156 protein-coding genes, 1 tRNA gene and 3 pseudogenes are annotated in these 179,035 nt (G+C 63.2%); 81 read left to right on the top strand and 79 right to left on the bottom strand.

All coding sequences use genetic code 11. The annotated features are described in order from the left end of the window. The first annotated feature begins 501 nt into the window (after window positions 1-501). The 8 genes from JQ591_RS31360 to JQ591_RS31395 all read left to right on the top strand — a co-directional run bounded on the left by JQ591_RS31360 (window position 502) and on the right by JQ591_RS31395 (window position 11,655). Entirely contained in the window at window positions 502-1,041 is a 540-nt protein-coding gene (locus tag JQ591_RS31360; RefSeq protein ID WP_211399838.1) for a Pycsar system effector family protein, read from the top strand. Window position 1,042: 1 nt separating this feature from the next. Continuing rightward, complete coding sequence (locus tag JQ591_RS35710; RefSeq protein ID WP_211399839.1) at window positions 1,043-3,271, top strand: sensor histidine kinase; 2,229 nt, start codon at window positions 1,043-1,045, stop codon at window positions 3,269-3,271. Next, window positions 3,268-3,756 carry a hypothetical protein gene (locus JQ591_RS31370; protein ID WP_211399840.1) on the top strand — a complete coding sequence of 163 codons (489 nt, stop codon included), beginning with the start codon at window positions 3,268-3,270 and terminating at the stop codon, window positions 3,754-3,756. Before JQ591_RS35710 ends, JQ591_RS31370 begins: the two co-directional genes overlap by 4 nt. Before the next feature lie 206 nt (window positions 3,757-3,962). After that, on the top strand, window positions 3,963-5,027 hold the full coding sequence (locus tag JQ591_RS31375; protein WP_211399841.1) for an adenylate/guanylate cyclase domain-containing protein: 1,065 nt from the start codon (window positions 3,963-3,965) through the stop codon (window positions 5,025-5,027). A gap of 229 nt (window positions 5,028-5,256) precedes the next feature. Beyond that, complete coding sequence (locus JQ591_RS31380; RefSeq protein WP_211399842.1) at window positions 5,257-6,426, top strand: DUF2235 domain-containing protein; 1,170 nt, start codon at window positions 5,257-5,259, stop codon at window positions 6,424-6,426. A 229-nt stretch (window positions 6,427-6,655) separates the two neighbouring features. Next, on the top strand, window positions 6,656-7,567 hold the full coding sequence (locus tag JQ591_RS31385) for a hypothetical protein (RefSeq protein WP_211399843.1): 912 nt from the start codon (window positions 6,656-6,658) through the stop codon (window positions 7,565-7,567). Then, the gene (locus tag JQ591_RS31390) at window positions 7,564-7,824 is read left to right on the top strand and encodes a hypothetical protein (protein WP_211399844.1); all 261 of its coding nucleotides are present in this window, start codon (window positions 7,564-7,566) and stop codon (window positions 7,822-7,824) included. Before JQ591_RS31385 ends, JQ591_RS31390 begins: the two co-directional genes overlap by 4 nt. Before the next feature lie 642 nt (window positions 7,825-8,466). Next, the gene (locus tag JQ591_RS31395; RefSeq protein WP_211399845.1) at window positions 8,467-11,655 is read left to right on the top strand and encodes a WD40 repeat domain-containing protein; all 3,189 of its coding nucleotides are present in this window, start codon (window positions 8,467-8,469) and stop codon (window positions 11,653-11,655) included. A gap of 20 nt (window positions 11,656-11,675) precedes the next feature. Here JQ591_RS31395 and JQ591_RS31400 read toward each other — a convergent pair whose 3' ends face one another. Further along, on the bottom strand, window positions 11,676-12,836 hold the full coding sequence (locus JQ591_RS31400; protein WP_211399846.1) for a site-specific integrase: 1,161 nt from the start codon (window positions 12,834-12,836) through the stop codon (window positions 11,676-11,678). A gap of 114 nt (window positions 12,837-12,950) precedes the next feature. Beyond that, window positions 12,951-15,791, bottom strand: coding sequence for a preprotein translocase subunit SecA (gene secA / locus JQ591_RS31405; RefSeq protein ID WP_211399847.1), 2,841 nt, complete (start codon window positions 15,789-15,791; stop codon window positions 12,951-12,953). 355 nt (window positions 15,792-16,146) lie between these two features. Here secA and JQ591_RS31410 point away from each other — a divergent pair, with 355 nt between their 5' ends. Together JQ591_RS31410 and argJ are read left to right on the top strand one after the other, a co-directional pair. Further along, a complete protein-coding gene (locus JQ591_RS31410) occupies window positions 16,147-17,076 on the top strand; it encodes a peptidylprolyl isomerase (RefSeq protein ID WP_211399848.1) in 930 nt (309 codons plus the stop codon). A gap of 101 nt (window positions 17,077-17,177) precedes the next feature. Beyond that, the gene (argJ, locus tag JQ591_RS31415; RefSeq protein ID WP_211399849.1) at window positions 17,178-18,419 is read left to right on the top strand and encodes a bifunctional glutamate N-acetyltransferase/amino-acid acetyltransferase ArgJ; all 1,242 of its coding nucleotides are present in this window, start codon (window positions 17,178-17,180) and stop codon (window positions 18,417-18,419) included. A gap of 164 nt (window positions 18,420-18,583) precedes the next feature. Here the strand turns inward: argJ and JQ591_RS31420 are convergent, their stop codons facing one another. Then, window positions 18,584-19,939 carry a TadE/TadG family type IV pilus assembly protein gene (locus tag JQ591_RS31420; protein ID WP_211399850.1) on the bottom strand — a complete coding sequence of 452 codons (1,356 nt, stop codon included), beginning with the start codon at window positions 19,937-19,939 and terminating at the stop codon, window positions 18,584-18,586. Window positions 19,940-20,079: 140 nt separating this feature from the next. On the opposite strand from JQ591_RS31420, the gene mutT reads away from it, so the two are divergent. Then, entirely contained in the window at window positions 20,080-20,490 is a 411-nt protein-coding gene (mutT, locus tag JQ591_RS31425) for an 8-oxo-dGTP diphosphatase MutT (RefSeq protein WP_211399851.1), read from the top strand. Between the two features lie 127 nt (window positions 20,491-20,617). Here mutT and JQ591_RS31430 read toward each other — a convergent pair whose 3' ends face one another. Then, window positions 20,618-21,466, bottom strand: a complete 849-nt coding sequence (locus JQ591_RS31430) for a methyltransferase domain-containing protein (RefSeq protein WP_211399852.1) — start codon at window positions 21,464-21,466, stop codon at window positions 20,618-20,620. Between the two features lie 144 nt (window positions 21,467-21,610). Between JQ591_RS31430 and JQ591_RS31435 the strand changes: the two are divergent. The 4 genes and pseudogenes from JQ591_RS31435 to JQ591_RS31450 all read left to right on the top strand — a co-directional run bounded on the left by JQ591_RS31435 (window position 21,611) and on the right by JQ591_RS31450 (window position 24,089). After that, window positions 21,611-22,409: pseudogene (locus JQ591_RS31435) on the top strand (ComF family protein). A 47-nt stretch (window positions 22,410-22,456) separates the two neighbouring features. Then, the gene (gene grxC, locus JQ591_RS31440) at window positions 22,457-22,732 is read left to right on the top strand and encodes a glutaredoxin 3 (protein WP_211399977.1); all 276 of its coding nucleotides are present in this window, start codon (window positions 22,457-22,459) and stop codon (window positions 22,730-22,732) included. Then, on the top strand, window positions 22,729-23,607 hold the full coding sequence (locus tag JQ591_RS31445) for a carbon-nitrogen hydrolase family protein (RefSeq protein WP_211399853.1): 879 nt from the start codon (window positions 22,729-22,731) through the stop codon (window positions 23,605-23,607). The genes grxC and JQ591_RS31445 overlap by 4 nt, the downstream gene beginning before the upstream one ends. Beyond that, window positions 23,604-24,089, top strand: coding sequence for a DUF1178 family protein (locus JQ591_RS31450; RefSeq protein WP_211399854.1), 486 nt, complete (start codon window positions 23,604-23,606; stop codon window positions 24,087-24,089). The genes JQ591_RS31445 and JQ591_RS31450 overlap by 4 nt, the downstream gene beginning before the upstream one ends. 48 nt (window positions 24,090-24,137) lie before the next feature. On the opposite strand, the gene JQ591_RS31455 is transcribed toward JQ591_RS31450, so the two are convergent. The 3 genes from JQ591_RS31455 to JQ591_RS31465 form a co-directional block, all read right to left on the bottom strand. Beyond that, complete coding sequence (locus JQ591_RS31455) at window positions 24,138-25,037, bottom strand: EamA family transporter (RefSeq protein ID WP_211399855.1); 900 nt, start codon at window positions 25,035-25,037, stop codon at window positions 24,138-24,140. Between the two features lie 282 nt (window positions 25,038-25,319). Next, a complete protein-coding gene (gene ubiG, locus JQ591_RS31460; RefSeq protein WP_211399856.1) occupies window positions 25,320-26,093 on the bottom strand; it encodes a bifunctional 2-polyprenyl-6-hydroxyphenol methylase/3-demethylubiquinol 3-O-methyltransferase UbiG in 774 nt (257 codons plus the stop codon). Window positions 26,094-26,106: 13 nt separating this feature from the next. Next, window positions 26,107-26,574, bottom strand: a complete 468-nt coding sequence (locus tag JQ591_RS31465; protein ID WP_211399978.1) for a PH domain-containing protein — start codon at window positions 26,572-26,574, stop codon at window positions 26,107-26,109. A gap of 149 nt (window positions 26,575-26,723) precedes the next feature. On the opposite strand from JQ591_RS31465, the gene JQ591_RS31470 reads away from it, so the two are divergent. The 5 genes from JQ591_RS31470 to JQ591_RS31490 all read left to right on the top strand — a co-directional run bounded on the left by JQ591_RS31470 (window position 26,724) and on the right by JQ591_RS31490 (window position 33,824). Next, a complete protein-coding gene (locus tag JQ591_RS31470; protein ID WP_211399857.1) occupies window positions 26,724-27,980 on the top strand; it encodes an aspartate kinase in 1,257 nt (418 codons plus the stop codon). Between the two features lie 269 nt (window positions 27,981-28,249). Then, window positions 28,250-30,517, top strand: coding sequence for a phosphoenolpyruvate--protein phosphotransferase (ptsP, locus tag JQ591_RS31475; protein ID WP_211399858.1), 2,268 nt, complete (start codon window positions 28,250-28,252; stop codon window positions 30,515-30,517). 70 nt (window positions 30,518-30,587) lie between these two features. Next, window positions 30,588-31,673: a peptide chain release factor 1 gene (prfA, locus tag JQ591_RS31480; RefSeq protein WP_211399859.1), complete on the top strand. Its 1,086-nt coding sequence runs from the start codon at window positions 30,588-30,590 to the stop codon at window positions 31,671-31,673. A gap of 7 nt (window positions 31,674-31,680) precedes the next feature. Beyond that, window positions 31,681-32,562 (top strand): peptide chain release factor N(5)-glutamine methyltransferase, encoded by an 882-nt coding sequence (prmC, locus tag JQ591_RS31485; protein WP_211399860.1) that lies wholly within the window; start codon window positions 31,681-31,683, stop codon window positions 32,560-32,562. Window positions 32,563-33,023: 461 nt separating this feature from the next. Beyond that, the gene (locus JQ591_RS31490) at window positions 33,024-33,824 is read left to right on the top strand and encodes a DUF4167 domain-containing protein (RefSeq protein WP_211399861.1); all 801 of its coding nucleotides are present in this window, start codon (window positions 33,024-33,026) and stop codon (window positions 33,822-33,824) included. A 70-nt stretch (window positions 33,825-33,894) separates the two neighbouring features. Here the strand turns inward: JQ591_RS31490 and JQ591_RS31495 are convergent, their stop codons facing one another. Continuing rightward, on the bottom strand, window positions 33,895-34,641 hold the full coding sequence (locus tag JQ591_RS31495; protein WP_211399862.1) for a class I SAM-dependent methyltransferase: 747 nt from the start codon (window positions 34,639-34,641) through the stop codon (window positions 33,895-33,897). A 108-nt stretch (window positions 34,642-34,749) separates the two neighbouring features. Here JQ591_RS31495 and gloB point away from each other — a divergent pair, with 108 nt between their 5' ends. From gloB to JQ591_RS31510, 3 genes are all read left to right on the top strand, one after another. Beyond that, window positions 34,750-35,517 (top strand): hydroxyacylglutathione hydrolase, encoded by a 768-nt coding sequence (gene gloB / locus JQ591_RS31500; protein WP_211399863.1) that lies wholly within the window; start codon window positions 34,750-34,752, stop codon window positions 35,515-35,517. 37 nt (window positions 35,518-35,554) lie between these two features. Then, window positions 35,555-35,977: a cupin domain-containing protein gene (locus JQ591_RS31505; protein ID WP_211399864.1), complete on the top strand. Its 423-nt coding sequence runs from the start codon at window positions 35,555-35,557 to the stop codon at window positions 35,975-35,977. Window positions 35,978-36,052: 75 nt separating this feature from the next. Next, window positions 36,053-36,736: a flavin reductase family protein gene (locus JQ591_RS31510; RefSeq protein ID WP_211399865.1), complete on the top strand. Its 684-nt coding sequence runs from the start codon at window positions 36,053-36,055 to the stop codon at window positions 36,734-36,736. 7 nt (window positions 36,737-36,743) lie between these two features. Here JQ591_RS31510 and yddG read toward each other — a convergent pair whose 3' ends face one another. The 3 genes from yddG to JQ591_RS31525 all read right to left on the bottom strand — a co-directional run bounded on the left by yddG (window position 36,744) and on the right by JQ591_RS31525 (window position 39,933). Further along, on the bottom strand, window positions 36,744-37,610 hold the full coding sequence (gene yddG, locus JQ591_RS31515; RefSeq protein ID WP_211399866.1) for an aromatic amino acid exporter YddG: 867 nt from the start codon (window positions 37,608-37,610) through the stop codon (window positions 36,744-36,746). A 177-nt stretch (window positions 37,611-37,787) separates the two neighbouring features. After that, the gene (gene phbB, locus JQ591_RS31520) at window positions 37,788-38,513 is read right to left on the bottom strand and encodes an acetoacetyl-CoA reductase (RefSeq protein WP_007599151.1); all 726 of its coding nucleotides are present in this window, start codon (window positions 38,511-38,513) and stop codon (window positions 37,788-37,790) included. Window positions 38,514-38,754: 241 nt separating this feature from the next. Then, complete coding sequence (locus JQ591_RS31525) at window positions 38,755-39,933, bottom strand: acetyl-CoA C-acetyltransferase (RefSeq protein WP_211399867.1); 1,179 nt, start codon at window positions 39,931-39,933, stop codon at window positions 38,755-38,757. Window positions 39,934-40,237: 304 nt separating this feature from the next. Between JQ591_RS31525 and phaR the strand changes: the two genes are divergently transcribed. Together phaR and JQ591_RS31535 are read left to right on the top strand one after the other, a co-directional pair. Continuing rightward, window positions 40,238-40,834 carry a polyhydroxyalkanoate synthesis repressor PhaR gene (phaR, locus tag JQ591_RS31530; protein WP_211399868.1) on the top strand — a complete coding sequence of 199 codons (597 nt, stop codon included), beginning with the start codon at window positions 40,238-40,240 and terminating at the stop codon, window positions 40,832-40,834. Window positions 40,835-40,878: 44 nt separating this feature from the next. After that, a complete protein-coding gene (locus JQ591_RS31535; protein WP_211399869.1) occupies window positions 40,879-41,496 on the top strand; it encodes a class I SAM-dependent methyltransferase in 618 nt (205 codons plus the stop codon). A 77-nt stretch (window positions 41,497-41,573) separates the two neighbouring features. On the opposite strand, the gene JQ591_RS31540 is transcribed toward JQ591_RS31535, so the two are convergent. Next, entirely contained in the window at window positions 41,574-42,461 is an 888-nt protein-coding gene (locus JQ591_RS31540) for a branched-chain amino acid aminotransferase (protein ID WP_211399870.1), read from the bottom strand. Between the two features lie 117 nt (window positions 42,462-42,578). Here JQ591_RS31540 and JQ591_RS31545 point away from each other — a divergent pair, with 117 nt between their 5' ends. Further along, window positions 42,579-43,514: an alpha/beta hydrolase gene (locus JQ591_RS31545; protein ID WP_211399871.1), complete on the top strand. Its 936-nt coding sequence runs from the start codon at window positions 42,579-42,581 to the stop codon at window positions 43,512-43,514. An 8-nt stretch (window positions 43,515-43,522) separates the two neighbouring features. Here the strand turns inward: JQ591_RS31545 and JQ591_RS31550 are convergent, their stop codons facing one another. Continuing rightward, entirely contained in the window at window positions 43,523-43,771 is a 249-nt protein-coding gene (locus tag JQ591_RS31550) for a hypothetical protein (protein ID WP_211399872.1), read from the bottom strand. A 215-nt stretch (window positions 43,772-43,986) separates the two neighbouring features. On the opposite strand from JQ591_RS31550, the gene JQ591_RS31555 reads away from it, so the two are divergent. Beyond that, complete coding sequence (locus tag JQ591_RS31555; RefSeq protein WP_211399979.1) at window positions 43,987-44,847, top strand: hypothetical protein; 861 nt, start codon at window positions 43,987-43,989, stop codon at window positions 44,845-44,847. 235 nt (window positions 44,848-45,082) lie between these two features. Beyond that, window positions 45,083-46,666: a sensor domain-containing diguanylate cyclase gene (locus JQ591_RS31560; protein ID WP_211399873.1), complete on the top strand. Its 1,584-nt coding sequence runs from the start codon at window positions 45,083-45,085 to the stop codon at window positions 46,664-46,666. A 13-nt stretch (window positions 46,667-46,679) separates the two neighbouring features. Here JQ591_RS31560 and JQ591_RS31565 read toward each other — a convergent pair whose 3' ends face one another. From JQ591_RS31565 to JQ591_RS31575, 3 genes are all read right to left on the bottom strand, one after another. After that, entirely contained in the window at window positions 46,680-47,240 is a 561-nt protein-coding gene (locus tag JQ591_RS31565; RefSeq protein ID WP_211399874.1) for a carboxymuconolactone decarboxylase family protein, read from the bottom strand. A gap of 110 nt (window positions 47,241-47,350) precedes the next feature. Then, a complete protein-coding gene (locus tag JQ591_RS31570) occupies window positions 47,351-48,514 on the bottom strand; it encodes a PLP-dependent cysteine synthase family protein (RefSeq protein WP_211399980.1) in 1,164 nt (387 codons plus the stop codon). A gap of 45 nt (window positions 48,515-48,559) precedes the next feature. Beyond that, the gene (locus tag JQ591_RS31575; RefSeq protein WP_211399875.1) at window positions 48,560-49,024 is read right to left on the bottom strand and encodes an Lrp/AsnC family transcriptional regulator; all 465 of its coding nucleotides are present in this window, start codon (window positions 49,022-49,024) and stop codon (window positions 48,560-48,562) included. A 163-nt stretch (window positions 49,025-49,187) separates the two neighbouring features. On the opposite strand from JQ591_RS31575, the gene JQ591_RS31580 reads away from it, so the two are divergent. Beyond that, window positions 49,188-50,201 carry a 1-aminocyclopropane-1-carboxylate deaminase gene (locus JQ591_RS31580; protein ID WP_211399876.1) on the top strand — a complete coding sequence of 338 codons (1,014 nt, stop codon included), beginning with the start codon at window positions 49,188-49,190 and terminating at the stop codon, window positions 50,199-50,201. A gap of 169 nt (window positions 50,202-50,370) precedes the next feature. Here JQ591_RS31580 and recQ read toward each other — a convergent pair whose 3' ends face one another. The 5 genes from recQ to JQ591_RS31605 form a co-directional block, all read right to left on the bottom strand. Next, window positions 50,371-52,236, bottom strand: coding sequence for a DNA helicase RecQ (recQ, locus tag JQ591_RS31585; RefSeq protein WP_211399981.1), 1,866 nt, complete (start codon window positions 52,234-52,236; stop codon window positions 50,371-50,373). 255 nt (window positions 52,237-52,491) lie between these two features. Next, window positions 52,492-53,235 (bottom strand): polysaccharide deacetylase family protein, encoded by a 744-nt coding sequence (locus JQ591_RS31590; RefSeq protein WP_211399877.1) that lies wholly within the window; start codon window positions 53,233-53,235, stop codon window positions 52,492-52,494. Between the two features lie 105 nt (window positions 53,236-53,340). Further along, a complete protein-coding gene (metA, locus tag JQ591_RS31595; RefSeq protein ID WP_211399878.1) occupies window positions 53,341-54,342 on the bottom strand; it encodes a homoserine O-succinyltransferase MetA in 1,002 nt (333 codons plus the stop codon). 12 nt (window positions 54,343-54,354) lie between these two features. Beyond that, a complete protein-coding gene (locus tag JQ591_RS31600; protein ID WP_211399879.1) occupies window positions 54,355-55,656 on the bottom strand; it encodes an O-acetylhomoserine aminocarboxypropyltransferase/cysteine synthase family protein in 1,302 nt (433 codons plus the stop codon). A 429-nt stretch (window positions 55,657-56,085) separates the two neighbouring features. Further along, window positions 56,086-57,660: an amidase family protein gene (locus JQ591_RS31605; protein ID WP_211399880.1), complete on the bottom strand. Its 1,575-nt coding sequence runs from the start codon at window positions 57,658-57,660 to the stop codon at window positions 56,086-56,088. A gap of 252 nt (window positions 57,661-57,912) precedes the next feature. On the opposite strand from JQ591_RS31605, the gene JQ591_RS31610 reads away from it, so the two are divergent. Together JQ591_RS31610 and JQ591_RS31615 are read left to right on the top strand one after the other, a co-directional pair. After that, complete coding sequence (locus JQ591_RS31610) at window positions 57,913-58,731, top strand: uracil-DNA glycosylase (RefSeq protein ID WP_211399881.1); 819 nt, start codon at window positions 57,913-57,915, stop codon at window positions 58,729-58,731. Continuing rightward, window positions 58,728-60,338: an amidohydrolase family protein gene (locus JQ591_RS31615; protein ID WP_211399882.1), complete on the top strand. Its 1,611-nt coding sequence runs from the start codon at window positions 58,728-58,730 to the stop codon at window positions 60,336-60,338. Before JQ591_RS31610 ends, JQ591_RS31615 begins: the two co-directional genes overlap by 4 nt. Window positions 60,339-60,366: 28 nt before the next feature. On the opposite strand, the gene JQ591_RS31620 is transcribed toward JQ591_RS31615, so the two are convergent. After that, complete coding sequence (locus JQ591_RS31620; protein WP_211399883.1) at window positions 60,367-61,548, bottom strand: MFS transporter; 1,182 nt, start codon at window positions 61,546-61,548, stop codon at window positions 60,367-60,369. A gap of 98 nt (window positions 61,549-61,646) precedes the next feature. On the opposite strand from JQ591_RS31620, the gene JQ591_RS31625 reads away from it, so the two are divergent. Continuing rightward, complete coding sequence (locus tag JQ591_RS31625) at window positions 61,647-62,600, top strand: LysR family transcriptional regulator (protein ID WP_211399884.1); 954 nt, start codon at window positions 61,647-61,649, stop codon at window positions 62,598-62,600. A gap of 303 nt (window positions 62,601-62,903) precedes the next feature. Here JQ591_RS31625 and JQ591_RS31630 read toward each other — a convergent pair whose 3' ends face one another. After that, window positions 62,904-63,593: a type 1 glutamine amidotransferase domain-containing protein gene (locus tag JQ591_RS31630; RefSeq protein ID WP_211399885.1), complete on the bottom strand. Its 690-nt coding sequence runs from the start codon at window positions 63,591-63,593 to the stop codon at window positions 62,904-62,906. A gap of 221 nt (window positions 63,594-63,814) precedes the next feature. Further along, entirely contained in the window at window positions 63,815-64,114 is a 300-nt protein-coding gene (locus tag JQ591_RS31635; protein WP_211399886.1) for a superoxide dismutase, read from the bottom strand. Between the two features lie 414 nt (window positions 64,115-64,528). On the opposite strand from JQ591_RS31635, the gene JQ591_RS31640 reads away from it, so the two are divergent. The 3 genes from JQ591_RS31640 to JQ591_RS31650 all read left to right on the top strand — a co-directional run bounded on the left by JQ591_RS31640 (window position 64,529) and on the right by JQ591_RS31650 (window position 66,917). After that, window positions 64,529-65,266 carry an SDR family oxidoreductase gene (locus JQ591_RS31640; protein WP_211399887.1) on the top strand — a complete coding sequence of 246 codons (738 nt, stop codon included), beginning with the start codon at window positions 64,529-64,531 and terminating at the stop codon, window positions 65,264-65,266. Between the two features lie 42 nt (window positions 65,267-65,308). After that, entirely contained in the window at window positions 65,309-65,935 is a 627-nt protein-coding gene (locus tag JQ591_RS31645; protein ID WP_211399888.1) for a nitroreductase family protein, read from the top strand. A 76-nt stretch (window positions 65,936-66,011) separates the two neighbouring features. After that, window positions 66,012-66,917: a LysR family transcriptional regulator gene (locus JQ591_RS31650; RefSeq protein WP_211399889.1), complete on the top strand. Its 906-nt coding sequence runs from the start codon at window positions 66,012-66,014 to the stop codon at window positions 66,915-66,917. 9 nt (window positions 66,918-66,926) lie between these two features. Here JQ591_RS31650 and JQ591_RS31655 read toward each other — a convergent pair whose 3' ends face one another. The 3 genes and pseudogenes from JQ591_RS31655 to JQ591_RS31665 form a co-directional block, all read right to left on the bottom strand. After that, entirely contained in the window at window positions 66,927-67,916 is a 990-nt protein-coding gene (locus tag JQ591_RS31655) for an amidohydrolase family protein (RefSeq protein WP_211399890.1), read from the bottom strand. 22 nt (window positions 67,917-67,938) lie between these two features. Next, complete coding sequence (locus tag JQ591_RS31660) at window positions 67,939-68,328, bottom strand: putative quinol monooxygenase (RefSeq protein ID WP_211399891.1); 390 nt, start codon at window positions 68,326-68,328, stop codon at window positions 67,939-67,941. Between the two features lies 1 nt (window position 68,329). After that, window positions 68,330-68,718: pseudogene (locus JQ591_RS31665) on the bottom strand (DUF2255 family protein). Window positions 68,719-69,129: 411 nt separating this feature from the next. Between JQ591_RS31665 and JQ591_RS31670 the strand changes: the two are divergent. Then, on the top strand, window positions 69,130-70,185 hold the full coding sequence (locus JQ591_RS31670) for an SMI1/KNR4 family protein (protein ID WP_211399892.1): 1,056 nt from the start codon (window positions 69,130-69,132) through the stop codon (window positions 70,183-70,185). A 583-nt stretch (window positions 70,186-70,768) separates the two neighbouring features. On the opposite strand, the gene JQ591_RS31675 is transcribed toward JQ591_RS31670, so the two are convergent. The 7 genes from JQ591_RS31675 to JQ591_RS31700 form a co-directional block, all read right to left on the bottom strand. After that, on the bottom strand, window positions 70,769-71,233 hold the full coding sequence (locus JQ591_RS31675; protein WP_211399893.1) for a hypothetical protein: 465 nt from the start codon (window positions 71,231-71,233) through the stop codon (window positions 70,769-70,771). Further along, window positions 71,217-72,134, bottom strand: coding sequence for a DUF2950 domain-containing protein (locus JQ591_RS31680; RefSeq protein ID WP_211399894.1), 918 nt, complete (start codon window positions 72,132-72,134; stop codon window positions 71,217-71,219). The genes JQ591_RS31675 and JQ591_RS31680 overlap by 17 nt, the downstream gene beginning before the upstream one ends. Continuing rightward, window positions 72,131-73,813: a DUF3300 domain-containing protein gene (locus tag JQ591_RS31685; RefSeq protein WP_211399982.1), complete on the bottom strand. Its 1,683-nt coding sequence runs from the start codon at window positions 73,811-73,813 to the stop codon at window positions 72,131-72,133. Before JQ591_RS31685 ends, JQ591_RS31680 begins: the two co-directional genes overlap by 4 nt. A 346-nt stretch (window positions 73,814-74,159) precedes the next feature. Next, a complete protein-coding gene (locus JQ591_RS31690; protein ID WP_211399895.1) occupies window positions 74,160-75,479 on the bottom strand; it encodes a TAXI family TRAP transporter solute-binding subunit in 1,320 nt (439 codons plus the stop codon). Between the two features lie 90 nt (window positions 75,480-75,569). Beyond that, window positions 75,570-75,695 carry a hypothetical protein gene (locus JQ591_RS35615; protein ID WP_283817988.1) on the bottom strand — a complete coding sequence of 42 codons (126 nt, stop codon included), beginning with the start codon at window positions 75,693-75,695 and terminating at the stop codon, window positions 75,570-75,572. An 84-nt stretch (window positions 75,696-75,779) separates the two neighbouring features. Then, entirely contained in the window at window positions 75,780-77,012 is a 1,233-nt protein-coding gene (locus tag JQ591_RS31695) for an HlyD family secretion protein (RefSeq protein ID WP_211399896.1), read from the bottom strand. Beyond that, complete coding sequence (locus JQ591_RS31700) at window positions 77,005-77,415, bottom strand: hypothetical protein (RefSeq protein WP_211399983.1); 411 nt, start codon at window positions 77,413-77,415, stop codon at window positions 77,005-77,007. Before JQ591_RS31700 ends, JQ591_RS31695 begins: the two co-directional genes overlap by 8 nt. A 182-nt stretch (window positions 77,416-77,597) precedes the next feature. Between JQ591_RS31700 and JQ591_RS31705 the strand changes: the two genes are divergently transcribed. Both JQ591_RS31705 and ppk2 read left to right on the top strand, forming a co-directional pair. Next, on the top strand, window positions 77,598-78,050 hold the full coding sequence (locus tag JQ591_RS31705) for a hypothetical protein (protein ID WP_211399897.1): 453 nt from the start codon (window positions 77,598-77,600) through the stop codon (window positions 78,048-78,050). 34 nt (window positions 78,051-78,084) lie between these two features. Beyond that, the gene (gene ppk2, locus JQ591_RS31710) at window positions 78,085-78,885 is read left to right on the top strand and encodes a polyphosphate kinase 2 (RefSeq protein WP_211399898.1); all 801 of its coding nucleotides are present in this window, start codon (window positions 78,085-78,087) and stop codon (window positions 78,883-78,885) included. A 96-nt stretch (window positions 78,886-78,981) separates the two neighbouring features. On the opposite strand, the gene JQ591_RS35530 is transcribed toward ppk2, so the two are convergent. After that, window positions 78,982-79,314 carry a hypothetical protein gene (locus JQ591_RS35530; RefSeq protein WP_433995224.1) on the bottom strand — a complete coding sequence of 111 codons (333 nt, stop codon included), beginning with the start codon at window positions 79,312-79,314 and terminating at the stop codon, window positions 78,982-78,984. Between JQ591_RS35530 and JQ591_RS35780 the strand changes: the two genes are divergently transcribed. Continuing rightward, window positions 79,264-79,419, top strand: coding sequence for a hypothetical protein (locus JQ591_RS35780; protein WP_211399899.1), 156 nt, complete (start codon window positions 79,264-79,266; stop codon window positions 79,417-79,419). The two genes, JQ591_RS35530 and JQ591_RS35780, sit on opposite strands and share 51 nt — an antisense overlap. Before the next feature lie 192 nt (window positions 79,420-79,611). Here the strand turns inward: JQ591_RS35780 and JQ591_RS31720 are convergent, their stop codons facing one another. The 5 genes from JQ591_RS31720 to JQ591_RS31740 all read right to left on the bottom strand — a co-directional run bounded on the left by JQ591_RS31720 (window position 79,612) and on the right by JQ591_RS31740 (window position 87,148). Further along, complete coding sequence (locus tag JQ591_RS31720; RefSeq protein ID WP_211399900.1) at window positions 79,612-80,049, bottom strand: hypothetical protein; 438 nt, start codon at window positions 80,047-80,049, stop codon at window positions 79,612-79,614. 32 nt (window positions 80,050-80,081) lie between these two features. After that, the gene (locus JQ591_RS31725; RefSeq protein ID WP_211399901.1) at window positions 80,082-81,782 is read right to left on the bottom strand and encodes an aspartate:alanine exchanger family transporter; all 1,701 of its coding nucleotides are present in this window, start codon (window positions 81,780-81,782) and stop codon (window positions 80,082-80,084) included. Between the two features lie 13 nt (window positions 81,783-81,795). Then, complete coding sequence (locus JQ591_RS31730) at window positions 81,796-84,594, bottom strand: decarboxylase (RefSeq protein WP_249137939.1); 2,799 nt, start codon at window positions 84,592-84,594, stop codon at window positions 81,796-81,798. Between the two features lie 173 nt (window positions 84,595-84,767). Then, a complete protein-coding gene (locus JQ591_RS31735; protein WP_211399902.1) occupies window positions 84,768-86,477 on the bottom strand; it encodes a SulP family inorganic anion transporter in 1,710 nt (569 codons plus the stop codon). Next, a complete protein-coding gene (locus JQ591_RS31740; protein ID WP_211399903.1) occupies window positions 86,474-87,148 on the bottom strand; it encodes a YoaK family protein in 675 nt (224 codons plus the stop codon). Before JQ591_RS31740 ends, JQ591_RS31735 begins: the two co-directional genes overlap by 4 nt. A gap of 136 nt (window positions 87,149-87,284) precedes the next feature. Here JQ591_RS31740 and JQ591_RS31745 point away from each other — a divergent pair, with 136 nt between their 5' ends. From JQ591_RS31745 to JQ591_RS31755, 3 genes are read left to right on the top strand one after another with little or no spacing between them, the layout of a single operon-like run. Next, a complete protein-coding gene (locus JQ591_RS31745) occupies window positions 87,285-88,973 on the top strand; it encodes a transporter (protein WP_211399904.1) in 1,689 nt (562 codons plus the stop codon). 9 nt (window positions 88,974-88,982) lie between these two features. Beyond that, entirely contained in the window at window positions 88,983-89,879 is an 897-nt protein-coding gene (locus JQ591_RS31750) for an alpha/beta hydrolase family protein (RefSeq protein ID WP_211399905.1), read from the top strand. Window positions 89,880-89,910: 31 nt separating this feature from the next. After that, complete coding sequence (locus JQ591_RS31755) at window positions 89,911-90,522, top strand: invasion associated locus B family protein (protein WP_211399906.1); 612 nt, start codon at window positions 89,911-89,913, stop codon at window positions 90,520-90,522. Between the two features lie 13 nt (window positions 90,523-90,535). On the opposite strand, the gene JQ591_RS31760 is transcribed toward JQ591_RS31755, so the two are convergent. Together JQ591_RS31760 and JQ591_RS31765 are read right to left on the bottom strand one after the other, a co-directional pair. After that, window positions 90,536-90,910, bottom strand: a complete 375-nt coding sequence (locus JQ591_RS31760; protein WP_211399907.1) for a response regulator transcription factor — start codon at window positions 90,908-90,910, stop codon at window positions 90,536-90,538. Window positions 90,911-91,120: 210 nt separating this feature from the next. Next, window positions 91,121-91,744, bottom strand: a complete 624-nt coding sequence (locus JQ591_RS31765; protein ID WP_211399908.1) for a response regulator transcription factor — start codon at window positions 91,742-91,744, stop codon at window positions 91,121-91,123. Window positions 91,745-92,125: 381 nt separating this feature from the next. Here JQ591_RS31765 and JQ591_RS31770 point away from each other — a divergent pair, with 381 nt between their 5' ends. Further along, window positions 92,126-92,809, top strand: a complete 684-nt coding sequence (locus tag JQ591_RS31770) for a helix-turn-helix domain-containing protein (protein ID WP_211399909.1) — start codon at window positions 92,126-92,128, stop codon at window positions 92,807-92,809. Here JQ591_RS31770 and JQ591_RS31775 read toward each other — a convergent pair. The 6 genes from JQ591_RS31775 to JQ591_RS31800 all read right to left on the bottom strand — a co-directional run bounded on the left by JQ591_RS31775 (window position 92,787) and on the right by JQ591_RS31800 (window position 98,713). After that, window positions 92,787-93,245, bottom strand: coding sequence for a potassium channel family protein (locus JQ591_RS31775; RefSeq protein WP_211399985.1), 459 nt, complete (start codon window positions 93,243-93,245; stop codon window positions 92,787-92,789). The genes JQ591_RS31770 and JQ591_RS31775 overlap by 23 nt on opposite strands. Before the next feature lie 185 nt (window positions 93,246-93,430). Continuing rightward, complete coding sequence (locus tag JQ591_RS31780) at window positions 93,431-94,645, bottom strand: acetate/propionate family kinase (RefSeq protein WP_211399910.1); 1,215 nt, start codon at window positions 94,643-94,645, stop codon at window positions 93,431-93,433. Window positions 94,646-94,829: 184 nt separating this feature from the next. Then, a complete protein-coding gene (locus JQ591_RS31785; protein ID WP_249137947.1) occupies window positions 94,830-95,936 on the bottom strand; it encodes an AI-2E family transporter in 1,107 nt (368 codons plus the stop codon). Between the two features lie 488 nt (window positions 95,937-96,424). After that, a complete protein-coding gene (locus JQ591_RS31790; RefSeq protein WP_211399912.1) occupies window positions 96,425-97,180 on the bottom strand; it encodes an outer membrane protein in 756 nt (251 codons plus the stop codon). Between the two features lie 281 nt (window positions 97,181-97,461). Continuing rightward, entirely contained in the window at window positions 97,462-97,737 is a 276-nt protein-coding gene (locus JQ591_RS31795) for a hypothetical protein (protein WP_211399913.1), read from the bottom strand. A gap of 460 nt (window positions 97,738-98,197) precedes the next feature. After that, on the bottom strand, window positions 98,198-98,713 hold the full coding sequence (locus JQ591_RS31800; protein ID WP_249137940.1) for a hypothetical protein: 516 nt from the start codon (window positions 98,711-98,713) through the stop codon (window positions 98,198-98,200). 249 nt (window positions 98,714-98,962) lie between these two features. On the opposite strand from JQ591_RS31800, the gene JQ591_RS31805 reads away from it, so the two are divergent. The 3 genes from JQ591_RS31805 to JQ591_RS31815 all read left to right on the top strand — a co-directional run bounded on the left by JQ591_RS31805 (window position 98,963) and on the right by JQ591_RS31815 (window position 100,170). Continuing rightward, window positions 98,963-99,280, top strand: coding sequence for a hypothetical protein (locus JQ591_RS31805; protein ID WP_211399914.1), 318 nt, complete (start codon window positions 98,963-98,965; stop codon window positions 99,278-99,280). A gap of 271 nt (window positions 99,281-99,551) precedes the next feature. Further along, on the top strand, window positions 99,552-99,725 hold the full coding sequence (locus JQ591_RS31810; protein WP_211399915.1) for a hypothetical protein: 174 nt from the start codon (window positions 99,552-99,554) through the stop codon (window positions 99,723-99,725). A 169-nt stretch (window positions 99,726-99,894) separates the two neighbouring features. Further along, on the top strand, window positions 99,895-100,170 hold the full coding sequence (locus JQ591_RS31815; protein WP_211399916.1) for a hypothetical protein: 276 nt from the start codon (window positions 99,895-99,897) through the stop codon (window positions 100,168-100,170). Window positions 100,171-100,383: 213 nt separating this feature from the next. Here JQ591_RS31815 and JQ591_RS31820 read toward each other — a convergent pair. Further along, window positions 100,384-100,473 (bottom strand) — tRNA-Ser (locus JQ591_RS31820). A gap of 194 nt (window positions 100,474-100,667) precedes the next feature. Here JQ591_RS31820 and JQ591_RS31825 point away from each other — a divergent pair. Then, on the top strand, window positions 100,668-101,009 hold the full coding sequence (locus tag JQ591_RS31825) for a hypothetical protein (RefSeq protein WP_211399917.1): 342 nt from the start codon (window positions 100,668-100,670) through the stop codon (window positions 101,007-101,009). A gap of 56 nt (window positions 101,010-101,065) precedes the next feature. On the opposite strand, the gene JQ591_RS31830 is transcribed toward JQ591_RS31825, so the two are convergent. The 3 genes from JQ591_RS31830 to JQ591_RS31840 all read right to left on the bottom strand — a co-directional run bounded on the left by JQ591_RS31830 (window position 101,066) and on the right by JQ591_RS31840 (window position 105,079). Beyond that, window positions 101,066-102,529, bottom strand: a complete 1,464-nt coding sequence (locus JQ591_RS31830) for a trehalose-6-phosphate synthase (RefSeq protein ID WP_211399918.1) — start codon at window positions 102,527-102,529, stop codon at window positions 101,066-101,068. A gap of 237 nt (window positions 102,530-102,766) precedes the next feature. Beyond that, window positions 102,767-103,588: a trehalose-phosphatase gene (otsB, locus tag JQ591_RS31835; protein ID WP_211399919.1), complete on the bottom strand. Its 822-nt coding sequence runs from the start codon at window positions 103,586-103,588 to the stop codon at window positions 102,767-102,769. Between the two features lie 3 nt (window positions 103,589-103,591). Next, window positions 103,592-105,079 carry an MFS transporter gene (locus JQ591_RS31840; protein ID WP_211399920.1) on the bottom strand — a complete coding sequence of 496 codons (1,488 nt, stop codon included), beginning with the start codon at window positions 105,077-105,079 and terminating at the stop codon, window positions 103,592-103,594. Window positions 105,080-105,261: 182 nt separating this feature from the next. Between JQ591_RS31840 and JQ591_RS31845 the strand changes: the two genes are divergently transcribed. Continuing rightward, window positions 105,262-105,600: a DUF3175 domain-containing protein gene (locus JQ591_RS31845; protein WP_211399921.1), complete on the top strand. Its 339-nt coding sequence runs from the start codon at window positions 105,262-105,264 to the stop codon at window positions 105,598-105,600. Between the two features lie 177 nt (window positions 105,601-105,777). Here the strand turns inward: JQ591_RS31845 and JQ591_RS31850 are convergent, their stop codons facing one another. After that, the gene (locus JQ591_RS31850; RefSeq protein WP_211399922.1) at window positions 105,778-107,817 is read right to left on the bottom strand and encodes a methyl-accepting chemotaxis protein; all 2,040 of its coding nucleotides are present in this window, start codon (window positions 107,815-107,817) and stop codon (window positions 105,778-105,780) included. A gap of 341 nt (window positions 107,818-108,158) precedes the next feature. Between JQ591_RS31850 and JQ591_RS31855 the strand changes: the two genes are divergently transcribed. From JQ591_RS31855 to JQ591_RS31870, 4 genes are all read left to right on the top strand, one after another. After that, complete coding sequence (locus JQ591_RS31855; RefSeq protein ID WP_211399923.1) at window positions 108,159-108,644, top strand: (2Fe-2S)-binding protein; 486 nt, start codon at window positions 108,159-108,161, stop codon at window positions 108,642-108,644. 84 nt (window positions 108,645-108,728) lie between these two features. Further along, window positions 108,729-111,071 (top strand): xanthine dehydrogenase family protein molybdopterin-binding subunit, encoded by a 2,343-nt coding sequence (locus tag JQ591_RS31860; RefSeq protein ID WP_211399924.1) that lies wholly within the window; start codon window positions 108,729-108,731, stop codon window positions 111,069-111,071. A gap of 13 nt (window positions 111,072-111,084) precedes the next feature. Further along, window positions 111,085-111,885, top strand: a complete 801-nt coding sequence (locus JQ591_RS31865) for an FAD binding domain-containing protein (protein ID WP_211399925.1) — start codon at window positions 111,085-111,087, stop codon at window positions 111,883-111,885. Between the two features lie 205 nt (window positions 111,886-112,090). Beyond that, window positions 112,091-113,200, top strand: a complete 1,110-nt coding sequence (locus JQ591_RS31870; protein ID WP_211399926.1) for a CaiB/BaiF CoA transferase family protein — start codon at window positions 112,091-112,093, stop codon at window positions 113,198-113,200. A gap of 186 nt (window positions 113,201-113,386) precedes the next feature. On the opposite strand, the gene hppD is transcribed toward JQ591_RS31870, so the two are convergent. Further along, window positions 113,387-114,505: a 4-hydroxyphenylpyruvate dioxygenase gene (hppD, locus tag JQ591_RS31875; protein ID WP_211399987.1), complete on the bottom strand. Its 1,119-nt coding sequence runs from the start codon at window positions 114,503-114,505 to the stop codon at window positions 113,387-113,389. A 121-nt stretch (window positions 114,506-114,626) separates the two neighbouring features. On the opposite strand from hppD, the gene JQ591_RS31880 reads away from it, so the two are divergent. Both JQ591_RS31880 and JQ591_RS31885 read left to right on the top strand, forming a co-directional pair. Then, window positions 114,627-115,106: an Lrp/AsnC family transcriptional regulator gene (locus tag JQ591_RS31880; protein ID WP_211399927.1), complete on the top strand. Its 480-nt coding sequence runs from the start codon at window positions 114,627-114,629 to the stop codon at window positions 115,104-115,106. 74 nt (window positions 115,107-115,180) lie between these two features. After that, on the top strand, window positions 115,181-115,492 hold the full coding sequence (locus JQ591_RS31885) for a DUF1272 domain-containing protein (RefSeq protein WP_211399928.1): 312 nt from the start codon (window positions 115,181-115,183) through the stop codon (window positions 115,490-115,492). 123 nt (window positions 115,493-115,615) lie between these two features. Here the strand turns inward: JQ591_RS31885 and fahA are convergent, their stop codons facing one another. The 5 genes from fahA to JQ591_RS31910 all read right to left on the bottom strand — a co-directional run bounded on the left by fahA (window position 115,616) and on the right by JQ591_RS31910 (window position 121,269). Next, a complete protein-coding gene (gene fahA / locus JQ591_RS31890) occupies window positions 115,616-116,887 on the bottom strand; it encodes a fumarylacetoacetase (protein ID WP_211399929.1) in 1,272 nt (423 codons plus the stop codon). 155 nt (window positions 116,888-117,042) lie between these two features. Further along, window positions 117,043-118,389, bottom strand: a complete 1,347-nt coding sequence (gene hmgA / locus JQ591_RS31895; protein ID WP_211399930.1) for a homogentisate 1,2-dioxygenase — start codon at window positions 118,387-118,389, stop codon at window positions 117,043-117,045. 2 nt (window positions 118,390-118,391) lie between these two features. After that, on the bottom strand, window positions 118,392-119,348 hold the full coding sequence (locus tag JQ591_RS31900; RefSeq protein WP_211399931.1) for an MBL fold metallo-hydrolase: 957 nt from the start codon (window positions 119,346-119,348) through the stop codon (window positions 118,392-118,394). Window positions 119,349-119,372: 24 nt separating this feature from the next. After that, window positions 119,373-119,615 carry a DUF2783 domain-containing protein gene (locus JQ591_RS31905; RefSeq protein ID WP_211399932.1) on the bottom strand — a complete coding sequence of 81 codons (243 nt, stop codon included), beginning with the start codon at window positions 119,613-119,615 and terminating at the stop codon, window positions 119,373-119,375. 13 nt (window positions 119,616-119,628) lie between these two features. Continuing rightward, window positions 119,629-121,269, bottom strand: coding sequence for an FAD-dependent oxidoreductase (locus tag JQ591_RS31910; protein WP_211399933.1), 1,641 nt, complete (start codon window positions 121,267-121,269; stop codon window positions 119,629-119,631). A 110-nt stretch (window positions 121,270-121,379) separates the two neighbouring features. Here JQ591_RS31910 and JQ591_RS31915 point away from each other — a divergent pair, with 110 nt between their 5' ends. Continuing rightward, window positions 121,380-121,922, top strand: coding sequence for a MarR family winged helix-turn-helix transcriptional regulator (locus JQ591_RS31915; protein ID WP_211399934.1), 543 nt, complete (start codon window positions 121,380-121,382; stop codon window positions 121,920-121,922). Window positions 121,923-122,060: 138 nt separating this feature from the next. Here JQ591_RS31915 and JQ591_RS31920 read toward each other — a convergent pair whose 3' ends face one another. After that, a complete protein-coding gene (locus tag JQ591_RS31920) occupies window positions 122,061-122,867 on the bottom strand; it encodes an N-acyl homoserine lactonase family protein (protein WP_211399935.1) in 807 nt (268 codons plus the stop codon). Between the two features lie 374 nt (window positions 122,868-123,241). Here JQ591_RS31920 and JQ591_RS31925 point away from each other — a divergent pair, with 374 nt between their 5' ends. The 4 genes from JQ591_RS31925 to JQ591_RS31940 all read left to right on the top strand — a co-directional run bounded on the left by JQ591_RS31925 (window position 123,242) and on the right by JQ591_RS31940 (window position 129,815). Then, window positions 123,242-124,762 carry a caspase family protein gene (locus JQ591_RS31925; protein ID WP_211399936.1) on the top strand — a complete coding sequence of 507 codons (1,521 nt, stop codon included), beginning with the start codon at window positions 123,242-123,244 and terminating at the stop codon, window positions 124,760-124,762. 144 nt (window positions 124,763-124,906) lie between these two features. Next, window positions 124,907-125,578 carry an OmpA family protein gene (locus JQ591_RS31930; RefSeq protein WP_211399937.1) on the top strand — a complete coding sequence of 224 codons (672 nt, stop codon included), beginning with the start codon at window positions 124,907-124,909 and terminating at the stop codon, window positions 125,576-125,578. A gap of 158 nt (window positions 125,579-125,736) precedes the next feature. Continuing rightward, window positions 125,737-126,666 carry an efflux RND transporter periplasmic adaptor subunit gene (locus JQ591_RS31935; protein WP_211399938.1) on the top strand — a complete coding sequence of 310 codons (930 nt, stop codon included), beginning with the start codon at window positions 125,737-125,739 and terminating at the stop codon, window positions 126,664-126,666. Further along, window positions 126,666-129,815, top strand: coding sequence for an efflux RND transporter permease subunit (locus JQ591_RS31940; RefSeq protein ID WP_211399939.1), 3,150 nt, complete (start codon window positions 126,666-126,668; stop codon window positions 129,813-129,815). The genes JQ591_RS31935 and JQ591_RS31940 overlap by 1 nt, the downstream gene beginning before the upstream one ends. A gap of 57 nt (window positions 129,816-129,872) precedes the next feature. Here the strand turns inward: JQ591_RS31940 and JQ591_RS31945 are convergent, their stop codons facing one another. Beyond that, window positions 129,873-130,547 carry a Crp/Fnr family transcriptional regulator gene (locus JQ591_RS31945; protein WP_211399940.1) on the bottom strand — a complete coding sequence of 225 codons (675 nt, stop codon included), beginning with the start codon at window positions 130,545-130,547 and terminating at the stop codon, window positions 129,873-129,875. A gap of 235 nt (window positions 130,548-130,782) precedes the next feature. On the opposite strand from JQ591_RS31945, the gene JQ591_RS31950 reads away from it, so the two are divergent. From JQ591_RS31950 to JQ591_RS31960, 3 genes are all read left to right on the top strand, one after another. Next, window positions 130,783-132,873 (top strand): AsmA family protein, encoded by a 2,091-nt coding sequence (locus JQ591_RS31950; protein ID WP_211399941.1) that lies wholly within the window; start codon window positions 130,783-130,785, stop codon window positions 132,871-132,873. Window positions 132,874-133,146: 273 nt separating this feature from the next. After that, window positions 133,147-135,594 (top strand): adenylate/guanylate cyclase domain-containing protein, encoded by a 2,448-nt coding sequence (locus JQ591_RS31955; RefSeq protein WP_211399942.1) that lies wholly within the window; start codon window positions 133,147-133,149, stop codon window positions 135,592-135,594. 247 nt (window positions 135,595-135,841) lie between these two features. Continuing rightward, on the top strand, window positions 135,842-136,669 hold the full coding sequence (locus tag JQ591_RS31960; protein WP_249137942.1) for a hypothetical protein: 828 nt from the start codon (window positions 135,842-135,844) through the stop codon (window positions 136,667-136,669). Here the strand turns inward: JQ591_RS31960 and JQ591_RS31965 are convergent, their stop codons facing one another. Both JQ591_RS31965 and JQ591_RS31970 read right to left on the bottom strand, forming a co-directional pair. Further along, the gene (locus JQ591_RS31965; protein ID WP_211399944.1) at window positions 136,670-137,965 is read right to left on the bottom strand and encodes a Spy/CpxP family protein refolding chaperone; all 1,296 of its coding nucleotides are present in this window, start codon (window positions 137,963-137,965) and stop codon (window positions 136,670-136,672) included. Between the two features lie 142 nt (window positions 137,966-138,107). Continuing rightward, entirely contained in the window at window positions 138,108-139,181 is a 1,074-nt protein-coding gene (locus tag JQ591_RS31970) for a LysM peptidoglycan-binding domain-containing protein (RefSeq protein WP_211399945.1), read from the bottom strand. A gap of 203 nt (window positions 139,182-139,384) precedes the next feature. On the opposite strand from JQ591_RS31970, the gene JQ591_RS31975 reads away from it, so the two are divergent. The 9 genes from JQ591_RS31975 (at window position 139,385) to JQ591_RS32015 (ending at window position 149,962) form a co-directional block, all read left to right on the top strand. After that, complete coding sequence (locus JQ591_RS31975; protein ID WP_211399946.1) at window positions 139,385-140,089, top strand: hypothetical protein; 705 nt, start codon at window positions 139,385-139,387, stop codon at window positions 140,087-140,089. A gap of 120 nt (window positions 140,090-140,209) precedes the next feature. Then, window positions 140,210-142,873 (top strand): bifunctional diguanylate cyclase/phosphodiesterase, encoded by a 2,664-nt coding sequence (locus JQ591_RS31980; RefSeq protein ID WP_211399947.1) that lies wholly within the window; start codon window positions 140,210-140,212, stop codon window positions 142,871-142,873. Window positions 142,874-143,231: 358 nt separating this feature from the next. Continuing rightward, the gene (locus tag JQ591_RS31985) at window positions 143,232-144,191 is read left to right on the top strand and encodes a helix-turn-helix transcriptional regulator (RefSeq protein ID WP_211399948.1); all 960 of its coding nucleotides are present in this window, start codon (window positions 143,232-143,234) and stop codon (window positions 144,189-144,191) included. Window positions 144,192-144,289: 98 nt separating this feature from the next. Beyond that, window positions 144,290-144,580, top strand: a complete 291-nt coding sequence (locus tag JQ591_RS31990; RefSeq protein ID WP_211399949.1) for a hypothetical protein — start codon at window positions 144,290-144,292, stop codon at window positions 144,578-144,580. Window positions 144,581-144,686: 106 nt separating this feature from the next. Continuing rightward, window positions 144,687-145,907, top strand: coding sequence for an NAD(P)/FAD-dependent oxidoreductase (locus tag JQ591_RS31995; RefSeq protein ID WP_211399950.1), 1,221 nt, complete (start codon window positions 144,687-144,689; stop codon window positions 145,905-145,907). A gap of 77 nt (window positions 145,908-145,984) precedes the next feature. Continuing rightward, window positions 145,985-146,779, top strand: coding sequence for an acetoacetate decarboxylase (locus JQ591_RS32000; RefSeq protein ID WP_211399951.1), 795 nt, complete (start codon window positions 145,985-145,987; stop codon window positions 146,777-146,779). Between the two features lie 32 nt (window positions 146,780-146,811). Next, entirely contained in the window at window positions 146,812-147,984 is a 1,173-nt protein-coding gene (locus JQ591_RS32005; protein WP_211399952.1) for a patatin-like phospholipase family protein, read from the top strand. Window positions 147,985-148,018: 34 nt separating this feature from the next. Continuing rightward, entirely contained in the window at window positions 148,019-148,801 is a 783-nt protein-coding gene (locus JQ591_RS32010; RefSeq protein WP_211399953.1) for a 3-hydroxybutyrate dehydrogenase, read from the top strand. A 243-nt stretch (window positions 148,802-149,044) separates the two neighbouring features. Beyond that, entirely contained in the window at window positions 149,045-149,962 is a 918-nt protein-coding gene (locus JQ591_RS32015; RefSeq protein WP_211399954.1) for an MBL fold metallo-hydrolase, read from the top strand. Window positions 149,963-150,078: 116 nt separating this feature from the next. On the opposite strand, the gene JQ591_RS35620 is transcribed toward JQ591_RS32015, so the two are convergent. Continuing rightward, window positions 150,079-150,201 (bottom strand): hypothetical protein, encoded by a 123-nt coding sequence (locus JQ591_RS35620; RefSeq protein ID WP_283817992.1) that lies wholly within the window; start codon window positions 150,199-150,201, stop codon window positions 150,079-150,081. A 130-nt stretch (window positions 150,202-150,331) separates the two neighbouring features. On the opposite strand from JQ591_RS35620, the gene JQ591_RS32020 reads away from it, so the two are divergent. The 3 genes from JQ591_RS32020 (at window position 150,332) to JQ591_RS32030 (ending at window position 153,210) form a co-directional block, all read left to right on the top strand. After that, window positions 150,332-150,517 (top strand): hypothetical protein, encoded by a 186-nt coding sequence (locus tag JQ591_RS32020; RefSeq protein ID WP_211399955.1) that lies wholly within the window; start codon window positions 150,332-150,334, stop codon window positions 150,515-150,517. A 346-nt stretch (window positions 150,518-150,863) separates the two neighbouring features. Continuing rightward, window positions 150,864-151,988, top strand: a complete 1,125-nt coding sequence (locus tag JQ591_RS32025) for a lactonase family protein (RefSeq protein WP_211399956.1) — start codon at window positions 150,864-150,866, stop codon at window positions 151,986-151,988. A gap of 334 nt (window positions 151,989-152,322) precedes the next feature. Beyond that, entirely contained in the window at window positions 152,323-153,210 is an 888-nt protein-coding gene (locus JQ591_RS32030; RefSeq protein ID WP_211399957.1) for an efflux RND transporter periplasmic adaptor subunit, read from the top strand. A gap of 157 nt (window positions 153,211-153,367) precedes the next feature. Here JQ591_RS32030 and JQ591_RS32035 read toward each other — a convergent pair whose 3' ends face one another. Further along, complete coding sequence (locus JQ591_RS32035) at window positions 153,368-154,216, bottom strand: caspase family protein (RefSeq protein ID WP_211399958.1); 849 nt, start codon at window positions 154,214-154,216, stop codon at window positions 153,368-153,370. A gap of 420 nt (window positions 154,217-154,636) precedes the next feature. On the opposite strand from JQ591_RS32035, the gene JQ591_RS32040 reads away from it, so the two are divergent. The 3 genes from JQ591_RS32040 to JQ591_RS32050 all read left to right on the top strand — a co-directional run bounded on the left by JQ591_RS32040 (window position 154,637) and on the right by JQ591_RS32050 (window position 158,658). After that, on the top strand, window positions 154,637-156,367 hold the full coding sequence (locus JQ591_RS32040; protein WP_211399959.1) for a hypothetical protein: 1,731 nt from the start codon (window positions 154,637-154,639) through the stop codon (window positions 156,365-156,367). 264 nt (window positions 156,368-156,631) lie between these two features. Beyond that, window positions 156,632-157,372, top strand: a complete 741-nt coding sequence (locus tag JQ591_RS32045; protein WP_211399960.1) for a thermonuclease family protein — start codon at window positions 156,632-156,634, stop codon at window positions 157,370-157,372. A gap of 98 nt (window positions 157,373-157,470) precedes the next feature. Continuing rightward, a complete protein-coding gene (locus JQ591_RS32050) occupies window positions 157,471-158,658 on the top strand; it encodes a pyridoxal-phosphate-dependent aminotransferase family protein (protein ID WP_211399961.1) in 1,188 nt (395 codons plus the stop codon). 240 nt (window positions 158,659-158,898) lie between these two features. On the opposite strand, the gene JQ591_RS32055 is transcribed toward JQ591_RS32050, so the two are convergent. Together JQ591_RS32055 and JQ591_RS32060 are read right to left on the bottom strand one after the other, a co-directional pair. Next, the gene (locus tag JQ591_RS32055; protein WP_211399962.1) at window positions 158,899-160,005 is read right to left on the bottom strand and encodes a hypothetical protein; all 1,107 of its coding nucleotides are present in this window, start codon (window positions 160,003-160,005) and stop codon (window positions 158,899-158,901) included. Next, window positions 160,005-161,441, bottom strand: coding sequence for an MBOAT family O-acyltransferase (locus JQ591_RS32060; RefSeq protein ID WP_211399963.1), 1,437 nt, complete (start codon window positions 161,439-161,441; stop codon window positions 160,005-160,007). The genes JQ591_RS32055 and JQ591_RS32060 overlap by 1 nt, the downstream gene beginning before the upstream one ends. 186 nt (window positions 161,442-161,627) lie before the next feature. Between JQ591_RS32060 and JQ591_RS32065 the strand changes: the two genes are divergently transcribed. Beyond that, window positions 161,628-163,733 (top strand): S9 family peptidase, encoded by a 2,106-nt coding sequence (locus JQ591_RS32065; protein ID WP_211399964.1) that lies wholly within the window; start codon window positions 161,628-161,630, stop codon window positions 163,731-163,733. Window positions 163,734-163,911: 178 nt separating this feature from the next. Here the strand turns inward: JQ591_RS32065 and JQ591_RS32070 are convergent, their stop codons facing one another. The 6 genes from JQ591_RS32070 to JQ591_RS32095 form a co-directional block, all read right to left on the bottom strand. Continuing rightward, complete coding sequence (locus JQ591_RS32070; RefSeq protein ID WP_211399965.1) at window positions 163,912-165,003, bottom strand: SMP-30/gluconolactonase/LRE family protein; 1,092 nt, start codon at window positions 165,001-165,003, stop codon at window positions 163,912-163,914. Between the two features lie 82 nt (window positions 165,004-165,085). Further along, window positions 165,086-165,805 (bottom strand): ribonuclease activity regulator RraA, encoded by a 720-nt coding sequence (locus tag JQ591_RS32075; RefSeq protein ID WP_211399966.1) that lies wholly within the window; start codon window positions 165,803-165,805, stop codon window positions 165,086-165,088. A gap of 105 nt (window positions 165,806-165,910) precedes the next feature. After that, a complete protein-coding gene (gene araD, locus JQ591_RS32080; protein WP_211399967.1) occupies window positions 165,911-167,650 on the bottom strand; it encodes an L-arabinonate dehydratase in 1,740 nt (579 codons plus the stop codon). After that, on the bottom strand, window positions 167,647-168,504 hold the full coding sequence (locus tag JQ591_RS32085) for an ABC transporter permease (RefSeq protein WP_211399968.1): 858 nt from the start codon (window positions 168,502-168,504) through the stop codon (window positions 167,647-167,649). Before JQ591_RS32085 ends, araD begins: the two co-directional genes overlap by 4 nt. Window positions 168,505-168,514: 10 nt before the next feature. Then, a complete protein-coding gene (locus JQ591_RS32090) occupies window positions 168,515-169,276 on the bottom strand; it encodes an ABC transporter ATP-binding protein (RefSeq protein WP_211399969.1) in 762 nt (253 codons plus the stop codon). Continuing rightward, window positions 169,276-170,295 carry an ABC transporter substrate-binding protein gene (locus JQ591_RS32095; RefSeq protein WP_211399970.1) on the bottom strand — a complete coding sequence of 340 codons (1,020 nt, stop codon included), beginning with the start codon at window positions 170,293-170,295 and terminating at the stop codon, window positions 169,276-169,278. Before JQ591_RS32095 ends, JQ591_RS32090 begins: the two co-directional genes overlap by 1 nt. 95 nt (window positions 170,296-170,390) lie before the next feature. Between JQ591_RS32095 and JQ591_RS32100 the strand changes: the two genes are divergently transcribed. Next, window positions 170,391-171,107, top strand: a complete 717-nt coding sequence (locus JQ591_RS32100) for a GntR family transcriptional regulator (RefSeq protein ID WP_211399971.1) — start codon at window positions 170,391-170,393, stop codon at window positions 171,105-171,107. A 199-nt stretch (window positions 171,108-171,306) separates the two neighbouring features. Next, a complete protein-coding gene (locus JQ591_RS32110; protein WP_349630423.1) occupies window positions 171,307-175,308 on the top strand; it encodes a PAS domain S-box protein in 4,002 nt (1,333 codons plus the stop codon). 174 nt (window positions 175,309-175,482) lie between these two features. On the opposite strand, the gene JQ591_RS32115 is transcribed toward JQ591_RS32110, so the two are convergent. Beyond that, on the bottom strand, window positions 175,483-176,118 hold the full coding sequence (locus JQ591_RS32115) for a response regulator transcription factor (protein ID WP_106946755.1): 636 nt from the start codon (window positions 176,116-176,118) through the stop codon (window positions 175,483-175,485). A 150-nt stretch (window positions 176,119-176,268) separates the two neighbouring features. On the opposite strand from JQ591_RS32115, the gene JQ591_RS32120 reads away from it, so the two are divergent. Then, window positions 176,269-176,559, top strand: a complete 291-nt coding sequence (locus tag JQ591_RS32120; protein ID WP_211399973.1) for a hypothetical protein — start codon at window positions 176,269-176,271, stop codon at window positions 176,557-176,559. A gap of 54 nt (window positions 176,560-176,613) precedes the next feature. Here the strand turns inward: JQ591_RS32120 and JQ591_RS32125 are convergent, their stop codons facing one another. The 5 genes and pseudogenes from JQ591_RS32125 to JQ591_RS35535 form a co-directional block, all read right to left on the bottom strand. Continuing rightward, on the bottom strand, window positions 176,614-177,117 hold the full coding sequence (locus tag JQ591_RS32125) for a response regulator (RefSeq protein ID WP_211399974.1): 504 nt from the start codon (window positions 177,115-177,117) through the stop codon (window positions 176,614-176,616). 140 nt (window positions 177,118-177,257) lie between these two features. Further along, on the bottom strand, window positions 177,258-177,572 hold the full coding sequence (locus JQ591_RS32130) for a PilZ domain-containing protein (protein ID WP_211399975.1): 315 nt from the start codon (window positions 177,570-177,572) through the stop codon (window positions 177,258-177,260). Window positions 177,573-177,574: 2 nt separating this feature from the next. After that, window positions 177,575-178,456 carry a CheR family methyltransferase gene (locus JQ591_RS32135; protein ID WP_211399976.1) on the bottom strand — a complete coding sequence of 294 codons (882 nt, stop codon included), beginning with the start codon at window positions 178,454-178,456 and terminating at the stop codon, window positions 177,575-177,577. A 57-nt stretch (window positions 178,457-178,513) separates the two neighbouring features. Then, window positions 178,514-178,900, bottom strand: coding sequence for a response regulator (locus JQ591_RS32140; protein WP_027568377.1), 387 nt, complete (start codon window positions 178,898-178,900; stop codon window positions 178,514-178,516). Between the two features lie 31 nt (window positions 178,901-178,931). Next, window positions 178,932-179,035, bottom strand: a pseudogene (locus JQ591_RS35535) (chemotaxis protein CheW); the annotation flags it as partial.

The following is a 179,035-nucleotide window of genomic DNA, read 5'->3' on the forward strand; positions in this document are numbered from 1 at the left end:
GGCTGCAAGCTACTGAAACAATTCCGAGATTTCACTTCCACTACAAGTACAAGCACTGCCACGGGCGGTACGGCTAGCCAATAAGATCAATGGGTTAGACATTTCGACTGTTCAAAACTCCGTCGTTTTTGTCTAACTCTTGAAAGCGTTTCGATCCCGGTGGTGCTTGCCGAACTTCAGGGGCCCCACGAATGGACGGCGCTCGCTATCTTGAGGATGGCAAGCTCACGATTTTTCGGCGCAATGGCACCTACTACGCCCGCCTGCGACTTTCACCGGGGAAATACGTCACTCGATCGTTGAAGACGACGGTCGAGGAGATCGCCGTTCAGGCAGGCCGGCGGCTGCTTCGTCCAGGTTGCCTTTGGCCTATCGCGCAGGGTAGCCCGAGGGTGATCGCTTCCCCTTGAAGCGCAGCAATTCATTTGCGGAATCCACTTTAGGCTAACTTGCATTCAGCGCACGTTCTCCTCTACGTTGCAGGATCGTCGATTCCATAAATTGAGCCCGTCATTCGAAATGTCCGAATTAGTGAATATTTGGAGGGAAATTGCCTCAGGAAATCGTTTCGGAGAAACGAAACTCGTCTTTTTTATCGGCTTATGCCTTGGCATCCTTGGGCTTCAGAATAGCCCAGATCAGTCTTTCTCGGCCGCGACCGTAGCACGGGGAGGATCTTCTGCCCTTATGGTTCCGACGCTCATACTGTGCATTCTTCTGGCGCTAATGGCTCTCATTCCTCAGCTGTCTCCCGGAAAAAGCCTGCCGTTCATTTTCCCTAAGAGTAAACGCCTCAACATCTACTACTTTTTGGATATCGCGAGCCTCAACTCAAGTGCCGAATGGCTTGCACTGACAGGAATTGAGATTTCCGACCGGGAAAAGGCCCGAGCCGCAATGCTCGCCGATCAGACGTACGTTGTGGCGAAAATCGCAGCGAAGAAATTTCTGCTTCTTCGGTACTCGACGATCATTCTCTGTATCGGGTGGGTCGCCTCTTGGGCACCATTGATCGTAGCCTCACTGAGGAGCTACGTATAACGTGAGTGCCTCCAATGACGTAACGACATTAGAGAAATGGCTGGAGACACTACCAACCTCTGTTGCTTATGACGAACCGAGTCGCGGTTCCCTTTCGCGGCAACAATATCTAGACCAGATTTCTAGGATCACGGAGCCGCCTACCGTCGTACTTGCCTATCTTCAAGACGAGAAGCAGGGGGCTGGGCCGTTCCTAACCTTAGCCTACGGAACGCCACCCGGTGCAAAGGAATCTGGGGCTCCGGCACGCATCGCGCTGAAGAGCGTTGATCCGGAAAACAACGAGATCAAGCTGTCGAGAAGATCGATCGCAAGATTTCTAAAGGAATGCGGCAGCAACTATGAGGGTTCACTGATCTATATCTTGCCAGCCAAAGGAAAAATAACCTCGCTGGATCGAAAGCAGAAATTAATCCCCCATGACAGCGCTGGCATTGCCATAGCCTTTCTTCCGCAATCGACTGAATTGTCGCCGCTCATTTTGATGCAACTGGAGATCACCAGGCGTCAATTCTTTGCCGAGATCGCGAGATCACGAGATGAGCGAGTCGCATCGGCCCTAAATGAGATGTTGACGCTACTCTCTGAGGGAGCCTCGATCTCTCAAATCTGTGAGCTAACTCAGGAGTATTGTCGATCACGTTCAATCATGCTCTTCGAGCTGACGGGCAATGAATATATCTGCATAAACGCCGTTTCGGAGAAAGGTCGACGGCGAAAAAAACCGTCCCCCATCCCAGCTCCAATTATCGCTCCGTTGATCGAAGGTCGCAGGTCAGCCCGAAGCCATGTAGTTGAGAGGCGCATTCCCGACGAGATCATCGCCATCGTTGGCAACTCGCCCTGGATGATAGTGCCTTGCTCGACCGATGCAGTGAACGTTCTGACCGGTCAGAACACGAAATATGCTCAGTATTTGATTGTAGCGATTGGTAAGCAGAAGGCCGATTATCTCGGTAATGATTTTAGCCTGACAGACCTCAACGTGACCGTTAGCTTGGCGTCGCTTCTGTCTACGCACCTCCCCTATGTCAACGTTTCCGCAATACACGGAGACATATCGAATAAGCTAGACCAACGAGGGTTGAGAAATTTTGATCTATCCTGGCTATACAAACAGGCAAAACCCGTAATCCCCGGGCTAAAGGCCATAGCCATTTTCCCCGAATTTCCCAACATCGACGACGCGAAATTTGAGCCGGAGCCATTCGAGATAGATCATCGATCGGTTTATTATTCAGAAGCGAGCCCGCGCAGCAACGGCGCTTGCCTAGCCCACAGTGACATTGGGAAACGCGATCTAAGTTGCATGATTTTCAACGCTTCTACTGAATATCGTAATTCGCAACGCATCGTACTTTGTTTCGAAGATCAGCTGATCCAATCTGCGCACTTACAACTGCTGGACCCAATCCTTGAACACATCCGCGGCGCATGCGGGGTAATTGACTTTCGAGAATACAATCTCGCTACGCAAGCACAAATTCGGCACGTTATCCGTGGGTCCCTTTCGGCCGCCATCTCCGAGGTCGAATTGATCTCGGACCGGGTGCGCATTTACTCTCGGATGCCCACTAAGCTAACAAAGCTCTTCGACACCCCCACAATGCGAACCGGGATCTCAGATGCTCTACTATGGCTAAACGAAGCTTATGCACTGGCCGATGCTCCTCGTTATCTACTGGATAGCTTCGACAAGACGTCGATCCGCTGGTCTGATGTCGATCCCGTCGAGCTTGTAAGGGATACATTGGCCATCAATCGAGGCGAAATCCGCCGCCGTGGCCTGCGAGTTGAATTGATCGTACATCCGGATATGCGGCGCCGTTGGGTTTCCGCCGACAGAGAATTTCTAAAAATCGTCATTTTTAATTTGATCGACAACGCCGTGAAGTATTCTTTCCAGGATCGGCACTTGACTATCGAATTGAGCTTTCTCAAGAGCAATCGTTGGAGGTTCGAAGTTCAGAACGTCGGCGTCCCAATTGATGAGGATGAGCGACAGAAAATCTTTGATCCATGGGTTCGCTCTTTTCGACAGTACTTGGCCACTCGGCGGCCGGGCACAGGGCTTGGGCTCGCAGTAAGTCAACGCATCCTACTAGCGCATGACGATACAGCTGTGTTCGACTTCGAATCCGAGCTAATTTCAAAACGGCCTCCAACGGCCACGACGTCATTCTTCTTTGAATTAGACGCCAAAGGGAAAGGGGAGGCATCTCGGTCGTGAAAATCATACATTTAGAAGATGAATGGCCAAAGGCTCGGTCGCTCGCGCACCAACTTCACGATCGGATCTTTGAATTCCTTCCGCCAGAGTCCGCCGTCGAGCTTGATCTGGTTGAAGAAGAGGACGCGAGCAGCCGCATTCCGTCAAAGATCGTTGTTAGTCTTGTCGGGCGGCGCCCAGCCCCGATTTTCGAATATCTGTTTGTGGTAGACCTAGACACCTTGAAGGATATCGCGACACCTGCGGATTTGGTCATCGTCGATATAATGAGGAACGACAAGAGCGGCCGTTTCGTAAGCATTCTTCCAGCTGTTATGGAGGTGTTTAACAGTGGGGAGTTCAGCAGGGACCGTTGGAGATATTTCTCGGCTTATCCAGAAAAGGTCCCGGCTGAGTGTGACCTAGCCGGCCTCACTAAGAAGGAGCACACCAAGCTAATTGGTTTCTTGTTCGAAAAAATCTGCGAGCAGCAGCCATGGACATAGCAGATGGCTGGTTTTGTTTTGAGAGGCTCGATGACATTCATCGGCCTCCGCAATTCCAGAGCGTTGAGCTCGACAGTCTATTCTTAGAAAGTTCGCGGATCAAAATCCGAGCTGCTTGGTGCGTCTCGTGCTCAGATCGCAGGCTAGTTTTCTTTTGGGGGAATCGATCCTTCAAACAAGAGCCGTCACCCGCAGCTAGTCCAAGCATGAGTGGACGATATGGGTATTACCTCCGGAAGTTCAAACCTCTGTTTGACAGCTTTGCCTCGGCGAGCAGCGGTCTTCTTTCGTCGAGTTTGTTTGAAATTGGGCACACCACTCCGATAAAGTACGTCGACACAAGGCCAATCTTCAAAAAATCTGTAATAGAGATTTTCGCTGGACGGGGGTTTCTCTTTTTCTATGCACTAGACGAGGCCGACACCTCTGAAGAAGACTTGCTCGACCGGCGGACGTTTCTACTTCGCTGCAGCGAGCGTGGACAAGAAATTTGCCGTGAGGCCCGATATTTCTTTAAACATGTTCCCGCGGACGTCTTAAGAATTGAACTCGATAGCAACCGGTTGTTTGAGCAATACTACGGCCCCAGCTCGTTCGATCCGATAAGAGAGCCGCATGTTCCATTCGTCTGGCCGTGGCAACGCTGCGTGGAAGTCAGAAAAGAGGCACTACACCCACGCGAGATAGAGACGATATCGCTTGTAATGGATATCCGCAACTCTTCGTCTGCAATGTTGCTGACGACAGACCCACCGAAATTCTCGATGTTTATCGATAAGGTGGTCGAGAGCGCTCAGGACGCGATTACTCGGCATGGTGGTTACTTCGACAAAGATACAGGTGATGGGGTAGTAGGGCATTTCTATCTACCCCCAGATGAAGTCGATGCGGGCGCCGTCGTAAAGCAAGCCCTCCGTGCGTCAAGGTCAATGTCATTGAAGACGACTCAGCTTTGTAGAGCGTATCAGGAGAACCTGAGCTTATCGCTCGCCGGCTTAGGCTGTGCGATTGGATTATTTTCGGGCAAGGCTGTTTGGCTTATGTCCTGGAAGGGAGTGCGAGCAATTGGCAGCTCCGTCGTCAACGCCTCTCGAATCTGCTCAAATGCTAAGTCGGGAGAAATCGGCTACTGCAATGCAATCGCGAGGGCTCTGACTTCAGGTGCGATAGGATCGGATTCGTTTCCGCTAGATGGCTTCCGGAGGCAAATCGACGTCTCCGAAGTTAGGGGAGCGGCACTTCCGGAGGCTTCGTTCGTAAAGATCATCTAATTGTACTTAGCTATTTGAGCTCGCCGCTGCGATTGACCTTTTATTAATGTGGCGCCTGACTTTTGAAGTGCCGCGAGCGGGACCAAGCGCCCGGCATAATAGTCGCTGGCCATTCGAGCGTCAGGCTCAATCATGGGAGGCGATTCGCTATCAATAGTCCACGTCCCCACGGATTGCGTAGAACAGCGACCCAGGAGCCTATAGCTGCAGGATCTCATAGGAGCGAAAGATGGCTGAGCCGACGATCGCTAAGCGGCCCAAGAAGAGACTTGCTGTCTTTTTAGATGGTACGTTCAATGCAGTCGATGACAACACGAACGTGTGGCGGCTCAAATCAGTCTGCGCACCAAAAAGCGAAGATGATTCTGAGCAACACGTATACTACGCAAGAGGTGTAAACGGATTTTGGGGCGGAACGGTCGGCAAGGGATTGGATGATCTGATCAAAGGTGGCTACGAGTGGCTGATTGACCAATATGAAGTAGGCGACGAGGTCTTCATCTTCGGTTTTAGTCGTGGTGCCTACGCAGCACGGAGCTTGTCAGGGCTCATTACCAAATGCGGTCTTCTCAAGTCCGGAGGCGCTCTCGGCGTCAAACAGCTTTATGCGAGATATCAGCGCTCTGAAGCTGACACGATATGGCATCTCTGGGAAAATGGAGACAGCGGTAAGGATCCCGAGGAACGCCTTTTGGTAAAGTACTCGCAGCGGGTCGCCATCAAGGTAGTGGCGGTTTGGGATACCGTTGGCGCACTCGGTCTGCCGTTCGGCCACATCCCGGGGATAAGTCGTTCAAGTTTTGGATGGCTCCATACAGGACTGAGGGTCCCGATAGAGAACGCATATCACGCAATGGCGATCGACGAACATAGGCGGGCATTTTCCCCGACGCTCTGGACGACTAGAAGGCCGACGGACCCAAACGCTGTTGTAGCCGCTCCTCGGACGCTAGAGAGCGTAGAACAGAGATGGTTCGTTGGCGCTCACGCCAACGTAGGCGGAGGCTATCCGAGCGACCTCCTTGCTCAAATTCCCCTAAGATGGATGATGAAGAAGGCCTCGTTGCATGGGCTGACCTTCAAAAATGATGTTGAGCTGGACGGCGACGCACTGAAAGCAGACATTTGCGATTCGTACCGTGAATTTATGTACGGCCTGTACTCAAAATTATCCAGGCGCTACTACCGGCCGATCGGAGAAGCCCCACAGCCGAATAACGATGGGACGAACACCAACGTGAACGAAACAATAGATGCATCCGTATTTGACCGATACAGGACTGATAAGAACTACAGGCCTCGCGGCATTCTTGAATGGGCGAAACGATACCAAATTGAGCCTGCTCAAGTGCTTGGCGCTGTGAGAGCAAATGAGCCAAGGGCTCACGTTCCAGATTAGAAGCGCGATCGTCTACAGGTGCAGCCGGAGCCCCCCCCCCTTTAATTTTCCTCGAACAGAACAAGAACGCAGAAGGCTTGCTTCGTCTCCGCTTGCGCTTTTGATATTGTTCAAGCTTTAATTGTGTAGGTGAGGGCCACGTTGGCGGATGTACCGGGACGCCTTTTAACGCAATCAACTCCAGCGTGGAGCAGGCGAAGTCACACAGATTGGAGTGCCGGGGAATCGGATGTCGGGCTTTCTCAGTCTGCCTCTCGAACAGACTCTAACCCTTTTTAGAGAGCTTTCCCGCAGTCCCTTGCTCTTCCCGCTCCTAGTGGTTTTCCTTTGGCGCGGAAGCAATGGAAGCCTTGCTCCCACTATCTTTCCGACGATAACGATTTTAGGCCTGTTCTTCTTCGAACCAGCAATTCGATCTGGGGGCCCTTGGCTCTCCTGGTTCGCGCCGACGACCCTCGAATTTCTCGATCCGCACACGTGGGTCTCTTCCATGCTTCGAAGCCAGCAGATGGTGCTCGAATTTGTGGAGCAGCACAGTCCCGGGTGGCGTCTAGAGGACTTCATGGTATCGGGAAGGACCATGACCTATGCGTTTCTCACGTTTTCGACACTGTTACTTAGGTCAGATACTGGAACGTTCAAAGGTCTCTTAGAGTTCACGGGTCTGATAATCGCGGTCGGAGTCCTCACGATCGCACTCATCTTTGTTTTCATGTTGGGCGCCATTCCTATTCTTCAAAATGCCGACGTGGCAACGGAGGAAGAACTCGCTCGAAAATCGCGGGTCGCATTGGAGTATCTGGCACGGGTGCCAGAATTGGCAGCAGCGTCAGCAATGCTCCTGTGCTTGTTTGCTGGTCAGGCTGTGAGCTACTTGCGATCCGCGACAACCAGTCTTTCCTTCGGTCTAATTCTTCTCAGTGTGATCTATCCTTGCCTGATTCTTGGCGGCGGCATTCTCGGATTCAGCCTCCTGAGCTTCTGGAAGGGCCTGTTGTTCTTGGCATTTATGATCGTCGGTTATCCCGTCTGCTTAGCATTTACGCGAAGCGACGTCGCTGATGCGACTCTCATTAAGCGATACTCCCTTGGCGTTGAGCAGCTCTTTGGAATCTTCCGTTACAAAGGCGGTTATCTATGAAGATCGTTGTATCTGTAATCTTGCTCGCTGCCGCTCTCGCTGGCTTCTATTTTCTACAGTGGCCAAATGCCGTTCTGTTTTTGCTCTTCCTTGTAATAGCTTATCCGCCGGCACTTGCTACGACAGTCGCCGACGAGATTCCCTCTCGGGACATTGTTCAAATGTATAAAATTGGCGTCTCGCAGATCCCATTCTTGGGCGGGATCATCAGTGCAATCATGGGCACGAACAACCGGCAGCGGCGTGACAGGGGCTAGCCAATCGATCAAGCGGGGGGATTAAAGACCAAAGCTAGCTGCGACCTCATGCCTCTATTTCTAGAACGATCACAGCCTAACGATCATAGAGAAGCTTTGCTACGACGCTCGACGTAGAACCGACTGAATTCCTTAAGCAACAAAAGCCACAAGCAAACGCTCGTTAGAGTCGGGCGACAGCACCTAATGCAGATACCCGGGAGATCGAGAGGATAAATTGTGACGGTCGAACTCTACGGAGCCTACAATTCTTGCAGATTACTTGGAACGTCAATTCAAGTGCCAGCTTTCAGAAGAACGCCGGATGTTCGCCTCTAATCGCTAGGCAGCCGAGGAAACGGTTGCGACTCATCTCGAAGGTGTGGCGGCCCAAGTCGTTAGGCAGCCCAACGAGCGAGGACGTAGGCGGAAATGTGATCCCGACACAACATTCGCTCTCGTCCAGACTGTGAGGAACTACTGAATGCTCTTGGAAAATACGAAGAGCGAAGTCCCGGATGGCTAGACCCTTTAAGGGAGCCCGCTCGCCATCAGTAAGTTCAATAGCTGAACCGCGTATCGGTCCTGTTGGACAGGCGATGCAATACTTTTGTATCTTTAGCGGGCCCGCTTTGCTTGATGCAAGCACCACTGGAATTCACGATGGAACCTACGCACGGCTCCCGCCTGGTTGTTACAGTCCACGGAATAAGAACGTATGGTCAGTGGCAAGAGAGATTAGAACAACTGCTACATGAATCATTGTTGCCGGATCAGCAGATAGACTTTGTAAACTACAAGTACGGGTACTTCTCCGTTTTTGCATTCATCTTGCCGATTTTCCGATGGATCATAGTGCGACGCTTTCGCAGCGAATTGATTTCGATCTCAACTGCGAAAACTTATTCTCGAATTGATCTTGTTGGGCATAGTTTCGGAACGCACGTTATCGGATGGAGCCTCATCGGAAAGAAGGCTCGGAAGATCCCTGGCATTCATACAGTATTGCTTGCTGGAAGTGTACTCCGCAGCGGCTTTCCGTGGCGAGATCTAATCGGGACCAGGGTGAAGCGGGTCATAAATGACTGTGGTTCGAAAGATGCAGTTCTGCTCCTGAGCCAGTTTTTAGTTCTGTTCACAGGGATGGCGGGCCGCACAGGGTTTTCGGGGGCTACTGGATCCTCCTTCCGGAATCGTTACTCTGAATTTGGACATAGCGGCTACTTCACAGACGAAGCGGGCAACGCGAGCGATCAGTATATGCAATCGCATTGGCTCCCCGCACTTATCGATGACAGTGCAGTTAGCCCATTTGACAACCGCGTCTCGCACTGGAGTGACGGCGCTGTTACTTTTCTGGGAAACAACGCCGAGCCAATTAAGCTGACTGTCTATCTAGCTCCATTGCTTGGAATTCTGGTCTGGATTTACTCTCTCTACAGTTCCGAGAACGAGGCTCGCGCTCAGGCTGTGCTTGCTCGTAACAACGAAACTGTGCTTCGAATAGCCTCAGATGATCTTCGGAAAGCAGCCGATCGTTCGCGCGACGAAGCCTTACGACAACTTCGCCAAACTCAGATTCAAGAGTCTCTTCGACTCACGGAAATCTCGAAGCAGCACGCTGACAAAGGCGATTATGGAACAGCGTTGCAGCTTGGTATCGCCGCTCTTCCTCGTCGCCGAGCGGATGATGATCGGCCTTACGTGGCGGAGGCTGAAAGGCGACTGTATGATGTTGTCACTCAGATAAGTGAGCTGGCTGTCTTTGAACACGACCAGAGCAATGTAAAGAGCATTAGCTTAAGCCCGGACGGCAACCGTGCCTTGATCTCAGGCGGCAATGCCATTCTGATTGATGTGCGGTCCGGTCGAAAGTTGAGTTCTTACTTTGACCAAAAGGCCAATGCTTCGAGAAGCGTTTTTGTAGACGATCAGCATGCATTCTTCACAACTACCGATGGTCAGGCATTAATCATCAGGCTCGAAGACGGCACTTCAGTAGCTCGCATGAACGCGGAAAGCGTTGTCAGCCTTCTGGCGCCGAGTTTCTGCCCATCTGCAGGACTTATAGTCACCAGCGATGCAGAAAAGGTCCAGCTGTGGGGTAAATCGGGGACCCTGAACTTCCAAGTTAATCATAAGGGTATCAAGTTCGCCCAACTATCTGGCGACTGCAAGGTCTTAACACTTAGCTATTATGGCGTCTCGGGTTCGTACACAGAACTATGGGATGTTCCACGAAAGCAACTCACTTCTCGGCTTCGTGCTGATGGCAGCACCCACAGCATCGCACTTCGTCCAGGGCTGGCAGGCTTTGCGAGATCGATTTCATCGAACGACGTGACAATCACTGATGGTTCCGGTGAAAAGGTTCGGACGTTTCAAGCACATAAAGGCCGGGTTCAATCACTGGCATTTTCCAACGACGGGCTGCGACTTGCTTCAGTTGCGGATGACGGTCTCGCGATCGTCTGGGAAAGCGAGACTGGAAAAATACTCGCTACGCTGGACGGGCGGATTGGTCCGCTCACACGAGTACTAGTCTCGTCGGACGGCTCGCTCGTGATAACGGGCGCACAAGATGGGACCGTGCAAATTTGGAATTCAAATAAAGCTAAGCTGCTTAAAACCCTGCGGGGCCACACCGATGAGATTCTAGATCTGCTCCTTACGCCCGGCAAAGAGAGCCTATTCACCCTCTCACGCGACGGTTCAGCTCGTTTGTGGTCCGTTGGCCCTGTCCCAGCGATAGGGCGACAAGTCTGTTTGGGTGATGACTACTCCATACAGGGCACATTTCCGTCTCCCGATGGGAGTAAAGTCGTGGTTTCTCCGGATTTTGGGATCCACTATCCTCATTCATCAGTTCTTATTGACGTGATCTCTGGTCAGCAACAGCAGCTTCGAGATCGGTCACTGACCTCGACTACCATGACCACGATCAGCTTTTCGCCCGACAATCAGCTAATGGCACTTGCATTTGTTGATAACACCGTTCGTATAACTTCAATTAACAATCGATCTCTTGTGTCGACCTTAGCCGGACATACCAAGGGAATTTTTCAAGTTATATTCTCTTCCGATGCTCGTCAGGTGTTCACGTTCTCTCGGGATGGATCGACTAAGGTTTGGGATACCGCTTCTGGCCGCGAACTCCGATCGTTGGAAACGATGATAACGAACCGCGGTTCACGGGTGTCACTGAACGGTAAACTTCTTGCCCCGCAAGGATACAACGGTCCGATTCTCGTCTGGGATTTATCCGACGGAACCGTGGTTCGCGAACTCCCTAATATGGCCTTGGGAGTTCGTTTCGATATTTCTGGTGACGGCAAGCATGTCGCGATGGCGAGGGGAAGGGACCTGACTATCTTGAGAGTGGACGATGGACTTATAGTGCGCAACATTGAAGCACGAAGCTATCTGTCCGGTTTACGGTTCTCCCCTTCGGGCAAAATGGTAGCTGCCGTCGGTGCACAAGAGGGGCGCATTTGGAATATCGATAATGGAAACGAGACCGAGCTCTCAGAATATTCGGGAGAACTCGTTGAACTCGTATTCAATGCACGCGGAGATCGCCTCGCCGGTTCTTACAAAGATGGCACAGTTAAAATTTGGAGCAGCCAGAGCGGAGAATTGCTCGGCGAGTTATCGGCTAACTCTGAGCCAGCTAGGATGTGGTTTACCGATAACGATCGCTTTTTGGCGGCGACCTCAAGCGATGGTTGCCTGAGGGGTTGGCGGCTATTCGATGACGCCGACCGACTAGTGGAATACGCTAGGTCGGTTGGCCCTCGTGCCCTGACGAAGGGCCAGCGCCAGCAATTTTTTCTTTCCCAAGACACAAGGTAAGCTAAAATGCGCTAGTCACATTAGTCGCCCAACCTCGTTGCGAACACGGCAGCCGTTGCCTGCTTACCGTAGTACTCCTGAATGACTTCCACTGAGGTACCCATGTTACGGGCGACCTCGAACACTCCAACTCCATTCCGCAGCGTTTGCACCGCATAGAAGTGGCGAAGACTGTAGATGGTGTACTTCTCTCCGAAGCTACTCTTCAAAGTGCCCGCATCTCGCAGAGCTGCATTAAACTGATCGATCAGAGTTATGATCTCTGATCCATCGGGCATGACAAATAGCAAACCGTTGGGATCTTCCAACCGACGTTTTGTCAGATATTTGTCAACCCGCTTATTTGCAGCCGACCTGATGATAACATCTCGCTCTCCGGTCTTTCCTCGTACAACGAAGCGATAGTTGCTACGGCCCTTGTCGTCTTTGAATGGGTGAACGTCTCGCACACCTACATTGTTCGCTTCGCCCGGTCGGAAGCCCGAGTTCGCAAGAATCAAAACATAGATGCGAAGCAACTCCCGGCTCTTTCGTGTGCGGTCGTCTCGGGAGTCTTTTATTCGCCTGCATAGCGTTCGCCATAGCTGACGAAATTCCCAAAGCTCGAAAGCTGGCCGCACCCGCTTCTTCTTGGGTGTGAACGATACAGTGATCGGCGGCTTGTTTCCTCGGAGCTCAGCAGCCCACTTCACGATTGCTTTGCCAAGCATCATGTCCCACTGAAGGGTCTTGTCAGACGGATGCCGCTTGGCGTTCTTCGGAAGCGCATCGAACGAAGCATAGTAGTCCCGGCGCCACGGAATAAATTCCCGCATCACTTTGTCGTCGATGTCTTCGACAGCCAACTGCCCAGCGTATTCACGCCAGAACTTCGAGACTCTCCTGATCTGCCGCAGCATCCCGGCCGAAGTCTTGCCGTGCGCATGATCCCGCTCACGAAAGCGGATGTAGTCGTCGATGACAGCCGAAAATGATTTGGATTTCGGCGGAAGGCCCTGCTCGGCTCGATGTTCCAATTGGAACAGCAGCCGCCGGCCTGCCTGAACGGCGATCTCCTCGACCGTCGTCTTCAACGATCGAGTGACGTATTTCCCCGGTGAAAGTCGCAGGCGGGCGTAGTAGGTGCCATTGCGCCGAAAAATCGTGAGCTTGCCATCCTCAAGATAGCGAGCGCCGTCCATTCGTGGGGCCCCTGAAGTTCGGCAAGCACCACCGGGATCGAAACGCTTTCAAGAGTTAGACAAAAACGACGGAGTTTTGAACAGTCGAAATGTCTAACCCATTGATCTTATTGGCTAGCCGTACCGCCCGTGGCAGTGCTTGTACTTCTTGCCCGAGCCGCAGGGACAGTCCTCGTTGCGGCCGATCTTGCCCCAGCTTGCCGGGTTCTTGGGATCGCGCAACGCGGCGTCGGTGGCCTGCGCTCCGAGCGAGACGCTGGCGAGCGCCATTTCGTCCTCGCCGGTGTTCGGGTCGAACTTGTGCGCTTCCATCGGCGGCAGCACCGGGGCTTCCTGCTCCGGCGGCACGATCTCGACCCGCATCAGTTGCGCGGTGACGGCCTCGCGCAGATGCGCACTCATCTCCTGGAAGAGATTGAACGCCTCGGTCTTGTACTCCTGCAACGGATCGCGCTGGCCGTAGCCGCGCAGGCCGATGACCTGGCGCAGATGGTCGAGCATGATCAGGTGCTCGCGCCAGAGATGGTCGAGCGTCTGGAGCAGAATGGTCTTCTCGACGTAACGCATCACGTCGGGCCCCCATTGCCCGACCTTGGCCGCCATGTGCTCGTCGGCACGGCTCTCGATGCGCGTGAGCAGCTCCTCGTCGGCGATGCCCTCTTCCTTGGCCCAGTCCTCGACCGGCAGGTCGAGATCGAGCACGCGCTTGAGCTCCTCCTTCAGGCCCGCGACGTCCCACTGCTCGGCATAGGCATGCTCGGGCACGTGCTTGGCGACGAGGTCATCGATGAAGGCATGACGCATGTCGGTGACGGTCTCGGCGACGCTGTCGTCCTTCATCAGGTCGATGCGCTGGTCGAAGATCACCTTGCGCTGGTCGTTCTGGACGTTGTCGAACTTGAGCAGGTTCTTGCGGATGTCGAAGTTGCGCGCCTCGACCTTCTGCTGCGCCTTCTCGAGCGCCTTGTTGATCCAGGGATGGATGATGGCCTCGCCCTCTTGCAGGCCGAGACGCTGCAGCATGCTGTCGAGGCGATCAGAGCCGAAGATGCGCATCAGATCGTCTTCCAGCGACAGGAAGAATTTCGAGCGGCCGGGGTCGCCCTGACGGCCGGAACGGCCGCGGAGCTGGTTGTCGATGCGGCGGGATTCGTGGCGCTCGGAGCCCATGATGTAGAGGCCGCCGGGCTTCTTCACGGTCTTGGCGGGCTTGCTCCCCTTCGCCGGCTCGATCTCGACCTCTTCCTCGGCCTTCAGCACGATGTCGCGGAAGTGCTCGATGTCGGCCTTGATCTGTTCGATCTTCCTGGCCTTCTCGGCCTCGTCCTCGATGGAAGCGGCCTCCTGCTGGATGCGCATTTCCAGCGAGCCGCCGAGCTTGATGTCGGTGCCGCGGCCGGCCATGTTGGTCGCGATCGTGATCGCGCCGGGTACGCCGGCTTCCGCGACGATGTAGGCTTCCTGCTCGTGGAATCGCGCGTTCAGCACCGCGAACAGCTTTGCCGGTTTGCCGGCGCGGGCCGCGGCGTACAGCTTCTGCATCGAATTCTCGCTGCCGAAATCGATCTGCCGATAGCCGTGCTTCTTCAGATATTCGGCGATCACTTCCGATTTTTCGATCGAGGCGGTGCCGACCAGCACCGGTTGCAGTCGCGCATTGGCGCGCTCGATCTCGGCCAGGATCGCGGCGTATTTCTCGTTCTGGGTGCGATAGACCTCATCGTCCTCGTCCAGACGAGCGACCGACAAATTGGTCGGGATTTCCACGACCTCGAGCTTGTAGATGTCGAACAATTCGTCGGCTTCGGTCAGCGCCGTACCGGTCATGCCGGCGAGCTTTTCGTACATCCGGAAATAGTTCTGGAAGGTGATCGAGGCCAGCGTCTGGTTTTCCGGCTGGACCTGCACATGCTCCTTGGCTTCGAGCGCCTGATGCAGGCCTTCGGAATAGCGGCGACCCTGCATCATGCGTCCGGTGAACTCGTCGATGATGACGACCTCGTCGTCGCGGACGATGTAATCCTTGTCGCGGGTGAACAGCGTATGGGCGCGCAGCGCCTGGTTGATGTGGTGCACGACGGAAACGTTCTCGACGTCGTAGAGCGATTCGCCCTTGAGCTGACCGGCATCGCGCAGCAGCGTCTCGATCTTCTCCATGCCGGCTTCGGTCAACGTCACCGTGCGCTGCTTCTCGTCGACATCGTAGTCGGACTTGTCGAGCTTGGGCAGGAAGCCGTCGATGGTGTTGTAGAAGTCGGAGCGGTCGTCGAGCGGGCCGGAGATGATCAGCGGCGTGCGCGCTTCGTCGATCAGGATGGAGTCGACTTCGTCGACGATCGCGTAGAAGTGCGGCCGCTGGACCATGTCCTCGAGCCGGTACTTCATGTTGTCGCGCAGATAGTCGAAGCCGTATTCGTTGTTGGTGCCGTAGGTGATGTCGCAGGCATAGGCCGTCTTGCGCTCGGAATCGTCGAGGCCGTGCACGATCACGCCGGTGGTCATGCCGAGGAAGCCGTAGATCTGGCCCATCCAGGCGGAGTCGCGGCGGGCGAGATAGTCGTTGACGGTGACGACGTGGACGCCCTTGCCGGCGAGCGCGTTGAGGTAGACCGCGAGCGTTGCGACTAGGGTCTTGCCTTCGCCGGTCTTCATCTCGGCGATGTCGCCCTCGTGCAGCACGATGCCGCCGATCAGCTGGACGTCGAAATGGCGCTGGCCGAGCGTGCGCTTGGCGGCTTCGCGGACCGTGGCGAAAGCGGGGACTAGGAGGTCGTCCAGGGTCTTGCCCTCGGCGAGCTGCTTCTTGAACTCGGCGGTGCGGGCCTTGAGCGCCTCGTCGGAGAGCTTCGAGACCTCGGGCTCCAGCGCGTTGATCGCGTTGACGCGGGACTGATATCCCTTCACCCGCCGGTCGTTGGCGGAGCCGAAAAACTTGCGGGCGAGCGCGCCGATCATGCCTAGTTCCTGTGTTCGCAATTCAACCGCGTTGCAGCCAAGAGGTTGTCACCCGCCTGCCTATCAACTCACCGTGACGTCTGGTGGCCCCAGAGCCCGGACTGCGGGGGGTCCATCCGCCATATGGGTGGGAGTTGGGCAAGTCTGGGTTCAACGGCCAAAAACGCAGCAAAATAAACGCCATCGCCATGGACGCGACCGGGCAGAGATATGGCCCGGTCAGGGCCTTGTCAACGGCGGGCGCATTGCGGCCAATTCATCATTTTGACAGACTTTTCGCGTTGCCAAGCCCCCCTGAATTGGGCGAGTGTCCGCCCCGCTCGAGCAGCCCCCTGCTTCAACAAAAGGATTTTCCATGACCACCTCGTTCCCGGTAACCAAAACCGGCCTGCGCTTCGGCCTCGCCACCGCCCTCGTGGGCTGCCTTGCGCTGGCGCTGATCGCGGGTCCTGGCCGGGCTGCCGACGATCCGGTGCTGGCGAAGGTCAATGGCGCTGAAATCAAGAAGAGCGACGTCGCCATGGCCGAGGAGGAACTCGGGCCGAGCCTCGCCCAGATGGACCCGGCCACCAAGGACGAGAACGTCCTGTCCTTCCTGATCGACATGAAGATCGTCGGCAAGGCCGCCGAGGACAAGAAGGTCGCCGACGGCGAGGAGTTCAAGAAGCGCCTGGCGTTCGCCCGCAACCGCCTGCTGATGGACAGCCTGCTCGCCGGCGAGGGCAAGGCCGCCACCACCCCGGACGCCATGAAGAAGGTCTATGAGGAGGCCTCCAAGCAGATCACCGGCGAGCAGGAAGTGCGCGCCCGCCACATCCTGGTCGAGACCGAGGACGAGGCCAAGGCGGTGAAGGCCGAGCTCGACAAGGGCGCCGATTTCGCCGAACTCGCCAAGAAGAAGTCCAAGGATCCGGGCTCGGCCGATGGCGGCGACCTCGGCTTCTTCACCAAGGAGCAGATGGTGCCGGAATTCTCGGCGGTCGCCTTCGCGCTCGAGCCGGGCAAGATCTCCGACCCCGTGAAGTCGCAATTCGGCTGGCACGTCATCAAGGTCGAGGAAAAGCGCAACCGCAAGGCGCCGGACTTCGAGCAGGTCAAGGCCCAGATCGAGCAGTATGTCACCCGCAAGGCCCAGGCCGACTACGTCGCCAAGCTGCGCGCGGAAGCCAAGGTCGAGCGGCTGGACCAGCCGGCCGATGCGGCAAAGGACGCCAAGCCGGCTGATGCCAAGCCTTCTGATGCCAAGCCCGCCGACAGCAAGATGGCGCCGCCCGCGAAGAAGTAAGAATTCGCTGTCACTTCACGGACGCCAATAGTATCTAACGTCGCAATGGCCGGGCAAATGCCCGGCCATCTGCATATCCAGACCCATCAAGGCGACCCGCGATGTCCTCAACCGTCTCCCCGCTTGCGCCCAAAACCGTTCCCGACATGCCCATGATCGCGGGAATCCGTCTCGCGACGGCCGAGGCCGGCATCCGCTACAAGAACCGCACCGACGTGCTGCTGGCGGTGATGGACAAGGGCACCGCGGTCGCAGGCGTCTTCACCAAATCGAAATGCCCCTCCGCGCCGGTGGAATGGTGCCGCGCCAAGCTGAAGGGCGGCAAGGCGCGCGCGCTGGTGGTCAATTCCGGCAACGCCAATGCCTTCACCGGCAAGACCGGTCGCAGCTCCACCGCGCTGACCGCGAAGATCGCGGCCAAGGCCGTCGGATGCACCGAGGGCGAAATCTTCCTGGCCTCGACCGGCGTGATCGGCGAACCGCTGGACGCGACCAAGTTCGACGGCGTGCTCGGGCGTCTCGCGGAAACCGCCGAGGCCGGCGATTATCTGGCGGCCGCCAAGGCGATCATGACCACCGACACCTTCCCGAAGGTCGCGACGGCGACCGTGAAGCTCGGCAAGGCCAAGGTCACGATCAACGGCATGGCCAAGGGTGCCGGCATGATCGCGCCCGATATGGCGACGATGCTGTCCTTCATCTTCACCGACGCACCGATCGCGCCTGCCGCGCTGCAGGCTTTGCTCAAGAGCGGCGTCGAGGACACGTTCAACGCGGTCACGATCGACGGCGACACCTCGACCTCGGATACGCTGCTGGCCTTTGCCACCGGCGCTGCTGCAGAACACGGCGCGCCAAAGATCAGCCGGGCCAGCGACCCGCGCCTGAAAGCCTTCGTCAACGCCTTCAACGAGGTGCTCGCCAACCTCTCCGAACAGGTCGCACGCGACGGCGAAGGCGCGCGCAAGCTGGTCGAGATCACCGTCGAGGGCGCCAAGACCAAGGCCTCGGCGCGCAAGATCGCGATGTCGATCGCGAACTCGCCGCTGGTGAAGACCGCGATCGCCGGCGAGGACGCCAATTGGGGCCGCGTGGTGATGGCGGTCGGCAAGGCAGGCGAGCCGGCCGACCGCGACAAGCTCTCGATCTCCTTCAACGGCATCCGCGTCGCCAAGAACGGCGCGCGCGATCCGTCCTATGACGAGGCGCAGGTGTCGGAGGCGATGAAGGCGCCGGAGATCTCGATCAAGGTCTCGCTCGGCCTCGGCAAGGGCCGCGACCGCGTGCTGACCTGCGACCTCACCAAGGAGTATGTCGCGATCAACGGGGATTACAGGTCGTAGAGTTTACGACTGCCTCACCGTCATCCTAAGGGGAGAGCCGCGCGGCGAGCAGAAAGGATGAGCGGCCACGCTGCGGCCGTACGGAAAGAGCCGGGCCGTCGCCCTTCGAGGGCCGCTGAAGCAGCGGCCACCTCAGGGTGACGGTGAAAGAACTCTGATCCAACTCACCCCGAGATCCGCGCGTCCGCGACCGCCTTCTTGAACAGCGCGTTCATCGCGGCCGAAATGCCCTGGGTGGGGCTAACCTCGAAATAGAATCCCGGGGAAGCGCAGCTCTGCATGTTCTGCGCGATCTTGCTGTTCGGAGACGGCCCCCACGGCCCGGCGTTAAAGGGCGATATCCACGTGGTGTACCAGCCGTCAGTAGGCGGTTGGTATGTCGTGTACAGCACCGCGATCTTGATCCCGCGGTTCTTGATGGTCGTGCAGAGCGCCGGATTGATCGGCGACTGACAGCGGTTCGATGACGCGAGAGGATACGAGGAGGACGAGACACTACACATCGTCGTGCCCGAGTTGGCTTCGTCAGCGACGCCATCGGATACAAAAAACAGATATTTCAGCGGTGACGCGGATGTACCTGCTCCAGGCGAGGCGATTGCGCTATTGATTGCGGGAAAAATAGTGGTGAGGGGAGTATCTTTGTCGACAGTATACACGTCATTCTGACCGGCAACCGCCATCAGGTCGATGTTTCCCGCCGCCGTCTTGGCGGAGGTCAGGCTCGAAGAGAGCGCGAACAGATTTCTCAATCCGATCGTCGCTGACGAAGCGCCGAAATCGTAGATCGCCATTCTGAACTGGTTCGAATAGGTCTGAGTGGCCTGGGCTGTGTCCATCAAGTTCGCGCTCGCCTGGCGCACCACGTCAATTCGGGTCGTGATGCCGTTTGCTTTGGCGATGTCGTAGTTGCTTGTGCCGGCGGCCTTGGTGGTGTCGTGACACGCGAATGCACATCCGCCCGTCTTTGCCTGCAAATTCGTTATGTCGGTCGGTGTCGCTGCGACACCCATCGACGGAGAATTGTCGAGCAGGAGATAGAAGTCGACATAGAGCGGCATGTTGGCCGTCGACGTCGACGTGCCGCTCATGGTCAGCGCGGTCCTTCCGATCAGGCCGAGAAACATCGTGTTGATGGTGGCGGTGAACGAGACGGTCGAGTTGATGGTCGAGCCGCTCTTGACGACGGTCGGGGTGACGCTGTTGAGCGTATAGCCGGTCAGGTTGGCGCGATTGGCGTCGAAGATGTTCTGGGCGTCGGTGACGCCGACCGAGATCGTACCATCCGTGGTCATCGAGCCCGCGGCGGCAAACCCCGGCGAGGCTTTGGCGATCGCACCGACGCTGGCCGCGTCGGCCGCGCCCTGAAGCTTCGCCCGGACCTGCGTCGCGCGGGAGTAGTCGATCGCGCTGCCGATGAACGCGATCAGGGGAACGCAGCAGATTGCGAAGATCACCGCGACATTGCCGCGCCGGTCGCGGACGAATCGGCGGATAATAGTATCAAACACAGCGCGCATGGATCGGGCCCGGAATGGTTGAAGCGTTTCCACTCTAGGAACCGTGGATTAAATATGACTTATGGAGACCTCGGAAACACGGGCCGTAACAGGGTTAACGAACCGTTGCGGATGATCCTTCAGCGAGCGACATTCCAGGCATGACCGATCTCAAACTGACGCTCGTAGTGGCTTGCGCACTGGTCGACGCCGACAAGCGTGTCCTGATCGCGCAGCGCCCCGAGGGCAAGACGCTGGCCGGCCTCTGGGAATTTCCCGGCGGCAAGTGTGAGCCCGGCGAGCGGCCGGAGCAGAGCCTGATCCGTGAGCTCCACGAGGAGCTCGGCATCACCGTCGCCGAACCCTGCCTGGCGCCGCTGACCTTTGCGAGCCACGGCTACGAGACGTTCCACCTGCTGATGCCGCTCTATATCTGCCGGCGCTGGGAGGGGCAGGTGACGGGCCGCGAAGGCCAGACCCTGGCCTGGGTCCGCGCCAACAAGCTGCGCGACTATCCCATGCCGCCCGCGGACATTCCGCTGATCCCGCATTTGATCGATCTGCTGATGTGAATTGGGCGTGCCCCGGACGCAGCGCAGCGCTCTTGCGGTGCGCCGCAGAGCCGGGGCCCAGAGGCTACAGAGCTGGGTCCCGGCTCTGCGCAGCAGCGCAAGGGCGCCGCGGCGCGTCCGGGACACGTCACTCTTTCCCCGCCTTCTTCACCGCCTCCGCCAGGCTCGCCTTCGCCGAGCCCGGCTTCAGCGGCTGCTGCTGGCTCGCATGAGGGGCCCAGCCGGAGAGCCAGATGATGTCGAATGTCGCGCGGATGCGGCCGTCGGCATCGGCAAAGCGTTCGGCGTAGATTTCAGCCATGCGCAGCAGCGTCGCGCGCCGGCTCGGCGTGCGGCGCCGCTCGATCAGCACATTGGCGGCGCCCATGCGGCGGAGATCCTGCATCAGCGCGAATGCATTGCCATAGCGCACCACGACGCGATCGACGTCGGTGACCGGCAGGGCAAAACCTGCGCGCTGCAACAGCGCGCCGACGTCGCGCAAATCCGCGAACGGCGCCACACGCGGCGAAACACCGCCCTCGCATTCGGCCTCCGCCGCAGCAAAAGCCTGGCGCAGCTCGGTCAGGCTGTCGCCGCCGATCATCGCGGCGAGCAGCAGCCCGTCCGGCTTGAGCGCACGACGGATCTGCGCGAGCACGCCCGGCAGATCGTTGACGAATTGCAGCGCCAGCGCCGAGACCACGAGGTCGAGGCTTTCCGGGGCAAAGGGCAGCTTCTCCGCACCCGCTGCATCGAGCTCAATGCGCTCGATCGAGGGCAGTCGCGCGCGCAGCACCGCAAGTCCCTCACCGGGCGTCCAGAGATCGGCCGCCGCGTGAAACTCGCGCATCACCGCGGCCAGCCGGTCGGACATGTCTTCCGCGACCCGATCGAGCAGAAAGCTCACGGCACCTTGCGCCTGCGCGCGGCGCTGTCGCGCGTGCAGCAAAGCACGATCGAACAAAGCGGGCGGGGTTTGCGGGTCTTGAGCCATGCCGCTGGTTACGCCGATCCCGCCGGCTATTGCAATCTCCTCTCTCGTGTCCCGGACGCGGTGCGGCACGCAGTGGCGCGGCGCTGCGTCCGGGCCACCAGAGTCCTGCTTGAGCCGACAAGCGCGGAACGCTAGCCTCGCCCCATGGAAGCCGATGCCGCCCCCTCCCGCTCCATCGCCGCCCCCCTGCGTGCCGCATGGACGGCCGGCCGTCACGCGCTGGAGCGTGCGGCACGGCTCGCGCTCGACATCGCGCTGCCGACGCTGTGCGTGTCCTGCCGCGAGCCGGTCGACGGCGAGGGCGTTTGCGCGGCGTGCTGGGCGCGGCTGTCGTTCATTGAACGGCCGTACTGCCCGCGGCTCGGCATTCCCTTTGTGTACGATCCCGGCCCCGACATGCTGTCGATGGAGGCGATCGCGAGCCCGCCGGCCTACCAGCGGGCGCGCGCCGCGGTGCGTTATGACGACGTCGCGCGCACCCTGGTGCATGCGCTGAAATACCAGGACCGCACTGATTTGGCGCCCGCCATGGGCCGCTGGATGGCGCGCGCGGGCGGCGAGCTGCTCACCGAGGCCGACATGCTGGTGCCCGTTCCCCTGCATTGGCGAAGGGCCTGGCGCCGCCGCTACAGACCAGTCCGGGGCGCTGGCGCGGATCATCGAGCGGCAGAGCGGGGTGAAAGTGAAGGCTGAGGTGCTGCGCCGGGTACGCGCCACCGAGCAGCAGATCGGCCTGTCGAGGGCCCAGCGCGCCACCAATGTGCAGGGCGCATTCCAGGTATCCCCCGACCGTCAGGCGGACGTCCAGGGTCGGCGCATTGTCCTCATCGACGACGTCCTGACGTCGGGTGCGACGCTGGATGCCTGTGCGCGGGCCCTGCTCCGCGCCAAGGCGGCGCAAGTGGACGTGCTGGTCTTTGCCCGGGTTGTCGAGAGCCGGTGAAGTCCCATATAATTCAATGAATTCGTGACATGAGAGCGCCAGACACCATGACCGCTGCTGTCGAGATCTACACCAGGCCGGGCTGCGGCTATTGTTCCGCCGCCAGGTCGCTGCTGACCCGCAAGAAGGCGACCTTCACGGAGTTCGATATCGCCAAGAACCCGTCCTGGCGGGACGAGATGTACGGCCGCGCCGGCGAGGGCTCGACCTTCCCGCAGATCTGGATCGGCGGAACCCATGTCGGGGGCTGCGACGAGCTCTACGCGCTCGACCGCGAAGGCAAGCTCGACGGCATGCTCGGCAACGTGAAGGCGGAGTCATGAGCGAGATCAGGACCTTCACTGCGGCCATGGTGCAGATGCGCACCGGCCTGATGCCCGAGCCGAGCCTCGAGCAAGCCAACCGGCTGATCCGCCAGGCTGCGGCCAATGGCGCCGACTACGTGCAGACGCCCGAAGTCAGCAACATGATGCAGCTGAACCGCAAGGCGCTGTTCGAGCATCTTCAGAGCGAAGAGGACGACACCTCGCTGAAGGCCTACCGCGCGCTCGCGGCGGAGCTGAATATCCACCTCCATGTCGGCTCACTGGCGCTGCGCTTCTCCGACGAAAAGGCGGTCAACCGCTCCTTCCTGATCGGGCCCGAGGGCAATGTGCTCGCGAGCTACGACAAGATCCACATGTTCGACATCGAGCTGCCGGACGGCGAGAGCTATCGCGAATCCGCCAATTACCAGCCGGGCGAGACGGCCGTGATCTCCGACCTGCCCTGGGGCCGCGTCGGGCTGACGATCTGCTACGACGTGCGCTTCCCTGCGCTCTACCGCGCGCTGGCCGAGAGCGGCGCATATTTCATCACCGTGCCGTCCGCGTTCACGCGCAAGACCGGTGAGGCGCATTGGCACATCCTGCTGCGTGCCCGCGCGATCGAGACCGGCTGCTTCATCTTCGCCGCGGCGCAGGCAGGCACCCACGAGAACAAGCGCGAGACCTATGGCCATTCACTGATCATCGATCCCTGGGGCGAGATTCTTGCCGAGGGCGATGTCGAGCCCGGCGTCATCATGGCCAAGATCGACCCGGCCAAGGTCGAGACCGCGCGCCGTGCGATCCCCTCGCTCCAGCACGGCCGCCGCTTCGGCGTCGCCGACCCCAAGGGCGGACCGGACCATCTGCACCTCGTGCGGGGATCGGCATGATCCGCTATGCGCTCCATTGCGACCGCAACCACGACTTCGAGAGTTGGTTCCAGAGCTCGTCGGCGTACGATTCGCAGGTGAAGCGCAAGCTCGTGACCTGTCCGATCTGCGGCTCGGCCAAGGTCGACAAGGCGATCATGGCCCCGCGCATCGTCGGCAAGAAGGGGCGCGGACGCGCGACGCCGCCACCAGAACCCGCCGCGGCGACGACCACGCCCGAGGCTGTGCCGTCCGGACCGACCTCGCTGCTGATGGCGCAGGAGCGCGAGCTTCGCACCAAGCTGAAGGAATTGCGCGATCACATCGTGAAGAACGCCGACAATGTCGGTGAACGCTTCGCCAACGAAGCCCGCGCGATGCATTACGGCGACAAGGAGCACCGCCCGATCTACGGCGAGGCTTCCCCCGACGAAGCAAAATCGCTGATCGACGAAGGCATCGAAGTGTCGCCGCTGCCGACGCTGCCGGAAGACCGGAACTGAGGCTTTCGCAGTCTTCGTCATGGGCATGACGCCGGCTGAGTGATTTAGCTAAACGCCCACCAGCACCGCCACGCCGACCACGATCAGCGCGATGCCGATGATCTCGCGCGGCGCGATCGGCTGCTTGAACGAGTAGTACGCCACGCCTTGCGCGAACAGCACCTCGATCAAGGCGAGCGTGCGGACATTGGCGGCCGCCGTCAGCGCGAACGCAAGGAACCAGAACTGCGAGGAAAAGGCGCCCATGAAGCCGGCGAACAGCGATGGCTTCCACAGGCCAAGGATCGCCTGCAGAATCTTGGGCGCGCGCCAGAGCAGATAGATCGTCAAAATCAGCGTCTGCACGAACAGGCCCAGCACAAGCGTAAACGATGCTGCCGTCACGAAGGAGACATCAGGCACATTGATGATGGCGCCGCGGAAGCCGACCGCTGACAACGCGAACGCTGCCGCCGCGACGAGACCGGTGATCGTCGGCTTCAATTCGGCAAAGCTCTTCTCCCCACCGGGCCGCAGCGCGGTGATGACGACACCGACCGTCGCGACCACGATCGCCAGCACCTTCAGCCAGGTGAGATGATCGCCGAGGAAGACGAAGCCGAAAATCGCGGTCTGGATCGCCTCGGTTTTCAGGTAGGCCGTCGTCACGACGAAGGAGCGGTCGTTCATCGCGAGCAGCATCAAGCCGGTGCCGACGATCTGGCTGAGCGCGCCGAGCAGCAGCCACGGCCAGAACGCCGACGGCGGCATGCTGAGATGATCGCCGGAGACGACCAGCACCACGGCCAAGAACAGCAGCGAGAACGGGAAGCCGAACAGGAAGCGGATATTGGTCGCGCCCCAGGTCCCCAGCGGCTTCGTCAGCGACCGCTGCATCGCATTGCGCGCGACCTGCCCGGACGCGGCAATGATTGTGAAGGGAATCCAGAGGCTGGCGACGGTGAACATTGGGGATGGGGACGGTGGTTGGTAAGATTGCGGCCAACCTGCCGTTAGCGCCCAAGCAGGTCAATCACGCGGATGTCATGGGTGCGATGCTTGCGCGGCAAATTCAGTGTCGTCCTGGACAAGCGAAGCGCAGATCCAGGACCCATTACCCCCGAGAGTGGTTTGGCGAAGACTCGTGGTTATCAGTCTTCGCCCAATTAGACCCTGGGGTATGGGTCCCGGCCTGCGCCGGGACGACACCTAATTTGCGGAGACAGCTAGGCCGCCACGAGCAGCACCCGCTCACACCATGCCTTCCGCCACCACCATGTAGTTCACGTCCATGTCTGACGAGAGGGTCCATTTGTCGGCGAAGGGGCTGTAGACGACGCCGGTCTGCTCGGTGATGACCATGCGGTTGTCGAGCAGGTATTTCGTCAGCTCGTCTGGGGTGACGAACTTGTTCCATTCGTGGGTGCCGCGCGGCAGCCAGCGCAGGACGTATTCGGCGCCGACGATGGCGAGCGCGAAGCTCTTCCAGTTCCTGTTCAGCGTCGAGACAACCATCAACCCGTTCGGCTTCAGCATCGAGGCGCAGCGCTTCAGGAAAACGCCGACGTCGACGACGTGCTCGACCACCTCCATCGCCAGCACGATGTCGAAGCGCTCGCGCGGGTCGATCTCTTCCACCGTGGTGCAGCGATAGTCGATCGACAGATGCGCCTTGTCGGCATGCAGCTTGGCGGCCGCGATGTTGCTGACCGACGGATCTACGCCGATGACCTGCGCACCCAGGCGCGACAGCGGCTCGCAGAGCAGGCCGGCGCCGCAGCCGATATCGAGCACGCGCAGACCACCGAGGCAGTTGAGGCTGCGCAAATTACGCTCGAACTTGCGGCAGGCGGCATCGCGGATATAGCCGAGCCGCAGCGGGTTGATCCGGTGCAGCGGCGCCATCTTGCCGTTGGGATCCCACCACTCGGCCGAGAGCTTTGAGAATTTCGCGATCTCGGCGGCGTCGACGGTCGAGCCCGGCGGGGTGCTTGCGGTTGCGGAAGTATTTTGCTGCATGCTCATCGTAAGCGCGGTCCTACCGCGTGGTGATCGAACTGCGGAAGGCGAGCGGCGAGGCGATGGTCCGGATGGTTTCGCGACCTTCCCCCACGCCATTGATGGTCACGTCGCCATAGTTGAGAATACGTCCAAGAATGGTCTGATTCACATCGACGCTCTCGACCTTGTCCAGCGCCATCTCGAAGGTACGGCGCTTGATGAAGCCGGTCTTGTGCACGACCCGCAAATTGGTGACATCGGTCTCGGTGGTAAAGCGATGGAACCAGCCCTTCACGGTCCAGTACAGCGCCGCCAGAGCCACCAGGCCGGCCCCGACGAGGCAGAGCAGCACGAGCCCTTCGACGATGGTTTGCCGGGACAGGACGAACAGGACCAGGGCCACGATCCAGGCCAGGATCGCCGGAAAATAGAAGATCCAGTGCGCATTGGTCGAATACAGCACCCGCTCGCCCGGTTGCAGGATCTCGTCGATATAACGCGCCATAACCTCGATTAACCCATTGCCCGGATTGGCCCGCGCAGGAACCCGCTTGCCCCCGGCCCCGCCGCTCTGTATACGCGCGGTCGGTATCGCAGGCACCCGTCCAGCGCGGGTCACCATACTTATCCTTATGAGGGAATGCACGCGTCGTCATGAGCCGCCTCGTGATGAAATTCGGCGGCACATCCGTCGCCAACATCGAACGTATCCGCAACGTCGCACGCCATGTGAAGCGTGAGGTCGACGCCGGCCATGAAGTGGCCGTGGTCGTCTCGGCGATGTCCGGTAAAACCAACGAGCTGGTAGCCTGGTGCACCGAGGCCTCGCCGATGCACGACGCGCGCGAATACGACGCCGTGGTCGCCTCGGGCGAACAGGTGACGTCCGGCCTGCTCGCCATCGTGCTTCAGGGCATGGGTATCCAGGCCCGCTCCTGGCAGGGCTGGCAGATCCCGATCAAGACCAGCGACGCCCATGCCTCGGCCCGGATCGAGGACATCGACGGCAGCGAGATCATCAAGCGCTTCAGGGAGCGCAAGGAGGTCGCCGTCATCGCCGGCTTCCAGGGCATCAACCCGGAGACCAACCGCATCACCACGCTCGGCCGCGGCGGCTCCGACACCTCGGCCGTGGCGATCGCCGCCGCCGTCAAGGCGGACCGCTGCGACATCTACACCGACGTCGACGGTGTCTACACCACCGATCCGCGAATCGTGCCGAAGGCGCGCCGGCTCGACAAGATCGCGTTCGAAGACATGCTGGAACTGGCCTCCCAGGGCGCCAAGGTGCTCCAGGTCCGCTCGGTGGAACTCGGCATGGTCCACAACATGCCGATTTTCGTCCGCTCGAGCTTCGACAAGCCCGAGGATATCGACCCGCATGCCAACCAGCCGCCCGGTACGCTGATCTGCAGCGAGGAGGAGATCATGGAAAGCCACGTCGTCACCGGCATCGCCTTTTCGAAGGACGAGGCCCAGATCTCGGTACGCCAGATCGAGGACAAGCCGGGCGTTGCGGCGTCGATCTTCGGCCCGCTCGCGGATGCCAACATCAACGTCGACATGATCGTGCAGAACGTCTCCGAGGACGGCAAGACCACCGATCTCACCTTCACGGTCCCGGCTGCCGACTACACCAGGGCCAAGGAGACGATCACCGCGGCCAAGGGCCAGATCAATTATGCCCGGCTCGACACCGCTACCGACGTCGCCAAGATCTCGGTGATCGGCAGCGGCATGCGCAGCCATGCCGGCGTTGCCGCCCAGGCGTTCTCGGCGCTCGCCGGACGGAACATCAACATCCGGGCCATTACAACCTCCGAGATCAAATTCTCGGTTTTGATCGACGCCGCCTATACCGAGCTTGCGGTACGCACCCTGCACACGCTCTACGGTCTCGATCAGGCTTAGGCTAATTTTCTCTTAGCGGTCGCAGCAAACGCGAAGGTGTCCACACTTTCGCGTTTGGCAGGCGTTTTGCTTGGCAAAACAAGCCCCAATTCGCTATACGGCGAACAGGGTGGGCTGCCAGAAACTGTGCCCCAGTTGAGGTGGTGCTGATTCGGCTCTGGCAACCGCCGGGGCCGGCGCCGGACGAGCAAACTTGTTGTTTTTCTGGATTTCTGGGCGAGCCGCCGCGGGCCCTTTCGGCCCCGGCAGACGGAGGAGATTGACGGTTCATGCGGAGCGCGTCGGGAGGTCCCCGCGTCTTGTTGAGACGGCTCCGCGAAACCATGGCGGAGCAGGTCTCGGCCCAGGAGCGGCTGGACAAGATCGTGGTGCTGATCGCCGCCAACATGGTGGCCGAGGTGTGCTCCGTCTATGTGCTGCGCATCGACAACACGCTCGAGCTCTATGCCACCGAAGGTCTCAACCGCGAGGCGGTGCACCACACCGTGCTCAGCGCCCATGAGGGCCTTGTCGGCCTGGTCGCCAGCGAGGCAACGCCTCTCAACCTGAACGATGCGCAGAGCCATCCGGCCTTCTCGTTCCGCCCGGAGACCGGCGAAGAGATCTACCACTCCTTCCTCGGCGTGCCGATCCTGCGCGCCGGCAACACGCTCGGCGTGCTGGTGGTGCAGAACCGCGCCAAGCGCAACTATGTCGAAGAGGAACTCGAGGCGCTTCAGACCACCGCGATGGTGCTGGCGGAGCTGATCGCCTCCGGCGAGCTGTCTGCGCTGGCACAGCCTGGCCATGAGCCCGCGGCGCGCCATTCGGCGCAGAAGGTCGGCGCCATCCTGTCGGAAGGCATCGCGCTCGGCCATGTCGTGCTGCACGAGCCGCGCGTCGTCATCAAGGACTACATTGCCGAAGACCTGCCGAAGGAGATCAAGCGGCTCGACACCGCGCTCGCCAAGCTGCGCGCCGATCTCGACCGCATGCTGGAGCGCGGCGACGTCGCCGAGGGCGGCGAGCATCGCGAGGTGCTGGAAGCCTACCGCATGTTCGCCAACGACCAGGGCTGGTCGCACAAGCTGCACGAGGCGGTCGCCACCGGCCTCACGGCGGAAGCCGCCGTCGAGCGTGTGCAATCCGACACCCGTGCGCGCATGCTGCGCTCGACCGATCCCTATTTGCGCGACCGGCTGCATGATCTCGAGGATCTCGGCTATCGCCTGATGCGGCAGCTGGTCGGCCAGGATCACGCGCCCTCACGCGAACAATTGCCCGACAATGCCATCGTCATCGCGCGCGCGATGGGGCCGGCGGCGCTGCTCGACTACGACCGCAAGCGCCTGCGCGGCATCATATTGGAGGAAGGCACCGCCAATTCCCACGTCTCGATCGTGGCGCGCGCGCTCGGCATTCCCGCGGTCGGCGAGGTGCCGAACGCGCCTGGCATCGCCGATCCCGGCGACGCCGTCATCGTCGACGGCACCTCCGGCATGATCTATGTGCGCCCATCGCAGGAGGTCGAAGCGGCCTTCGCCGAGCGCGTGCGCTTCCGCGCCCGCCGCCAGGCGCAGTATCTGGCGCTGCGCGATCGGCCCTGCGTCACCAAGGACGGCCAGAAGGTCGAGCTGATGATCAATGCGGGTCTCGCGATCGACCTGCCGCATATCGAGGACACCGGCAGCGCCGGCATCGGCCTGTTCCGCACCGAGCTGCAATTCATGGTCGGCCAGAGCCTGCCGCGCACCAGCGACCAGCTCGCGCTCTATCGCACCGTGCTGGATGCCGCCGGCACCAAGCCCGTCACCTTCCGCACCCTCGACATCGGCGGCGACAAGGCGCTGCCTTATATGGAAGCGGTGATCGAGGAGAATCCCGCGCTCGGATGGCGCGCGATCCGGCTCGGGCTCGACCGTCCCGGCCTGTTGCGCGGCCAGATCCGCGCGCTGCTGCGCGCCGGGGGCGGACGTGCGCTGCGCATCATGTTCCCGATGATCTCGGAGGTGGGTGAATTCGATTCGGCGAAGGCGCTGGTCGAACGCGAGCTGACCTATCTGCGCCAGCACGGCCACACCCTGCCGGAGCGGATCGACATCGGCACCATGGTCGAGGTGCCGGCGCTGCTCTATCAGCTCGACGAGCTCCTGAGGAAGGTCGACTTCATCTCGGTCGGCTCCAACGATCTGTTCCAGTTCCTGTTCGCGGTCGACCGCGGCAACGCTAAAGTTTCCGAACGCTTCGACACCATGTCGGCGCCGATCCTGCGCGCGCTACGCGACATCGCACGCAAGACGCAAGCCGCAAATAAATCGCTGTCGCTCTGCGGCGAGATGGCGTCGAAGCCGATCGGCGCGCTGGCCCTGATCGCGATGGGCTATCGCTCGCTGTCGCTCTCGGCGACCGCGCTCGGCCCGGTCAAGGCGATGGTGATCGATCTCGACGCCAAGAAGGCCGAAGCGATGCTCGGCCCGTTGCTGGACGCGCCCGCCGGCAGCGTCTCGATCCGGCAGAAGCTGACGGAATTTGCCGAGGCCGAAGGCCTGGCGTTGTAGCGGGCCTGTCGCCCCTTCCTGTCGCCCCTTCTTGCCGCCTCGCCCTTTTTCGCATTTTGAGACTGAACCGATGTCGTCACTTCCCGAAGCCAAACTGGACGTGCTCCTTGCACATCATGCCTCTCTCGAGGCGGAATCGCTGGGGCAACTCGCCTCCGAACGCTATGTGCAGATCACGCGTGAACTCGCCGAGCTCACGCCACTGATCGAAGCGGTCAAGGCCTATCGTTCGGCCGTCAAGGAGCTCGCCGACACCGAGGCGCTGATCGCCGATCCCGCGACCGATGCGGAGATGCGCGGCATGGCGGAAGCCGAGCGCGACGAGCTGACGCCAAAAATCGAGGAACTGGTCCAGAAGATCCGCGTCGCGCTGCTGCCGAAGGACGCCATGGACGACCGCAACGTGGTGCTGGAAATCCGCGCCGGCACCGGCGGCGACGAGGCTTCGCTGTTCGCCGGGGACCTGTTCCGGATGTACGAGCGCTTCGCGGCCCTTCAGGGCTGGAAGGTCGAGGTGATCTCGGCGAGCGAAGGCACCGTCGGCGGCTATAAGGAAATCATCGCGGAGGTGCAGGGCCGCGGCGCGTTCTCGAAGCTGAAGTTCGAATCCGGCGTGCACCGGGTGCAGCGCGTGCCAGACACCGAGACGCAGGGGCGCATCCACACATCCGCCGCCACCGTAGCCGTGATGCCCGAGGTCGAGGAGGTCGACGTCGATATCAAGAACGATGATTTGCGTATCGAGACCATGCGCGCGGGAGGCGCCGGCGGCCAGCACGTCAACAAGACCGAATCGGCGATCCGCATCACCCACATCCCGACCGGCATCGTGGTGATGATGCAGGACAGCCGCTCGCAGCACAAGAATCGCGCGTCCGCCATGAACATCCTGCGCTCGCGCATCTACGACGCCGAGCAGCAACGCCTCGACGCGGCGCGCTCGGCCGAGCGCAAGGAGAAGGTCGGCTCCGGCGACCGCAGCGAGCGCATCCGCACCTATAATTTCCCGCAAGGACGCGTCACCGATCACCGCATCAACCTGACGCTCTACAAGCTGCCGCAGGTGATCGCGGGCGAAGCGCTGGGCGAATTGACGGACGCGCTGACCACCGAGCATCAAGCCGCGCAGCTCGCCGCCCAGGGCGCGGCGGCGTGAGCGGCGCGTGAGCAACCCCTTCACCGGACTCTCGATCGAGAGCGCGCGACGCGCGCTGGCTGCGCAACTGAGATCGGCGCAGCTCGACGAAGCCGAGCTCGACGCACGGATCCTGCTCGGCGCGGCACTCGGTCTCGATCTCACAGGCCTCGTTGCACAGGCCGCCCGCCTGCTCACGGAGACCGAGGCGTCGCGGCTCGCGCAGTATGCCGGGCGCCGCATCGCCGGCGAGCCGGTCGCCCGCATTCTCGGCACACGTGAATTCTGGGGCCTGCCGTTTCGTCTGTCGGAAGCGACGCTGGTGCCGCGTCCCGATACCGAGACCGTGGTCGAACTCGCGCTCGAAATCTTTCGCGAGCGGCAAGCCTCCCATCAGATACGCATCGCCGATATCGGCACCGGATCGGGCGCCATCCTGCTTGCGTTGCTGCACGAAATTCCCGGCGCCTTCGGCGTCGGCACCGATCTCAGTCTGACCGCGCTCAAGACCGCCAGAGACAACGCCGCGGCTCTGGGCCTCGCCGACCGCGCCAGCTTCGTCGCCTGCTCCTACGCAGCGGCGCTCCGCGGCCCGTTCGACCTCGTCGTGTCGAACCCGCCCTACATCCCGTCGGCCGAAATTCCGAAGCTGAGCATCGAGGTGCGCGAGCACGATCCGCATCTGGCGCTCGACGGCGGCAATGACGGTTACGACGCCTATCGTGCCCTAATCCCGCAGGCGACCGAGCGTCTAGCCCCCGGCGGAGCACTGATCGTCGAGGCCGGACAGGGCCAGGCCCGGAATATTGAAACCTTGATGACGGCAGCCGCGTTGGTTGTGGACAGGCCGCCCCGGACCGATCTGGCGGGCATCCTGCGGGCGGTTTCGGCCCGAAAAAAGTCCCCATAAAAGCCGGATTGGGCTGCAAAAAACCTCTTGGAATATCCCTTGGGAACGACTACCTTCCGTTTAACACATCGGTGCCGGCCCCGTAGACCTACGGGCAAAAGCCGGGCTCTCGGGCGAGAGCTTACTGATAAAGGTTCCAAGCCGCAGGTCCTGTTGAGCGCGATGGCCATTTGAGCTGCGCTGCTTACCGACCGCAACGTGAACGAAAGCCTGATATTGCGCTTGAAGACTTACGCAACAAAGCAGGGCTTGTTTCGGCAGGCGATATGAATGGGTTCGCTGGCGATGGATGCTGGCGGGTGGGGAACGCGTCTTTGTTGAACGCGACGGTCGATGAACATCGGCAGGGATCAATCCGCTCTTGCGTGCGGTGCGCGCAAGCGATGTGAACCGCTGTCATCAAGTCACTCTCAGCAATCAGTAATGCGTGCAACCTTTAGGGCTGGAATTAAAGGCAGGACATGAGAAACGGTCAGAACAAGCAGCGGATGCGCAACCGCAACAATAATAATAACAATAACAACAACAATAATAATAGGCGCGGCCAGAACCCGATGACTCGGGTCTACGAGTCCAACGGACCCGACATCAAGATCCGCGGCACGGCCTCGCATATTGCCGAAAAGTATCTCCAGCTCGCGCGCGACGCGCGCTCCTCCGGCGACCCCGTTGCGGCCGAAAACTACTACCAGCACGCCGAGCATTATTTTCGCCTGATCGCGACGGCTCAGGAACAGTTCCGGCAGAACCAGCAGCCGCGCGGCGACGAGCCCATCAGCAACAACAGCGGTGACGACAGCGAAGACGACGGCGAGAATTTCTCGAATTTCGGCCAGGAGCCGGGTTTCGTCCCGCAGCCGCCGCAGCAGCAGACCTTCGCGCGCGACCGCGATGGCCAGCGCGATCATCAGCCGCGTGATCATCAGCCGCGCGACAATCAGGCTTATCAGCGCGACAACCAGCAGCCGCGCGAGCATCGCGAACGCGACCATCGTCCGCAGCCGCAATATCAGCCGCAGCCACAACCGCTACCGCTGAACCAGCCCCAGCCCGTCGTTGCCGACGCCGTCAGCGTCGATCGTCTGCCCTCCTTCATCACCGGTCCGCAGCCGCAGGTGAACGGTGGCGCGCCCGGCCAGGCCGGCTTCGAGGGTGGTGGTGGCGAACGCTTTCCGCGGCGGCGCCGCCGGCCGAATGGCCCGCGCCCCGAGCGCGAAGCCGCTCCGGCCGCCTCGAGCGACGAAGTGGCCCCCGGCGAGTAAGCCGCAGCCCTTTCGCCAGACATCCTGCGCCAATACCTGAATCGTCCCGGCCTCGCCGGGACGATTTGTTTTAGCTGCGCGTCGCCGTCGTCGAGGACGGCACCAGCACCGGCTTCGCCAGCGAGGGAATCAGCCGCGCCCGCTCGCGCTTGGCTGGGATCGCGCGGTAGACTTGCTTGGTCGCCTCGACGATATGCACGCCGGCAAAGGGCAGCGACAGCGCCGCGCCGGCGCGCTCCCACATCTGTGCGGATTTCAGCACCCAGCCGCCGGCATAGGGCGGCATGAACAGCGCCTCGCCCCATCCGGTCGGGGTGAACCAGGTCTGGCGCAACAGGTCGGTGATCTGCGAGCGCGAATAGGGCCGGCCGTGACCGAACGGCGTGCTGTCGGTGCGGGTCCACACCCCGCGCCGGTTCGGGATCACCGCAATCACGCGGCCGGACGGCGACAGCACGCGCCACACCTCGCGCAGCAGCGCGGCCGGATCGTCCGACATTTCCAATGCGTGGACCAGCAGGATGCGATCGACCGCGGCGTCGGGAAGCGGCAGTGAGAATTCATCCACCAGCGAGGCGAGCGCCGGTCGTCCCGTCGGCCATTTCAGGACGCCCTGCGCCGACGGCATGAAGGCGATACAGCGCTCCGCATCCTCGCGGAACAACCCGAGATAGGGCGTGGGATAGCCGAAGCCGAGCACGCGCTGGCCCTCGACACGCGGCCAGCGCTCCCGGATGCCGCGATTGATCATTTGCCGCGCCACAATCCCGAGGCGACGGGAGTAGAACTCGCGGAGGTCGACGACATCAATGGTCATGGCGGCAATGTAACATGCACGAGGCGGGCCCCGCGCGCGGAATATTGCATTGCCTGCGCAACGTTAACGCCATATTTGTCAGGCGGAGCTGAGCGCGATGGAGATGACATGGCCGCCGAAATTCGTACTTTCACCTGTTTAAACGACAATTTCGGTTATCTGATCCACGATGTGGAAACCAAGGCGACGGCGTCGATCGACGCGCCGGAAGCCGGTCCCATCATCAAGGCGCTCGAGCGCGAGGGCTGGCAGCTCACCGACATCCTGATTACCCATCATCATGGCGATCATGTCGGCGGGGTCGCCGAACTCAAGCAGAAATACAATTGCCGCGTCGTCGCGCCGCATGACAAGACGACGAAGATCGCGGACGTCGACCTGCGCGTCGCCAATGCCGAAATCGTCAAGGTCGGCAGCTTGCTGGGGCGCGTACTGGAGACGCCCGGGCACACGCTCGACCACATCTCCTACGTGTTCGACACCGAGAAAACGCTGTTCGCCGCCGACACGCTGTTCTCGATCGGCTGCGGCCGCGTGTTCGAGGGCACCTATCCGATGATGTGGGATTCGCTTCTGAAGCTGCGTGCCCTACCCGACGACTTCAAGCTCTATTGCGGCCATGAATACACCGCGTCCAACGTCAAGTTCGCGCTGACCGTCGATCCCGACAATGCGGCGCTGCAGGCGCGCGCGGCGGAGGTGGCGAAGCTGCGGGCCGAGAACAAGCCGACCATTCCCTCACTGCTTGGTGACGAGAAGCGGACAAACGTGTTCCTGCGCGCCGATGAACCGTCGATCGCAGCCAGGCTGCACATGAAGGGCGCGGATGCCACCGCGGTGTTCGGCGAGCTGCGCGAGCGCAAGAACAAGTCTTGAAGAACAGGTCTTGAAGAACAGATCCTGACGGGAATCGATGCCGACCGCAGCCGAGATCATCGCGCGCCTCGAACTCCGCCCGCATCCCGAAGGCGGGCATTACCGCGAGACGTTTCGCGACCAGACCACAGACGCCAACGGCCGCGCGCGCTCGACCCTGATCTATTTCCTGCTCGCGCGCGGCGAGCGCTCGCACTGGCATCGCATCGATGCTGTCGAGAGCTGGCACTATTACGCCGGCAGCCCGCTGACGCTGCGCATCGCCCATGACGGCTGCTCCCAGCACGAGGTGCGGCTCGGTACGGATTTGTCGAGCGGCGAGCGGCCACAGGCGATCGTACCGGCCGATGCGTGGCAGATGGCGGAGACCACCGGCGAGTGGACGCTGGTCGGCTGCACCGTGGCACCGGCCTTCGAGTTCGCAAAGTTCGAGCTCGCGCCGAAGGGCTGGGAGCCGTAACGCCCGATCTGGAATCGGGTGGGTTCGATCCGTTGCACAGCGTAACACAGCGCATCCAGTGAACAGGAGCGCGTGATGCACGGAACATTCGATCCGCCAGCAATTCAGATCGACCCGGCCATTTTGTATTTCGGAACGCCCGTCGTCCTGATTGGCTCAACCAACGAAGACGGCTCCTCCAATCTCGCGCCGATGTCGTCGGCATGGTGGGTGGGATGGCGCTGCATGCTTGGGCTCGCGCGCAATTCCAAGACGACCGAGAACATGATTCGCAGCGGCGAATGCGTGCTCAATCTGCCGTCCGCCGACCTCGTCGCCGCCGTCGACCGCCTCGCCCGCACCACGGGCTCGGATCCGGTGCCGCCGGGAAAGCTCCATCGCGGTTACCGGCACGAGAAGCACAAGTTCGGTCTCAGCGGATTGACGGCGCTACCGGGCGAGACGGTCGGCGCGCCACGCGCCGCCGAGTGTCCGGTGCAGATGGAGGCGAAGGTCGCGCATGTGCATGAGATGGCGCAGGACGATGCGGTCTGGCGTGGCAATCTCGCCGCGATCGAAGTCCGCATCACCCGCGTGCATGCGCATCCCGGCATCATGATGGACGGCGCGAGCAACCGTATCGACCCGGACAAGTGGCGGCCGCTGATCCTCAGTTTTCAGGAATTCTACGGCCTGACGCCGCAACGCTTGCAGCGTTCCGAACTCGGACAGATTCCGGAGGCGATGTATCGGCCGCCGGGGTGGCAGCCGGCGCTTTAATGCGCCCTCATCGCTTCCACACCATATCCTTTGCCGCAATCAGGCCGCCGCCGGCGATCAGGACCGCAGCAACGGCAATGTTGGCGCTGGCCTTTGCAAAACCGGCGGCGATGAGGAAGCCCGTCGAGAGCAGCGGCGTCGCGTAGGAGGCGGCGCCGAGCACGCGGATGTCGCCGCGCTTCATGCCGATGTCCCAGGCGTAGAAAGCAGCACCGACGGGGCCGATGCCGAGCGCGATGACGGACAGCCATTGCAGCGTCGTGTCCGGCCATACCGTGGTTTCAAGCAGACCATGCATCAGCGCGGCAAGCACCGCGGTGGCAAGGCAGAATCCCGCGACCGCATCGGTCGGCACCGCCTTCAATCGCCGCGACAACACCGAATAGATCGCCCACACGAACGCTGCAATGAAGGCCGCAGCCAATCCCGGCAATTGCCCCTGCGTGAAACCGGAGGTGTTGCCGGCGAACAGCAGCACGGTGCCGACGAGGCCGAGCACGGCGCCGACGATGTGATGCACGGCAAGCCGCTCGCCCGGCAGGAACGACGAGAACAGCACGATCAAGAGCGGCCACAGGTAATTCAGCAAGCCGGCTTCAGCCGGCGGCGCGAAGCGCAGCGCGAGGAAATACAGCGCGTGATAGCCGAACAGTCCGCCGACACCGACGGTCCACACGGCCAGCGGTTGACGCAGGCTTTTGGCCGCCTCGCCGCGGCCGATCCAGGTGAGCAGGCCGACGAGACCGCCGATCGCGAACGTCATCGCGGCCAGCTGGAACGCCGGGATCTTTCCGGTCGCCACCGTCATCACTGACAGCAGCGACCACATCAGGATCGCGGTCAATCCGATCAGCGTCGCAGTGCGGGGAGTCATCGGCCAGATACTTTCGTCATGGCCGGGCAGAGCCGTCTGAAGGACGGCGTCGCTTCCGCTCGCCTATGTTCCGGCCATCCACGTGACGTGGAGGCCGATGGTTTTAAGGCCTTGGATGCCCGGGACAAGCCCGGGCATGATGAAGTTACCGATATGATCGAACGTGATGCCTGCGCATCACACCATATACTGGCCGCCGTTGACGGTCAGCGTCGAGCCGGTGATGGCGCCGGCCTCGTCGGCGGCGAGGAACACGACCGCGCGCGCGATTTCCTCGGGCTCACCGAGGCGGCCGATCGGGATCAGCGGCAAGATGGCCTTTTCCAGCACGTCCTTCGGCACCGCCTGCACCATCTCGGTGTTGATGTAGCCGGGGCAGATCGCATTCACGGTAATGCCGCCCTTGGCGTTCTCGATCGCCAGCGCCTTGGTGAAGCCGATCTCGCCCGCCTTCGCCGCCGAATAGTTCACCTGACCGAACTGGCCCTTCTGTCCGTTGATCGAGGAGATGTTGATGATGCGGCCGAACTTGCGTCCACGCATGCCCTCGATGACCTGGCGCGACATGTTGAACAGCGAGCCGAGATTGGTGCCGATCACGGCGTTCCATTGCTCGAGGCTCATCTTGTGGAAGGCGCCGTCCTTGGTGATGCCGGCGTTGTTGACGAGCACGTCGATCGGGCCGACCTCGGCCTCGACCTTCTTCACGCCCTCGGCGCAGGCATCGAAACTGCTGACGTCCCATTTGTAGACGGCGATGCCGGTCTCGGCCTTGAACTTCTCCGCCGCCGCATCGTTGCCGGCATAGCTCGCCGCAACCTTGTAGCCGGCCGCCTTCAGCGCCTTGCCGATCGCAGCTCCGATGCCCCGCGTACCACCCGTCACCAATGCAACACGTGCCATATCGTATTTCCTTCCCTTGGACTCTTAGGACGTTTCTGAAGTGATGATTTTTAGCGGTGGATTATGCGGCAGGTTTGACGGACATCAAGAACAAAACGCCCGGCGTCGAGCCGGGCGTTTCTCTTTAGTCGAGGCTTGTTCGGTTGCGAAGAATATTTGATTTGCAACCGCCGCCTTTTTAATCGCGTGCAACGCACTCAGCAACGCGTGCAGCGCACGCGCAAATTACGCGTCAACTATCTCAGTCGCGCGCCAGACACATCGCGATACCCATGCCGCCGCCGATGCACAGCGTGGCGAGGCCCTTCTTCGAATCGCGCTTCTGCATCTCGTGCAGCAGCGTCACCAGCACGCGTGCGCCGGAGGCACCGACCGGATGGCCGATCGCGATCGCGCCGCCGTTGACGTTGACCTTGGAGGTATCCCAGCCGAGATCCTTGTTGACGGCACAGGCCTGCGCCGCGAAGGCTTCGTTGGCTTCGATCAGGTCGAGATCGCCGACATTCCAGCCGGCCTTCTTCAGCGCGGCGCGCGAGGCCGGGATCGGGCCCGAGCCCATGATCTTCGGATCGACGCCCGCCTGCGCCCAGGACACGATGCGCGCGAGCGGCTTCTTGCCTTCCTTGGCGGCCTGCTTTGCGGTCATCAGCACCACCACGGCAGCGCCGTCATTGATGCCGGAGGCCGAACCCGCGGTGACCGTGCCGTCCTTCTCGAAGGCGGGACGGAGCTTCGCCATCGCGTCGACCGTTGCGCCATGGCGCGGATATTCGTCGGCGCTGACGACGACGTCGCCCTTGCGTCCCTTGATGGTGACGGGAACGATTTCGTCGTTGAATTTACCAGCCTTCTGCGCCGCCTCGGCCTTCTGCTGCGAGGCGACCGCGAACTCGTCCTGCTGGGCGCGGGTGATCTGCCACTGCCGCGCGACGTTCTCGGCGGTGTTGCCCATGTGATAGCCGTTGAAGGCGTCCCACAGGCCGTCCTTGATCATGGTGTCGATGAATTCGACTGCACCCATCTTGACGCCACCGCGCAGGTACTGGGCGTGCGGAGCCATGCTCATGGATTCCTGGCCGCCGGCGACCACGATCTCGGAATCGCCGTTGAGCAGCGCCTGATAGCCGAGCGCAACGGTGCGCAGGCCCGAACCGCAGAGCTGGTTGACGCCCCAGGCCGGGCTCTCAACCGGAATGCCGGCATTGATCGAGGCCTGTCGGGCCGGGTTCTGGCCTTGGGCGGCGGTCAGGATCTGGCCCATGATGACTTCGGAGACCCGGCCGGGCTCGATGCCACCACGCTCCAGCGCGGCCTTGATGGCGATCGCGCCGAGATCGTGGGCGGGAAGGGTTGCGAACGCTCCGTTGAAGCTTCCGACCGGGGTGCGGGCGGCGCTGACGATGACGACATCGTCTGACATGGGCATCTCCTGGGGTTGAATGGGGGCAGACGGGGCTGGGGAAACGGCTCGCCAGTCTCGGACGGCATCCTGTTAACGTCGTTGAGGCATGTCAATCGGCCGGCGACCGAATTCATGCCGCAGCGCATTCAAAATAGCGTTCTTGGTGCTTTCGCAAGCACGTTTTTGCTGTCCGATTAACCGTGGCGCACAAAACGGTAGCGTGACCCCTTTGAAAATGCTTATTTTGTTGCGTTGCGTACTCTTCCCGCCCTGCGGCATTGCCCGACAGGTTCCCGTTCTCCGCGCTTGCAAGTGAGAGCCCATGGCGAAATCAGACCAACCCACCACCATCAAGAAATACGCGAACCGCCGGCTCTATAACACCGGAACGAGCACTTATGTGACGCTGGAAGACCTCGCCGCCATGGTCAAGGATGGCGAAGATTTCCTAGTCTACGACGCCAAGACCGGCGACGACATCACCCGCTCCGTGCTCGCCCAGATCATCTTCGAGCAGGAGAACAAGGCCGGCCAGAACTTGCTGCCGACCACCTTCCTGCGCCAGCTGATCCGCTTCTACGGCGACAGCATGCAGATGGTGGTGCCGAAATATCTGGAGCAGGCCATCGCGTCGCTGACCCAGGAGCAGGAAAAGTTCCGCAAGCAGATCGCCACCTCGCTGTCCGGAACCCCGTTTGCGCCGCTGGAGGAACAGGTCCGCCGCAACATGGAGTTGTTCCAGCAGACCTTCTCGATGTTCAAGCCTTTCGCGCCCGGCGCGGGACGCCCCGCGGGCTCCGCGGAGCCGGTGCCCGATGCGGCCGCCGAAGCGCCGAAGGACAGCAATATCGATGATCTGCGCCAGCAGATGAAGGACATGCAGGAACGCCTCGAGCGGATGTCGAAGAAGGACGAGTAGATCGTTCCTATGCGCCGGCTCCCCGGCAAGCCGGAGGACGCGCCATGTCCGACCGAAGCACCCATTGGGACAATGTCTACGCCACCAAGGGCGAAGCCGAGGTCAGCTGGTTTCAGAACAGTCCGGCGACCTCGCTCGCGATGATCAGAACGGCCAATCCGGACCGCGAGGCCGCCATCCTCGACATCGGGGGCGGCGCATCGCGGCTGGTCGACGCCCTCCTGCTGGACGGATATCGCGACGTCGCCGTGCTGGATCTCTCTGCCAACGCGCTTGACGCGGCCAAGAAGCGAATCGGCGCAGCCGCTTCAATGGTCGACTGGATCGTTGCCGACGCCACAACCTGGCGCCCGGCAAAGACATACGATCTATGGCACGATCGGGCGGCGTTTCACTTCCTGACCGATCCTCGCGACAGGACCGCTTACATCGAGCGCCTGCGGTCGGCGGTTGCGCCCAGCGGCCACGTCATCATTGCGACGTTTGCGCTCGGCGGTCCGGAGAAGTGCAGCGGCCTGCCGGTGCAGCGTCATGACAGCGCGAGCCTTGCTGCGGAGCTCGGACCGGCGTTCGAGCTGGTCGAAACGCGCAACGAGACGCATCACACGCCGTGGAATTCGACGCAGGCGTTTCAGTTCAGCCGGTTTAAGCGACGCAGCTAGCTCCCGCCATCGCCAAACCTGCCAGTGCAAGCCTGCCAGTGCAAGCCTGCCCAGGGCATGACGACGGAAAGTGCGAATCAAGCCGCCAGCTTCACCGCATGGGCAAAGTCCCAATAGAGCTTCCGCGCGCGGATGTAGAGCGGGCCCGGCTTCAACTCGCGATCGTCGATGCGGATCACCGGCGCGACTTTTGCGAAATTGCCCGTAGAAAAGATCTCGTCGGCGGCGACGAAGTCGGCATAGCGCAGCGTCTTCTCGACCACGGTGACGCCGTCGGCGCGAAGCAGGCTGATGACGCGCTGGCGGGTGATGCCGTTGAGGAAAGTGCCGTTCGGCACCGGCGTGTAGACCACGCCGTCCTTGGCCATGAACACGTTGGAATTGCCGAACTCCGCGACGTTGCCGAGCATGTCGAGCATCAGCGCGTTCTGGAAGCCGCGCGAGGCGGCTTCGGCAAGCGCGCGCGAATTGTTCGGATAGAGACAGGCGGCCTTGGCCTCGACCGGAGCGCATTCGGCGGTGGGCCTGCGGAACGGCGACAGCGTGATCGCGTTGCCGACGGGTTTGGGCATCGGCGCCTCGTAGATGCACAGGCACCAATCGGTGGTCTCGGGGTCAAACAGCACGCCGCCGCCCGAGCCGTTCCGCGCCCAGTACATCGGACGGACGTAGAGCTCGGCATTCGGCGCGAAGCGTGCGATGCCCTCGTTTGCGAGCGTCAGCCAGGTGCCGGGATCAACCACCGGCTTCAGGCCGAAGTTGACCGCGGATTGATTGGCGCGGGCGACGTGACGGTCGAGATCGGGTGCGACGCCTTCGAACGCGCGCGCGCCGTCGAACACGACCGAGCCGAGCCAGGCCGCATGCGTGCGCGGGCCCATGATCGGCACATTGCCGTCATGCCATTTCCCCTCGAAGAAGGTCCAGCTCGGCGAATATTCGATGGGCTTTTTGATCTCGGCCATGATCGGCCTCCCCCTTGGCGTGGTGCCGTATTATAGCGCCACTATTGGGCGCAATTTCTAAATGATTCCCTGTGGGAAAATGGTGAGATACCCTCCCACAAGGGAAAAGGAGGCACCATGCCGCTCGATCCGCTCGCAAAGCGCTTGTTGTCCATGATGGCTGCGGCTGCGCCGCAGGCACGGAGCCGGCCGAGCGTGGAGGCACGGCGGCAATCATTGGCAAAGCTGATGCAGTTCGCGCGCGCCGATGCGCCTGACGTGGCGACGTCCGACGGCGTGCTGCCTGGTCCCGGCGGCGCGCTACCCTATCGCCTCTATTCACCCGCAAGCGCCGATGATCGCGCGCCCGGCTTCGTGTTCTTTCACGGCGGCGGGCTCGTTGCCGGCAGCATTGCCACGCATGACCGCATCGCGGCGGCGCTGGCGCATGCGACCGGCTGCCGTCTCGTCTCGGTCGATTACCGGCTGGCGCCCGAGCACAAATTCCCCGCCGCCGTGGACGACGCGATCGCCGCCACCGAATGGGTGGCGCGCGAGGCCCCGTCGCTCGGCATCGACGCCGAGCGTCTGGTGCTCGGGGGCGATTCCGCGGGGGCAACGCTCGCTGCGATCGTTTGCCAGCAGGCGGCGCAGACCGCGGGCCTTTCCATCGTCGCGCAATGCCTGATCTGCCCGGTGCTGGATTTCGAGGAGGCCTCACCTTCGCGCGAGGCGTTCGCCGAGGGCCACCTGATCGACCGCGTCACGATCGAAGCCGATCTCGCCGACTATCTGCCCGAGGCCTTGGATGCCGCCGATCCCCGCATCTCGCCCTTGCGCGCGACACGGCTTGCGGGCCTGCCGACCGCAATCATCCACACCGCCGAGTTCGACCCGATGCGCGACGAGGGCAATGCCTATGCGCGCAAGCTGCTCGCCGCGGGCGTCGCCGTCGAGCACGTCTGCCACGACGGCATGGTTCACAATTTCCACGCCATGGGCGCCATCCTGCCGCAGGCACAACTCGTGCTGTCGCAGATCGGTGAGCAGGTCAGGCGGGCGGTGGGGAAATAGGGGCGCAATCAAACGCGCGCATCGAGCACGGCCCTGGCCGCCACGACATAGTCCAGCCAGTGCGCATCCGCGTAGCGTTCAGCTTGCCGCGCACACGTGACATCCGGCGCATGCGCGGCGGCAATCACCCGCGCAAAGCGCTCTTCGGCCACTGTCACGTCGTCAGGCACGGGCGACGCAACGGCGGCGGCCACAGCAGTCGGAGCAACAGCGAGCCCCGCCAGACCAGTGAGCAGGATGCGGCGCGACGTATTCATGGCTGTTGTCCTTCCATTGTCCGGCCTGCACTCTGGCCGGCGAGTGTGTCAGTGCGATCACGACAGGGTAACCGCGCACATCTGTGCCGTCCACCGCTTGCGGTTAACGCTTGACCCCACGAGCGATCACGTTCCATCTAACGACGGTTCCGCCATCAAATCGCCACGCGTCGGATCGCCACGTGTCCCAGCATAGCCCATTGCATCGCCTGGCTTTGCGCGCTGTCGCGCTGGTCTTGCCTTGTCTGGCGATGTCCGCCGCCTTCGCCTCCGACGACGACGCACCGGCAAAGCCGGCTATCGCAAACATCTATCTCGATCTGCGCACGACCTACGCGACGATCCCCGCGGGCACGCTCGGACTCGGCTTCGGCAACACGTCATTGTCGGCTGCGTTCGAAGCGCTGGCGGCACGCCGGGGCGCGAGCTTGCCGAACGGTCTGCCGGCCGCGAAATCGATCGCCGTCGATCTGCCCTTGACCGTCGACGTCAGCGACCGCGTCTCGCTCTACGGCGGCGTCTCGGGCTCGACGACGGACATCGGCGGCGGCTGGTCAGCGTTCGGCGTCACGAGCTGGAACATCGGTGTGCAGGCCGACCTCTACCAGCAGAACGGCGGAAAGATCCCGACGATCACGCTGCAATCCACCCTGACGCAGTCGGTGCCGAACGACCCCGGCATGACAACGTCATTCAACAACATCCTGGAGTTCGACTACGCGCTGGACGAGGACGAGACGCGGGGGTGGCTTGCCGGCGTGCAATACACCTACACCGACGTCGCCAGCCAGCTCGCCAGCATCCGGCCGAACACGATCCTCTATGCCGGCGGCTACTACCAATGGCCGAGCAACTGGAAATTCACCGGCCGTCTCGGTGTGCAATCGTTCGGTGGCGCGCAACTCGCAGGCAGGGTGCTGGCGGAGCCCTTCACCCAGCCGATCCTGCGCCTCGATCTCGATCGCATGGACGACAACGACAACCGCCTGTTCGGCATCACCGCACAGATCGCCTGGATGCCGAAGCCGTCCGACCAGGTGACGTTGCGCACGCCGCTCTACGCCGTGCGCAACTGACCGTGGTCGTGGTGGATTTTCCGTAAAGCGGAGCATTCGCATTTTCACGGGTATCAGGGCAAGGGCCGCTCCCGCCCATCGTTGATGATGAAGGGCTTTTCGCGTTCAGCGCTGACGTGGACGACGCCGGATGCGTGAACCAATTATTAGCCCTCTCGCCGCAATCGCCCACCGCCTTACCTTTCGGCAAATAAGCTTGCGGCAAACTCGGCCGCTGTCGCTTGGGAGGTTGGGAATGCCCCGCTTGGTATCGGAACGAACGTTCCTCGCCGGCCAGATCTTTTTCAACTTCGGTCAATCGACCATCGATTGTGTCGTGCGCCGGATGTCCGAAGACGGCGCGACGCTGGAGATGCAGAGCAGCATCGGCGTGCCCGATCGGTTCCAGCTCCGGCTGGCAGGCCAGGAGATCCTCTCCTGCCGTGTGCTCTGGCGATCGGACCGTCAGGTCGGGGTTGCGCTCGGAGCGGAAGATCATGTCGCGCCGAAGACCGTGGACGAGCAGGAGCGGCGGACCGACTCGCTGATACGCGGACAGATGCTGGCGCTTCGCGCGGCTCTCGATTTCGTCCCGCTCGGCATCGTGCTGCTCGATGCCAATCTCCGCGCGCAGCTGATCAATCGTGCGTTCCGGCGGATGTGGTTGTTGCCTGACGAAGTCGCCAACAGCAATCCGTCTTTCGCAACCCTGATGCACCATGGCCGCGATACGCTCGCCTACGAAATTCCACCGGCCGAGCTCGAGGCCTATGTCGCCGAGCGGGTCAATCAAATACAGGCGGGCGATACGTCGCCGCGCGATCTGCGCCGCACCGGCGGCGACGTCGTTCGGATGCAATGCACGCCGCTGCCTGACGGCGGGCGGATGCTGACCTATACGCCCGTCACCGACATCGTGCGCTATTCCGACGAGCTGAAATTGCTGCGCGATGCCCTCGAGAACGTCGAGGACGGGGTGCTGCTGCTCGACCGCGATCTCAACGCCAGCTTCATGAACCGGCGCATGCGGCGGTTCTGGGAGGTGAGCGAACAGGAAGCCGCCGCCCGCCCGACCTATGCATCGTTGGTGAGCCGGGTGCACCGCGCCAGCGCGCCGGATCTGCCGGCGAACGAACTGGCGAAATTTCCCGTCAAGCGCGTCGCCGAGGTCAAGGCCGGCGATCATGTGCGCGATCTCCAGACACCGGACGGGCGGCGGATCAGGGCCCACTGCACCACGATGTCGAACGGCGGCCGCATGCTGACCTATGTCGACATTACCGATCTCACCAACAAGGCCAACATGCTGGAGCGTCTGGCCACCACCGACCCGCTCACGGGCCTCTATAACCGCCGCCATTTGCTGGGCTCGCTCGACGCCGAATGGAGCCGCTTTCAGCGCTACTATCGCTCTGTTTCGGTCCTGATGCTCGACATCGACCATTTCAAGTCGGTCAACGACCGCTATGGTCACGCGGTCGGAGACGAGGCGATCAAGGCCGTGGCGGCCGCATGCCTCGATGGCAAGCGCAAATCGGACGTCGTCGGCCGCTTCGGTGGCGAGGAGTTCGCGATTCTGCTGCCCGAGACCAGCCTGTCGCGTGCAAGGATCGTCGCCGAGAGAATCCGCAAGCGCGTGATGAGCTCGCGCATCGTTGCCGATCAGGTTCAGTTCGGCGTCACCGTGAGCATCGGCATTGCGGAAGCAAGTGTCAGCATGTCCAGCATCGACGCCTTGATGAGCGCGGCCGATCGCGCGCTCTACCAGGCGAAGGCCGAAGGCCGCAACCGCTGCATGGCATGGTCACCCCCGCCACCCATGAACAAGGCGGCGGAGTGATCGCACCGCAGATCTATTCCGGCACCGGCACGTCGAACGTGTTCAGCGTGACCGACACCATGCAGTAAACGCCGACGAGATAGGACAGCTCGGCCGCGCCGTGCTCGCCGAATTCCTTGACCGCGGCCCGATAAGTCAGTTCCGGCAGTACGCCGCCGCCGACCAATGCGGACGCCACGTCATAGGCGATGGCTTCCTGCTTGGTGAGATCAACCGGCCGCTGTCCGGCGACGATGGTCGCGAGCTTCTCGTCGGAGAGGCCGCGCTGCTCGGCGACCAGCACATGCGCATAGAGCTCGTAGCCGGAGCGGAAATGCGAGCCGGTGACGAGGATCGCGACCTCGCGCACCGGCGCAGGAAGCAGCGGGTTCGACGCGATCGCCTTGACCAGCTCCCACACCGGCTTGCCGAAGCGCGGCTCACGGATCCAGGGATTCCACGGCCCGAGCAGCGCGCCGTCGTCGCGCATGTTCACAAAGCCTTTGAAGTGGTCCTTGATGCCGGCTCGCATGTCGTCATAGAGCGGCTTCTGTTGGTCGGTCAGATCTTTCGGATCAAGAATGGGAAGGCGCACGGTGGGGATCTCCTCGTTGAGAAGCAGCGAGGCTCGCCCGCGTGACGGCGCAAGGCAAGTGAAGTTGCCGTGACGGCCGTGCAATTTTGCAAATGGCAGGGAGGCGCCGGCTACACGGCCTCAGGATTTCGTATGTTCTGCGGATTCGTTACGTCTTCGAACTCAAGCGCCAGTGGCTGCGCTGTATCGAGGAACGACGACAAGGCCGCCTCGAACGGCGCTGGATCGAGACCGCGCGCTTTCAGCCATTCGCGCTCATAATAGGTCTGCCGGTAGCGCTCGCCGGAATCGCAGATCAGCGTCACCAGCGCCCCCGTCTGACTCGTCTTTCGCATCTCCGAGGCGAGCCGGCACAGCGCCAGGAAATTGGTGCCCGTAGAGCCCCCTACCGCGCGGCGCAGCCGGCGCGACAGCACGTTCATCGCCGCGATCGTCGCCGCATCCGGGATCTTCATCATGCGGTCGACCACCCCCGGCACGAACGAGGGTTCGCAGCGCGGCCGGCCGACGCCTTCGATCAACGAGGGTCGTTCGCAAACCCGGGAACGGTCCTGCGAGCTGAAGCAGTCGAAGAAAGCGGAATGCTCGACATCGGCGACGCACAGCCGCGTCGGATATTGGCGATAACGCAAATAGCGTCCGATGGTGGCCGAGGTACCGCCGGTGCCGGCGCCCATCACGATCCAGTCCGGCAGCGGGTGCGGCTCGCCCTGCAATTGCGTGAAGATCGATTCGGCAATGTTGTTGTTGCCGCGCCAGTCGGTGGCGCGCTCGGCGAAGGTGAACTGGTCCATGTAATGGCCGTTCAGGCGGGTGGCGAGCGCGGCCGCCTCGGCGTAGAGCGCACGGCCGTCGTCGATCAGATGGCAATTGCCGCCATAATGCTCGATCGCGGCGACCTTCTCCCCCGACGTCGTGCGCGGCATCACGGCATAGAAGGGCACGCCGATCATCTGCGCGAAATAGGCTTCCGACACCGCGGTCGATCCCGACGAGGCCTCGACGACGGGTGTGCCTTCGCGGATGTGGCCGTTGCAGAGCGCGTAAAGGAAGAGCGAGCGCGCGAGCCGGTGCTTCAGACTGCCGGTCGGATGTGTCGACTCATCTTTCAGATAGATGTCGATGCCGGCGAGCGCCGGCACGATCAGCCGGATCAGATGCGTGTCGGCCGTGCGGCACTGGTCGGCCTCGATCGCGGCCACGGCTTCGTCGACCCAGCCGCGCCGATAGGCCGGCCCGGTCGGATTGAGGTGGCGGAAGGGGAATGCCTGCATCACCTGAATCTCTCATGATGCGGATCGCGCATCAATAGCTTCCGCTCAAAACTCCAGCGGCGCGTTGTCGACGACTTCCTTCATCACGAAGAAGGTGCGGGTCTGGCGCACGCCAGGCAGCGCGATCAGCTGCTCGCCGTGGATACGGTTGAAGTCCTCCATGTCGCCGACGCGGATCTTGAGGAAATAGTCGAAGTCGCCGGCGACGAGGTGACAGTCGAGCACGAACTTCAGCCTGGTGATCGCCTGCTCGAAGATCGCAAAGCTCTCCGGCGTCGAACGGTCGAGCACGACGCCGACCATCACCAGCGTGCCCTTTGCCACCTTCTTCGGCGCGACCATGGCGCGGACGGCGGCGATGAAGCCGTGCTCGAACAGGCGCTGGGTGCGGCGATGGCAGGTGGCGGGACTGATGGCGACGGTTTCGGCCAGCTCCGCGTTGCTGAGGCGGCCGTTATTTTGCAGCAATCGCAACATCTTAAGGTCGATACGGTCGAGACGGGTGGACATGGAAGAAGCTTCCGTAGCTAGCATCTATTCCGAAAGGAATAGCACGTATTTCCGCCATTATCGCAAGATCATGCGCAAGAGAGGCGCAATATTTGAAAGCACCTTTTTGCGGCGCGATGCTAGCGTTTTCGCAGACATTAACGCCAATCGGGATGACCTGACGATGCTCGAAAAATTCGCGCGCTATCCTCTGACCTTTGGTCCGACGCCCATCGAGAAGCTGGAGCGGCTGTCAAAGCATCTCGGCGGCAATGTCGAAGTCTATGCCAAGCGCGAGGACTGCAATTCCGGGCTCGCCTATGGCGGCAACAAGCTGCGCAAGCTCGAATACATCATCCCCGACGCGATCGCCTCGAACGCCGACACGCTGGTCTCGATCGGCGGCGTGCAGTCCAACCATACCCGCATGATCGCGGCGGTCGCGGCCAAGATCGGCATGAAGTGCCGCCTGGTGCAGGAGGCCTGGGTGCCGCACGAGGACGCCGTCTATGACCGCGTCGGCAACATCATGCTGTCGCGCATCATGGGCGCCGACGTGCGCCTGGTCGACGACGGCTTCGACATCGGCATCCGCAAGAGCTGGGAGCAGGCGATCGAGGAGGTGAAGGCGGCGGGCGGCAAGCCCTATGCGATTCCCGCCGGCGCCTCCGTGCACAAATTCGGCGGCCTCGGCTATGTGGGCTTCGCCGAAGAAGTGCGCAAGCAGGAGGCCGAGCTCGGCTTCAAGTTCGACTACATCGTGGTCTGCACCGTCACCGGCTCGACCCATGCCGGCATGCTGGTCGGCTTCGCCGCCGATGGCCGCGCGCGCAAGGTGATCGGCATCGACGCGTCCTTCACCCCGGCGCAGACCAAGGCGCAGGTGCTCTCGATCGCGCAGAACACGGCCAAGCTCGTCGAGCTCGGCCAGGATCTCGTCGCCGACGACGTCGTGCTGATCGAGGATTACGCTTATCCCGCCTATGGCGTGCCGTCGGAAGAGACCAAGGAGGCGATCCGCCTCACCGCGCGTCTCGAAGCCATGATCACCGATCCCGTCTACGAGGGCAAGTCGATGCAGGGCCTGATCGACCTCACGCAGAAGGGCTATTTCGAGAAGGGCGCAAAGATCCTCTACGCCCACCTCGGCGGCGCGCCGGCGCTGAACGGCTATGGGTATGCGTTCCGGAACGGCTGAAGTAGTCCACCGCCATAGCCACATCTTCGGTGTCGTCCCGGCGAAAGCCGGGATCCATAACCCCAGGGAGTGGTTTGACGAAGACTTTCAGTTCGGTACTGGCACCAGTCGAAACCGATAGATCACGCGGTATGGGTCCCGGCTTTCGCCGGGACGACACCGGAGATACCTAACGCGTCCTGACGATCTGCAGCAGCTCGTCGCCGTAATGCTCGAGCTTCTTGTCGCCGATGCCGGGCACATTGCGCAGCTCGTCCAGCGTGGTCGGCCATGCGCGAACGATACCGTCGATGGTGGCGTCGTGCAGCACGACGTAGGCCGGCACGCCACGTTCGCGGGCAATGTCCGAACGCCACGCTCGCAGCCGCGTGCGCAATTCAGGATCGACATCGCCCTGCGGCGCGCCGGCCGCCGGCGCCAGATCACCGCGGCGGGACTTGGCGCGGCTCGAACGTATCCGGGTGCCGGGCGCTTCCTCGCGCAGCCACACTTCCGTTTCGCCGCGCAGCACGCCGCGTGACTGTTCAGTCAGCTTGAGCGCACCAAAAGCCTCGCTGTCGCTCTGCAAGTGCCCCATTGCCACCAGTTGCCGCAGCACTGTGCGCCACTGCTTCTCGTTGAGCTCGCGTCCGATGCCGAACACCGTGAGCTTGTCATGGCCGAACTGCGTCACCTTCTCGGTGAGGCGTCCGATCAGCACGTCGATGAGGTGCATTGCGCCGAAACGCTGGCCGGTGCGATAGACGCAGGACAGAAGCTTTTGCGCCAGCACCTTGCCGTCGCGCATTTTCGGCGGTGTCAGGCAATTGTCGCAATTGCCGCAGCCCTCGCCCATCACGATCTCGCCGAAATAGGCGAGCAGCCGCCGGCGCCGGCAGTGCGGCGTTTCGGCAAGGCCAACGAGCGCATCGAGCTTGCCGATCGAGACCCGCTTGAATTCGTCGGAGCCGCTCGACTCGTCGATCATGCGGCGCTGCTGCACGATGTCCGAGAGACCGTAGGCCATCCAGGCCGCCGACGGCTTGCCGTCACGGCCGGCGCGCCCCGTCTCCTGGTAATAGGCCTCGATGCTCTTGGGCAGATCGAGATGGGCGACGAAGCGCACGTCCGGCTTGTCGATGCCCATGCCGAAGGCAATGGTCGCGACGATGACGATGCCGTCCTCGTTGAGGAAACGGTCCTGGTTGCGCGAACGCACGCTGCTGTCGAGCCCGGCGTGATAGGGCAACGCCACAATGCCGGTGTCGTCGAGCGCAGCGGCGACCTCCTCGACCCGTTTGCGGGACAGGCAATAGACGACGCCCGCATCTCCCGCGTGACGTTCCCGGATGAAATCCTTGAGTTGCGGCACCGCGTTGCGCTTGTCGACGATCTCGTAGCGGATGTTGGGACGATCGAAGCTGGAGACGAAGTGCGGGCTGTCTGCAAGCTGAAGCCGCTCGACGATCTCCTTGCGGGTCAATTCGTCGGCAGTCGCGGTCAGCGCGATGCGCGGCACGTCGGGAAAGCGCTCGGCGATGATGGACAGGCCGACATATTCCGGGCGGAAATCATGGCCCCATTGCGAGACGCAATGCGCCTCGTCGATCGCGAACAGCGCCACCTTCGCCCGCGCCAGCAGCGCCAGGCAGCGCGGCGTCACCAGCCGTTCCGGCGCGACATAGAGCAGGTCGAGATCGCCCGCGATCAGGCGACGCTCGATGTCGGAGGCTTCCTGCAGGGTCATCGACGAGTTCAGCGCGGCGGCGTTGACCCCGGCTTCGAGCATGCCGGCGACCTGGTCGCGCATCAGCGCAATCAAGGGCGACACCACGATACCGCAGCCTTCGCGCAGCAGCGCCGGCAATTGATAACACAGTGACTTGCCGCCGCCGGTCGGCATCAGCACCAGGCAATTGCCGCCGTCGGTGACGTGCCGGATAATCTCGCCCTGCGCGCCGCGGAACCCGGGCAGCCCGAACACCGAACGCAGCACCGACAGCGCATCGCGGCCCTGGGCCGACGCAGGCAGCGGAGCGGTGGAAGGAGAGGATATGGGCATGTCGGGGTGAGGCCGTGAGATTCGTCACAAGGCCAGTCGCATGACCGCGCGGGCGTGGCAAGACTGTTTGCGCGGCAGGACGCGACTCTTCCCCTCTCCCCTTGTGGGAGAGGGTGGCTCGTCGCGTAGCGGCGAGACGGGTGAGGGGTTTCTGTCCGCGGGCTCGATAGAGATTGCTGCGCCGAGACATACCCCTCATCCGGCGCTTCGCGCCACCTTCTCCCACAAGGGGAGAAGGGAAGAAAGCCGCTACGCCCCGATCCTTCGCAGCGCTTCCGCGACCGTCACGATCGGCATGTCGCGCTTCCCGGCAGCCTGCAGCGCATGGCGCATCAGTTGCGGCGTGCAGCCATACGGGCTCGGCGCGTTGGCAATGTCATGACCGTAGAAGATCAGCCATCCGCCGCTCTCAACCGCCTCGTCGAAATAGCGATCGACACCCGCAATATCGATCTCGCAATCGACCAGGGGCGAGGCCCGCAGGAACTGGAGATCGATGACGTCGCGATTGACGCCGGGAAGGATGCCGCGCGCCGAGCGGAAGGCCTTGGCGAGCTGGGGCTTTCGCCACACCGACGCAATGCCATAGGGGTAGGCGAAATTTTCCAGCGTGATCGAGGAATCGATGCCGCGAAAATGGCTGCGGTTTCGCTCGATCTCGCGGGCCATGGCGGCCTCGTCGAGATTGACCGCACTCTGGTGCGAGAAGGTGTGGCAGGCAATCTCGTGCCCGGCCCGGTGAAGCCGCACGATGGCGTCGTTCGACAGGCCGTGCCAGTGATCCGAGGGACGATCGACCAGGCTGCCGGCGAGATAGAACGTACCGCGACCGCCATGCTGCTCCAGAAGCTCGGCGCCCTCGCCTGCGGCGCTATCGGGGGCATCGTCGAAGGTGAAGCTCACCATGGGTGCATGCGCGGGCAGCCGGTGCGGCGCGGCGCGGAAATGCCGGGCCAGCCGATTGCTCACGCGTCCCTGGAGTGCCGACCACACGAATCGCATTTCCTGTTTGCCCCGCCCCCTCACTGAAGCATTCGTGCGCTGCTCGAGGCAAGCTTCACACTTCGTTAGTCCTAACGTCGACCCCGTCGTCCTGACCTAACGCGCAAGCACCGACGCATCGCTCCCAGCGCCGAGATATTGCAGCCAATTCCGAAACAAAGCCGCCGCGGCGCTGCCGGCGGCGATATCGGCACGCAAATTCAGCGCGGGCAGTTCGTTGCTGAGCGCGGGGTGGCGCTGGTGCCTTGCCTGCTTCTCGAAGCGGACAAGCTTCTCCTCCGTCGCTGCGTCAAAATAGCTCACGGGCAGGTGCGGATAATTGTCGCGCTCACGCGCGAGATAGCGGCCGATGTCGCGCAGATACTCACGCTGAAGCGACAGCGCGTCGTATTCCGGGTGGCCCTGGAAGAACACGAAGCGGCTGGCATATTGCCGGACGAAGATATCGACGCCGGCCTTTGCCGAACGCGTCAGCACCTGGTAGCCGGCCTGCGCGAGGTCGCTCTCGGCGATCTCGTTGAGACGCGAATGCGAGACCTTGAGGGGCGCGGGTGCGGCCCGCGTCAGCGGATCGCTGGTCACGGCTTCGCAGTCGAAAATGCCATGACATTTGGCCGGCAGCAGTCGCCGTTCGATGCGGTCGAGATGCAGCACCGCGGCATGCGCAGCAAGGCACGACCAGATCGTCGAGCGCGTGTTGACCTTGGCCCAGTCGATCAGCTCGGTGAGATCGCGCCAATACGGTTCCTGGTCGAGCTCGGGCGCAATCGGCTCGGCGCCGGTCACGATCAACCCGTCGAACTTGTGGCGCCTGAGCTCGGTGAGTTCCGAATATTCGCTCTCGACATGCCACTTCGCTTCCGGCGAGCGCTTGACCGAGGGCAGCGAGAAACAGTGGAAACGGATGCGGCGCTGACCTGCTGCGGCTTGCAGCAGCTTCATGAACTGCCTCTCGGTCGCCTTCAGCGCCGGATCCGGCATGTTGTTGATCAGGCCAATGGTGAGCTCGGCGCCGCCGTGCTCGCGCGCCAGATCGCCCTCTCCCGGCACCAGCGCCGGGCTCGATATGCCTTGATCCCTGTCGATCAAGATCGTCATCGGCGCCGCCGCCTACTCCGCGGCCTGGAGGCGCGCCGACGGGCAGGCCTTTTCCAGTGCCTGGTCGAGGTCCTCGATGATATCGGCGGAATGTTCGATGCCGATCGACAAGCGGATCGTTTCCGGCAAAACGCCGGCGACCCTCTGCTGCTCCGCCGACATCTGCCGGTGCGTGGTCGAGGCCGGATGGCAGGCCAGCGACTTCGCATCGCCGATATTGACGAGGCGCGTGATCAACTTCAGCGCATCGTAGAAGGTCTTGCCGGCTTCCATGCCGCCCTTGATGCCGAAGGTGAACAGCGACGACGCGTTGCCGTCGAGATATTTCTGCACCAGCGGGTAATAGGGACTGTCCGGGAAGCCGGTGTAGTTCACCCAGGCGACTCGCGGATCCTTGCGCAGGAATTCGGCGACCTTGCGGGCGTTCACGCAGTGGCGCTCCATGCGAAGCGCAACGGTCTCGATGCCCTGGAGCAGCAGGAATGCATTGAACGGCGACAGCACCGAACCCATGGTGCGCTGATAGATGCTGCGCGCGCGCTCGATATAGGCCGTCTTGCCGAAGCGCTCGGCATAGACGAGGCCATGGTAGGAGGCATCCGGCTTGTTGTAGCCGGGGAAGCGATCCGCGTATTTGGCCCAGGGGAAGTTTCCGGAATCGACGATGGCGCCGCCGAGCGTGGTGCCGTGGCCGCCCAGGAATTTGGTGAGCGAATGCACGGCGATGTCGGCGCCGTAATCGAACGGCTTGAGCAGGATGGGCGTTGCAACGGTATTGTCGACGATCAGCGGCACACCATGGGCATGGGCGATCTTCGCCAGCGCCTCGATGTCGCAGACATTGCCGGCGGGATTGCCGATGGTTTCGGCGAACACGGCGCGGGTGTTCTCGTCGATCAGCTTTTCGATCGCCTCAGGCTTGTCGCTCTCGGCGAAGCGGCCGGTGATACCCTGCCGCGGCAGGATGTGCGAGAGCAGCGTATGCGTGGTGCCGTAGAGCTGCGGCATGGAAACGATGTTGCCGCCGTGATCGGCAACGTTGACGAAGGAGAAATGCAGCGCGGCCTGCCCGGTCGCGACCGCAAGCGCGCCGACGCCACCCTCGAGCTCGGCGATACGCTTCTCCAGCACCGCGCTGGTCGGATTGGCGATGCGGCTGTAACGATAGCCTTCGGTCTCGAGATTGAAGAGCGCCGCGCCGTGATCGGCGCTGTCGAAGGCGTAGGCCGCAGTCTGGTAGATCGGCACGGCAACCGCGTGCGTGGTGGCTTCGGGCTCGTAGCCGGCGTGAATAGCGATCGTCTCGTTGCGCATCGTGCCACCTCCGCGTGGAGCGGGCCGCACTTATTGGCCTGTATGAGGCATGTGCGTTGTCCGCCGTTCCTCTGTTAGAGGCGGGTGGTAAAGCGGACAATAATTCGTCTAGAGATCGAGGAAGTAACCCTAATGGATATTGGTGAATTGGCTAAAATTCGAGTCAAATTGGATTAATGAAGTTTTGCGGTTTGCGGCGGCAACCACGCTGCACTCCCTTCTCCCCTTGTGGGAGAAGGTGGCATAGGTGGCCTTCGGCCGCCGTTCTTGAAAACGCCGATGCTTCGCATCGGCTATGGCGCCGGATGAGGGGTCTCTATCCATACGGCCAAGCTCGCGTTCGCGGAGAGAGACCCCTCACCCGTCTCGCCGCTGCGCGGCGAGCCACCCTCTCCCACAAGGGGAGAGGGAAACACCCTTCGCACTCTATCAGCCGATCCGTTCCCAGAGCCGATGGGCGAGCACGCCGGCCCGCTTCTCGATCGCGGCCGCCGCATCGAGCGCGAGGTCCTCGCGATAGCGCCCGGCAATGAGCTGCACGCCGATCGGCTTGCCATCGTGCAATGCCACCGGCACCACGGCGCCGGGCAGCCCCAGCACGTTGATCGCGGAGATGAAGCGGATCTCGCCCCAGAAGATCTCGCGCACGCGCTCCGGGCTGACGGTGTCCTCACGCGGGCCCGGCGTCGGCTTCACCGTGGTCGGTGCCAGCACCACCGGATACTCCTCGAAGAACAACTGCCAGGCGCGGATATGGCCGTTGCGCGCGGCGGTCGCCTGCATCCAGGCCTTGAGGTCGAGCACGTTGGCCTTGGCTTTCATGCCGCCCCACGCCTTGTGGAAGTCTTCGGACGTCACCTTCAGCATGCCGGCTTCCTGCAACACCACGGTCTCGTTGGTGATGATGTCGCACCAGGTCTGCCAGACCCCGTTGATGTCGGGCACATCGACCTCGCTGACGCGATAGCCTGAACGCTCCAGATGATCGGCAGCCTGACGCAACGCCGTGCGCACGGACGGATCGACGTCCATGTCCTCGGGGATCCTGGCCAGCGCGACCTTGATCGGCTCCTTCGGCTTTGGCCCGACCAGCGGTGCCGGCGCCCACCAGGGATCGCGCGGATCGCGCTGACTCATCACCTCGAGCGCGAGACGGACGTCGGCGACGTGGCGCGCCAGCGGCCCCTGCGCCGACATCAGATGCGCCAGCATCGGCCGCTCCGCGGTTGCGCTTGCGTTGAACGCGGGAATACGCCCCTGCGTCGGCTTGATGGTCGCAACGCCGTTGCAATGCGCCGGCCAGCGCAGCGAGCCGCCGATGTCGTTGCCGTGCGCGATGGTGCCGATGCCGGCGGCGACCGCCGAACCCGCGCCACCCGAGGAGCCGCCACAGGTGATATCAGGATCCCAGGGGTTCAGCGTCAGCCCGTGCAAGGGATTGTCGGTGAAGCCGCGGAAGGAGAATTCCGGCGTGTTGGTGAGGCCGATGACGATCGCGCCGCCTTTCTTCAGGTTGCGCACCACCGGCGAATCCGACGGCGCGATGAGGTCCTTGTTGGCGGGAACGCCATTGAAGTTCGGACGGCCTTCGTAATCGACGTTCTCTTTGATCGTGATCGGTACGCCATGCAGAAGGCCGAGTTCGCCGCCCTTCGCGCGCTGCTTGTCGGCCGCATGCGCCGCAGCCAGCGCCTCCTCCGAGAGATCGACGACGACGGCGTTCAGCCCCGGGTTGACCGCACGCATCCGATCGAGATGCGCCTCGACGGTCTCGACCGCAGAGATGGCGCCGGAGCGGATTGCGGCCGCGGTCTCGACCGCCGACCATTGCCAGGCCGGCCCTTTGGGGCGGCGTGGCGCGGACGATTTGCGGGGAGCGGCCTTCTTGACCGGCTTCGCTGCGGCCTTCGCAACCACGCCCTTGCGAACAGTGCCTTTCTTGCTGGAGGTCTTCGCTGTTTTCTTTGAAACGCTTTTCTTCTTGGTCGCCGTCTTCTTCGCCACGTCGCTCTCCTGAAATTGCACCGCGGAAGTTATGGAGGTCACGCGACCGTGTACAGGCACGTTTCTGCATGGCGCGCTCGCGACGCTTTGCCACGGCCCGAACGCGAAGCAAAAGTCGCGCATGAACCTTTGGATGCTCTCTCGTGACCCATATACTGGTTGAACGATGGAACAAACGACCGCTAAGATTGCGGCATACCGACCAGATTATGGACGCAGCTATTTGGACAGCGACAAATCGGAGCATTTGCCATGCTCGTGGAATTCGACGGCGGATACGACCAGCAACCATTTCGCGATCTGTGCGCCGACTATCCCGGCGCCGAGGCCTACGATCCACACGACTTCCGGATCGAATGGGGCCCGATCTTTCACCGCGGCCGTCTCGACGGCTCGGCGCGTGTGCTCGTCATCGGTCAGGATCCCGCCCAGCACGAGACGATCGTCCGCAGGATTCTCGTCGGCACCGCAGGCCGGCGGACGCAAGGTTTCCTGGCGAAGCTCGGCATCACACGGAGCTACGTGATGGTGAACACCTTCCTGTACAGCGTCTACGGACAGAGCGGCGGCTCCAAGCACAAGAACGAGCCCGGCATCGTCGACTATCGCAACAGATGGTTGAAGGCCGTGCTCGGGCCCGGCAGCATCGAGGCCGTCGTCTCGCTTGGCGGCCTCGCGGACGAGGCCTGGAAGGCCTGGCTCAAGACGCCCGATGGGGCGGCTTCCAAGACCCTCGCCTACCAGCACATCACGCACCCGACCTGGCCGGAAAGCTCCGCCCATGATTCCGCCACGCAGGCTGCGAACACCAAGATCATGCTGACCAAGTGGAATGCCGCGCTCGCGGCTCTGGCACCTGAGGTCAAGCATCCCGACGTACCGGTGACGCTCGCGCCGTATGGCGACGCCTTCAAGCCTGCCGAACTCGTCGACATCATCGCGAAGGATCTTCCGGCAGGCCTGCCGGCCTGGATGCGCGGAGATACGCCATGGGCCACGCGCCAGGGCGCCGACGCCGCAGCCAAGCGACGCACGATCGCGATCACCGTACCGGACGGGGTGATCCCATGAGCCCGGCCGCAAACCCGAAGCGATGGGCACTGACCGGACGGATCGTGACGATGGCCACTGAGGGCGACGTCATCAAGAGCGGCACGATCTTCATCGAGGACAATCGCATCGCGGCGATCGTCCCCAAGGGACAGCCGGCCCCGTCGGGCTTCGACGCCGTCGAGCCTGTCGCGACCGGCGGCACCATCTATCCCGGTCTGATCGAGCTGCATAATCACCTCAGCTACAACATCCTGCCGCTCTGGCGCGTGCCGCAGCACTTCGACAATCGCGACCAGTGGCAGAACGCCAAAACGTACAAGACGTCGGTGACCGGCCCGATGAGCGCCATTGCTCTCGCCGACGACGGCTCGCTGCTGCCGGCGCTGGTTCGCTATGTCGAGGCCAAGTGTCTGGTCGCGGGAACGACGACGAGCCAGGGGATCACGCTGTCGAACTGGAGCGGCACGATCCACAAATATTACAAGGGCGCGTTGCGCGCCGCCGAGATCGGCAGCCCTCCCGATCTTCCGCGGGCCCACTCGAAGATCCCCGACATAGACGCCGAGGATTGGGCGAAGTTCGACAACGAGCTGAAATCGTCGTCGTGCTTCCTGCTCCACCTCAGCGAAGGCATCGATACCAAGGCGCATAGCCACTTCCTCGCCTTGCGCAATGCCGCTGGAGACTGGGCGATCGAGCCGTCGCTGGCCGGCATTCACTGCACGGCGCTCGATGCGACCGATTTTGGGACGATGGCCGAAAATCAGGCCAAGATCGTCTGGTCGCCCCTGAGCAATCTGCTGCTCTATGGGAAAACGACCGACGTCGCCGCTGCGCGGACGGCCGGACTGACGATCGCGCTGGGCTCGGATTGGTCGCCATCCGGCAGCAAGAATCTGCTGGGAGAGCTGAAGGCGGCGAAGGTCGTGTCCGCGCATTTCAGCCTCGGCTTCAGCGACTACGACATCGTCTCGATGGCGACGCGCAACCCGGCAGCGATCCTGAAGTGGGATGCGAAGCTGGGGACGATCGCCAAGGGCAAGTTCGCAGATCTGCTGGTGGTGAAGGGCGTCACCGGCGATCCCTACGGCCATCTGATCAAATCGCGCGAGCAGGATATCGTCCTGGTCACGATCGGTGGACGACCGCGCTTTGGGACGAAGAAGGCCATGCAGCTAGCGGGCGGAAGCGGCGAGGCCCTCAAGATCGGCAGCAGCGCGCGGCTGATCGACTTCACCTCGCCCGACCAGGATCCGGGAATCGAGACGGTCACGCTGACGGATGCGACGACTCGGCTCCGCGCTGCGCTCGGCAATCTCGGCACGCTGCAGCCGCATAGCATCGCCATGTCGGCGGCGATCGCCGACGGAACGGTGTCACGAGCCGGATGGCGCCTCGCGCTGGACGAGCAGTTCGGCAACAATGTCCAATTGCGCCCGCGGCTCGCCTATGACGGCGTCCGGACCGGTCCTGATCTGGCGGCGGTCGCGGCGGCGGCCGAGCCGCTGCATCCGATCAAGCTCGATGGCCTCACGGTGGCCGGCGATCCCGTGTTCCTGGACACGCTGAAAAGCGAGGCAAATTTGCCGGCGGGAATCGCGACGGCCATCGCGGCGTTCTACTAGACCGCGATCGCTGACCCTCCTGGCCCCCTCATTCAGCCGGGCAGGCCGCAACGGCGGCCTGCGCGCGGTCGAGCCGAAGGCTCCACAGTGCCAGCACGAGGCCAACCGCCGTGATGCCGGCCGCGACCAGAGGCAGCGCGGAGAGGCCGAGTCCGCGATCGATGGTGACACCGCCGGCCCAGGCACCGAGCGCGTTGCCGAGATTGAACGCGGCGATGTTGAGGCTCGAAGCAAGCGTGCGTCCATTGGGGCCGGCGGCTTCCAGCACGCGAAGCTGGAGCGGGGCAACAGTTGCAAAGGCCGCGATGCCGAGCAGCAGGATCAGCACGATGGCAGGGATCTTGACCGACAGCACGGCGCCAAGGCCGAGCAGCACGATGGCGAGCGCGGCCAGCGTTCCGATCAGCGCACGGGCGAGGCCGCGGTCGGCAAGCTTGCCGCCGGCGACGTTTCCGATCGCGAGACCTGCGCCGAATACCAGCAGGATCGGTGAGACCGCGGCCTCCGGGAAGCCGGTGAAGCGCGTCAGGATCGGCTGGATATAGGTGAAGACGACGAACAGGCCGGCAAAGCCGAACACGGTCATGGCGAGGCCGAGCAGCACCTGCGGACGCCCGAGGACCGATACTTCGTCGGCGAGCGAGATCGGCTTGTCGCCGTTGCCGACATGGCCGGGCACCAGCGCCGCCACCACCGCAAAGGCGATCACGCCGATGACGGTCACCGCCCAGAACGCCGCGCGCCAGCCGAGCATCAGGCCGAACCAGGCACCGAAGGGCACGCCGAGCAGAGTTGCAACCGTGAGGCCGATGAACATGGTGGCGATGGCGGAAGCGCGCTTGTCCTCGGCGACGAGGCTGGTGGCCACCACCGAGCCGACGCCGAAGAACGTGCCGTGGGCGAGCGAGGTCAGCACCCGCGCCGCCATCAGCAATTCGTAGTTCGGCGCCAGCGCGCAGGCTGCATTGCCCAGCGTGAAGATCGCCATCAGCGCCAGCAGCACGGTTTTGCGTGGCATCCGCCGCGTGGCCAGCGTCAGCACCGGCGCGCCGACGAATACGCCGAGCGCATAGCCGGAGATCAGCAGACCCGCGGCCGGCACGGAGACATGCATGTCGGCAGCGACCTGGAGCAGCAGGCCCATGATGATGAATTCGGTGGTCCCGATGCCGAAGGCACCGGCGGTGAGCGCGAGGACCGCGGGAGGCATGCGTTGCTCCAATGCGAGGGACGAGCCACGCAGATAGCCGCAGCGCGGCAAAACCATTAGAATGTCCGCAATCCAATCATTTGTGACGTGAATTCAACATGGCCCGTTTCGATACCAACCGCTCCGCCGAGATGGAGGTCTTCGTCCGCGTGGTCGATCTCGGCGGGTTCACGCAGGCCGCGCGAAAACTGCGCCTGACGCCGTCGGGCGTCAGCAAGCTGATCTCGCGGCTGGAGACGCGGCTCGGCTCGCGGCTGATCAACCGCACCACGCGCAAGCTCACGCTGACGGAAGAAGGCCAGGCCTTCTATCAGCGCGCGGTGCGCATCCTCGGCGAGATGGAGGAAGCCGAGCGCGAGGCCGCCTCCGGCTCGGCACCGCGCGGCCGCCTCACGGTCAACAGCAACATTCCTTTCGGCATGCTGCATGTGATGCCGCTGATCCCGCGCTTCCTCGAGCAGCATCCCGACGTCACGCTCGATCTCGTGCTGACCGACACGCTGATTGACCTGATGCAGGAGCGCGCCGACGTCGCTATCCGCGTCGGCCCGCTGCGCGCGTCACGCCTCGTCGCACGAAAACTTGGCACCAGCCGCATGGTCGTGGTCGGCGCACCGAATTATCTCGCGCGCTTCGGCACGCCGAAGACGCCGGCCGATCTCGCCGATCACCGCGGCATTGGCTGGACCTTTCCGCGCACGATCCGCGGCTGGCCGTTCAAGCGCGGCGACCGCACCGAGGAAGCGGTGCCGCCGCCGGTCGCCCGCGTCAGCGATGGCGAAGCCGCCCGCCGCCTTGCGCTAGGCGGCGCCGGCCTCGCCCGCCTCGCGCTCTTCCACATCGGCCCCGACATCGAAGCCGGCCGCCTCGTACCTGTGCTGCAAAGCTACAATCCCGGTGACCGCGAAGACATCCACGCCGTCTATGTCGGCCACACCGCCCCGCTCCCCGCACGCGTGCGCGCGTTCATCGATTTCCTGGCCGAGCACGTGCGGGTGAGTGATCCCGCGCTGAAGCGGGCTGGGGATGGAAGGTGGACATTGATGGGATAAGGCTGATGGCGGAGAGAGTGTCAGTCAACCCTTATTGAAAGATAATGACTTTTTGACCGTTCTCGGCCGAAACCCACCAGTTGAGCTACGGCCCGAAATGGGAATTCGACGTCGGCAAAAGGCCGTTCCAGCCACTAGCGCTCATCGACGCCGTCACGCGCGACTAGCGATCGGCAATTGACGATCGCGCCGCTCAGCCTGGTCGCAGCGCGCTCCTGCCGAATCCCATTGCGGCTAATCGAAATCTTGGCCCAGCCCTTCGTCGCGCGATGATATCCGGCAAGACAGGCCAACGGGATACCTTCAGCGCTTGGCGGTGAGTTGGTCGACAACGGCCTGACCGACTCCATGGGCCGAGGCTGGGTTCTGGCCTGTAATCAGGCGGCCATCGACCACGACTTTCTCCGTCCAGTTGGGCGCCGCCTGGTGCTTGGCGCCATGCGCTTCGAGCGCGGTTGCCAGCAGGAAGGGGACGACGTTGGTGTACTTCACCTCAGCCTCCTCATCGTTGGTGAAGGAGGCGACCTTCTTTCCGGCGATGAGATAGCTACCGTCGGAAAGCTTCGCGTTCACCAGTGCGGCCGGGCCGTGGCACACCGCCGAGACGATGCCGCCGGCTTCCCAGATCTCGCGGATGACCCGGTGCACAGCTTCGCTGTTGGCGAAATCCCACATCGTGCCATGACCTCCCGCGAAGAAGACTGCCGAATAACGGGAAGTATCGACGTCCGCGAGGATCTTAGAATCCGCAAGTTCGGCACGGAATTTCTTGTCCTTCCAGAGCTTGTCATTGATTGGATCGGAAAGGTCGAAGAAGTCGATCGGCGGATGACCGCCGCGTATCGAGGCGATCTCGGTCGAGATGCCGGCTTTCTGGAAGACATCAAGCGGGTGGGTCAGTTCAACCATCGCGAAACCCGTCGGCTCGCCGGTGTCACCGCGGATCGGATGGCTGGTGACGACGCAGAGGATCGGCTTGATGTTATCTGCCATACTGTTCTCCTTCTGATCTGAGCGAGGGACCCTGTTGACGACCGAGCGATGCGTTCACGTCGCCCTTCGTCGCGTGCTGCATCATCTGTTGAGATGGAATGATCTGAGTCCCAAAACGATGCTGTGATCGCGTGGCCGGCGCGATCGGACGGACCGCGAAGCCACTACGCTTGCGGGCACGCGGCGCTGGAGCGCGGTCGGAGGCGACTGGCGCCTCGCTCTCAGGCGTTGCCGGCGGCGAACAGCGTTTCCCAGTTGGTGAAAGGTCCGAGCGGGATCACGTCCCAATCAATCAGTCCGGCCTTGGCGAGAGGAAATTCAGCTAGCGCCTTCTTGGCAGCCTCAACGGATGCAGCCTCCGCGATGATGGCAACGCCGGGACGATCCTGCCGGAAATAAATGTCGCGGATGACGCCGCCCTTGTACATCTGCCACGCGTGACGGGCTTCATCCAGCATATGCGGCTGATATTTCTCCAGGCTCGCACCGAGCTGGGGAATATCGAGGCAAAGTAGTTTCATGATCAGGCTCCTGGGGTGAGGCGGATTTCACAGAAAAAAATGGCGCGCAGTCTCGGCCACGTGCCAGCATAGCTGCCGTTCTGTGATCGCCCCGAAGATTCGTTTTTGCGATCGCGGTTATAACTGGAATGCGAATTGTCATTGCCGATCGTTGTTCCCCTGTTTGCATCCTGGAGTTCTACAATCTCGCTATCGAGCGTGTTGAAGCCGACGGAGCCGCCTGCTACAGCCGTTGCGTCGAAAGAGTGCGGACCGGATGGTAGCCCGGTCGTCGCCAACCACGGGCGGCAACTCTCCCTGATCCGGGTATCCGCGACACCAGGACCGGCTTGCCGGTTATCCAGGTGTGCCCGCTGAAAACCCTGACGTCTTCGTCGGCACACTTTCATTCTCAAGATTGAAGGAAGGCCGACAATGAAGCTGACAGAAAACACCATCCTCATTAGTGGCGGCGCAACCGGCATCGGTTTTGCACTCGCCCGGCAACTGTCCGAGCGTGGCAATCGCGTCATCGTCTGCGGAAGGCGGAAGGCATCTCTCGACAAGGCCAGATCGGAAGTATCGGCAATCATCACCCGCACCTGCGACATCACCAGCGACGAAAGTCGCCGGGCGATGGTCGATTGGCTGAACGCAAACCATCCCGACCTCAACGTCGTGATCAACAATGCTGGCGTTCAAAACCGCCGCGACTTCAACCAGGCCGACGCCCTGAAAAACCTAGATCAGGAAGTAGCGGTCAATTTTACCGCACACGTTCACCTGATCGGCGAGATTTTGCCCTTGCTGAGACGGAACAAGAGAGCCCTCATCGTCAATGTGAGTTCCGGTCTGGCATTCGCGCCGCTTGCTGACGTCCCGATTTACTGCGCCAGCAAGGCAGCCCTGCATTCTTTTACCCTGAGTTTGCGACACCAACTGAGACCGACAGGAGTGCGGGTGGTGGAGATGATCCCTCCGATTGTCGATACCGGACTCGGAGGCGGGGTCCGCAGCGCAGGCACGACAGGTCAGGGCATGATGTCTCCGACCGAGTTCGCTACCGACGCGCTTTCCCAGATGGAAAACGATCAGGACGAAATCCTCGTCGGGATGTCCGCCAACACGCGCAGGCAGGGCGAGGCATTGTTTGAGCGAATGAACAGCCATTAGGCTCTCCATTACTCGCGCACCAAATCAAAAGGATGCAACCTGATGACCAATCTTTTGCTCACTAAAGAGCTACCACCACACAGCGAAGTTAGCGCACTCTCGTTTTACGAGGCGGTCGCGCAACGCCGCACGGTTCGCGAAATTGCCGCAACGCCACTCAGTCCCGCCCAGCTCTCGAGCCTATTGTGGGTAGCCTGCGGGGTGAACCGCACGAGCGGGCCGGACGGGCTACCGGGCCGAACAGCAGCGTCAGCAAGCAACTCGCAGGAAATCGATCTGTACGTCGCGCTCGAAGACGGCGCCTTCCTCTATAATGCCGCCGCTCACCGCCTTGATCCCGTAGCTGCCGGCGACCTGCGGACCGCAGCCATCAACCCACATCAAAAGGTCGATTGCAAAGCACCGGTTCAGCTGATCTATGTGGCCGATCTCCATCGCCTCACCCACACCAAGGGCTTCGCAGAGCCCGGTCTGCACGATCCGGAGATCCAGAAATCGTACTACTTCGTCGACACCGGCATCATCGCCGGTAACGTCTATCTGTTCGCTGCAGCGCATGGCCTGGCGTGCTGGTTCCACAATTGCGACAAGTCGATGTTGACAAAAGCTTTGGCGCTGCGACCCGATCAGAAGGTTCTCTTCGCGCAATCGGTTGGCTTTGCCCTCTGACTGCTGACCAAGGCAGCTATGAACTTGGGCGGGATGAAATGTAGCTCGGTCGGCTACAATCGGTCATATTGATGAGATGCGAGACAAGCTCGATGGAGTAGCAGTCTTTGTCGAAGCGGCGGAGGCCGGCGGATTTGCGCGCGCGGCCGGGCGGCTCGCCCTGTCGCGTTCTGCCGTCGGCAAGGCCATCGCCCGGCTCGAAACGCGGCTCGGTGTCCGGCTTTTTCACCGCACCACACGAACGCAAAGCCTAACGGAGGAGGGCCAAGCCTACTACGAACGCTGTCTCCGGGCGCTCGATGAACTCCGGATCGGCGAAGCCATGTTGGACTCCGGAAGGCGAGAGGTCGTCGGCCGGCTGCGTGTTACCATGCCGGTGCTACTGGGCCGCTATTGCGTTGCGCCGCTGCTGCTCGAATTCGCAAAGGGCCATCCAAAGCTGGAGCTCGATCTCTGCTTCAGCGACCGGCCGGTCGACCTCGTTGCCGAACGGTTTGACCTCGCAGTTCGCAATGGCGCGCTTGGGCAGGGCAGCGGTCTGCACGCCCGACGACTTGCAACCTGGCACAAGGTCTTGTGCGCATCACCCGCCTATCTGGCTGCACGAGGCAGTCCCTCGACCATTGCTGGCCTTGCCGAGCACGATGCCCTCGTTCATTGCCATGCGGGCCAGGTCTATCCCTGGCTGCTGTCCGATGCTGGCCTCGAGTTGACCGAGGTCAGACCAACGTGGCGTCTGCGTTTCGACGACCTCGAAGCCATCGCCGATGCTGCGGCAGCGGCGATGGGACTGGCGTGGTTGCCCTATTGGCTGGTCCGGAAGCGCGTCGCTTCCGGAGCCCTGCGGACGCTTTGGGCAGAGCGGCGTGCGGCCACGATGGACAGCTATGCCGTCTGGCCGACAACTGAATATGTGCCTCTGCGCTTGCGGCTTGCGATCGACATGCTGGCGACAAAGCTACCTGGCGCAGTCGTCGAATGACAGATTCGATTATGAGCTTCGGATAGAAGACCTGTTGGTCAGGCGCTCCCAATTGGCGTGGGCGAACTTTTCCATGCCTAGTTCATCAAGTGTCGCCTCCTCCAGATAGCGACGGGCGCCTCCCCCTGCCCGATGCACGTACGGGTAATCGGTCGAGAACAGGATGCGATCGATCCCGACGATTTCGACAGATCGCTGCAGATAGCCTTGGCTGAACAGCCCGCTGGCTGTGACGTAGAGGTTGTTCTGGACATAGTCCATGAACGGACGCTCAAGCTTCGCCGTCCTGTTCAGCATGGCAAGCCGCTCGACGTAGAAGAGAACGACTTCGCCCCAATGACCAAGAATGATCTGGAGCTGCGGAAAGCGGTCGAAGACGCCAGCCAAGACCATGCGCACGAACTGGACGCCCGCCTCATAATGCCAGCCGATCCCATATGTGGCGAGAGCGAGATCGACCTCATTGCCGAATCCGGAATAATAGGCATCGCGCACGCGCTCTTGCGGTATTTGCGGATGCAACAGCAGCGGTACGCCGAGCTCAGTCGCGCACTCGAAGATCGACCAATAGTCTGTGTGATCGAGATTCCTGTCGCGCACCCTGCCGCTGAGCACGGCACCTTTCAGGCCGAGCTCACCGACAGAACGCGCGAGCTCCCGGGCCGCCTCGCCCGGTACGGGCATGGGCAATGATGCAAGTCCCTGGAAACGGGCAGGATGAGCCGCAATCGTCGTAGCCAATAGATCGTTGGTCCGTTGCGCCAGCCCGACACTGCGGCCGTCCAAATTATTCAATCCTGGCGCGGTCAGCGATAGAACCTGGATATCAACACCGGTCTCGTCCATCAGGCGCAATCGCATCTCTCCAAGGTCGGCCAGGCGCTCGCCGACCTGCCCGCCATTGAGGGGCGCCGTTCCGTCATCGCCGCCAGCAACCGACGCCCAGGCCTCCTGGACCTCACTGGTGAGGAAATGTTCTTCAATCGCTATCAGCTTCATTGTTCACTCCGCCACATCGACCTCACCTGGCTTTAGCGCCGAGTAGGATGGGCAGGGTCTCGCGAAGCTTGAGCGATTTCACCATACCCTGCGTGCCGATCTTGTATTTCTTGAAATGCTCCGTCTCGAGGTGCGCTTTGTAGGCGTCAAGATCCGCGTACATCTCAAAGACGAAGACGAGGGCCGGATTGTCCTTGTCGGAAACGGAGTAGAGCGCCAGTACGCCCGGCTCCGACTCGATAGCCAGCTGGATTTGCTCTTTGACGGCTGCCTTGTAAGCGTCGAGTTGTGTCGGATCGATCTCTATCTCGGCTACTCGTACGTAAGGATCCTTGGCCGGCTGAGCGACCGCGGGGCCGCTGAGCGAGGTCATCGTCGTTGCTGCCAAGACGAGCAGTTGTCTCGTATCCATGTTAGTCTCCGTGAGAGCTGTCCGGACGAGGGATGATCTTGACTGTTGCTGCTCTTGCCCGATCGCCGATCATGGGATCGAGATATGGGCTATCGCGGTACTTCGACCGATAAGCCTCGTCGATGCGGTCCTGAATGGGTCCGGTGACCAGCTCAAATGTGACTTCCTTCATCATGCCCGCGACGGTGATCCGTCCAGCCCTCTGGCCAGAGCCGCCCGATGCCAACGCGATTGCGTGCCATTGTACGCCCGGGCATACAGAGAATCATCGACGACCACCGACCATATCCAGGTTGGCGTGCCGAGAGTGTTTCCGTCCGCACGAAACGGCGCGATGTGCCGGTCGTCGGATGCTGCAATCCTCCGCAGTTCGTCTTCGGACCATGTCATGGAAGCACTGATCTCCCGCCGGGCGCACTTCTACTCGGAATGTGGATCAGCACTGGCGATTGTTTTTCCTTGCCCTGGTTCTTTGCATTCTACAATCACAAGCGCGCGTGATTGCTGGCGCGATACTGTTCACGTCGCTGACGCACGCTCGAACGCAGCAGACTTTCTCGCGAGATTGAGTATGATTGGAGGTTGGGCGCAATGGCGAGCTATGGGCCGGCGTGCGCGTACGCAATCGAGCGTACAAATCGGACAGAGTCGTAGCTTGGCGTGTGAAATCGGACATATGGCGGAGAGAGTGTCGGTCGATCCTGATCGACATATAAGCTGTTTTTCATTCCGAAAGATGGCAACAAGCGGTGCCGGCTACTGGGCGCTTGGAACGCCTCGTAACATGAGGGGGTGATGAGGATGACGACGAACAGGCCCTTTGACGGCTTCGATTTTGAAGGCTTCTGGGACGACCGTCCGAATTCTCTGGAGAACTGTGTCGAGCCTCCGCCGAGCGACGAGCTGATCGCCTCCATTGAGCAGGAAATCGGCGGGTATCGGCTGCCGGCGGCCTATGTCGACCTCGCACGACGCCACAATGGCGGAATCGTCAAGCGAAACTGCCACCCAATGAAGGAGCGTACAGGCTGGGCGGAGGACCACGTGGCTATCAAGGGGCTCTACGCCATCGGCCGAACGTCCACATATTCACTCGCCGGGGAATTGGGCGCCAAGTTCATGATCGAAAAATGGGGCTACCCGCCGATTGGCGTCGGCATCGCCAACACGCCGGCCGGAGGCCACGAACTGATTATGCTGGACTACCGGACCTGCGGAAAGCGGGGCGAGCCGCAGGTCGTGTACGTCGACCAGGAGGATGACTACAGCATCGTCGTCGTTGCACCGGACTTCGAGGCCTTCATTCGAGGCTTGGTCGAGGAATCCGAGTACGACACCGCTGAGGAGGATCAGGCTGCTGCGATCGCAACCGTCGAGCGGGGAACGTTATCGCCCATCGTGGTGCAGGCCTTGGCCGCCGTCGGCGACCATCTGCCGGACGGCGAGCAATTATTGCGCGCCTTGGCCCGGCAGATCGTGGACGAGAAGGGCTTCTTCGCCTTGCACGACGACGAGCGCTCGCACCTGATGTATGGACTGATGTTCTGGCTCTATTCGAGCCTTCGTACCGCCAGGTCCTTCGAAGCTTTCGTAATTCGTCCCAAGACCTGCACCTCCTACGACGACTCGCCTTGCTTCGAGCTGATGATCATTTTCGACCTTGTCGCCGACCCTTATGACTTCAACACGCGCGGGTACGCCGAGGGGTTTGTGAGGGACTGGTGGGACGCGTGCCTCGCCGGCGGCGACATCGTCGAGATGGCGGATGGATACCGTCTGACTCCCAAGGCCGAGGCGACCCTGCTCGAGCGATTGGCGACGATTGCTGGCCCCCAAGTCAATAAGCCAGCGCTATGATTTGAGATTTATGCGATCCAGTCTCAGAGATTGCTTTGCTCGCGCGGGCGGGCGGCGCACATATATCGCGGCCCAATCAGGCCAGACGATCAAATCGCACAAATGGCGGAGAGAGTGTCAGTCAACCCCTATTGAAAGACAAAGCATTTTCGACCTTCTGGGCTCAAAACCCACCAGTCAAGCTACGATCCGAAATGGTTTGGGATACCGAGAAAGCGCCTGTTCTGCTAATGGGCCGCCAACGAGCCCGAGGGGCGGCGCGCCAGAGCGGTTACAACGCGCTACCGAAGTCCGAGCAGCGATCGGTTAAAGCCGCTCGACTTGGCCTCTTTCCGGCACACGTAGCTGCCGTTAAAGCCTGAGCCGTAACGCTTTTGCCCTTGAGAATAGTACCGGCCCACCCGGAAATCGAGCCAGACCACTTCATCACCGGGGCAATGACGTTGTGCCTGTCCCTTGTAACGAAACGGCGTCAGCGGTGCTGCATGCGAGCTTCCGATTCCCCACAGCACGGTCAATACAAGCAGACGACCAGCCCGTCGAACAAATCCCCATGGGAGTTGGAGAGCGGAGAGATGCACGCTCACCTCAGGGAGATGATGATTTCGCTGAGATTGGCGGCGAACTCCAGCCCAGCCTTTGGACCCTGCAGCACGATCGTGATGCCTTTGTCGTTGCGCAGCTGGACCCCATTGATACCGCCGATCAGGGCAGCTCCACCGCCGACCGAACTGTAGGTGCCGGCAAAGTCGCGGACCTCACGAATGCCCGAAGCCCGGCCCTCGAGCCGACCGAAGCTGGCGCCGGCGGTAACGCCCAAGCTCAATCCGGTGACGCGGAACGGGTAGTTGCGGCCGCGATAAGTCAGCACGCCGGTCCCGGCGCCGCCGCCCACCAGCAGCCCCGCTTTCACGATCTTGACGCGGACCTGGCCGGAGACCTGAGCTAAGGAGGGCGTCGTCGACACGAATGCGAGCAGCGCAAGAACTGCCAGACGCACGAGAAACGGGCGCAACATCGCCGTCCGATGCTTAGGGTCTCGCAGCATCGACCTTCTTCCAGGTCTGGTCGGGATCAAACAGCGTGGTGCGCGGTGCGACGAATTCGGTCCGCGGTCCCAAATCCTTCTGGTAGACGGTGCCGGCATGGTTCACCAGAAAGGTCATGACGCCGGAATTGCCGTACTCGGCGGGCCACGCAATCAACGCAAAGCCACCGATCATCTTGCCCTTGACGACATAGTTGAGCGCGCCGCCTGGCGCATTTGATCCCTGCCCTTTCAGGATATGGAAATAGTAGCCGTGATAGGGCGCCGGCCCTTCCTCGGCCTTGTAGCCTTCGCTTGATGCCTGCGCCGCCAACGCGCCGAGCGGACTCGGGTCGCTGTCGTCGCGCCAGAACAGCCCGTCCTTCTTGCCCGCACTGCTGACGATGCGCTGTGCGTAGACGCCGGCCCCCTCGCCGCGATCCTTGTCGGCATATTCGTTCTCGGCATCGACGAAGGCGAGGCTGGTCTGGATCGCATCGAGCTCGTTGCGACCGATCCGGCGATACAGCACTTCGATGCGGCCTTCGGCGGTATCGAACTCCCAGCCGGTCCTGGTGTTGACGAGTGGGATCGGGAACGGGAAGTCGTCCGGACCCAGGATCAGCGTCGCCTTCTTGTTACCCTCCGCCTTGATCGAATGCTTGGCCTCATACATCGAGGTGAAGCGTTGCCGGATGTCCACGTCGGCGACCTCATCGCCGGACGAGACGATGTCCTGAGCGGCGCTGCCGAGCACTTTCAGGATGGCCCTGTCCGGGCCGCTCTTGACGGCGGCGGCGAGCGCTGCCGCCGCATCCTCCGGCGTCGGATAGGACTGCTGCGCCTGGGATGGCGAACTCATGAGCGCCAGCGCCATGATGGCCGGCAAGGCCGCACGATGAAGCGACTTCAGGCCGATCATGGCGTCACCTCCGCAGGGATCATCGCGCCACCGGCGAGCCAGTCGCGGTAGGTGCGGAGCTTCAGACCGAGCTTTTCGTAATAGACTCGGAGATAACCATCGGCCCCGCGGGTGACGGCTTTCGGCATCACCTCCTCGACCTCCTGCGCGATGACACCGACATAGGCCTTGTCGCTGCCGATATAGCTGAAGCGGTAATAGCCGAGGCCATTTGCGAGGTGGCCGAGCAGAATGACATCGTGCTTCAGCGCGATATCGGAGCGCCGTCCACCGCCGCCACCACCACGGCCGCCTCCTCCGCCGCCACCATGGAAGCCGCCGCCCCCACCACCGCGGCCAGCGAAGCTCGCGCCGCCACCGCCGCCACGCGGCCCCGCGCTCGCCATGCTGGAACGACCGCGGGCCGATGCCGCTGCCGCCGAGCGGCCCGACGACACGTTCAACGCGCCGCCGCCACCACCGCGGTTCGCGGCCTTGGCGCCGCCGCCCTTGGCACCGGCATTCTTGGCGCCAGCATTCTTGGCACCGGCGTTCTTGGCACCACCCTTGCCGGCGCGATCGCCGCCGCCCTTTGCACGATCACCACCAGCCTTGGCGCGATCCCCCGCGCCCTGACGGTCAGCACCTCGATCACCTGCGCGGTCTCCTGCGCGGTCTCCTGCACGATCGCCCGCTCGATCCCCAGCACGGTCGCCGGCACGATCTCCCGCACCCGGCCGGTCCTGTCCCGGCTTCAGCACCTGCTGTCCGTCGCGGCCGCGGAAATCCATCCGGTCGGCGGCACCGGCCTTCAAGTTGCTATTGCCGAAGCGCTGCTGAACATTCGCGTTATTGTAGCGTACGCCCTGGCGATGCGCCGGATTGTGCTGCCAGCCGTTTCCGATGTTGGTGGTTCGGTGATTGATATAGACGTTGCGGTTGCCCCAGTTGCAGCCGCCGCCCCAATAATTGCCCCAGCGGCCGATGGCCCAGGCGGCGCCGAAGGCCAGACCCGCTGCGACGACGCCTGCACCGATGTAGGACGGGTAGCCGAAGTAATAGGGCGGATACTCGGTGTAGGGCCACGCTCCGTAGACCGCTGCCGGCTCGTAATACGGCACATACATCGTATTAGACACTGCCGGTTCGATCACGATCACCTGCTTGGTTTCCTGGGTCTGGACGCTGACCTTTTGCTGCTTGGTGGTGACCAGCTTCTTGTTGTCATAGGCCTTGGTGCGCAGGCGCTGGACCGCATCCATCACGTCCGGCTGTTGCGCTAGCACGGCGTCGCCGAGCGCCTTGGTCCAGTCGAGCTTGTCGCTCATCATCGTCAAGACCTCGGCAGTGGAGGCCAGGGCCTTGATGCTGTCGTCCCAGGACTGCTTCTCGACCTCGGTCTTCAGCGCATCGCCCTTCAGGGTCTTCTCTCTCAGCCAGCGATCGGCCTGCACGACTTCCAGAGGATAGGTCGATGCCGCCAGAACATTGGCGAGCAGTTCGTCGGGATAGAGCGCGATCGGCGCCACCAGTGCTTCAAGCTGCTCGGGCTTGAGCAACTCGACCGTCGGCGGTGGCTGGCCTGGCGGTTGCGCCTGACTGCCCGGGGCAGCCGGCGTGTCGGCCGTTTGGGCGGCCGCGGCGACCGGGATCGCCAAGAGCAGCGCCATCGCGATCAAGGCTTTGCCGCAACGAAACATCATATCCTCCCTTGGGGCCTCACCGGAGCAAGCTTCCTGGAAGGTCAGCAGCCTTTGTTGATCGAGATCAAAGGAACGCAGCGGCTCCGCCCGAAAGGCGCCTTGCTGCGATGCGGCTGCGATGTGTGACGGTGCCGGATCATGCCGGAGATCGCGGACATTCTCGCCGACATCAGGCGGGACGATCAGCGCGCCAGTGATCTCGTCGAGCAGACAGTGGCACTACAGCGCAACTTTCGCGCTAACGCACTGTCGCCCGTCGCCATCCGGTGGCGTCACCTCAGTCGAGATCAAGGTCCTGCCTTCGGACCGGCATCTCGGCGCAGACCAAACGCGGGCGCGCTGCTCAAGCCTCAAGCCTTCCGCCCTGCGCAGACAGCAAGATCCGGCGGTCGTGGATCAAGCCCTGAAGGCGATGCGCCGCAACGTTCAGGGTCGTGACATCAAGCGCGTTTTCGTCCCCCGCTGCCGTTCTGGCACGCTGCGCCTGGAGAACCTTGTCGATCTCGGCCTCAATATCGGATAATTCTGTCTCCGCCTCCGTCGTACGGATCCGTGCACCCAGCGCATAAAGCGAGTCCAGTCCCTCTTCCTTCGGGCGTTCAGCCACCCCGAGGAATTTCCAGGCCGCAGCCAGTATCGAGATGAGGCCGCCGAAGATCATCGGCGTGAGAAAAATGGCGTTTCCCCATTTGTCGAGAAAACTCTGCTGTGTGCCGTTGTAGAACGCGGCGGCTCCAGGATGAACGGGGAGAAAGGCGTCCGAGTCAGTGCTCGGCGCGGTCATTTGTGAGAGAATCGGCAATTCACCCAACAGATCCCTGCGCGCCTTCATCAGCTCATCCGCCAGGCTGCCGGCCGCCTCGGCGCTGAGCTGCTTTCGCGCGACCACATAGAACGAGACCCGCAGCGTAGTAAGATCCTCGCTCGGAACGGGCGGCGAACCGCGCAACGTGCCCTTCGGGACATCGAAGCTTTCATAGGCGCGCTGCTTCTCCGCGATCGCCCCCGCCGCCTCTATGGGAAGGAGGATCGGCGCGGTCTTCGGCGTCTGTAGAAAGAGGCCGCGCAACAGAGCCAGATATTTTTCGGCGACAGGAACCACGACCAGAATCGCCCGAACCTCCTTGGCATCGATCGCGCGCCGCGCGTCCGCCGGCTGGAGATCGCGGAACGTCACGTTGGAACGAGCCAAGCCGTATTCGTCGCTCAGAACGTTGACGACCTTGCGATTGATCTCGCCGCCGATCACGCCGACGCTGGTGCGCTTCAGGCCGGCGATGTCGGTAATGGAGGAGCCCGGCGGCGCGACCAGCAGGACAACGGCATGGGCGAGAACCACGATGGCCTGTGCCTGCGAAAGATCGCCGACATCGCCGCGGACGACGGCGAGATCGACTTTCTCGGCCGCAAACAGGTTGGCCGCATCAACCGCGTTGGTGGTCTCCACCAGCTTGAGGCGCACCGGGGCGTTGACCACAGCAAGCCGGCTCGCCAGCGCCGAGACCAGCCGTGTGGCCTCCCCGTCCAAGGATCCGACCGCGATGGTCAGCGTCGTCGGGCGGGAATACCAGCGGTAGCCGAACAGGCCGGCCCCGAGGACCAGCACGACCGCGCCGGCGACAACGATGATACGAAGCCATATCGGCATTCTCGCTGAGACCATACTGCTCTCGCAGTGGCTGTGACGTTGGCGGACCGGACGGGTGCGCTCCGCCCTAGGCAATCGCGGTTTTGCAGGGCTTGCTCGCGCGGTCTAGCAGCGCGTCACCACCCGGCCATAGGCATCCACGACCTGCGCGCAGGTCGGCGCATAATAGGCGCCCGCCGCAACGCCGGCATAACTTATCGGGGTGAGCGGACGCCCAACCCGTCTCCGCATATCAATCCTCTCAAGCTGCAAGGACACCCAGGGACCATTCACGATCACCTTGCTTGATATGAATCAAGCCGGAACCAAGCTCGATCAGTGCCCGCTGAGCACCAGTGTCTTGATCGGCAGCAGCAGGGCCTGGATGCGTAGCAGCATCGCATGCACCAGCCCGACACCGTCCATGACGTGCAATCCGATCGCCCGGGCGGTACTGGTCTCCTTCGCGGAGATCTCCTCGTGATTGCTGGTGTAGGCGTTGACGATGCAGCTACTCCCTGGCGTCACGCCTTCAAGCCCGCCCTTGTAGAGCGGCTCCAGGAAGGCGAGTATCGAACCCGGCTTCCGTGCATTCTGAAGTTCAATCAATTCCTGGCCAGCCTGGACCTGGCCGGCGGCGATGTAATCCTGCACATCGGTGACAATGAGTGGAATGATCACCCACGGCTTGGAGATGCACGTCGCTTCCGCGACCATCCCTGCCTTGATCACCCCCGCTTCGATCTGTCCAAACCCGGCCTGCAGCCTACCCCTGCCGGCATCCGCCGGTATCAACACGCCGGCTGGTCGCATGATCTGGGCAACGAGATCGCCAGACCGAACGAGGAACTGTTCGACCCGCCCATCGACACCGGCGCGAACAAAGGTCTTGTCCAGATCGACCTGCGCTTCGGCCAATGCCGCCTGGGCGCTCGCCTTTTCGGCAGGCAAGAGCGCTGAAAGCCGCAACGTTGCCGACGTCTTGGACGCGGTGGCGGCGTCCACACCGGCCTGCCGCTGGTTGACCACGACCTGTAATTTCTCGATATCGCGCTGCGGGACGATACCGGGGTTGCGGCGCTGCAACTCCGTCTTGACGTCCAGTTCGTCCTTGGCCTGCTGAAGGCTGGCCTTGGCTTCCTGGATCTGCGCTTCGGCTTTGACAACGTCGCTTTCCGCGCTTGTCATCGCCGCGTCGACCTCGGCGATCTTGCGCGTGGCCGTCTCCAAAGACGCCTTCTGTTTCGAATTATCCAGCGTGAACAGGACGTCGCCTTTCTTCACCGACTGGCTGTAGCTGACCTTGACCTCGGCGACGCGCCCCGAACCCTCGGGAAGAATTGGCACGGTCCGGAAGTACATTGCCGCCGAGGTCGTTGACGGGTGAAAGTAGAAGATCATGGTGATCAAGGACACCGTGAGCATCAGGCAGCCGGTGATGCCCCACCGCAGTTCGTACCATATGGAAAAGAACGTGATCTCCTTGCCGAAACGCTTGCCCTGGGCGTAGCGGCGGTAGAGGTAGTCCGGCAGGATGGTCAGAAGGGAGCAGAACATGAGCTCAAACATGGCTGTGCTCCTTCCCCTTGGCGATTGGCTTTTCTGCCAGCGGCAGGCTTGGTAGTTCGGGCTCGCGCCCTTCGCTCGGCGCGGCATCGGCGATTCTCTCGACCGAGCCTGCGATGCTGCGCAGCGGTGTGCCGAAATCGGGCAAATCGATCATCGCGAGCAGCAGGCCCGCCACCCAGAAAATATGCTGGTGCGTAAAGAGCGAGATGATGCCCAGCACAGCTACGATCTCGAATTGCAGCTTCTGTGACTTGTGCGCCATCCGCTCGGGCAGGCTGTGCAGCTTCCAATAGAGCGTACCCACCCAGAGCACGGAGCCGATCAGGAAGATCCCCATCACCACCATCAGCGTGTCCACGCCGCTTTCCGGCGCCAGGTAGAACGGCAGGTGATGGGGGGCCATCGGATGAAGTTGCTCGCTCAACGCTCTTCTCCACAGAAGGGACCCAGGCGGTTTGCACGCCGGTTAGCTAGCGTGGCCGCACAGGTGAGAAAATTGCTTGATATGAATCAAAGGTCGAGACGGTGCGAAACCTAGCCTAGCCCTGACTCTGCCCCAACAGCAAGCGAGGAGGCTCGTCAGCCATGCCCAGCGTCGATGATCTCATCCCCAGTGCAGCGCAAATCCGCAAGGAGGCGGCGCTCAAGGAGGCCGAAAAGGCAGATGAATATGCGCGACTCGCCGCCGCGGCCGAAGCCGAGAAGCGGGCCCTGATCGAGCGCCTGACCAAGCCGTCCGGCAAGACCGAGGAGGAGAAGATCAAGCTCGCCTCGACGATCATCCAGCGTGCGGTGCGAAACGGCCTGACCGAAGTGCAGGTCTATCGCTTCCCCAATACGCTGTGCACCGACAAGGGCCGCGCCATCAACCAGATGGAAGCAGGTTGGGAGAAAACACTGACGGGAATTCCAAAGGAGGTCTTCCAGCTTTGGACCGATCATCTCAAGCCGCGCGGCTATCGCATCGCCTACCAGATCATCGACTTCCCGGGTGGCGTGCCCGGCGACATCGGCGTGACCATCTCCTGGGGAGATTGAACTCGACTGGATCGGACGTAGCGAGAGGCGGAGCATGGCAAAGGACGAAGCCGGGGCGCGGATGAAGCGCAAGGACTATGAGAAGCACTTGGAGAAGCTCCAAATCGAGCTTTGCCAGCTCCAGGACTTCGTGCGGGAAAACAGGCTTCGGGTCATCGTCCTGTTCGAAGGCCGGGACGCCGCCGGCAAGGGCGGCACGATCAAGGCGATCACCGAAAAGGTCAGCCCGCGGGTGTTTCGCGTTGTGGCGCTGCCGGCACCGTCCGATCGTGAAAAGACGCAGATCTTCTTCCAACGCTACATGCAGCAGTTTCCGGCCGGCGGCGAGATCGTGATCTTCGACCGCAGTTGGTACAACCGCGCCGGCGTCGAACATGTGATGGGCTTTTGTACGCCCGCCGAGCACGAGCGCTTCCTCACGCTCTGCCCGCAGATGGAGAAATACGTCATCGACGGCGGGATCATCCTGGTCAAGATCTGGCTCGAGGTCGGCATGGACGAGCAGGAGCGCCGCTTCAGGGCTCGTATCGACGACCCGGTACGACAGTGGAAGCTGAGCCCGATGGACCTGGAATCCTACCGCCGCTGGTACGACTATTCGCGGGCTCGTGACCTCATGCTGAAGAGGACGAGCACGAAGCATGCTCCTTGGTATGTCATCCGGTCCGACGACAAAAGACGGGCGCGGCTGAACTGCATCGCGCATATCTTGAGGGCAATCCCGCACAAGCGGATCAAGAAGGACAAGGTCAGGCTGCCGCCGCGCTCAGACAAGGGACGCTACAATGACCAGGCAGGCCTGCGCGGCATGAAGTTCGTCGCCGAACGATATTGACCGATCGATCGGGCCGCGCTCCAGGTGCGGTCCTATCGTTGAACGCCGGAGCGATGCTGCTGACGGTCTTGGATAGCCCGTCAGCTGCGCTTTGCCTCAGTATGGATACTGGTTGGGGCAGACCCAGTTACCGTACGTGTCCTGATAACAGCCGTTGTTATTGTAGTTGTTGTAGTATCCATAGGCTCCTGCGGCGGCCGCGCCGACGGCAGCAGCACCGTAAGCCGCGCCTCGATAGCCATACCGCGGATAGCCTCCGGGATAGCCAGCGATCGGCCGGCCTGGACGTCCCGCAACGGGGTAACCGGGGCGACCCGGACGACCGGCGATCGGATGGCTTGGCCGCGGACCTCCGGCGTAGTGGCGTCCGCCTCCGCCATGGATCCGTCCGGCGTGAACGGCGCCGCCATGAAAACCTCCAGCGCGCATGCCCCCTCCACCGCCGCGATAGCCGCCACCGCCGCCGCGGCGGGCATAGGCGTCATCAGGAATGAGCGTGGCCGTGAGAAGAACGAAGGCCGCAACAAGAGCTAGAAGATAACGAAGCATGGCATGTCCTCCCTCGATATGGATGCCGTGATCCGCTTTCTCGACGATGCCTCGCGAAACGCGGTTGGCACCCGACCTGGCGCTGATTTGCGGCCGCTTCCTTGGTCTGGTGCATGAGAGAAGCCGCCGCCGTTCAAGCATGAGCGCCGCGACCGCCGAAGCGGCCCGACTGCCGCCCTACCGCTTCAAACTTATCGTCACGCCCCCCACAGCAGCTGACAGCTCCGCTCCGACTTTCGGCCCACTAAGCTGCAGAATTACACCGTTGCCGTTTTGGAGCTGAACGGCTCCAGCTCCCGCGGCGATGGCACCGCCTGCGCCACCCACAGCGTAGGAGCCTTCGATCGACTGCGGCCCCCTCAGATTGAGAGCGCGGCCGACCAGTTTTGTGGTCGAGGCGCCGATCGTGAACCCGACGCTCATGCCGGAGACGGTGAAGGGGTATTTGTGGCCCCGCAGCAGCAGAACCCCTTCGCCGCCACCAACGCCGACGATAAATCCGCCCTTGGTGAAGACGACGGCAACTTGGCCGGTCTCGGCGCGCGATGGCGTGCTGAAACCGGCGACGCTTGCAAGCGAAGCGACTAGGGCGGCGCAGATGGCGACTTTTCTCATGACTTACTTTTCCCTTTGGTTGTGACGCCGAGCTATTGGGCCAGGATCATCGCGAAGTAACCGAACACGGTGAGCAGGATGCCCGACACGGCGTAGCCGACCGGGAACCCGATCCAGGGCACGGAGCTCTGGATTTCCACCGCGGCTTCGCGGCACGGACCGGAGTGCGACCGCGCGCCGGCAACGCCGCCCATCAGCACGGCCGGATTGATCTTGAAGACGTGGAAGCCGATCGCCCAGACGATGAACGGCGGAATCGTGCAGGCGATGAAGCCTGCGACGAAAATCTTCAACGCGACCGCGCCGGTCAATTGCGCCAGCAGTCCGGCGCCGGCGTTGATGCCGACGATGGACACGAAGACGACAAGCCCGAGATCCTCCAGCACGTTGCGCGCCGCGTTCGGGGTATTACCGAAGAAGCGCAGCCGGGAGACCAGGGACGAGACGATCACGCCGGACAACAACAGTCCGCCGGCATTGCCGAGGCCGATCTTGGCGCCGAAGGCCGGAAATTCGATCATGCCGATCAGGAAACCGATGATCATGCCGGCGGCAAGAGTCAAAAGATCGGTCGAGGTGTTGGTCCGCGCGATGCGTCCCCACATCTCGCCGAGTTCGTTGACAGCCGACTTCAGGCCGACCACCGAAACGATGTCCATCCGCTGCAGCTCGGTCTTGAGACCGGCGGCAAGCGGCACACCACCACGCTCGACCTTGGTGACTTGCAACTGGCCGGCAATCGCGGTTTCGCGGAAGGATTCGAAGGTCCGCCCAACCATCTCCTTGTTGGTGACGAGAATGTCGGCCTGGTCCATGGGAATACCGAGCGCCTTGGCATCGGCAACCTCGGGCCCGATCAGGCCCATCTTGTCGGTCAGATGCTCGGTTGCGCCGCCAAGCGCGACGACGTCGCCCTTTTGCAGCACGAGGTCGGGATCGGCACCTTGCGCTTCACCGCGGCGCACCACGTTGACGATGCGGTATTCCGGATTGACCGTGCGGAATTTGGCAATGGTCATGCCGACTTGGGCCGGATTGTCGAGCCGGTAGGCGCGCAGTCCGAACTGCCGATAGCCAGTCAGGCCGCCGCCTTCGAGATCCTTGACGCCGAACTCCTGCTCGTACTGCCTGGCCGCCGCCTTGGCGTCGACGCCCCACCAGCGCGGCAGGTATTTGCAGATCAGGATGATGCCGACGGTGCCCCAGATATAGGTGATGCCATAGGACAGCGCGATCATGCCGGAGGCGTCCTCGGGCTTCATGCCTTCAGGCAGCTTGACGACGCCCGACGTGATGGCCTGCTCGGCCGAGCCGATCGCGGCCGACATGGTCTGCGACCCGGCCAGCATGCCGCCGGCTGCACCGATCGGAAGCGCGAATAGCTTCGAAAAAATGACGACGAGCGCCAGACCAAGGACACTGGACACCAGCGCCAGGATGCAGAACTTGAGGCCATCGCCCTTCAGGCTGTTGATGAAGGATGGGCCCACGCGCAGGCCGACGCCATACATGAACAAGTAATAGAACAAGCTCTTGGCGAAATTGTTCAGCTCGAGCTTCACGCCGTAGACCGACGCCCAGACCGAGAGGCCCGCGCCGACCACGATGGCGCCGGCGACCATGCCGAGGCCATACCCTTTGATGCTGGCTCGCCCAATCCAGACGGCGAGCCCGACGACGAAGAACAGCAGCAGATACGGGTTCTGCGCCAAGAATGTGAAAAAGCCCTTCATGTTCGTTTCCCCTTCAAGACGCCGCCTTGAGCTTCGGCGCAGCGCCGGGCTTGGGCCGGCCGATCTTCGCCAAGGCTTCGGTGCGTACGAGCTTCAAGCCTTCCTTGGCGTCGTAGCCGTGGATCTCCTTCACATCGAGCTTGCGCATGAAGTCGATGGTTTCCTGGGTGATCACCTGTCCCGGCACCATGATCGGAAAGCCCGGCGGATACGGGATCACGAAACTGGCCGATACGAGATCGGGACCGGCCTTGAGGCGGCGGTCGATCTCGGGATCCGCGAGCCGGAGATATTCGCATCCGGCCGCGTCATAGGCCGAGTAGAAGCCGCTGCGGATATCGCCTTCGTTGGTCTTGGTGCCGGCATCGCCGCGGAAACTCTGGTGGAAATGCGAGAAGTTCGGCAGGTCGGGCACATCGGTCATCAGGCTCTTGACCCGCGCCTCGAAGGTCTTCTTCGCGTTGGCGCCGCCCTGCACTAGGCCGCGATCGACCTCGCCCGCGATCTCCGCCAACACCCGGATCAAGTGCGCGACATCGCTGCGGGTGTTGTTGATGTTCGACTGGAACAGCACCGAATTGCGCGACGTCTTGTTGATCTGGATGTTGTAGTCGTTAGCCAGGATGCCCTTGAACTGCGTGCCGTCGTAGCCGGCGGTGCCGCACACCAGCGTCATGCGGGTCGGATCGAGACAGAATTCGTCCTCGTCGAGGCTCTTCAGGACGCTCGCCCAGTTCGTGCCGGCGGCAAGATAATCGGTGAACCCGCTCTGGCGGTATTGCGCCGGCACCATGGCGTCCGCGCCGAGGATGCGGAAGTACTTCGAAATCAGCGGGTTGGTGTTGACGGCATTGCGGATCGCGAGTGCGATCTCGATTGCATTGCCGACCAGACCATAGCCCTCGAGCTCCATCTGGCGCCGAGAGACATCAAGGCTCGCAATGAGCTGCTGGTTCGGGCTGGTCGATGCGTGCGTGAACACGGCCTCCTTGAATTGCTGCTCGACCGTATGGAATTCCACGTCCTTGACGGACAGCATCGAGCCTTGCCGGATCGCCGACATCGACTTGTGGGTCGAGTTGGTCTGGTAGACGCGCAAGCGGATTTGGCGCGGATCAGGGATCAGCCGGGTCTTGAGCAGCACCTCGTCGGAGGGGTTCTTGCCGAGCTCGGCCTGCTGCTTCTCGTAAGCCGCGACCGATTTCGAGTCGTGCATCCAGGCCTCGATCTCGCTGGCGGCGCCCATCGCGGTACGCCGCCGCAGGAAAGGCGAAAAACGTGCAAAGCCGAACCAGGCTTCGTCCCAGAGGAAGATCAGGTCGGGCTTGATGGCGAGGCATTCCTCCATCACCCGGCGAGTGTTATAGATGTGACCGTCGAAGGTGCAGTTGGTCAAATCGAGCAACTTGACGCGGTCGAGCCGGCCGTCGGCCTTCGCATTCAGGAGCGCCTGCTTGACCGTCTTGAGCGGCACAGCGCCATACATCGAATATTCCGTCATCGGAAACGCTTCGACGTAGATCGGCTGGGCGCCGGCCAGCACCATGCCGTAATGGTGCGACTTATGGCAGTTGCGATCGACGATCGCGATGTCGCCGGGCGCAAGCAGTGCCTGCACCGCCATCTTGTTCGAGGTCGAGGTTCCGTTGGTCACGAAGAAGACGCGATCCGCGCCAAGCGCCCGCGCCGCCTTGTCCTGTGCCTTCTTGATGGTGCCGGTCGGCTCCAGCAGGCTGTCGAGGCCGCCGGTGGTTGCGCTGCTTTCAGCCAGGAACAGGTTCAAGCCGTAGAATTCGCCCATGTCGCGGATCCAGTCCGACTTGAAGACCGATTTGCCGCGCGCGATCGGCAACGCATGGAATGTCCCGATTGGACGCTGCGCATACTTCTTCAGATTGTCGAAGAACGGCGTGTCGTAGCGATCCTGAACGCCTTCGAGGATCGAGAGATGCAGCTCCAGCAGCTCTTCGATGGAATAGAAGATGCGGCGGACGACATTTGCCTCCGGATTGCCGGCCATCTCCTCCACGTTGCGGTTCGACATGAGATAGAGGTCCAGCTCGGGACGAATCCGCTTGATGATATGAGCAAGCCGAAGCGCCGAGGCGTCGGACTCGCCGTTCAGTCCGGCCGACGCTGTCAACGTTCGGAGCACCGGCGCTTCGTGCCGGGAGCGCAGCGCAAAGCCTTCGTTGATGACGACGGCCGCGAGATTGGGATTCAGCATCGTTGCGCAGAAGGCGTCTTCGAGGCTACCGACGATAACCGGCTCATAGACGAACTGATCGACCGGGCGCCGCAGCTTCCGCCATTCGCTGGCGAGCGCGGGCCAATTGCTGGACGAGAGGCCGGTGACAATCAGGGCTTCGAAATAGGGACGATGGGCGGTGTGCTGCCCGAATACCTGCGGTACGAGATCGGATGCATCGCCGTCATTTTCATCATTCGCATTCCAGTCACCGGCATGCTGGCGGAAGGACCTCGTCGTCAGGGCCTGCGTCAGCCGCGTTGCGAGGGCGAGAGATGCAGCGGCATCGCCGGTCGCTGACGCTTCCCGCAGGGCCCCCATCAGTTGCAGCCCGGGATACCCGTGATACTCCTCCGTCACGGCAAGTTCCGCCAGCGCGGCATCGTATTTCGCACGATCCCCGCTGCGTGCCCACAGCTTTGCCGCTTCAACCAGATCGCGCCAGTCGTCTGCCCGTCCGCCCGGGCCGGAGAAGAACTGGTCGATACGCTTCAGGGCGGACTTGGTGTCTGCGGACTTGACGTCTGCGGACTTGACGGCTGCGGACTTGGCGTCTTTGGACATATTCTTCTCCCGATCCATATCGAGCCGTAGGGCATGGGTGACGCCGGATCGTGAGTGCCGCGACGCTTGCTCCATTGATCCAAGTCAACGGACGCACGATATGCTGGGGCCGACGGCACGGCCGGTGACGCCGCTTCGCAACGCAATAGGCAGTCGCCGACCGATTGGAGAGATCAGGTCATTCCTTGAGCATCGCCGGACTGGGAGTCGCCAAGAACGCTGTCCAGCGACCGCAGCCAATGGCCGCTGTCCGTCTTCTCTGCCAGGCCCTCCGCCCGCAGCAGATCGCGCAGCTGCGCGTGCGCCCCGACGATGCAGAAGGCAATGTGCCGGGAGGCGAGTTCCTCGTAGAGATCGCGCAGCATGCGCGCGCCCGCCAGATCGATGTACGGCGATGCGGAGAGATCACAAACCACCAGCCTGGTGTCGGCCGATCGCAGCAGGGCGTCCAGGACTGCCTCCAGGATCGTTTCGGCATTGATGTAAAGCAGGGAGGCTTCGGGCCGGAACGCGATGACACCGACCAGCGGCTGAACGCCTTCATGTCGGGCATTGTCGGAGTATCGGCCGGTTCCGGGCAGCCGGCCAAGGAACGCGACATTCGGCCGTGAGGCGCGCGCCAAGAGCAGGACGATCGACGCAATGGCCGCGAGCAGGACGCCTTGCAGGATTCCGAGGAGCAGCACGGCCACAAGCGCAATCACCGCAGCGTAGAAATCGATCCGGCTGACCTTCCACATCCGCAACAATGCCCGGATGTCCACCAGCCTGTAGACGGCGGCAAAGACGATCGCCGCAAGCACCGCCTTGGGTAGATTCGTCAGCAGGCCGGTGAAGAACAGCAGGCACAACGCAAGTGTCACCGAGCAGATCACCAGCGCCAGCGGCGTGCGCGCGCCGGCGCTGTCGTTGACGGCGGATTGCGACAGGCCGCCGGCGACGGGATAGCCGTGGCCGAATGCTACGACGAGGTTCGCCGCACCCAGTCCTAAGAACTCCTGACGGACATCGAGGGCATAACCATGCTTGGCGGCAAAGCTGCGAGCCGCAGAGACACCCTCAATATAGGCCAGCAGCACGCATCCTGCGGCAAGCGGGAACAGCTCGTCGGGCTCCAGCAGACCAAACCGCGGTATTCCGATCGCGGGCAATCCCTCGGGGATCGTTCCCGTGACCGGTACGCCGAGCGCAGGAAGGCCGAGCAGCGTCGCCACCACGATCGACAGCGCCATGATCGTGAGCCCCACCGGCTTTCCCAGCAGACGCCGCTCTCCAAGCAGCAGAAGCAGCAGGGCGATGGCACCGATCGCCAGAACGAGCCAGTTGATGTTACCAAGTTGACCGGCGAGCTTGACAGCGCGATCGAAGAAATTGTGGCCGCCTCCGGCAACCCCGAACAGGCTCGGCAACTGACTCATGATGATGGTGAGGCCAGCGCCGGCCTTGAAGCCAACCAATATGCTGTCGCTAACCAGGCGGACGAGGACGCTGAGCTTGAACAGCCACGAAATGAAGCACAGCAGCGCGACCGCACATGCAGCCAGGCTCACGATCTCGGCGTATTTCCCGGCGTCTCCTCCGGCCAGCGTTCCGACCGTGGCCGCAATCATCAGCGAGATCGCGGAAGTCGGACCGACTGCAAGCTGGCGCGACGAGCCCAGCAGCGCGTAGCCGATGCCTCCCAGCATGTAGCCGTAGATTCCGACCTGGGGCGGCAAGCCCGCCAGCGCCGCATAGGCCAGCGATACCGGAATCGCATAGGCCGCGAGCGTGATACCGGCAATGGCGTCCGGACGCAGCCACCCGCTGCGATATTCCGCAAGCCAGGTCACGGGCGGAAAGTGCCGCGTCCAGCGCGATATTTGCCCGGACGGCGTCGTCATATGCGCGCCTCGCTACGGGGAACTTCACAGCATAGCAATACGATGAGCAGAGCAATGACAGGGATACCAAGCGCCAGATTCGGGATCTGCTTGGTTGCGAAGGCGCCGACGGCGGCGCCGAGGCCGAATGTGACGCATAATGCCGTGAACACGCCGGAGCGTCGAAGCGAACCGTCGCCGGCGATCGCGGCGAACACGCCTTCGATCGCCTGCCGCATGTTGCCGGTGATCATGACGGAGCTGTAGACCACGCCCTCGACCCTGGTGAAGACGGCGCTCTGCATGGCAGCGACAAATGAAATGCCCAGCGTGCCGGCGAGGTCCGGCAGGCGATTATGCAGGATGGCAATCGCGACCAGCAGCGCAATCTCGATCAGCGTGCTGATGGCACTGGCGCGGTCGCCGGTCGCGCGACGCAGCCACGCCGCGACCAGGATGCCGACCGCGAAAGCGAGGATCGGCGGAACGAAGTGAAGCGCCCTCGCCCAGTCGCCGATCGAACCGTAGACCCAAAGCAGAACGAGATTCGCCGTCTGCGCGTTGGCCATCACGCCGTGGACGATCCAGGTATAGGCGTCGAGATAACCGCCGGCGAGCGCCAGCAGCAACGCGATTGGCACCGTTTCGTCGCGGTGCGTCGACGAAGCAGTGGCGATATCCATCGTACTCATGTCCGATACGTCGACTGTCCAAAATCCTGCACAGCCCCATAGGCAATGCCTTGTCATCGGCGAGGATTGATCTGGATCAAGCATCCCGGCGTTTCACGAACCAGATTTGGCCAAACGCGCAGGGAGGATACGAACGATGGGCACCGTCAGGTGGATCATCTCCACCGCTCCGGAGATTTTCCTGCTGCTATCGGTCGCGCTCGGCACCATTCTTGGCCGTGTCCGGATTCTCGGCTTTTCAATCGGCACCACGGCCTGCACGCTCATCGTCGCCGTCCTGATCGGGCAGCTCGGCACTTTCACGTTTCCGTCCCTGCTGAGGGTCATTCTCTTCAGCTTTTTCGTGTTCACGATCGGCTACCGGTCGGGACCCGAGTTCTTTGCCTCGCTGAGTATCCGGACCTTGGCGCAGGTTGCGCTCGCGCTCGTACTTGGCGGCACCGGCCTCGTCATCGTTCTCATATTTGCCAATCTGTTTACGCTCGGTCCCGGCACCGCTTCGGGTCTTGCCGCGGGAGCCCTGACGCAGTCATCGGTCATCGGCACGGCGTCCGGCGCGCTGGCCCAGCTCGGGCTCGCCAAGGACGTGCTGGAGCAGCAAGAGGCGAACATCGCGGCCGGTTATGCGGTGACTTACGTCCTCGGTTACATCCTCACGCTCCTGTTCGTGCCATTTGTCGCGCCGAGATTGATGCGGATCGACTTGAAGCAGGAAGCGGCAAAGCTCGAGGCAGAGCTGTCGGGGGGCAACCCGCCGCAGACTGAAAATCTGCACTATCGAAAATTCCAGGCCCGCGCCTATCGGGTGTCGGTGGCGGCGGGCCGGACTGTCAGCGCCGTCGAAGGCGAAATCGGCAGCCGTAGTGTGGTCGAGCGGATCGTGCGCCAGGGCGCCGATGTCGAGCCGCACGTCGACACCGTTCTTGAAGCAGGCGACGACATCGTCATCGCGGGACGAACCGCAGCTCTTGTCGCAGCAAAGCCCATCATTGGTGCGGAAATCGATGCCGACGAGATCCTGAAGGCAATTCCCGGCAACGTGATCGACGTCCTCGTCGACAACCGCAATCTCCATGGCCGCTCCGTCAGGGACGTGGCCGAACGCGTCGGCGACGCTGCGCGCGGCGTGTTCCTGCGCACCTTGACGCGGATGGGACGCGAAGTCCCCCTGAGCGCCGACACCCGCGTCTATGTCGGCGACGTCATGACACTGGTCGGCAGCCCCCGCAACATCGAGCGCGCCGCAGCGAACGTCGGACAAATTCTGCGCTCCGAAGATCGTACCGACATCGCATTCCTTGCCGCGGGCATCGCCGTGGGCCTGCTCGCCGGTCTCGCGAGCGTCAAGATCGGATCGGTACCCCTGACGTTGGGAGGTGGCGGCGGCGCCCTGATTGCAGGGCTTTTCTGCGGCTGGTTGCGGTCGCGGCGGCCGACGATGGGCGCAATGCCACCCGCAGCGCAGCAAACGCTGAGCGATATCGGGCTCGGCGGCTTCATCGCGGCGATCGGGCTCGGCAACGGCCATGCGGCCTGGGTCGCGATCCAGTCGCACGGCTTGCTGCTGGTCGGCATGGGCCTCGTCGTCACGCTGGTGCCGCTGGTCGTGACGACCCTGTTCGCCCATCGCGTGCTCCACATGAATCCAGTCATCATTTGCGGCGCATTGGCCGGCGCCATGACGGTCGATGCGGCCGTAACCGGCGCCTGCGAGGTCGCCGAGAGCCAGACGCCGGTACTCGGCGTCGCAGTGCCCTACGCTGTCGGCAACGTCGTCCTGACCGTGCTCGGCCCGATCATCGTGGCCAGCACCTTCGCGGGTTGAGAGAGACGTATGGATCACCGGGATGCTTCAACCCTCAGGACGATAGCAGCGACATTGCTCCTCCTGACTTGCCTGCTCGCTCCGGCATACGCCGAGGAGAAATCCGGCGAGATCCAGATCCAGGAGGAGATCTGGGCGTTGCCTCTGCCGCTCCCGATGTTCGCCTACGTGGTCCGGCCCGTCGGCGACAGCCCCTTCCCGCTCGCGATCATGAACCATGGCGTGTCGCTCAAACCGGTCGATCGCAGCTTCTTTCCGCTGGTGGAATTCCGCGACGCCGCGAAGTGGTTCGCAAAGCGCGGCTATTTCGTCGTGGCACCCGTCGGCAGCGGCTATGGCGCAGCAGCCATCGACATTCCCGAGCACGGTCTCTACGGCCCGTTCTTCGCCAAGGTCGGCAACTGCACCAACCCGAACTTCCGTGACGCCGGACGTGCGTTGGCGCTGGCCGATCTCTGGATCATCGACTACATGATCGCCGAGAAACGCGTTCTGCCAAAGGACGTCATCGTCGTTGGACAATCCGCCGGCGGCTGGGCTTCCATTGCGCTGTCGAGCGTGAACCCACCGCAGGTCAGGGCGATCATCACTTTTGCGGCAGGTCGCGGCGGCCGCGTCGACGGCAAGCCCAACAACAATTGCGCGCCGGACAGACTGGTCGAAGCAACCGCGGATTTCGGCCGGACCTCGCGGGTGCCGATGCTGTGGTTCTATATCGAGAACGACACGTTCTTCGGGCCGGCCCTGTCGAAGCGCATGCTAGAGGCCTTCACCGCAGCCGGCGGCAAAGCCGAGTATCATCTGATGCCGCCCTTCGGCAATGAGGGGCACTTCTTCGTCGGCTCGCCCGACACGATCCCGATGTGGTCGCCGCTCGTGGAAAAATTCCTCGACGCGCAAAAATAGCCGAAAGAGGCCGGCGCCTGGAGACGCAACCATGATCAACGCAGCTTCAACACCATGGGACAGGTATGCGCGCGCCTGCCTGTCGATCTTGTTCGCTGTCGTCATTGCCGGACCGGCTTCCGTTCGGAACGTCGCAGCACAAAAGCAGGCGCGCGAGCCGAAGTCCGCCCAAATCGCGCCCCGCGGGCAGCGCGAAGCCAAGGACATCACCTACGGCGACTGGCAGAAGCTGTGCTTCAAGCCGGGAGGCGCGCCCACGCTGTGCCGGACGTCGATCACGGGCAAGTTTCCAACGGGGCAAATCGCAGTGCGCTTGGACCTGATCGAGCGTGACGGCGACCGCACCGCGCGATTGCAACTGTTCGTTCCGGTTGGGATGTATCTGAAGCAGCCGGCCAAGCTGACGGTCGATCAGGGCGGTTCGCAGCTGGTGCCCTACACCTGGTGTCTCACCAATGCCTGCATCGCCGCGGACGTCGCGGATCCCAGGTTCGTCACGGCGATGGAGTCCGGAAAAGCGCTGGTGCTGGAGGTTGTCGATTCCAGCCTTCTGGCCGTGACGACGTCATTGCCGCTCGCGCAGTTCGCCTCCGCCCACAAGGGTGCGCCGGCAAAGACGTTTGAGCAGGACATCGACGAATGAGCAGGCGCGCCGATCAGACGGCACCGAGGCAGGCTCGTTCGACCGAGTCGATGAATGCATTCGCAGCAAACGGCTTCGTCAGGTAGGCAACGCATCCCGACTCGATCGCGGCCGACTGGGTCTCCTGGCTGTCGTTGCCGGTGATGTAGATCACCGGCACGGTGGCGCCGTCGTTCGCGAGCCGGCGGCGGAGAACGATGCCGGATTCGCCATTCAGGTTGATATCCAGAACGATGCAGCAGGCTTTGTCGAAATGGCCATGACGCAGCAGTGCGTCGGCCGAGTCGAACGGTATCGCGTCGAAGCCGTGCTCCCGAAGCAATCGTTCCAAACTTCGACGCATGGATGAATCATCATCCACGACGTAAATGGATTTGCGTGCGGACAAGGGGCTTGCTTTCTCATTCGCCGGGAATTTCCACGGCAACGCGAACTGTGCGGCCCTTCAACAACTCCAACAACTCCGTCCGCCATCGCGGCAGGCAGACGCGACCATGTAGGCAGCTGCCGCCGGATTCTGTCAACAAACTTTCATATTGTCCCTTCGTACAGGTCGCGCGATGGAGCGTGAAGAAGGGCGCATGTACCGACTGGTTACTTACATCTTCTTGGGATCGCGCAGACCCAACCGCTCAGCAATCGAGACCAGTTCAGCGAACGAAACTACCTGCATCTTCTCCATCACCTGATGGCGATGCGCCTTGATCGTGCGTTCGGTCGTTCCAAGCTCATAGGCGATCTGCTTGTTGATCTTGCCGCGCACGATCAAATCGAAAACCTGCCGTTCGCGCGGTGTCAGTGAAGCAACGAGGGCGCGCAGCGAATCGAGTTTGCTTTGTTGGCCGCGCGAGGTCTCCGAGCGAGCCAATGCCCGTTCGATCGCATCGATCAATTGTTCCGACGAAACCGGCTTGGTCAAAAAATCCTCGGCGCCGGCCTTGATGGCGCGCACGGTCGTCACCGTATCGGCATGCCCGGTGAGGAAGATGATCGGCAGCACCGAACCGAGTTCGATGAGGCGGGTTTGCAACTCGGGTCCGCTCAACCCGGGGATCTGCACGTCGAGCAGGATGCATCCCGGCTTTGCGGCGTCGGGCATGTGATCGAGCAAGTCCTGCGCCGATGGGTAGGTCACGACCTCATAGCCAGCCAGCTTGAGCCGGCGCTCGATCGCCATTCGAAACGATTCGTCATCGTCCACGACGTAAACGAGGCCTGGCAATGTCCCCTCGCAAGCCAATCATAGAACCGCAGACAAACCACGCGATCGCGCAGTCCTGACCAAGGCAACCCGAAGCGAGCCACCGGTCGCACCGCCAACCCGAAGTCACAATATACCCGAACACCACTAATATGCCGAAATATCCCGATCGGGTCATATTCACCGAAGGTCGGACAGCCCCTATGACCGGCATATCATTCCGCGCACCAAATCGCCGCCCTGTCCCTTGGTACAATGACCCTAGAGACAATGGCTCCTAGTGCCGATTTCATCGTAAGCAACCTTTGCGGGAACTGGGGATATCGGCGCGGCCCCTTTCCTCCCAAAAATGAAGAAATCTCCTGACGGGCTATCACGTCATCATCAGTTCGGGAGCTGGCCATGCTCGTTCGCAACGCAGCCGATCCATCCGCCCGGCCCAATTCGCTTCGCGAACTCGGGATGATCAGTGATTCAAATCCGATCATAAGTTTAAACGAATTTACGTACAGAAAGGGCACCGAGATCTACGGCGAAAAAGAGCCCGCGGAATACGTCTACCAGGTCAAGCTGGGCGCAGTGCGAAGCTACAAGCTCCTATCCGACGGCCGTCGCCAGATCGGCGCGTTTCACCTGGTTGGCGACATCTTCGGGCTGGAGAACGGCAATGAGCACAGGTTCACGGCAGAAGCGATCGTCGACACCGCGGTTCGCCTGATCAGGCGGCAGAGCCTCGAGCTCGTTGCAGAAGGCGACGCCATGGTGGCCCGAAACCTGCTCAGCATGACCACCAACAACCTTCAGCACGCGGAAGATCACATGCTGCTGCTCGGCCGCAAGACATCGCTTGAGCGGGTCGCGGCCTTCCTGATCGAGATGGACAAGCGGCTGACGGCCGCCGGCATCATGGCACTGCCGATGTCGCGGCGCGATATCGCGGACTATCTTGGACTAACCTTGGAGACCGTGTCCCGCGCACTGTCGCGGCTGCATGAGCTCGGCATACTCGGCTTCATCGGCAATAATCAGCGCCAGATCGTGCTGCTCGACAAGCAACAGCTCGCTAGCCTCGATCTCCAGAACTAGACTCGGGCGCCGCGATCTCGGCCAGGTGTTCGAGCGTTTTGCGAAGCACCTCGAATAGAACGGCGGTCGACCAGCCAAACATCAGGATGCCGTTCATCGCGGTCATCGGTCCAGTCAGTCGCCATCCTTCAACGGGGGTGATATCGCCATAGCCTAGCGTGGTGTAGTTCACGAAGGTGAAATACAGGAGATCGCTGCCCGTGGGCGCCGCGCCGACCATGGCGTAGGCCAGCGCCCAGACCAGGACTTCGGCCGTGTGCGCGACCATCAAAATGACAGCTGCCGTGACCATCACGGCCATCAGGTGCGATCGCGGCCGCGCCGTATGCTTCAAGCCGGCGGTGCGGGCGATGTCGATCGCCGCGACAGTCACCAGCGCGTGGATCATGATGTTGATCACGCTGACGAAGGTACCCAGCAGGAATTGAACCGCCATCGCGCACCCCCATCGGACTCGCCCATGATTCAGGTTTGATTGGTCGGCGCCTGTCATCCAGCGAAGGTGACGATGAGACGCCTTGATGCGGCTCCAGAAATCAAGTTTCGACCTGGAATCGCCTTCGATGCCGGCGACGAGGTCCTTCATCGCTACGGCGCAACATCGGGTCCGGGACAGCGGGATCATGACGCACTTTCGTGCCTGGGATTTTTTAAGTTGCCGTCCATCAGCAGCGCCAGCGTATGCCTTGCGATCATCAGCCCCTCATCGGAAGACACGACGTAGACCGGAATGAGGCTCGCGGAAGACGATATCAGCTGCGAATGCCGTACATTCTCTGCCGCATCGAGTTTGACGCCGAGCCATGCGAGCTGCTCCGCTACGCGCGCACGAATCGACGCGGAGTTCTCGCCGATCCCGGCCGTGAAGACGAACGCGTCGAGCCCCTGCAACGCAGCCGCTAGCATGCCGGCATTGAGGCCGACCCGGTAAACGAAATAGTCGATGGCAAGCTTCGCGCTGGCGTCCTCGCTTGCCTCGAGCTCTCGCATGTCGTTGCTGATACCGGAGAAGCCCTTCAAGCCGCAATCGCGATAGAGGAAGTCATGGACCTTCGACGCCGACATTCCCTTTTCCGAGATGAGATAGAGCACCACGCCCGCATCGATCTGCCCTGGGCCCGTGCCCATTGGAAGCCCATCAAGCGCGGTGAAGCCCATGGTGCCCTCGACACTCCGTCCTCCGCTAAGCGCACACATCGAAGCCTCGCTTCCAAGATGCGCGACAATCACCCGTCCCGCCGCGATTTTCGGCGCGATTCTCGGCAAGGTCTTCGCGATCCATTCGTAGGACAGGCCGTGAAACCCGTAGCGTCGCACGCCCTCGGCATAAAGCCGATGCGGAATCGCATAATGGTCGGCGACTGCGGCACGCGTACGGTGAAATGCGGTATCAAAGCACGCGACCTGCGGGAGCATCGGGAATCTGGCGAGAATCGAACGGATCGGCGCAAGATTGTGCGGTTGATGAAGAGGCGCCAGCGCGGTGAACCGTTCCAGGCGCGCCACGACACCATGATCGATCAGGACCGAGCGGTCATGGTCCGGTCCGCCATGGACGACGCGATGCCCGATAGCGATGGGATCGATGCGAAGCTCATCCCGCAACCACGCGCCGGCGATGTCCATCCCGGCCGCAACATCCGGCACCGCTTCGATCGGATAGGCACGATGGGCAAGCGGATTGCCGCCGGGGCCGCTCGCCCGCAATCGCGGGCCGCTGCCGAGGCCGTCCACGCGCCCCTTGAGCTGCTGCCGCAGTCTTCCTTCTCCTTCGACCGAATAGACCTGAAATTTGACGCAGGAAGGGCCGGCATCGACGACAAGGATGGTGTCCATGGCGCTCACGCCGCAATCGGCGGAGCATGCCGGCGCCCCGCGTCGGCGGTGTATTCAAACGCCGCAACGACAAGTCCGAACATGGCATCACCGGGCAACGCACGCATTTCCACCGCCTTGTTGCGACCTCATCGTCGCATCGGCTTCATTCGAGGGCCTTCGCAACCGCCGACGTTGATGTAGGTCAACGCTCGACCGCAAGCTGCGCGCGCGGAGCACGATCCGTGCGGATCCAGGCGATCGTCAGCTCCCAGGCAACCGACAGAATGATCGGTCCGATGAAGAGGCCGATGATGCCATGGAAGAGGGTCCCCCCGATCACCCCGATCAGGATGACGAGCGCCGGCGTTGTCAGGCCGCGTCCCATGACGAGCGGCTTCAGGATGTTATCGAGCAAAGATACAGCTACGAGAAACACCGTCAGCAAAAGCGCGATCGGAAATTCCTTGTCGATCCATATCCAGATAATGACAGGCAGGATGACGATCGCGCCGCCGACCTGCACGATCGACAGCAACAACACCACGAACGCCAGCAGTCCCGCGACGCCGATGCCGGCCAGCTTGAACGCGATACCTGCCAGCAAGGATTGGACGATCGCGACGCCGATCACTCCCTGGGCGACTGCACGGATGGTGGTACCGGCGAGGTCCAGAAAGTGCTCGCTCTGGTCCGGCACGATCCGTGACAGAAAGTCACGACCCGCGGTCACGAGTTGCGGACCGTACGGAAACAGGACTCCGGCAACGACCACGGAAAGAAGGAACTTGACCGTTCCCACGCCTGCATCTCCGGCAAACCCAAGCAGGGTCGCGGCAAATGGCTTCAGGTAAGGCAACACTTCACGCAAGAGCGAGCGCAGATTGGTCGAGGCCTGATCCCAGAAATCGAATAGCTGAGGCCCGACGACCGGCCAATCCCTGAGAGATTGGGGTGGCGAAGGAACGTGCACCTCGCCTGCCGTCATTTGCCCGGCAAGATCCTTGATCCCATCGACAGCGCCCATGCCGAGCCAGGTTGCGGGCCCGATGAGAACGGCGAGGCTGACGAGGGTGAGAATTGCTGCCGCAAACTTCGGACGGCCGCCGAGGATTTTGGCAAGGCGCTGAAACACCGGATTGAGCGCGACGGCGAGAACCACGCTCCAGGCCAGGATCGGCACAAACGGACGGATCAGGAGCAGGGCCCAGACGATCAGCAGCGCGAGCAATCCCAACCGAATCACAAGCTGGGTGATCTCGTCTCCGGATATGATCTGGCGGAGTGTTCTCACGGACGCGCCTTCAGCCATGGCCACGCATGTTGCAGGCAAGCCTAGTCCCCGCCCTCGCGCGGCGATCTTGATCCAGATCAAGCCCCCTCGGTCGGCCGGGCGGTTCATGAGCCCGCTCGGAGCAAATCCACAAGAACCCGCATGTCGGACACCGCCAGATACAGTGCACGAGAGCACTTGCGCGACGGACGTTATGATGTTCCTCAAGGCAGCATTTGCAGCAACGCTTAGCGCCTATGGCGGCTTTGACGCGAGGCGGAGCCACTATTCCGGCTGGTCAATCCTGCTTCGGATTTGATCGAGCGCGGCGCTCTTGTCGTCGTCGTTCGCGCTCTGCGCCGCGGTTGCGCGGGCGCGGTACCTTTCATTGATCTGGATCAACTCGCAGGCAGAGTACAGCCATCGACTACGACTCCAAACAGAGGAGACCGCGTTGCAAGTTAGCGCCGTGAAAAATGAGGGCCGGCGTTGCTGCCGGCCCCCTGAAGAAGTCGGGCCGGGAGACGTCAGTACCTCGCGACGACCGGGCTGCCATAACTGCCGAAGCGATAGTTGAAGCGAACGGTGACCATATCCACGTCCTGGGTGATCCGATCGTTCACAAAGGCGGCAAGTCGCGGATCGGCGACCGTGAACGAATTGTTCCGATGCCCCATGAACAGATGGTCGTATTCGAGACCCACCGACCAGTTCGGGGTAAAGCCATACTCGAATCCAACACCAATGACACCACCCCAGCGGGTTGCGCTTTGCGCGGCGAGTTCGGCGCCGGACGCGGTGTCAAGGACGCTCAAGCGGTTGTCCGTCACCGCCGCGCCGCCCTTCACGTAGAGCAGTGACGCATTCCAGGCGTAACCGATCTGGCCGGTGAAAAGGCCGATGGCACTCGTTTTGGCGCGAGTAGAGAGGGTCGGATCGAAGAGGCTGACGCGCTGGTTACTGAGATCAGCCCAATCGCCCTGAGCTTCCAGACCAAACACCCACTGGCTGGCTTGCCAGCGATAACCGAGCTGGCCACCGATGACGCCACCGGATCGATCGCGGCAGCCGGAAGCGACGGCGACGCCAGCCGCGTCAAGGAAATCCACGCAGTTGTGGTTCTGAGCCCAACCACCATTGCCGCCAATATAGAAGCCAGTCCAATTGTAGATCGGAATAATCGGCGCCGGCGGCGGCGCTTTCACGGCCATGTCGGCAGCCATCGCGGAACCCGCGACGCCCAGTGCCACCAGTCCAACAGTTGTCAGCAGAAGCCTTTTCATCGTGCTTTCTCCTTGCCGGCCGCTTCTGATTGGTCGAAACGGCGGGTTTGTTGCAATGCAATCATCCCCCAACTTCCGGCTGAAACTCTACGGGCGAGGGCGCAATCTCCACGTGCCATAATGGCAACACTCAAGACATTTCAAATTCGGCGCGGAAACTCGACACTGATCTGTCTCGCCGGCGGGAGCCAACGAGTTGCCCGACGTCGAATACCGTAAAGCCGCCTTCCCGCCGAGGTTCGCTTCTCGTCATCGGCAAGGATCGGCCGTGATTGCGACGGCTATTTTTCCGGGTCGCGCTTGGCCTCGTGGCCGGTAACCTCGTCGCCCTGGCCTTGCTCGATCCAAGTCGGGATGTCGCTCGAGGGAATCAGACGCCGCGGCAGGAAGGGATTGAGCGTGCCTGCGAAGACGATCAATCCCTCGTTGAATTTCTCTCGCGCGAAGGTCTTCGCGTCGGACTCGCTCTCGAACGTGCGCGTTTCCCGGGGGCTTCGCCGCTTTGGCAAGGTCCCGCGCTTGTGCACCTCAAACGTGACGTACCAGGTCTGCGGCATCCGCAGGCGTCCAAATCGCGGTCAAGCGGACATGCGCCGACCAACCATGACCGGTGAGATCATGTCGGCGGCCTAGTGCGCCGCTCTTCGCGTCGCTCGGTCCGTCCTTTACGCCTTTCCTCGCGCCGCTCGGTACGGCCCACGCGACGCTCATGGCGGCGCTCGTGACGTGCTCCCCGCCTCTCCTGTCGTCGTTCCATGCCGACCGTCTGTGCCGGCGCTTCAGTTGCCAACAGGAAGGTCCCGGATGTCGCTATCCCAAGAGCAGCGGCCCATCCCAGCATCGAAAGAACCTCGCGGCGAGCGAGTCGTTCAAACCCTGACGTTTCACTCATGTCAGCAACTCCGGGTCTTGAGGACGTTTCAGTAGGCGATGCTTCGACGTGCATTCGTTGATCAGCGTCAACGGTCAGCGTCGCTGCCGTGGCGCGCAGACGACGCGAACGGAGATTGGACATGCTCACCACACATGGTCGCCGAACCAGCCATATTGCGGCGGTCGTGCCACGAGCCGGATGCGTCTTTCGATGTGTCTCCTTGCAATCTTGCTTTGACGCTGTGGTTTCGCTTCAGTCTTCATCGACTGGCGCGATTGCAGTCGTTCGGCATCGGGCGGTTGAATCTCCGCAAATGCCTCGCGCGCCGGCGTCTGCGGAGAATCGGCGCTCGGCGCGGCACCAAGCTCGGCCTTCGCGATCTCGATCGAGAAGATCGTGGGCTGGCTGGTGTCGAGAACGACCCGCTCTGGCAATTTCCGATCGGAATGGATGCGGATGGCAGCCGAGGGCCCTGGTCCGCCGTGTCCCGCGGGCCGATCCGGAAAACAGGCATCCGCAACGAAGAGTAACGCAAGCAACGTGCCGCCGGCACAGAGCAGATATTGCGAGACCGGCATTGTCAGCGCCATCGCCGCCGAAGATTTTCGCCTGGCAAGCAATGGACGGCGGCAGAATTGGCGAAGCAATGCAACCTGCATGGGCCTGGCTGCCTAAATCGAACCCGCCGTCGCATTTGCCGCGGCGCGTCCCTTGTGAGCACCTGCTGAGGCTTGCGAGACGGTCCACTTGGCACGTGCACGCATGCTGTAACTGCCGATTTTCATCGCACTTCCACCAAGCTTCGCTTGAGGCAGATCAACGGAGTTTCGCAACATTGCCTGGCGCAACGTCGCGCGGCCTGGTCAGTCCCGGTGACATGTCCCTTGGGACAATGACCACAAGGTCAATTGGCCAAGCGCGGCGCACGGCGTAAATTTCGTTTGCGTACATCGCGCTTCTGGCAGGGAGGGCCGATGATGAATCAGTTCGAGCTGAGTTCGCGCGCGGCACTTTGCCGGCAGCTTGCAAGCCAGGAGCCGGTCAACCGATCGGTCTGGATGGCCGAGGCAAGAAGCTGGTCATGCCTGTTGGACGAGACGCCTCATGGCGAGGACGGATCGAAAACCGACCTTGTCACCAAGTTATTTCTGGCGTTCGGAAAACTGTCGATGACGTCCCGGCACCGCTTTGCCGCAGCCGATATCGACCGGGCCTGTGTCGACTAGAATTGTCGCGAAGAGCCCGGCGTCCGAAACGCGCCCCGCGTGATCCGGCGAAATGCACAAGGGTGGGCCGTGGAGCTATGGCTACAGCGGCTGGACCGACTATGCGGCTCGCAACGGAATCGGCTGCGTCCCCGGCTCATTGGTGAAGGGCGGCGATGGCATCATGTACGTATGTCAATAAAGCCCGAGAACGGCACGATGGGCGGAGCTCATAAGCCGCTCATCGTGCCAAGCTACACTCACGCGGCGCCGGCTGTGCGGGGCGAATAGCATGACCTATGTTCTGATTGTCGTCAGCTGGCTCGGCGTTGCCAATGGCGCCGTGATATCGACGCAAGAATTTTCGAGTGCAGAGCGTTGCGAAGCAGCCCGGACGGCACTTATGGAATACGCGAAGGCGCGCAGCACCGACGAGACGCTTAGACCCCTTTGCGTGCAGAAGTAAAAGAGCTGCGTGGAGTGACGCGTGGGCCCGAATTCCGATGAAAGCGTCTTCGCGTTTTCGCCTACGCTTACCAGCTACGCGATTTTCTTCGGTTCTTTGACCTTGATCAATAGTTCGGGCACCGGTCCATGGAGCGATCCACATTCACTCTCACAGTACGGAGACTATCATGAAGCGTGGCATGCTCACCAAAATATCACTCGCGGTTGCCGTGGTCGCCCTCGGAGTGTCTGGTTCAATTGGCTGGTCGGCCGACGAAGGCCTTTCGCTCTCGCTAAGCCAGGCAGAAGCACGGGTCGGGCGGCCCCTGACACCCGTGTCGGTAGCCGGCGTTGCACGCCGCACGACCAGGCGCGCGGTGGTCGGTGGTGCGGCCGTCGGCGCGGCCGCGGCCGGCACGGCATGTGTCCGCGTGCTGGTCAACGGAGCCTATGTCTGCCGCTGATAGCCGGCGTTGCCGTCTGAACACCGCATCCCGCGGGATGACGTTCCTGCGGGATGTGCGCTTCAGGTCCGCGCGCGATTGATTGGGGCCAACAACGTAGGAACTCCAATGGCAGTGCCCCGCTGCCCCGCGAACGAATTCTGCCGGTGCCAGATATGCGCAACGGCGCGCAATCGTGCGCAAAATCGCGGGTTCGCGTAGGAATCGTGCAAGTGGCGGAGAGAGTGGGATTCGAACCCACGGTACGGTTTCCCGCACACACGCTTTCCAAGCGTGCGCCTTAAGCCACTCGGCCATCTCTCCGGAGCGCACTCTCTTGAAGGGGCGCCGATGATTTTGCAAGGGATCGCGGGGAAATCGGGTGAAATTTCCGTAAGATATTGTATTATAAAGACAATATCAGGCGCCATTGCAACGCTCGGAACCGCCACCGGCTGAACCGGCGGCGGGTTTGGCGCGACGATTCACTCAAGACCGTCAAACAAGACCGGGGCATCATGACCATCCGCGACACCATCGCCACGCTGAGCCTGATTTCGGCCCTTGCCGCCGCCTTCGCCGTACCGGCCGCCGCACAGGTCTGCACCCGGCAAGGGGTCGACGTCAGCTGTGACGACGGACGGCGCGGGATGCTTTCGGGCGATGCCATCCTCTGGCCGGACGGCACGCGCTCGAGCGCGACGCCACATCAAAGCGTCATCATCGGCAACAAGAGCTCGGTGCATGTCGGGCCCGGCGTGTTCGTCGGCCAGGGCAAGGGCATGGTGCCGCTCGACGATCCGAACGCGCCGAACAAGCGGCAGTGCGCGATTCTGGAGGGCGTGTCGTACTGTTATTGAGGTTCTCGTCTTCACCTAGCCCCTGCCCTTCCCCGCAAAGAACGGCGAGAGGGAGACTAAATCAACCGCACGCCCGAGATCGCCGACTTCAGCCAGCGCAACGCCTGCGGCGGCTGTGCTGTAAGCGGCGCTACCGCGGCCTTCTCCGTCCGGCACTTCTCCAGTTCAGCGACGAAATCCGCCGACCATTGCTGGATGGTGTGGCCGCGCAGCTTCTTCATCATCGCATCCCAGCGCATCTTGCGCTCGGTGAGCGGCATCGCGGCCGCGATCGCGATCGCGCGCGCCATGCCGTCGATGTCGTGCGGATTGACCAGCAGGGCGGCATCGAGCTCGTTGGCCGCGCCGGCGAATTTCGACAGCACCAGCACGCCGGGATCGGCCGGGTTTTGCGCGGCGACGTATTCCTTGGCGACCAGGTTCATGCCGTCGTGCAGCGGCGTCACTACGCCGATCTGCGCGGTGCGATAGAGACCCGCGAGCACGGCCTGGCTAAAGCCCTTGTTGAGATAGCGGATCGGTGTCCAGTCGGCCTCACCGTGGCGGCCGTTGACGTCGGACACGAGACGGGCGACTTCGTTCTGGAGGTTGCCATAGACCTCGATGGCACCGCGCGAGGGATTTGCGATCTGCAACAGCGAGATGCTGCGCGAGAATTGCGGATGCTCGGTCCAGAGCCGGTCGAACGCGCTGATGCGGTTGACCAGGCCCTTGGAATAGTCGAGCCGGTCGACGCCGATCGCGAGCCGCTCGCCGTTGAGGCTGCGGCGCAGCCTCGACACGTCGGGATGCGAGGCCGACTTCGCCGCGTATTGCGCGAACTTCTCTGCATCGATGCCGATCGGAAAGACCTCGCAGCGAGTTCGGCCATGCTGCGAGATCGCAACGCCGTCCTCGACAACGAGACCCAGCTCGCCCGCGACATAGCCGAGAAAATTCTGGCAATCGTCATTGGTCTGGAAGCCGAGCAGATCGTAGGCCAGCATCGCCGTGATCAGCTCGCGATGATTGGGCACGCCCTGCATCACCGCAGCGACCGGCCACGGCGTATGCAGGAAGAAGCCGATCGGATCGTCGACGCCGAGTTCCCGCAGCTCCGCGCCGAGCGCTAGGAAATGATAATCTTGCACCCAGAACGCGGTTTTTGCTTTCCGGAAGCGCATCAAGGCGCGCGCCATGAAGGCGTTGACCTCGCGATAGCTGACATAGTCATCACGCGAGACGCGGATCAGATCGCTGCGCGAGTGCAGCGCCGGCCACAGCGCCGAATTGGCAAAGCCTTCGTAATAGCCGCCATAGTGCGCCGCCGGCAGATCCAGCGTCGCGATCGCGCCAGAACCCAGTGCTTCGATCTCGGCGAACGGCTCCTTTTGATGACCGTCACGCACGCGGCCCGAGGAACCCACCCAGATCGCACCCGAATTTTCCACGACAGGTAACAAAGCCGCCGCGAGACCGCCCGTCATGGGCTCGTTGGGCTTGCCGCGCGCGACGCGATTCGAAACGACGACTAAGTTCACAGGTCGTCCCCTCCAGTTTCATTCCACCCCATTTAACTGCCGTTCATCAATATGGTTCCTGATCATCCTTTGCACCAATTGAAACCAAAATCGGGCGTGCGCGTTGGAACCGGTTTACCTCCAGGGAACCCGACGATTTCGCTACATAAAGTGGGCATCGGAACTGTGGGCGGGCAGCATGAAGTGGCCGCGCTGGAGATTGCGCGCGCGATAATGCGGCTTTGAGATGTCGATGCCTTATTCCAACCTTGTGTCGTCGAGCAGCCGCGCGAGGAACGCGCGCACATCGTTCGGCGCATCGAAATGGCCGTTGACACCAATGGCGCGGCGGCCGACCGAGAAGGCGAGCCCGTTCATGTCGGGCATGATCGCGAACACGGTCTCGTCGGTAACATCGTCGCCGATGAAGATCGGACGGCGTCCCTTGAAAGGCTCGTGCTTCATCAACTCGCGCACGCCCGTCGCCTTGGTGAAACCGGAGTGCTTGATCTCGCAAACGAACTTGCCGGGCAGCACCTCGATCGGCGCATTGGGCAGGTCGGCGCGGATCAGCGAAACGGCTTCATAGATCGCTTTCTCCGCATGCGGCGCAAGGCGATAGTGCAGCGCCAGCGAATACCCCTTGTCTTCGAGCAGAATGCCGGGACTGAGCTTGGCAACCGCCGCGAGCCGCCGCTTCAACTCCTTGTCCAGCGGCGGCGCGTTGACGGCATCTGCTTCGTTGTCCATCGAAAGCCGCATCTCCGCGCCGTGGCCGGCGACGGCGCGAAATACATCGGGCGCGAAGATCAGGTCGATGTCGTTGAGCGAACGGCCGCTGACCATCGCCAGTGCGCCCGACGTGCGCTCCGTCAGCCGGTTCAGCGTTTTCGACAGGCCTGGCGGCACCCACACCTCGCGCGGCGTCGGCATCAGGTCGAGCAGCGTGCCGTCGATGTCGAGCAGGATCGCTGTTTCATTGAGATGCGGCACGAGTGCGTGAGGCACCGGCACCGCATCGGGCGCTTCATCGTCGACCATGGCGCGCTTTTGATCCAATTCAGCCAGTTCCGATTTCATAGTCTACTCCATGGAGGCAAGCGGCCGCGCGATTTCTTCGAGCGATTTGCGTTCCGCCGAGACGGCATAGCGCCACGCCACGATCGCGGCCGCGATCATCAGGAATGCTCCCAGCAAATAGCCGGCGAACACGCTCGTGCGTGATCCCGTGTCGATCAGCGCACCGAACAGCGCGGGGCCGATCACGCCGCCGATGCCGGTGCCGATCGCGTAGAAGATCGCGATCGCCAGCGCGCGAACCTCCAGGGGAAACGTCTCGCTGACGGTGAGATAGGCGGCACTCGCGGCGGGCGAGGCAAAGAAGAAGATCACCATCCAGGCAATGGTCTGCCCCTGCGCGCTCAGGGCGCCGATCGAGAACAGATAACCTGACAGCGCCAGCAACAGGCCCGACGCGCCATAGGTGAACATGATCATGGTGCGGCGGCCGAGCGTATCGAACAGGCGGCCGAGCAGCAACGGACCGAGGAAATTGCCGGCGGCGAACGGGAGCAGATACCAGCCGACATGATCGGCGCTGATCCCGTAAAAATCGGTCAACACCAGCGCAAAGGTGAAAAAGATGGCGTTGTAGAAGAAGGCCTGCGCGATCATCAGCACGAGGCCAACCATCGCCCGCTGGCGATAGACTGAGAACAGCGTCTGCATCACTTCACGGATCGGCGTATGGTCGCGCATCTTCAGGCGGATCTTGGCGAAGCGCCCGTCGCTCGTATCCTGATCGTGTCCAATCACCGAGCGCTCGATCTCGTCGACGATCGCGTGGGCCCGGTCGGGACGGCCGTGGATCATCAGCCAGCGCGGACTCTCCGGAATCCACATCCGCATCAAGAGCACGACGAGGCCTATGGCAGCGCCGATGAGATAAGCGAGGCGCCAGCCGAGATCGGGGGCGATCACCGCGGGATCGAGCAGCACGATGGCCGCCACGGCGCCCATGGCAGCACCGATCCAGAAGCTGCCATTGATGACGAGATCGGTCCAACCGCGATAGCGCGCCGGCACCAGTTCCTGGATGGTCGAATTGATCGCGGTGTATTCGCCGCCGATGCCGGCGCCGGTGAGAAAGCGAAACAGCGCGTAGCTCGCGACGTCCCATGACAGGGCGGTCGCGGCCGTTGCCGAGAGATAGAGTGCGAGCGTGATGAAGAACAGCTTCTTGCGGCCGATGCGGTCGGTGAGCCAGCCGAAACCGAGCGCGCCGAACACCGCACCCGCGAGATAGGCGGAATTGGCAATGCCGAGATCGAGATTGGAGAAATGCAGCGTGGGACTCTGCTTCAGCGCACCGGAGAGCGCGCCGGCCAGCGTCACCTCGAGGCCATCCAGAATCCAGGTGATGCCGAGCGCGAGCACGACGCGCGTGTGAAAGCCGCTCCACGGCAGCGCGTCAAGCCGTGCGGGAATGCTGGTCTCGATGATGCGATCGGCCGCGGTCGCCGTGGAGACCACAGGTCCATCGTTCGGCGCTGGGCTTCGCTGCAATTCCATCGCGTTGTTGCATCTGACCAATGGACATGGCCCCGGTTCACATGACGTGGACGGGGGCGATCCGATCAAGGGGGTGCGGCATTCCGCCTGCCACCTGCGACAACGTCTGCGGCGAGGGCAGGTTCCCGCAGGAACGACCGTTCGCGCCGCCGGTTTTCGGTGGAGCTGCAAGGAGTTGACGCATGGCTCATGTCAGAAAGACGACACATTCTCGCAAAACAGCGGCGCGCAAGAGCACCAAGCGCGCCGCACCGAAGCGCTGGTCACAGCGCGTGACGAAGGAGAGCGACGCGCTCGACCTCAGACAAGGCGTGTTCAAGCTGACCAGCGCGAAGAAGATCGCGACCTCGCTGAAGCGCTCGGCCGAGCACAGCGCGCGCCGCAAGACCGGCGCCTACCGCTCGGCGCTGTCGATGCTGACGTTCTACATCAACCGCGCCGGCAAGACGCTGCCGCAGACGCAGCGCACGCGGCTGGAGCGAGCAAAGGTGGAGCTGAAGCGGGTGTTCGGGAGGAAGTGAGTTTTCGCTTTTTACTCCGCCGTCGTCCCGGCGAAGGCCGGGACCCATAACCACAGGGAGCGGTTTGGCGAAGACTAGTGGTTCGATACGTCCACCTTCCACAATCGATCGATCACGCGGTATGGGTCCCGGCCTTCGCCGGGACGACATTGGAAGTCGTGGTGCGGCAGCGGAACGCTACGCCGCCCGGATATTCCCCATGAAGCGGTCGAGCTCGGCACGCAGCCGGGTGCTTTCGGATGACAGCGTCTTGGCCGAGTGCAGCACCTCTTCCGAAGCCGAGCCGGTTTCGGCGGCGCCGCGATTGACCTGACCGATGTCGGTGGCGGCGGTCTGAGTGCCCTGCGCGACGGTTTGGACGCTGCGCGCGATTTCCTGCGTCGCCGCGCCTTGCTGCTCCACGGCGCTCGCAATCGAGGTCGAGATCGACGAGATCTGGCCGATGGTCGCGCCGATCTCCTTGATCGCCGCAACCGACTCGGCGGTGGCGCCCTGCATGCCCGTGATGTGCGAGGAAATCTCGTCGGTCGCCTTCGCGGTCTGGCTTGCCAGCGACTTCACTTCGCTGGCCACCACGGCGAAGCCGCGGCCGGCATCGCCGGCGCGTGCCGCCTCGATGGTCGCGTTGAGCGCCAGAAGATTGGTCTGCTCGGCGATCGCCGTGATGAGCTTGACGACTTCGCCGATCTGCTGGGCCGCATGCGAGAGCTTGCCAATGCGGCTATCGGTCTCCTTTGCCTGCACCACGGCGGCCTCTGCGATACGGCTGGAATCGCGCACCTGGCGGCCGATCTCCTCGACCGAGGCCGAGAGCTCTTCCGTCGCGGTCGCCACCGACTGCATGTTGCTGGAGGCCTGCTCGGAGACGTCGGCGACCTGGCTCGACAGACTCTGCGTGGTCTCGGCGGTGCGGGTCAGCGTCGAGGCCGCCGATTCCAGCTGCACGGCAGAGGCCGAGACGTTGGAGACGATGGCGCCGACCGCGCTCTCGAAATCGTCGGCGAAACGGATCAGTTCGGAGCGGCGAGCAGCGCTTGCCTCCCTGTTCTGGACTTCGCTCGCGGCGGCATCGCGCTCGGCCTTGGCCACGGCCTGCACCTTGAATTCTTCTACCGCGCCGGCCATCTCGCCGATCTCGTCCCTGCGGCCCAAGCCCGGCAGCACGACGTCGAAATTGCCCGAGGCAAGCTCGCGCATCGCCTTGCACATCGCGATCATCGGACGCGAAATGCCGGTGCCGAGCAGGAAAGCGAGGACCGCGCCGAGCAGCGTGCCGCCGACAGCCAGCATCAGCACCAGTTGCTCGGTCTTCCCGATGGTCGCTTCCGATTCGGACTCCAACCGCTGCTGTTCGGCAACGAGGTCCGCCTTCATGGCGGTGGCGCCCTGAAGGATCGCGCCGGCCGAGCCGCTCATCTCGGTGACGAGATCGTCGACCATCTTGGCGTTGGCGATCAGCTTCTCCAGCGCTTCGCGATAGGCCCCTAACAGCGCCTTGGCGTCCTTCAGGCCGGCGACGATCTTGTCGTCCATGGAATAGACCGCGCCGAGCGAGTTCTCGACGAATTTCAGCCGCGCCAGCGCGCTGGTCGCGATCGCCTGGTCGGACGTCAGCACGAAATTGGTGGCCGCCCCGCTCGCGGTCTGGAACTGGGCGTTGACCTGCTTGGTCCCGAACTCGATCGCCTGCGCCTCGGAATCGGAGGCATTGTTGCCGATGTCGTCGAGCTTGTATTTCAGGAGGTTGGCGTTGCGCATGAGTTGGTTCTGCACCAGCAGCGCACTGTCACGCTTGGCCTGGAGGACTTTTGCGAAGGTCGCGGAGAAGTTGGAAAACTCCTTGGCGAGCTTGCCCAGACTTTCCTGCCGCGCCGGCTTCTTGGCGCTCTTGATGGCCTGGTCAATGGCGCTCTTCAGGCCGGTCTCCGCGTCCAGCGCCGTCTTGGCGTCGTCCTCCTTGCCGGTGACGACGAAATATTTGACGGCCGAGCGATAGGCTAGCAGCTCCCGGTCGATGTTGCGGGCGAGATCGGCCTCGGTGACGCTGGTGCGGTAGGACCCGACCCCGGACGAGACCCGCTCGAAGCCAAAATAGGAGAAAGCCATGCTGCCGGCGGAGATCACCAGCACGGCGGTAAAGCCCAGAATGATCTTGGCGCGGAACCTGAGGGTCGGCATTATTGTGCGCTTCGAGGAAGACGCGATACGCCCGGACATTCCCACCCCCATTTACTGTCAGCCGCGATCCGGTGGCGCCCCGCCCCCTGACCTGGCTGCGCAAAACTAAGGCAGAATCGATAAGGGGCGGTAAATTCGGCGCGCCCGCGGAGTTTCCGGCTGGATCGGCCAAGGCGAACGGCATGGGAATATAGAGGCTGGCCTCCCAGGCCGGTCCGGCGCGGCGTTCCAATCCGGTCGACTAGCCCCCCAAATCAACGCAGGCCCCTCTGGATCAATGACTTTTCCATGACGCGGGCGAGCAAAATCCTAGTTGCAAAGTTCCGGGTCGCTGTCTCTAATTAGAAATAATCAAAATCGATCCCGGGAGGACTTCAACCGTGTCTACAGTCAAACTGACGGTGAACGGCAAGGCCGTTGCTGTCGACGTCGAGGACCGCACGCTGCTGGTTCAGCTGCTGCGGGACCACCTCAACCTCACCGGAACCCATGTCGGCTGCGATACCAGCCAGTGCGGCGCCTGCGTCGTCCATATGGACGGCAAGGCAGTCAAATCCTGCACCATGCTGGTGGGCCAGGCCGACGGCGCCAGCATCACCACGATCGAAGGCATCGCCAAGGGCGACGAGCTGCACCCGATGCAGGCCGCCTTCCGCGACAATCACGGCCTGCAGTGCGGCTATTGCACGCCGGGCATGATCATGTCGGCGATCGACATCGTGCACCGCTATGGTGGCCAGCTCGACGAGGCCACCGTCCGCCACGAGCTCGAAGGCAATATCTGCCGCTGCACCGGCTACCACAACATCGTCAAAGCCGTACTGGACGCGGCAGGCCGCATGAAGGTCTCGCAGGCGGCCGAGTAAGCGGCCCGCCTCGAAATAAGAACCATCGCTGCCGCTTTCGAGGGAAAGCGCGGTCAAGACAAATTCCGGTCGGGAGGACCAGTCATGGGTGTTGAAGGCATTGGCGCGCGCGTCGTGCGCAAGGAAGACAAGCGTTTCATTACCGGCAAGGGCCGCTACGTCGACGACATCAAATTGCAGGGCATGACCCATGCCCATTTCATCCGCAGCCCGCACGCGCATGCCAAGGTGAAGGGGATCGATTCCTCCGCCGCGCTGAAGATGCCGGGCGTGGTCGCGGTGCTGACGGGCCAAGAGATCGTCGACGACAAGGTCGGCAACCTCATCTGCGGCTGGGCCATCACCTCCAAGGACGGCAGCCCGATGAAGATGGGCGCCTGGCCGGCGATGGCGCCGGAGACGGTGCGTTTCGTCGGTCAGGCCGTCGCAGTCGTGATCGCCGAGAGCAAAAATCTCGCACGCGACGCGGCCGAAGCCGTGGTCGTGAACTATGAAGAGCTGCCCGCGGTCGCCGACGTCCACGCCGCGATCAAGTCCGGCGCGCCGCAGCTCCATCCCGAAGCTCCCGGCAACCAGGTTTATGACTGGGTGATCGGCGACGAGGGCGCCGCGGATGCCGCCATCGCCAAGGCCGCCAACGTGGTGAAGCTCGACGTCACCAACAACCGCCTCGCGCCGAACGCAATGGAGCCGCGCGCGGCGATTGCCGATTACGATTCGGCGGAAGAGCATTTCACGCTCTACACGACGTCGCAGAACCCCCACGTCGCCCGCCTCGTGCTGTCGGCGTTCTACAACATCGCACCCGAGCACAAGCTGCGCGTGATCGCGCCCGACGTCGGCGGCGGCTTCGGCTCGAAAATCTTCATCTATCCGGAAGAGATGGTGGCGCTGTGGGCCTCGAAGAAGGTCGGCCGTCCCGTGAAATGGACCGGCGACCGCACCGAAGCCTTCCTCACCGATGCGCATGGCCGCGACCATGTCACCCATGCCGAGATGGCGTTCGACGCCAACAACAAGATCATCGGGTTGAAGGTGAAGACCTATGCCAATTTCGGCGCCTACATGTCGTTGTTCTCGTCATCGGTGCCGACCTATCTTTACGCGACGCTGCTGTCGGGCCAGTACAACATCCCGGCGATTCATGCCGAGGTGATCGGGGTCTACACCAACACCACGCCGGTCGATGCCTATCGCGGCGCCGGCCGCCCCGAGGCGAGCTATCTGATCGAACGGCTGATGGAGACGGCGGCGCGGCAGTTGAAGGTCGATCCGGCCGCGCTGCGCCGGACCAACTTCATCACCCAGTTCCCGCACCAGACGCCGGTGATCATGGCTTATGACACCGGCGACTTTAACGCCTCGCTCGATGCCGCGATGAAGGCGATCGACTATGCCGGCTTTGCCGGGCGCAAGGCCAAGGCGAAGGCCGAAGGCAAGCTGCGCGGCATCGGCGTGTCCTGCTACATCGAGGCCTGCGGCATCGCGCCGTCGAAGGCCGTCGGCAGCCTGGGCGCCGGCGTCGGCCTGTGGGAATCCGCCGAGGTACGGGTCAACCCGGTCGGCACCATCGAGGTCCTGACGGGATCGCACAGCCACGGCCAGGGTCACGAGACCACGTTCTGCCAGCTCGTCGCGGAGCGCCTCGGCGTTCCCATCAGCCAGGTCTCGATCGTCCATGGCGACACCGACAAGGTGCAGTTCGGCATGGGCACCTACGGCTCGCGCTCCGCGGCCGTCGGCCTCACCGCGATTCTGAAGGCGATGGAGAAGATGGAATCCAAGGCCAAGAAGATCGCCGCGCATGCGCTGGAAGCTTCGGAAGGCGACATCGTCATCGAGAACGGCGAGTTCAAGGTGGCCGGGACCGACAAGGCGATCGCCTTTCCGATGGTCGCGCTCGCGGCCTACACCGCCCACAATCTGCCTGACGGGATGGAGCCGGGCCTGAAGGAAAGCGCCTTCTATGACCCGACCAACTTCACCTTCCCGGCCGGCACCTATATCTGCGAGCTTGAGGTCGATGCCGGCACGGGCAAGACGTCCTTCGTCAACTTCGTCGCAGCCGACGATTTCGGCCGGCTGATCAACCCGATGATCGTTGAAGGGCAGGTTCATGGCGGTCTTGTGCAAGGCATCGGACAAGCGTTGCTTGAGCACGCGATCTACGACGCCAACGGGCAGCCGGTCACGGCCTCGTTCATGGACTACGCCATGCCGCGCGCAGACGACGTTCCCTCGTTCAATCTCTCCCACACCACGACGCTGTGCCCGGGCAATCCGCTCGGCATCAAGGGTTGCGGTGAGGCCGGCGCGATCGGCGCCTCTGCGGCCGTGATCAACGCGATCACGGATGCGATCGGCAAGAACAATCTGGAAATGCCCGCAACCCCGGATCGGGTGTGGCGCACGATCCACGCGGCTTAAGGGAGGAACGAAGATGTACCAGACCGTTTATCATCGCGCGTCCTCGGTTGACGAAGCCGTCAGCCTCTTCTCCAAGAGTAGCGAAGCAAAGTTCCTCGCCGGCGGCCAGACGCTGCTGCCGGTGATGAAGCAACGCCTCGCCAGCCCCTCCGACGTCATCGACCTCGGCAAGATCAAGGAGCTGCAGGGCGTTGAGCTCTCGGGCGACGTGCTGACCATCAAGGCCGGCACGACCTATTTCGACATCATGCAGAATGCCGATGTGAAGAAGGCGATTCCCGCAATCGCCTATCTGACCTCGGTGCTTGGGGACCCCGCCGTGCGCTATCGCGGCACGATCGGCGGCTCGATCGCCAACAACGATCCCGCCGCGGATTATCCGGCCGCGCTGCTCGCGCTCGGCGCCACCGTGAAGACCAACAAGCGGTCGATTGCGGCGGATGACTTCTTCCAGGGCCTGTTCACGACGGCGCTGGAAGACGGCGAGATCATCACCGCCGTGTCGTTCCCGGTTCCGGCGAAGGCAGGCTACGAAAAAATGCGCCACCCTGCGTCTCGCTTCGCGCTGACCGGCGTGTTCGTCGCGCAGACGAAGTCGGGCGAGATTCGGGTGGCCGCCACCGGTGCCTCGGAAAGCGGTGTGATGCGGGTCCCCGCAATCGAAACGGCGGTGAAGGCGAATTGGTCACCGTCGGCGATCGACAGCGTGAGCATTCCGGCGAGCAATCTGCTGGCCGACATCCACGGCACGGCGGAGTATCGCGCCAACCTGATCAAGGTGATGGCGCAGCGCGCGGTGGCTGCCGCAGGCTGATCATCGCGCTTTAGCGCCTCAACACAAATCTTCCGCGGCGCGCAGAAATGCGCGCCGCTTTTATTATGCGCCCATGCATGAAAAGCGCTTGCCTCGCTGGCGTGAAGGCGAGAAAAGTTAATCAGCCAATTAACTCGCCCACAGAGGAATGTCCGAGCGATTGCCGAGCAATCGGCATCCGCCCGCGACCCGAGGAAACAACGACGTGCTCGACAAATCAGCCCCCACCTCCTCCGTTCGCACCTCCGGCCCGCTCGCGGGCTTCCGCATCGTCGAATTCGCCGGCATCGGACCCGGCCCGTTCGCCTGCATGATGCTGGCCGACATGGGCGCCGATGTCGTCACGCTCGATCGGGTCGGCGCCAAGAAGAGCATGAAGTCGGTCGCAGGCCGCGGCCGCAAGGTGGTCGAGCTCGACCTCAAGGACAAGGCGGCGATCGCGGAGGTGCTCGACCTGCTTGCGAATGCCGACGCGCTGGTCGAGGGTTTCCGTCCGGGCGTGATGGAGCGGCTGGGCCTCGGGCCTGATGTGGTGCTCGCACGCAATCCAAAGCTGGTCTACGGCCGCATGACCGGCTGGGGCCAGCAAGGCCCGCTCGCCAATGCCGCCGGCCACGACATCAACTACATCTCCATCACCGGCGCGCTCGCCGCGATCGGCACGAAGGAAGCGCCGGTGCCGCCGCTCAACCTGGTCGGCGATTTCGGCGGCGGCGCACTCTATCTCGTCGTCGGCGTGCTTGCGGCACTGCTGGAGGCCTCGAGGTCAGGCAAGGGTCAGGTCGTCGATGCCGCGATGTGCGACGGCGCGGCATCGCTGATGTCGTTCTTCTTCGACATGACCACGATCGGCCGCTGGACCGAAGGCCGCAACCAGAACTTCCTCGACGGCGGCGCGCATTTCTACGGCGTCTACGAATGCGCCTGCGGCCATTTCGTCTCGATCGGCTCGATCGAGCCGCAGTTCTACGCGCTGCTGCGCGAGCACGCCGGCCTGACCGACGCCGATTTCGATGCGCAGATGGACCGCAAGGCCTGGCCCGCGCTGAAGGAAAAACTGAAGACGGTGTTCAAGAGCAAGACGCGCGAGGACTGGTGCAAGATCATGGAAGGCACCGACATCTGCTTCGCGCCGGTGCTGACCATGTCGGAAGCGACCGAGCATCCGCACATGGTCGCGCGGCAGGTGTTTGTGGAGCGCCACGGCGTGAAACAGCCCGGGCCGGCGCCGCGATTCTCGCGTACGCCGTCGGCCGTGCGGGAACCGGAGGGCGCGGAGATCGGGGCGGTGACGAAGGCGTGGGCGGGGCGTTAAGATCTTCGCTGTCGCATCACACTCCGCCGTCGTCCCGGCGCAGGCCGGGACCCATAACCATAGGACATCGTGGTTACGGGGACTCGGAGCTATCGTTGTCGCGCCAAACTTCTCCCAGGGGGTATGGGTCCCGGCCTTCGCCGGGACGACACCTGTGGGGTGGCAGTAGCTCGTGCCAAACGCGACCTACGCCGCATTCCCCACCTTCAACACCCCGCGCCGGATCTGGTCCTCCTCGATCGATTCGAACAGCGCCTTGAAATTGCCTTCGCCGAAGCCGTCGTCGCCCTTGCGCTGGATGAACTCGAAGAAGATCGGGCCGATCGCGTTGGCCGAGAAGATCTGCAGCAGCACCTTGGTCTGGCCGCCGTCGACCACGCCTTCGCCGTCGATCAGGATGCCGTTGGTCTGAAGCCGCGCGACGTCCTCACCATGCTTGGGCAGGCGCGCGTCGATCCGCTCGAAATAGGTCTTGGGCGGCGCGGGCATGAAAGGCAGGCCGGCTTCGCGCAGGCCTTCGATGGTGCGATAGATATCGCGGCAACCGCAGGCGACGTGCTGGATGCCTTCGCCGCGATAGATATTGAGATACTCCTCGATCTGGCCGGAATCGCCGGCGTCCTCGTTGATCGGAATCCGGATCTTGCCGTCGGGGCTCGTCAGCGCCCGCGAGAACAGGCCTGAGGCGCGGCCCTCGATGTCGAAGAAGCGGATCTGGCGGAAGTTGAAGAGCTTTTCGTAAAAGCCGGTCCAGACGTCCATGCGGCCGCGATGGACGTTGTGGGTGAGGTGATCGAGATAGAACAGGCCGGCGCCGGCGGGCCGTGGATCGCGCGCACCCAGCCATTCGAACTCGCTGTCATAGGCCGACCCCTTGGCGCCGTAGCGATCGACGAAGTAGAGGAGGCTGCCGCCGATGCCCTTGATCGCGGGGACGTCGAGCGTCTTCTGCGCGGCTGACACATCGGCAGGTTCGGCGCCGAGCGAAATCGCGCGGTCATAAGCGACCTTCGCGTCAACGACGCGAAACGCCATCGACGGCGCACAGGGGCCGTGCGCGGCGACGAAATCGTGACCGTGGGTCCCCGGCTCCTCGTTGACGAGGTAATTGATGTCACCCTGGCGATAGACCGTGATCGTCTTGGTCTTGTGGCGCGCGACAGGCGCATAGCCCATCAGCTTGAACAGCGCGTGCAATTCTTCGGGATTGGGATGCGCATATTCGACGAACTCGAACCCGTCGGTGCCCATCGGATTGTCGGCGCTGATCGTGGCCGGCGGTGCATCGTGCGGAAACGGACCCATGGTGCTCTCCCAAATTGCTGCTGCCATGAACTATCCTTCATGGCGCCTGCAATGAGCGTGCAAATAGGACGTCATTTGGCTATCTTGCGCACGATCTGTGCACAGAACGGGACAATTGCGCATGACTTTGGTGGATGCCTTCGACCTCAAGATCCTGGGCGCGCTCCAGGACGACGGCCGCCTCACCAACCAGGAACTGGCCGACATCGCAGGGCTCTCGGCCTCGCAATGCTCGCGCCGGCGGATGCGGCTGGAGGAGGAGAAGGTGATATCGGGCTACCACGCCGATCTCTCCAGCGAGGCGCTGGGCTTCGGCGTGATCGCCTTCATCCAGGTGACGCTGGCGACCCACTCACCGGACAATTCGAAACGCTTCCGAACGCTGGTCAATCGAATCGACGAGATCCAGGAGGCCTATTCGCTCACGGGCGACGCCGACTATGTGCTGAAAGCCGTGCTGCGCGACCTGAAGGGTCTCTCCAATCTCGTCAACGACGTGCTGATGCCGCACCAGAGTGTGGCGCATGTGCGCTCTTCGATCGTGCTCGACAGGCTGAAGGAAAGCACGCGGCTGCCGCTGAAGGAGCTGAAGGCTGGCTGAAATCGAGGGAACTACGGCATTCGCGCTCCACGTCCGATCTGCGATGATCCCGGCCAATCTGCGGAAACTCAGCCATGGCCCTCCAGCTTCGACCGAACTGTGAATATTGCGACCGCGACCTGCCGCCGAACGCGGCGGATGCGCGGATCTGCTCCTATGAATGCACGTTCTGTGCGGACTGCGTGGAGACGAAACTATCCAACGTCTGCCCGAACTGCGGCGGCGGTTTTGCGCCGCGCCCAATAAGGCCAACGCGGGAATGGCGACCGGGCGTGTGCACGATCAAGCAGGCGCCGTCGGACAAGCGGGTGCATCTGAAGTACGGCCTGGAGGACGTCGCGGCGCATTGCGCAAGAATACGCGACGTACCGCCGGAGAAGAGGTGAACTGCCTCTCCGCCGTCATTGCGAGCGAAGCGAAGCAATCCAGACTGTCTCCGAGGAAGCAGTCTGGATTGCTTCGTCGCAAGGGCTCCTCGCAATGACGGAGAATGCAGAGAGAGCTCGGCCCTACTCCGCCGGCAAAATCGTCCCCTCGACCTCGCCAAAGCCGACGCGATAGCTGCTGCCCTGGCACCAGCCGCGCATGACGAGGCTGTCGCCGTCTTCCAGGAACGACCGCTTGATGCCGCCGGGCAATTCCACCGGCTCGGTGCCGTTCCAGCTGATCTCCAGCAGGCTGCCGCGCTGGTTCTTCTCCGGGCCGGAGATCGTACCGCTCCCCAAGAGATCTCCGACATTCATGGCGCAGCCGGAGGAGGCGTGGTGCATCAGCTGCTGCACCGACGACCAGTACATGTACCTGAAATTGGTGCGGCTGATACCGGCAGGCGCGTTGGCTCCGGCGGCGCGCAAGGAGACGTCGAGTTCGAGATCGTAGTTCTGCGGCTTGCCCTGCCTGAGGTAATCGAGCGGCACCGGCTCCTGCTCCGGCCCTTTCAGCCGAAACGGCTCCAGCGCCTCACGCGTCACCACCCACGGACTGATCGAGGTCGCAAACGCCTTGGCGAGGAACGGGCCAAGCGGCACATACTCCCATTGCTGGATGTCGCGCGCGCTCCAGTCGTTGAGCAGCACGAAGCCGAAGATCATCTCCTCGGCCTGTTGCTCCGTGAGCATGCCACCCATCGGCGAGGGCTGCCCGACCACGACGCCCATCTCCAGCTCGAAATCGAGCCGCTTGCAGGGCGCAAAGCTCGGCACCTCGACATTGGGCGGCTTCAGCTGCCCGCGCGGCCGCTTCACCTTGGTGCCCGACACCACGACCGTGGACGCGCGGCCGTTATAGCCGATCGGCATGTGCAGCCAGTTCGGCTGCAGCGCATTGTCCTTGCCGCGGAACATGACACCGACATTGGTGGCGTGCTCTTTCGACGAATAGAAATCGGTGTAGCCGGAGACCGCGAAAGGCAGATGCAGGTTCGCGTCCCGCATCGGGACCAAAGCCTGCTTGCGCAGCTCCTCGTTGTCGCGCAGCTCTGGATGATCGTGGCGCAACAGCTCGCTGATCCGCGCCCGCGTCTTCGCCCAGATCTTTGGCCCCAGCGCCATGAAGGGATTGAGCGACGGCGTCGCGAACACACCGAGCGGCCCGACATCGAGCCGGGAATCCTGCTCGAGCTCCCAGAGATCGAGCACGTAATTGCCGATCGCCACGCCGACACGCGGCGTCGGATTGGCCGCGGTCGAGAACACGCCGTAAGGCAGGTTCTGGATCGGGAAGTCGGAGGCGAGATCGACGTCGATGAAGGAGCGGAGGCTGGGGTCGTTGGGGTGGGACACGGGATTCTCCGAGCTCGAGACCGTCATGGCCGGGCTTGTCCCGGCCATCCACGATCTTTCTTCTGCACTTCAACACGTGGATGCCCGGGACATCTAGCGCGAAGGCGCGCTTCGCGCTTCTGCCCGGGCATGACGACTGAGTAGGTGGCGTGGAGCTACGGCCGGTTCGGGTCGAACCGCTTCTCCAGTCCCTTCCAGCAATCCGCGTAGTCGTCCTGCAACGTCGCAGAATTCGCGGCGTGCGCGGTGACGCGCTGCGCGTAGCGGGTCTCGAACATGAAGGCCATGGTGCCGGTCAGCTTGACCGGCTTCAGCTCACCGTTGCTGGCGTGCTCGAAGGCATCGCGATCGGGGCCGTGTGGCAGCATGCAATTGTGCAGGCTCATGCCGCCCGGCACGAAACCTTGCGGCTTGGCGTCGTAGACGCCGTAGATCAGGCCCATGAACTCGCTCATGATGTTCATGTGATACCAGGGCGGGCGGAAGGTGTTGTCGGCGACCATCCAACGTTCAGGGAAGATCACGAAATCGATATTCGCCGTGCCCGCGGTCTCCGACGGCGAGGTCAGCACGGTGAAGATCGAGGGATCGGGATGATCGAAGCCGATCGCGCCGACCGGCGAGAAGGCGCGCAGATCATATTTGTACGGCGCGTAATTGCCGTGCCAGGCGACGACGTCGATCGGCGAGTGGGCGAGCTGCGTCTTGAACAACGACCCGCCCCATTTCACGAACAACTCGGTCGGTGTGTCCTTGTCCTCGTAGTGAGCGACCGGCGTCAGGAAGTCGCGGGCATTGGCGAGGCAATTGGCGCCGATCGGCCCGCGCTCCGGCAGAGTGAAGGCGCCGCCGTAGTTCTCGCAGAGATAGCCGCGCGCCGGTCCGCTCGGAATCTCCACCCTAAACTTGACGCCGCGTGGGATCACCACGATCTCGCCGGGCTCGGCGTCGATTCGGCCGAACTCGGTGACGATGCGAAGATTGCCCTGCTGCAGCACGAACATCAGCTCGCCGTCGGCATTGTAGAAGTGCTGGTCCACCATCGACTTGGTGATGAGATAGACATGGGCGGCCATGCCGGCCTGGGTGTTGACGTCGCCGGCGGTGGTCATGGTCTGCACGCCCTGGAGGAAAGTCATGTCCTCCTTCGGGATCGGCGCCGGATCCCAGCGCAACTGCGCGATCGGCAGATCGTGTTCATGGCACGGTGCCGAACGCCACAGGCCGTCGCCGGCCTTCTCGAAACGGCCCGAATGTTTCACCGACGGGCGAATGCGATAGAGCCATGAGCGCTCATTGCTGCCGCGCGGCGCCGTGAAAGGAGAGCCGGAGAGCTGCTCGGCATAGAGGCCATAGGCGCAACGCTGCGGCGAATTGCGCCCGATCGGCAGCGCGCCCGGCAGCGCCTCGGTCTCAAAGCTGTTGCCGAAGCCGGACATATAGCCCGGCGTGACCTGGGCCGTGCTGCGAATGATCTGATCGGGCGAGGTATTGATGTTCATGACTATCCTCCTCCTTGCAGGGCGGCCCACATCTCCTGGTCGCGTTTGTCAGTCCAGATCACGGGGTCGTCGATCCCCGACGCCTCGTCATAGGCGCGCGACACGTTGAACGGCAGACAGTGCTCGTAGATGGCGAAGCTTTGGAATTTGGGATCCATGACCTCGCGCGTCGCGGCCATCGATTCCTTCAGCGTGCGGCCCTTGGCGACCGAGATTTCAGCGGCGCCATAGAGCGAGGTAACGAAGTCGCGTGTCATCGCGATGGCTTCGCGCACCGTGGCGACACCCTTCAGCGCATCGCCGCGGCCCGGCGCGATCGCCTTGGGATTGAAGTTGCGGATTTCGTTCAGCGTCAGCGGCCATTCGCGCAAGTGCGCGTCGCCGCAATAGCAGGCCGAGTGGTATTCGATCAGGTCACCGGAGAACATCACCTCGGCATCGGGCACCCAGGCGACGATGTCGCCCGAGGTGTGGCCGGCGCCAAGCTGCATCAGGCGCACCTCGCGCTTGCCGAGATAGATCGACATCTCGCCTTCGAAGGTCAGCGTCGGCCAGGTCAGGCCGGGAATGCTCGATGCGTCCTGGAACAGCCGCGGGAAGCGGCCATACTCGGAATCCCAATCCTGCTGGCCACGCTCCTCGATCAGGCGATAGGTCTCCTGCGAGGCGACGATGCCTTGCGCCTTGTAGGCGGAGGCACCGAGCACACGCACGGCGTGATAATGCGACAGCACAACATATTTGAGCGGCTTGTCGGTGACGGTACGGACGCGCTCGATCACCTTGCCCGCCATCGCCGGCGTCGACTGCGCGTCGAACACCAGGCAGCCGTCGTCGCCGACGATGATCGCGGTGTTCGGATCGCCCTCCGCGGTGAAGGCGTAGAGATCGGTGCCAATCTCGGAGAAGGTGATCTTCTTCTCGGCGAGATCGCCGGTGGATGCGAAGTTCTTCGCCATCAGTTCATCCTCAAGTCTTTGGGGTTATTGTTGTTGCTGTTGCTGTTGCTGTCGCTGTTGCTGCTGCTGGCCGTCGATCATGCGCCGCTTGGCGAGGACGATCGCGTCCCGCAGCACGTCGATATCACCGATATGGTTGGCGAGGATCAGCACCAGCGCCGCGTCGAAGTCGGCGCTTTGCTCGTCGGTGAAGCCACGATGCGCCTCGACGATGGCGCGAAAGGCGTCGTCAGGCCGCGCGAAATTGGAGCTGGTTGAGAGCGGCATGCTAATCCTCAATTCAAGCCAATCTTCGATTCAAGCCTTGCGCCCGCGACAGCGCGGCCGCGATCGCCTCGCGCGTCGGATGGCGAAAGCGCGCCGCAACATAGCCATCGGGCCTGAGCAGATAGGCTGAATCAGGCTCGGCGCCATAGCGCTTTGCGACAAGGCCTGAGGGATCGGCAAGCCCGCCCTCACCGCCGATGCGAATATCCTTCACGCCTTCGGGCGCATCGATCGCCGCGCCATTGCTGAACGACAGCAAGGTGAAGTCCGTTCCATCCTTGCGGAACGCATCCGTCAAATAGGCTTGCTCGCCCGCGCGCGTCGCAACGGGGGCGTCGAGCATCGAACAACCGGGGAGCGGTCCACCGCGCCACGCATCCGCATCGGGCGATGACAGCGGCGAGTCATAGCTGCACGGCACCGAGAGCCGCCCGCCATTGACCATGCGCTTGCCGAACTCCGTTTCCTTGGCCAGCGACAGCACTGCCTTGCGCAGCCGCGCTTCCTGATGCGAGTTCGGTGCCATGAAATCGGTCGAGCGGGTGGATTCGCGGATGTTCTCGTCGGCAGCCAGACTGCGCTCGACATGATAACTCTCGAGCAGGCTCGCGGGTGAAGCGCCGCGCAGCACGCGGTCGAGCTTCCACGAGAGGTTTTCGGCGTCCTCGAGTCCCGAATTGGCGCCGCGCGCGCCGAAGGGCGAGACTTGGTGCGCGGAATCTCCCGCGAAGATCACGCGGCCATGGACGAAGCGGTCCATCCGCCGGCACTGGAATTTGTAGAGCGAGATCCACTCGAACTCGAACTTGTCATGGCCGAGCATGCGCGCAATCCGCGGCCGCACGTTCTCGGGCTTCTTCTCGACGATGGGGTCGGCATAGCGATTGAGCTGGAGGTCGATGCGCCAGACATCGTCCGGTTGCCGGTGCAACAGGGCCGAACGCCCCGCATGAAACGGCGGATCGAACCAGAACCAGCGCTCGGTCGGGAATTCCGCGGTCATCTTGACGTCGGCGATCAGGAACTGGTCCTCGAATACCTGTCCCGCGAAGTCGGCGCCGACCATTTGCCGCAGCGAGGAGCGCGCGCCGTCGCAGGCGACGACATATTGCGCGTGCAGGCGATAGGCGCCCTCCGGCGTCTCGATCGTCAGCGCGACGGAATCGTTGCGGCTCTCCAGCGCCGTCACCTTGTTGCGCCAGCGCAGGTTGATCTCGGGCAGATCGCTGATGCGGTCGACCAGATAGGCTTCGGCGTAATACTGCTGGAGATTGATGAAGGCCGGCCGTTTGTGACCGTCGTCCGGCAGCAGATTGAACTGGTAGAGCTGCTGCTCGCCGTGGAAGATGCGGCCGACGCTCCAGACCACGCCCTTGTCGACCATGCGGTCGCCGACGCCGAGCCGGTCCCAATATTCCAGCGAACGTTTCGAGAAGCAGATCGCGCGGGAGCCCTCTCCGATGCGGTCTGCGTCATCCAGAAGGACGACGCGCTGGCCGCGCTGGGCAAGGTCGATTGCCAGCGACAGCCCGACCGGGCCCGCGCCGACGACCACCACTGGATGCTCGGCCGTGCTCTGGCCGGGACGATCCTGATCGGGGTGGCGGCGATAGCCGAACTGGGTTTTGGCCTGATGCGTATCGGCCTTCGCCATGCGCTAACCTCGGCTCTGGTCAGGAGGGGCCTGATCTGCTAGATAGTCTCACGTGCAACTATTTTGGACCGGAGCCGGCCGGCCGTCAACCGGAATTCGGAGCGCTCTCCTTGGCGAGGACATCCAGCGACATCGCGCTGAAGACACGCGAGGCCGATGAGGCTTCACCGCGGCCAAAAACACGGCTCGACCTGTTCAAGTTCGTGCCGTTCCGCCTCAACCGGCTCGCGGCGGAAGTCAGCGCCGCGCTTTCGGTCGAATATCAGGAACGTCACGGCCTCGACATCCCGGCCTGGCGCGTGATCGCGACGCTCGGCTTCCGCAACGATGCCTGCAGCGCGCAGTACGTCGCGCAATGCACCCGCACCCACAAGTCCACCATCAGCCGCGCGGTGACCATGTTGCTGCACCAGGCCTTGATCGAGCGCGTCGAGAACGAAGCCGACCGCCGCGAATTCCGCCTGCGACTGACAAGGAAAGGTCGCACGCTCTACGAGGAGCTGTTTCCGCAATTGCTGCGGCGGGAAGACGAGATCCTCGCCTGCCTCTCCGCACAGGAGCGCAAACAGCTATCGACGCTGCTCGGCAAGGTCGAGCAGAGCCTCGAACTGATCCAGACCAGCGAAGAGGCCGACGCCAAGCAGGCGTATTGAACTCTCACCCCTCATGGTGAGGAGGCGCGCAAGCGCCGTCTCGAACCATGAAGGCCCCGCTGCTGCAACATCTCCGCCTGCATCCTTCGAGACGCGCGCGAAGGGCGCGCTCCTCAGGATGAGGGTCTGGCACTTACGCTATTTCGCAAACGACCGCGACGGCGGCAGATGCAGCGCCCAGGCGTCGACCTTGTCGCTGGCGCGCGGATAAATCTCGGTCACGATCGGATCGTGGCCGGGAATGAACCGGTCAGGATGGCCGGCGAGACGCTCGATCATCTCCCAGCCCTGCGCCATGTCGCCGACATTGTAGACGATCGGAAACGGGCTCCTGCGCTGGAGATTGGCGTAATAATGCGCGGCGTCGGACGCAAGCACCACCGGCCCGCGCGTAGTCTCGACCCTCACCACCTGCAAGCCGTCGGAATGGCCGCCGACGCGGTGCACGGTGACGCCGGGCGCGACCTCGCCGTCACCCGAATAGAAATTGACGCGCTCGCCATAAACATGGCGGACCATCTGGGTGACGTGCTCGACCGAGAACGGATGTCGCAGCAGTCCGTTGCACATGCAGCGCCCCGTCGCATAAGCCATCTCGCGTTCCTGGAGATGGAAGCGCGCGTTCGCGAAGCGGTCGAGGTTGCCGGCATGGTCGTAATGCAGATGCGTCACGATGATGTCGCGAATGCTCGATGCCGCGACACCAAAGCGCTCCAGCGCGTCGACCGGATTGAGCGTCAGCTTGCGCGCCCGCAAGCCCGCCTCCTCGGCATTGAAGCCGGTATCGACCAGGATGTCGCGGCCGTTGCCGCGGATCAGCCAGACGAAATAGTCGAGATCCTGCGCCGCGCTGTCATGCGGGTCGGGCGCGAGGAAGTTCATATTGGGGGTGCGCGGCGACATCGTCGCATAGCGCAATGCGTAGATTTCGTAGGCGTTTCCCATGGCTTTGATCTTGCTCTTTTTCTGGGTGGACCTTCAGGGGCGATCAATCGCACCAAGCCATCGTCCGCCGCAAAGGTCAAACACCGGAGGTTGCGAAGGACGCCAGTCCGCAATGTGAGATCAATCACATTCTTGTCGCCATGACTGCCCTAACATGCAGTCACAATGGCAACCAGAATGCATCGCGTGCAACCGTGACCGCCCGTTTATTCCCCCCTCAACGTGCCCACGCGTCGCGGTCAATTGTCGCGATAGCGCCGAATCTGCATCCGGTTGACGCCCCCCTTCCCCGGTTTGATAATGCACATTGCGTAAGTTAAGGTCGCCGCGGCGCAAGCTGGAAACGGCGCCTTTTTGGCTGGATCGCGCTGATTATGAAAATTCGCTTGCTTTTCGTTCTGTCCTTGCTCGTCTCGCTCATTCCGACCGCTCCGTCGCTTGCGGCCGGCGATCGCTTTGCGCTGGTTATCGGCAACGCCAAATATCCCGACGCCGACGCCCCGCTGAAGGAACCGCTCAACGACGCACGCGACGTCGCCGACGAGCTCAAGCGCGACGGCTTTTCCGTCGAGATCAGTGAGAATCTGACAGGCGACGGCATGCGCCGCGCCTTCGACAAGCTGTACGGCAAGATCAAGCCGGGGTCGGTGGCACTGGTGTTCTTCAGCGGCTTCGGCATCCAGTCCGCGCGGCAGAGTTACCTGCTGCCGATCGATGCGCAGATCTGGACCGAATCTGATGTGCGCCGCGACGGCATCAGCCTGGAAACCGTGCTCGGCGAGCTCAACACCCGTGGCGCCGGCGTCAAGATCGCGCTGGTCGATGCCTCCAGACGCAACCCGTTCGAGCGCCGGTTCCGCAGCTTCTCCGCCGGCCTCACCCCTGTCATCGCGCCGAACGGCACGCTGGTGATGTATTCGGCGGCGCTGGCCTCGGTGGTCTCGGACGTCGGCGGCGAGCACAGCCTGTTCGTCCAGGAACTCCTCAAGGAAATCCGCGTCCCCGACCTGATGGCCGAGGAGACGCTGAACCGCACCAAGATGGGCGTCACCCGCGCCTCGCGAGGCGAGCAGGTGCCGTGGATATCCTCTTCACTGGCCGAGGATTTCTCGTTCATTCCGGGGGCCGGCGGCTCGCGTCCGACAATGACCCCGCCACCCCCGCCTCCCGCTCCGCCGCCGGTCGTCGCCAACAACCCGCCGCCGGCTCCGCCCGCACCCCCGCCGCCTCCGCCGCCGAAACCGGCCGACACGGGGGCAGCATCGGCTCCGTCACCGAAGCCGCAGGTCGAGGCTGCCTTGCCGCCGGCACCGCCACCGCCTGTGTTGCCGCCTGTGTTGCCGCCCGATCCCGTCACCGCTCCGAGCATGGAAAGCGGTCCGAGTGCGGCCGTCCTGGCCGAGGACCCCACCATCAAGGGGCTGACGGCCAAGATCGCGGCCAATCCGGACGACGTGAACGCGCTTTACCGGCGCGGTCAGGTCTATGCCAGCAAGGGCGCCTACAGCCTGGCCATCAAGGATTTTGACGAGACGCTTCGGATCAACCCGAAGGACGTCGAGGCTCTGAACAACCGCTGCTGGACCCGCACCGTGGTCGGCGACCTCCAGGGCGCGCTGAAGGATTGCAACGAGGCGCTGCGGCTGCGGCCGAACTTCGTCGACGCGCTGGACAGCCGGGGGCTCGTCAATCTGAAATCGGGGGCGGTCAAGAACGCCATCGCCGATTTCGAGGCAGCCCTGAGGATCAATCCGCGCCTGACCTCCTCGCTGTTCGGACGCGGGATTGCAAAGCAGCGCAACGGCTCGGCCCAGGAAGGTGCGCTCGATATCGCCAATGCCAAGGCAATGGACCCGAACATTGTTCAGGAATTCGCAAGCTACGGAGTGCGTTGATATTTTTTTGAACCGGGGCCGATGTGCCTCGAACCCGCGACGGCCCGGCGAAGACTAATCTTACGGATGCCGGAGGCCGCCCTCCGGGGGGGTTATTGCAGGATTTTGGAACCGCGCGAGCTGGCTGCGCAGGAGGGACTGGCTATGAGATTGGCTGCAAAGGGACTTACCGCAATCCTGTCCATCATTACCGTCGGTGCCGCGCTGTCGCTCACGAGCCCGCCGGCATTCGCGGGCGACGACGGCAACAGCAAGAACGTCACCGAGGACGAGATCGTCCGCGCGCTGGCGCCGCCGCCGAAAAAGCCGCTGACCCGCGGCCTCTCGATCGCTCCGCAGGCCGATCCCGCACCGAGTGCGACGGAGACCAAGCTGATCCAGTCCGTGCGCGGCCGCTCGACACGGTCGCTTTCGTCGACCGAGCGTGAAGAAATCGCGTCGGCGGCCAAGGACAAGCCGAACATCGATCTGGAAATCACGTTCGACTACAACTCGGCCAATATCAGCGCCAAATCGCTTGCCTCGGTCCAGGCGCTCGGCCGCGCGCTGACCAGCCCCGACCTGAAGGGCTCGACCTTCGTGGTCGCCGGCCACACCGACGCCGCCGGCGGCGAGGGCTATAACCAGGATCTGTCGGAGCGCCGCGCGGATTCGATCAAGCGCTACCTGGTCGACAAGTACAGCATCTCCGCGACCGACCTCGTCACCGTCGGCTACGGCAAGAGCAAGCTGAAGGACCCGGCCCAGCCGATGGCCGAGGTCAATCGTCGCGTGCAGGTCGTCAACATGGAAAACAAGACCACCGCATCGAAGTGAGCACGACGTAATCCTTTGAAGTGACAAGTCGTGATGTGGTGTAAAGTCTCGCTTCCAGAGCGCGTCCCGCAGCCTTGCGGGACGCTGCTTTATTTCAGGGAACCGCTCTCCATGGGCCGCGTGCGGATGGCCGTGAGCCAGGCCAGGACGATCCGGCGATGAACCTCTCCGAATATCTCAAGCCGGCCGGAACGGTGGTCTTCGTCGTTGCGATCGGCGTCGGCTATTATTTGTTCGAACACCGGCATCGCCCCGAGGTCAAGGAGACGCCGAGCGAGGCGCTGGTCATCGTGACGAAGTCGACCAATGCCTGCTTCTCCGACCTGGTCCGGGTGACCGGCTTCTTCGTGCCGCGCCGCGAAGCCGTGGTCATCGCCGACCAGGAGGGATCCAGGGTCACCGACCTCTTCGTCACCGAGGGCACCCTTGTCAGCGACAATCAGGAGCTGGCGCGCCTGACCGCCCCGCCCCAGATCCCGGGCCAGCCGCAGCGACCCGGCCCGCAAGGCCCGATCTCGCTCAAGGCCCCTGCGCCGGGCCTCGTCACCGAGGTCCGCACCATCGTCGGCGCGCCGGCCTCGCCGCAGGCCGGCCCGATGTTCCGTATCGCCGTCAACAACGAGATCGAGCTGGACGCGCAGGTCCCGGCGGTGCACATGCCCAAGCTCAGCTCCGGCGCGACCGTGCGCATCAGCCGCGACGCCGCGCCCGATTTGATCGGGCGGGTCAGGCTGGTCGCGCCAGAAATCGATCGCGCCACCCAGCTCGGCCGCGTTCGCATCAGCGTCACCAACAATCCCTCGCTGAAGGTCGGCGTGTTCGCGCGCGCCTCGATCGACGCCAAGCGAAGCTGCGGCGTCGCGGTTCCCAAGACCGCGATCGACCATCTCACCGTGCAGGTCGTCAAGGCCAACATTGTCGAGACGCGCAAGGTACGGGTCGGGCTGTCATCGGACAGCGCGACGGAAATCCTGGAAGGCCTCAACGTCGGCGAAATCGTCGTGGCCGACGCCGGCTCGTCGCTGCACGACGGCGACCAGATCAAGACCATGTTCGCCGATGAACTCGATCGCACGCGGGTACGCTGATGGCTCTCAATATCTCGGCATGGTCGATCCGCAATCCGCTGCCGTCGGTCGTTTTCTCCATCATCCTCCTGATCCTCGGCTGGGTATCCTTCACCAAGCTCGCGGTAACGCGGCTACCCTCGGCCGACATTCCCGTGATCTCGGTCGCGGTATCGCAGTTCGGCGCGGCACCCGCCGAGCTCGAATCCCAGGTCACCAAGACGGTTGAAGACGCCGTCTCCGGTGTCGAAGGCGTCAGGCACATCACCTCGCAGATCACCGACGGCCTGTCGGTGACGACCATCCAGTTCGCGCTGGAAACCAACACCGACCGCGCGCTCAACGACGTCAAGGACGCGGTGACGCGCGTGCGCTCCAACCTGCCGCAGAACGTCACCGAGCCGCTGATCCAGCGCGTCGACGTCATCGGCCTGCCGATCGTCACCTACGCCGCGATCTCGCCCGGCAAGACGCCGGAACAGCTCTCCTATTTCGTCGACGACGTAGTCAAGCGCGCGCTGCAGGGCGTGCGCGGCGTCGCCCAGGTCGAGCGCATCGGCGGCGTCGAGCGCGAGATCCTGGTCTCGCTCGATCCCGATCGCCTGCAGTCGATGGGGCTGACGGCCGTCAATGTCAGCCAGAGCCTGCGCGGCACCAATGTCGACGTCGCCGGCGGCCGCGCCGAGATCGGCAAGAACGACCAGGCGATCCGCACTCTCGCCGGCGCCAAGACGCTGAGCGACCTCGCCGGCACCATGATTCCGCTGTTCGGCGGCGGCGAGGTCCGGCTCGACGATCTCGGCACCGTGACCGACACCATCGCAGACCGCCGCACCTTCGCCCGCTTCAACGGCGAGCCGATCGTCGCGCTCGGCATCAAGCGCTCCAAGGGCGCCAGCGACGTGAAGGTGGCCGAGGCCGTGCAGAAGCGCATCGACTCGCTCAAGGCCACCTATCCCGACGTCGACCTGAAGGTGATCGATACCTCGGTCGAATATACCAACGGCAATTACCACGCGGCGATCTCGACCCTGTTCGAAGGCGCCATCCTCGCCGTCGTCATCGTGCTGTTGTTCCTGCGCGACCTGCGCGCCACCATCATCGCCGCGATCTCGCTGCCGTTGTCGATCTTCCCGGCGTTCTGGGCGATGGACCTGCTCGGCTTCTCGCTGAACCTCGTCAGCTTCCTCGCCATCACGCTGTCGACAGGTATTCTGGTCGACGACGCCATCGTCGAGATCGAGAACATCGTCAGGCACATGAACATGGGCAAGTCGCCCTATCGTGCCGCCCTCGAGGCCGCCGACGAGATCGGCCTCGCGGTGATCGCGATCTCGCTGACGATCATCGCGATCTTCGCACCCGCGAGTTTCATGTCGGGCATCGCCGGACAGTTCTTCAAGCAGTTCGGCATCACCGTCTCGGTGCAGGTGTTCTTCTCGCTGCTCGCGGCGCGCTTCGTCACGCCGGTGCTCGCCGCCTACTTCCTCAAACATGGCAATCACCAAGAGCCGCCGCCCGGCCGCGTGCTGCGGTCCTATCACAGGATCGTGGCCTGGTCGGTGAAGCACTATTTCATCACGGTGCTGGTCGGCTTCGGCGTCTTCGCCGCCTCGATCTGGAGCATCACGCTGCTGCCGCAGGGTTTCCTGCCGGCGCAGGACAGCTCGCGCTCACTGGTTGCCCTCGAGCTGCCGCCGGGCACCCAGCTCGCCTACACCGAAAAGGTCACCGAGGACATCGTCGCGCGCCTGCGCAAGCGGTCCGAGGTCAAGAGCATATTCGTCGACGGCGGGCGCGTTCCACCGGGCACCCAGGAAGTCCGGCGCGCCGCTTTGATCATCAACTACACGCCCAAGGACAGCCGCGACATCACCCAGCGCGAGCTTGAATTCTCGATCAGCCAGGAGCTGGAAAACATTCCAGACATCCGCTTCTGGTTCCTCGACGAGAACGGCCTGCGCGCCATCTCGCTGGTCGTGACCGGCGCCGACGCCAACATCGTCAACAACGTCGCCAGCGAGCTCGCGACGCAGATGAAGCGGATTCCGACCATCTCCAACGTGATCTCGGAAACCACGCTGGAGCGGCCCGAGCTGCGCGTCGAACCGCGCGCCGATCTCGCCGCGCGGCTCGGCGTCTCGACCGAAAGCCTGTCGCAGACCATCCGCGTCGCCACCATCGGCGACGTCGGTCCCGCGCTCGCCAAGTTCGACGTCGGCGACCGTCTGGTGCCGATCCGCGTGCAGCTCGAGGATGCCGCGCGCGGCAATCTGAAGACGCTCGAGCAGTTGCGCGTGCCGCTCGGCGAGCATGGCGAGAAGGGCGGCGTGCCGCTCTCCGTCATCGCGGACGTCAAGCTCGACCAGGGTCCGACCAGCATCAACCGCTATGATCGCGAGCGACAGGCCACCGTCGCAGCCGATCTCGTCGGCTCCGCCGCGCTCGGCGACGCCACCAAGAAGATCTACGACCTTCCGGTCATGAAGAGCCGGCCGAAGGGCGTGAAGGTCTCACCCTCCGGCGACGCCGAAAGCCTGAACGAACTGTCCGAGGGCTTTGCCACCGCGATCACGGCGGGCCTGATGATGGTCTACGCCGTGCTGGTGCTGCTGTTCGGCACCTTCCTGCAGCCGATCACCATTCTGTTCTCGCTGCCGCTCTCGATCGGCGGCGCGATCGCGGCCCTGCTGATCACCGGCAAGCAGCTCACGACGCCGGTGTGGATCGGCATCTTGATGCTGATGGGCATCGTCACCAAGAACGCGATCATGCTGGTGGAATTCGCCATCGAGTCCATTCACGCCGGCAAACCGCGCGAAGAAGCCATGATCGACGCAGGCATGAAACGCGCTCGCCCGATCGTGATGACCACGATCGCAATGGCCGCCGGCATGATGCCAAGCGCGCTCGCGGTCGGCGCGGGCGGCGAGTTCCGCTCGCCGATGGCGCTCGCGGTGATCGGCGGCCTGATCTTCTCGACCATCCTGTCGCTGGTGTTCGTGCCCGCGATGTTCATGGTGATGGACGATCTCGGCGCACTGATCTGGCGCTTCGGCAAGCGGCTGGTCGTGCACAGCGAAGATGCGGACGACGCCGGTCATCACGGCGCTGCGCCGGCCGAAGCGATGTCGGCGCCGAAGAACATCGTGCACCCTGCGGCGGAGTAGATTCCGGGCGAGCCGACTCAGGGCGCAAGGGCGAAGGAGCTACCGATCACTTAATCCCTACTCGTTCCGCGCGATTGCCGTCAGCTTGGTCATGTTCCGCAACAGGATGCGGCCGCGCTGGAGATCGAGGATCGCTTCCTTGCGCCAGGTCTGAAGCTGGCGGTTGACGCTCTCGCGGGCGGCGCCGACGAAGACGCCGAGTTGCTCCTGCGAGATGTGCACCTCCGAGCCGAAATCGGCGGCGAGCGCGCAGAGGCGCCGCGCGAGGCGAACCGGCAGCGGCTGGAGCATGGACTCTTCCATGCGCTCGCTCTGCCAGCGGATGCGCTGGCACAGCAGCGCGATGATCTTGATCCCGACCTTCGGCTCGCGTTCGAGGAAAGCGAGAAAGTCTTCGCGCCGCAGCACGAACAGTTCGCTGGCCTCGCCCGCGGTCGCGTCCGCAGTGCGGCTCTGGCCGTCCAGCACCGCAACCTCGCCGAACAGGTCGCCCGGCCCCATGAAGTTCAGCGTCAGGCGGCTGCCGTCGGAGGCGCCGGTTTCGATACGGACCTGGCCTCGGCGCACGCCGAACAGCGCATCGCCCGCGTCACCCTTCTGGAACAGCACCTCGCCGTTCCCCAGATGCTGGGTGTGGCAGAGATTCGACAGCCGCTGGAGCTCGTCTGCGCCGAGATCGGCGAACATCGCATTCATCTTGAGGATGACCGCAAATTCGGCCTGCTTGCTCATTTCAATGTCCTTGTGAATTTCATTGGCAAATCGCTTGGAACCATCAACATCAGGATCGCGTAAAACCGCGCCGGGGAAGTGTGCCATAAGTCACATAACTTTGCAGCACCCCCAGACTATTTTTACGCGCTTGGAGCCGCTTCCCCTCCGGGGATAAACTCAGGCGCAAAGGACGAGTGCAAATGACGGTCATCTGGCGGATTCGACGCCGATCGTCCGTCGCTGGAAAGTCGACATGAGAGCAGTGAAATTCGCCGGCGCGGCGGTGGCCGCAGTCGTCATCGTGATCGCACTCCTGCTGGTGGTCGGGATCCCCTCGGGCTTCCTGACCTCGACGATTGCCTCGCGGGTCGAGAGCGCGACCGGCTATCGCCTGTCGATCGACGGCACCACCAGAATCAGCCTGTGGCCGACGCTGAACGTGACACTGAACGACCTCACGCTTGCCGACCCCAAGGACCGCAGCGGCATCACGCGCCTGACCATCGACAGCGTGCAGGCCGACATGTCGCTCTCGAGCGTCTGGTCGGGCCGCCCGAAGATCAGCGAGCTCGTCGTCACCCATCCCGTGCTCTACCAGCCGCTGCTGCGTGAGCGCCTGCCGAATGCCGGCGGCACGGCGAAGCCGATCGCGCTCGATACCGATGGCGCCGCCATCGACCGCATCAAGGTCACCGATGGCGAGGTCGCATTCGCACGCGTGCGGGATCGCGTCGAGAGTCGCATCAGCACCATCAATGCCGATGCGATCGTCGGTCGCGACCGCAAGATCAACATCACCGGCACCGCACGGGTCGGCGAGCACCCGACCAAGTTCGACATCAAGGCGACCACGCCGGCGCCGCCAGCCGACCGGCCGACCATTCCGGTGGATTTCGCCATCGACATGCCGGACGTGCTGAAGTCTCGGCTCGCGGGGCGTGCCGAGATGCGGCTGAGCGGCGATGTCGTGATGATCAACGGCGTGAATGGCACGCTCGGCGATGGCGCGTTCAACGGGTGGGCCTCGGTCGATATCGCGAGCAAGCCTCTGGTCAAGGTCGATCTCGATTTCCAGCGGCTCATAATTCCGCTGGCGAAATCGCCGGAAGGCGCGTCCGGGCAGCCCTGGAGCGATGCGCCGATCGACGTGTCCGGGCTCAACTATGTCGATGCGCAAATCAGGATCTCCGCGCACGAGGCGGTGATCGGCGATGCGCGCCTCGCGCCGCTGGCGGTCGATGCAAAACTCGCCGGCGGCGTGCTGAAGGCCGGCAGCGCCAATCTCGGCGCCTATGGCGGCCAGGTCTCGGGCGAGGTGATCCTGGATGCGACCAGCGGCGCGCCGAGCTTTGCCATGCATTCCGACCTCGCCGGCGTGCGTGCGCTGCCGCTGCTGCAGGGCCTTGCCGAATTCGACCGGATCGACGGCAAGCTGCAGGCCAAGCTCGCGCTGCGCAGCGCCGGCACCAGCCAGCGCGCGCTGATGGCGAACATGCAGGGCACGGCCTTCGTCAATTTCCAGGACGGCGCCATTCGCGGCATCAACGTCGCACAGATGATCCGCTCGCTGACATCGGGCACGCTGTCCGGGTGGCAGGAAAACCGAGACAGCAGCCGGGAGCAGAGCACGGATTTGTCGCAGCTCTCGGCGTCCTTCCGTATCGACAAGGGCCAGGCGGTGACGACCGATCTCAATTTGACCGGACCGCTGGTCCGCGTGACCGGCGCCGGCACGATCGCACTCGACACCAAGATGATGGGCTTTCGCGTCGAGCCGAAGCTGGTGATGACAACCGAAGGCCAGGGCCGCGCCTCCGAACCAGTCGGCTTCGGCATCCCCGTGATGATCCAGGGCACCTGGTCGCAGCCGCGGATCTATCCCGACATGGCCGGCATGCTGGACAATCCGGACGCCGCCTATGCCAAGCTGCGCGAGATGGGCAAGGGGCTGTTCGGCGCTGACGGGGCCGGGCTCGGCAATATTTTGGGCAGCCTTGGCAGTAACCTTGGCAGTAACCTTGGCCTCGGAGGGACCGCCGCGCCGGGTGGCGGCAATGCGGCCGGCAATGCCAATCCGCAAACCCAGCAGCCGGGACAGAACAACCCGCTCGGCGGCCCCCTGGGCGAGGCGCTCGGCAATCTGATCCAGCAGGGGCTTTCCAGTGGCGCGGGAAACGGCACTGGGACTGGAACTGGCACCGGCCGCAGTCGCAGCCTGCCGGCAGCGCCATCCACACTGATGCAGCAAGCCACGCCAGCGTCCCCCGCTCTGGAGGACCCGCCGGCGGCGCAGCAGGACAGTCAGCCGATGAATGACGTGCTGCGGCAGCTCTTTAATCGATGATTGCAGGACCAAAGCGCTGGACTCCAAGCCCTCCTTGCCAAGCCCATCCCCTTACATCGGCTCGCCCGGCCCCGGCTTCCACCAAACGGATGAGACCGCGACAATTCACCATGCTTCCGCCTACCCCAGCGTCCACAGCGGGTAACCACACCGGCTGTTCGGCCGGCCCCTGACCAGTCCCTTCACAGTGCCTTGGACCAAATTGTGCTAGAAGGCTCGCAGGGTCCGTAGGGCCCGTAGCGCCGGCGCCGATGGCGGCGCGAGAGGATCGGGATGGCAGGAGCGAACGACAAGACACGGTTTCTGCGCGAGGGCCTGTTCGCCAAATACGTCGTCTCTCTCGTCGGCCTCGTCGTGTTCGTACTCGCCGTCAACGGCGCGATGGAGAGCTGGATCTCCTACCGCGCCACCAAGACACAGCTGACCGACGGTCTCGAGGACAAGGCGCAGGCTGCCGCGCGGCGGATCGAGCAGTCGATCTCCGAGCTCGAGCGCCAGATCAGCTGGGTGACGCGGGCGAGCCAGGACACGCTCGAAAAGCGCCGCGCCGACTACGCCCAGCTGCTGCACCAGGTCTCGGTCGTCAACCAGCTGTTCCAGCTCAACGGCGACGGCCGCGAGGTGCTGCGCGTCTCGCGCCAGTCGACCACGACCGGCAGCAATGCCGACCTCTCCCGCGACATGCGCTTCACTGACACCGTCGCCCGCGGCGTCAGCTACGCGCCGGCCTGGTTCTCCGACCGGACGCCGTTGATGTCGATCTCGGTGGCGCATTCCGGTTTCAACGCCGGCGTCACCGTGGCCGAGCTCGACCTCAGCTTTCTCTCCGAGTACCTCTCCGACGCCCAGGTCGGCAAGGCTGCCTTCGCCTATGTGGTCGATCCGCGCGGCCGCGTGCTGGCGACATCCTCGAAAGGACCCGAGGTCGGCAAGGACCTGTCGAAGCTGCCGCAGGTTGCCGCCGCGGTCGCGCCGGGCCACGGGCCCGACAGTTCGGGTACCGACTTCAACGGCCATGCGGTGATGAGCGCCGCGAGCACCGTGCCGAAGCTCGGCTGGAGCGTGATGTTCGAGCAGCCGACCACGCAGGCCCTGATGCCGATCCGCGACCAGCTGGTGCGCATCGCGCTGCTGATCGGCATGGGCCTGTTGGTCGCGATCCTCGCCGGCACGCTGCTCGCCCGCCGCATGATCATCCCGATCACGGCGCTGCGCGACGGCGCGTACAAGCTCGGCGAGGGCGATTTCAGTCATCGGATCGAGGTGCACACCGCGGACGAGCTGGAAGACCTCGCCGGCCAGTTCAACCGCATGGCCGGCCAGATCCAGGAGACCTATTCGGACCTGGAGACCAAGGTCGAGGAGCGCACCCGCGATCTCGCGCAGTCGATCAACGAGCTCAAGGTGCTGGAAGAGGTCGGCCGCGCGGTCGCCGCCTCGCTCGATCTCAACGCCGTGCTGCCGACGATCGCCGCGCGCGCGATCGAGATCACCCATGCCGACGCCGTGCTGATCTACGGCTATGACGCCGTGGCGCGCCGCTTCAATCTGGTCGAGGCCAACGGCATCGACAAATCCGCCGACGGCGCCCATGTCACCATCGACGAAGGCCAGGATATCCTGAGCGATGCGGCCGGGAGCGGCGAACCGATCGCGATTGCCGATCTCGACCAGGCCTCCGAGCAGCCGCTGCGCGACGTCGCGATCGATGCCGGCTTCCATTCGGTGCTGGTGGTGCCGCTGGTCGACCAGCAGGGCACGCTCGGCTCGCTGGTGGTGCTGCGCCGCGCCAGCGGCGAGTTCGCCGCCAGCATCATCGGCCTGATGCGCACCTTCGCCAACCAGGCCGTGCTGGCGATGCGCAATGCGCGGCTGTTCACCGAGGTCGACCACAAGGGCCGCGAGCTCGCCGCTGCGCACGAAACCGTGCAGCAGCAGGCGACAAAGCTCCAGGAACAGACCGAGCAGCTCCGCAACTGGAACAAGTCGCTGGAGGAGCGCGTGGAGACCCAGCTCGGCGAGATCGAGCGAATCCGCAAGCTCGAGCGATTCCTGGCGCCACAGGTGGCGCAGTTGATCGCCTCCTCCGACAGCCCCGAGGGGCTGCTCACCAGCCAGCGCCGCGAAGTGACCGTGGTGTTCTGCGATCTGCGCGGCTTCACCGCGTTCACGGAAGCGACCGAGCCGGAAGAGGCGATGAACGTGCTCCGCGAATATCACGCCGCGCTCGGCACGCTGATCTTCAAATATGAGGGGACGCTCGACAAATATGCCGGCGACGGCGTGATGATCCTGTTCAACGCGCCGATTCAATTCGAGGACCACACAAGGCGCGCCGTGAAGATGGCGGTGGAGATGCGCGACACCATCGGCCCGCTGACCGAGCGCTGGCGCAACCGCGGGCACAGTCTCGGCTTCGGCATCGGCATTGCGCTCGGCTATGCGACGCTCGGCCAGGTCGGCTTCGAGCAGCGGCTGGAATATGCCGCGATCGGCAGCGTCACCAACCTCGCCTCGCGCCTCTGCGGCGAGGCCCTGCCCAACCAGATCGTGGTCAGTCGCCGCGTCTACGGCATCGTCGAGCCCTGGGTCGAAGCCCGCGCGCTCGACGATCTCCAGCTCAAGGGCTTCAACCACCCCGTGCTCGCGATGGAGATTCTGTCGTGGCGCGAGGAGGTGGCGAACGTCGTGGATGCCGCGGCGGCAAGGCGGCGCGGGTAGCCAAAACAAAAATCGCGAAAACAACCCCATGCACAGTAGCCGGGGCGTGCAAGATCAATGACTTACGCGGGTACGGAATTGGGTGGAGGCGGTTTGACTCGTCGGGCAAAACACCGGCAGGATGGCATCATCCCCACGAACCACATCCCTCCTCCTCGCGACTAACCATCGCCTCAACGACGAGACCGAATCCGGATGGAGACGACCTGTGGCGTTTGCCTTGCCTTCGCGTGCGTATGATTTGCAGATGCTGGACCGTCCCGTCGATCGCGAACGCGATCATGGTTGGGTCTACGGCCTGCCGCCGGGCATCACGAGCGAGCAATGGCCGCTCGATCCCGTCACCGGTTTTCCGCTGATGCACGGTTTTACACTTCTGCTGCCGGAGGATTATCGCGTGCACGGCGAGGATATCGTCGCGGTGTCGTTCTTCGCTACCGCGCCAGATCACAATGACGGCGGCGCGCCCGACGACCCCGAGATTCGCGAGGCCGTGCTGGCGCGACCGGCGCATCCGCGGCTTTCGCGCATGACCGACATCCTCGACTATGAATATGCCGCGCTGCTGCTGACCAGGAGCGAGTACGAGGGCCCGTTCGCGATGCCGCCGGCACCACTTGCGCTTGCGGCGGCGGATCGGCCGCGCTGGCTCGATGTCGGCGGCGCCAGTGCCTTCTTCGAATCCGCCCCGCCCTTCGCGCAGAAGATGTTCGCCGGCCCTCCGGGGGCCGATCTGGCGGAGAACCTCGCGATCAGCTTGATGCCGCGCGCGACCGATCCCAACGCTGGCAAGGCCCCGCAGGACCCGCACTTCCCGCGCAACCCGCCGAGCGAGTATCAGTCCTACTACTACTTTGTCGGCGGCGTCCCGAGCACCGAGAATTTCCGCTCGCACGACTGGGGCAAGGACCACGCCCACAACCATCTCGGCGGCACCATGCGGCCCTGCCAGGCGGTGCCGGAGATGAGCCCGTTCTACATCGAGTTCGAGGAATATTTCGGCGGCTACAATTTCGGCACCGGCAACGCACAGCTCGACTTCAAGGACATGAAGTTCGAGTGGGCGTGCGGATGATCATGCCCCGCGCTTCGGCCCAATCGCCTCGAAGCCGGCCTTCTGCTCGTCGCTCAGATCCGCCTCGAAATCGTCGAGCGCGTCACTGATGCCGTTCACGGCTTGCAGCATCGTCTCCAGCCGCGCCTTCACGGCGGTGAGACGGGCCTGCGGTGTCAGTGCTGCCTTTGACTGGCAGGCGCTCAGCGTTTCCATGGTGCGCAGCGTGGTGTCCTGAAGCACGTCGAGGCGCGCGCGGGCGGTGTCGTCGAGCTTGAGCGAGGAGGCGATCTCGGCCGCGGGCCATTGCTGCTGCACGAGCTGCTCGTATTGGCGCTGCACTTTCTCGTCGTAGCGAGGATCGCTGTCCGCCTGGCAGACCGATGCCACCTGGGGATTCTTTTGCTGGACCGCTGCAAGCGCGGCGCGACGGTCCTTGCCCAGGCCGTCGAGCTTTGCCTTCTGGTCGTCGTCGAGGAGACCTTCGAATTTTGCGAGCGGCAATGCGACGGCGTCCGTTGCCTTGATCATGGCCTCGATTCGCTCGCGCATCAGGCCGAGGCGCTCCATGGCCGTCGCAGGGACCTGCGTTGGACAGGCGGCGCGGATGGTGTCGCGCGCGGAGAGCCAGGCGCTCGCGAGCTCGTCGAGCGCGACGCGCTGCAATTCATTCGGCTGCACGGCAGCGGCGATGCGATCGACCGGCAGGCCGCCGGTGTCGCTGGCATCGCAGACATTCTCCGCGGCCGGAGCTCGCCGTCCACGTCTGCCTTGCGGCGCGGTGTAGGCGGCAAGCTCCGTTGCCGCATAGGGCGCGAAGATCGCGGCATAGATGTCGCCATAGCCGTAGAGCGAGAGGCTGGTCGCGTCGCCGAGGATGATCGCGGTGGTGAGGTCGTCATGCGCGAACGGCCAGAACACCGGGCCGACCCAGCCGTAGCTGCCGTCGGGGTGGCGCCACCAGCCCTGCGGACGGCGGCCGCCATGCCAGCCCGCCAGCGCAGCTTGCGCCGTCATCGCCGCACGCAGCATGTAAGGATTGGCCGGCTGCCCCCGTTCGACACCGCGAGGATCTTGACGAGGATCTTGCGACCTCAGCGCTGCGGAGCGGTATCGGCCGCCCCGCACCGCCATGCGGGCATGGCGCAAGCGCGACATGCCGATCACGTGGCCGACGGCAAAGCGCGCAACACCGAGCGGGCCGCCGCGCAAACCGAACTGCGCCTCGGCGCGACTTGGCAATAGCACCGCCAGAATCACGAGGGCCGCGCCGGTCAGCGCCAGCCCTAGCCTCGGTCCCACGCGTGATCTCGACATGACCACTGACCTGTCCACCTTGGCCCTCCTCCGGCGCCAAGCGCGCATCGCGTCGCATCACATTGACGCGCGGCGGAACCAAATGTTCCGGAAGCACACAGGGCAAAGCGTCGCAACGCGCACCGGCAGAGCCGATGCGGCGTCACTCCGCCTTCTGCGGCAGCACAAAGGTCTGGCCGGGATAGATCAAATTGGGATTGTGGATCTTGTCGCGGTTGGCGTTGTAGATCACGGCAAAGCGGGCACCGTCGCCGTAAGCGAGCCGGCTGAGCGCCCACAGGCTGTCGCCGCGGGAAATCACCCGGCTGCCGCCTGTTTCCGCCGGTGCACCGCTGACGACGTCCGCCGGCGAGGCCGCTGCAACGGTCGTGGCCGCGGGAGCCCGCGCCATGACCCCTGACCCGCTCTTCGGCTTCGGAGCGCCCATCTGCCGGGGCCGGTCGGGCATGGAGGCAACACGCGGCGACGGCAGCGATGCCACGACATCCGATTTGTCGCCGGGCTTCTCGGCCTTCGCCTCTTGTCTCACCTCTTGCCTCGCGGCCGGTGCAGGGCGCGCGGGCGGCGGCGCGGCTTCGGCGATCGTCACCGGCATGCTGCGGCCGGATTGCGTGACGGTGCCGTCAGGCGATTTCGCCCGCAGGGTCAGCTCATAGGAACCGGCAGGAAGCTGCGGCGGCGTCATCACGAACTGGCCCGACGCATCCGCCACCACCGTGTCGAGCGGCTTGCCGTCGCGCAGCAGCTCGACCTTGGCGCCTGGCGTAGCCTGGCCCGCGATCACTGCCGCCTCGCCGTGGTCGTCGACCCGCGCGACGTCGAAACGGGGGCCGGCATCCGCAACCGCCGGCGGCGGCTTGACCGGTGCAAGATCGGCAAGCGCGGCCGTGACCTGCCTCTGCGTCTCGGCCAGCGCACCCGTCTTCGTCTCAGGGGCGGGGGACGCGGCTGGCGCCGGCGGCGCGCTCGCGGCAAGCTTGGGCTCTTCCGGCTTGAGCTCCGGTTTGGGTTCGACCTTGGCCTCGACCTTGGCCTCGAACTTGGGTTCGACCTTGGGTTCGACCTTGGGGTCGACCTTGGGCTCCGGCTTGGCGGCGATGTCGGTCTTCGCCCCGTTCGGCAGCAAGCGGCGCAGCTCGGTGGGGCCGATCACCAGCACGGTGCCGCCCACCGCGAGCAAGCAGAATGCAACGAAGGCCTTGGATGCGGTCACCATCAGAAACGAACCTTGATCTGGAAGAACCTTGATCTGGAAGAACCTTGCAAATCAGCCTGAGGCGGCAAGTTGCGCCGTTTTGGCCACGGCAGCAAGACGGTCGATAGGATGATGAGCCGGCACGCCGGGGATGAACCGGCGCACCCCCGCCGGCGTCAAATGATCGGGGCCGCATCGCGGCATTTTTCTTGAGGAATTTTCCCGTGAACGCATTTTGCCGTCCCGCACAATGGCTGGTGTTAGGGCTCGCGCTTGTCCCGACGCTGGCCGCAACTCCGGGGCGCGCCGCTTCCGGCCCGCCGCCGGGTTACATCCTCACCGACAATGCCGATCTCGCCTTCACCTCGCCCGACGGCGCCACCAGGATCGAGCAGTACATGAAGGACAGCGGAGATTTCGACGTCAAATGGCAGGCCTGGGCGAGGCGTGGCGACCAGATGACGGAGCTGAAGCCCGAGCAGGGCTACGGGGCCGGCTTCCGCTTCACCCCCGACTCGCAATGGCTGGTGCGGATGCAGAAGACCGGCTCCGGCGAGCAGGACCTCTATCTCTACCGTGTCGAGAAGGGCGCCTTCGTCAGCGCGACGAAGACCTCGTTCAGCGATCTGGCCTGGGCCTATTTCCACAGCCGGCCGGACACCAGGAAGATGAAGCTCGACTACCACATCTCGGCCAATCTCGTGAAAGGCACCGAAGAGGCCTATCGCGGACTTGGCGTGCACTGGCCGGACAACCGTTACCTCGTGATCTCGTTGTCGGGCGAAATGGACAAGCATCCGAAGAACGTCGCCGTGAAAGGGCTGGCCGACTGGCGCTGCCGCTATGATCTCAAGACCGGAACCTTCGACGTGCCGGCGATGTTCGCAAAGGCAAATGCGGAAGCGCTGAGATGGGAGATCCGCCGGTGAACGCACCGGCCTCGTCGGGAACCATCTCCCTGATTTTGTTTCGATTCATGTTTTCGTAACCCTCGCTGGTAACGGGCTCTTGTCGGTTTTGCTGCATCTTGCATCCCACGGGAGGGCTGCATGGGCACATCGATCCGGTGGAGCGCGCGCATGCGCGCGTTGCTGCGCCATTGGCGCGGCGCGCCGCTGACGTGGCTGATCGTCGGCGGCTTCGTGCTGATGGCCGCAATGGCTATCGGCACCGCGCTCACCGTCGACCGCTTCCGGCAGAATGCGATCGAAAGCGGCCGCGACAGCCTGGAGAACGCGGTCCGGTTGCTCGCCCGGCATTTCGACCGCGAGTTCGAAGACTTTGCGGTGCTGCAGAAGAGCATCATCGCCGAGCTCGAAAGCCACGGCATCGAATCCGCCGACGTCTTCCGCAGTGAGATGGCCACGCTCGCCGTGCACGAGGTGCTGCGCACCAAAGCCAGCGGCTGGTCGGATGTCGCCGGCGCCAACGTGTTCGATGCCAAGGGCGTCCTGATCAACTCGTCGCGGCGCTGGCCGGTCGCCGACATTTCGGTGTCCGACCGCGGCTACTTCAATCGCATCAAGAACGATCCGGCTTCGCAGGAGGAGGTCGAGGTCGTGCCCGGACGGTTGGGCAGCGGACCGGCGATCGTGTTCGCGCGCCGCGTCTCCGGCCCCCACGGCGAATTCCTTGGGCTGGTCACACGCGCGATCGCGCCGGACCAGCTCGAATCCTTCTTCGCCTCGAGCGGGCTCGGCGAGGAATCCTCGATCGCGATGCATAACCAGAACGGCCAGCTGCTCGCGCGCGTTCCGCATGCCGACACGATGATCGGGCAGAATTTCCGCAACGGCACGCGCGAGCAGATGGCGGTGTTCGAGCGCACCTTCGTCACGACGCAGCTCGCAAGCCCGATGGACGGCAAAGACCGCATCGTCGCCTCGCGCATGCTGACCGGCGAGCCGCTGGTCGTGGTCGCGACCAAATCGCTGGACGCGACGCTGGCGACCTGGCACACGCAAACCAAATTCTTCGTCGCTGTCGCCGTGCTGTCGATCGGCCTGCTCGTGCTCACGCTGTTTCTGATCTTCCGCCAGGTGACGCGCCGGCTCTCGGTGGAGAAGCAGCGGCTCGACACCGCGATGAACACCATGACGCAGGGCCTCCTGATGTTCGACCAGGACCAGCGACTGATCGTCTGCAATCGCCGCTACGTCGAGATGTACGGGCTATCGGCCGATGTGGTGAAGCCCGGCGCCTATTTCCGCGACGTGATACAGCATCGCCACGATACCGGCTCGTTCCACGGCGACGTCGATTCCTATTGCGACGGCATTCTAGGCAATTCCGGGCAGACGCAGAGCGCGATCGTCGAGACCGCGGACGGACGGCTGATCGAGATCAAGAACCAGCCCGGCGCCGCCGGCGGCTGGCTCGCGACCCATGACGACGTCACAGAGCGCATCCGCTCCGACGAGCGCATCGCGCACATGGCGCATTACGACGCGCTGACCGACCTGCCCAACCGCGTGCTGATGCGCGGCCATCTGGAACGGCGCGTCGCGGAGCTCAGCCAGGGCAAGCCGTTCGCGATCCTCTATATCGACGTCGACGAGTTCAAGGGCGTCAACGATTCGCATGGACACGAGGTCGGCGACGAGCTGCTGCGCCAGGTCGCGAACCGCCTGCGCGCCTGCGTCGGCGGCAACGACATGGTCGCACGGCTAGGCGGCGACGAATTCGCCATCATCAAGGCCGGCAGCAGCGATGAGGCCGAGCTGGCGGCCCTCGCCGAGCAGATCCTGAAGGCGCTGCGCGCGCCCGTGAACTGCAACGGCCAGGAAATCCCGACCGATGCCAGCATCGGCATCGCGATCGCGCCCGACCACGGCGACAATCTCGACGATCTGCTCAAGCGCGCGGATCTTGCGATGTATGCGGCGAAGTCCGAGGGCCGCCGCACCTTTCGCGTCTTCGCGCCCGAATACGACGCCAAGGCGCGGCTGCGCCGCCAGCTCGAGCTCGATCTGCGGCAGGCATTGGCCCGCGGCGAGTTCGAGGTGTACTACCAGCCGCTGGTCGATCTCGCGGCCAATGTCGTCACCGGCTGCGAGGCGCTGCTGCGCTGGCATCATCCGGAGCGCGGCATGGTCTCGCCCGCCGACTTCATCCCGGTTGCGGAAGAGACCGGATTGATCGGCGAGATCGGCGAATGGGTGCTGAGGCAGGCCTGCACCGAGGCCGCCTCCTGGCCCGGCGACATCCACATCGCGGTCAACGTCTCTCCGGTGCAGTTCCGCTCGCGGACGCTGGCGCTGAAGGTCGCCGCCGCGCTCGCCGAGTCGGGTCTCGCGCCCGGACGGCTCGAGCTCGAGATCACCGAGACCGTCCTGATCCGCGACGACCAGGAGGCGCTGACGATCCTGCAGCAGCTGCGCGAGCTCGGCGTGCGCATCGCGCTCGACGATTTCGGCACCGGCTATTCGTCGCTGAGCTACCTGCACCGCTTCCCGTTCGACAAGATCAAGATCGACCGCAGCTTCATCAGCGACATCGGCCAGTCCGAGGATTCCTCGCCGATCGTGCAAGCGGTGGTGCACATGGCCGCCGCCCGCCACATGGCAACGACCGCGGAAGGCGTCGAGACCGAAGCCCAGCGCGAGGTGCTGCGTCGGCTCGGATGCAGCCAGATGCAGGGCTGGCTGTTCAGCCCGGCCGTGCCGCCGGCGAAACTGAAGCAGCTCTTGTCGGCACAGGCAGTGGCGGCTTAGCGGCGCACGGTCCTCCCCGCACCCACGATTGGGGGGATCGCAGAATCGGACAAGGCTTGCACGCTTCGAAACAAGGCTTACCCGCTTCGAAATTCGGCCGTCCCGCGCCACGAGCGCGCCCGATCGCGGCATCGATGTGACGGCCGTGTGGCGGCCTGCCCGCTTTCTCACCGGCATTTTCCCTCCCCGCCCGCTCGTCGTGCGTTCGCGAAAGCGCGGGCCGGCTTGGAGCAGGATCGGACAAAGCATGGCGGGTTCAGGAAATACGCCCGGCAATCGCGGCGCATAGAACACGCGCCGTTCCGTACAAATACGGACGACTGATCGAAAGCCCGAGCTGATCAGCAGGAGCCACACCATGACCGGGAACACCGCACTCATGCGCAATCCCTCGCACAAGAGCTTGCCGCCCGTGCCTGACGCACAGCCTGACGACCGTTCGACGTCCGAGCGGCGCGCCGCCGACGCGGAGATGGCGCGCGTGCTCAGGACCGAGCCGTTTCGCATAGCGTTGGACTCCTCCGGTGCCGGTATCGCGCACTGGAAGCATGATCCGCTGCACGACGTCGTCGAGCCCATGAGCCACCACGTGATCATGGCCTACAACGGCGTGATGCAGCGCATGGAGCGGCGCTCGGGAAAATCGGTTGCGATCGGCACGTTTCGTCCCGGGGCCCTGATCATCATTCCGGAAGGATCGAGCTCGCGATGGGATATCCCGAAGCCTGTCGACGTCGTTCAACTCTATCTTCCCGATGCAATCCTGAAGCGCGTTGCGGAGGAAGCCGGGACCGCCGGACCGGCCGACCTGCTGGAGCGAACGGCGCATCCTGATCCCATCACGTCCCGACTGCTCCTGAGCGCGGCCGATACGCTGGAGGGCCATGGCGCGCTGGATACGCTATTCCGGCATCAATTGACCGATCTTCTGGCCACGCGCCTTTTGGCTGCGCACGCAGGCTCGCCAACCACGTTCCAGCCGACGATGGGCGGGCTGTCGCCGAAGGTCCTGCTCCGTGCGATCGAACGATTGCGCTCTGACAGCGAAGCGGACGTCTCGCTCGATGCGCTGGCGTCCGATGCCGGCTTATCGCGCTTTCATTTCTGCCGGTCCTTCAAGGAGAGCACCGGGCTTTCGCCGCATGCCTGGCTGCGCCAGCACCGGCTCGAGCAGGCCATGAACATGCTGCGGGAGAGCGACGAATCGGTCGTCTCGGTCGCCGCGGCGCTTGGTTACTCCTCGCAGACCGCCTTCGCCGCGGCATTCAAGAAGCTGACGGGCGAGACGCCGAGCGATTGGCGCAGGCGCGTGCGTTAGCAGCAATCTCTCGACAGCGACGGCAATCGCGCTGGGGCAACGGCAAATCGGGTCGGCTACATCATGACCATGTCCAGACCAATCGAGGGAGACCAAAGATGACCTGGAAAGACTTCGTCAGCCGACGGCTGATGTCATCACGGCGCCGAAGCCTCGCGACCGCGACCTTGTACGGACTCTCCCTGGCCGTTCGCTTCACGTCGGCGACGGGCGAGGAGGTGGAAATTCCGGCGTACTCCATGCATCCGACGCATCCGCTGGTTTCGATCATGACTCGAAATGACCCTGGCCTGCCCTATCAGGACTGGGGTCCAAGGGAGCCTCAACCGCTCGTCCTTCGCTACAGCTTGCCGCCGCGTTCGCCGCTGCAACGCTGCATGGCGCCTTAAGACCGGCGATCGACTTCACCTCTTCGTGCCGCTGCCGGACGCTGCCCTCAACGCAGCAGCGCGGTCGCGCGCGAACCTTCGAAAAGCGCAAACAAGGAGCAAACCCATGCGAATCCTCATCATCGGCGCCGGCTTCGCCGGCATGTACGCCGCCCTCTCTGCAGCCCGCCTGCGCGAGATCCAGGGGGTTTCGCCAGAACAGCTCGAGATCGCGCTGGTTGCGCCCGAGCCTGTGCTCGTGATTCGCCCGCGGCTCTATGAACCGAAGCCCGAGACCCTGTCGGCGCCGCTGCTCGATGTGCTCAAGGCCATCGACGTCACCTATGTGCAAGGCAGCGCCGAGACCATCAACACCGAAGCTCGAACGGTGCAGATCGCCACCACCACCAAGGGAACCGGCAAGGGCACCAGGAAGACGCTCTCTTACGATCGCCTCGTCGTGGCCACGGGCAGCCGGCTGTTCCGTCCGAACATTCCGGGCCTCGCCGAGCACGGCTTCAGCGTCGATACGCTCAACGATGCCGTTGCGCTCGACAAGCATCTGCATGGTCTCACGAGGCGGCCCGCCGTGAACGGACGCGACACGGTGGTCGTCGCCGGCGGCGGCTTCACCGGGATCGAGGCGGCCACCGAAATGCCGGCGCGGCTGCGCGAAATCCTGGGCGCCGACGCCAAGACTCGCGTCATCATCGTCGAGCGCAACAATGCGATCGCACCCGACATGGGTGCAGGCGCCCGCCCCGTCATCGAGGAAGCCCTGCGCAAGGTTGGGGTCGAGACACGGCTCGGCGCCGGTGTCGCCTCGCTCGATCAATCCGGCGTCACGCTATCGAACGGCGAACGCATCGAAACCGAGACCGTGATCTGGGCGGCGGGTATTCGCGCCGCGCCGCTGACCACACAGATTCCCGCCGGGCGCGACAATTTCGGCCGGCTGCTGGTGGACCGCGATCTGCGCGTGCCCGGCGTCACCGGCGTCTTCGCCACCGGCGATGCTGCGCGAGCCGCCTGCGACGACGACGGCAATCACGCGCTGATGTCGTGCCAGCACGCCACGCGGATGGGCGCCTTTGCCGGCAACAACGCCGCGGCCGAGCTGCTGGGCGTGCCGACCAGGCCCTATCACCAGAAGGCCTACGTCACCTGCCTCGACCTCGGCGAAGCCGGTGCGCTGTTCACACGCGGCTGGGAGCGCAAGGTCGAGATGGTCGGCGACGTCGCCAAGAAGACCAAGCGTGAGATCAACACCGTCTGGATCTATCCGCCAAAGGCGGAGCGCGCCCTGGCGCTCGCGTCGGCCGATCCGGAACGCGTGACCGATGTCTAGACGCCCCAGGTGATGACGGTCGCGCCCGTGCAGGGCGCGGCCCGCCACTGCAGACCAACCACTCAGGATCCCGCACCATGAACCAGCAAATCCGCAACGTCGCGTTCGCCATGCCGCTGACGAACCCAGCCTTCCCCCCCGGCCCATATCGCTTCATCAACCGCGAATATTTCATCATCCAGTACCGAACGGACCCGGAGGCATTGCGCCGCATCGTGCCGGAGCCGCTGGAGCTGACTGAGCCTGTGGTGAATTACGAATTCATTCGCATGCCCGATTCCACCGGCTTCGGCGACTACACGGAAAGCGGCCAGATCATCCCGGTGTCCTTCCGCGGCCAGACCGGCAGCTTCGTCCACCAGATGTACCTCAACGATCATCCGCCGATCGCCGGCGGCCGCGAACTGTGGGGCTTTCCCAAGAAGCTGGCACAGCCGAAGCTGGCCGTCGAGACCGATACCCTGGTCGGTACGCTCGACTACGGCTCGGTACGCATCGCTACCGGCACCATGGGCTACAAGCATCGCGCCCTCGATATTTCCGCCGAAGCACGGAAGCTCGTCGCGCCCAATTTCCTGCTGAAGATCATTCCGCATGTCGATGGCACCGCACGCATTTGCGAGCTCGTGCGCTTCCATCTCGAAGACGTGACGGTGAAGGGCGCATGGACGGGACCCGCCGCACTCGATCTTTACTCCCATGCGCTCGCACCGGTCGCCGAGCTGCCGGTTCTTCAGGTGCTCTCGGCCAAGCATATCGTTGCCGACCTGACGCTCGGACTCGGCACCGTGGTGCACGACTATCTGGAGCGGTCCGCGGTGGCGCGACGTGGGGCCGGATCTGAAATCCTGACCGAAACACACCCCGGCTGACCGAACAGGTCGCATTGCAAGGAGTAGTCGCCATGTTCAACGTGACGCGCGAACAAATCGATGCCGCACGACCGATCAATCCGCTGCCCTATGATGTCGTTGCGCTAGTGCTGCAGGGCGGCGGCGCGCTCGGCGCCTATCAGGCAGGCGTCTACGAAGGCTTGCACGAGGCCGGGATCCGGCCGAACTGGCTGGCGGGCATCTCGATCGGCGCGCTGAACGCGGCCATCATCGCGGGCTCCCCGGAACACGAGCGCGTGGCGCGGCTGCGCGAGTTCTGGGAGACGATCTGCGCGACGCCGGTGGAATGGCCTGCCGGCGAGGGACTGGCTGGTGCGCTGCCCTTCGCGTTCGACTTCAACTCCCTGCACAACACGCTTGCTGCGATGCGCGCGCTGTTCCAGGGCCAGCCCGGCTTCTTCAGGCCGCGCTTTCCGTCACCCTTGTGGTCGCCCTTCTCGGGTGACGCCGCGACCAGCTTCTATGACACGGCGCCGTTGCACCGGACGCTGGAACAGTTCGTCGATTTCGACCGGCTGAACTCGGGCGAAGTGCGTGTCAGCGTCGGCGCAGTCAACGTCCGGACCGGCAATCTCACCTATTTCGACACAGCCGAGCGGCGGCTCGGTCCGAAACACTTCATGGCTTCGGGCGCGCTGCCGCCCGGCTTCCCTGCGGTCGAAATCGACTCCGAGCATTACTGGGATGGCGGCGTGGTCTCCAACACGCCTCTCTCGCGCGTCCTGTCGGGCGACGCGAAAGACACGCTGACGTTCCAGATCGATCTCTGGTCGGCCCGGGGCCGCGTGCCACACGACATGATGGAGGTATCGAGCCGGCAGAAGGACATTCAGTATTCCAGTCGCACCCGCGCCGTCACCGACCAGGCGCTGCGCATGCAGAAGATGCGGCAGGCGCTGCAGCGGACGATCGACAGATTGCCTGAGGCCGCAAGAAATGATCCCGAGATGCGCGCCATCGCGGAGCTCGCCCGTCACCGCTCCCACAACATCATCCACCTGATCTACCAGTCCAAGCTCCACGAAGGTCACTCCAAGGACTACGAGTTCGGACCGAAGGCGATGCGCGCGCACTGGCAAAGTGGACGGGACGACATCCGCCGGACGCTAGCCGACGGACGGCGCCTTGAGCCGCCGCCTTCTGAACTCGGCATCGTCACCCACGACGTTCACCGCCGCGATTGACGTCGCCGGCAACCATCATCGAAGGGAATTTTTCATGTTGAAAGGCAAGGTAGCGATCGTCACCGGATCCACCAGCGGCATTGGCCTCGGGATCGCAAGAGAGCTGGCCAGGCTCGGCGCCGATATCGTCCTGAACGGCCTTGGCGATCCGGGGGAGATCGAGAAGATCCGCAGCGGCATCGAACACGAGGACGGCGTGCGCGTCGCCTATGACGGCGCCGACATGTCGGATGGTGAGGCCGTGCGCGGCATGATCGAGGCGACGATCGAAAACTTCGGACGGCTCGACATCCTCGTCAACAATGCCGGCATCCAGTTCACCGCACCGGTCGAGGAGTTTCCGCCCGCCAAGTGGAAGGCCATTCTGGACATCAATCTGTCTGCCGCGTTTCACGGCATCGCTTCAGCCGTGCCTCAGATGAAAAAGCAGCGATGGGGCCGCATCGTCAACATCGCCTCCGCGCATGGTCTCGTCGCATCCACCCACAAGGCGGCCTATGTCGCGGCCAAGCATGGCCTCGTCGGCCTTAGCAAGGTGGTAGGCCTTGAAACCGCCGGCAGCGGTGTCACTTGCAACGCGGTCTGTCCCGGCTGGGTGCGCACGCCGCTCGTGGAGAAACAGATTAGCGACATCGCGGCGGAGAAAGGCATCAGCCAGAAGGAAGCGACCGAAGAGCTTCTCGCCGAGAAGCAGCCGTCGCTGGACTTCGCCTCGCCGAAGCAGCTCGGCGGCACCGTCGCCTTCTTGTGCTCGGACGCTGCCGACCAGATCACCGGCACGACGATCTCCGTCGATGGCGGCTGGACGGCGCGATGATTGCCCATCACTCACATCGTGCCCGTCAGGCGATGGATGGGCGATGTGGCAGCCGGCCGGACCGTTGCCTTGCGAGAATGCGCGCGCCGCCGCACTCACTTCGGCCGATCCGGAGCGCGTGACCAATCTCTAACGCACCAAACGATGACGGCCGCGCTCTCCCTGGCGGCGCGGCCTGCTCAACCAGGACCAGCCAGAGTCAAGACCATGCAAGCACCTCAACCCTCGAAACAGGAGACCAACATGAATCTGCACAACACCTCATATCCCGTGTCATCGGGACCCGAAGAGCTCGTTCCGTCGCGCTATGCGCTGAAGATCGGCGAGATCGACGTGCTGGTGGTCAGCGATGGCGTGCTGCCGCTGCCGACCACGATGTTGGCACACAACGCCGACCCGGCGGTCCGGGCGACCTGGCTGCACGACATGTTCCTGCCGCAGGACGCTTTCGACTGGGCGCTGAACGCCGTCATGGTCCGCAGCGGCGGCAAGACCATCCTCATCGACGCCGGACTGGGCTCGGACCCGAACTTGCACTTGCCGCGGGCCGGGCAGTTGATCAAGCGACTGGCGGCCGCCGGCATCGATCTTTCGTCCGTGACCGATCTGGTGCTGACCCATTTGCACATGGACCACATTGGCGGGCTGATGGTCGACGGGGTGAAGGAGCAGCTGCGCAAGGACCTGCGGATCCACGTTGCGGCCGCCGAGGTCAAGTTCTGGGAACAGCCCGATTTCTCCCGGACTGCCATGCCGGAAGGGTTCCCGGACGCGCTTCGATCGACGGCCAAGCGGTTCCTGAAGGAATACGGCAGTCAGCTGCGGTTGTTCGATGACGCGCACGAGATTGCGCCTGGCGTCGTCGCCCGTCGTACCGGCGGTCACACCCCCGGACATAGCGTGGTTCGCATGGCGTCCGGCGGTGACGCGCTGACATTCGCCGGCGACGCCGTGTTTGCCGTCGGGTTCGAGCAACCCGACTGGCACAACGGTTTCGAACACGACCCCGAGGAGGCCGCGCGCGTTCGTATCCGCCTGTTGCGACAGCTTGCCGAGACCGGCGAGATGCTGGTGGCCACGCACCTGCCGTTCCCGTCCGTGGGTCGGGTGGCAGCCGACGGCGACGCCTTTCGTTGGGTGCCGGTGTTCTGGGACTACTGACCGCTTGCCGGGTTAGAGCCGAAGCAGGGCGCGGACTCGATGAGCCCGCGCCCTCGAAAACAGGATCAAGCATCGACCCTCGCGGCGATCGCCCCGCTGAGACGGCCGGTGCGGGCTCACTTGACCTGCTTGGCCGTGTGGATCTCGACGAACTCGGCATCGGGATGCGCGACGATGGTGGCGACCATGATACCGCTGATGATCAGCGACCAGACGGTGTTCCAATAAATCCAAAACACGTGCCAGCCTCCGTTTCGATCTGCTCCGCTCGCGATCAGGGTAACGGCAAGGCGAGGCTGCCGTTCCCAGTGCGAGTGCGGCGCGGGCGAGCTGCTATTTTGGTTTGGTCGGCGCGGAGTTGCGATCGGTTTGACCGGTGTGGCGCTTTGCCACGACGTCCTCATCTCGCGCACCCTCGCGCGGACGCGGCGGCGGCTTGGGCTGGCCGGCCTGACCGCCATGCTTGCCGCCCATGTCGGGCTTACCTTCAAGATCGTTTTCACGGGGCATGCCGGTTCAATGCGCTCGCGCGGCATTGGTTCGTTTCGCCTGTGAACGAGTTCATAGGATCGCCGCGATTTGCAGTGCACGATCGCCAGGCACGCCCCCGGGAGCATTCTCATTCATATGACTGACGGATTCGGCCTGATGCGGAAACGACTCGTCGCCTGGACGATCCTGACCTGCGCGCTGCTGGCGGTCACCGTGTGGACCGTGCTCGGGCCGCCCCGCCACCCGCCCGGCCCCCATCTGCCCTCCCGCACAGCGGCGATGCGGTAGACCTCCCACCGATGCCATTTCGGCATCGATCGATCCCAATTGGAATTTGGTGCTGCGGGGCGGCTGCCGCTATCCTCGCCGGCAAAACGACAAATGCCGCACCGGCATCCAGGAGGACCCCATGTTGAGATCGACCCGACGCATCGCATCCGGCGCGCCCCGCGCTGCGATCGCCACCACCCTCGCTTTCCTCACTCTCATTTCTGGAGTCCGCGCCGGCATGGCCGAGACCTTCGCCTATGTCGGCAACGCCGACAGCAACGACATCAGCGTGTTCAAGATGGCCGAGAGCGGCGAGATGACGCCCGTGCAGACGGCCGCCTTCACCGGCGTCGAAAAGCCCGGCTCCTCCACGCCGCTCGCGATCACGCCCGATCATCGCGTGCTGATCGCCGGTGTCCGCTCGCAGCCGTTCGTTGCGGTGAGCTTTGCGATCGATCCGAAGACGGGCCAGCTCAGCCATATCGGCAACGGCCCGCTCGCCGACAGCATGGCCAACATCGCCTTTGACCGCGGCGGCAAATTCCTGTTCAGCGCCTCCTATGGCGGCAACAAGGTCGCGCTGAATCCGCTGCTCGCCAACGGCGTCGCGGGCGAGCCGAAGCAGGTGATCCCGACCGGGTTGAACGCGCACGCTTTCCTGCCCTCGCCCGACAACCGCTTCGTGTTCGCGACCAATCTCGGCTCCGACCAGGTGCTGGCCTTCGCGTTCGATGCCACGACCGGTACGCTCACGCCGAGCGATCCGCCGGCCCACAAGGTGCCGGAGAAATCGGGGCCGCGGCATTTCGTGTTCCACCCCAACGGCAAGTTCGTCTATCTCCTCCACGAGCTGAACGGCGACGTCGCGGCGTTCGCCTATGAGGCCAAGGGCGGCGCATGGGACGAGATCCAGCGCACCACCGCGCTGCCGGAAGGCTTTTCGGGAAAACCCTGGGCCGCCGACATCCACATCACCCCCGACGGCCGTTTCCTCTACGCCTCCGAGCGCACCACCAGCACGCTCACGGCCTACAAGGTCGATGCAACAACCGGCAAGCTGACCACGATCGGCAGCGTGCCGACCGAGAAGCAGCCGCGCGGCTTCCACATCGATCCCAGCGGGCGCTACCTCGCCGCGGTCGGCGAGCTCTCCGACAGCATGACGGTCTATGCCATCGACCAGAGCAGCGGCGCACTCGCCAAGCTGAAATCCTACGCCACCGGCAAGAAGCCGAACTGGGCGGAGTTCTTGAGCCTGCCGTGAGATTGCTCCGCTTTGGAGGCTGCGGGATGAGTTCGGCCTGCATGGTTCGAGACGCCCGCTTTGGCGGGCTCCTCACCATGAGGGTCTGACATCTCGCCGCGAAGCACGACCTCATCCTGAGGGCCCGCCGCAGGCGGGCGTCTCGAAGGATGGCCACAGGGACGGGAGGAAGACAGCGAACCTTGGCGCCAGTCCCGAAGACTAATTCAACGGGCGGCATCGCGCCGCCCATGCTGCTGCGGCATTCTCATCCGGCCGGCCCTTATGTGGCCTTGGCTCGCAGCGATCGCTTCTGCTAACGATGAGGCCGTCAAGGCCCCAACCGGAATGACCGATGCGTCCTTTGCCTGCGCGTTCTGTTTCCAGACATCTCGTTGCGATCACCGGACTGCTGTTGCTGTCCGCCCAGCCCGCGCCTGCCGCCGATGACGACGCGCCCAAGGGGCCGGCGGTCACGGTGCTGAAGGTCGCAAAATCCTGTTTCTCCGACATCGTCGAGGCCACCGGCACGATCATCGCGCGCGAGGAAAGCTCGGTGCGGCCCGAGCGGCCCGGCCTGAAGGTGACGGAGGTGCTGGCGGAAGCCGGCGAGACCACCACCGCAGGCCAGGTGCTGGCGCGGCTGGCGCTGCCCGAGGGCGGCACGCTTCAGGTCACCGCCCCCGTGGCAGGCGTGATCGCGACGTCGACCGCGCAGATCGGCAACCTCGCCTCGGCCAAGGGCGAGGCGCTGTTCACGATCGTGGCGCGCAGCGAATACGATCTCGTCGGGCTCGTCGCGACCGGCGATATGCGCAAGCTCGCGGTCAACCAGATCGCGACCGTGCGCATCGCCGGCGCCGGCGATATCGACGGCAAGGTGCGCCGCATCGGCCCGACGGTCGAGCCGAACATCCAGCAGGGCATGGTCTATATCGGCATCTCCTCGCAGAAGCGGCTGTTGCTGAATGCGAGCGGCCGCGCGCTGATCAAGTCCGGGCAGAGCTGCAACGTCGCGGTGCCGCTGACCTCGGTGCAATATTCCTCCGCCGGCACCGTCGTGCAGGTGATCCGCCGCAACCGCGTCGAGACCAAGCGCGTCGAGGTCGGACTGATGTCGGGCGGCAATATCGAGGTGCGCGACGGCCTCAACGAAGGCGATATCGTCGTCGCCCGCGCCGGCGCGCTGCTGCGCGAAGGCGATCCGGTGCGCACGGTGATGTCCGCGGAAGCGGCGAAGTAGATCCCGCCACAACCGTCATTGCAGATGCGCGCTGAGCACGTGGATCGTAGGGTGGATTAGCCGAAGGCGTAATCCACCTATTTGCTTTCCACGCTGACGAGAGAGAGAAGTGGTGGATTACGCTTCGCTAATCCACCCTTACAAGCGCCGCGAAAAACTAGCCGCCGGCTTCGCCGAAATGGACATCCTCGAGCAGCGAGGAGGAGACGGACGGGACCTGGTCGCCTTCGCTCGCGCGCGAGATGGCGACGCGGGTCTTGTTGAAGACGCTCTCGGCGCTGCCCTGCGCATTGAGGTTGTTGAGGAACTCGCTGACCAGCACGCTGTGCTCGCCCTTGCCGTCGTCGACGACCTTGCCGGGCGAGGCCGAGGAGAGGATCAGCGCATTGTCCGGCGCGCTGATCGGCGCGAGGCCGTGGCTGTAGGAGCGGAAACGGCGCTCATAGGGATTGCGGCGGGAGGCGTCGACCACGACGAGCTTGGCCTTGGCGCCCTGCTCCTTCATCATGTCGAGCACGCCCTCGATGGAGACGCCCTGGCGGCGGACATCGTTTTCTTTCCAGATCACGGCATCGACCGGCAGCATGTAGCTCTCGCGACCGGCCTGCACGCCGTAGCCGCCGAAGAACAGCATGACGACGGTGTCGCGCTTGATCCGGGACTTCAGGCGATTGACGGCGCGGACCATGTCGTCCTTGGTCGCGTCTTCCACCATGTCGACGTCAAAGCCGCTCTTGCGCAGCGACGAGGACAGCGCGCGGGCGTCGTTGATCGACTGCGTCAGCGGCGCGCTTGCGTCGGGGTAATGTCCATTGCCGATGACGAGGGCGAGACGCGAGGCCTGGCCGATCGAGCCGGTGATCTGGTCGGTCGAGACGGCCTTGGCTGCATCGAGCGCCCGCATGTTGAGAGCAGCGTGGGCGCCGATCACGAGCGACACCGTGCCAATCAGGGCTGCGGCGACCGCGATCGTGCGTCGGGAAAGGTCGAGCTGCCTTAAATTCATCTCGGTTCGTTCCTGTGCCAAAGACCAGCCAAGCGCGCGCACACTGTTTGAGTAGCGCGATGGCGTCTTTAGGTTTGAGGGATTGGCCGGGGGTGTGCCCCCGAATTGCGCGCAATTTGCGGCGCCGCACCAAACAAACCCTTAACCGGATATCGCCGCCCCGGCAATAGATTGCCCAGACTTTGAGCTAAATCACTGAAGTCATTAGTTAATTCCCTTGCCCAAAAGTCTCCATTTTCCGCGCCCCCGTAGCTTCCCGGAGCCTGATCATGCAGCCTCCGTGCCGGCTTTTTCTGTGACTCTCGTCACATTTGTATTTCCTGCGAATCCGGGTAGCTTTTTCAACGACTTGCAGGGGGTGGCGCGCGGCTGGGAGCGTGCCGGCTGGCCCTCGGCCAAATTCCCGCGACCAGGTATTTCATGAGCTTTCAATATTTTGCCGGCGCCGCCTGCCGGGCGCTGACGGCACGGAAGGACGGCCCCTCGCTTTACGACGTCTGCGATCCCGTATTGTCTGTTGCGGCCAGCGGCGATCCGCATCTGGCCAAGTTCTACAAGACCGCGCTCGGCAATCCCGCATTGCGGGTGCTGCTCCGCCGCGCAGGCCTGCCCGAGCTGCGCGACGAAGGGAAACTGGCCCGGCTGCGCGAGGCGCTGGTTCGCGCCCGCGACGAGGCCGAGCCCGATTGGGCGGCGGTCGGCCAGCCCGTCGCCGATCTCGTCGACAGCATCGCGCTGGATCATCCCAAGCCGCCGCCGGCCATGTTCACCGGCTCCATGCCGCAACAATCGCGGATCGACAGCGCGATCCGGGACTGCGCGCAGCATCTGCTGGGCTCGTACCGCAAAAATGGCTTTCTGCCGACCTACGCCGCGTTCAACCTGATCGGCGATCCTGATTTCCGCGGGCGCGAGCTGACCATGGCGCTCACGGGTCTCAACGCGCGCGGCTACAAGAACTCCTCGCTGCTGTTTAACCTCGCCCGCGTCTTCATCGCGCGATCGCCGGCACGCGGGGTGGTCAATCCGCCCTGGCGAGGGGTTGCCGAACCGATGTGGGAACCGGTGCAGATCCGCCACCGCTCGGCCTATTACGACGCGTTCTTCATCGAGGCGCTGTTGAGTTACGTCGAGACCGGGCTCGCCTCGTCCGCCGACAAGGTTGCGGCGGAGCGCGCGGTCTCCGACATGGTCGATTTCTGCGTCAACATCAGCCGCGAAGAGGTCGAGGGCACCGACGGGGCGCGGTTCAACGTCATCACCGCGCTCGCGCCCGCGCCGCATCCGCGCTTCTCACGCTACTTCGCCCAGATCAAGCAGGACCTCGGTTTCGGCGTCTACGTGCCGGATTGCGACACCACGGCGTGCTCGATCTCCGCGGCAACGCAGGCCGGCTGCACCGATCCGATCCTCGACCAGCCGCTGCTGGATTTCTACGCCGGCTACCAGGTGCACGCCGGCGTCAACGAGCCGCGCGTGACCGTGCCACTCAACGACGATATCGACTACGAGGGCGGGGTTGCGACCTGGATCGACAACCTCAAGGGCGAGCGGCCCTATGGCAACGATCTCGATCCGACGCTCAATCTCGACATTCTCGAGGTCAGCTTCCGTAACCTCGCGCGCTGGAAAGTATTGGAGACGCCGGCGCGGCTTGCCACCGTGCATCGCATCATCGGCTTCCAGAAGCGGCTGGCGGCGAGCGGCGCCTTCGCCAATCCACGCTCGCACATCTATTATTTGCCGGAGCTTTACAGCGCCTATTTCGGCCGCTGCTACGCCGCCTTCCTGGCGCTGCCGCTGGCGGCGCAGGCTGTCATCGATCCCGACGGCGATTTCGATTTCATCCGCCACCGCGTGCTCTCTTACGTCAAGGGCGAGCTGATGGCCGCCGAGATGAACGTGTTCGACGCGGCACTGGCGCTGATCGCGCTCGGCCATCTCGGCGCCGACCCGCGCGCCTTTGCGCCGGCGCTGAACGTGATCGTCGCTGCCATCGGCGAAGGCGGCCGCCGCGGCCCGTTCCGCGCCTATGAATGGAACAAGATGAAGACGCCGACGCGGATCCTGGTGGGCGGCCCGGAGGTCACGTCGGCGTTCGTGCTGATGGGGCTGGCGGTGGCGAAGCGGGCGATGATGGGGCGGGGATGAGGTTTCGTGCCCCGGACGTAGCGCAGTGCTCTTCAGCGATGCGCTGCAGAGCCGGGGCCCAAGCCATCAAGACCAACGCTTGCGGTTTTCTGGATCCCGGCTCAGCGGAGTGGCGTTACACGCCGCACCGCGTCCGGGACACGAGAGCTGTTCACCCGATGACGGGAAGTTGAAAGCCCAACTGTCAGGCACATGCTGGCCGGGCGGACAAAAGCCGACCACAATTGCGGGGTCTATCGCAATTTTCATCACACGCGGACCGGCATGTTGCGAAAATTCCTGATTGCGCTGTCATTGCTCGCCTTATCCTTGCCCGGCTTGCCGGCGCCAGCTGAGGCCGCCGACATCACCGGCATCGCAAAGGTCCGCGCCGGCGACGCCGTCGTGATCGGCAACACGCGGATCAGGCTCGGCGGCATCGACGCGCCCGCGGTCGACCAGCTCTGCCTCAACACCAAGGACGAGCGCTGGACCTGCGGCATCGCGGCCCGCGACGAGCTCGCCAAATACACCGAGGGCAAGAGCTGGGTCTGCCATGCCCGCGCGATCGACCGGCGCGGCCGCACCGTGGCGCGCTGCGAGGTCGGCGGCGAGGACATCCAGAAATGGCTGGTGCGGAGCGGGTGGGCGTTGGCCTACACCCGCGTCTCTCGCGACTACGAACCCGATGAAGCTGCCGCGCGGGAGGCAAAAGCCGGGATGTGGCAGGGCGCCTTCATCGCGCCCTGGGACTGGCGCGTGCGCAACAAGAAGACGACGATATTGGGCGCGACCAAGCCGCCCGACGGCTCGCATTCGGTGCTGCTCGCCTCCGCCTCGGGCCCCGTTGCCCCCTCGCCGGACTGCACCATCAAGGGCAACGTCAACAGTGCCGGCGAATGCATCTACCACCAGCCAAACAGCCGCTGGTACACCCAGATCAAGATGAAGATCAGCAAAGGCACGCGCTGGTTCTGCTCGGTGGAAGACGCGGAAGCCGCCGGCTGCCGCGAAACGAAGAGATAGAGCCCCAGCCCTGCGTTTTACGTGCTTTTCTTGGGCTTCTGCGGCGCGTAAAAGAAAGCAACCTCCAGACCGTTTTCACGACACAAGGAAGAATAGCAATGACCGTTCGCGCGGGCCGGGAATTTCTGGCCATCCCCGGGCCCACCACGATGCCCGACGAGGTGCTGCGGGCGATGCATCGTCCGGCGATCGACATCTACTCCAAACAGATGACCGATCTGACCGAGAGCCTGCTCAGCGACATCTCGAAACTGTTTGCGACCAAGGGCAAGTCCTACATCTACATCGCCAACGGGCACGGCGCCTGGGAAGCGGCGCTGAGCAACGTGCTGTCGCGCGGCGACAAGGTGCTGGTGCTCGAAAGCGGACGGTTCGCGATCGGCTGGGGCAATGCCGCAGCCCTGATGGGCGCCGAGGTCGAGGTGCTCAAGGGCGACTGGCGCCGCGCGGTGCGGCCGCACGAGGTCGAGGAGCGCCTGCGCCGCGACAAGGAGCATACGATCAAGGCCGTCGTCGTCGTCCAGGTCGACACGGCCTCAGGCGTGCAGAACGACATCGAGGCGATCGGCAAGGCGATCAAGGCGAGCGGCCATCCGGCGCTGTACATGGTCGACACCGTCGCCTCGCTCGGCTGCATGCCGTTCGAGATGGACAAATGGGGCATCGACGTTGCGATGTCGGGCTCGCAAAAGGGCCTGATGACGCCGCCCGGCCTCGGCTTCGTCGCGGCCAACGCGCGCGCGCTCGAGGTGCAGAAGAAGGCCAACATGTCGACGCCCTATTGGAGCTGGAGCGAGCGCGAGGGCACCGAGCATTATCGCAAATATGCCGGCACCGCGCCGGTGCATCTGTTGTTCGCGCTGCGCCAGGCCATTGACCTGCTGCACGAGGAGGGGCTGGAGAACGCCTTCCGCCGCCACAGCCTGCTTGCCGAGGCCGCCCGCCGCGCCGTCGGCGCGTGGTCGGAAGGCCAGGTGCTCGGCTTCAACGTCGCTGAAGCCAGCGAACGCTCCAACACCGTGACCACGGTGACGATGAGCAACGGCCACGACCCGGCAATACTGCAACGCTATTGCAAGGAGAAGTGCGGCGTGGTGCTCGGCACCGGCATCGGCGATCTCTCGGGACAAGCCTTCCGCATCGCCCATATGGGCCATATCAACGCCCCGATGCTGCTCGGCACGTTGGGCGTGATCGAGATCGGGCTGAACGCGCTGAAAATCCCGCACGGCAAAGGCGGGCTCGAAGCGGCGGTTGCGTATCTCGGCGAAGAGGTGGCGGTGTAGGCGGAACACTCTGCTGTAACCCCACACTCCCTTGTCGTCCCGGCGAAGGCCGGGACCCATACCGCGTGATCAATCCGTGACGCACGGTGCCCGTACCGCGGAAGACCTTTTAACTGCGAGTCTTCGCCAAACCCCTCCCTGGGTTATGGGTCCCCGCCCCCGTGCGCAATTGCGCACTAGGCCGGGACGACGGCGGAGTTTGTGGTCGCGCCCGGCCTCATACTCGCAGCCGCCCAAGATTCACCGCGGCACGCGATACGCTTCAACCTGCGCCTTCAGCTCATCCAGCGGCGCGAGCGGTGTCTTCGGATCGACCCGATACTCCCCACGCGCCAGCCACGACAGCACCTTCGCATCGACGACCGGCGAATGGTGGATGACGTCGCCGTAATTGTCGAGGTCGTGCGTCACTTCCTTGATCGCCCGGAAATCGTACAGGCGCACATTGGGAAGCTGCGTCAGGCGCTGCGCAATGACAGCCGTGAGGTCGTAGACGATCTTCAGCGTCGCAGGCGAAGCATCGCGCATCGCGACGAATTGCAGGATCGAATAGGGCGGGAAGTAGATATCGAAGGTCACGTCCGGATGGCGCGCGATCAGGCCAACGGCGTCACGCTCGAAATGCCGCACCATGACGTCGTAACGATAGCCTTCGCCGAGAAAGCGGCTGCGTACGGGATCGGTGATATAGGCGAAGGCCGCGAGCGTCCTTTTCGCATTGTAGGCGCGCGCGACGTCGATATCCCGCGGCAGCGCATAGATGTCGTCGACGTCGGACAGTGCAAACTTGACAGGCAGAAAAGGCGCCGCCCGGGTCAGCGGCTCTCGCAGCGGCGGAACCGATCGCAGCAGTGCGAACAGGGATTCCTTCGCCATTGCCGCGCTGAACAGATAGGACGCGATGCCCTTGGCCGTCCCGCGATAGAGATCGACGGACAGGAACGGATCGGATTCGATGTCGGCCGCATCGACGAAGATAAAGTCGTCCATCGCCCAGATCACCCGCCTTGCGCCGCGGTCGATCGCCCGCCCAAGCACAAAACCCTGCTGGCGCGAATTGGACCCGGTCATCGCCAGCTTGAGCGAGTGCACGCCGAGCGCATGGTCGATGTCGCTCTGACGGAAATGGATCGCGAGCGAGGTGCCCATGAAGGCAGCATCGAACGACTGGCTGCGGATCAGACCGGCATTCTGCACGCGCGTGTCGTCGGAATAGAAGGGCGCGACGAGACGCGAGGGGCGAAACAGCTGCAGGGGATCGATGACGTAGGTGAGCGCAGCCGCCCCCAGCACGCACGCGATGCTCGCGAGGAGAAGACGCCCTGGATGTGTGAACGCGCCTCGCATCAGAACCGGAAATAGATGAATTCGCTGTGGCTCTGGATGCCCAAAATCCCGAACGCAAGCACCAGCGACGCACCATAGAGGACCAGCGGCCGCATCCGTCCGGCCATCAGGCCGTCGCCGACCCTGCGATTGGCGTGGTCGTACCCCATGATTCCTTGCGTGTTCGGCGCCAGCCACACCAGCGCGGCATAGATCGTGACCTGCACCAGCGCCGCGATCTCCTCGCGCCCGAAGACGATGTTGGAGGGCTCGGCCATGGCGTGGAGAACCCGCAGCGCCCAATCGACCCGCTCGGCGCGGAAGAACACCCAGGCGACAACGACGGCAAGGAAAGTCAGCACGGCCCCGGCGATCCGGACCGGGCGCGCGAGGAACGTCGGAATGTCAGGCACCAGCGCATTGAAGGCGTGATTGACGCAGAGATAGGCGCCATGCAGCGCGCCCCAGACGACGAACGTCCAGGCCGCGCCGTGCCAGAGCCCGCCGAGCAGCATGGTGAGCATCAAATTGACATAACGGAGCGCGCGGCCACGGCGATTGCCCCCGAGCGGGATGTAGAGATAGTCGCGCAGGAAGTGCGACAGCGTCACGTGCCAGCGCCGCCAGAACTCGACGATGCTGATGGCCTTGTAGGGCGAGTTGAAATTGACCGGCAGGAAGATGCCGAACATCAGCGATATTCCGATCGCCATGTCCGAATAGCCGGAAAAGTCGAAATAAAGCTGGAACGTGTAGGCGAGCGCGCCGAGCCAGGCCTGGTCGAAGCTCGGCGAGCGCGCATCGAAAGCAAGCGCGACCAGCGGCTGGATGCCGTCGGCGAGGCAGGTCTTCTTGAACAGGCCGATCGCGAAGATGATGAGGCCGCACAGGATCAGATGCGCATGCGGATGCTTGGTTTCCTCCCGTTCGAATTGCGGGATCATGTCCTTGTGGTGAAGGATCGGCCCCGCGATCAGATGCGGAAAATATGTCACGAACAGCGCGTAGTGCGGCAGCGCGTAGGCCGCGACCTGCCCGCGCCAGGCGTCAACCAGGAACGCGATCTGGGTGAACGTGTAGAAGGAGATGCCGACCGGCAGCAAGATGTGGACCGCAAAGTGCGTGCCGGCCAGTGCATTGATGTTCTCGGCGACGAAGCCGGCATATTTGAAGACGCCAAGCACGACGAGATCGCCGGCGACGCCGAGGGCAAGTGCCGCCTTTCGTTGCGACGGAGTAAGCTTCGCCACGATGAGGAGGTGGCCCACGCCATAATTGAAGGCGATCGATATCAGCAACAGGGCCACGAACTGCCAATTGCCGATGGCATAGAAGACGAGCGAGGCCGCCGCCAGCCAGATCACCGGGGCCAGATTGCTGCGCCGCCCGAGCCAGAAATAGCCGGCCAGCGCAGCCGGCAGGAACAGCAGGATGAACGGGTAGGAATTGAACAGCATCAGGCTGGACCGGCGGCGGGGACATGGAGCCTAAAGCATAGAAGGGACCGATCAACAACCCGGCGGCTTGGCGCAGTCCCTGGGCGTTCCTTGGCGCGTTCCCTGGCGCGTTCCTGGCGCAGCCGCGCTGGCAATTCGTGGAATCAGGACGATATAAGGTGGGACACGCACCTGAACGAGGATCGAGTGACACAAGCCAAAACACCCTCCCGGCCCCCCGTCGCCCCGCGCCGGCCGCATTCTTTCACGCAGCACGGGATTACCGTGACCGATGACTATGCCTGGCTGAAGGACGAGAATTGGCAGGAGGTGCTGCGCGACCCCACGGTGCTCGATCCCGACATCCGCAAATATCTCGATGAAGAAAATGGCTACACCGAGAGCCTGCTCGGCCACACCGCAGCCCTCCAGAAGACGCTGGTGCGCGAGATGCGCTCCCGGATCAAGGAGGACGATTCCAGCGTGCCGTCGCCCGACGGTGAGTTCGCCTATTTCCGCAAGTTCCGCGAAGGCGGCCAGCACGAGCTGTTCGGCCGCATGCCGCGCGATGGCGGCGAGGGCCACATCGTGCTCGACGGCGATGCGCTCGCCAAAAACCATGAATACTTCAAATTCGGCGGCAGCCGGCACTCGAACGATCACAAGCTGCAGGCCTGGAGCGCCGACACCAAGGGCTCGGAATATTTCTCCATCCGCGTGCGCGACTGGGCGACCGGAAGAGATCTCGACGACGTCGTCGAGGAGACCGACGGCGGCGTGGTCTGGAGCAAGGATGCGAAGTCCTTCTTCTATGTGAAGCTCGACGACAATCATCGCCCCATGCAGGTGTGGCGGCATAAGCTCGGCACCAGGCAGGCCGACGACACGCTGGTCTACGAAGAGCAGGATTCCGGCTGGTTCACCCATCTGCAAGAGAGCACCAGCGGCCGCTTCTGCGTCATCGCGGGCGGCGACCACGAGACCTCGGAGCAGCGGTTGATCGACCTCGCCCATCCCGACGCACCGCCGCGCCTCGTCGCCGCACGCGAGGAGGGTGTGCAATATTCGCTGGCCGACCGTGGCGACGAACTCTTCATCCTCACCAACGCCGACGACGCCATCGACTTCAAGATCGTCACCGCACCGCTCAACTCATCCGAGCGCAAGAACTGGCGCGATCTGATCCCGTATCGCCCCGGCATCTACATCATCGACCTCGATCTCTATGCCGGCCACATGGTGCGGCTGGAGCGCGCCAATGCGTTGCCGTCGATCGTGATCCGCGACCTCGCCTCTCACGAGGAGCACGCCATCGCCTTCGACGAGGCGGCCTATTCGCTGGACACGATGGGCTCCTACGAATTCGAGACGACGAATTTGCGTTTCGCCTATTCGTCGATGACGACGCCGTCGGAAGTCTATGACTACGACATGGTCAAGCAGACGCGCACCTTGCGCAAGCGGCAGGAGATTCCGTCCGGCCACAATGCGGCCGACTACGTCACGACGCGCATCATGGCAAATGCGCAGGACGGCGCCGAGGTGCCGGTCTCGATCCTCTACCGCCGCGGGCTCAAGCTCGACGGCACGGCGCCGCTGCTGCTCTACGGCTACGGCTCCTACGGCATGGCGATGCCGGCCTCGTTCAACGCCAACCGGCTGTCACTGGTCGATCGCGGCTTCGTCTACGCCATCGCCCATATCCGCGGCGGTGCCGACAAGGGCTGGGGCTGGTACCTCGACGGCAAGCGCGAGAAGAAGACGAACTCGTTCGACGACTTCTCAGCCAGCGCCCGCGCGCTGATCGATGCGAAATATACCAGCGCAAAGCGCATCGTCGGCCATGGCGGCTCGGCCGGCGGCATGCTGATGGGCGCGGTCGCCAACCGCGCCGGCGAATTGTTCGCCGGCATCGTCGCCGAAGTGCCGTTCGTCGACGTGCTCAACACCATGCTCGATGACACGCTGCCGCTGACGCCGCCGGAATGGCCGGAATGGGGCAACCCGATCGAGAGCGAGAAGGATTTCCGCACCATCCTGTCGTATTCCCCCTACGACAATGTCGCGGCCAAGGACTATCCGGCGATCCTGGCGATGGGCGGATTGACTGATCCGCGCGTGACCTATTGGGAGCCCGCCAAATGGATCGCGCGCCTGCGTGCGACCATGAGTGGCGGCGGCCCGGTCTTGCTCCGCACCAACATGGGCGCCGGCCACGGCGGCGCCTCGGGGCGCTTCAACCGGCTGGATGAAGTCGCGATCGTCTATGCGTTCGCGCTGTGGGCGGCGGGGATGGCGGAAGCGGGGGTGTAGCGACACACGCCGCTGTCGTCCCGGCGAAGGCCGGGACCCATACCGCGTGATTTATCGGCAATGCGCAGGTAGCGGTACCGCGGAAGGCCTCTTAACTTCTAGTCTTCGCCAAACTGCTCCCTGGGGTTATGGGTCCCGGCCTTCGCCGGGACGACATCGGTGTGAGGCGCGACCCACCTCACACCGCCCCGTGCGCCTCGACGTAAAGCGCATACACCGAGTGGCTGCTGGCCATGTAGAGCCGGTTGTTCTTGGGGCCGCCGAAGCAGAGGTTGGCGCAGCGTTCGGGCAGCTTGATGAAGGCGAGCGGCTTGCCGTCCGCGTTGAACACCATCACGCCGTCGAGATCTTCGGGCTTGCCCTTGAGCTGAAACACCTTGCGGCCGCCGATTTCGGTCGGCTCGGACTGCAGCGCGCCGTTGGAGCCCCAGCCGCACCAGAGATTGCCGTCGCGGTCGACGCGAAAACCGTCGAGCGAGGCCTGGTCGGCGGCGTCGATCAGCTTGGTCTTGCCGCTGAGCGAACCGTCGTCACCGACATTGTAGCTCCAGATGCTGCGGTTGGGCGTACCCTTCCACTCGACGATGTAGAGCTTCTTCTCGTCCGGCGAGAAGGCGAGGCCGTTCGGATTGACGAGGTCGGTGAGCACGGCGGTGAGCTTGCCGTCCTTGGCGATGCGGTAGACGTTGGTGGTGGCCTGCTCGGCCTTCTCCTTCTTGCCCTCCCACTCGCCGTTGATGCCGAACAGCGGGTCGGTGAACCAGATGCTGTCGTCGGATTTCACCACGATGTCGTTCGGCGCGTTGAGCCGCTTGCCCTCGAACTTGTCGGCCAGCACGGTGATCTTGCCGTCCTTCTCGGTGCGGGTGATGCGGCGGGTGACGGAGTGCTCGCAGCTGACGAGACGGCCCTGACGGTCGCGCGCATTGCCGTTGGCGTAATTCGCATTGGCGCGGAACACGGTGGTCTGCCCGGTCTTCTCGTCGAACTTCATGATCCGGTTGTTGGGTATGTCCGAGAACAGCAGGTATCCGCCTTCGGGAAAATAGGCGGGGCCTTCGGCCCAGCGCATCCCGGTCGCGACCTGCTCGACGGTCGAGGAATAGAGCCGGTATTTTCCAAAGCCCGGATCGAGGATCTGGACGGCGGGATCGGGATAGCGCTGGTTGGGCGTGAACGGAAACGACTGAGCACCGGCGGCGCGGGCCAGACACGTGGAAGCCGCCGCCGCGCCAGCGCCGGCCAGGAGATTGCGTCGTGTGAAATTCATAGGAGTCCTCCCTGGGTGATTTAAGGCCGGCGCTTGGTGCGGCCGGCCTGTTTCTTGATAGATTCGGTGCCGGAGCGTGGCCTTACCGGCCGTTCGCCTTCCGCCATGCGGCGAAGTCGGTGAGCGTCTGCGGATCCGTCGCCGGATAGAGACCGAAAATGCCGCGGCCCTTGTTGACTTCCTCGGTGACGAAGTCCTCGAACGCGGTCATCTCGAAGGTCTCGTTGGCGATCTCCTCAGTGAGATGCGCGGGGATCACGATCACGCCGTCGCTGTCGCCGAGAATGACGTCGCCGGGAAACACCGGCGCATCACCGCAGCCGATCGGCACGTTGATCTCGATGGCGTGATGCAGCGTCAAATTGGTCGGCGCGCTCGGGCGGTGGTGGTAGGCGGGGATACCCAGCTTGGCGATCTCGGCCGAGTCGCGAAAACCGCCGTCGGTGACGACACCGGCGACACCGCGCTTCATCAAGCGCGTGACCAGGATCGCACCGGCGGAAGCGGCGCGCGCGTCCTTGCGGCTGTCCATCACCAGCACGCTGCCTGCCGGGCAATCCTCGACCGCCTTGCGCTGCGGATGGGAGCGGTCCTTGAAGACGTCGATGGTGTTGAGATCCTCGCGCGCCGGCATGTAGCGCAGCGTGAAGGCCTCACCGACCATGGTCGGCTGGTCGGCGCCGAGGGGGTGCACATCCTGGATCATCTGGATGCGCAGGCCGCGCTTGAACAACGCGGTTGCGACGGTGGCGGTGGAGACGGATTTGAGCTTGTTGCGGGTGGCTTCGGTGAGTTTGGTCATTTCGTGCTCTTTCATGGTCGTCATTCCGGGGCGATGCGTCAGCATCGAACCCGGAATCTCGAGGTTCCGGGTCTGGTCCTTCGGACCATCCCGGAACGACAGAAACTAGTAAATCGACGGCTCGCCGATCGGCGCGCCGAAATCAGTTTCGAGGAAGTCGAAGTCGCAGCCGTCATTGGCCTGCTTGATGTGCTTGGTGAACATCCAGCCATAGCCGCGCTCGAAGCGGCCCTCGGGCTGCTTCCAGGCGGCGCGGCGCCTTTCGAGCTCGGCCTCCGACACGTCGAGATTGATGGTGCGGGCGGCGACGTCGAGCGTGATGCGGTCGCCGTTCCGCACCAAGGCCAGCGGCCCGCCGACATAGGATTCGGGGGCGACGTGCAAAATGCAGGCGCCGTAGCTGGTGCCGCTCATGCGCGCATCCGAGATTCGCACCATGTCGCGCACGCCCTGCTTCACGAGCTTGGTCGGGATCGGCAGCATGCCCCATTCCGGCATGCCCGGCCCGCCCTGCGGCCCCGCATTGCGCAAAATGAGAATGTGGTCCTCGGTGACGTCAAGATCGGGATTGTCGACGGCCTTCTTCATCGCGGGATAATCGTCGAACACCAGCGCCGGGCCGGTGTGCTTGAGGAAGCGCGGCGCGCAGGCGCTCGGCTTGATGACGCAGCCGTCGGGCGCGAGATTGCCCTTGAGCACGGCGAGTGCGCCCTCCTTGTAGATGGGATTGTCGATCGAGCGGATCACGTCGTCATTATGCACCTCGGCGTGCGCGATGTTCTCGCCCAGCGTCTGGCCGGTGACGGTGATGCAGTCGAGGTGCAAATGCGGCTTGATCTGACCCATCAGCGCCGGCAGCCCGCCGGCATAGAAGAAGTCCTCCATCAGATAGGCATCGCCGCTGGGCCGCACATTGGCGATGACGGGCACCCTGCGGCTTGCGATCTCGAAATCGTCGAGGCCGATGTCGAGACCGGCGCGGCGAGCCTGCGCGATCAGATGGATGATCGCATTGGTCGAACAGCCCATCGCCATCGCCACCGCGATCGCGTTCTCGAACGCCTTGCGGGTCTGGATCGTCTTCGGCGTCAGATCCTCCCAGACCATCTCGACGATGCGGCGGCCGCATTCCGAGGCCATGCGGATATGGTTGGCATCAGCGGCGGGAATCGAGGAGGCGCCCGGCAGCGTCATGCCGATCGCCTCGGCAATCGCCGTCATGGTGGAAGCCGTGCCCATGGTCATGCAGGTGCCGTAGCTGCGCGCAATGCCGGCTTCGATGTCGAGCCAGTCCTTGTCGGAAATCTTGCCGGCGCGCCGCTCGTCCCAGTATTTCCAGCCGTCCGAGCCCGAGCCGAGCGTCTTGCCCTTCCAATTGCCGCGCAGCATCGGGCCTGCCGGCAGATAGATCGCCGGAATGTTCATCGAGGTGGCGCCCAGCAGCAGCGCGGGCGTGGTCTTGTCGCAGCCGCCCATCAGCACCACGCCGTCGACGGGATGGCTGCGCAGCAGTTCCTCGGCGTCCATCGCCAGCAGATTGCGATAGAGCATCGTGGTCGGCTTGAGCAGCGATTCCGACAGCGACAGCGCCGGCAGCTCCAGCGGCAGGCCGCCGGCCATCAGGATGCCGCGCTTGACGTCGTCGACGCGCGACTTGAAGTGCATATGGCAGGGCTGCGCGTCCGACCAGGTGTTGAGGATCGCGATGATCGGGCGGTCCTTCCACTCCTCCGGCGCGTAGCCCATCTGCATGGTGCGGGAGCGATGGCCGAACGAGCGGAGATCGTCAGGCGCGAACCAGCGCGCGCTGCGGAGCTGGTCGGGCGTAATTTTCTTCTTGGTCATGATTGGGTGCCCCATTTCTGGACGGTGTTCCGCTCGATGGCGCGGAAGATCAGGTTCTCGACAAACAACCCGATGATAATCACCGTCAAGAGGCCTGCGAAGACGGCAGGTATGTCGAGCAGATTACGGTTTTCGAAGATGAACCAGCCGAGCCCGCCCTGCCCCGACGATACGCCGAACACCAGCTCGGCCGCGATCAGCGTGCGCCAGGCGAAGGCCCAGCCGATCTTGAGACCGGTAAGGATCGAGCCGAAGGCCGCGGGAATGAGGATTTTCGCCACGTAGGGCAGCCCGCGCAGGCCGTAATTGCGGCCGACCATGCGCAGCGTGTTGGACACGCTCTTGAAGCCGGAATGGGTGTTGAGCGCGACCGGCCACAGCACCGAATGGATCAGCACGAAGACGAGGCTGCCGTTGCCGAGACCGAACCAGATCAAAGCGAGCGGCAACAGCGCGATCGCCGGCAGCGGATTGAACATCGCCGTAACAGTCTCGAGGAAGTCGGTGCCGATGCGCGTCGAGATCGCGAGCACGGTGAAGATCGCGGCGAGCACGATGCCGGCCGAATAGCCCATGAACAGCACCTTCAGCGAGGCCCAGGCCCGCATCGGAATCGTGCCGTCCTTCACGCGGTCGAACAGCGTGACGATGGTGTCGTGCATCGTCGGAAACAGCAGCGGATTGTCGAGGGTGAGGCCGTAGGCCTCCCAGACCGCGGCCAGGAACAGGATGATCGCGGTCTTGCGGACAAAACCATCGTTCCACAACAGCTCAAGCACGCTCAGCTTGCGCTCGACCTCGACTGTGCCGCCGGCGACCGGCGCGTCACGCAGCAATATTCTGGCTTCGCCCATGGCGGCTCCCTCAATGCGCCGTTGCTTCGGAGGCGAACAGGAGATTGTGAATCTCCTTCTCCAGCCGGCCGGCACTGCCATCGTCATTGGAGACCTTGTCGACGTCGACCACTTCGGCCTTGACGCGGCCGGGATGCGGCGACAGCAGCAAGATGCGGTTGCCGATGCGGATCGCTTCCGCGATCGAATGCGTCACGAACAGCACGGTGAATTTGGTCTCGCTCCAGAGCTGGAGCAACTCGTCCTGGCAGGTCCGGCGCGTCAGCGCATCGAGCGCCGCAAACGGCTCGTCCATCAGCAGGATATCGGGCTCCATCGCCATGCCGCGCGCGATCGCGACGCGCTGCTTCATGCCGCCGGACAGCGTGTGCGGATAGGCATCGGCCACGCGTGTCAGCCCGACCTTCTCGATATAGGCCCGCGCCCGCACTTCGGCGTCCTTGCGGGACAGTTTTCGCGCGGTCAGCAGCGGGAACATCACGTTGGCGAGCACGCTCTTCCAGGGCAGGAGCTGGTCGAACTCCTGGAAGATCATCATGCGATCAGCGCCGGGACCGTGGATCTCGCGGTCGTTGATGGTCATGCGGCCCTCGCTCGGCGCCATATAGCCGCCGACAGCCTTGAGCAGGGTCGACTTGCCGCAGCCGGACGGCCCGAGCAGCACGAAGCGATCGGACCTGTCGACGGTGAAGCTCACCCTTTCCGTGGCGGTGACGACGGCGCTGGAGGTCTTGTAGCGCAGCGTCACGGAGCTGACGTCGAGCAGCGCCATCAGTTGCCCTTCAGATCGTGGGCGACGGGGAGATAGTAATCGGTCCAGGCCTTGGGCTGAGTCTTCAGCGTGCCGGTCTTGAACAGATGGGCGGCGAATTTCATCGTGCCTTGCGGTTCGAGATTCCACTCCATCATGCCGGGCTCCTTGAGGAGATCGAGCAGCTCTTCCACCGAGGTCTTGTCGCCGGTGATCTCCTTGTAGATCTCGACCGCCTGTCTGGTGTCGCTGCGGATCAGATCCTGCGCTTCCTTGGTCGCATCGCGCACGGCCTGGATGATTTTCGGGTTGGCATCGGCGAACTTCGTGGTGGTGAAGAACTGCGCCTGGCTGAGCGGGCCGCCCATCACGTCGGGCGACGACAACACGACATGCGCGCCCGGCACGTTCTTCAGCTCGAGGAAGGTGAACGGCGGAATCGAGAAGTGGGTGTGCACCTCGTGCTTGGAGTTGGACAGCGCCGCATAGGCGTCGGGATGGCCGAGCTGGACCGTGTTGGCATCCAGCTTCGACCACTGGTCGGCACCAAAGGCCTCGGCGGCGGCGATCTGAAGCACGATCGCCTGGGTCGAGACTTTTACGGTCGGCACGGCGATCTTGTCGCTGGGACCGAAATCCTTGATCGACTTGATGTTGGCGTCGCGGCTGATCAGCGTCATCGGCTGCGCCGAGGTCGCGACGATGCCCTTGACGCCGCCGCGGGTGCGGTCCCACAGCAGCAGCAGATTGCCGGTGCCGGTGTTGAGGATGTCGACGCCGCCCGCGAGCAGCGCATCGGTCTGCGCACCGCCGCCGGAGAAGGTGACCCATTTGGTGGTGACACCCGCTACCCCGAGCTGAGCTGCGTGCTTCTCGATCAGCTTCTGCTTTTCCATGATGTGGCTCGGCATGTAGAAAATGCCGGGCTGCCGCGACAGCGAGATCTCGGACTTTTGCTGCGCCTTCGCGGGCGAGGCCGTCAGCGCCGTTGCGGCGATCAGGGCGATGGCTGTGAGGCCACACTGCAATTGCTTGATCATTGTTGTTCGTTTCCTCCGGTCGCCATTGACGAGCGATCTCACTGATGCACTAATGCATTAGTGTATCAAAGGCAAGGCCGGCCGGAGCCCTTCGCATGGAAACAGCCCACCCCGCGCCCCGCGCGGCCGCCCGCCCCGGCGCGCGGCTCGACCGGGCCCGGCAGGCCGCCCCGCAAGTGTTCGAGCGGCTGCGCAACGCCATTCTCGCGCTGGAACTGCCGCCGGGCTCGCCGCTGTCGCGCACAGATCTCGCCGCACAATTCGGCGTCAGCTCGACGCCGATCCGCGACGCCTTGATGCGGCTGGAGGAAGAAGGGCTGGTCGACGTGTTTCCGCAGCACGCGACCGTCGTCAGCCGAGTCGATGTCGGCCGCGCCGAGCAGGCCCATTTCCTGCGCCAGGCGCTCGAGCTCGAAATCGTCCGGCTGCTCGCGGAGCAGCACGGCGAAGCCCTGGTCATACGCCTCGACCACACGATCGCGCTCCAGCAACAATTCGCCAAGGCCGGAGACTTCGAGAGCTTCATCGCCGGCGACAATGATTTTCACGCGCAGCTTTATGAAGCGGCCGGCAAGCAGGAGCTCTGGACGCTGGTGCGCAGCCGCAGCGGACATATCGACCGGTTGCGCCGGCTGCATCTGCCCTCACCCGGCAAGGCCCAGAACATCGTCCGCCATCACAAGCTGATCACGCGCGCGATCGAGGACGGCGACGCCGATGCCGCGCAACAGCATCTGCGCAAGCACCTGTCCGGCACGCTGAGCGAGCTCGACACGATCCGAAGCCACTATCCGGAATACCTGACCGACTAGGCATAGGGCGCGCGGTTGTCGCGAGCGCTTATGCACGTAACCGTGCATAAGTTGGCGCGCCGAGTTCGCCTTTTGCGAGCAATCGTCGGATCGCCCGCGAAGTGCTTGCAGGCCGGAGGCAATCCGCGCAACAATTTCGGCGTTGATGGTTTGATTTGCGGTCGCTGGGAAGTCCCATCCGACCCGGAGGATACCAGACGTGGCCAACATCCTGATCGTGGATGACGACCCGGCCGTGCAGATGACGATCCGGCTGCTCCTGGAGCGGACCGGTCATCACGTCACCGTCGCCGGAGACGGCCGCAAGGGGCTTGCGCTGTTCGAGGCCAGCCAGTTCGACCTGCTGTTTCTCGACATCTTCATGCCCGGCATGGACGGTCTGGAGACGATGCGCCACATCCGGGCGCTGCAGCCGGCGATTCCGATCGTCGTCATTTCCGGCCGCTCGCTCACGCCGACGCCTATGCAGAGCCGGATTTCCTCAAGATGGCGACCAAGCTCGGCGCGGTGGCGAGCTTGCAGAAGCCGTTCCGGGCCGACGCACTGCTCGCCGCGGTCGATGGCTGCCTGGACGCGGCGCGGACGACATCGGTGGGGAATCCGAATGTCAGCACCGGCCGCCGATGACAAAGACCTTCATTCTGTTCCAAGCGAGCACGGGCGCGGCCATTCGGGAAGCGGTGCAAATATCCCCATGACGCTCGCCACGCGGCTCGCCATCGCGATGATCCTGCTGGTGGCGGTCACCGTGGCCGCAGTCGGCTGGCTCGGCTATCGCAACATCACCCAGGCCGTCATTCCGCGGGTCCTGGAACGGATCGAAGCCCAGTCGAGCCTGCTGGCCACCCATCTTGAATCCTACGTTGCCGGCGCTCGCGGCGATCTGCTCGGTTATCGCTCCGCCGCAGCCATCAATGGCCTGATCCGCGCCCATATCGGCGGAGGCATCGACGCTCTCGACGGCGTTTCGGAGCAAACCTGGCGCGAGCGCATCGCAGCGCGGCTCGCAGCCGAGATCGACGCGAAACCGAGCTACGGGCAATTTCGAATCATCGGCCTTGACGACGACCAGCGCGAACTGGTCCGCGTCGATCGCGCCGGCCCGAACGGAGCAGCACGGATTGTCCCCAACGGCGAACTCGAGAGCAAGAGCGAACGAACCTACTTCCAGGAGACGATTCGCTTGGCGCCGGGCGACATCTATGTTTCGCCCGTCGATCTCGCCACCCGGCAGGGAGGAACCACGGACCCTCACATTCCGACGTTGCGGGTCGCGACGCCGCTGTTCACGCCGGACGGCAAGCCGTTCGGCATCGTCATCGCCAATATCGACATGCGTCCGGCGCTCGACCGCGTCCGCTCGACCGCGAGCGCAGGGGGAGAGATCTATGTCGTGAATTCGCGTGGTGACTATCTCGTCCATCCCGATCGCGCGCGGGAATTCGGTGCATTGCATGGCAACGCCAACGATTGGCGCCGTGACTTTCCTTTCTTTGCAGCCCGGGCCGGCCTGCCGCAAGGATCCACGCAGCTTCTGAGCGACCGGTCGGGCCGGCCGAGTGGAGCGGCGATCGCACCGGCGCTGCTTGCCGGCAAGGAGTGGCTGGCAATCATCGAGACGGTCCCCCCAACCGTGTTCAGCCGCGTTCCGGCGGCGATTCAAAAGACCTCCACGCTGGTCGGCCTGCTTGCCGTCCTTGCCGCAGCTTTACTTGCGGTGCTGCTGGCGCGCTCATTGACGCGGCCGATTGGGCGTCTGACCGCCGCGGTGGAGGCGATCGGCAGCGGACGGCGCGCCGACATTCCCGTCGATGCGAGCGGCGAGACAGGCGTGCTGGCGCGGGCATTCGCCCAAATGGTCGAGGAAACGCGAGCGAAGACGGCCGCTCTTGAACGCGAGATCGAAGAGCATCGCCGCACCGAGGCCGCGCGAAGCCATCATGAAGCGCGCGAGCGCCTGTTCAGCGCCGCCGTCGAGTCCTCCGACGACGCGATCGTGATGCAATCGCTCGACGCCATCATCACCGGCTGGAATGCTGCCGCCGAGCGCCTCTACGGCTATTCGGCGAATGAGGCGATCGGGAAATCCACCTCGATCATCGTCCCGCCCGACCGACGCGCGCAAGGCAAGGACTTTTTGCAGCGGATCGCCGGAGGTGAACCGATCGAACGCTTCGAGACGGTGCGCCTACGCAAGGATGGCACGCCGGTCGAAATCTCACTCAGCCTGTCGCCGATCAGGGGCCCGTCGGGCGAGATCGTGGGCGCCTCCGGCACCGCGCACAGCCTCACCGAGGCGCGGCGGGCCGAGCGGGCGCTGCAGCAGCAGCTCGAGGAACGGCGACAGCTCTTCGAGACCTCGCAGGATCTGATCATGGTGATGGACGCACGCGGCCACATCGTGCAGATCAGTCCGAGCAGCGAGGCCATTCTCGGCTACCGGCCGGAGCAGATGATCGGCCGCAGCGGCGTCGATTTCATTCATCCCGCCCATCTCGACCAGTCGCGCGACGAGATGCGCGCGCTGCGGCGCGGCGAACGTCCCAGGCTCGCCGACACCCGCTGCTTCCACAGGAACGGCCACGAGGTCTGGCTGTCCTGGCTCGGCAGCTGGTCCGCCGAGGCCAAGCGCTTCTTCTTTGTCGGGCGTGACATGACGGAGGCCCGGCTCGCGCAGGAATCCCTGCGCGAGAGCGAACGGCTCGCCCGCAACATCGTCGAGACCTCACTCGACGCCTTCGTCCAGACCGACGAGACGGGCGGCATCCTGAACTGGAATTCGCAGGCCGAACAACTCTTCGGCTGGCACCGCGACGAGGTGCTCGGCAAGAGCACGATTGAGCTGATCGTTGCCGAGAGCGAACGCGAAAGGGTCAGGACGGGCCTGAAGCATTTCCTGGAAAACGAGGACGGCAGGACGCTGAACCGCCGCCGCGAGCTCATGTGCCGCCGCCGCGACGGCAAGGAATTCAAGGCCGAGCTGAGCGTCACCGCACTGAAGCGCCGCGAGGGCCTGCTGTTCAACGTGTTCTATCGCGACCTTACCGACAAGATCGCGGCCGAGGAGCGCATCCGCCATGCCGAGAAGATGGAGGCGGTCGGCCAGCTCACCGGCGGCGTGGCGCACGACTTCAACAACATCCTCACCGTCATCACCGGAACGATCGAGATCCTGGCCGACGCGGTGGCCAAGGAACCGGAGCTCGCGGCGATCACCAAGATGATCGACGAGGCCGCCGGGCGTGGCGCCGAGCTGACGCAGCATCTGCTGGCGTTTGCGCGCAAGCAGCCGCTCCAGCCGCGCGAGATCGACATCAACGCGCTGATCATCGACACCGCGAAACTATTGCGGCCGACGCTGGGCGAGCAGATCCATATCGAATCGGTGTTCGAGGACGAGAACTGCGTCGCGATCGTCGATCCGAGCCAGCTCACCACCGCGATGCTCAACCTCGCGCTCAATGCCCGCGACGCCATGCCCGGCGGCGGCAAGCTGATCGTGGAAACGGGCGCTGCCTATCTCGACGAGGTCTATGCCAGCGTCAACGACGTCCCGCCGGGACACTACGTGCTGATCGCCGTGAGCGACACCGGCAGCGGAATTCCCGCCAACATGCTGCCAAGGGTGTTCGACCCCTTCTTCACCTCGAAGGGACCGGGCAAGGGCACCGGACTCGGGCTTTCGATGGTCTACGGCTTCATCAAGCAGTCCGCGGGCCATATCAAGATCTACAGCGAGGAAGGCCACGGCACCACGATCAAGATGTACCTGCCGCCCGGCAAGACGCCGGCGGTGGTCGGCGAGGGCGTGACGCCGGCGACCATCGAGGGCGGGCACGAGACGATCCTGGTGGTCGAGGACGACCGGCTGGTGCGCGACTACGTGCTGGCGCAGCTACATTCGCTCGGTTACGTCACCTTGCAGGCTGCGAACGCCGCGGAGGCGCTCGCAATCGTCGCCGCCGGAAAATCGTTCGACCTCCTGTTCACCGACGTCATCATGCCCGGCAAGATGAACGGACGGCAGCTCGCCGACGAACTCCAGAGGACGCGTCCCGATCTCAGGGTGCTCTACACGTCCGGCTATACCGAGAACGCGATCATCCATCACGGCCGGCTGGATTCGGGCGTTCTGCTGCTGGCGAAGCCCTATCGCAAATCGGACCTGGCGCGGATCACCCGCAAGGCGCTGGACGGGTGATATGCAGATCTCGTGTCCGGGACGCACTGCAGCCTGCAACGCTGCCGTGCAGAGCCGGGACCCAGAACGTCAGCCATGAGATCGGAGAGATGGCCCCGGCTCGGCAGCGCATCATTGCATGATGCGCTGCGTCTTGGGATGCGTTGCGTCTTGGGCACGAAAGCGGAGCCAGCCTTACGACGCGCGCTGGGCCGCGGTCATCACGATCCGGATCAGATCGGCGGCATTGCGCGCACCGAGCTTCTTCATGATGTTGGCGCGGTGATCCTCGATGGTGCGCGGGCTGATGCCGAGCGTGCGGCCCGCCTCCTTGTTGGAGGCGCCGGCGGCGAACTGCTCGAGCACCTCGCGCTCCCTGCGCGTCAACGGCTCGCGTCCCGGGAAATGCAGCGAGCCGAACTTCGGCGCTGCGTTCTCCGACTGCCTGCGTGCATAGGCGCCGATCGCCTCGTCGAGCCGGCCGACGATCTCGCTGCCGCGGAACGGCTTCTCGATGAAGTCGAGCGCGCCGCTCTTGATGGCCCCCACCGCCATCGCGATATCGCCCTGTCCGGAGATCATGAAGATCGGTGCCGGATAGTCTTCGCCGTGCAGCTCCTTGAGAATGTCGAGGCCCGACTTGCCGGGAATGTGCACGTCGAGCAGGACCGCTGCAGGTGTGCGGCTTCGCGCGACGGAGAGCAATGCTGCGCCGTCCGCAAAACAGATCACCTCATAGCCCGCCGCCTTCAACACCATCGACAAGGTGTCGCGAACGGCAGCGTCGTCGTCGACCACGAAGATTTCACCGCGAGAGCTTTGTTCGGCCATGTGCCACACATCCGGTTGGCATGAAGGACTCGCGTCCGCGCCAACTGTTATGACGTTCGGCGCGGATTCGGCCCACCGTATTTGTACGGGACACGGACTTAACGCACAAGTAGCGGCGAGGCGCCTAATTGCAGAGGACGGAGAATATCCATGCTAAATTTGGCCGGTACGCCGCCCCTGGTCGCAATGCCCGAAGTCGAGAGCCGTGAGCTGATTGCGGCTGACCTTCGCATGCAGATCTCGCAGATCGAGACCAGCATGCGCCGGATCGCCACAGCCATGGATCGAGAACACGGGAGCGATCCGGAAGGTTCCGCCGACGTCTTCGTACTCGACGACGTCACACCCCGGTATGCCACGGCGCTCGCCGCTCTCGACGCCTGCCGGGCGGGCCTTGGCCACGCCCTGGAATGCCTGTCGGAAGCCGGCAGCACGGAGTAGATCGCGATCGCTGCGGCGCGGTGGCCGCATTTCATCGCATGGCAGGCCCGCGGCTCAGGCGCGGTGCCGCTCCACGATCGCGTCGGTGGCGACACCACCCCAGGTGTGGATCGCCGGGAGGCCCATTGCGGTCTTGCCGAGATTGGCGAGGCTGATACGCAACGCCGCCAGATCCAGCGGCTTGGGCAGGCTCTGGAGCTCGATCCCGACGGAACGGGCGAAGCTGCGGGCGGCGCTGCGGCGCTTGCCGTCCATGCCGCTGATGATGATCACGGCGCCACCGAATTTCGCCTTCGCCATCTCGCCCAGCACGTCGATGCCGTCGCCATCCTCCAGCACGAGATCGAGCGTCACGCAGTCGAAGCGCGCGGCGCGGAGCGCTTGGATCGCTTCCGCCACCGACGGCGCCACGGTGACTTCGTGGCCGGCCTGCCTGGCCGCGACCGTGATCAGGCTGCGCTGCGTGGCGTCGTCATCGACCACCAGGAGCTGAAGTGCGCGCCGCTCGGTGCCATCGGGCAGGTTTGACGGAAGGGGGGAGAGAGAGCTTCTGGGCATTGCCGTATCCTGAGATTGAGACCGGCAATGGATACACGGCTCGCGCTTAGGCGACGTAAAGCCGCGACGGCAAATTCAGTCGGAAGTTTCAGCAAATATGAACCAACGTCCAGCAAACGGCGACGCGACGCACGTGAAGATCACGCCGCCTCGTCACGGCCACCGGACGCGCGCTTCTTCCGGTTCTTGCCGCGCAGGAACTGGATGTCCATTTCGGCACCGTTGACGCGCACCAGCTCGCAGCGGCGGTAGGCGAGGCCGGTGGACGACAACAGCAGGAAGAATTCCTTCAGGTTCAGGCCCTGAATCGAGCCTTCCACCGTGAGGATGGCGTCGGTGTCGGAGATCGCGTTGAGCTTGCAGTCGCGGCGCCATGTGCCGTCGATCGCCATGATGCAGACATCATAGCCGCGACTGAACGTCACGCGTTCCGCGCCCTTGCCATCCTCGGCCATGCCTATCGTCCTGCCATGATCGCCATGCGCGGCGCTGCGCCGGCGAGAGCCGGCTTGGCGGCTGCGGCACGCGGGTCGTTCGGCTTGTAGAGGCCGCGCCGCTCCGGAATCGGCCTGAACGTGTCGGTTAGCCCGACCACCGTTTCGGCCGCGCCCAGCACCAGGAAGCCGTCTCCCTCGATCTGGCGCGCCAGGCGGTTGAAGATGTTGATCTTGGTGTCCTGGTCGAAATAGATCAGCACGTTGCGGCAGAAGATGACGTCGAAGGTGCCGAGCTGGGCGAAATCGTGCAGCAAATTGAGCTGCCGGTGCTGGATCATCGCCCGCAGCTCGGGATTGATCTGCCAGGTCTCGCCGGTCTGCTTGAAATATTTCATCAGCATCTGGATCGGCAGGCCGCGCTGCACTTCGAACTGGCTGTAGATGCCGGCCTTGGCCTTCTCGAGCACTTCCTGCGACAGGTCGGTCGCGATGATCTCGACGCGCCATCCGGTCAGGGCCGCACCCATCTCCTTCAGGCTCATCGCCAGCGAATAGGGCTCCTGCCCGGTCGAGCCGGCGGCGCACCAGATGCGCACGCTGCGGCGGCCGGCGCGGGCCTTGATGATCTCCGGCATGATGGTGTCGCGGAAATGATCGAACGGGACCTTGTCTCGGAAGAAGAAGGTCTCGTTGGTGGTCATCGCCTCGACCACGCTGGTGACGAGCGCGGCCGAGCCAGCACCTTGCAGCTTCTGCACGAGCTCGCCGATGCCGGAGAGCCCGGCCTTGCGCGCCAGCGGCAACAGCCGGCTTTCAATCAGATATTGCTTGTCTGCGGACAGATCGAGCCCGGAATGATCCCTCAGGAACTTGCGCAGATACTCATACTCGGTCGGGGTCACGGATGGCCTCTCGGAAGCTGTACTGGAACACTCTGGCTGGAACACTCCGCCAGACACTCAGACCATCGCTTGTCCGACCGGGATCAAGCCGACTTCGGCGAATTTGTCGGCGATAATGTCTTTGTCGAAGGGCTTCATGATGTACTCGTTGGCGCCGCCGCTGAGCGCCTGAGCGATATGAGCCACGTTGTTTTCGGTGGTGCAGAACACGACCTTGGGCTGGTCGCCGCCTGGCAGGCGGCGCATGTGACCCATGAACTCGAAGCCGTCCATCACCGGCATGTTCCAGTCCAGCAGCACCGCATCGGGCAGCTTGCGCTGGCAGACCTCGAGCGCTTTGGAGCCGTCCTCGGCCTCTGTGACTTCGAATTCCAGGCCTTCCAGGATCCGGCGTGCAATCTTGCGCACGACGCTGGAATCATCGACCACCAAACACGTCTTCATTTTGGTTCTCCGGCTTCGATGTTTTTGGGGCTCACGCAGCCATCTGCACTTCGGTTTTGAGCTCGAGGACGCGGTCGACGTCGAGGACGACCATGAGCTGGCCGTCGAGACGGTGGACACCGCCGGCAAGCTTGG

The sequence above is a fragment of the Bradyrhizobium canariense genome (assembly GCF_018130465.1).
Classification (GTDB): domain Bacteria; phylum Pseudomonadota; class Alphaproteobacteria; order Rhizobiales; family Xanthobacteraceae; genus Bradyrhizobium; species Bradyrhizobium canariense_C.

What these genes read in the sequence shown, in the direction of transcription:
- JQ591_RS31375 (WP_211399841.1), top strand. Translation starts at nt 3,963, where the DNA reads ATGAGTGGACGATATGGGTATTACCTCCGGAAGTTCAAACCTCTGTTT.
- JQ591_RS31380 (WP_211399842.1), top strand. Translation starts at nt 5,257, where the DNA reads ATGGCTGAGCCGACGATCGCTAAGCGGCCCAAGAAGAGACTTGCTGTC.
- JQ591_RS31385 (WP_211399843.1), top strand. Translation starts at nt 6,656, where the DNA reads ATGTCGGGCTTTCTCAGTCTGCCTCTCGAACAGACTCTAACCCTTTTT.
- JQ591_RS31390 (WP_211399844.1), top strand. Translation starts at nt 7,564, where the DNA reads ATGAAGATCGTTGTATCTGTAATCTTGCTCGCTGCCGCTCTCGCTGGC.
- JQ591_RS31395 (WP_211399845.1), top strand. Translation starts at nt 8,467, where the DNA reads ATGGAACCTACGCACGGCTCCCGCCTGGTTGTTACAGTCCACGGAATA.
- JQ591_RS31400 (WP_211399846.1), bottom strand. Translation starts at nt 12,836, where the DNA reads ATGGACGGCGCTCGCTATCTTGAGGATGGCAAGCTCACGATTTTTCGG.
- secA (WP_211399847.1), bottom strand. Translation starts at nt 15,791, where the DNA reads ATGATCGGCGCGCTCGCCCGCAAGTTTTTCGGCTCCGCCAACGACCGG.
- JQ591_RS31410 (WP_211399848.1), top strand. Translation starts at nt 16,147, where the DNA reads ATGACCACCTCGTTCCCGGTAACCAAAACCGGCCTGCGCTTCGGCCTC.
- argJ (WP_211399849.1), top strand. Translation starts at nt 17,178, where the DNA reads ATGTCCTCAACCGTCTCCCCGCTTGCGCCCAAAACCGTTCCCGACATG.
- JQ591_RS31420 (WP_211399850.1), bottom strand. Translation starts at nt 19,939, where the DNA reads ATGCGCGCTGTGTTTGATACTATTATCCGCCGATTCGTCCGCGACCGG.
- mutT (WP_211399851.1), top strand. Translation starts at nt 20,080, where the DNA reads ATGACCGATCTCAAACTGACGCTCGTAGTGGCTTGCGCACTGGTCGAC.
- JQ591_RS31430 (WP_211399852.1), bottom strand. Translation starts at nt 21,466, where the DNA reads ATGGCTCAAGACCCGCAAACCCCGCCCGCTTTGTTCGATCGTGCTTTG.
- grxC (WP_211399977.1), top strand. Translation starts at nt 22,457, where the DNA reads ATGACCGCTGCTGTCGAGATCTACACCAGGCCGGGCTGCGGCTATTGT.
- JQ591_RS31445 (WP_211399853.1), top strand. Translation starts at nt 22,729, where the DNA reads ATGAGCGAGATCAGGACCTTCACTGCGGCCATGGTGCAGATGCGCACC.
- JQ591_RS31450 (WP_211399854.1), top strand. Translation starts at nt 23,604, where the DNA reads ATGATCCGCTATGCGCTCCATTGCGACCGCAACCACGACTTCGAGAGT.
- JQ591_RS31455 (WP_211399855.1), bottom strand. Translation starts at nt 25,037, where the DNA reads ATGTTCACCGTCGCCAGCCTCTGGATTCCCTTCACAATCATTGCCGCG.
- ubiG (WP_211399856.1), bottom strand. Translation starts at nt 26,093, where the DNA reads ATGAGCATGCAGCAAAATACTTCCGCAACCGCAAGCACCCCGCCGGGC.
- JQ591_RS31465 (WP_211399978.1), bottom strand. Translation starts at nt 26,574, where the DNA reads ATGGCGCGTTATATCGACGAGATCCTGCAACCGGGCGAGCGGGTGCTG.
- JQ591_RS31470 (WP_211399857.1), top strand. Translation starts at nt 26,724, where the DNA reads ATGAGCCGCCTCGTGATGAAATTCGGCGGCACATCCGTCGCCAACATC.
- ptsP (WP_211399858.1), top strand. Translation starts at nt 28,250, where the DNA reads ATGCGGAGCGCGTCGGGAGGTCCCCGCGTCTTGTTGAGACGGCTCCGC.
- prfA (WP_211399859.1), top strand. Translation starts at nt 30,588, where the DNA reads ATGTCGTCACTTCCCGAAGCCAAACTGGACGTGCTCCTTGCACATCAT.
- JQ591_RS31490 (WP_211399861.1), top strand. Translation starts at nt 33,024, where the DNA reads ATGAGAAACGGTCAGAACAAGCAGCGGATGCGCAACCGCAACAATAAT.
- JQ591_RS31495 (WP_211399862.1), bottom strand. Translation starts at nt 34,641, where the DNA reads ATGACCATTGATGTCGTCGACCTCCGCGAGTTCTACTCCCGTCGCCTC.
- gloB (WP_211399863.1), top strand. Translation starts at nt 34,750, where the DNA reads ATGGCCGCCGAAATTCGTACTTTCACCTGTTTAAACGACAATTTCGGT.
- JQ591_RS31505 (WP_211399864.1), top strand. Translation starts at nt 35,555, where the DNA reads ATGCCGACCGCAGCCGAGATCATCGCGCGCCTCGAACTCCGCCCGCAT.
- JQ591_RS31510 (WP_211399865.1), top strand. Translation starts at nt 36,053, where the DNA reads ATGCACGGAACATTCGATCCGCCAGCAATTCAGATCGACCCGGCCATT.
- yddG (WP_211399866.1), bottom strand. Translation starts at nt 37,610, where the DNA reads ATGACTCCCCGCACTGCGACGCTGATCGGATTGACCGCGATCCTGATG.
- phbB (WP_007599151.1), bottom strand. Translation starts at nt 38,513, where the DNA reads ATGGCACGTGTTGCATTGGTGACGGGTGGTACGCGGGGCATCGGAGCT.
- JQ591_RS31525 (WP_211399867.1), bottom strand. Translation starts at nt 39,933, where the DNA reads ATGTCAGACGATGTCGTCATCGTCAGCGCCGCCCGCACCCCGGTCGGA.
- phaR (WP_211399868.1), top strand. Translation starts at nt 40,238, where the DNA reads ATGGCGAAATCAGACCAACCCACCACCATCAAGAAATACGCGAACCGC.
- JQ591_RS31535 (WP_211399869.1), top strand. Translation starts at nt 40,879, where the DNA reads ATGTCCGACCGAAGCACCCATTGGGACAATGTCTACGCCACCAAGGGC.
- JQ591_RS31540 (WP_211399870.1), bottom strand. Translation starts at nt 42,461, where the DNA reads ATGGCCGAGATCAAAAAGCCCATCGAATATTCGCCGAGCTGGACCTTC.
- JQ591_RS31545 (WP_211399871.1), top strand. Translation starts at nt 42,579, where the DNA reads ATGCCGCTCGATCCGCTCGCAAAGCGCTTGTTGTCCATGATGGCTGCG.
- JQ591_RS31550 (WP_211399872.1), bottom strand. Translation starts at nt 43,771, where the DNA reads ATGAATACGTCGCGCCGCATCCTGCTCACTGGTCTGGCGGGGCTCGCT.
- JQ591_RS31560 (WP_211399873.1), top strand. Translation starts at nt 45,083, where the DNA reads ATGCCCCGCTTGGTATCGGAACGAACGTTCCTCGCCGGCCAGATCTTT.
- JQ591_RS31570 (WP_211399980.1), bottom strand. Translation starts at nt 48,514, where the DNA reads ATGCAGGCATTCCCCTTCCGCCACCTCAATCCGACCGGGCCGGCCTAT.
- JQ591_RS31575 (WP_211399875.1), bottom strand. Translation starts at nt 49,024, where the DNA reads ATGTCCACCCGTCTCGACCGTATCGACCTTAAGATGTTGCGATTGCTG.
- JQ591_RS31580 (WP_211399876.1), top strand. Translation starts at nt 49,188, where the DNA reads ATGCTCGAAAAATTCGCGCGCTATCCTCTGACCTTTGGTCCGACGCCC.
- metA (WP_211399878.1), bottom strand. Translation starts at nt 54,342, where the DNA reads ATGACGATCTTGATCGACAGGGATCAAGGCATATCGAGCCCGGCGCTG.
- JQ591_RS31600 (WP_211399879.1), bottom strand. Translation starts at nt 55,656, where the DNA reads ATGCGCAACGAGACGATCGCTATTCACGCCGGCTACGAGCCCGAAGCC.
- JQ591_RS31610 (WP_211399881.1), top strand. Translation starts at nt 57,913, where the DNA reads ATGCTCGTGGAATTCGACGGCGGATACGACCAGCAACCATTTCGCGAT.
- JQ591_RS31615 (WP_211399882.1), top strand. Translation starts at nt 58,728, where the DNA reads ATGAGCCCGGCCGCAAACCCGAAGCGATGGGCACTGACCGGACGGATC.
- JQ591_RS31620 (WP_211399883.1), bottom strand. Translation starts at nt 61,548, where the DNA reads ATGCCTCCCGCGGTCCTCGCGCTCACCGCCGGTGCCTTCGGCATCGGG.
- JQ591_RS31625 (WP_211399884.1), top strand. Translation starts at nt 61,647, where the DNA reads ATGGCCCGTTTCGATACCAACCGCTCCGCCGAGATGGAGGTCTTCGTC.
- JQ591_RS31630 (WP_211399885.1), bottom strand. Translation starts at nt 63,593, where the DNA reads ATGGCAGATAACATCAAGCCGATCCTCTGCGTCGTCACCAGCCATCCG.
- JQ591_RS31635 (WP_211399886.1), bottom strand. Translation starts at nt 64,114, where the DNA reads ATGAAACTACTTTGCCTCGATATTCCCCAGCTCGGTGCGAGCCTGGAG.
- JQ591_RS31640 (WP_211399887.1), top strand. Translation starts at nt 64,529, where the DNA reads ATGAAGCTGACAGAAAACACCATCCTCATTAGTGGCGGCGCAACCGGC.
- JQ591_RS31645 (WP_211399888.1), top strand. Translation starts at nt 65,309, where the DNA reads ATGACCAATCTTTTGCTCACTAAAGAGCTACCACCACACAGCGAAGTT.
- JQ591_RS31650 (WP_211399889.1), top strand. Translation starts at nt 66,012, where the DNA reads ATGCGAGACAAGCTCGATGGAGTAGCAGTCTTTGTCGAAGCGGCGGAG.
- JQ591_RS31655 (WP_211399890.1), bottom strand. Translation starts at nt 67,916, where the DNA reads ATGAAGCTGATAGCGATTGAAGAACATTTCCTCACCAGTGAGGTCCAG.
- JQ591_RS31660 (WP_211399891.1), bottom strand. Translation starts at nt 68,328, where the DNA reads ATGGATACGAGACAACTGCTCGTCTTGGCAGCAACGACGATGACCTCG.
- JQ591_RS31670 (WP_211399892.1), top strand. Translation starts at nt 69,130, where the DNA reads ATGACGACGAACAGGCCCTTTGACGGCTTCGATTTTGAAGGCTTCTGG.
- JQ591_RS31675 (WP_211399893.1), bottom strand. Translation starts at nt 71,233, where the DNA reads ATGCTGCGAGACCCTAAGCATCGGACGGCGATGTTGCGCCCGTTTCTC.
- JQ591_RS31680 (WP_211399894.1), bottom strand. Translation starts at nt 72,134, where the DNA reads ATGATCGGCCTGAAGTCGCTTCATCGTGCGGCCTTGCCGGCCATCATG.
- JQ591_RS31685 (WP_211399982.1), bottom strand. Translation starts at nt 73,813, where the DNA reads ATGTTTCGTTGCGGCAAAGCCTTGATCGCGATGGCGCTGCTCTTGGCG.
- JQ591_RS31690 (WP_211399895.1), bottom strand. Translation starts at nt 75,479, where the DNA reads ATGGTCTCAGCGAGAATGCCGATATGGCTTCGTATCATCGTTGTCGCC.
- JQ591_RS35615 (WP_283817988.1), bottom strand. Translation starts at nt 75,695, where the DNA reads ATGCGGAGACGGGTTGGGCGTCCGCTCACCCCGATAAGTTATGCCGGC.
- JQ591_RS31695 (WP_211399896.1), bottom strand. Translation starts at nt 77,012, where the DNA reads ATGTTTGAGCTCATGTTCTGCTCCCTTCTGACCATCCTGCCGGACTAC.
- JQ591_RS31700 (WP_211399983.1), bottom strand. Translation starts at nt 77,415, where the DNA reads ATGGCCCCCCATCACCTGCCGTTCTACCTGGCGCCGGAAAGCGGCGTG.
- JQ591_RS31705 (WP_211399897.1), top strand. Translation starts at nt 77,598, where the DNA reads ATGCCCAGCGTCGATGATCTCATCCCCAGTGCAGCGCAAATCCGCAAG.
- ppk2 (WP_211399898.1), top strand. Translation starts at nt 78,085, where the DNA reads ATGGCAAAGGACGAAGCCGGGGCGCGGATGAAGCGCAAGGACTATGAG.
- JQ591_RS35780 (WP_211399899.1), top strand. Translation starts at nt 79,264, where the DNA reads ATGGATCCGTCCGGCGTGAACGGCGCCGCCATGAAAACCTCCAGCGCG.
- JQ591_RS35530 (WP_433995224.1), bottom strand. Translation starts at nt 79,314, where the DNA reads ATGCGCGCTGGAGGTTTTCATGGCGGCGCCGTTCACGCCGGACGGATC.
- JQ591_RS31720 (WP_211399900.1), bottom strand. Translation starts at nt 80,049, where the DNA reads ATGAGAAAAGTCGCCATCTGCGCCGCCCTAGTCGCTTCGCTTGCAAGC.
- JQ591_RS31725 (WP_211399901.1), bottom strand. Translation starts at nt 81,782, where the DNA reads ATGAAGGGCTTTTTCACATTCTTGGCGCAGAACCCGTATCTGCTGCTG.
- JQ591_RS31730 (WP_249137939.1), bottom strand. Translation starts at nt 84,594, where the DNA reads ATGTCCAAAGACGCCAAGTCCGCAGCCGTCAAGTCCGCAGACGTCAAG.
- JQ591_RS31735 (WP_211399902.1), bottom strand. Translation starts at nt 86,477, where the DNA reads ATGACGACGCCGTCCGGGCAAATATCGCGCTGGACGCGGCACTTTCCG.
- JQ591_RS31740 (WP_211399903.1), bottom strand. Translation starts at nt 87,148, where the DNA reads ATGAGTACGATGGATATCGCCACTGCTTCGTCGACGCACCGCGACGAA.
- JQ591_RS31745 (WP_211399904.1), top strand. Translation starts at nt 87,285, where the DNA reads ATGGGCACCGTCAGGTGGATCATCTCCACCGCTCCGGAGATTTTCCTG.
- JQ591_RS31750 (WP_211399905.1), top strand. Translation starts at nt 88,983, where the DNA reads ATGGATCACCGGGATGCTTCAACCCTCAGGACGATAGCAGCGACATTG.
- JQ591_RS31755 (WP_211399906.1), top strand. Translation starts at nt 89,911, where the DNA reads ATGATCAACGCAGCTTCAACACCATGGGACAGGTATGCGCGCGCCTGC.
- JQ591_RS31770 (WP_211399909.1), top strand. Translation starts at nt 92,126, where the DNA reads ATGCTCGTTCGCAACGCAGCCGATCCATCCGCCCGGCCCAATTCGCTT.
- JQ591_RS31775 (WP_211399985.1), bottom strand. Translation starts at nt 93,245, where the DNA reads ATGGCGGTTCAATTCCTGCTGGGTACCTTCGTCAGCGTGATCAACATC.
- JQ591_RS31780 (WP_211399910.1), bottom strand. Translation starts at nt 94,645, where the DNA reads ATGGACACCATCCTTGTCGTCGATGCCGGCCCTTCCTGCGTCAAATTT.
- JQ591_RS31785 (WP_249137947.1), bottom strand. Translation starts at nt 95,936, where the DNA reads ATGGCTGAAGGCGCGTCCGTGAGAACACTCCGCCAGATCATATCCGGA.
- JQ591_RS31790 (WP_211399912.1), bottom strand. Translation starts at nt 97,180, where the DNA reads ATGAAAAGGCTTCTGCTGACAACTGTTGGACTGGTGGCACTGGGCGTC.
- JQ591_RS31795 (WP_211399913.1), bottom strand. Translation starts at nt 97,737, where the DNA reads ATGCCGCAGACCTGGTACGTCACGTTTGAGGTGCACAAGCGCGGGACC.
- JQ591_RS31800 (WP_249137940.1), bottom strand. Translation starts at nt 98,713, where the DNA reads ATGCAGGTTGCATTGCTTCGCCAATTCTGCCGCCGTCCATTGCTTGCC.
- JQ591_RS31810 (WP_211399915.1), top strand. Translation starts at nt 99,552, where the DNA reads ATGACCTATGTTCTGATTGTCGTCAGCTGGCTCGGCGTTGCCAATGGC.
- JQ591_RS31815 (WP_211399916.1), top strand. Translation starts at nt 99,895, where the DNA reads ATGAAGCGTGGCATGCTCACCAAAATATCACTCGCGGTTGCCGTGGTC.
- JQ591_RS31825 (WP_211399917.1), top strand. Translation starts at nt 100,668, where the DNA reads ATGACCATCCGCGACACCATCGCCACGCTGAGCCTGATTTCGGCCCTT.
- otsB (WP_211399919.1), bottom strand. Translation starts at nt 103,588, where the DNA reads ATGAAATCGGAACTGGCTGAATTGGATCAAAAGCGCGCCATGGTCGAC.
- JQ591_RS31840 (WP_211399920.1), bottom strand. Translation starts at nt 105,079, where the DNA reads ATGGAATTGCAGCGAAGCCCAGCGCCGAACGATGGACCTGTGGTCTCC.
- JQ591_RS31845 (WP_211399921.1), top strand. Translation starts at nt 105,262, where the DNA reads ATGGCTCATGTCAGAAAGACGACACATTCTCGCAAAACAGCGGCGCGC.
- JQ591_RS31850 (WP_211399922.1), bottom strand. Translation starts at nt 107,817, where the DNA reads ATGTCCGGGCGTATCGCGTCTTCCTCGAAGCGCACAATAATGCCGACC.
- JQ591_RS31860 (WP_211399924.1), top strand. Translation starts at nt 108,729, where the DNA reads ATGGGTGTTGAAGGCATTGGCGCGCGCGTCGTGCGCAAGGAAGACAAG.
- JQ591_RS31865 (WP_211399925.1), top strand. Translation starts at nt 111,085, where the DNA reads ATGTACCAGACCGTTTATCATCGCGCGTCCTCGGTTGACGAAGCCGTC.
- hppD (WP_211399987.1), bottom strand. Translation starts at nt 114,505, where the DNA reads ATGGGTCCGTTTCCGCACGATGCACCGCCGGCCACGATCAGCGCCGAC.
- JQ591_RS31880 (WP_211399927.1), top strand. Translation starts at nt 114,627, where the DNA reads ATGACTTTGGTGGATGCCTTCGACCTCAAGATCCTGGGCGCGCTCCAG.
- JQ591_RS31885 (WP_211399928.1), top strand. Translation starts at nt 115,181, where the DNA reads ATGGCCCTCCAGCTTCGACCGAACTGTGAATATTGCGACCGCGACCTG.
- hmgA (WP_211399930.1), bottom strand. Translation starts at nt 118,389, where the DNA reads ATGAACATCAATACCTCGCCCGATCAGATCATTCGCAGCACGGCCCAG.
- JQ591_RS31900 (WP_211399931.1), bottom strand. Translation starts at nt 119,348, where the DNA reads ATGGCGAAGAACTTCGCATCCACCGGCGATCTCGCCGAGAAGAAGATC.
- JQ591_RS31905 (WP_211399932.1), bottom strand. Translation starts at nt 119,615, where the DNA reads ATGCCGCTCTCAACCAGCTCCAATTTCGCGCGGCCTGACGACGCCTTT.
- JQ591_RS31910 (WP_211399933.1), bottom strand. Translation starts at nt 121,269, where the DNA reads ATGGCGAAGGCCGATACGCATCAGGCCAAAACCCAGTTCGGCTATCGC.
- JQ591_RS31920 (WP_211399935.1), bottom strand. Translation starts at nt 122,867, where the DNA reads ATGGGAAACGCCTACGAAATCTACGCATTGCGCTATGCGACGATGTCG.
- JQ591_RS31925 (WP_211399936.1), top strand. Translation starts at nt 123,242, where the DNA reads ATGAAAATTCGCTTGCTTTTCGTTCTGTCCTTGCTCGTCTCGCTCATT.
- JQ591_RS31930 (WP_211399937.1), top strand. Translation starts at nt 124,907, where the DNA reads ATGAGATTGGCTGCAAAGGGACTTACCGCAATCCTGTCCATCATTACC.
- JQ591_RS31935 (WP_211399938.1), top strand. Translation starts at nt 125,737, where the DNA reads ATGAACCTCTCCGAATATCTCAAGCCGGCCGGAACGGTGGTCTTCGTC.
- JQ591_RS31940 (WP_211399939.1), top strand. Translation starts at nt 126,666, where the DNA reads ATGGCTCTCAATATCTCGGCATGGTCGATCCGCAATCCGCTGCCGTCG.
- JQ591_RS31945 (WP_211399940.1), bottom strand. Translation starts at nt 130,547, where the DNA reads ATGAGCAAGCAGGCCGAATTTGCGGTCATCCTCAAGATGAATGCGATG.
- JQ591_RS31950 (WP_211399941.1), top strand. Translation starts at nt 130,783, where the DNA reads ATGAGAGCAGTGAAATTCGCCGGCGCGGCGGTGGCCGCAGTCGTCATC.
- JQ591_RS31955 (WP_211399942.1), top strand. Translation starts at nt 133,147, where the DNA reads ATGGCAGGAGCGAACGACAAGACACGGTTTCTGCGCGAGGGCCTGTTC.
- JQ591_RS31960 (WP_249137942.1), top strand. Translation starts at nt 135,842, where the DNA reads ATGCTGGACCGTCCCGTCGATCGCGAACGCGATCATGGTTGGGTCTAC.
- JQ591_RS31965 (WP_211399944.1), bottom strand. Translation starts at nt 137,965, where the DNA reads ATGTCGAGATCACGCGTGGGACCGAGGCTAGGGCTGGCGCTGACCGGC.
- JQ591_RS31970 (WP_211399945.1), bottom strand. Translation starts at nt 139,181, where the DNA reads ATGGTGACCGCATCCAAGGCCTTCGTTGCATTCTGCTTGCTCGCGGTG.
- JQ591_RS31980 (WP_211399947.1), top strand. Translation starts at nt 140,210, where the DNA reads ATGGGCACATCGATCCGGTGGAGCGCGCGCATGCGCGCGTTGCTGCGC.
- JQ591_RS31985 (WP_211399948.1), top strand. Translation starts at nt 143,232, where the DNA reads ATGACCGGGAACACCGCACTCATGCGCAATCCCTCGCACAAGAGCTTG.
- JQ591_RS31990 (WP_211399949.1), top strand. Translation starts at nt 144,290, where the DNA reads ATGACCTGGAAAGACTTCGTCAGCCGACGGCTGATGTCATCACGGCGC.
- JQ591_RS31995 (WP_211399950.1), top strand. Translation starts at nt 144,687, where the DNA reads ATGCGAATCCTCATCATCGGCGCCGGCTTCGCCGGCATGTACGCCGCC.
- JQ591_RS32000 (WP_211399951.1), top strand. Translation starts at nt 145,985, where the DNA reads ATGAACCAGCAAATCCGCAACGTCGCGTTCGCCATGCCGCTGACGAAC.
- JQ591_RS32005 (WP_211399952.1), top strand. Translation starts at nt 146,812, where the DNA reads ATGTTCAACGTGACGCGCGAACAAATCGATGCCGCACGACCGATCAAT.
- JQ591_RS32010 (WP_211399953.1), top strand. Translation starts at nt 148,019, where the DNA reads ATGTTGAAAGGCAAGGTAGCGATCGTCACCGGATCCACCAGCGGCATT.
- JQ591_RS32015 (WP_211399954.1), top strand. Translation starts at nt 149,045, where the DNA reads ATGAATCTGCACAACACCTCATATCCCGTGTCATCGGGACCCGAAGAG.
- JQ591_RS32025 (WP_211399956.1), top strand. Translation starts at nt 150,864, where the DNA reads ATGTTGAGATCGACCCGACGCATCGCATCCGGCGCGCCCCGCGCTGCG.
- JQ591_RS32030 (WP_211399957.1), top strand. Translation starts at nt 152,323, where the DNA reads ATGCGTCCTTTGCCTGCGCGTTCTGTTTCCAGACATCTCGTTGCGATC.
- JQ591_RS32035 (WP_211399958.1), bottom strand. Translation starts at nt 154,216, where the DNA reads ATGAATTTAAGGCAGCTCGACCTTTCCCGACGCACGATCGCGGTCGCC.
- JQ591_RS32040 (WP_211399959.1), top strand. Translation starts at nt 154,637, where the DNA reads ATGAGCTTTCAATATTTTGCCGGCGCCGCCTGCCGGGCGCTGACGGCA.
- JQ591_RS32045 (WP_211399960.1), top strand. Translation starts at nt 156,632, where the DNA reads ATGTTGCGAAAATTCCTGATTGCGCTGTCATTGCTCGCCTTATCCTTG.
- JQ591_RS32050 (WP_211399961.1), top strand. Translation starts at nt 157,471, where the DNA reads ATGACCGTTCGCGCGGGCCGGGAATTTCTGGCCATCCCCGGGCCCACC.
- JQ591_RS32055 (WP_211399962.1), bottom strand. Translation starts at nt 160,005, where the DNA reads ATGCGAGGCGCGTTCACACATCCAGGGCGTCTTCTCCTCGCGAGCATC.
- JQ591_RS32060 (WP_211399963.1), bottom strand. Translation starts at nt 161,441, where the DNA reads ATGCTGTTCAATTCCTACCCGTTCATCCTGCTGTTCCTGCCGGCTGCG.
- JQ591_RS32070 (WP_211399965.1), bottom strand. Translation starts at nt 165,003, where the DNA reads ATGAATTTCACACGACGCAATCTCCTGGCCGGCGCTGGCGCGGCGGCG.
- JQ591_RS32075 (WP_211399966.1), bottom strand. Translation starts at nt 165,805, where the DNA reads ATGACCAAACTCACCGAAGCCACCCGCAACAAGCTCAAATCCGTCTCC.
- araD (WP_211399967.1), bottom strand. Translation starts at nt 167,650, where the DNA reads ATGACCAAGAAGAAAATTACGCCCGACCAGCTCCGCAGCGCGCGCTGG.
- JQ591_RS32085 (WP_211399968.1), bottom strand. Translation starts at nt 168,504, where the DNA reads ATGGGCGAAGCCAGAATATTGCTGCGTGACGCGCCGGTCGCCGGCGGC.
- JQ591_RS32090 (WP_211399969.1), bottom strand. Translation starts at nt 169,276, where the DNA reads ATGGCGCTGCTCGACGTCAGCTCCGTGACGCTGCGCTACAAGACCTCC.
- JQ591_RS32095 (WP_211399970.1), bottom strand. Translation starts at nt 170,295, where the DNA reads ATGATCAAGCAATTGCAGTGTGGCCTCACAGCCATCGCCCTGATCGCC.
- JQ591_RS32100 (WP_211399971.1), top strand. Translation starts at nt 170,391, where the DNA reads ATGGAAACAGCCCACCCCGCGCCCCGCGCGGCCGCCCGCCCCGGCGCG.
- JQ591_RS32115 (WP_106946755.1), bottom strand. Translation starts at nt 176,118, where the DNA reads ATGGCCGAACAAAGCTCTCGCGGTGAAATCTTCGTGGTCGACGACGAC.
- JQ591_RS32120 (WP_211399973.1), top strand. Translation starts at nt 176,269, where the DNA reads ATGCTAAATTTGGCCGGTACGCCGCCCCTGGTCGCAATGCCCGAAGTC.
- JQ591_RS32125 (WP_211399974.1), bottom strand. Translation starts at nt 177,117, where the DNA reads ATGCCCAGAAGCTCTCTCTCCCCCCTTCCGTCAAACCTGCCCGATGGC.
- JQ591_RS32130 (WP_211399975.1), bottom strand. Translation starts at nt 177,572, where the DNA reads ATGGCCGAGGATGGCAAGGGCGCGGAACGCGTGACGTTCAGTCGCGGC.
- JQ591_RS32140 (WP_027568377.1), bottom strand. Translation starts at nt 178,900, where the DNA reads ATGAAGACGTGTTTGGTGGTCGATGATTCCAGCGTCGTGCGCAAGATT.